This window comes from Weizmannia sp. FSL K6-0777 (assembly GCF_038593185.1).
GTDB classification, from domain to species: Bacteria; Bacillota; Bacilli; order Bacillales; family Bacillaceae_C; genus Weizmannia; species Weizmannia faecalis.
Genome location: NZ_CP151971.1, coordinates 807,402 through 1,038,087 on the forward strand (window position 1 = coordinate 807,402; position 230,686 = coordinate 1,038,087).

General features: G+C 47.1%; 209 protein-coding genes, 3 tRNA genes, 2 pseudogenes and 1 riboswitch (1 of these 215 running past the window's edge). Of the genes and pseudogenes, 158 read left to right on the forward strand and 56 right to left on the reverse strand.

What is annotated here, in order from left to right; all coding sequences use genetic code 11:
- The first annotated feature begins 541 nt into the window (after positions 1-541).
- The 3 genes from NST70_RS03625 to gabP all read left to right on the forward strand — a co-directional run bounded on the left by NST70_RS03625 (position 542) and on the right by gabP (position 5,341).
- Positions 542-1,006: a phage tail protein gene (locus NST70_RS03625; RefSeq protein ID WP_179234253.1), complete on the forward strand. Its 465-nt coding sequence runs from the start codon at positions 542-544 to the stop codon at positions 1,004-1,006.
- 1,561 nt (positions 1,007-2,567) lie between these two features.
- Positions 2,568-3,905 carry an aspartate aminotransferase family protein gene (locus NST70_RS03630; RefSeq protein ID WP_061577688.1) on the forward strand — a complete coding sequence of 446 codons (1,338 nt, stop codon included), beginning with the start codon at positions 2,568-2,570 and terminating at the stop codon, positions 3,903-3,905.
- Positions 3,906-3,949: 44 nt separating this feature from the next.
- Positions 3,950-5,341 carry a GABA permease gene (gene gabP, locus NST70_RS03635; RefSeq protein WP_026684375.1) on the forward strand — a complete coding sequence of 464 codons (1,392 nt, stop codon included), beginning with the start codon at positions 3,950-3,952 and terminating at the stop codon, positions 5,339-5,341.
- Positions 5,342-5,394: 53 nt separating this feature from the next.
- Here the strand turns inward: gabP and NST70_RS03640 are convergent, their stop codons facing one another.
- Complete coding sequence (locus tag NST70_RS03640) at positions 5,395-6,906, reverse strand: DHA2 family efflux MFS transporter permease subunit (protein WP_035190796.1); 1,512 nt, start codon at positions 6,904-6,906, stop codon at positions 5,395-5,397.
- A 31-nt stretch (positions 6,907-6,937) separates the two neighbouring features.
- Complete coding sequence (locus tag NST70_RS03645; protein ID WP_061577687.1) at positions 6,938-7,579, reverse strand: TetR family transcriptional regulator; 642 nt, start codon at positions 7,577-7,579, stop codon at positions 6,938-6,940.
- Positions 7,580-8,162: 583 nt separating this feature from the next.
- Between NST70_RS03645 and NST70_RS03650 the strand changes: the two genes are divergently transcribed.
- From NST70_RS03650 to NST70_RS03660, 3 genes are all read left to right on the forward strand, one after another.
- The gene (locus NST70_RS03650; RefSeq protein WP_061577686.1) at positions 8,163-8,693 is read left to right on the forward strand and encodes a helix-turn-helix domain-containing protein; all 531 of its coding nucleotides are present in this window, start codon (positions 8,163-8,165) and stop codon (positions 8,691-8,693) included.
- Complete coding sequence (locus tag NST70_RS03655) at positions 8,690-11,779, forward strand: MMPL family transporter (protein WP_342475772.1); 3,090 nt, start codon at positions 8,690-8,692, stop codon at positions 11,777-11,779. The genes NST70_RS03650 and NST70_RS03655 overlap by 4 nt, the downstream gene beginning before the upstream one ends.
- 752 nt (positions 11,780-12,531) lie before the next feature.
- Positions 12,532-13,317: a 5'-nucleotidase, lipoprotein e(P4) family gene (locus tag NST70_RS03660; protein ID WP_026684377.1), complete on the forward strand. Its 786-nt coding sequence runs from the start codon at positions 12,532-12,534 to the stop codon at positions 13,315-13,317.
- A 48-nt stretch (positions 13,318-13,365) separates the two neighbouring features.
- On the opposite strand, the gene NST70_RS03665 is transcribed toward NST70_RS03660, so the two are convergent.
- A tRNA-Ser gene (locus NST70_RS03665) sits at positions 13,366-13,456 on the reverse strand.
- Between the two features lie 18 nt (positions 13,457-13,474).
- Positions 13,475-13,547 (reverse strand) — tRNA-Thr (locus NST70_RS03670).
- Positions 13,548-13,687: 140 nt separating this feature from the next.
- Between NST70_RS03670 and NST70_RS03675 the strand changes: the two genes are divergently transcribed.
- The 9 genes and pseudogenes from NST70_RS03675 (at position 13,688) to NST70_RS03715 (ending at position 22,908) form a co-directional block, all read left to right on the forward strand.
- Complete coding sequence (locus NST70_RS03675; protein ID WP_014095921.1) at positions 13,688-14,824, forward strand: acyl-CoA dehydrogenase family protein; 1,137 nt, start codon at positions 13,688-13,690, stop codon at positions 14,822-14,824.
- A gap of 41 nt (positions 14,825-14,865) precedes the next feature.
- A pseudogene (locus NST70_RS03680) lies at positions 14,866-15,012 on the forward strand (acyl-CoA dehydrogenase); the annotation flags it as partial.
- Between the two features lie 379 nt (positions 15,013-15,391).
- The gene (locus NST70_RS03685) at positions 15,392-15,610 is read left to right on the forward strand and encodes a hypothetical protein (RefSeq protein WP_342475774.1); all 219 of its coding nucleotides are present in this window, start codon (positions 15,392-15,394) and stop codon (positions 15,608-15,610) included.
- A 424-nt stretch (positions 15,611-16,034) separates the two neighbouring features.
- On the forward strand, positions 16,035-17,216 hold the full coding sequence (locus NST70_RS03690) for a galactokinase (RefSeq protein WP_026684379.1): 1,182 nt from the start codon (positions 16,035-16,037) through the stop codon (positions 17,214-17,216).
- The gene (gene galE, locus NST70_RS03695) at positions 17,213-18,208 is read left to right on the forward strand and encodes a UDP-glucose 4-epimerase GalE (RefSeq protein WP_035182272.1); all 996 of its coding nucleotides are present in this window, start codon (positions 17,213-17,215) and stop codon (positions 18,206-18,208) included. Before NST70_RS03690 ends, galE begins: the two co-directional genes overlap by 4 nt.
- A 5-nt stretch (positions 18,209-18,213) precedes the next feature.
- Entirely contained in the window at positions 18,214-19,698 is a 1,485-nt protein-coding gene (gene galT / locus NST70_RS03700; protein WP_260832433.1) for a UDP-glucose--hexose-1-phosphate uridylyltransferase, read from the forward strand.
- 312 nt (positions 19,699-20,010) lie between these two features.
- Positions 20,011-21,051: an aldose epimerase family protein gene (locus tag NST70_RS03705; RefSeq protein WP_342475777.1), complete on the forward strand. Its 1,041-nt coding sequence runs from the start codon at positions 20,011-20,013 to the stop codon at positions 21,049-21,051.
- A 19-nt stretch (positions 21,052-21,070) separates the two neighbouring features.
- On the forward strand, positions 21,071-22,057 hold the full coding sequence (locus NST70_RS03710) for a LacI family DNA-binding transcriptional regulator (RefSeq protein ID WP_014095914.1): 987 nt from the start codon (positions 21,071-21,073) through the stop codon (positions 22,055-22,057).
- Between the two features lie 662 nt (positions 22,058-22,719).
- Entirely contained in the window at positions 22,720-22,908 is a 189-nt protein-coding gene (locus NST70_RS03715; protein WP_014095913.1) for a cold-shock protein, read from the forward strand.
- 161 nt (positions 22,909-23,069) lie between these two features.
- On the opposite strand, the gene NST70_RS03720 is transcribed toward NST70_RS03715, so the two are convergent.
- Complete coding sequence (locus tag NST70_RS03720; protein ID WP_014095912.1) at positions 23,070-23,201, reverse strand: DUF6254 family protein; 132 nt, start codon at positions 23,199-23,201, stop codon at positions 23,070-23,072.
- A 5-nt stretch (positions 23,202-23,206) separates the two neighbouring features.
- Positions 23,207-23,395, reverse strand: a complete 189-nt coding sequence (locus NST70_RS03725; protein WP_014095911.1) for a hypothetical protein — start codon at positions 23,393-23,395, stop codon at positions 23,207-23,209.
- A 103-nt stretch (positions 23,396-23,498) separates the two neighbouring features.
- Here NST70_RS03725 and NST70_RS03730 point away from each other — a divergent pair, with 103 nt between their 5' ends.
- From NST70_RS03730 to metA, 4 genes are all read left to right on the forward strand, one after another.
- A complete protein-coding gene (locus NST70_RS03730) occupies positions 23,499-24,359 on the forward strand; it encodes a S1-like domain-containing RNA-binding protein (protein ID WP_035189066.1) in 861 nt (286 codons plus the stop codon).
- A complete protein-coding gene (locus tag NST70_RS03735; RefSeq protein WP_017551616.1) occupies positions 24,359-24,754 on the forward strand; it encodes a VOC family protein in 396 nt (131 codons plus the stop codon). Before NST70_RS03730 ends, NST70_RS03735 begins: the two co-directional genes overlap by 1 nt.
- Before the next feature lie 551 nt (positions 24,755-25,305).
- Positions 25,306-26,253 carry a mannose-6-phosphate isomerase, class I gene (manA, locus tag NST70_RS03740; protein WP_017551620.1) on the forward strand — a complete coding sequence of 316 codons (948 nt, stop codon included), beginning with the start codon at positions 25,306-25,308 and terminating at the stop codon, positions 26,251-26,253.
- Positions 26,254-26,344: 91 nt separating this feature from the next.
- Positions 26,345-27,250, forward strand: a complete 906-nt coding sequence (gene metA / locus NST70_RS03745) for a homoserine O-succinyltransferase (RefSeq protein WP_035189069.1) — start codon at positions 26,345-26,347, stop codon at positions 27,248-27,250.
- Positions 27,251-27,430: 180 nt separating this feature from the next.
- On the opposite strand, the gene NST70_RS03750 is transcribed toward metA, so the two are convergent.
- Positions 27,431-28,909 (reverse strand): MDR family MFS transporter, encoded by a 1,479-nt coding sequence (locus tag NST70_RS03750; RefSeq protein ID WP_035189070.1) that lies wholly within the window; start codon positions 28,907-28,909, stop codon positions 27,431-27,433.
- A gap of 199 nt (positions 28,910-29,108) precedes the next feature.
- On the opposite strand from NST70_RS03750, the gene nagA reads away from it, so the two are divergent.
- The 3 genes from nagA to NST70_RS03765 all read left to right on the forward strand — a co-directional run bounded on the left by nagA (position 29,109) and on the right by NST70_RS03765 (position 32,011).
- Positions 29,109-30,242: an N-acetylglucosamine-6-phosphate deacetylase gene (gene nagA / locus NST70_RS03755; protein ID WP_035189073.1), complete on the forward strand. Its 1,134-nt coding sequence runs from the start codon at positions 29,109-29,111 to the stop codon at positions 30,240-30,242.
- Between the two features lie 343 nt (positions 30,243-30,585).
- The gene (gene nagB / locus NST70_RS03760) at positions 30,586-31,308 is read left to right on the forward strand and encodes a glucosamine-6-phosphate deaminase (RefSeq protein ID WP_272864727.1); all 723 of its coding nucleotides are present in this window, start codon (positions 30,586-30,588) and stop codon (positions 31,306-31,308) included.
- Positions 31,301-32,011 carry a GntR family transcriptional regulator gene (locus NST70_RS03765; RefSeq protein ID WP_014095903.1) on the forward strand — a complete coding sequence of 237 codons (711 nt, stop codon included), beginning with the start codon at positions 31,301-31,303 and terminating at the stop codon, positions 32,009-32,011. Before nagB ends, NST70_RS03765 begins: the two co-directional genes overlap by 8 nt.
- 83 nt (positions 32,012-32,094) lie before the next feature.
- Here NST70_RS03765 and NST70_RS03770 read toward each other — a convergent pair whose 3' ends face one another.
- Positions 32,095-33,345, reverse strand: a complete 1,251-nt coding sequence (locus NST70_RS03770) for a peptidoglycan endopeptidase (RefSeq protein ID WP_014095902.1) — start codon at positions 33,343-33,345, stop codon at positions 32,095-32,097.
- 677 nt (positions 33,346-34,022) lie between these two features.
- The gene (locus tag NST70_RS03775) at positions 34,023-35,525 is read right to left on the reverse strand and encodes a methyl-accepting chemotaxis protein (RefSeq protein WP_035182261.1); all 1,503 of its coding nucleotides are present in this window, start codon (positions 35,523-35,525) and stop codon (positions 34,023-34,025) included.
- A gap of 117 nt (positions 35,526-35,642) precedes the next feature.
- Here NST70_RS03775 and NST70_RS03780 point away from each other — a divergent pair, with 117 nt between their 5' ends.
- Positions 35,643-37,649, forward strand: coding sequence for a penicillin-binding transpeptidase domain-containing protein (locus NST70_RS03780; RefSeq protein WP_014095900.1), 2,007 nt, complete (start codon positions 35,643-35,645; stop codon positions 37,647-37,649).
- Between the two features lie 557 nt (positions 37,650-38,206).
- Positions 38,207-39,244: an MraY family glycosyltransferase gene (locus tag NST70_RS03785; protein WP_061577513.1), complete on the forward strand. Its 1,038-nt coding sequence runs from the start codon at positions 38,207-38,209 to the stop codon at positions 39,242-39,244.
- Between the two features lie 337 nt (positions 39,245-39,581).
- Here the strand turns inward: NST70_RS03785 and NST70_RS03790 are convergent, their stop codons facing one another.
- Positions 39,582-40,220, reverse strand: coding sequence for a YigZ family protein (locus NST70_RS03790; RefSeq protein WP_061577515.1), 639 nt, complete (start codon positions 40,218-40,220; stop codon positions 39,582-39,584).
- Between the two features lie 272 nt (positions 40,221-40,492).
- Between NST70_RS03790 and NST70_RS03795 the strand changes: the two genes are divergently transcribed.
- Entirely contained in the window at positions 40,493-41,656 is a 1,164-nt protein-coding gene (locus NST70_RS03795; protein ID WP_061577516.1) for a sensor histidine kinase, read from the forward strand.
- Between the two features lie 2 nt (positions 41,657-41,658).
- On the forward strand, positions 41,659-42,342 hold the full coding sequence (locus tag NST70_RS03800; protein ID WP_026684742.1) for a response regulator transcription factor: 684 nt from the start codon (positions 41,659-41,661) through the stop codon (positions 42,340-42,342).
- Between the two features lie 307 nt (positions 42,343-42,649).
- Here the strand turns inward: NST70_RS03800 and NST70_RS03805 are convergent, their stop codons facing one another.
- Positions 42,650-44,074, reverse strand: coding sequence for an amino acid permease (locus tag NST70_RS03805; protein WP_035182251.1), 1,425 nt, complete (start codon positions 44,072-44,074; stop codon positions 42,650-42,652).
- Positions 44,075-44,636: 562 nt separating this feature from the next.
- Here NST70_RS03805 and NST70_RS03810 point away from each other — a divergent pair.
- From NST70_RS03810 to NST70_RS03875, 14 genes are all read left to right on the forward strand, one after another.
- Entirely contained in the window at positions 44,637-45,479 is an 843-nt protein-coding gene (locus tag NST70_RS03810; protein ID WP_014095894.1) for a DegV family protein, read from the forward strand.
- A gap of 301 nt (positions 45,480-45,780) precedes the next feature.
- Positions 45,781-47,166, forward strand: coding sequence for a DEAD/DEAH box helicase (locus tag NST70_RS03815; RefSeq protein WP_014095892.1), 1,386 nt, complete (start codon positions 45,781-45,783; stop codon positions 47,164-47,166).
- A complete protein-coding gene (locus NST70_RS03820) occupies positions 47,159-47,866 on the forward strand; it encodes a ComF family protein (RefSeq protein ID WP_014095891.1) in 708 nt (235 codons plus the stop codon). The genes NST70_RS03815 and NST70_RS03820 overlap by 8 nt, the downstream gene beginning before the upstream one ends.
- A 66-nt stretch (positions 47,867-47,932) precedes the next feature.
- The gene (locus tag NST70_RS03825) at positions 47,933-48,328 is read left to right on the forward strand and encodes a TIGR03826 family flagellar region protein (RefSeq protein WP_013858610.1); all 396 of its coding nucleotides are present in this window, start codon (positions 47,933-47,935) and stop codon (positions 48,326-48,328) included.
- Positions 48,329-48,398: 70 nt separating this feature from the next.
- Positions 48,399-48,665: a flagellar biosynthesis anti-sigma factor FlgM gene (gene flgM / locus NST70_RS03830; RefSeq protein ID WP_014095890.1), complete on the forward strand. Its 267-nt coding sequence runs from the start codon at positions 48,399-48,401 to the stop codon at positions 48,663-48,665.
- Positions 48,666-48,677: 12 nt separating this feature from the next.
- Entirely contained in the window at positions 48,678-49,148 is a 471-nt protein-coding gene (locus NST70_RS03835) for a flagellar protein FlgN (protein ID WP_014095889.1), read from the forward strand.
- A 22-nt stretch (positions 49,149-49,170) separates the two neighbouring features.
- The gene (flgK, locus tag NST70_RS03840) at positions 49,171-50,787 is read left to right on the forward strand and encodes a flagellar hook-associated protein FlgK (protein ID WP_017551636.1); all 1,617 of its coding nucleotides are present in this window, start codon (positions 49,171-49,173) and stop codon (positions 50,785-50,787) included.
- A 14-nt stretch (positions 50,788-50,801) separates the two neighbouring features.
- The gene (flgL, locus tag NST70_RS03845) at positions 50,802-51,695 is read left to right on the forward strand and encodes a flagellar hook-associated protein FlgL (protein ID WP_013858614.1); all 894 of its coding nucleotides are present in this window, start codon (positions 50,802-50,804) and stop codon (positions 51,693-51,695) included.
- Between the two features lie 205 nt (positions 51,696-51,900).
- Entirely contained in the window at positions 51,901-52,350 is a 450-nt protein-coding gene (gene fliW, locus NST70_RS03850) for a flagellar assembly protein FliW (RefSeq protein ID WP_014095887.1), read from the forward strand.
- Between the two features lie 4 nt (positions 52,351-52,354).
- Entirely contained in the window at positions 52,355-52,609 is a 255-nt protein-coding gene (gene csrA, locus NST70_RS03855) for a carbon storage regulator CsrA (RefSeq protein WP_017551637.1), read from the forward strand.
- Positions 52,599-52,940: a nucleotidyltransferase domain-containing protein gene (locus NST70_RS03860; RefSeq protein ID WP_017551638.1), complete on the forward strand. Its 342-nt coding sequence runs from the start codon at positions 52,599-52,601 to the stop codon at positions 52,938-52,940. Before csrA ends, NST70_RS03860 begins: the two co-directional genes overlap by 11 nt.
- A 146-nt stretch (positions 52,941-53,086) precedes the next feature.
- Complete coding sequence (locus NST70_RS03865; RefSeq protein WP_017551639.1) at positions 53,087-54,292, forward strand: SEC-C metal-binding domain-containing protein; 1,206 nt, start codon at positions 53,087-53,089, stop codon at positions 54,290-54,292.
- A gap of 282 nt (positions 54,293-54,574) precedes the next feature.
- Positions 54,575-55,819 (forward strand): flagellin, encoded by a 1,245-nt coding sequence (locus tag NST70_RS03870; protein ID WP_017551640.1) that lies wholly within the window; start codon positions 54,575-54,577, stop codon positions 55,817-55,819.
- Positions 55,820-56,261: 442 nt separating this feature from the next.
- Positions 56,262-56,825 (forward strand): glycerol-3-phosphate responsive antiterminator, encoded by a 564-nt coding sequence (locus NST70_RS03875; RefSeq protein ID WP_017551641.1) that lies wholly within the window; start codon positions 56,262-56,264, stop codon positions 56,823-56,825.
- A gap of 40 nt (positions 56,826-56,865) precedes the next feature.
- Here the strand turns inward: NST70_RS03875 and NST70_RS03880 are convergent, their stop codons facing one another.
- From NST70_RS03880 to NST70_RS03895, 4 genes are all read right to left on the reverse strand, one after another.
- Positions 56,866-57,564 (reverse strand): MgtC/SapB family protein, encoded by a 699-nt coding sequence (locus tag NST70_RS03880; protein WP_017551642.1) that lies wholly within the window; start codon positions 57,562-57,564, stop codon positions 56,866-56,868.
- A complete protein-coding gene (locus tag NST70_RS03885) occupies positions 57,557-58,384 on the reverse strand; it encodes an HAD-IIA family hydrolase (RefSeq protein WP_017551643.1) in 828 nt (275 codons plus the stop codon). Before NST70_RS03885 ends, NST70_RS03880 begins: the two co-directional genes overlap by 8 nt.
- A 95-nt stretch (positions 58,385-58,479) precedes the next feature.
- Complete coding sequence (locus NST70_RS03890; RefSeq protein WP_017551644.1) at positions 58,480-59,256, reverse strand: sugar phosphate isomerase/epimerase family protein; 777 nt, start codon at positions 59,254-59,256, stop codon at positions 58,480-58,482.
- A complete protein-coding gene (locus NST70_RS03895) occupies positions 59,240-60,598 on the reverse strand; it encodes an MFS transporter (RefSeq protein ID WP_110134285.1) in 1,359 nt (452 codons plus the stop codon). Before NST70_RS03895 ends, NST70_RS03890 begins: the two co-directional genes overlap by 17 nt.
- Positions 60,599-61,033: 435 nt before the next feature.
- Here NST70_RS03895 and NST70_RS03900 point away from each other — a divergent pair, with 435 nt between their 5' ends.
- The 6 genes from NST70_RS03900 to NST70_RS03925 all read left to right on the forward strand — a co-directional run bounded on the left by NST70_RS03900 (position 61,034) and on the right by NST70_RS03925 (position 68,794).
- Positions 61,034-61,477 carry an amino acid permease gene (locus NST70_RS03900; protein ID WP_342475789.1) on the forward strand — a complete coding sequence of 148 codons (444 nt, stop codon included), beginning with the start codon at positions 61,034-61,036 and terminating at the stop codon, positions 61,475-61,477.
- Between the two features lie 106 nt (positions 61,478-61,583).
- Positions 61,584-63,104 (forward strand): IS5-like element ISBco3 family transposase, encoded by a 1,521-nt coding sequence (locus tag NST70_RS03905; protein ID WP_342475790.1) that lies wholly within the window; start codon positions 61,584-61,586, stop codon positions 63,102-63,104.
- 33 nt (positions 63,105-63,137) lie between these two features.
- Positions 63,138-64,121: an amino acid permease gene (locus tag NST70_RS03910; protein ID WP_342476186.1), complete on the forward strand. Its 984-nt coding sequence runs from the start codon at positions 63,138-63,140 to the stop codon at positions 64,119-64,121.
- Between the two features lie 377 nt (positions 64,122-64,498).
- Positions 64,499-66,919, forward strand: coding sequence for an ATP-binding protein (locus NST70_RS03915; protein WP_035182240.1), 2,421 nt, complete (start codon positions 64,499-64,501; stop codon positions 66,917-66,919).
- A gap of 284 nt (positions 66,920-67,203) precedes the next feature.
- The gene (locus NST70_RS03920; RefSeq protein WP_225620970.1) at positions 67,204-67,527 is read left to right on the forward strand and encodes a hypothetical protein; all 324 of its coding nucleotides are present in this window, start codon (positions 67,204-67,206) and stop codon (positions 67,525-67,527) included.
- Between the two features lie 685 nt (positions 67,528-68,212).
- Positions 68,213-68,794: a DNA-3-methyladenine glycosylase gene (locus tag NST70_RS03925; protein ID WP_035182234.1), complete on the forward strand. Its 582-nt coding sequence runs from the start codon at positions 68,213-68,215 to the stop codon at positions 68,792-68,794.
- A 199-nt stretch (positions 68,795-68,993) separates the two neighbouring features.
- On the opposite strand, the gene NST70_RS03930 is transcribed toward NST70_RS03925, so the two are convergent.
- Complete coding sequence (locus NST70_RS03930) at positions 68,994-69,230, reverse strand: hypothetical protein (RefSeq protein ID WP_026684154.1); 237 nt, start codon at positions 69,228-69,230, stop codon at positions 68,994-68,996.
- A gap of 268 nt (positions 69,231-69,498) precedes the next feature.
- On the opposite strand from NST70_RS03930, the gene flaG reads away from it, so the two are divergent.
- From flaG to NST70_RS04045, 23 genes are all read left to right on the forward strand, one after another.
- Positions 69,499-69,867, forward strand: a complete 369-nt coding sequence (gene flaG / locus NST70_RS03935) for a flagellar protein FlaG (protein ID WP_017551657.1) — start codon at positions 69,499-69,501, stop codon at positions 69,865-69,867.
- 12 nt (positions 69,868-69,879) lie between these two features.
- Complete coding sequence (fliD, locus tag NST70_RS03940; protein WP_061577062.1) at positions 69,880-71,988, forward strand: flagellar filament capping protein FliD; 2,109 nt, start codon at positions 69,880-69,882, stop codon at positions 71,986-71,988.
- A 21-nt stretch (positions 71,989-72,009) separates the two neighbouring features.
- A complete protein-coding gene (gene fliS, locus NST70_RS03945) occupies positions 72,010-72,414 on the forward strand; it encodes a flagellar export chaperone FliS (RefSeq protein WP_014095877.1) in 405 nt (134 codons plus the stop codon).
- Positions 72,411-72,758, forward strand: coding sequence for a flagellar protein FliT (locus NST70_RS03950; protein ID WP_026104639.1), 348 nt, complete (start codon positions 72,411-72,413; stop codon positions 72,756-72,758). The genes fliS and NST70_RS03950 overlap by 4 nt, the downstream gene beginning before the upstream one ends.
- Positions 72,759-73,007: 249 nt before the next feature.
- Positions 73,008-73,571, forward strand: a complete 564-nt coding sequence (gene raiA / locus NST70_RS03955; RefSeq protein WP_017551661.1) for a ribosome-associated translation inhibitor RaiA — start codon at positions 73,008-73,010, stop codon at positions 73,569-73,571.
- 311 nt (positions 73,572-73,882) lie between these two features.
- Complete coding sequence (locus NST70_RS03960; RefSeq protein ID WP_185740927.1) at positions 73,883-75,493, forward strand: gamma-glutamyltransferase family protein; 1,611 nt, start codon at positions 73,883-73,885, stop codon at positions 75,491-75,493.
- Positions 75,494-76,025: 532 nt separating this feature from the next.
- On the forward strand, positions 76,026-78,542 hold the full coding sequence (gene secA / locus NST70_RS03965; protein WP_110133861.1) for a preprotein translocase subunit SecA: 2,517 nt from the start codon (positions 76,026-76,028) through the stop codon (positions 78,540-78,542).
- Positions 78,543-78,632: 90 nt separating this feature from the next.
- A protein-coding gene (gene prfB, locus NST70_RS03970; protein ID WP_110134287.1) for a peptide chain release factor 2 occupies positions 78,633-79,734 on the forward strand; the annotation gives its coding sequence in 2 pieces (ribosomal slippage) (positions 78,633-78,704 and positions 78,706-79,734; 1,101 coding nt in all).
- Between the two features lie 137 nt (positions 79,735-79,871).
- On the forward strand, positions 79,872-80,735 hold the full coding sequence (locus NST70_RS03975) for a YitT family protein (protein ID WP_071451767.1): 864 nt from the start codon (positions 79,872-79,874) through the stop codon (positions 80,733-80,735).
- Between the two features lie 93 nt (positions 80,736-80,828).
- A complete protein-coding gene (cccB, locus tag NST70_RS03980) occupies positions 80,829-81,149 on the forward strand; it encodes a cytochrome c551 (RefSeq protein WP_017551668.1) in 321 nt (106 codons plus the stop codon).
- A 1,171-nt stretch (positions 81,150-82,320) separates the two neighbouring features.
- On the forward strand, positions 82,321-83,007 hold the full coding sequence (ftsE, locus tag NST70_RS03985; RefSeq protein ID WP_026684159.1) for a cell division ATP-binding protein FtsE: 687 nt from the start codon (positions 82,321-82,323) through the stop codon (positions 83,005-83,007).
- Positions 82,997-83,881, forward strand: a complete 885-nt coding sequence (ftsX, locus tag NST70_RS03990) for a permease-like cell division protein FtsX (protein WP_014095867.1) — start codon at positions 82,997-82,999, stop codon at positions 83,879-83,881. Before ftsE ends, ftsX begins: the two co-directional genes overlap by 11 nt.
- Positions 83,882-84,025: 144 nt before the next feature.
- A complete protein-coding gene (locus NST70_RS03995) occupies positions 84,026-85,369 on the forward strand; it encodes a peptidoglycan DD-metalloendopeptidase family protein (RefSeq protein WP_017551671.1) in 1,344 nt (447 codons plus the stop codon).
- A gap of 228 nt (positions 85,370-85,597) precedes the next feature.
- The gene (gene cls / locus NST70_RS04000) at positions 85,598-87,043 is read left to right on the forward strand and encodes a cardiolipin synthase (RefSeq protein WP_046721401.1); all 1,446 of its coding nucleotides are present in this window, start codon (positions 85,598-85,600) and stop codon (positions 87,041-87,043) included.
- 99 nt (positions 87,044-87,142) lie between these two features.
- Positions 87,143-87,250: riboswitch (SAM riboswitch) on the forward strand.
- Positions 87,251-87,353: 103 nt separating this feature from the next.
- Positions 87,354-88,652 (forward strand): O-acetylhomoserine aminocarboxypropyltransferase/cysteine synthase family protein, encoded by a 1,299-nt coding sequence (locus NST70_RS04005; protein ID WP_071451768.1) that lies wholly within the window; start codon positions 87,354-87,356, stop codon positions 88,650-88,652.
- 258 nt (positions 88,653-88,910) lie between these two features.
- Positions 88,911-89,894 carry a homoserine dehydrogenase gene (locus tag NST70_RS04010; RefSeq protein WP_265115570.1) on the forward strand — a complete coding sequence of 328 codons (984 nt, stop codon included), beginning with the start codon at positions 88,911-88,913 and terminating at the stop codon, positions 89,892-89,894.
- A gap of 401 nt (positions 89,895-90,295) precedes the next feature.
- Positions 90,296-91,732, forward strand: a complete 1,437-nt coding sequence (locus NST70_RS04015) for a S41 family peptidase (RefSeq protein WP_017551675.1) — start codon at positions 90,296-90,298, stop codon at positions 91,730-91,732.
- Between the two features lie 249 nt (positions 91,733-91,981).
- Positions 91,982-92,191, forward strand: coding sequence for a hypothetical protein (locus tag NST70_RS04020; RefSeq protein ID WP_046721397.1), 210 nt, complete (start codon positions 91,982-91,984; stop codon positions 92,189-92,191).
- A gap of 738 nt (positions 92,192-92,929) precedes the next feature.
- The gene (locus NST70_RS04025) at positions 92,930-94,126 is read left to right on the forward strand and encodes a PDZ domain-containing protein (RefSeq protein ID WP_225621021.1); all 1,197 of its coding nucleotides are present in this window, start codon (positions 92,930-92,932) and stop codon (positions 94,124-94,126) included.
- Positions 94,127-94,438: 312 nt separating this feature from the next.
- A complete protein-coding gene (locus NST70_RS04030; RefSeq protein WP_035182202.1) occupies positions 94,439-95,389 on the forward strand; it encodes an ABC transporter permease in 951 nt (316 codons plus the stop codon).
- Positions 95,382-96,332, forward strand: a complete 951-nt coding sequence (locus tag NST70_RS04035) for an iron chelate uptake ABC transporter family permease subunit (RefSeq protein WP_277613376.1) — start codon at positions 95,382-95,384, stop codon at positions 96,330-96,332. Before NST70_RS04030 ends, NST70_RS04035 begins: the two co-directional genes overlap by 8 nt.
- Positions 96,326-97,084: an ATP-binding cassette domain-containing protein gene (locus tag NST70_RS04040; RefSeq protein ID WP_342475795.1), complete on the forward strand. Its 759-nt coding sequence runs from the start codon at positions 96,326-96,328 to the stop codon at positions 97,082-97,084. The genes NST70_RS04035 and NST70_RS04040 overlap by 7 nt, the downstream gene beginning before the upstream one ends.
- A 14-nt stretch (positions 97,085-97,098) precedes the next feature.
- Entirely contained in the window at positions 97,099-98,037 is a 939-nt protein-coding gene (locus NST70_RS04045) for a siderophore ABC transporter substrate-binding protein (protein WP_342475797.1), read from the forward strand.
- Between the two features lie 108 nt (positions 98,038-98,145).
- Here NST70_RS04045 and NST70_RS04050 read toward each other — a convergent pair whose 3' ends face one another.
- A complete protein-coding gene (locus tag NST70_RS04050; RefSeq protein ID WP_342475799.1) occupies positions 98,146-98,382 on the reverse strand; it encodes a 4Fe-4S binding protein in 237 nt (78 codons plus the stop codon).
- A gap of 259 nt (positions 98,383-98,641) precedes the next feature.
- Between NST70_RS04050 and NST70_RS04055 the strand changes: the two genes are divergently transcribed.
- Genes NST70_RS04055 through NST70_RS04065 form a run of 3 tightly spaced genes read left to right on the forward strand, consistent with a single transcriptional unit; the run spans position 98,642 to position 101,574 of the window.
- A complete protein-coding gene (locus NST70_RS04055) occupies positions 98,642-99,043 on the forward strand; it encodes a DUF5316 family protein (RefSeq protein WP_342475801.1) in 402 nt (133 codons plus the stop codon).
- A gap of 33 nt (positions 99,044-99,076) precedes the next feature.
- Positions 99,077-99,769 (forward strand): response regulator transcription factor, encoded by a 693-nt coding sequence (locus tag NST70_RS04060; RefSeq protein WP_013858648.1) that lies wholly within the window; start codon positions 99,077-99,079, stop codon positions 99,767-99,769.
- A gap of 17 nt (positions 99,770-99,786) precedes the next feature.
- Positions 99,787-101,574 (forward strand): ATP-binding protein, encoded by a 1,788-nt coding sequence (locus NST70_RS04065; RefSeq protein ID WP_342475803.1) that lies wholly within the window; start codon positions 99,787-99,789, stop codon positions 101,572-101,574.
- 262 nt (positions 101,575-101,836) lie between these two features.
- Here the strand turns inward: NST70_RS04065 and hemG are convergent, their stop codons facing one another.
- A complete protein-coding gene (gene hemG / locus NST70_RS04070) occupies positions 101,837-103,249 on the reverse strand; it encodes a protoporphyrinogen oxidase (protein WP_104851281.1) in 1,413 nt (470 codons plus the stop codon).
- A gap of 220 nt (positions 103,250-103,469) precedes the next feature.
- Here hemG and NST70_RS04075 point away from each other — a divergent pair, with 220 nt between their 5' ends.
- From NST70_RS04075 to NST70_RS04165, 19 genes and pseudogenes are all read left to right on the forward strand, one after another.
- Positions 103,470-104,357: a phosphate ABC transporter substrate-binding protein PstS family protein gene (locus NST70_RS04075; RefSeq protein WP_035189109.1), complete on the forward strand. Its 888-nt coding sequence runs from the start codon at positions 103,470-103,472 to the stop codon at positions 104,355-104,357.
- Positions 104,358-105,077: 720 nt separating this feature from the next.
- Positions 105,078-105,932: a phosphate ABC transporter permease subunit PstC gene (pstC, locus tag NST70_RS04080; RefSeq protein WP_225621023.1), complete on the forward strand. Its 855-nt coding sequence runs from the start codon at positions 105,078-105,080 to the stop codon at positions 105,930-105,932.
- A complete protein-coding gene (pstA, locus tag NST70_RS04085) occupies positions 105,929-106,813 on the forward strand; it encodes a phosphate ABC transporter permease PstA (protein WP_035189110.1) in 885 nt (294 codons plus the stop codon). The genes pstC and pstA overlap by 4 nt, the downstream gene beginning before the upstream one ends.
- Positions 106,810-107,175, forward strand: coding sequence for a hypothetical protein (locus NST70_RS04090; protein ID WP_017551686.1), 366 nt, complete (start codon positions 106,810-106,812; stop codon positions 107,173-107,175). Before pstA ends, NST70_RS04090 begins: the two co-directional genes overlap by 4 nt.
- Positions 107,159-107,980: a phosphate ABC transporter ATP-binding protein PstB gene (gene pstB / locus NST70_RS04095; RefSeq protein WP_235430828.1), complete on the forward strand. Its 822-nt coding sequence runs from the start codon at positions 107,159-107,161 to the stop codon at positions 107,978-107,980. The genes NST70_RS04090 and pstB (NST70_RS04095) overlap by 17 nt, the downstream gene beginning before the upstream one ends.
- A gap of 27 nt (positions 107,981-108,007) precedes the next feature.
- The gene (gene pstB, locus NST70_RS04100; protein ID WP_342475806.1) at positions 108,008-108,793 is read left to right on the forward strand and encodes a phosphate ABC transporter ATP-binding protein PstB; all 786 of its coding nucleotides are present in this window, start codon (positions 108,008-108,010) and stop codon (positions 108,791-108,793) included.
- A 302-nt stretch (positions 108,794-109,095) separates the two neighbouring features.
- A complete protein-coding gene (locus NST70_RS04105; protein WP_026684180.1) occupies positions 109,096-110,043 on the forward strand; it encodes a glycosyltransferase family 2 protein in 948 nt (315 codons plus the stop codon).
- Positions 110,031-111,845 (forward strand): DUF6020 family protein, encoded by a 1,815-nt coding sequence (locus tag NST70_RS04110; RefSeq protein WP_035189111.1) that lies wholly within the window; start codon positions 110,031-110,033, stop codon positions 111,843-111,845. The genes NST70_RS04105 and NST70_RS04110 overlap by 13 nt, the downstream gene beginning before the upstream one ends.
- Positions 111,838-112,191: a DMT family transporter gene (locus NST70_RS04115; RefSeq protein ID WP_014095843.1), complete on the forward strand. Its 354-nt coding sequence runs from the start codon at positions 111,838-111,840 to the stop codon at positions 112,189-112,191. Before NST70_RS04110 ends, NST70_RS04115 begins: the two co-directional genes overlap by 8 nt.
- The gene (locus NST70_RS04120; RefSeq protein ID WP_014095842.1) at positions 112,181-112,510 is read left to right on the forward strand and encodes an EamA family transporter; all 330 of its coding nucleotides are present in this window, start codon (positions 112,181-112,183) and stop codon (positions 112,508-112,510) included. The genes NST70_RS04115 and NST70_RS04120 overlap by 11 nt, the downstream gene beginning before the upstream one ends.
- A gap of 117 nt (positions 112,511-112,627) precedes the next feature.
- Complete coding sequence (locus tag NST70_RS04125; RefSeq protein ID WP_014095841.1) at positions 112,628-113,272, forward strand: HD domain-containing protein; 645 nt, start codon at positions 112,628-112,630, stop codon at positions 113,270-113,272.
- 86 nt (positions 113,273-113,358) lie between these two features.
- On the forward strand, positions 113,359-113,604 hold the full coding sequence (locus tag NST70_RS04130) for a CsbA family protein (protein ID WP_104851286.1): 246 nt from the start codon (positions 113,359-113,361) through the stop codon (positions 113,602-113,604).
- Between the two features lie 14 nt (positions 113,605-113,618).
- Positions 113,619-113,864 carry a DUF2164 domain-containing protein gene (locus tag NST70_RS04135; RefSeq protein ID WP_104851287.1) on the forward strand — a complete coding sequence of 82 codons (246 nt, stop codon included), beginning with the start codon at positions 113,619-113,621 and terminating at the stop codon, positions 113,862-113,864.
- 182 nt (positions 113,865-114,046) lie between these two features.
- On the forward strand, positions 114,047-116,047 hold the full coding sequence (uvrB, locus tag NST70_RS04140; RefSeq protein WP_014095838.1) for an excinuclease ABC subunit UvrB: 2,001 nt from the start codon (positions 114,047-114,049) through the stop codon (positions 116,045-116,047).
- Positions 116,034-118,898, forward strand: a complete 2,865-nt coding sequence (uvrA, locus tag NST70_RS04145) for an excinuclease ABC subunit UvrA (RefSeq protein WP_342475813.1) — start codon at positions 116,034-116,036, stop codon at positions 118,896-118,898. Before uvrB ends, uvrA begins: the two co-directional genes overlap by 14 nt.
- Before the next feature lie 357 nt (positions 118,899-119,255).
- Positions 119,256-119,654, forward strand: coding sequence for a glycerol-3-phosphate cytidylyltransferase (tagD, locus tag NST70_RS04150; protein WP_013858674.1), 399 nt, complete (start codon positions 119,256-119,258; stop codon positions 119,652-119,654).
- Positions 119,647-120,837: a CDP-glycerol--glycerophosphate glycerophosphotransferase gene (locus tag NST70_RS04155; RefSeq protein ID WP_017551694.1), complete on the forward strand. Its 1,191-nt coding sequence runs from the start codon at positions 119,647-119,649 to the stop codon at positions 120,835-120,837. Before tagD ends, NST70_RS04155 begins: the two co-directional genes overlap by 8 nt.
- A 192-nt stretch (positions 120,838-121,029) precedes the next feature.
- Positions 121,030-122,163 (forward strand): annotated as a pseudogene (locus NST70_RS04160) (CDP-glycerol glycerophosphotransferase family protein); the annotation flags it as partial.
- On the forward strand, positions 122,160-122,966 hold the full coding sequence (locus tag NST70_RS04165) for an ABC transporter permease (protein ID WP_342475817.1): 807 nt from the start codon (positions 122,160-122,162) through the stop codon (positions 122,964-122,966). The pseudogene NST70_RS04160 and the gene NST70_RS04165, both read left to right, overlap by 4 nt.
- Before the next feature lie 129 nt (positions 122,967-123,095).
- Here NST70_RS04165 and NST70_RS04170 read toward each other — a convergent pair whose 3' ends face one another.
- Positions 123,096-126,692 carry a CDP-glycerol glycerophosphotransferase family protein gene (locus NST70_RS04170; protein ID WP_342475818.1) on the reverse strand — a complete coding sequence of 1,199 codons (3,597 nt, stop codon included), beginning with the start codon at positions 126,690-126,692 and terminating at the stop codon, positions 123,096-123,098.
- Between the two features lie 299 nt (positions 126,693-126,991).
- On the opposite strand from NST70_RS04170, the gene NST70_RS04175 reads away from it, so the two are divergent.
- From NST70_RS04175 to NST70_RS04240, 14 genes are all read left to right on the forward strand, one after another.
- On the forward strand, positions 126,992-128,137 hold the full coding sequence (locus NST70_RS04175) for a DUF4097 domain-containing protein (RefSeq protein ID WP_035182145.1): 1,146 nt from the start codon (positions 126,992-126,994) through the stop codon (positions 128,135-128,137).
- A 124-nt stretch (positions 128,138-128,261) separates the two neighbouring features.
- A complete protein-coding gene (locus tag NST70_RS04180; RefSeq protein ID WP_035182163.1) occupies positions 128,262-128,606 on the forward strand; it encodes a phage holin family protein in 345 nt (114 codons plus the stop codon).
- Positions 128,607-129,132: 526 nt separating this feature from the next.
- A complete protein-coding gene (locus tag NST70_RS04185) occupies positions 129,133-130,428 on the forward strand; it encodes a transposase (protein WP_014097075.1) in 1,296 nt (431 codons plus the stop codon).
- Between the two features lie 352 nt (positions 130,429-130,780).
- Positions 130,781-131,734, forward strand: a complete 954-nt coding sequence (hprK, locus tag NST70_RS04190; protein ID WP_014095830.1) for an HPr(Ser) kinase/phosphatase — start codon at positions 130,781-130,783, stop codon at positions 131,732-131,734.
- 63 nt (positions 131,735-131,797) lie between these two features.
- Positions 131,798-132,613 carry a prolipoprotein diacylglyceryl transferase gene (lgt, locus tag NST70_RS04195; protein WP_035182142.1) on the forward strand — a complete coding sequence of 272 codons (816 nt, stop codon included), beginning with the start codon at positions 131,798-131,800 and terminating at the stop codon, positions 132,611-132,613.
- Between the two features lie 95 nt (positions 132,614-132,708).
- On the forward strand, positions 132,709-133,362 hold the full coding sequence (gene ppaX, locus NST70_RS04200; RefSeq protein ID WP_328228553.1) for a pyrophosphatase PpaX: 654 nt from the start codon (positions 132,709-132,711) through the stop codon (positions 133,360-133,362).
- On the forward strand, positions 133,359-133,874 hold the full coding sequence (locus NST70_RS04205) for an acyltransferase (protein ID WP_017551706.1): 516 nt from the start codon (positions 133,359-133,361) through the stop codon (positions 133,872-133,874). The genes ppaX and NST70_RS04205 overlap by 4 nt, the downstream gene beginning before the upstream one ends.
- 99 nt (positions 133,875-133,973) lie before the next feature.
- Positions 133,974-135,485 (forward strand): tetratricopeptide repeat protein, encoded by a 1,512-nt coding sequence (locus tag NST70_RS04210; RefSeq protein ID WP_328228548.1) that lies wholly within the window; start codon positions 133,974-133,976, stop codon positions 135,483-135,485.
- A gap of 182 nt (positions 135,486-135,667) precedes the next feature.
- Positions 135,668-136,615 (forward strand): thioredoxin-disulfide reductase, encoded by a 948-nt coding sequence (gene trxB, locus NST70_RS04215; protein ID WP_061564966.1) that lies wholly within the window; start codon positions 135,668-135,670, stop codon positions 136,613-136,615.
- A gap of 786 nt (positions 136,616-137,401) precedes the next feature.
- A complete protein-coding gene (locus NST70_RS04220) occupies positions 137,402-137,860 on the forward strand; it encodes an 8-oxo-dGTP diphosphatase (protein ID WP_014095823.1) in 459 nt (152 codons plus the stop codon).
- A 36-nt stretch (positions 137,861-137,896) separates the two neighbouring features.
- Positions 137,897-138,787, forward strand: coding sequence for an RNase adapter RapZ (rapZ, locus tag NST70_RS04225; protein ID WP_179234300.1), 891 nt, complete (start codon positions 137,897-137,899; stop codon positions 138,785-138,787).
- A complete protein-coding gene (locus tag NST70_RS04230; RefSeq protein ID WP_168985932.1) occupies positions 138,784-139,764 on the forward strand; it encodes a YvcK family protein in 981 nt (326 codons plus the stop codon). Before rapZ ends, NST70_RS04230 begins: the two co-directional genes overlap by 4 nt.
- Before the next feature lie 79 nt (positions 139,765-139,843).
- Positions 139,844-140,797 carry a DNA-binding protein WhiA gene (whiA, locus tag NST70_RS04235; protein ID WP_014095820.1) on the forward strand — a complete coding sequence of 318 codons (954 nt, stop codon included), beginning with the start codon at positions 139,844-139,846 and terminating at the stop codon, positions 140,795-140,797.
- A gap of 110 nt (positions 140,798-140,907) precedes the next feature.
- On the forward strand, positions 140,908-141,177 hold the full coding sequence (locus tag NST70_RS04240; RefSeq protein ID WP_014095819.1) for an HPr family phosphocarrier protein: 270 nt from the start codon (positions 140,908-140,910) through the stop codon (positions 141,175-141,177).
- An 86-nt stretch (positions 141,178-141,263) separates the two neighbouring features.
- Here the strand turns inward: NST70_RS04240 and clpP are convergent, their stop codons facing one another.
- Positions 141,264-141,848, reverse strand: a complete 585-nt coding sequence (gene clpP, locus NST70_RS04245; RefSeq protein ID WP_035182139.1) for an ATP-dependent Clp endopeptidase proteolytic subunit ClpP — start codon at positions 141,846-141,848, stop codon at positions 141,264-141,266.
- Positions 141,849-142,089: 241 nt separating this feature from the next.
- On the opposite strand from clpP, the gene NST70_RS04250 reads away from it, so the two are divergent.
- The 4 genes from NST70_RS04250 to fumC all read left to right on the forward strand — a co-directional run bounded on the left by NST70_RS04250 (position 142,090) and on the right by fumC (position 145,562).
- Positions 142,090-142,161 (forward strand) — tRNA-Arg (locus NST70_RS04250).
- A 343-nt stretch (positions 142,162-142,504) separates the two neighbouring features.
- Positions 142,505-143,431, forward strand: coding sequence for an Rpn family recombination-promoting nuclease/putative transposase (locus NST70_RS04255; protein WP_168985933.1), 927 nt, complete (start codon positions 142,505-142,507; stop codon positions 143,429-143,431).
- Positions 143,428-143,703 carry a hypothetical protein gene (locus NST70_RS04260; RefSeq protein WP_014095817.1) on the forward strand — a complete coding sequence of 92 codons (276 nt, stop codon included), beginning with the start codon at positions 143,428-143,430 and terminating at the stop codon, positions 143,701-143,703. The genes NST70_RS04255 and NST70_RS04260 overlap by 4 nt, the downstream gene beginning before the upstream one ends.
- A 470-nt stretch (positions 143,704-144,173) precedes the next feature.
- Positions 144,174-145,562: a class II fumarate hydratase gene (gene fumC / locus NST70_RS04265; RefSeq protein WP_026684722.1), complete on the forward strand. Its 1,389-nt coding sequence runs from the start codon at positions 144,174-144,176 to the stop codon at positions 145,560-145,562.
- 56 nt (positions 145,563-145,618) lie between these two features.
- On the opposite strand, the gene NST70_RS04270 is transcribed toward fumC, so the two are convergent.
- The 7 genes from NST70_RS04270 to NST70_RS04300 form a co-directional block, all read right to left on the reverse strand.
- Positions 145,619-145,825 carry an alpha/beta-type small acid-soluble spore protein gene (locus NST70_RS04270; protein WP_014095815.1) on the reverse strand — a complete coding sequence of 69 codons (207 nt, stop codon included), beginning with the start codon at positions 145,823-145,825 and terminating at the stop codon, positions 145,619-145,621.
- Positions 145,826-146,047: 222 nt separating this feature from the next.
- Positions 146,048-147,142: a sn-glycerol-3-phosphate ABC transporter ATP-binding protein UgpC gene (gene ugpC / locus NST70_RS04275; protein ID WP_014095814.1), complete on the reverse strand. Its 1,095-nt coding sequence runs from the start codon at positions 147,140-147,142 to the stop codon at positions 146,048-146,050.
- Positions 147,143-147,451: 309 nt separating this feature from the next.
- Positions 147,452-148,339, reverse strand: coding sequence for a helix-turn-helix domain-containing protein (locus NST70_RS04280; RefSeq protein ID WP_104851294.1), 888 nt, complete (start codon positions 148,337-148,339; stop codon positions 147,452-147,454).
- A gap of 65 nt (positions 148,340-148,404) precedes the next feature.
- A complete protein-coding gene (locus NST70_RS04285; RefSeq protein ID WP_104851295.1) occupies positions 148,405-149,586 on the reverse strand; it encodes a YheC/YheD family protein in 1,182 nt (393 codons plus the stop codon).
- The gene (locus tag NST70_RS04290) at positions 149,583-150,944 is read right to left on the reverse strand and encodes a YheC/YheD family protein (protein WP_061086841.1); all 1,362 of its coding nucleotides are present in this window, start codon (positions 150,942-150,944) and stop codon (positions 149,583-149,585) included. The genes NST70_RS04285 and NST70_RS04290 overlap by 4 nt, the downstream gene beginning before the upstream one ends.
- Before the next feature lie 34 nt (positions 150,945-150,978).
- Positions 150,979-152,076 carry a YheC/YheD family protein gene (locus NST70_RS04295; protein WP_046720968.1) on the reverse strand — a complete coding sequence of 366 codons (1,098 nt, stop codon included), beginning with the start codon at positions 152,074-152,076 and terminating at the stop codon, positions 150,979-150,981.
- Positions 152,066-153,406, reverse strand: a complete 1,341-nt coding sequence (locus tag NST70_RS04300; RefSeq protein ID WP_061086840.1) for a YheC/YheD family protein — start codon at positions 153,404-153,406, stop codon at positions 152,066-152,068. Before NST70_RS04300 ends, NST70_RS04295 begins: the two co-directional genes overlap by 11 nt.
- 280 nt (positions 153,407-153,686) lie before the next feature.
- Here NST70_RS04300 and NST70_RS04305 point away from each other — a divergent pair, with 280 nt between their 5' ends.
- The 5 genes from NST70_RS04305 to NST70_RS04325 all read left to right on the forward strand — a co-directional run bounded on the left by NST70_RS04305 (position 153,687) and on the right by NST70_RS04325 (position 157,460).
- Positions 153,687-154,820, forward strand: a complete 1,134-nt coding sequence (locus tag NST70_RS04305; RefSeq protein ID WP_017550233.1) for a DUF445 family protein — start codon at positions 153,687-153,689, stop codon at positions 154,818-154,820.
- 193 nt (positions 154,821-155,013) lie between these two features.
- The gene (locus NST70_RS04310) at positions 155,014-155,361 is read left to right on the forward strand and encodes a YlbF family regulator (RefSeq protein ID WP_026684714.1); all 348 of its coding nucleotides are present in this window, start codon (positions 155,014-155,016) and stop codon (positions 155,359-155,361) included.
- A 117-nt stretch (positions 155,362-155,478) separates the two neighbouring features.
- On the forward strand, positions 155,479-156,345 hold the full coding sequence (locus NST70_RS04315) for a Cof-type HAD-IIB family hydrolase (RefSeq protein WP_035189402.1): 867 nt from the start codon (positions 155,479-155,481) through the stop codon (positions 156,343-156,345).
- Between the two features lie 142 nt (positions 156,346-156,487).
- Positions 156,488-157,270 (forward strand): enoyl-CoA hydratase, encoded by a 783-nt coding sequence (locus tag NST70_RS04320; RefSeq protein WP_328230007.1) that lies wholly within the window; start codon positions 156,488-156,490, stop codon positions 157,268-157,270.
- Between the two features lie 4 nt (positions 157,271-157,274).
- Positions 157,275-157,460, forward strand: coding sequence for a YhzD family protein (locus NST70_RS04325; protein ID WP_014095804.1), 186 nt, complete (start codon positions 157,275-157,277; stop codon positions 157,458-157,460).
- A gap of 60 nt (positions 157,461-157,520) precedes the next feature.
- On the opposite strand, the gene NST70_RS04330 is transcribed toward NST70_RS04325, so the two are convergent.
- On the reverse strand, positions 157,521-158,300 hold the full coding sequence (locus NST70_RS04330; protein ID WP_035189400.1) for a TerC family protein: 780 nt from the start codon (positions 158,298-158,300) through the stop codon (positions 157,521-157,523).
- Positions 158,301-158,494: 194 nt separating this feature from the next.
- Here NST70_RS04330 and NST70_RS04335 point away from each other — a divergent pair, with 194 nt between their 5' ends.
- From NST70_RS04335 to NST70_RS04360, 6 genes are all read left to right on the forward strand, one after another.
- A complete protein-coding gene (locus tag NST70_RS04335) occupies positions 158,495-159,424 on the forward strand; it encodes a permease (protein ID WP_035189398.1) in 930 nt (309 codons plus the stop codon).
- Positions 159,425-159,436: 12 nt separating this feature from the next.
- Positions 159,437-160,291 carry a TIGR03943 family protein gene (locus NST70_RS04340; RefSeq protein ID WP_328230008.1) on the forward strand — a complete coding sequence of 285 codons (855 nt, stop codon included), beginning with the start codon at positions 159,437-159,439 and terminating at the stop codon, positions 160,289-160,291.
- Positions 160,292-160,412: 121 nt separating this feature from the next.
- Entirely contained in the window at positions 160,413-161,684 is a 1,272-nt protein-coding gene (locus NST70_RS04345) for a DNA repair exonuclease (RefSeq protein WP_342475831.1), read from the forward strand.
- Positions 161,681-164,668, forward strand: coding sequence for an AAA family ATPase (locus tag NST70_RS04350; protein WP_328230009.1), 2,988 nt, complete (start codon positions 161,681-161,683; stop codon positions 164,666-164,668). Before NST70_RS04345 ends, NST70_RS04350 begins: the two co-directional genes overlap by 4 nt.
- 211 nt (positions 164,669-164,879) lie before the next feature.
- A complete protein-coding gene (gene yhaM, locus NST70_RS04355) occupies positions 164,880-165,824 on the forward strand; it encodes a 3'-5' exoribonuclease YhaM (RefSeq protein WP_014095797.1) in 945 nt (314 codons plus the stop codon).
- A gap of 136 nt (positions 165,825-165,960) precedes the next feature.
- On the forward strand, positions 165,961-166,155 hold the full coding sequence (locus NST70_RS04360) for a sporulation YhaL family protein (protein ID WP_013858718.1): 195 nt from the start codon (positions 165,961-165,963) through the stop codon (positions 166,153-166,155).
- A gap of 47 nt (positions 166,156-166,202) precedes the next feature.
- On the opposite strand, the gene NST70_RS04365 is transcribed toward NST70_RS04360, so the two are convergent.
- Positions 166,203-167,075, reverse strand: a complete 873-nt coding sequence (locus NST70_RS04365; protein WP_014095796.1) for a peptidylprolyl isomerase — start codon at positions 167,073-167,075, stop codon at positions 166,203-166,205.
- Positions 167,076-167,374: 299 nt separating this feature from the next.
- Here NST70_RS04365 and NST70_RS04370 point away from each other — a divergent pair, with 299 nt between their 5' ends.
- Together NST70_RS04370 and NST70_RS04375 are read left to right on the forward strand one after the other, a co-directional pair.
- A complete protein-coding gene (locus NST70_RS04370; protein WP_017550228.1) occupies positions 167,375-167,467 on the forward strand; it encodes a YjcZ family sporulation protein in 93 nt (30 codons plus the stop codon).
- Between the two features lie 549 nt (positions 167,468-168,016).
- Positions 168,017-168,346 (forward strand): YhaI family protein, encoded by a 330-nt coding sequence (locus NST70_RS04375; RefSeq protein WP_014095795.1) that lies wholly within the window; start codon positions 168,017-168,019, stop codon positions 168,344-168,346.
- 14 nt (positions 168,347-168,360) lie between these two features.
- On the opposite strand, the gene NST70_RS04380 is transcribed toward NST70_RS04375, so the two are convergent.
- On the reverse strand, positions 168,361-168,927 hold the full coding sequence (locus tag NST70_RS04380) for an HTH-type transcriptional regulator Hpr (protein ID WP_035182105.1): 567 nt from the start codon (positions 168,925-168,927) through the stop codon (positions 168,361-168,363).
- A 144-nt stretch (positions 168,928-169,071) separates the two neighbouring features.
- Entirely contained in the window at positions 169,072-169,434 is a 363-nt protein-coding gene (locus tag NST70_RS04385) for a YtxH domain-containing protein (protein WP_035182125.1), read from the reverse strand.
- Between the two features lie 468 nt (positions 169,435-169,902).
- On the opposite strand from NST70_RS04385, the gene NST70_RS04390 reads away from it, so the two are divergent.
- Positions 169,903-170,091: a hypothetical protein gene (locus NST70_RS04390; protein ID WP_026683724.1), complete on the forward strand. Its 189-nt coding sequence runs from the start codon at positions 169,903-169,905 to the stop codon at positions 170,089-170,091.
- A gap of 43 nt (positions 170,092-170,134) precedes the next feature.
- On the opposite strand, the gene NST70_RS04395 is transcribed toward NST70_RS04390, so the two are convergent.
- Together NST70_RS04395 and NST70_RS04400 are read right to left on the reverse strand one after the other, a co-directional pair.
- The gene (locus NST70_RS04395) at positions 170,135-170,659 is read right to left on the reverse strand and encodes a tryptophan transporter (protein ID WP_035182103.1); all 525 of its coding nucleotides are present in this window, start codon (positions 170,657-170,659) and stop codon (positions 170,135-170,137) included.
- A gap of 232 nt (positions 170,660-170,891) precedes the next feature.
- A complete protein-coding gene (locus NST70_RS04400) occupies positions 170,892-171,305 on the reverse strand; it encodes an HIT family protein (protein WP_168985944.1) in 414 nt (137 codons plus the stop codon).
- A 492-nt stretch (positions 171,306-171,797) separates the two neighbouring features.
- On the opposite strand from NST70_RS04400, the gene NST70_RS04405 reads away from it, so the two are divergent.
- Together NST70_RS04405 and NST70_RS04410 are read left to right on the forward strand one after the other, a co-directional pair.
- Complete coding sequence (locus tag NST70_RS04405; protein WP_026683727.1) at positions 171,798-172,544, forward strand: ABC transporter ATP-binding protein; 747 nt, start codon at positions 171,798-171,800, stop codon at positions 172,542-172,544.
- On the forward strand, positions 172,531-173,745 hold the full coding sequence (locus NST70_RS04410; RefSeq protein ID WP_168985937.1) for an ABC transporter permease: 1,215 nt from the start codon (positions 172,531-172,533) through the stop codon (positions 173,743-173,745). Before NST70_RS04405 ends, NST70_RS04410 begins: the two co-directional genes overlap by 14 nt.
- A gap of 314 nt (positions 173,746-174,059) precedes the next feature.
- Here NST70_RS04410 and NST70_RS04415 read toward each other — a convergent pair whose 3' ends face one another.
- The 3 genes from NST70_RS04415 to NST70_RS04425 form a co-directional block, all read right to left on the reverse strand.
- Positions 174,060-175,241, reverse strand: a complete 1,182-nt coding sequence (locus tag NST70_RS04415) for a M20 family metallopeptidase (protein WP_061565395.1) — start codon at positions 175,239-175,241, stop codon at positions 174,060-174,062.
- Between the two features lie 245 nt (positions 175,242-175,486).
- Positions 175,487-176,881 carry a hypothetical protein gene (locus tag NST70_RS04420; protein ID WP_342475841.1) on the reverse strand — a complete coding sequence of 465 codons (1,395 nt, stop codon included), beginning with the start codon at positions 176,879-176,881 and terminating at the stop codon, positions 175,487-175,489.
- A gap of 149 nt (positions 176,882-177,030) precedes the next feature.
- On the reverse strand, positions 177,031-177,543 hold the full coding sequence (locus NST70_RS04425) for an antibiotic biosynthesis monooxygenase (RefSeq protein WP_035182096.1): 513 nt from the start codon (positions 177,541-177,543) through the stop codon (positions 177,031-177,033).
- Between the two features lie 408 nt (positions 177,544-177,951).
- On the opposite strand from NST70_RS04425, the gene hemE reads away from it, so the two are divergent.
- From hemE to NST70_RS04455, 6 genes are all read left to right on the forward strand, one after another.
- A complete protein-coding gene (gene hemE / locus NST70_RS04430) occupies positions 177,952-179,007 on the forward strand; it encodes a uroporphyrinogen decarboxylase (protein ID WP_017550222.1) in 1,056 nt (351 codons plus the stop codon).
- Entirely contained in the window at positions 179,007-179,957 is a 951-nt protein-coding gene (hemH, locus tag NST70_RS04435; protein ID WP_014095784.1) for a ferrochelatase, read from the forward strand. The genes hemE and hemH overlap by 1 nt, the downstream gene beginning before the upstream one ends.
- Before the next feature lie 67 nt (positions 179,958-180,024).
- On the forward strand, positions 180,025-181,455 hold the full coding sequence (gene hemY, locus NST70_RS04440; RefSeq protein ID WP_014095783.1) for a protoporphyrinogen oxidase: 1,431 nt from the start codon (positions 180,025-180,027) through the stop codon (positions 181,453-181,455).
- A 324-nt stretch (positions 181,456-181,779) separates the two neighbouring features.
- Complete coding sequence (locus NST70_RS04445; protein WP_014095782.1) at positions 181,780-182,352, forward strand: TetR/AcrR family transcriptional regulator; 573 nt, start codon at positions 181,780-181,782, stop codon at positions 182,350-182,352.
- 29 nt (positions 182,353-182,381) lie between these two features.
- Positions 182,382-185,054: a YhgE/Pip domain-containing protein gene (locus tag NST70_RS04450; protein ID WP_326242460.1), complete on the forward strand. Its 2,673-nt coding sequence runs from the start codon at positions 182,382-182,384 to the stop codon at positions 185,052-185,054.
- A gap of 377 nt (positions 185,055-185,431) precedes the next feature.
- Positions 185,432-186,391 (forward strand): glucose PTS transporter subunit IIA, encoded by a 960-nt coding sequence (locus NST70_RS04455; protein WP_100183719.1) that lies wholly within the window; start codon positions 185,432-185,434, stop codon positions 186,389-186,391.
- A gap of 36 nt (positions 186,392-186,427) precedes the next feature.
- Here NST70_RS04455 and NST70_RS04460 read toward each other — a convergent pair whose 3' ends face one another.
- Entirely contained in the window at positions 186,428-187,186 is a 759-nt protein-coding gene (locus NST70_RS04460; protein WP_026683736.1) for a DeoR/GlpR family DNA-binding transcription regulator, read from the reverse strand.
- A gap of 398 nt (positions 187,187-187,584) precedes the next feature.
- On the opposite strand from NST70_RS04460, the gene rhaM reads away from it, so the two are divergent.
- A complete protein-coding gene (rhaM, locus tag NST70_RS04465; protein WP_014095778.1) occupies positions 187,585-187,899 on the forward strand; it encodes an L-rhamnose mutarotase in 315 nt (104 codons plus the stop codon).
- An 87-nt stretch (positions 187,900-187,986) separates the two neighbouring features.
- The gene (locus NST70_RS04470; protein ID WP_026683737.1) at positions 187,987-189,327 is read left to right on the forward strand and encodes an MFS transporter; all 1,341 of its coding nucleotides are present in this window, start codon (positions 187,987-187,989) and stop codon (positions 189,325-189,327) included.
- A gap of 41 nt (positions 189,328-189,368) precedes the next feature.
- Here NST70_RS04470 and NST70_RS04475 read toward each other — a convergent pair whose 3' ends face one another.
- A complete protein-coding gene (locus tag NST70_RS04475) occupies positions 189,369-190,337 on the reverse strand; it encodes a DMT family transporter (protein ID WP_179234311.1) in 969 nt (322 codons plus the stop codon).
- Between the two features lie 486 nt (positions 190,338-190,823).
- Between NST70_RS04475 and aldA the strand changes: the two genes are divergently transcribed.
- On the forward strand, positions 190,824-192,272 hold the full coding sequence (gene aldA / locus NST70_RS04480) for an aldehyde dehydrogenase (protein ID WP_342475845.1): 1,449 nt from the start codon (positions 190,824-190,826) through the stop codon (positions 192,270-192,272).
- Between the two features lie 33 nt (positions 192,273-192,305).
- Here aldA and NST70_RS04485 read toward each other — a convergent pair whose 3' ends face one another.
- Complete coding sequence (locus NST70_RS04485; protein WP_013858742.1) at positions 192,306-192,869, reverse strand: SCO family protein; 564 nt, start codon at positions 192,867-192,869, stop codon at positions 192,306-192,308.
- Between the two features lie 99 nt (positions 192,870-192,968).
- Here NST70_RS04485 and NST70_RS04490 point away from each other — a divergent pair, with 99 nt between their 5' ends.
- Positions 192,969-193,358, forward strand: a complete 390-nt coding sequence (locus NST70_RS04490; protein ID WP_061565400.1) for a FixH family protein — start codon at positions 192,969-192,971, stop codon at positions 193,356-193,358.
- A gap of 52 nt (positions 193,359-193,410) precedes the next feature.
- Here the strand turns inward: NST70_RS04490 and yhfH are convergent, their stop codons facing one another.
- On the reverse strand, positions 193,411-193,548 hold the full coding sequence (gene yhfH, locus NST70_RS04495) for a protein YhfH (protein WP_014095772.1): 138 nt from the start codon (positions 193,546-193,548) through the stop codon (positions 193,411-193,413).
- A gap of 192 nt (positions 193,549-193,740) precedes the next feature.
- On the opposite strand from yhfH, the gene NST70_RS04500 reads away from it, so the two are divergent.
- The 5 genes from NST70_RS04500 to NST70_RS04520 all read left to right on the forward strand — a co-directional run bounded on the left by NST70_RS04500 (position 193,741) and on the right by NST70_RS04520 (position 199,119).
- Entirely contained in the window at positions 193,741-194,727 is a 987-nt protein-coding gene (locus NST70_RS04500) for a lipoate--protein ligase (RefSeq protein WP_017550211.1), read from the forward strand.
- A gap of 121 nt (positions 194,728-194,848) precedes the next feature.
- Entirely contained in the window at positions 194,849-196,396 is a 1,548-nt protein-coding gene (locus tag NST70_RS04505) for a fatty acid--CoA ligase family protein (protein ID WP_014095770.1), read from the forward strand.
- A gap of 381 nt (positions 196,397-196,777) precedes the next feature.
- Complete coding sequence (locus NST70_RS04510; protein ID WP_061565409.1) at positions 196,778-197,491, forward strand: AzlC family ABC transporter permease; 714 nt, start codon at positions 196,778-196,780, stop codon at positions 197,489-197,491.
- Complete coding sequence (locus NST70_RS04515; RefSeq protein ID WP_061565404.1) at positions 197,488-197,790, forward strand: AzlD domain-containing protein; 303 nt, start codon at positions 197,488-197,490, stop codon at positions 197,788-197,790. Before NST70_RS04510 ends, NST70_RS04515 begins: the two co-directional genes overlap by 4 nt.
- Positions 197,791-197,871: 81 nt before the next feature.
- Entirely contained in the window at positions 197,872-199,119 is a 1,248-nt protein-coding gene (locus NST70_RS04520; protein WP_017550207.1) for a M48 family metallopeptidase, read from the forward strand.
- Positions 199,120-199,247: 128 nt separating this feature from the next.
- On the opposite strand, the gene NST70_RS04525 is transcribed toward NST70_RS04520, so the two are convergent.
- Positions 199,248-199,481, reverse strand: coding sequence for an IDEAL domain-containing protein (locus tag NST70_RS04525; RefSeq protein ID WP_014095766.1), 234 nt, complete (start codon positions 199,479-199,481; stop codon positions 199,248-199,250).
- 191 nt (positions 199,482-199,672) lie between these two features.
- On the opposite strand from NST70_RS04525, the gene NST70_RS04530 reads away from it, so the two are divergent.
- The 4 genes from NST70_RS04530 to addA all read left to right on the forward strand — a co-directional run bounded on the left by NST70_RS04530 (position 199,673) and on the right by addA (position 208,732).
- Positions 199,673-200,200 (forward strand): competence protein ComK, encoded by a 528-nt coding sequence (locus tag NST70_RS04530; protein WP_046720962.1) that lies wholly within the window; start codon positions 199,673-199,675, stop codon positions 200,198-200,200.
- Between the two features lie 127 nt (positions 200,201-200,327).
- A complete protein-coding gene (locus NST70_RS04535) occupies positions 200,328-201,116 on the forward strand; it encodes a TIGR00266 family protein (RefSeq protein ID WP_014095764.1) in 789 nt (262 codons plus the stop codon).
- Positions 201,117-201,519: 403 nt separating this feature from the next.
- Complete coding sequence (gene addB / locus NST70_RS04540) at positions 201,520-205,023, forward strand: helicase-exonuclease AddAB subunit AddB (RefSeq protein WP_061565405.1); 3,504 nt, start codon at positions 201,520-201,522, stop codon at positions 205,021-205,023.
- Positions 205,001-208,732, forward strand: a complete 3,732-nt coding sequence (gene addA / locus NST70_RS04545; RefSeq protein ID WP_061086514.1) for a helicase-exonuclease AddAB subunit AddA — start codon at positions 205,001-205,003, stop codon at positions 208,730-208,732. Before addB ends, addA begins: the two co-directional genes overlap by 23 nt.
- A 117-nt stretch (positions 208,733-208,849) precedes the next feature.
- On the opposite strand, the gene NST70_RS04550 is transcribed toward addA, so the two are convergent.
- From NST70_RS04550 to NST70_RS04575, 6 genes are all read right to left on the reverse strand, one after another.
- Positions 208,850-209,068 carry a spore germination protein gene (locus NST70_RS04550; protein ID WP_013858756.1) on the reverse strand — a complete coding sequence of 73 codons (219 nt, stop codon included), beginning with the start codon at positions 209,066-209,068 and terminating at the stop codon, positions 208,850-208,852.
- A 21-nt stretch (positions 209,069-209,089) separates the two neighbouring features.
- Entirely contained in the window at positions 209,090-209,527 is a 438-nt protein-coding gene (locus NST70_RS04555; RefSeq protein ID WP_035189370.1) for a spore germination protein GerPE, read from the reverse strand.
- Between the two features lie 4 nt (positions 209,528-209,531).
- Positions 209,532-209,711, reverse strand: coding sequence for a hypothetical protein (locus NST70_RS04560; RefSeq protein ID WP_014095760.1), 180 nt, complete (start codon positions 209,709-209,711; stop codon positions 209,532-209,534).
- Positions 209,686-210,312 (reverse strand): spore germination protein GerPC, encoded by a 627-nt coding sequence (locus tag NST70_RS04565; protein ID WP_017550200.1) that lies wholly within the window; start codon positions 210,310-210,312, stop codon positions 209,686-209,688. The genes NST70_RS04560 and NST70_RS04565 overlap by 26 nt, the downstream gene beginning before the upstream one ends.
- Before the next feature lie 437 nt (positions 210,313-210,749).
- A complete protein-coding gene (locus NST70_RS04570) occupies positions 210,750-210,980 on the reverse strand; it encodes a spore germination protein GerPB (protein ID WP_061086515.1) in 231 nt (76 codons plus the stop codon).
- A gap of 13 nt (positions 210,981-210,993) precedes the next feature.
- Positions 210,994-211,215: a spore germination protein gene (locus tag NST70_RS04575; RefSeq protein WP_013858760.1), complete on the reverse strand. Its 222-nt coding sequence runs from the start codon at positions 211,213-211,215 to the stop codon at positions 210,994-210,996.
- Positions 211,216-211,334: 119 nt separating this feature from the next.
- Here NST70_RS04575 and NST70_RS04580 point away from each other — a divergent pair, with 119 nt between their 5' ends.
- From NST70_RS04580 to NST70_RS04590, 3 genes are read left to right on the forward strand one after another with little or no spacing between them, the layout of a single operon-like run.
- Positions 211,335-212,501 carry a DUF418 domain-containing protein gene (locus NST70_RS04580; protein ID WP_342475850.1) on the forward strand — a complete coding sequence of 389 codons (1,167 nt, stop codon included), beginning with the start codon at positions 211,335-211,337 and terminating at the stop codon, positions 212,499-212,501.
- 10 nt (positions 212,502-212,511) lie between these two features.
- Positions 212,512-213,390, forward strand: coding sequence for a fumarylacetoacetate hydrolase family protein (locus NST70_RS04585; protein ID WP_061565406.1), 879 nt, complete (start codon positions 212,512-212,514; stop codon positions 213,388-213,390).
- A gap of 49 nt (positions 213,391-213,439) precedes the next feature.
- Complete coding sequence (locus NST70_RS04590; protein ID WP_014095756.1) at positions 213,440-213,811, forward strand: YisL family protein; 372 nt, start codon at positions 213,440-213,442, stop codon at positions 213,809-213,811.
- Between the two features lie 74 nt (positions 213,812-213,885).
- Here the strand turns inward: NST70_RS04590 and NST70_RS04595 are convergent, their stop codons facing one another.
- The 3 genes from NST70_RS04595 to NST70_RS04605 form a co-directional block, all read right to left on the reverse strand.
- Positions 213,886-214,443 (reverse strand): DUF2777 domain-containing protein, encoded by a 558-nt coding sequence (locus tag NST70_RS04595; protein ID WP_061565407.1) that lies wholly within the window; start codon positions 214,441-214,443, stop codon positions 213,886-213,888.
- Positions 214,444-214,676: 233 nt separating this feature from the next.
- On the reverse strand, positions 214,677-215,549 hold the full coding sequence (locus tag NST70_RS04600; protein WP_035189366.1) for an SDR family oxidoreductase: 873 nt from the start codon (positions 215,547-215,549) through the stop codon (positions 214,677-214,679).
- Positions 215,550-215,675: 126 nt separating this feature from the next.
- Complete coding sequence (locus NST70_RS04605) at positions 215,676-215,816, reverse strand: ribbon-helix-helix protein, CopG family (RefSeq protein ID WP_003352379.1); 141 nt, start codon at positions 215,814-215,816, stop codon at positions 215,676-215,678.
- A gap of 87 nt (positions 215,817-215,903) precedes the next feature.
- Here NST70_RS04605 and NST70_RS04610 point away from each other — a divergent pair, with 87 nt between their 5' ends.
- Positions 215,904-217,022 (forward strand): RNA-guided endonuclease TnpB family protein, encoded by a 1,119-nt coding sequence (locus NST70_RS04610; protein ID WP_014095882.1) that lies wholly within the window; start codon positions 215,904-215,906, stop codon positions 217,020-217,022.
- Positions 217,023-217,250: 228 nt separating this feature from the next.
- On the opposite strand, the gene NST70_RS04615 is transcribed toward NST70_RS04610, so the two are convergent.
- From NST70_RS04615 to NST70_RS04630, 4 genes are all read right to left on the reverse strand, one after another.
- The gene (locus NST70_RS04615; protein ID WP_035189801.1) at positions 217,251-218,108 is read right to left on the reverse strand and encodes a DegV family protein; all 858 of its coding nucleotides are present in this window, start codon (positions 218,106-218,108) and stop codon (positions 217,251-217,253) included.
- Positions 218,109-218,202: 94 nt separating this feature from the next.
- Entirely contained in the window at positions 218,203-218,400 is a 198-nt protein-coding gene (locus NST70_RS04620; RefSeq protein ID WP_013858766.1) for a DUF3813 domain-containing protein, read from the reverse strand.
- On the reverse strand, positions 218,400-218,546 hold the full coding sequence (locus NST70_RS04625) for a hypothetical protein (protein WP_019721806.1): 147 nt from the start codon (positions 218,544-218,546) through the stop codon (positions 218,400-218,402). The genes NST70_RS04620 and NST70_RS04625 overlap by 1 nt, the downstream gene beginning before the upstream one ends.
- 86 nt (positions 218,547-218,632) lie before the next feature.
- Complete coding sequence (locus NST70_RS04630) at positions 218,633-219,454, reverse strand: Cof-type HAD-IIB family hydrolase (RefSeq protein ID WP_035189799.1); 822 nt, start codon at positions 219,452-219,454, stop codon at positions 218,633-218,635.
- A gap of 164 nt (positions 219,455-219,618) precedes the next feature.
- Here NST70_RS04630 and NST70_RS04635 point away from each other — a divergent pair, with 164 nt between their 5' ends.
- The 3 genes from NST70_RS04635 to clpB all read left to right on the forward strand — a co-directional run bounded on the left by NST70_RS04635 (position 219,619) and on the right by clpB (position 222,918).
- The gene (locus tag NST70_RS04635) at positions 219,619-219,927 is read left to right on the forward strand and encodes a metal-sulfur cluster assembly factor (protein WP_014095750.1); all 309 of its coding nucleotides are present in this window, start codon (positions 219,619-219,621) and stop codon (positions 219,925-219,927) included.
- 111 nt (positions 219,928-220,038) lie between these two features.
- Positions 220,039-220,218 (forward strand): YjzC family protein, encoded by a 180-nt coding sequence (locus NST70_RS04640; RefSeq protein WP_017550192.1) that lies wholly within the window; start codon positions 220,039-220,041, stop codon positions 220,216-220,218.
- Positions 220,219-220,332: 114 nt separating this feature from the next.
- On the forward strand, positions 220,333-222,918 hold the full coding sequence (gene clpB, locus NST70_RS04645; RefSeq protein WP_035182059.1) for an ATP-dependent chaperone ClpB: 2,586 nt from the start codon (positions 220,333-220,335) through the stop codon (positions 222,916-222,918).
- A gap of 62 nt (positions 222,919-222,980) precedes the next feature.
- Here the strand turns inward: clpB and NST70_RS04650 are convergent, their stop codons facing one another.
- Positions 222,981-223,163: a YjzD family protein gene (locus NST70_RS04650; RefSeq protein WP_017550190.1), complete on the reverse strand. Its 183-nt coding sequence runs from the start codon at positions 223,161-223,163 to the stop codon at positions 222,981-222,983.
- Positions 223,164-223,381: 218 nt separating this feature from the next.
- On the opposite strand from NST70_RS04650, the gene NST70_RS04655 reads away from it, so the two are divergent.
- Complete coding sequence (locus tag NST70_RS04655; RefSeq protein WP_035189798.1) at positions 223,382-224,140, forward strand: NADP-binding protein; 759 nt, start codon at positions 223,382-223,384, stop codon at positions 224,138-224,140.
- A gap of 6 nt (positions 224,141-224,146) precedes the next feature.
- On the opposite strand, the gene NST70_RS04660 is transcribed toward NST70_RS04655, so the two are convergent.
- Positions 224,147-224,413, reverse strand: coding sequence for a hypothetical protein (locus NST70_RS04660; RefSeq protein ID WP_014095745.1), 267 nt, complete (start codon positions 224,411-224,413; stop codon positions 224,147-224,149).
- Between the two features lie 313 nt (positions 224,414-224,726).
- Here NST70_RS04660 and NST70_RS04665 point away from each other — a divergent pair, with 313 nt between their 5' ends.
- From NST70_RS04665 to opp4B, 6 genes are all read left to right on the forward strand, one after another.
- Positions 224,727-225,665 carry a beta-ketoacyl-ACP synthase III gene (locus NST70_RS04665; protein WP_026683757.1) on the forward strand — a complete coding sequence of 313 codons (939 nt, stop codon included), beginning with the start codon at positions 224,727-224,729 and terminating at the stop codon, positions 225,663-225,665.
- Between the two features lie 69 nt (positions 225,666-225,734).
- A complete protein-coding gene (gene fabF, locus NST70_RS04670) occupies positions 225,735-226,976 on the forward strand; it encodes a beta-ketoacyl-ACP synthase II (protein ID WP_026683758.1) in 1,242 nt (413 codons plus the stop codon).
- Between the two features lie 348 nt (positions 226,977-227,324).
- On the forward strand, positions 227,325-228,116 hold the full coding sequence (locus NST70_RS04675) for a DUF2268 domain-containing putative Zn-dependent protease (protein WP_035189794.1): 792 nt from the start codon (positions 227,325-227,327) through the stop codon (positions 228,114-228,116).
- A 151-nt stretch (positions 228,117-228,267) separates the two neighbouring features.
- Positions 228,268-229,299, forward strand: coding sequence for an ABC transporter ATP-binding protein (locus NST70_RS04680; protein ID WP_035189791.1), 1,032 nt, complete (start codon positions 228,268-228,270; stop codon positions 229,297-229,299).
- Entirely contained in the window at positions 229,286-230,212 is a 927-nt protein-coding gene (locus NST70_RS04685; RefSeq protein WP_013858777.1) for an ATP-binding cassette domain-containing protein, read from the forward strand. Before NST70_RS04680 ends, NST70_RS04685 begins: the two co-directional genes overlap by 14 nt.
- Positions 230,213-230,227: 15 nt before the next feature.
- Positions 230,228-230,686, forward strand: partial view of an oligopeptide ABC transporter permease gene (opp4B, locus tag NST70_RS04690; protein WP_035189790.1) — the 5' end (the start) only. The gene runs 510 nt beyond the window's last position; only the first 459 of its 969 coding nucleotides appear in the window; its start codon is at positions 230,228-230,230; its stop codon lies off the right edge, out of view.

Genomic DNA, 230,686 nt, shown 5'->3' on the forward strand with positions numbered 1-230,686 from the left:
CATTTAATGTTACATCTAATGTTATCTATATTCTTAATATAGCAAAGGATAAACGGTTTTCATTAGCAACTTTGCACAATTCTTGATCTATTTATTATTCAAAATAGATAAAGTAGAACCAGCGTTGGTGTTTTCCTTGTTTTTTATGTAAGGTAACTTAACATGAATAGGAGGGAGACCTGAAAGATTTTTTCTTGGGGAAAACAAAAGCCTTGGGTTTGAGGAGACATCCTTTATCCAAATAATCGCTGCTGTAGGAAATGTAAAAACAGCAGATTCTGCACATGATTCAACCAGGATTTTTTAGTAAAAATGGTCACGGCCGGATTTGTATGGATGTTTTGCATCGAAAACTCGCCTCAGCAATTTCCCCATTCAGTGCTACCAATTTTGCTATAATAGAAATGCTAGGTGAGAGCACAAAAATATTAGTGATCATTTCTGATGAGCGAGGACAAATATTGTAAGCGGTTAAGTATAGAATGGGTTTTATATATTGTTGTGTTTACATCAAATTCATTTAGGAAAAGGAGCGTTGCGCATGTCCTATATCGTTGATTTCAAAAATGTGTCTGATGTTGGTCTAGAGTCTTCACCTGTTGCGAAGGCGCTAGCCGGTTTGCGTGCGAATGAGGCGCGCTATTTTATGAATAAATACAAACACGTATTTACTGTTTTGCCAGCTGCAGAAAGCGGAGAGACCCTAGAATATGTGAATAGGATTTTGAAAGAAGAACGCGGCATTGAATTTGCAGCCAAGCCATTGGAAACTTCGCGTTTTCAAGTGGAAAATATCCAATTTGCTTACGTCTTTTACGAGGACGGCCTCGTTGTCAATGTAATGTATTCCGTAGATGATCCGAAGAAGCGGGCAGTTGGTTTTAAACTTTCTGAGGGGATGGAAATACCAAAGGAATTAGAAGGGAAGTTTAAATTTGCCAGACAAAAGTCAAAACTGGCCGGCACCATACGGGGGTCATTTTTTGTCATAAAAGGCGAGTATTAAAAGCAATAATCTGGACGAGCTTGCTGGACGAGTCAGAACAGGCCAAAAGCTGATTCGTCCGGCAAACTCTAGTTACTTTTCGTTACGAATAAGTAATCAAAATTGAACAATTAATAGCAGCGCAGTCCCTTTCTAGATCTTTGATTTAGTGGGGGATAGCCGCTATAATTGTTCAAAAAGAAAAATGCAAATCCTGCTGGAAATAAATAACCAATTGGTTTGGGGAATTTTAGAGATGAGATAAGTGTAAATGGTCCGGACCTCCATGGCTGCCATTTTAAAAGACTAAAGCGGATGAATGGATCCGTATGAACGCATGTACTGCTAAAATGCTGTGGACTCTTCAAATCACTTAAAAAGAAAAAGCAATTGGCTTAAAAATGAAAGAAAGCTCTTCTTGTAGCCGCGAAAAGAGCTTTCTTTTAATGTAGAAAGCCGAGTTGCTGATGGTGCCTACTCATGCGAATGTTTAAAATGAAAACAACGGTGTTAAGAAAAAGCCCCTATTATATAAAATAAACTTAAGTTTTTCATCAAGCATGAGCAGCAATTTGCATGAGGCCTACTTTATTCAGCAGGCAACGGAGCTGCGATATTTTGTTCATTTATATAGGAGCTTTTTTAAGATGTTTTTTTCGTGATTACATCTATTAATTTGATGAATGCTTTTATTATAAATGTGATTACTGCAGCGATCACAAAAGATCCAAAGATCAAGGCAATATAATTAACATTTATAGCTGGAGACATTATTTGTGATGCAAATGCAACTAAGACAATCAAATAAGTAATAATAAACGTTTTAGATAAAAAGAAGCTTTTCAAGCCGTACACCTCCATTCATCATTCATGCTATGCCCAGATCAAGCTTTGAGCAATTTTATTATAGCATCCTTTCGAAATCGCCTCCATAAAATCCAAGGAAAATTAATTTTTTTCCGAACTGTTAACTGTTTTCTCTTTTCTATGTGGTTATCTTCCCGATCATAGGTTACAATCTTGATCAGACACGGCTGCAATAAAACCTTTTCTGCCTGTGGTCAGAAAAAAGGTATTGAAAAGAGAAAAAATTCATTCTATAATATGCGCATAGTGTTGTTTAGCCAACCGTTGTGATTTTCCGGGCATGGGGACCCCTTTTATATCCAAAATTCTGGCTACTGGTTTCTTCAGTTTTATGGTTGGAGGATGGTTCTCTGTCGGAATGTAATGTGAATAGGTGAATCATTTGTCAAACCCTTCACTGAATCCGCTTACAAAAATGACTTCGAACAGGGGTATGGCATGGCAGATGGCGAAAAATCGATATGGGTGGCAGTGGGGAGGCGCCCGTTTCGCAGAGAAGAATGAAAGTCATCCAGTACATTTTTCAGGATGAATGCCATGCCAGGGCGAACATGGCACCGTCAAAAGAACGGAAGCCCATACCCGCCAGCAGCAAGGCAGTCGGAATATTGCCATTGAGCTGCTTTTGGCCGGGAAATGGGGGGAAGGATGCACACTGTTTTTACGCGCAAAAAAGACGACAGCGTGTAACTTAATCAAGGGGATGGGAGGATGAATGCATTTGCAAACAAAAACGTTACAGGAAACAGATGAAAAATATTTATGGCATGCCATGAGGGGAGCCGCAAGTCCCGGGCAGCCCAATTTGATTATCACAAAAGCGGAAGGTGCTTGGGTAACGGACATTGAGGGTAACCGCTATTTGGACGGGATGGCCGGGTTATGGTGTGTGAATACCGGTTACGGCCGGAAAGAATTGGCGGAAGCGGCATACAAGCAGCTTCTTGAGATGCCGTACTATCCGTTATCCCAAAGCCACGTGCCTGCCATTCAGCTGGCCGAAAAATTAAACGAATGGCTTGGCGGGGATTACGTCATTTTCTTCTCTAACAGCGGTTCGGAAGCCAATGAGACGGCTTTTAAAATTGCCCGCCAATACCACCGGCAAAGAGGGGACCTGGACCGGTACAAGTTTATTTCCCGTTATCGCGCGTATCACGGCAATACGATGGGGGCGCTTGCGGCAACAGGCCAGGCACAAAGAAAGTATAAGTATGAACCGCTTGGACAGGGATTTCTTCATGTTGCACCTCCTGACACGTACCGGCATCCGGAAGACGTGGAAACGCTTGAAAGTGCCAAGGAAATCGACCGTGTAATGACGTGGGAGCTAAGTGAAACGATTGCCGGCGTCATTATGGAACCGATCATTACTGGCGGAGGGATCTTACTGCCGCCCGATGGTTATATGGCGAAAGTGAAAGAGATTTGCGAAAAGCACGGTGCCCTTCTGATTTGTGATGAAGTCATCTGCGGATTCGGACGGACCGGAAAGGCGTTTGGTTTTATGCATTACGGTGTGAAGCCGGATATCATTACAATGGCAAAAGGGATTACGAGCGGTTATCTCCCGCTATCAGCGACTGCTGTCAAAAGGGAAATTTACGAGGCGTATGCGGGCAGTGAAGATTATGACCGTTTCCGCCACGTCAACACATTCGGAGGAAATCCTGCAGCCTGTGCACTGGCTTTAAAGAATTTGGAATTAATGGAAAATGAAGCGTTGTTTGAACGTTCCCGCATACTGGGTGAACGGCTGCTAGAAGCGCTAATAAGCCTGAAGGATCATCCAAATGTAGGGGATGTCCGCGGAAAAGGATTGCTGATTGGCATTGAGCTGGTGGAAAATAAACAAACAAAGGAACCGGCTGCAGTCGAAAAACTGAATAAAGTGATAAGCACCTGCAAAGAAAAAGGCCTGTTAATTGGCAAGAACGGTGATACTGTTGCTGGATTTAACAATGTATTGCAGCTTTCCCCGCCGTTAAGCATAACCGATGATGACTTTCGCACGATCGTGCAAGTTTTAAAAGAAAGCATCTCCCAATTGTAAAAACGTTTCTTGTTAGAAAATGCGCTTCAAAGGAGAGAGAGGGTTTGGAGAATCAGCAACTGAAGAAGGACTTGAAAATTCGCCATATTACGATGATTTCGATCGGAGGAGTCATTGGCGCCGGCTTGTTCATGGGAAGCGGCGCCGTCATCCATTCGGCCGGCCCGGGTGCAGTCATTTCGTATGCTTTGGCAGGTTTACTTGTCATTTTTGTTATGAGAATGCTGGGGGAAATGGCATCGGTGAACCCGACAAGCGGTTCGTTTTCCACCTATGCGCGTGAAGCCATTGGCCCTTGGGCAGGATACACGATTGGCTGGCTGTACTGGTTCTTTTGGGTCATTGTCATTGCGATTGAAGCAACTGCGGGGGCAGCGAATATTCAATACTGGTTCCCGGAAATGCCATCGTGGCTTTTAAGTTTAATATTAACCGTTTTATTAACGCTCACAAATGTATATTCCGTTAAATCGTACGGTGAATTCGAATATTGGTTTTCAATCATTAAAGTGGCCACCATTGTTTTATTCCTGCTGCTCGGCCTCTCCGTTATTTTCGGCATCGTTCCGGGCGTCCAATCCCCAGGACTTTCCAACTTAACAGGGAATGGCGGTTTTATGCCGAATGGCTTTGGTAGCGTCTTATTGGGCATTACGGTTGTCATCTTTTCTTTTATGGGGACCGAAATTGTGGCAGTGGCGGCGGGGGAATCCTCCGAACCGGAAAGGGCAGTCAGAACAGCTACTAACAGTGTCATTTGGCGAATTCTGATCTTTTATGTCGGTTCGATTGCGATTGTAGCCACCTTGCTTCCGTGGAACTCGGCGAATATTTTAAAGAGCCCGTTCGTCGCCGTTCTTGAACATGTTGGCATTCCGGCAGCGGCTCAGATTATGAATTTCATTGTGCTGACCGCCGTACTTTCCTGTTTGAATTCTGGTTTATATACAAATTCACGGATGCTGTACGGGATGGCAAAAGCCGGCGATGCCCCGAAAATTTTTCTGAAGTTAAATAAAAACGGGGTACCGGTTTATGCCGTTTTGTGCGGCACGGTTTTCGCTTATGTCGGGGTTATTTTTAATTATATTTCCCCAGATAAAGTATTCTTGTTTTTAGTAAACAGTTCAGGCGGGATCGCTTTATTGGTTTACCTTGTCATTGCCTTTTCCCATTTGCGCATGCGTCGGACGGTGGAAAAAACGAACCCGGATGCCTTGAAGGTGAAAATGTGGCTGTATCCGTATTTAACTTATGTCACCATTTTGGGCATTGTTGCGGTTTTAGTCGCGATGATCTTTATCGACTCATTGCGTCCGCAAGTACTGCTGACTTTGCTTATTGCCGTTCTCGTGGTCGGCTCGTATTTCCTTTTGCATCCTAAAAAAACAAATGTGCTGCCACTGGATAGTGAAGATTCAAGTATAAAATCTTAAGCACAGCAAAAAGCACCGCCTCTTTTAAAAAGGCGGTGCCCATTTTCCAGCTGTTAATCTGCAGCCGGTTTTGTTTGCATGGTTTTCTTTCTGTTTTCCTTTTTGGCGCCTGGTTTAAATGTATCTGCCCGTTTCACAAAAAGGGACATGATCAATACGACAATATTAATCGCGAGCGCGACGTAGAAGGAATATTGGATGCCGGCCAGCAACGCTTTTTGTCCTAAAGCGGCTTTATCAGCTGCTGTAAAATGAAGCGGATTGATCCCGGACATCAGGTCTTCCGCTTTCGATTTTGTGACAGCATTCATGATCGTGACAAAAACGGCTGTTCCGATTGACCCGGAAACTTGCTGTGCTGTATTATTAACCGCCGTTCCGTGCGGGTTCAGCCGGGAAGGCAATTGATTCAAGCCGTTCGTCATAATCGGCATCATCACCATCGACATCCCGAACATCCGGAGCGTGTAAACAAGAATAATATACGTGTAGCTCGAGTCAATTTGTAAATTCGCCAGCATATAGGTGGAAACAGCTGTGATGGAAAGCCCCGTGACAGCCAGCACGCGGGGACCGAACTGATCAAACAGCTTTCCGGTGATCGGCGACATAATCCCCATGACAATTGCGCCCGGCAGCATCATTAAGCCGGAGTCAAGCGGAGAGATGCCCCGTACGTTTTGCACATAGGCAGGTGTTAAAATCATGCCGGAAAACATGGCTGCCGCATTTACAATGGCAATGACAGAGGCAAGGGCAAACATCGGATATTTATACACGCGCAAATCCAATAAAGGTTCATCCATCATAAACTGCCGAATAACGAAGGCGATTAAAGCCACACTGCCGGCAATCAGTGCCGTTAAAACCACCGGATCTGTCCAGCCGTCCGAACTTGCAGAACTGAATCCGTAAAGCAAACCACCAAACCCGATGGAAGATAAGACGACCGAGAGATAATCAAGCGTTGCTTTTTTATTTTGCTCCATGACGTTTTCCGCTTTCCAGATCCCCAAAACGAGACTGATAACGGCTAATGGCAAAATCATTTCAAACAGAAAGCGCCAGTCAAAGTATTCGACAATGTAGCCGGATAACGTCGGGCCGATTGCCGGGGCTGTAATCATGACAAGGCCAAAGACCCCCATGGCTGTTCCGCGTTTTTCAATCGGAAAACTAACCAGCATAATATTCATGAGCAATGGCCCCATGACAGAAGATCCTGCAGCCTGGATCATCCTTCCTGTCAGCAACAGCCCGAAGTTCGGGGCAAATGCTGCCAGCGCAGTCCCTAACGTGAAGATCAACATGGCCGTAATAAACAACTGCCGGTTTGTAAAGCGGGTCAGCAGAAAAGCAGATGCAGGAACCAGCACGCCGCTGACTAGCATATAACCTGTTGCGAGCCACTGAATGGTGGAATAATCTTTGATGTGTAAATCTGCCATGATGGAAGGCAGTGCTACATTGAGCAGCGAGTTATTGAGAAATGAAACGAAAGCGCCGATAAAAAGAACCCCGATCATGAGATAGGGCGGCTTTTTATGTTGTATTGCTGGATTCATATTATCTTTTTCCCCTTTTTGTAAGTTGTTTTTATTTCCCGCTTGAAAATGCCGGAGAAGGTTCCCTGTACAATCCTTTTTTAAGCAGTTCCATTTGGGCAAGATAATGATCGAGTGCTTCTTCGGCCGTTAATTCCCCGGCAAATGCTTGCACAAGATTATGAAAGGTGACGGCTTCCAAAATCGTGATCATATCCTGCAGTTCCCGTTCGTCATTGATGTTCAGTTTTTTTGTGTTGACGGACCGGAGCAAAGCCAAATCCTGCTTTTTCAGATCCTCTTCAAAAAAATTTTCTGCCAAAGTATTTTCGGTTTTATAATTCATATTGGAAAAAGCATTTTTGAAAAAATTGGCATTTTCCTGGTTTCGGATGTCTTGAATGGCAAATTGAAAGACCTCGGTAAAAGCCGCAAATAAATCCCCGCCCTTTTTTTGGAGAGTGGAAATAAACTGTTCTTTGCTTTTTCGTGAGAGCAAACGCAGCAAATAATAAAACAAATCCTCCTTATCTTCAAAGTATTGGTAAAAGCTGCCTCTTGGAATGCAAGCCTCCTTTACAATATTTGCGATAGAGGATTCGTGCAGCGGTGCTCTTGAAAATTCTTTTTTTGCAGCTTGAATCAAAGTGTCCTGTTTTTCTTTCGGCAACCGGAAAAAAGTTGGCTTCGGCATGGCAGCATATTCTCCTATCTTGAAAAATTGCGGCACGGGCATCTGTCCTGAAAATGACACCGTGTCATAAAAGAAACAATATGAAGATTATATATGACACCGTGTTAGGATGTCAATGAAAAGATGACACCGTGTCACTGGAAACATTTCTTAATAAAGTGCACCGGTCTCTTCGCCGCAGCTTGCCGGGAAAAATAAGGACAAACGTACCTAAAAACATAAAACAGGCTGGGGAAGTTTTAAATCCGGTCTTACCGGTCGCGAATCTGCGGGGAAATCGTCGCAGGTCCAATTATGGAAACACAGGCTGGTGCTCGTCCCGGTTTTTACTATATAAAGTGAACGGAAACAGGCTATTCTGTTGCCTGCAAAAATAATCGTCCTGAAGTATAACGAAATATTGCCTGCTGTAAGCTATCATACAATGAATGGTTTGGCGCTCATCGGAATTTTTCCTTCATTTTATATAGCAGATATTTTATTGACAAGGATCCTGTTTTCGCCTAATATACATCGTGTACGATATATCGGATACGATGTATATTAGGCGATTCAATGATAAATATGCAGGGGAGGGGAGTATATGAGTGAAAGAGCCGAATTTATTCGGGATTCAATTGATTTTTTGCAGCGTTATATCATCAAAAGTTTGCAAAGAGAAGCGGAGGAGTTTGGTTTAACTGTTCCCCAGGTCAGGGTGCTGGCGGAGGTGTTAACGGGCAAAAGGGTTAGTATCAAATTGCTGTCCCGGAACTTGAAAATGACGCAGAGCACCGTTTCGGATATCGTGGAGCGGCTGACGTTAAAAGGGTTGCTTGTGAAAACCCCGAGCGCATCGGATAAACGGTCGGTGGAGATTTCTCCGTCATCGGAGCTGGAAGGCGAACTGAGCGAAAGCATATCAAAAATCATCAACCAGTCATTTGTAGATGCATTGAACCTGTTGCAGCCGGATGAACAGGACATCGTGGAACAAGGCATCAAACTGCTCGTAAATGCTGTGAAGAAAAAAATCGAGCGGGATGGCCTTCATAAATATGAATCTTTTGATGTGTTCTTTTTTCGTGACGAAAATGAAAGCTTCAAATCTAGGAAAAAGGAGAACGACAAGTGAGAAAAATTCTGAAAGGCCGTTGGATCATTTTTTCCGTATGGCTCATTGCCACGATTGTGCTGACAGCGATCCAGCCGGATGTTAATGCCATCCTGCGGGAACGGGGGCAGCAGGGAACCTCGAGCAAAAGCCCTTCCGTTGTAGCAGACAAAATGTTAAAAAAGATCGATGCCGGCAAAGGCACGAACAATTTGATTGTTTTTTACGATAAAAATAAAATTTCAAAGGCCGAAATGGAAAAAATCGGTGATTGTTTAGACAAAATTAGAGAAAGCAAATCCGAACTCGGCATTTCCAATGTGATTGACCCGATCCATACGCCGGAAGCCAAAAGTTCCCTTTTATCAAAAGACGGCACCACGCTTATGGTCAGCTTCAAGCTGGATAAAAAAGGGAAAGAAATCGATGACATCCAAAAACAGTTTGATGCCAGGCTGAAACATTCGCCTGTCGATTATTATTTGAGCGGGGAAGATTTTATTAACAATGACTATTTGAAGGCCTCCCAAGCCGGTGTGGAGCGGAGCGCAGCATTAACGGTCATTTTTATTCTCGTTGTGCTGGTGATTGTGTTCCGCTCCGTTGTGACCCCGCTCGTCTCGTTGGCGGCTGTCGCTTTTTCCTATTTGTGTTCAATGGGGATTGCCGCCCAGCTTATCGACAAAGCCGGATTTCCGGTGACAAGCTTGACGCAGATGCTGCTTGTGCTGATTTTATTTGGAATTGGAACCGATTATAATATCCTGCTTTTTAACCGGTTCAGGGAAGAGTTGTCCCACGGGAACCCGATTGATGAAGCGATTGTCCGCACATACCGGACGGCGGGAAAAACGATCGCCTATAGTATTGTGACCGTTTTTATCGCATTTCTGGCGCTTATATTTTCCGAATCGCCGATATATCGGTCAGGTGTCGTTGTGGTGATCGGGGTAACGATCCTTTTGCTTGAAATTTTAACCCTAACTCCTTTCATCATGAAAGTCCTTGGTACAAAGCTGTTCTGGCCGTCGAAAAATGCAAGCGGGCATAAGCCGAACCGGTACTGGGGAAAAGCTTCTTTCATCGCCGTAAAACATCCGATTATTACAGTCACACTCATTCTTTTGATCATTGCCCCAGCATTGATCTTTCACCAGGAGAAGCTGAATTTTGATACGGTTGGAGAACTTGGCAATAAATATCCTTCTTCCAAAGCGATCAACCTTGTTGCTGAACATTTCGGGAAAGGGCAGTCCATGCCTGCGGAGGTTGTGATTGAGAACGGAAAAGCAATGGATAACAACGCATCCATGGCTGTCATTGACAATATTACACAAAGGCTGAAAAAAATAGACGGTGTCGGGAAAGTTTCTTCGGTTACGCGGCCTGAAGGAAAGAAAATGGAGGACTTTTACATCGACAAGCAGATGATTACGGTAACGGACGGCTTGTCGCAAACGCAGGACGGGGTTGACCAAATCAATGCTGGATTAAAGACAGCCCAGGAGAAACTCGGATCCGCCGATTTTTCGAAAGTGAACGACATGGTAGATGGAACCGCCAAACTTGAAAATGGAATGGCCGCTCTCACCACCGGGCTCGAAAAAATTCAAAACGGCATTGGCAATGGGTCCGGCCAGCCGGAAACACTGGCAAACGGCATCGCTACCATTGAAAAAAATCTTTCCCAAATGAGCAGCGGGGTCAGCACATTGTCAGCAAATTACGGGAAAATGCAGGCCGGCTATGCTGAAATGGGCAAAAATTATCAGCAGGCTGCACAAGCACTGCTCGGTGTAAAAAGTGCGATTGCGCAAATGCAGACGCTCGTGACGGCGCTCGGGCAAAGTACGCCAAGTGTGCAGAGCGACCGGAACTATTTGGCGCTGAAGCAAATGACAAACCAGCTCTCATCATCCCTCAAGCAAATCACGCCGGAAGGGATCAACACGCTGAACAGCAATTACGACAAGACGACAGCCGGGTTCAAGACAGCGAACGACAATCTATCCAAGATGGCTGGCGGGCTTTCGCAAATGGCAGACGGGCTCAAGAAAACCGAAAGCGGGATTGGCCAGGCGTCTGATGGCATCGGCAAAATAGTAACCAATATGAACGATGTGACAAAGGGGCTGGGCCAGATGAAATCGGGCCAGCAGCAACTCGCTTCCGGCCTTAGCGGTTTTAAACAGTTCGGCGATAAGTTGTCGGATGTTAACCGCGGATTAAAGCAAATTTCAGACGGCCTTGGCAAAACAAATGACTATCTGGCACAGCTGAAAACGGAAAAAACATTCCATATTCCGAAAGAAGCGCTCGCCGACAAAGATTTTAAAAAAGCAATGGACACGTATATGTCGGATGACAGAAAAGTGACGAAACTGACTGTCGTGTTGAGCAACGATCCTTATTCAAATCAATCATTGGATACCATTGATAAGATCAATAAAACGGTTGTCACCGGGCTGAAAGGAACTGTGCTTTCAAAAGCCGACAGCGGGACAGCCGGAACGAGTGCAACGACCAACGACATGAACCATATTCTGTCAAGGGACCTTGCCAAATCAACCGTGATCGTGACCATCAGCGTGCTGCTTGTGCTTCTGTTGGTTATACGGTCTTTCTGGCCGCCGGTTTTCATTACGGCATCCCTTGTCGGTGCCTATTATACAGCCATGTTTGTCATCAACTCTATTTTTCTTGGCATGCTGGGCTATGAAGGCATTTCTTCGTTTGTGCCGTTCTTTTCCTTTATCATCATCGTCTCGCTTGGTGTAGATTACAGCATTTTCCTGATGATGCGCTATAAGGAATACCCGCAGCTTGACCCGAGGGAAGCGATTATACTCGCTTCGAGACATACAGGCGGTGTCATTATTTCCGCGGTCGTTATTTTAGGCGGCACATTTGCCACGCTGATGCCTTCAGGAATGCTGCTGCTGGCTGAATTGGCGATCGCCGTCATTACCGGCCTTGTCGTGCTTTGCTTCATCCTATTGCCATTCTTTCTGCCAGGCATGATCGCCTTGCCGGAAGCCTTGGAAAAAATATTTTCGGACAAAAAGAAAGAAAACTTGGAGCTGGAGAAAGAATCATCCAAGCGATAATGAAAAAAGCAGCCGCTTATCCAAATTGGGAAAGGGCTGCTTTTTTTGCTGGCACGGTTTTAGATCGAGGCGGAGGAAGCAGGTAACCTTTTAGCTAAAGTACGGTAAAGAGATGGTAAGTGAGCAAACAGGCCAACTATTTTTTTGAAAAGTGAGCATAAAACGAGTATAGGTGAAGGAAGCTGGTGCAAAACGCGGTGCTCCTTAACATAGAGCGTGCCTAAGTGAAGGAAGCGGGCGCAAAAGACGTTGTTCCTTAACGTAGAACGGGTCTAAGTGAAGGAAGCGCGGAAAAAACGCCGTGTTTCTTAACGTAGAACGGGTCTACGTTAAGGAAGCGGGCGAAAATTCCGTTGTTCCTTAACATAGAGTGCGCCTACGTTAAGAAAGCGCGGAAAAAAAGCGTTGTTCCTTAACGTAGAACGGGTCTGAGTGAAGGAAGCGCGGAAAAAACGCGTTGTTTCTTAACGTAGGATGCGTCTAAGTGAAGGAAGCGAGCGAAAAATCTGGTGTACCTTAACGTAGAAGGGGTCTACGTTAAGGAAGCGGGCGAAATTCCGACAAACAATGTACGTAAACGCCCATATCACAAAAAATACATGCCAGCGGAAGAATGAAAATCCCGTCGTAAATCAGAATAGACCGCTTCGAAGTGCCTAACAACCCCCGTGAAAGATGCCATTTTAGCATGTATCAATTTCCGGGGTTCCCTTATACTAATCGTAAAAGCATTTTAGAAAGAAGGGGCAAGCATGAACTATTTTGCAGGGTTGCTAATTGTCTTTGCGCTGGTGCTTGGAAATGCGGGGTGCTCTGCTGAAGGCGGCAAACAAAACCGGGAAGCTGCCGTCATGAAGACGGTTCCGGTTACGGGCTGCACGGCAAAGCAAAAAGCGGAACAGACCAAAATGGGGGTTGCCTGGTACCGGACATCCGGAGAAGCAAGAGCGCTCTATTATCAAGGATACAATATCGGAAAACAGCGTATTGAGGAGAGCCTGAAAACCAAAGTAAAAAAGAAGCGCGCCATTGTCCTGGATCTGGATGAGACAGTGCTGGATAACGGGCCGTACTTATCTTATATGGCAGAAAAAGGCATTTCGTTTGGCAGCGGCTGGGGAGCATGGGTGAAAAAAGCAAAAGCAAAACCGCTTCCGGGGGCACTTTCCTTTTTAAAATATGCCGATAAAAAAGGAATCGATATTTATTACATTTCAAACCGGGACGAAAAATATATGGATGCCACCCTTCGCAACTTGAAAAAAGAAGGGATCCCGCAGGCCGTCCGTTCCCATGTGCTGTTGCAAACAGGAACAAGCAGCAAAGAAGCACGCCGACAAACCGTTGAAAAGAATTATGAAATCATTGCCTTGTTCGGTGATAATCTGGGTGACTTTTTTAAGACATTTGACGGAAAAGGAAACAAGGCGCGCAGCCTGGAAGCAGACCGTTTCCGCCATGCATTTGGCCGCAAATTTATCGTATTCCCGAATCCGGTTTACGGGGATTGGGAGCATGAATTGCCATGTGGTTCATAAACGCAAAAAAATTCCGGAGTTCTCCGGAATTTTTATATGCACTATGTATGGCGGAGAAGGTGGGATTTGAACCCACGCGACGGTCACCCGCCCTAACGCATTTCGAGTGCGTCCCCTTCAGCCGCTTGGGTACTTCTCCATATGAAAAAAAGAAAGATGCTGGTGAGAGGACTCGAACCTCCGACCCCTTCATTACGAGTGAAGTGCACTACCAACTGTGCTACACCAGCATGGAATCAATCAGGACAATGTAAATTATATTATAATAAAATCCGGATTGCAAGAGGAAATTTAAAAAAAGTGTTGTAATGTTTTTCCGGCATGTTTCCGGTAAAATAAGAGAAAAGATGTTTCCGGGGGAGGAAAGGATATGGATTTTTTAAAAGCCTCAACGTTGGAGGAAAAACTGGACCTAATTCAAACGCTTGCCGGCCCGTTTTCCGAAAGGGCGGCTGCCAATGACTTGGAAGGACGGTTTGCTTTTGAAAATATTCAAGATTTAAAAGAAACAGGCTATACAAAGCTGACTGTGCCACAAAACTACGGTGGGGGCGGCATTTCGCTGTATGAGCTTGTCCGCCTGCAAGAGGCCATCGCGGTTGCGGACGGGTCGACTGCCCTTTCCATTGGATGGCATATGGGGATTTTAATGCATTTGTCCGAAACAAGAACATGGAACGGGCAATTGTTTGAACGCATTTGCCGTGCGGCAGCAGGGGAGGCCGCCCTCATCAACACTTGCGCAACAGAAGCGCAAACGGGCAGCCCGACGCGCGGTGGCATGCCGGAAACAACGGCAACGGAAAAGAACGGCGAATGGGTGTTAAACGGGAGAAAAACTTTTGCCACCATGTCTCCGGTGCTCGACTTTTTTATCATTACCGCAACGATTCCGGAAAAAGAAGCGGTTGGCAGTTTTGTCGTTCCGCGGGATACGGCTGGCCTCTCCATCGTCGAAACATGGGACAGCATTGCTTTAAGGGCAACCGGCAGCCATGATGTTGTGCTGGAAAACGTCAAAGTCCCGCTTGCGAACCTGGCGGAGATCCAGACGAAAAAGAAGGAGCCGGCCGGTTATCTGCTCCATATCCCTGCCTGTTATTTAGGCATTGCCGAGGCAGCAAAACGGGAAGCGGCTCGCTTTGCTAAATCGTATACGCCGAACAGCCTGAACCATCCGATTGCGGAACTGCCGGCTATCCGCCAGAAATTCGGTGAAATCGAGCTGAAATTGATGCAGGCGCGGCATTTTCTGTATTCGGTTGCGAAAATGTGGGATGAAGCCGGAGCAGAACAAAGAAAAGAGATGGGCCCGGAACTTGGGGCAGCGAAAATGGCGGTTACGAATCATGCGATAGAAGCAGTTGATTTAGCGATGCGAATCGTAGGTGCCAGAAGCCTGTCCGAAAAAAGTCCGCTGCAGCGCTATTACCGCGATGTCCGCGCCGGGCTCCACAACCCGCCGATGGATGATGCCGTCCTTATGCAGCTCGGCGCGCGTGTGTAAAATCAAAAAGCATCCGATGGTCTAAACAGCGGGAAAACAGAATTGTGGATCTGGCCATGAGGATAGTCGGCGCCCGCAGCCTTTTTCAAAAAAGCCCGCTGCAGCGCTATTACCGCGATGTCCGCGCCGGGCTCCACAACCCGCCGATGGATGATGCCGTCCTTATGCAGCTCGGCGCGCGTGTGTAAAATCAAAAAGCATCCGATGGTCTAAGCAGCCGGGAAAAAGGGGGGGCGCAAAGCAGCAAAGCGCCGCCGCTTTTTTCGGTCCACTTTGTCGCTACTGCTAAAAAAGCGGCAACTGCTGATAAATGCACTGTTGCCGCTCCATGGTTTGCTTACGTTCGATGATGTGCCGGATAAGCCCGTACAATTTCATCCTGCCATTTTTCAAGGATTTTCCTGATATTTTCCGGGGCGGTTTTCGGCTTGCGGGTGTAAGACAGCAGGCCGTTTGTTTCCTGCTCGACATCTGAAAGCTGCGTATAACAAAAGCCTCCTCCTTATCAAAACGTATTATAATAAAAAAATAAAAATTTAGAAATAATTTATTGCCGAGGTATTTTTTATGAGAAAAATCTATGAATTCATGAGTAAAGATGAGAAGAAGAAGGCTATATCTTTGCTTACTAAAGATATAGATGAGCTAAAGAAGGAACAAAAACGAGAAGATGAAAAGGGATATCCCCGAGTAGTAAAAGACGCAATAGAAGAAACAATCCAAAGGTACATAAAAGATATGGAGTATTTAAAAGATGATTTAAAAAAAGAAGAGAAAAAATCTTAAATCAGTTATTACAGCAGTGGATCGCATTGGAATGGTAAATGATTGTACTGAGGCTGTATTATTTAAGGCTTGCTGAATAAGCAAAATTCCTAGATTTGGCAAGAGTGCTGACAGCTTTGGCAACAATTTAAATGCAAGGATTTTACAACAAATCCAGGGAAAAGCTTGCACTCGAAAGCCGATTCAACGTATTTAGAAGACAAAATCACGCATTCTCACATATATTTTGCGACAGAGCTTGCAGACAAATTTGGTACAAACTCAGAATCGGATTCGTTCAGCAAGCCCTATTTAGAAATGGAATATTACCAGTAAAAATTTTAGTAAAAATGTTGCCTTTTTTTACTTCTGCGTGTAAGATGGAATTGAAGAAAACGTTTGCAATCTTTTTATTCTATTCTATTACACTTAGGGGGGAACGACCATGAGCAACCCAAATTTGTCTCAGGCTTTTAAGGAGTATTTCGGGACGGCGGCGGAGCGCGCGTTTTTTGCGCCGGGCCGGATTAATCTGATCGGGGAGCATACCGACTATAACGGCGGCCATGTGTTTCCGTGCGCGATTACCATGGGGACGTATGCTTTGGCCAAAAAACGCGATGACCGCAACATTCGCTTTGTATCTTTGAATTTTAAAGAAAAAGGCGTCATCGAATTTACGCTTGACGATCTGGCATACAACAAAGCACATGACTGGGCCAATTACCCGAAAGGCATGCTGAAATATTTGAAGGAAGCGGGGCATGAAATAGAACAGGGTTTTGACTGCCTCGTGTACGGCAATATTCCGAATGGGGCCGGCCTGTCTTCTTCCGCCTCCATTGAACTATTAACCGGCGTGATGCTTGAAAAATTGTTCAACCTGAAAGTGGAACGGCTCGATCTTGTCAAGCTCGGGCAAAAAACGGAAAACCAATTTATCGGCGTAAACAGCGGGATCATGGATCAGTTCGCGGTCGGGATGGGCAAAAAAGACGCGGGCATTTTGCTCGACTGTGCCACGCTTGCGTACGAATATGCCCCGATCAAGCTGGATCACCATAAAATTTTGATTATGAACACGAATAAACGCCGTGAACTTGCGGACTCTAAATATAATGAACGACGTGCGGAATGTGAATCGGCACTGAAACAGCTGCAAAAGAAACTCGATATCGAAACGCTCGGCGATTTGACAGAAGAAGCATTTGAAAAAAACAAGGAAATCATAGACAATGAGATTGTGAGGAAACGGGCAAAACATGCGGTTTACGAAAATGTGCGCACGCTAAAAGCACTTGACGCATTAAAACGTGGCGACCTGCCCGCTTTCGGAGAACTGATCAATGCCTCCCACCGTTCGCTGCGGGATGATTATGAAGTGACCGGCAAAGAACTCGATACGCTGGCCGAAACCGCCTGGAAGCAGGAGGGCGTGCTCGGGGCGAGAATGACGGGCGCGGGATTCGGCGGGTGCGCAATCGCAATTGTTGAAAATGACAAAGTCGATGCGTTCATCAAAAATGTCGGGGACGTCTATGAAAAAGAAATCGGCTACCGGGCGGACTTCTACACCGCAAGCATCGGTGATGGAGCAAAAGAAATGACAATGGAGGAACTTGTATGAGCATTTTAGTTTTAGGTGGAGCCGGTTATATCGGCTCGCATGCCGTATATCAACTGATCGACCAAAAATATGACGTGGTGGTGATTGACAATCTGCAAACCGGCCACCGCGCCGCAATCCATCCAAAGGCAAAATTTTACGAAGGTGATATTCGCGACCGTGCCTTTATGCAGGAAGTTTTCGGGAAAGAAAAAATTGACGCGATCATTCATTTTGCAGCCAACTCGCTTGTCGGCGAATCGATGGAACAGCCGCTGAAATATTTCGACAACAACGTATATGGCACGCAAATTGTGCTTGAAATGATGAAAGAATTCCATGTGCCGCATATTGTGTTTTCTTCGACCGCTGCAACATACGGGGAACCTGAACGCGTGCCGATTACAGAGACAATGCCGACCGTTCCGACCAACACTTACGGCGAGACAAAACTGACGATGGAAAAAATGATGAAATGGTGTGAAAAAGCGTACGGCATCAAATACGTTGCACTTCGCTATTTTAACGTAGCCGGCGCAAGATCAACCGGCGAAATCGGCGAAGACCACCATCCGGAAACGCATCTCATCCCGGTTGTATTGGAAACGGTGCTTGGAAAACGTGAGGCGATCACCATTTTCGGCGAAGACTATGATACAAAAGATGGGACATGCGTCCGCGATTACATCCATGTGGAAGATTTGATTGATGCCCATATTCTTGCGCTTCAATATTTACAGAACGGCGGCGCAAGCGATGTGTTCAACCTCGGATCAAGCAACGGATTTTCTGTCAAAGAAATTGTGGATACCGTCCGGGAAGTGACCGGCAAAGGCTTTAACGTCAAAATCGGCGACCGCCGCGCCGGGGATCCGAGCACGCTCATCGCTTCATCCGAAAAGGCTAAACGTGTGCTCGGCTGGAATCCGCAAAAAACGGATATCCGCCAGATTATCAAAGATGCATGGAACTGGCATGAAAGCCATCCAAACGGTTACGACGACAGAAGGTGAAACCAGTGGCAATTTTTGAAACGGTCGAGCAGCTTGTAAACAAGGCTGTCCGCACCCGGTTAATCGGGGAAGAAGATCGGGTGTATGCGAGAAACCAGGTGCTGTCGCTTTTGCATCTGGATGAATTCCGTGAACCGGAAGCAGGCGGGGCAGATCAGGATATTCCTGATCTCCTCGGCATGCTTGTCCGTTACGCGTGCGAAAAAGGCATCATTCAGGATGTACTGGATGAGAAAGACATTTTTGCAAGCCACGTCATGAATGTGTTTACACCGCGCCCATCAACGGTAAACCGTATTTTCCGGGAAAAATATGCGGAAAGCCCGGCTGAAGCGACCGATTATTTTTACGCGTTAAGCAAACACAGCAATTATATCCAAACGAAGCAGATTGCGAAAAACATTGTATACAAGACATCAACGGAATACGGCGATCTTGACATTACCATCAATCTTTCAAAACCGGAAAAAGACCCAAAGTCCATTGCCAGGGAAAAAAACGCCAAAAAAGGCCATTACCCGAAATGCCTTCTTTGCATGGAAAATGAAGGATATGCCGGCAGAACGGGGCACCCGGCACGGTCGAACCACCGGCTTATCCGCCTTACCCTCGGCGGCGAGCCGTGGTATTTGCAATATTCACCATATATGTATTACAACGAACATTGCATTGTGCTGTCAGAAACACACCGCGATATGAAAATCGACAAAGCGGCTTTTCAAAGATTGCTTGAATTTGTCGGGCGGTTCCCGCATTATTTCCTGGGCTCAAATGCCGATCTGCCGATTGTCGGCGGTTCGATTTTGTCGCACGACCATTATCAGGGCGGGCGTTATGAATTTGCGATGGCAAAAGCGGCTGACGACTGGCGTTTTGAAATGAAGGCATTTCCGGATGTGAAAGCCGCCGTTATCAAATGGCCGATGTCGGTCATCCGGCTGCGGAGTGCAGAGGCGGCACGTCTTACCGAGGCTGCGGATCATATTTTGCAAATCTGGAAACAGTACAGCGACCCTTCCGCCGATATCCTCGCGGAAACAAACGGGACGCCGCATAACACGATTACGCCGATCGCAAGAAAACGCGGGGACAGGTTTGAACTTGATCTTGTACTCCGCAACAACCGGACAAGCGAAACCCATCCGCTTGGCATTTTCCACCCGCACGCCGAGGTCCATCATATTAAAAAAGAAAATATCGGGCTGATTGAAGTGATGGGGCTTGCGGTTCTGCCGGCGCGGCTGAAAAATGAGCTGGCCGAAGTGGAGAAATATTTGCTCGGGCAGCCGAACGCCATTGCCGCCTACCATCTTGACTGGGCAAACGGTTTAAAGAAAAAATACGAAGGCACGGTGGCAGCGGAAAACGTGGAAGGCATCGTCCGCAACGAAGTGGGCAAAGTCTTCTTGCAAGTTTTGCAGCACGCCGGCGTCTTTAAACGGGACGAAAGAGGAAAACAGGCATTCCGGAATTTTTTGCGTAAGTTGTAGGCGGTCCGTTCCAACCTTTTTTTGCGCATGTTCACGGTGAAAGGGTGCGGGCTGCTAAACGCCTTCCGGAATGTACCGCGCACACCAAACAGCAGGCCGGTTTTTTACGTGGCTTTCAGGCCGGCTGCGGATTCCGGAAGCGATTGGCGCGGCCGCGGGGAACAGGAGCCGGCAACGCGTTCCAACATTTTTAGCATACGCTTTTGACGCATATAGGGGGCCGCAGATCACATTCCGTAACTTTTAGCTCAGACGGGTACACCGGGCCGTTTTATATGGCCCGCAATCTTTAACGGAAAAGGGCTGATCAAAATGGAAATAAAAAAGGCATTGTTTGGGGAATTGGAAGGGCGTCCGGTCCATGCTTATGAATTGAAAAATGACCGCGGCATATCTGTAACGGTGCTTGAATACGGTTGCATCATCAATAAGATCATCGTGCCGGACAAAAACGGCAAAGCGGAAAATATCGTGCTCGGGTATGACAACCTTGACGGCTACCTCCATGGTGTTCCGTATTTCGGCGCTATCATCGGCCGTATTGCCGGCAGGATCGCCGGAGCTTCTTTTGAACTGGACGGCAAAACATACAAGCTTTCTGCCAATGAAAACCGCAACCATCTCCATGGCGGCTTCAAAGGGTTTAACGCCGTCATCTGGGACAGCACGCCCATTGAACAAGACGGCGCAGTTGGTGTGAAATTTACGTATACAAGCCCGGACGGCGAAGAAGGCTATCCCGGAAATCTCGATGCCACCGTGACCTATCTTTTAACAAATGAACAAGAACTGAAGCTGTCTTATCAGGCACATACGGATAAAAAAACGATCGTCAACATGACCAATCATGCATACTTCAATTTAAGCGGCGATATAAAACGCGATGTACGCGGGCACAAATTGCAAATCCCGAGTAACCGTGTGCTTGAACTTGGCCAGGAAACGCTGCCGACAGGGAAAACTTTCGATGTCACCGGCACCGCGTTCGATTTTCGGAACGGGCGAAAAATCGAAGACGGCACGGTATCAGATCATCCGCAAAACGTCCTTGTCGGAAACGGCTATGACCACGCGTTTTTATTGCCGGAAACGGAAAAAACGATCCGCTTAAAAGACGAAGAGAGCGGGCGCGTGCTGACGGTGGAAACCGACCAGCCTTGCGTCGTCGTTTATACTTGCAATACAATGGGCAATGACGAATATGAAATCCGCGGCCGCAAGCCTTCAGATTATTTGGCGGTCTGCCTTGAGACGCAGGGTGTGCCGGATGCGATCCATCACCCTGAATACCCGTCTGTGATTCTAGAGCCGGGTGAAACATACCGTGCCCATACAAAATGGATTTTTGGTTGAAAAAGATTGAGGTGTAAGCATGGCAACGATTAAAGATATTGCAGAGAAGGCGGGTGTTTCCATTTCAACGGTTTCACGCGTGCTGAATAACGACCCGTCACTTTCCGTTAGTGACGATACGAAAAAAAGAATCTTTGAAGCGGCTGAAGCGCTTTCCTACAAGAAAAAAACAGCCCGGAAACCGGAAAAAATCAAAATTGCGCTAGTGTACTGGTATACGGAACAAGAAGAGCTGAATGATTTGTATTATTTATCGATCAGAATGGGCATTGAAGCACGCTGCAGCATGAAAAATATCCGGCTGACGAAATACGATTTGACGCATTTGGAAGAGATGGGGAAAGAGCAAATCCAGGGCATTATTGCTGTCGGGAAATTCAGCCTGGCGCAAGTGGAGAAGCTTCTCTCTGTTACCCCGAATATCGTATTTGTCGACTGCTCGCCTGACGACAACCGCTTTGATGCTGTTGTGGCCGATTTTGAAAAAGCGACAGAAAAAGTGCTCGCCTATTTTACGGAAAAAGGCCATACACAAATCGGCTTTATCGGCGGCAGGGAAAATTATAAAGATGCGTCCGCCACGATTGAGGATCCGCGCGAAACGGCGTTCAGGCGCTGGATGCAGACAGCAGGCCGCTGGAATGAAAAATGGGTATATATCGGTGCGTTTTCGACTGAAGACGGATACCAGTTGATGAACGAGGCGATCCACGAACACGGGGACGCGCTTCCGACCGCTTTTTTTGCCGCCAATGATGCGATTGCGATCGGGTGCCTTAAGGCGCTTGCGGAAAACAACATCCCGGTGCCCGGCCGCGTGAGCCTTATCGGCGTCAATGACATCTCGCTGTCCAAATATGTTTTCCCGCCGCTTTCTACTGTGAAAGTGTATACGGAATTGATGGGCGAGACAGCAGTCGATACGCTGCTGGAACGTTTGGAAGGCAGAACCGTTGCAAAGAAAATTTTTATTGCCACAAAACTTGTTTGCCGCAAAAGCGGATGAGTGAGTGGGAAAGCGGGTAAAAATGATTTTGAGGCTGTCTGTTGCGATCTTGGTTTTGGAATGGTATGGCCGCGAACTTTACGGAAAGCGGAGTAAATTTTAGGGCAGATGATGCAAAGGTGCCGAAGCAGTGCAGGTCCCGGTTTCAATAATAGCGGGGGCACGAAAGAAAATGGGCGGGCTTTGCGAAAAGTAGAGTAGCGATTAAGGCAGGCTTTGCAAATGCATCGGGGCAGTGCGAGTATAGGTTGCTGTTTCGAAATGGCATATATTGCAAACAAAACCGCCGCAAACCTGTCGTAAGTGGGCAGGATTTTGGGGCAGATGATGCAATGCCTTGAAGCATTGCAAGTACCTGCTTCAAAAATAGCAGTGGCGCGAAAGAATGGCCGCGGCTTTGCGAAAAGTAGAGTAGCGATTAAGGCAGGTTTTGCAAATGTATCGAGCAGTGTGGATCCCGGCTCCAGCCCGGTTCCAGGCTGCAGCACTTGCCTCGTGCAAAGCGGAGGCCCGCATAAAGCCGGGGCCGCATGCATATAATAGAAGCATGCACGAATGCGCCGGGACGGTTTGCACACTTGCCTGCATACGTTAACGCAGCAGGGCCGGTCCCCTTTTTTGTGTTAAAGTGTGTTATACTAAACATAAGAAGGGAGTCTTTTATGATGGCATATTTTAATAACCAGAAGGAGCCGGTGCCTGAGGTGGAAACGACCGTATGGGCCTGCACAAACGATGATTGCAACGGTTTTATGCGTGAAAACTTTACTTTTGAAGAAAAGCCGCACTGCCCGCTCTGCCACTCCGATATGAAAAAAGAAGTACGCGTGCTGCCAGTTATCGGAAGTTAAAAAAACAGTTATTTTTTGTTGCCATTTTTCGGGCCTGTTGAAACCCCTGTTTTCAACGGGTTTTTTACTATCTGCGGGAATCGTTAAGCCATTTTTTGTAAAACCCGATTGCGCGCGGTCTCCAGCATACAAAAGGGGTGCCATGAAAGCACCCCTTTATCTCACTTTTTTTCTTTCCATTCGGCGAATATCTCATCCGCGATTTCTTCCAGAGATTTCACTTTGCCGTGCGGGTTTTGCGATTCTTTCCGGACTTTCCACTGTCGTTCTTCTTCGCGCTTTGATTTACTCACTTGGATCACTCCTGTTTGCCATCTGTAAATTTCGCGAATCTTTTCATATCCTTATCCGTTTCAAGCGCTGTCACAGCAAACGGTTTATAAGGCTTATGTTCACTGAACAAGCCAACCTGGTTGCTCCCATGCGCATCATTGACAACCGTTTCCGCCTCATTGTCCCGATGCGTCACCTCACGTTTGTCAGGCATAGTATTTCCACTCCTTGTTCAAAATAAAATCATGTTTTACGCCGATCAATGTTATAATTACCTATTATGAAGCAAACGATTTACGGAGGAGGAAACTGCTGCAATGGATTTAACACCAGGAACCGTTGCCGAACTTACGGTGGTGCGGGAAGCGCCGTTCGGTTATTTTTTATCTAACGGGACAGAAGACGTGCTCCTGCATCACCGGGATATTGTGGAACCCTTTGATCCGGAAGCGGTGCAAACGGTCTTTCTATATCAGGACCATCAGGGGAGGCTGGCCGCGACAAATGTGATTCCGGACATCCGATTGGGGACATACGGCTGGGCGGAAGTTGCCGGCACCAAAGAAAAACTTGGCGTTTTCGTTTCGATCGGAATTCACAAAGACATGCTTCTTTCTGTTGATGACTTGCCCCCGATCCGCTCGCTCTGGCCGGAAAAAGGCGATCGTTTATACATTACCCTTGATCTTGACAAACATGGGCGCTTATTCGCAAAATTAGCCGAAGAAAACATGGTCAGGGATTTAGCGAAACAAGCCGGTCGGGAAATGTGGAACAAAGATGTCACCGGGCATGTGTTCCGACTGACAAAAGCGGGTTCTTCAATCATAACCGATGAGGGCTTTATTGGCTTCATCCATGAATCACAGCGCAAAAACGAACCGCGCCTCGGGCAGAAAGTGGAAGGCCGCGTCATTGATGTAAAAGAAGACGGGACACTGAATATCTCGCTTTTGGGGCGCGCTTATGAAGCATTGGATAAAGATGCGGAAAATATCCTTGCCTATATGGATTCCCGCGGCGGAAAAATGCCGTATTGGGATAAAAGCATGCCGGAAGAGATTCAGGAGCGGTTTGGCATCAGCAAAGCGGCGTTTAAACGTGCGCTCGGCCGTCTGATGAAAAACGGCACCGTCTATCAAGAAGAAGGCTGGACTTATCGGAAGGAGGGAAAGTAATGGCAGCTCCAAGGTTGAAACGCATTCACCATATTGCCATCATTTGTTCCGATTATGCAAAATCAAAGCATTTTTATGTCGATTGCCTCGGATTGGAGCCGGTGCGGGAAGTATATCGGAAAGAGCGGGATTCCTACAAACTGGATCTTTCGGTCGGCGGCGTATATCAGATCGAGCTGTTTTCCTTTCCGAATCCGCCCGCGCGTCCGTCATTTCCGGAAGCTGCGGGCTTGCGGCATCTTGCATTTGAAACGGACGATGTAGAAGCGGATAAAAAGCGGCTTGAAGAAATGGGCATTCAAGTAGAAGAGATCCGCATTGACCCGCTTACAGATAAAAAATTCACCTTTTTCCAGGATCCCGACGGTCTTCCGATCGAATTGTATGAAAGCTGACCTGTTACTGCGGATGAAAAAATTTGCAGACAAACGGCCGGTGCAAAAAAACAGATTGGCAGATAAAGAAATAGAAAACGCCCCCGTATAAACACTAAAATTTGGCAAACAAAAAAGCGGCATCCGGACAGCAAAAAAATGGCAGGCAAGAAACGAAAAATGGTTCCAAATGGGCAAAAAATTTTTCGCTCAGAAGATAGCTGAAGACAAACGGCCGATTGAAAAACACGGGGATACCGGGACAGCAAAAAATGGCAGGCAAGAAACGAAAAATGGTTCCAAATGGGCAAAAAATTTTGCATGCAGAAGATAGCTGAAGACAAACGGCCGATTGAAAAACACGGGGATACCGGGACAGCAAAAAATGGCAGGCAAGAAATGAAAAACGTCCCCAAACGGGCAAAAAAATTTTGCGTGCGGAAAGCAAATGGCCGGTGCAAAAACACGGGATAACCGGCGCGGGTGCAGGAGCGGTGTGCTATAATGAAAAGGACTGAAAATGCTTTGTTCATATTTGAGCAAAGGATTGCCTTTCAAGGAGGAAGATTTGAATGAGCGAGCCTTTATTTCTTGAACCGGTTTTTAAAGAAAGAATTTGGGGAGGAACCGCGCTGAGGGACCGGTTTGGTTACCGCATCCCGTCTGACCATACAGGGGAGTGCTGGGCTATTTCCGGCCATCCGAACGGCCCGTCGACTGTAAAAAACGGTGAATTTGCCGGCAAAACCTTGATGGAACTGTGGGAAGAAAGACGTGACTTGTTCGGCGGAATGTCTGGAAAAGGATTCCCGCTCCTGACGAAAATTCTCGATGCAAATGCAGATTTATCGGTTCAGGTTCACCCGGATGATGCATACGCCAATGAACACGAAAACGGAGAACTTGGCAAAACGGAATGCTGGTACATCATTGATTGCAAGGAAGACGCACAGCTCGTTTACGGGCATCATGCCAAAACGAAAGAAGAATTCGTCCGCCTGGTTGAAGAAGGAAAATGGGACAGCCTGCTGCGCAAAGTGCCGATTCACCCGGGGGACTTTTTCTATGTGCCGAGCGGGACGATTCATGCTCTTTGTGAAGGGACGCTTGTGCTCGAAACGCAGCAAAGCAGTGATACAACGTACCGCGTTTATGACTACGACCGGACGGATGCTGCCGGCAACAAACGTGAACTGCATTTGCAAAAAGCCATTGATGTTACAACGATACCGCACCGGGATGCCGCAGTCCTCCCCCGTACGGAAGAAAAACCGGGTGTTACCATCACAACGTTTGCAAAGGAAGCCTTTTTCTCTGTATATAAATGGGATGTAAAAGGAACCGCATCGTTTACCCAAAACAAACCGTTCGAACTGGCCAGCGTGCTTGACGGGGAAGGGGCCATGAAAGCCGACGGAAAAACTTATCCGCTTGAAAAAGGGATGCATTTTCTGCTGCCGTCCGGATTTGGCCATTTTGAACTGGAAGGTCATCTGACGCTGATCATATCCCATCCGTAAACTGTCTGTCTATCAAGAATATTGCAGCAAACGGCAGAAAACCGATATAATGAAAAATACATGACAACTGAGTATGGGGGAGACGTTGAAAATGCCAATCAATATACCGAAAGATTTACCTGCCGGAGAGCTGCTGAGACAAGAGAAAATTTTTGTGATGGATGAGGACAGGGCGAGAACGCAGGATATCCGTCCGCTGAATATATTAATCTTAAATTTAATGCCGGAAAAAGAAAAGACGGAGTTGCAGCTGCTGCGCCTTCTTGGCAATACGCCGTTGCAGGTCAACATCACTTTTCTCCGGACGTCGACTTACCAATCCAAAAACGTCAGCAGCTACCATTTAGAACATTTTTACACGGTTTTTGACGAGGTGAAAAGCCGCCGTTTTGACGGGATGATTATTACCGGTGCCCCGGTTGAAAAAATGGATTTCGAAGCGGTGGATTATTGGGACGAGCTGAAGCAAATCATGGATTGGACCAAAACCAATGTCACGTCGACACTACATATTTGCTGGGGCGCGCAGGCTGCCTTGTACTACCATTACGGCATTGAGAAGTACGAACTGCCGGAAAAGTGTTTCGGCATTTTCAAACACCGCTTGTTTTTGCCGATGGTCAAGCTGGTCCGCGGATTTGATGAGGTTTTTAACGCGCCCCATTCCCGCTATACGGATGTTGCACGCGGAGCCATTGAAAACCATCCGGAACTGCAGCTCGTTTCCATATCGGAAGAGGGTTCGCCGTTCATTGTGATGGACGAAAACGGGAAAAATATTATGATCACCGGCCATTTGGAATATGATGCCACAACCCTTGCTGATGAATATGTGCGCGATCAGCAAAGAGGACTTGGCACCGCCCTCCCGAAAAATTATTTTCCCAATAACGATGCCAATGAGAGGCCGCTCCATACATGGCGCTCGCACAGCTACTTACTTTTTTCCAATTGGCTGAACTATTATGTATACCAGGAAACACCGTACCAATGGTAAACAAAGGGCTGTCCCGCAAACAGGGGCGGCTTTTTTGGTGCTTGGGGATTTCAAAAGAAAGTTACCGTTCGATTCGGCTGGCTTTTGTTCCTTTGAAGCTCGCTAAGGGACAATGCGTAAACGGCAAAAAGCCCCCAATTGCTATCAGAAGCATCCCAAAAAAAGAGGCAGCCCCGCGTATCAGGACAGCCCCTTTTCGCCTTCCGCTTTCGGAACCGCGAAAGAGAGAAGAAAACAAACAAGTGAAATTATAGCAAGCAGGATGAAGATCGAATGAATGCCTGAAAAAAGCACATGCCGCAGCCATTCGCGCGCCGCTTCCGAAAACCGGCCTGCACTTTCGGGATTGATCAGCCTGTTCAGCGAATTCGTCGTAAACCCGCCCGGATTGCCCTTCGCAAGTTCCTCGGCAACTTTTGCATTGAAATACGTACCGAATACAGCGGAACCGGCCGACTGCCCGAGATTCCGGAAAAATGTATTTGATGCTGTCGCCGCCCCGCGCAAAGACCAGTCCACCGCCGACTGCACCGAAACGAGCGAGATCGTCATCACAATCCCGAACCCGAACCCGGAAATGGCGGAGAAAACGTAAAAACTCCATTCCTGCGTTCCCAATGAAAACAGGCTGAGCCAGGCAGTGCTTCCCAAGATGAAGGCCATTCCCGTTAAAAACGCCAAACGGTCCCCGTATTTCAACTGAAGTCTTCCGCCGGCAAAAGAGCCGAGCATCCACAGGACAGGGCTCGGTGCGAGCATAAGCCCGGAAAGCGTTGCGCCATGCCCTTCAAGCCCTTGAATCCACATTGGAATATAAACGTTAATCCCCATCAGAACGGCACTGCCCAAAAAACAAACCAGATTTGAAACCGAAATGGCCCGGATGTGGAACAACGAAAGCGGCATTAATGGATCCGGATGCCGGTACTCAATCAAAATGAATAAACCAAGGAGAATGACACTGCCTGCTAACAATCCCAAGATCACCGGGTTTCCCCAGTCGTTTGTATCCCCGCCTTTTTGCAGGGCGTAAAGCAATGCGAGCATCCCGGCGGAAAAGGTGGCAGCCCCCCATACATCAATCGCATTTTCCGTTTTTTCCACCTGCTCATGTAAAAACAGGATGACCATCAAAACGGAAATCGAGCCAAACGGGAGATTGATGAAAAAGATCCAGTGCCAGGTGAGCTGGTCGACAAAGAAACCGCCGAAAAGAGGCCCGATGACACCGGCAATGCCCCATGCCGCTCCCATAAACCCGAGCATTTTCGCCCGTTTTTCATGCGGATAAATATCGGCAACGATGGTATTCGTAACCGGCATGATCGCCCCGGCCCCGATTCCCTGAATGGCACGGAACACAATCAGTTGCCCCATCGAACCGGCGAGACCGCACAATGTCGAACCGGCAAGGAAAACAACGGTGCCGGCCGTGAAAATTTTTTTGCGACCGTACAAATCCGCAAGCTTCCCGAAAATTGGAACCGTTACTGCTGAAGTGAGCAAATAAATGGCAAATACCCAGTTCATCACGCCGATCCCTTTCAGGTCGCTCACAATCCGCGGCATCGCGGTGCTGACAATCGTCCCCTCAATGGCTGTTAAAAAGGTGGCCACAAACAGGGCGATTGTGACCGCCTTGACATTGGTTTGTTTCATAAAAAGTCCTCCATGATTTGTTCGTTCTGCACTTTTTCTAGTATATATCAACTTGCCGCGGAAAAATAGATTTCTAGACTCAGGAAAGAATCTGCATAAAAAGAAATCATTTCCCCATAATAAAGATTGACATCTGACACATCATGAATGATAATTGGTATAGACAACTATATAAATTTTAAAAAAGAGGTGTTTTCCGTTGACGGAAAAAGTGCTGATCCACAGCAATCTTTATACAGGGAATGAACATATTGCAGACGGATTTATCCGGTTTACAGATAAAATCATTGAAACCGGCAAAATGGCAGATTACCGGCCGGAAGCAGGGGAAGAAGTGATCGACGGGAAAGGGATGACAACTATCCCGGGCATGATTGATGTCCATATCCATGGCGGCTATGGCATTGATGCGATGGATGCCGATCCGGAGGCGCTCGTTACATTAAGCCAAAAATTGCGGCAGGAAGGGGTGACTTCCTTTTTCGCGACAACGATGACCCAGGATTACGGAAAAATCGAAGCTGCCTTGCGCGCCGTTAAAGCGGCAAAAGAAAAAGGAGGCACAACGATCGAAGGCATCCATCTCGAAGGGCCGTTTGTTTCAAAAAAGCGAGCGGGGGCCCAGCCGCTTGAATATATCAAGGCGCCGGACACGGAACTGTTTTTAAAATGGTTTGAAGCTTCCGGGAATCTCATTAAACTTGTCACCTACGCCCCTGAAAATGAAGGCGCACGCGAATTTGAAAATGTGATGATCGAACGCGGCATCGTGCCGTCCATAGGCCATTCAGATGCCGTCCGCGCTAAACTTTTACAAAGCAAAGCAACACACGCGACCCATCTTTATAATGGCATGCGCGGCCTGCATCACCGCGAGCCTGGCGTTGCGGGGCATGCGTTGCTGTCGCCTTATGTACAGGTTGAACTGATTGTTGACGGTATCCATGTACATCCGGATATGGTGAAGTTCACGTATGAAATAAAAGGGCCGGAAAAAATCTCCGTCATCACCGATGCGATGCGGGCGAAAGGGCTGCCGGACGGGGAGTCGGAGCTCGGCGGTCAGAAAGTGCTGGTGAAAAATGGAGAAGCCCGGCTTGAAAATGGTGCGCTTGCCGGCAGCATCTTAAAGATGGACGATGCATTCCGCAACATTATGAAATTTACCGGCTGTTCGATTGCAGAAGCGGTACAGATGACTTCCGTGAACCAGGCGCGCGAGTTTGGCCTCGAACAAAAAGGAAGTCTCACGGCCGGGAAAGATGCCGATTTTGTACTGCTGGATGAACAATTGCAAGTGAAAACAACGTATCACCTTGGAGAGCGGGAATAACGCGCACAGACTGGTGTGAACCAGTCGCGCGATAAAAAAAGTCTTACGGCCAGGAAAGATGCCGATTTTGTACTGCTGGATGAACAATTGCAAGTGAAAGCAACGTATCATCTTGGAGAGCGGGAATAACACACACAGACTGGTGTGAACCAGTCGCGCGATAAAAAAAGTCTTACGGTCGGGAAAGATGCCGATTTCGTACTGCTGGATGAACAATTACGAGCGAAAGCAACGTATCACCTTGGAGAGCGGAAATAACCAGTCGCGCAGTAAAAGAGTCTTACAACCAGTAAAGATCTGGTAAAAAAACATATCATCTTTGAAAGCGGGGATAAAAATGGATGTGCATATTTTTAAAACAAGCGATGAAGCAGCAAAATACGCCTATGAACTGATCGAAAAAGGGATTCGGGAAGGGCAAATCCGCACGCTCGGGCTTGCAACGGGCGGCACGCCGCTGAAGCTGTATGCTTACATGCGGCATGCCGGACTGGACGTTTCAAACGTTACCACTGTGAATCTTGACGAATATGTGGGCCTCAAAGATACCGATGAACACAGCTACCGTTATTACATGGAAAAAGAACTGTTTTCGCATATGAATTTTAAACAATCGTATCTTCCTGATGGAACGGCGGAAGACCTCGAAGAAGAATGTGCAAGGTATGAAAGAATTTTAAAAACGCATCCGGTCGACCTACAAGTGCTCGGCATCGGTAAAAACGGGCACATCGGCTTTAATGAACCGGGCACTTCCTTCGATTCCAGAACCCATATTGTCGAACTGACCGAATCGACGCGGGAAGCAAACCGGCGCTTTTTCGAAAGAGAAGAAGATGTGCCGGATCGCGCCCTTTCGATGGGGATTGCTTCGATTATGGACGCGAAAAAAATCGTACTGCTGGCATTCGGCAAAAGTAAGGCTGAAGCGGTCCGCAGCATGATCAAAGGGCCGGTGGACGAAGCCTGCCCGGCATCCGTTCTGCAAATGCATCCGAATGTCGTTGTCGTTGCCGATGAAGATGCCGCTTCTTTGCTGGAGGATGCCGGGAAGCGCCATGATTGACAAAACCTCCCCGATCCCGATTTACTTTCAAATTCAGGAAGAAATCCGGAAGAAAATCAGGGAGGGGGAATGGAAAACAGGCGAAGCCATTCCGTCTGAACGGGTGTTAAGCGATCTTTTTGAAGTGAGCAGAATGACAGTCCGCCAGGCGGTACAAGGTTTGGTGGATGAAGGCATTTTAATGAGAAAACGGGGAAGCGGCACGTTTATCAGCGAACATAAGGTGGAGCAGCCTTTGGAAGGGCGGATGAGTTTTACGCGGCTGATGGAAGAGCGCGGGATGAAAGCTTCGAATAAAATCGTGGCGTTTTTTGAAAGGGAAGCCTCCGTGCAGGAAATGGAGGCACTCACGCTGAAAGAGCCGGAAAACGTTCTTCATATCGAGCGGCTCCGCTACGGGGATGAGATCCCGATTGTATTCGAATCGATCATCACCCCGGCAAGGATTGCGGCAGGGCTTACTGAAGAAAAATTAAACCGTTCTTTCTACCAGTTTCTTGAACGGGAAAAGGGATTGCGGCTCGGAAAAGGGTACCAGACAATCGAAGCCGTTGCGGCGAGCGCACGGCTGGCAAAACTGTTAAAAGTGGCCCCGGGTTCACCGGTGCTGTCCATTGAACGCGTGACTTCGCTTTCAGACGGTACACCGTTTGAATATGTCAAAGCGCAATACGCCGGCAGCCGCTTTAAATTTTATATGTAAGAAGAATCAAATCGGGGCAAGCCGGTTCAGATGCAAAAAAACCGCGGAAGATCCGCGGTTTTTTTGGTTCAATTTATAGAACATTAATAGAAACGTTTATAGCTGTCAAAATGGGATTTCCAGTACGTGTAGCCGACAGAAGAAACAGATACGCCATCGGAATTCGCGGCGATAAACCGGCCGCCGCCGAGATAGATACCAACATGCGTGATCGCGCTCGGATTGGTTCCATACGTGCCTTCAAAGAAGACGAGATCTCCTGCCTTTGGGCTGTTCACATAGTAAGAACGGTTATAAAGGCCTGCTGCGGACATGCGGGAAATGCTGTACCCGGCTTTTTTGTATACATAATAGATAAAACCGCTGCAGTCAAATCCGGACGGGCTCGTACCACCCCAAACATACGGCGTGCCGATTAAGCTGTTCGCAATGCTGATTAAAGAAGATACAGAATGGGTACTGCCTGAAGTTGTATCGACTGTTGTGACCGATTTGGAAGAATCGGACGGACTGCCGGTTACTTTCAGCTTCTGGCCGGCATAAATCAAGTCGGAACTCAGATTGTTCAAAGATTTAAGCTTACTGACGGTGATTCCGTACTGTTTGCTAATGCCGGACAATGTGTCTCCGCTTTTTACCGTGTATGTAGCCGTAGCCGTGGAACCGGAACTGTTTGAACTTGCAGCGCCTGCCGTTCCCGATGTGGAGGAACCGGATGAGCTGCTACCGGTTACTTTTAGCTTCTGACCGGAAAAAATCAAATCGGAACTTAAATTGTTCAAAGATTTTAGCTTGCTGACAGTTGTCCCAAACTGTTTGCTAATGCCGGATAATGTGTCTCCGCTTTTTACTGTGTATGTAGTCGTGGAACTGGAACTGCCGGTTGAACGCGAACTGCTGCTTGAACTGGACGAGGAAGCGGAATCTGCCCCTTTGGAAACAGCCAATACGTCACCGGGATGGATCAGCGATGAAGAGAGCTTGTTCCAGCTCATTAAGTTTGAAACCGATATGCCGTGGTTTAAGGCAATCGTGCTCAATGTATCCCCCGGCTTGACCGTGTACGTTTTGGCAGAAGAGGATGGGGCCGAAACAGAACGGGCCGAAGCTTTTGCCTTGGACGCTGAAACGTTCAGTACCTGGTTCGGGTAAATCGTGTCAGATGCCAAATGGTTGGTTGATTTCAATGCATCAACGGACGTATTATACTTCTTTGCAATTTTCCAGAGGGAATCCCCTTTTTGGACTTTATATGTCTGGGCAAATGCCTGCGATGTAAACGAAGTGGCCAGAATGGTTGTAGCGGCAACAGAAAAGACAGTTTTCTTTCTCACACTCGTGTAACCTCCATTTATATTTTTATCTCTCTATTTAACATTCTATCAAAATTTTTTCACAATGGTACCCCATTTCGGCATTTTATAGGAAAAGATTGCACTTTTTTCCAATGAAAGCGGCAGAAATAGCGAAATTTGTTAAGATATCCGGCAAAATCGAAGGTCTTTCTTAACATAGAGTTCGTCTACGTTAAGATACCCGGGAAAACTGAGGGTCTTCCTTAACATAGAGCGGTTCTACGTTAAGATATCCATAAAAATTCCGCGTCTTCCTTAACGTAGAAGCGTTCTATGTTAAGATACCCGGCAAAACCGAGGGTCTCCCTTAACCTAGAGCGCGACTACGTTAAGATATCCGCAAAAATTTTCTCGCTTCCTTAACATAGAGTGCGTCTACGTTAAGATACCCGGCAAAATTGAGAGTCTTTCTTAACATAGAGCACGTCTACGTTAAGATATCCATAAAAATTCCGCGTCTTCCTTAACGTAGAGTGCTTCTATGTTAAGATATCCGGCAAAATCGAAGGTCTTTCTTAACCTAGAGCGCGACTACGTTCAGATACCCGTAAAAATTCCGCGTCTTCCTTAACATAGAAGCGTTCTATGTTAAGATACCCGGCAAAATCGAGGGTCTTCCTTAACCTAGAGTGCGTCTATGTTAAGATATCCGTCTGCTAAATCATTTGATCGGCAAATTTTTCCTGCATTTGTTCGGTTTTTGCCCGGAACTGCTCCGCCTGGGCAGCCGCTTCATTGAGCGTTTCTGCAATTGTATGATGGTCATTCGTTAAGCTTTCGATCGTCGCCGACATTTCTTCTAGGCTGGCGGAAGTTTCTTGAATGATGGCCGCGAGTTCGCTTGATGCGCCTTCCACGCCATGCGCCTTTTCGGTCACTTTTTTGGACAACGTATCGAATTCTTTAAACTTCTCAACCTGTCCGTTTAACGTTTTTAATAGTTTACGGAAATAGGTGGTTACATTTTGGCTTGATTCCGCTGTCGTCAAAATTTGTGTGCTGCTTAATTCCAGCTTATCCCGTGCCGCCGCGTTGCTCTGGTTCAAATCAGCCAAATTATGGTTAATTTTTTCGGTGGTTTCGTGTGTCGTTTCCGCAAGGCGCCGGATTTCATCGGCAACAATCGAAAACCCGCGGCCTGCTTCCCCAGCGCGGGCCGCTTCAATCGAAGCATTCAGCGCAAGCAGGTTCGTCTGTTCTGTAATTTGTTTGATGCTGTCGGTGAACGTATTCGTTTCTTCCACTTTTTGCGTTAACACTGTAAATGTGTTGTTCAGCTCCATAATCGTATCTACCACATCACTGATTTCAAGCGTTAAATTTTCTACCGCCTTTTCACCGGCTTTTGCCGTTTCCTGTGCTTCAAGCGATTCGTTTGTCAGTTCACCGGACATTTGTGTTAAAAATTCCATCGATTGCACCGTATCTCCGGCGTGTCCGGCAATTTGCGTAATCTGCTCACTTTGGGTTACACTGCCTTTAGAGATTTCATGAACGGCGGACTTCATTTCGTTTTGGGCATGTAAATTGGTCTGAATATTGTCGTTCACATTGGAAACGCGGTCAAGAATCTCCGCCATTTCCTGCCGGTAAGCCGAACCTTGATCTTCCATGGTTTGAAGGGTTTTCTTTATGGATAAAAGAAAAGAATCCATCAAATTTTGATGCAGGTAGATCATGGCGTATAATAAAATTGCGGTTAAAACATAGCAGAGCAAAGCGGTCGGGACCAGGTTATGAATGAGGCCCGAATCGGCGGCCGGCACCAAGTAGCTGGCAAGAAATCCGGCAATGCCAAGACCGGCTCCGATAAAGAAAAGGACATTTTCAAACTGCAATGCCGCATAAGCAAGCAGAAAGAAAAACAAAATGTCTACGGAAAAGCTGTTTTGAACAAAAAGGGTGGCATATATTCTGAACAAATAAGAAATGATGACGCTCGCATAAGAAAACAAGCGGAATTTTTTCATGGCGCGCCCGAGTGTAAAATACAGTGCCAGAAGAACAACGATTTCCACGCCGTACAGGACAGCCATTCCGGCCTCTTGTTTGTAAAGATATGTTACAAAAACGACCAGCAGGGCAACAAGCAGGGTAATAAACATGAGAAGACTTTTTTTGCGCATGTTGTCTGCTTTTAACTGTGTAATGATGTCCACGTTCTTACCTCCAAATCTAGTTCTTCTTATCTAACACAAATGTAACACAAAAACCGGCAAACTTCTCCATTTTTTTCTCAAAAGGTGGAAACTTGTCGTTGTCAGGGAGGAGATTTTTTGAGGAAATATGTATTTATCATCGGTTTGCTGCTCGGGGTTTTGGCGGCCCTTGCCGGTTGCGAAAAAACGCCGACACCGAATGAACGCCTTGCAGATTATGTAAAAGCATGGAAGCAGGAAAAATTTGCGGAAATGTACCATAGTTATTTATCGGCTTCCGCAAAAAATACGTATGCGAAAAAAGATATGGCGGACCGGTACAAAAAAGTGTACGGGGACTTGAATGTTTCAGATTTAAATGTTTCATACCAATCGTTGGATAAAGATGCCTATAAAAACAAAGAGAAAGTTACCGTGCCGGTCAAAATTTCGTTCCAAACCTCAGCCGGCAAAGTCGTCTACAAGGATAAAGTGGCGCTTGTAAAGGAAAAACGGGACAAAAAAGAAAACTGGTATGTCAATTGGAAGCCGGATCTTATTCTCCCGCATTTGGCCAAAGGGGATACGATTAAAGTGTCCGACCAAAACGCTGTCCGCGGGGAAATTTTGGACCGAAACGGAAAAGCGTTGGCCAAAAACGGCAGCGTGTACCAAATCGGCGTCATTCCGGAACAATTGAAAGGGGATAAACAAGCGGATATGCAAAAAGCTGCCGGCTTACTTGGCATGTCAGCGGACGAAATCAAACAAAAACTGGACGAGGACTGGGTGCAGCCTCATTTGTTTGTCCCGTTAAAAAAAGTCCCGATGGAGAAGAAGGATCTCGTGAAAAAAGTCACCTCCATCCCGGGCTTTTCTTCGCAAACGGTTGGTGCCCGCGTTTATCCTTATGGGAAAGCCGCTGCGCATTTAACCGGTTATATCGGTGCGATCACTGGCGAAGAACTGAAAAAACTGCAAAAGAAAGGCTATACTGCGGAGAGTGTAGTCGGCAAGCGCGGGCTCGAACAGTTGTATGACCAAAAGCTCCGCGGCCGGGCAGGAGAAAAAATTTACATCGAGAAGCAGGACGGCAGCACCTATACCGTTGCTGAGCAAAAAGTGAAAAACGGCGAGAATATCAAAGTCACCATCGATGCCGAATTGCAACAGAAAATTTACAATCAAATGAAGGGGGATGCCGGCACGGCCGCGGCCATCCATCCCAAAACGGGTGACGTGCTTGCCCTTGTAAGCACGCCTGCTTTCGACCCAAATGATTTTATTTCAGGCATGTCTTCTTCCGCTTACACGAAACTTGAAAAAGATCCGGATAAGCCGCTCATTAACCGGTTTGCCCTAACGTATGCGCCGGGTTCAACAATCAAGCCGGTCACTGCGGCTATCGCGCTTGATACCGGGACGACAACAACCGCGGCAACGAAAACCATTACAGGGACTTCGTGGCAAAAGAACGCCGACTGGGGCAGCTATAAAGTGACCCGCGTCCACGCCAATAACAGCCCGGAAAACATGGAAAAAGCGCTCGTGTTATCCGATAATATCTTTTTTGCCCAAACCGCGCTTGATATCGGGGCGGACAAATTTGCAAAGGGCCTGAAGGGTTTCGGATTCGGGGAAGACATTCCGTTTGCGTATCCGTTAAAGGCATCGCAAATTTCGTCTACCGGCAAGTTCAGCAGTGACATCCAGCTTGCAGACACGGGTTATGGCCAGGGGCAGATGCAAATGAATATTCTCCATCTTGCCATCAGCTACACGCCGTTTTTAAACAGCGGCGATGAACTGAAGCCAAATTTGCTTGCAGGTGAAAAAACAAAAGTGTGGAAACATGCCGCAAGCAGTAAAACCACCGGGGAGATTTCCGGTATGCTCCGCCAGGTCGTTGCGGATCCGTCCGGCACGGCGCACGCTGCTAATATCTCCGGAGCGCAGCTTGCGGGAAAAACGGGCACCGCTGAACTGAAAAAGAGCCAAAAAGATCAAAACGGCAAAGAAAACGGCTTTTTCGTCGTATATGACGAAAAGAACCCGAATATGCTTGTTGCGATGCTGATTGAAAATGTTAAACATCGCGGCGGCAGCGGGCTTGTCGTGAACAAAGCCGTAAATCTGTTTCAATAGTTAACTTTGCAAGGGCCATCCCCGCTGCAAAAAAGGTTAAAGCTTCATGCTATATAAATTGAAATAAAATTTGTGACGCGGGATGAGATAAGAAGACTGCGTTCTTTATAACGATCCATTCGGATGGGAAAACCAAAGCTCATTTTATATAGCGTGAAAAGGCGGCATCCCGGGGAGCGGCATGGATGCCGGTTGTCCAGCCGCCAAAAAGATTTGTTTGCAGATGCCGGCCACTTAAACAATGCGATTTTTGTATCTTAAAGGTATCCCTGATGTCAAAGTGACCGGGGATGCCTTTTTCATGTTTTTTGGCGGTTGCTGCGAGAAAAAGCATGAAAAATAGTAGAATCGCTCAAATGTTAGTGGATAAATTGTCGGAGAACAATTATAATGGTTACAGTGAATTTCGGGTAAATATTTTTTTAAGATTGCTTTAAGAAAGTTAAGGTATAATGTTTTTAAGAAGAAGTGAAACGGTTATCATGCTTCGGCATCGATGGCGGGTTCACGAACACTTCAATCCTTATTGGTTATGATCAACCAAAGGAGGCAGCACATTGATATTCCTGACCTTGTTTATATGCTTTATGCTCACAATACTCCTGACGCCGCTGATTAAAAAACTGGCGATCCGGATCGGGGCAGTTGACAAGCCGAATCAGCGAAAAGTTCATATGAAAGTCATGCCCCGTTTAGGCGGTCTTGCTATTTATATCAGTTTTATCGCCGGCGTGCTGCTGTTTCAACCGGACAGTTCGCATTCGCTGCCTATTTTGCTCGGCAGCTTGATTATTGTCATTACGGGCATGGTTGATGATGTAAGAGAGCTGTCACCGCGCGTCAAACTCATCGGCCAACTGGCAGCCGCACTGGTTGTTGTTTTAAGCGGTATTCATGTCGAATTTATCAATCTTCCTTTCGGCGGACAGCTGGAATTTGGGATTTTCAGTATTCCGCTGACGATTTTGTGGATTGTCGGCGTCACGAATGCCATCAACTTAATTGACGGATTGGATGGGCTCGCTGCGGGGGTTTCCTCGATTGCACTGTTAACCATTTCCGGCATGGCGATCATTATGGGGGACGCCTATGTGACGGTGCTCGGCCTGATTTTAATGGCCAGTACGATTGCGTTCTTATTTTATAATTTTTATCCGGCAAAGATTTTTATGGGCGATACCGGTGCCCTTTTTCTCGGCTACATGATTTCCGTGCTGTCATTGCTCGGTTTTAAAAATGTAACCTTTATTTCCTTGATTATTCCGGCGCTTATTCTCGGTGTGCCGATTTCGGATACTTTCTTTGCAATTATCCGCCGGCTTGTCCATAAGCAGCCTTTATCGGCTCCAGATAAGTCGCATTTGCACCATTGCCTCTTGCGCCTTGGCTTTTCACACCGCCAAGTCGTGCTGATTATTTATGCGATCGCTGCCATGTTCAGCCTCGCCGCCTTTATCTTCTCAATGGCGACGCTCTGGGGTTCGCTAATCTTTATCGGTGTGATCCTGATTACAATTGAGATTTTCGTTGAAAGCATTGGCCTGATCGGAAAAGATTACAAGCCGCTGTTGAATTTTATAAAAAACCGGTCATAGCCGTCCGGATCCATCGGGGTCGTTCCCGAAATAAATAATTCGGAGCAGTACCTGTCAAAACCGCAACGGGGAGTTACGGGTTTATGACTTTGACAGCTCCGTTCCCTGCAACAATCAATGTTCCGGCCGGCTGTAAACCTGTTTTGCAAGTCGTTGTTTTCACATCAATCTGGCTGAGATTTCAGCATCTCCCGTCTCCGGTCGGTTGTATCCGGCTCAGCACCTGTTTTTGCGTGCCGGGATGGATTGACACCTGTTCGTCCGCTTCCGGTTTAAAAAAGCAGAAAGCCGGGTGATGGGCTTTCCGCTTCTGCTTTTCCGATTTTTATGCTTCTCTTTACCGGGCAACATCCGTTTCCAAATATAGTTTTTCCCCCTCGGCCACATCCGCCTGCCCGTTTGTTAAATCAGAGATCCACGTTTCAAAAGCATGCTGTTCTCCTTCTTCTACATAAATATCCAATTCCACCTGCGCGAGATACCGGATTTCTTTTATTTCATACGGGGAATGGTGTAGCGCATTCTCGACTTTCCCGAGCCACGTATAATCCAGTTTGACATGGAAAGTGGCGGTAAGCGTCCTTTTGACGATGCCGCATGCGTTGATGCCTTCTGAAGCTGCTTTGCTGTACGCACGGATCAACCCGCCGGCTCCGAGTTTAATCCCGCCGAAATAGCGCGTCACCACGACTGCCGTATCCTTCAAATCCTTCTTTTTCAGCACTTCCAGCATCGGAACGCCCGCTGTGCCGGCCGGTTCGCCGTCATCCGATGCTTTCTGAATGAGATTCTGCTCACCGATCATATAAGCGGAACAGTTGTGATTAGCGTCCCGGTGCTTCTTTTTCACAGAAGCGATAAAACTGAGCGCCTCCTCTTCCGATTCCGCTCGCTTCACATGGGCGATAAACCGTGATTTCTGGATATCTATTTCATGCACAGCCTCGCCTTTGACTGTATAATATTCTTTTAACATTGCAACCTTCCTTTAGCAAAACCTGTTTTTCCCTCATTATAACATGCTTTTGTATGATATAATTTCAGTATATAAGAATATGTTGAAACTGCCGTATATCGGTTCGTGTTTTCCTACGAAAGTACCTGGGAAAATAGTCCTGATATACGGTTATACTTTATTTTCTGATCGTTTACCGGCGGTTTTCGCGTTAAAATAACATTAGCCGCGTGTGTGCTGTGGCTTGCCCTGCTTTCGGATAAGCCTTTATTATTACTTTTGGGGGAAGTAAGATGACTTTTAAAACATTCGACTCCAAAGCATTGGATGCGATCCTGGAGAAAATGGTTGCAACAGTTGAAGAAAGCAAACACGAAATTTTTGAAATCGGTGAAAGATGCCGCCAGGATTACGATGCGCTCATCAATGAGCTTGAGGAAGTCAAAGCAACAGTGGCTAAAGTTATTGAGCAGACAGATGAGCTGGAAACGAAGTCCAAATTTGCAAGGCGACGCCTGGCGGAAGTAAGCCAGCATTTCCGTGACTTTTCCGAACAGCAAGTGCGCGAAGCATATGAAAAGGCACATACGATCCAAATCCAGCTGTCCATGAACCGGCAGCGCGAACTTCAGCTGCGCGAAAGAAGAAATGAACTGGAACGCAGGCTGCATTCACTAAAGGATACGATTGACCGGGCCAATCATCTCGTCTCGCAAACAACGGTCGTATTAAATTATTTAACAAGCGACTTGCAAAGCATTAGCGAGGCGATTGAAGATGCAAAGCATAAACAGGAATTCGGTTTGCGTGTCATTGAAGCGCAGGAGGAAGAACGGAAGCGTATTTCCCGGGAGATACATGACGGGCCCGCACAAATGCTGGCCAATATGCTGCTCCGTTCCGACCTAGTGGAAAAAGTTTATCATGAAAATGGAATGGAAGAAGCCATTGCTGAAATGCGCACGTTAAAAGAACTGGTGCGCGATTCATTGAAAGAAGTGCGGCGCATTATTTACGATTTGCGGCCGATGGCATTAGACGATCTCGGGCTAATTCCGACGCTCAAAAAATATTTGTCTACGATTGAAAGCTATAAAGGAAGTCCGGTCATTACATACAGGCATCTCGGGGAAGAACGAAGGCTTCCAACCAATTATGAAATCGCGCTTTTCCGCCTCATCCAGGAATCCGTCCAAAATGCGTTAAAGCATGCGAAGGCGACGGAAATCCAGGTGAAATCGGAGTTGAGGAAAAACAGTTTTATCGCGACAGTCAAAGACAATGGCGTCGGTTTTGATATCCGCAGAATCCGCGAAGGGGCTTTCGGGATTGTCGGCATGAGAGAACGCGTCAGCCTTTTAAATGGTGAAATTTCCATTCATTCAAAAATAGGAGCGGGAACATTGGTGATTATCCAAATCCCGATGCAATTAGACTTGGAAAAGGAGAAAAGGTGACCATGACGGTAAAAATTGCGATTATTGACGACCACCAGTTGTTCCGAGAGGGCGTCAAGCGGATTTTGGAATTTGAAAAAACATTTGAAGTGGTAGCCGAGGGTGAAGACGGCGAAGAGGCGCTGGACATTATTGAAAAATACCATCCGGATGTTGTTCTGATGGATATCAATATGCCACACCAAAACGGGGTAGAGGCAACAAGAAAGCTGATCGAGGCATATCCGGAAACAAAAATTATTATTCTTTCCATTCACGATGATGAATCGTATGTCACACATGCATTAAAATCAGGCGCAACCGGTTATTTGCTGAAAGAAATGGATTCCGATGCGCTGATTGAAGCCGTAAAGGTAGTTGCTGAAGGCGGCAGTTACCTGCACCCGAAAATCACCCACAATCTCGTGGAGGAGTTCCGCAAATTGTCGAACCGCTATACACCGGGGGGCGCCTACCAGCAGCCACCGGCAGTTGTCCCGCCGCTACATTTGCTCACGCCGCGCGAATGCGAGGTTCTGCAGCTGCTCGCGGACGGAAAAAGCAACCGGGCGATCGGAGATGCTTTATACATAAGTGAAAAAACAGTGAAAAACCATGTAAGCAATATTTTGCAAAAATTAAAAGTGAAAGACCGTACCCAGGCGGTTGTGACCGCCATTAAAAACGGGTGGGTTGAAGTCCGCTAAAACAAGGCCTTGGCCGTACACTTGTGTATGCCAAGGCTTTCAACACCGGCGCAGAAATGAAAATCATCAAGTGCAATTTTCAGGATAGAAAAAGATTCCCGGGCGTACGCGTGCACCCGGGAATCTTTTTTTTGGCTTTATGTCTGCTTCAATTTTCCATTATGCGGCCAAGCCGGGGCAGCAATGCTTTTTGAGGCGCCCATAAGCCGCTGTTCTTCTATTTGTAAGCCTGTCCGGATACCTGCCCGGCATTGCCATGCAGGCGTTCTTTTGTCCGCTGGGCAGGTGTTCCTGTTGTCTCCCTATTTCAATTTTTAACCGGATCAGCCGGTGTTCTGTCATCTTTCCAATGCCCGAGTTCACTGTGCCGGTACCCGTATCCGAAATAAATGGCAAGCCCGATGATGAACCATATGAGAAAGCCAATCCAGGTCACTTTCGAAAGGTGGACCATTAAATAACCACACGCGATTACTGCCAGCACCGGAATAACCGGGACGAACGGCGTTTTAAAACTGCGCGGGATGTCCGGCCGTGTTTTTCTGAGCACAATGACACTGATCGAGACAACAATAAAAGCAAACAAAGTGCCGATATTGGTCAATTCTGCAAGCTGGTTCAGCGGGACAACGGCTGAGAAAACCGTTGCCATCAGCCATGTCAAGATGATGCTTCTTGTCGGCGTTTTTGTCTTTTCCGTCAGTTTTGAGATCGATTTTGGAAGCAGACCGTCGCGGCTGATCGCAAAGAAAAGGCGCGTCTGCCCGTACATCATGACAAAGAGAACGGTTGTAATGCCAAGAATTGCACCGAGTGAAACAAAGCCTGCCACCCAATTCTGATGGACAACCCGGAGCGCAAACGCAACCGGATCGCCGACATTCAGCTTGGCATACGGAATCATCCCGGTCAGCACTGCAGATACAGCGACATAAAGGACAATGCAAATCGCAAGAGAAGAAATAATTCCGATCGGCATATCCCGCTGTGGGTTGCGGACCTCTTCAGCCGCAGACGAAACGGCATCAAATCCGATATAAGCGAGGAATGCGGTTGCCGCCCCTTTAATGATGCCGCTAAAGCCATAAGGCATAAATGGCGTCCAGTTCGCTGGTTTGACATAAAAAATGCCGACAGCGAGGAATAAAAGAATGACGCCGATTTTAATACAGACCATGACATTATTGATTTTGCTCGATTCCTTCACGCCGGTCAGCAATACAGCAGACAGGAAGAACACGATCACTACAGCCATCAGGTCAATATACGAACCTTTGGCCGGATTATAAGCGCCGCTTAAAGCCTGCGGCAAATGGATGCCAAATCCGCGTACCAGATCCTGGAAATAGGCGGACCAGCCGCTCGCTACAACTGAACAGGCCAGGCCGTATTCGAGAATTAAGTCCCATCCGAGCACCCAGGCAAACAACTCGCCAAACGTTGCATAACTATAAGTGTACGCACTTCCTGAAGCAGGGATCATAGAAGCGAATTCAGCATAGCATAAAGCTGTTAACGCACAGGCAATCCCTGAAAAAATAAAGGACAGAATGATTGCCGGGCCTGCCGCCTGCGCAGCAACAATACCGGTCAAAACAAAAATGCCTGTTCCGATGACCGCCCCCACGCCAAGCATGGTCAAATCAAAGGGGCCAAGGGCTTTTTGCAGGCTCTTTTTTCCGCGGGCCTGCTTAAGCATGTAATCCATTGATTTTTTCCTGAATAATTCCATGTCGAAAATCTCCTTCTATTTGCAGCCAACCCAGTGATGAAGATGTGATCCAATAATTTTGCCAACGGAGAATTTTCAAATATTTTAAATCTGAACGATACACCTTTTGTCTCTGAGTTGCATGCACCATTTGAGTTACCTTAGACATTCTACAAAATATGACATGATTTGTAAAGGACAGATAAAACAGAAAATTAAGTTTTGAAAAAGGCGAAAACACGAACGTTTTCTGGAAAAGATTTATTTTTCCGTTAAAGAAAGCGCCATCAAGTGAATGATTGTATGCTGAACCATACGGATTCTTCCTTTTTTGGCTTCCGGACCTGGTATTATTTACAATTTTGTATCATTTGCGAAATCTTGAAGTGAAAAGGAAATTTTTGCAGTGAAGGGAATCTACGGCAGGATTGAAATAGCATTTTACACACTTGCAGGAGAATTGGGGGATTTGGCAAAAAACACCAGCCACAAAACAGATTTCCATATTGCAAAAAGAAGACGGCTGACAAATGGTTCCTGATTCTATAAAATAAAAATAGGAAAGCGGAAGGGAGATGGAAAAATGAGGACGGCCATTGTGACCGACAGTACCGCTTATATTCCAAAAGAAGTACGCGAAAAATATTCGATTTACATGATTCCATTGAATGTGATTTTCGGGCAGGAAGAATACCGCGAAGAAGTTGACATTACAGCAGATGTGTTTTTTGAAAAAATGCGCATGGCGGACGAGCTTCCAACATCCTCGCAGCCGTCAATCGGCCAGTTTGTCGAACTGTTTGAACAGCTTGCCAAAGACTACGATGCCGTCATCAGCATCCACTTGTCCAAAAAAATCAGCGGGACATACCAGGGTGCCGTAACCGCATCCGGGATGGTGGAAGGGATAAAAGTGTACCCTTACAATTCCGGCTGGAGCTGCATGGCACAGGGATTTTACGCGATTGATGCGGCGAAAATGGCGCTTGCCGGAAAAGAACCGGAAGACATCCTCGCCCGCCTCGATGAATTAAAAGCATCCACGAAAGCCTACTTCATGGTCGATGATCTCACCCACCTTCAGCGCGGCGGAAGGCTGTCCGGATCGCAGGCCGTTATCGGCAGCCTGTTAAAAATCAAGCCGCTATTAACTTTTGTTGATGATGAAATTGTCCCGTTTGAAAAAATCCGCACCCAGAAAAAAGCGCTCAACCGGATTTTTGACCTGCTCGGCGAGGATGCCGCCAAAGGCTTGCCACTAAAAAGCTCCATCATTCATGCCAATCGGGAAGAACAGGCGCTTGAGATCAAAGATGAATTGGAAAAACGCTTTCCAACCGTCGACTTTTCGATCAGCTACTTCGGCCCGGTCATCGCGACCCACCTTGGTGAAGGCGCGATCGGCATCGCCTGGATGCTGAAATAAGAGCCAGGCTGTTCCAAATCGCTGGAACAGCCCGGCATGATGGGATCATCCGGGACAAACTTGGCATAACACGCCCGAGGACAAGTCTTGAAACCCGCCGGACAGTCAATCACTTTGGAGGATTTTACCTCTTGGGACAAGTCCAAAAACCCGCCGGACAGCCAATCCGCGATTGAATAAGCGAAAAGGCGGTTGCACTCCATTATCCATACGGTCCTTTGCCTGCCATTTTCCCAAATCCGTTAGAACCGGGCTGCCCCCATTTTCCCACCCCCGCGATTAAAACAAAGGAGTGATCAGTTTGCCTTCTGTTTTCTCCGAACAGCTTCAACGCCACCTCGCCGGACGGATCCTGTTCGAACCGGAAATCCCTTTTTCACCGGAACTGCTTGATCAGCACTTTAAACAAGGCTGGATCCGCGCTGAGCCGGCGATACAGGGCGAATTCCCGCACTGTGTCTGCTTGCGCTGCGGCAACCGCGCGCCGCATCTTTTTGCCGAATTCCCTTGCGCCCACTGCGGGAAAACGAGCATTTATTGCCGGAACTGCCTGATGATGGGGCGGGTCACCGCATGCAAGCCGCTTATCACATGGGCAGGCCCTGCGCCCGCATTCCACTCGCCCAGGCACCCGCTCCATTGGGATGGCACCCTTTCTGAAGGGCAGCAGGCTGCATCCGAAGCGGTTAAAGCAGCCATTCTTCAAAAAAACGAGCTCTTGATTTGGGCTGTTTGCGGATCAGGGAAGACAGAGATCGTTTTCAAAGGGATTGAAGCGGCGCTTGCAAACGGCGAACGCGTCTGCATCGCAACCCCCAGAACAGATGTCGTCCTTGAACTTGCCCCCCGCTTCCGCCGCGTTTTCCCGGATATTCCGATTGCCGCGCTCTACGGCGGCAGCCCTGACCGCCATAAATGGGCGCAGCTCGTCATCTCCACTACCCACCAGCTGTACCGCTTTGCATCCGCCTTTGATGTCGTGATTGTAGATGAAGTGGACGCTTTTCCGTATACTTTCGATGAAACGCTGCAGTGCGCCGTTCAAAAAGCGGCAAAAGACCGCTGCGCCCGCATTTATCTTACCGCAACACCAAGTGAAACATGGCAGCTTGAATGCAAGACAGGTAAGCGCCCGTTTGTCACGATCCCGGCCCGCTATCACCGCAAGCCCCTCCCTGTTCCTGTATTCAAATGGGCAGGCAACTGGCGAAAAAAGTTTGAGAAAGGCAAGCTCCCGGTTCCGGTTGAAGCATGGGTAAAAAAGAGGCTTGAATCCGGAAAACAGGCGCTTCTTTTTCTCCCGAACATCCGCCTCATGAAAAAAGCAGAGCCGGTTTTTAAACAGCTGCATCCAGCGATTGAATCGGTGCACGCAGAAGACCCGGATCGGAAAGAAAAAGTGGAAAGGATGCGCGCCGGCAAAACGCCGCTTTTGCTAACAACGACCATTCTTGAACGCGGCGTCACGTTTCCGAATATTGATGTCTGTGTCGTCGGGGCGGAAGATGCTATCTTTACGGAAGCTGCCCTCGTCCAGATCGCGGGCCGAGCCGGAAGAAGCGCCGATTTCCCAAGTGGGGACGTGACGTTTTTCCATTACGGAAAATCAAATGCGATGGTGAAAGCACAGCGCCATATTCTCTCCATGAATGAAGAAGCGGGAAAGCGGGGGTTGCTCGATGCATGAATATTGCCTGTTCTGCCATCAGCCGCTTACCCATAAACTGTCCTGGCGCACGCTGATTTTTCCGCAGCCCGGACCACTTCTTTGCGAAGATTGCCGCGCGCAGCTTGAAAAAATTACACCGCCTGTCTGCCCGAAATGTTCCCGACCCCTGGCCAAGTTGGATGCTTCTTATGTGGAGGGAGCTCTGTGTCTTGACTGTGCCAGATGGGAACAAGACCCGGAATGGGCGGGCGTGCTGGATGAAAACATTTCGCTTTATACGTACAACGATTTTTGTAAAGAAATTTTTACCCGTTTCAAATTTCGCGGGGATTATGCGCTTGCCGCCATTTTTGCGGATGGCATCAAAGAGGTGCTTAAGTCCCGCACATTTGACTGCATCGTGCCGGTCCCACTCAGCCCGGAGCGCCTTTCCGAACGGCTTTTTAACCAGGCGGAGGCGCTCGCCCGTGCTGCCGGGCTCGAAACGGCAAACATTCTTCACCGCGTCCACGCTGAAAAGCAATCGAAAAAAACACGGGCTGACCGCATTCATCAAGCCCAAACTTTTTATATGGAAAAAGAAGTTTCAATCGAAGGCCGTTCCGTTTTACTGGTGGATGATATCTACACGACGGGTTCAACCGTCCGCCATGCAGCAAAAGTGTTGCGTGAAGCGGGCGCCCGAAAAATTGTATCGTTAACTGTGGCGAGAAGTTAAACACAACGAAATTTCTGCCGATATAGAAGATAGAAGACAAATGTGCCGGAAAAGGAGGCGGGCCGAATGGCGGAGTTGGCAAACTGCCCGAATTGCGGTAAATTATATGTCAAAAATTCCGTCCGCGATGTGTGTGAAGACTGTTATCGCGAGGAAGAAGCTGCATTTGAACGGGTTTTTCAATTCTTGCGGAAACGCGAAAACCGTGCGGCAACAATCGAGACAATTGTTGAAAAAAACAATGTCCCGGAAAAACTGGTTTTCAAATGGGTGCGGAGCGGCCGGCTTTTGATTGCGCATTTTCCGAATCTGGCATATCCTTGCGACCGTTGCGGAAAATTAATCCAGTCCGGAAAGTTATGCGAAGAATGTGCAAAAACGATTGCAAAAGATCTTGAACGTTTTGAAAAAGAAAAGAAACGGCAGGAAGAAATAAGGAAAAAGACTTATCACATCAAGTAAACATTGCGCAGCTTTATCCGATATAATAAACATAATGGAACGGATACTGTTTGAAAAAGGGGTGAGCCGAATGAAAATCAATCCGGTCAATACTTCAGGGATCAATCCGTATCAGCAGCAAGCCAGGCGGGATGTGCAGCAAACCGCCTCCAGCACCCGGAAAACGGATAAAGTGGAAATTTCTTCAGAAGCGAAACAGTTGCAAAAAACGTCCCAGTTTGAGCAGGAACGGAGCCGGAAAATTGAGGCTTTAAAACAACAGGTACAGCACGGAACCTATCAGCCGGATGCGGAAAAAACCGCTGAAGGCATTTTGAAATATTTTACAGGCAAGTAAGGAGGGGCGTAAATGGCTGCGGAAAAATTGATCCGATGTCTTGAAAAATTGCAGAAGCTCCATGAAAGCCTGTTTATCCTTGCCACCGAAAAAACCGAAGCGGTGAAAAAGCAGGAGATAGAACGGCTGCAAAAAATTACGCAGGAAGAACAGGCCCATATCCGTGCAATCGGCGCACTTGAACAGGAACGGGAAACGCTGGCAAAGACGCTTACCGGCGGCAATGGGACGCTGTCGGACTGCATCGCGGCCGTATCGGGGGAAGCACGGTCCCAGCTCGAAACATTGAGGGACAGCCTGATTGGCATCACAAAGAAGCTGAAACAGCAAAATGAGCTGAACCAGATGCTCCTTTATCATTCCCTTCAATTTACCCAATTCATGCTGGATCTGATTTATCCGAAAAATGAACCCACCACATACGGGCCGCCGTCCGGGCAAAAAGCGGCGGCCGCCATGCCGCGGTTCGACTCAAAAGCCTGAAAGAATACGGAGGAGAAGCAAGGTGTCCACTTTCTTTGGATTAGAAACAGCAAAACGGGCTTTGACGGCCCAACAGAATGCCCTGTACACCGTCGGGCAGAACGTGGCCAATGCCAATACCGATGGCTACACAAGGCAGCGGGTAAACTTGCAGGCGTCAGATCCGTACCCCGCTGCTTCGATGAACCGCCCGGCCATCGCCGGACAGCTCGGGACAGGGGTGGAAGCGGGCGAAGTGCAGCGGATCCGCGACAAGTATCTCGATGTCCAATACCGGGAAAACAACAGTGCAGCGGGTTACTGGTCAGCCAAATCTGGTGCATTAAGCAAAATGGAAGCCGTCATGGATGAAACGGGAACGAAAAGCAGTTTGTCCAACACAATGGAAGCGTTCTGGGAATCCCTTCAGGACTTAAGCACGAATCCAGAAGACGTATCTGCTCGCTCGGTTGTTTTGGAACGCGGGCAGACGCTGACGGATACATTCCACTATTTAAACAGCACGCTTTCCCAGTACAAAACGGATGTCGGCAGCGAAATCAGCGTATCGGTCAACGATATCAATTCCACTTTAAAGCAAATCAGTGACTTAAATAAACAGATCGCTGAACTTGAGCCGAACGGTTATTTGCCAAACGACTTGTATGACAAAAGGGACAGCCTTGTCGATAAGTTGTCCAGTTATTTGAACGTCACCGTCGAAGTACAAAAAAGCGGGGGAAATCCAAAAGCAAACGCGGACGGCATTTACAACATTAAAATGACCGCTGCGGATGGCACAAGCGTATACCTTGTCCAAGGTTCAAATTACAATGCAGTTGAAGTACAAGGGGGAACCGACAGCAACGGCGACGGTATCCTCGACGGCCCACCGGCAAACGGGGAAATGACCGGCATCACAATCGGCGGGAAAAATTTTGCTGTCGCGGATACAACCGGCAAGGTCACGTTCCCGCAAGGCAAACTGTTGGGACTGATTGACAGCTACGGTTATCAGTATGCCGGCGCAAACGGCACAGTGGAAGCAGGGGCTTATCCGAGTTTGCTCGACAGCCTGGACAAACTCGCCTACACATTCGGAAACGTATTAAATGCTGTCCACGAAAAAGGGACAGACCTTAAAGGGAATGCCGGGACTGCCTTTTTTACGTTCGGTACCTTAACGGACTACAAAGGGGCCGCGGGTCAAATTGCCGTCAACAGCAGCCTTACATACGACAAAATCGCCGCCTCTTCAAATGGCGATTCCGGCGACGGGCTGAATGCCATTAATCTTGCAAATGTGGTTACCTTTGATTTAAGCAGCCAATCCGTGCAGCTTGAAGGGATCAGTGGCAGGCTTAACATTGCGGCACTCGGTCTGCCGCTTGCATCCGGCACCATCACCAGCAATTACGAAGGCCTCATTGGAAAGCTCGGGGTTGATGCCGAACAGGCAGGCAATATGCAGACAAATACCGCTTCCCTTTTGGATTCGGTGGATATGAACCGGAAGTCCGTCAGCTCGGTATCGGTTGATGAGGAATTAACCAATATGATCAAATACCAACAAGCCTATAATGCTGCAGCAAGGATGATTACTATGACAGACGAAATGCTCGATAAAATCATCAACGGCATGGGTGTTGTAGGCAGATAGGCAGGTGAAAAACGATGCGTGTAACCCAATCGATGCTCGCCAATAATTTCTTAAACAATTTAAACACAAGCTATAGTAAACTCGCGAAATACCAGGAACAGCTGTCTTCCGGCAAAAAGATCAACAAACTTTCGGATGACCCGCTGTCCGCGATGAAAGGCATTTCCTACCGGAGAACCGTCGCCCAGGTGAAGCAATACGAAGACAACTTCGCGGAAGCCAGCACTTGGATTGAATCGACAAATGACGCTCTTGATGAAGCCAATCAGGTGTTGCAGCGGATCCGGGAACTGACAGTGGAAGGGGCAACGGACACGAAGACTCCGACTGACAGGCAGTCGATCGCCGATGAAGTGGAACAACTTCGCGATCAGCTTGTCAATATTGCCAATACGAAAGTCAATGACAAATATATTTTTAACGGCACCCGGACGACGGAGAAGCCGATCAGTGGCGATATCAGCACGTTTGACGGCTCAACCAGCCTCGGCATGAACACCAATCCGGTAAAAATCGAACTGTCAAATGGCATTTATCTGCAAGTCAATGCGAACGGAGCAAATGCTTTTTCTGATGATCTGTTTAAAGACCTGAACCATTTAATCAGCGATTTAAAATCCGGCACATCGGCAAGCGGCTTTGACAGCTATTTGGGCAAAATTGACGGCCATATTGACAATGTGCTGAGCGAACTGTCGCAGGCCGGGGCGCGGAGCAACCGCCTTGATTTGATGAAAGACCGCGTCACCCAGCAGGAAACAACGGCAACGAAGATCATGGCCGGAAACGAAGATGTGGATATCGATAAGGCGTACACGGACTTTTCCGTTGCATCCGGCGCCTATATTGCTGCGTTAAAAGTCGGCGCACAAGTGATCCAGCCGACATTGCTCGACTTTTTGAAATAATACGGGGACACCACCCTGCTTTGCCAGGTGGTGCCGTTTTTTTATCTGAATGTTTTTGAACCGGGCGGGGCAGGAGCGGAACGCCGGTTAGCAGCAGAAACATGCATGCCCCCCCAAAGGTTTAGAAAACGCAAAAGAATATGCCCATCGAAAGGAGAGAAGGCGGTTTTCCCCGGCAGCAAAAGTCGGGGACCCCTCACTAAACATGATGAAGCTTCAAACAAAATACCACGGTGAAGTGGAAATAGAGGATGCAGCTATATGGCATTTTGAAGGCGGGATTCCGGGATTTCCGGATGAGAAATCCTTTGTTTTGCTGCCGCTTTTGGACGACGGCATTTACATGGTCCTCCAGTCAACGGCGTCACCCTATGTCGCTTTTGTCGTCACAAGCCCGTTTTTGTTTTTCCGAGATTATGAATTTAACATTGATGATGCCACGCTTGAACAGCTGTCGATTGAAAAAGAGGAAGATGTGCGGGTTTATGCCATTTTGACGGTCCGTGATCCGTTTTCGGAAACAACAGCCAATTTGCAGGCCCCGCTCATTATGAACGAAAAGAATCATAAGGCGAAACAACTGATTTTAAACGACCGGCATTACCACACAAGGCACCCGCTCTTTGCGGACGGGCCGGACAAGGAAAAGGGGTGAGAAGATGCTGATTTTATCGCGGAAAAAAGGCGAGTCGATCCAAATCGGCGATGACATTGAAATCACTATCGCCGCGATCCATGGCGACCAGGTCAAAATCGGCATCAACGCCCCAAAACATGTTGAAATTCACCGGAAAGAAGTGTACTTGGACATACAGGAAGAAAACGCGAACGCCGCAAAAAATATCGAAGGCCTGCTCCACCTGCTTGCCCAATCCAAGAAAGACAGTGGGAGCGAGAAGAAGAATGATGGATAAAAAAATTCAAAACCAGCTCGTTCAAATCGGCCTTTCAACAGAAAAGGTAAAGAAAATTATCCTTTTCGGCTCGAGAGCGGTCGGAGATAACACAGACCGGTCTGATATTGATTTAGCCATTGTGGCGCCGGAAATGTCAAAAGAAGAATGGGTATTGTTTGCTTTGGACTTGGAAGACGAGCTGGATACTTTACTTTCCTTAGACATCATTAAGTTTGAAGATGCCTCTCAACAATTGAAAAGTGAAATCTTAAAAAATGGCAAGCTTTTGTATCAGGATGACGATATCCCGAATGAGATGGAAAAAGACAATTTTATAGAAAGTCCATAAACTTCATCACATCATTCCATTTTTTACAGACATCTCAAAAAAGGACTGACACCACTTTTAAATTCTTAACGCGGTGCCAGTCCTTTTTCACTTGGTGTTTGATCCCGGGATCGATTTATAATACAGTTATGATAGAGGTGACGACTTTGAAACATAATCGTACGGATGAACAAATATTATTGCAAGCATTAGAAACCATTCATGATGAGACGGAAAAAATGAGGGAGAAGGAAGCAAAAAAAATTTGGTCTGAGATTTCCCTTCCTTTCTCATTGCATGCCGGGCTTTTGCGATATACAAAAGATGAGTTACACGAAATCAGAAAACGGTTGAACATCCGCAATGCAAGCAGCTTAAAAAAAGCGGATTTAACGGCTGTACTAGAAGAACATATTCCGATACTCATGAAAATCATTCTCTGCCAATTAGATGAGCATTTATTTCGCTTGATTCAAAACATGATCCACAATGGGGGCTTTATATTTGCTCCTGCCATGGAAACCTATCAAATCAAGTTTTTACAATCACTTGGGTTTATCTTCACGGGGACGTACAAGGGAGAAAAAGTACTCGCTCTGCCGGCAGATTTAATCGAGCCGCTGTCTTCACTAGAAGGTGACATGAAAGTGAGATCCATTCTAAAAAGGAACACCGAATGGATTCGCCTCACACAAGGCATGCTGTATTATTATGGTGTGTTGAATTCCCAAACCATGCTGGAAAAAATCGAACAATATACAAAAAAGCCGGTTCGTCCAATCGAGTTTTTCAACGTGATGAGGCAGGCTGACGATTTTTATAAAGTGGTTTGCTTGGAATATCAGGGCCTGATACATCAACGTGTATTTGATCCTTTTAAAATTAAAGAAGAGCAGGACAGCAGAAAAGACCTGGATTACTATCCTTTTACGAAAGCACAGTTACTCCAAGCAGGCGCACCTGACTATGTTCCGGAAAATAAAATCACCAAATCATTCAGGCGCTTCCTTCTTGACAATTATCGGATTACCCGTAAAGAAACCGACCAAATCATCATGGAATGTATCTTTGCCATCAAAGTGGGCGAATCAACAAACAATCTTCTTGAATTCATGCAAACCCAGGTTGAAATCGCCGACTTCAAAACTGCAGAAGCGATGATGAACATTTTAATTCAATTAAATAATCATACAAGACAATGGATTTTAAAGGGCTATATGCCAAGCGAAATATTTAAGGAGGAAAAAGAGGCGCTGCATCCCCTCCCGTTGAAAAAAGAAAACAACAAACCTGTAACAACCAGAAAAATCGGCCGAAACGATCCATGTCCCTGTGGCAGTGGGAAGAAATATAAGAAGTGCTGTGGGAGGTAGGGTATAACCAGTAACAGGCACCAAAACAGTAAAAGAAATTTTGCTGTTTTGGTGCCTGTTACTGCAAACACCGGATAACCACAATACATCAGCTCTCCCCCCAGTCCCCCCACACCACCTCCACAGGAAAGAAAAGAAAAAAATTCAGCAAAACTATTAAATCAAAAGTCCTGCTATCCGATATATAAAGTGAGCGGGGGAACAGGGCGGCCGACCTCGAACCCCGTTGATAAATTTCGCCCACAAGGATGTGGGTGCACAACATTCAAGGAGGAAAAACAGATGATTATCAATCACAACATTGCAGCGTTAAACACGTTGAACCACTTAAATGCTGCGACAAACGCACAATCGAAAGCAATGCAAAAACTGTCTTCGGGGCTTCGTATCAACGGTGCTGCTGATGATGCAGCAGGCCTTGCCATTTCCGAAAAAATGCGTTCGCAAATTCGTGGCCTCGACCAGGCAACAAAAAATTCGCAGGATGCCACTTCCTTGCTCCAAACGGCTGAAGGCGCACTGAATGAAACGCATGATATTTTACAACGTATGCGGGAATTAGCGGTACAATCATCTAACGATACAAATACGGATGATGACCGGCAAAACATTCAAAGTGAAATGTCACAGTTGGAAAGCGAAATTGACCGGATTGGCAATACAACCCAGTTTAACACAAAAAATCTGTTAGACGGTTCAATGGGTAAAGCTGTTACGACTGCTGTGGCAAATGAAAATACAAGCGGCATTTTTAAGGATAAAGGAAATGGGAATGCGGCTGCAACAACAGATACTTTGCTTACCGATCTTACAGATAAGGACGGCAATTCACTAGGCATTACGGCTGGGGACAAAGTCACTGTCACTTATGTCAAAAATGGAACGACAACAACAAATAGTGTAACTGTGGCAGCTGATACTAAATTATCGGATATTGGAACGAATTTAGGGGGAACACTTACTGCTAACACAGACGGCTCTCTGAAATTAGCAGCTGCTGCAGCAGGAACGGCTGATGCGATTGAAGGCATCACGATTACCGTCCAAGACCAAAATGGGAATGTCAGAACAGCTGCAACCAACGCCCTTTCTTCTTTTAAAGAAACGCAAGCAGCAGCAGATGTCCGTTCCGACGGTTCTGCAACTTTCTTAATTGGGGCAAACGGAGGACAAAATTTACAAGTAGACATCAATGATATGCGTGCCCAAGCCTTAGGTGTCAGCGGATTGCAAGTGTCGACGCAGACACAGGCAAATGCAGCGATTAAAGTCATTGACAATGCTATTCAAAAAGTATCGGCTGAAAGAGGCAAACTTGGTGCTTTTGAAAACCGTTTAGACCATACAGTTAACAACCTGACAACTTCGTCAGAAAACCTGACTTCTGCTGAATCGCGTATTCGTGACGTTGACATGGCGAAAGAAATGTCTGAACAAACAAAGCAATCGATCCTTGCCCAGGCTGCTCAAGCTATGCTGGCTCAAGCCAATCAACAACCACAGCAAGTATTGCAATTGTTGCGTTAATTTTATATTTCACAAAGGAGGCCTTTTCCGGGGTCTCCTTTATATTTTTGTGTATATTTGATTCCCTTCATGATACTTCTTGATAAGCGTATGGCGTTTTTCCGGCATCTGCTGGATTGAAGTGAAAAAACCTGTTTACACCGGTAAAGATCTCACGTATAAAAGATAAGTACAGTCCAGAAGAAAAAATAGAAATAAGAGGAAAGCATTGGGGCAAATATGCTTTCCTTTTTTTAATGGCTACGGGAAAAAGACACTTTGCCATTTGCTAAAATAACGAATGGAAATCACCCCAAATCGTTAAACCATGAACACAATCGGGGTAAGAAGTATTTGCCAATTCTTTCTATTGACGGCTGAAGGAGAGTTTTTTATGAAGGAATTCCAGCAAGGTTAAAGGAATAAGTACATATAGCATGGTTATAAAAAGGGGGTAATTATTTTGAATATTGTTGATCTTGTTCAATCGCAGGTCATTGCTTCAGTGAAGAAAGAAGAAGATATTGAAAAAGCAGCTTTGAGCCGTGCTAATATTGTATTTCTCTTAACAGGGGATTTGCTGAATACGTCAGATTATCTCGAACAGTTAAGAAAGGCCGGAAAGCATATTTTTATACATATGGACTTTATTGAAGGGTTATCCAATGCAAGGAGTGCTGTCAAATTTGTCGCTCAAAAATGGAAGCCAACCGGAATTATCACCACCAAACATTCTTTAATTAAATATGCAAAAGATGAAAAACTAATGACCATTCAGCGCATCTTTCTCATTGATAAATCCGCTGTCCAGAAGGGAATTGACACGAGTAAAACCTGTAGTCCTGATGCCATTGAAGTACTTCCCGGTCTGATGCCAAACATTATCGACCAGCTGACAAGAAAGGTAAAATTTCCAATTATTGCCGGTGGTTTAATTGAATCAAAAGAGGATATTTTGCAAGGATTAGAGGCAGGTGCACTGGCGATTTCAACAGGGGATCCTTCACTTTGGAATTTTGATATTTAATTTGATAAAAAAGAAACGGCCTTTTGTGCCGTTTCTTTTTTTATCCGCTGATTTCCGACCGCTTGATTTCATTCATTTGAATGATTTCACTATAAATATAAGCAATGCTCGTTTTTTCTCTGACTTTTATTTTTAACTCAAGCTGGTATGCTGCATGTTCCAGATCTTTAATATGGGTTTGGATGATTTTCATATCTTGTTTTTCTAAGGAGCGAATGACTTTTTGGATATCACGGCTGTCCTGTAAGATAAGATTGAGAGAAATCTCTTTTGCGTACAGCTTTTCAAAACCAATTTTTTTCATCAATCCCGGAATGATCTCCACGCTAATGATGAGCAGTACGCCCCCTGCAATTGCTTCCATATAAAAGCCTGAACCGGTGGCAATTCCAATACCGGCTGCCCCCCAAACCATGGCAGCCGTTGTTAAACCGGAAATGGTATCATCTTCTTTCCGTAATATTACGCCCGCCCCAAGAAATCCGATTCCGGAAACAATCTGGGCAGCGAGCCTTAAAGGATCCATTTGAATACGGACAAAATCGGATTGCGGAAACGAATAAGCAGACTGGATGGAAACAATTGTCAATAAACAGCTGACAATTGAAATCACAAGACTTGTTTTTAATCCGAGTGGTTTTCTTTTTATTTCCCGTTCAAGCCCGATTGCCAATCCAAGTATGGAAGACATGACGAGTTTTAGGAGCATTTCGCTGTCAAACTGAAAAAATTCAATCATGCAAAGCACCTCGTCTTTCTGCTTTACAGTCCGTAATCTCGGACATTTGCATAATTTCTTTTACACTTTCAAGAATGTACTCCGGTTGTATCCCTGTTGTTTTGATCGTTTGTTGCGTGCTGATCCCTGTTAAAACCAAAATGGTATGTAAGCCATACACATTTCCCATATGAATGTCAGTTTCGAGGCGGTCACCGACAATATAGCATTGTTCCGGCTTCAGCTTTAATATATGGTTGACAATAAGATCTGTAGCAAACCTCGAGGGCTTTCCCATAATATGGTCAATCTTGATGCCGCTCACGCCTTCAAATGCTCCAATTAATGCACCACAATCCGGAACCGGTCCTTCTGCAGTAGGGCATGTACGGTCAGGATTGGTGGCAATGATCAAAGCATGATTGTTTCGCCATGCCATATATGCCTGCTTCAGTTTTTCATAAGTAAACTGGCGATCCCACCCCAGCACAATATAGTTTGCGAGATTAGCATCTTCTGTAATTAAAATTCCTTCTTTTTCTAATTCATCATACAAAGCTTTTTCTCCGATCACATAGGCAAGCTCTGATGGATTCATTTTTTGCTTTAAAAATCTTGCAGTCACATAGTTTGAATTGATAATGTCTTCAAGTGAGGTACGGATCCCCAAATGGTTCAATTTTTTTACGTAATCAGTTCTGGTGGCAATAGATTTATTGGTAAAAAAAACAACATGGTGTCCCCGATTCTGCAAGAAGTCAATCGTTTCCGCACTCCCTTTTATTAATTGATTGTCGAGATAAATGGTTCCGTCCAAATCAAAAATAAATCCCTTTTTCAATTGCTTTCCCTCCCAGTAAAAGAAAAATCCCCCAGTTTAATAAACCTTGAAAAAGGTTTACTACCAGCTGGGGGTTTCTAAAGTCTCTGCCCGTGTTATTTTTGCTTTTCTCTAAACTTTGCCATATTATCTGCTATATTTTTTAGAGTATATTGATAAGGATTAATTTCGAATACAACCGGCCCTGTAAACTGATACTTTGTCAAAATATCAATCAGTTTTTCTGTATAATGGTTCCCTTCCCCCGGCAGCAAATGCAAATCCGCTTTTCCGTCATTTTCTGATACATGTATCTCTCCCAACAATTCACCAAGCTGTTTTACAGTCTCTTCCAGTTCATTTCCCATGATCGCCAGGTGTCCCGTGTCCAGGCATGCCTTCAAATTACAGGCTTGAAGCAGGCCGGTCCATTCTTCTAAGCTAGAAGCAACATGGTGGCAGTAATTTAACCGGTCAGGGATTAGATTTTCAAGCAACAACACGATCCCCCGCTTTTGTGCCGCTTCATTTAATTTCATGAGCCGGCTTTGAACACGACACAGCGTTTCATCACGTTCTTCAGAGGACCAGGCATAGCCACCGTGCAAAACGGCATGGCTGCCTCCGTATCCCGCTAAAATATCCATCCATTCATTTAATACATGAAACGCCCTTTCATAGATAATCGTGTCCGGCGTGGCAATGTTCAAATCATGGAATGGAAGATGAATGCTCGTTCTTAAGCCAGTTTGCCGGGCATATTCAAAGGTTTCTTTTGCCCGTAAATGCTCTGCCCAAATTTCAACGCCGTCAAAGCCGGCCTTTTGAAGTATTTTAAAATCATCCAGCGTGCTCTCCTGCCCGATTGACCATATACTAAGCCAAGTTTCCATTTTTACCTCCTGCTTCAGCATTTTTTTCATCAAATTCCTGATTAATAAGTTCGAGGTTTTTCCCTTTTGTTTCCGGTGCTAAAATAGCCGAGATAAGAAGTCCCAGCAATCCGGCGGCGGCAAAAAACCAGAGGGCTTTGCTGTTACCCCATGCCACAACAAGGTTTGGGAATACCAAAATGCCCATGATTGAACCAATCCGGCTGACGGCAGTTGCCAATCCGGAAGCGCTTGCACGAATGCCGGTTGGAAATAACTCAGTTGGATATACAAAATTAAGAATGCCGCCACCCATGTTGGCAAATAGTACGGCAAAACTGAATAAGATGACAAGAAAAGCCATTGTCGGAGAAGGGTTCAGTGCTAAAATGATTAATGCAATGGATAAGCCGGTAAAAGAAGTAATGATCAACGGCCTTCTGCCAATTCTTTCAACCAAATTCATCCCGATAATTGCTCCGATTAAGCCCAACAAACTAACCGTTCCGGAACCAATATATACCATCATTTGCGATCCGTGAGTAAATGGTTTTAGAATGGTCGGTGTATACATGGAAATTCCGTAATAGGCAACGGCATAGCAAAACCAGAATCCGCAAACAAAGAAAGTGCGACGGAAAAGTCCTTTCGTGAAAAGGCTGCTAATCTTTTGTTTTGGCTTCATATTTGGCTGAATTTTGACTTTCTGTCCGGTAATTTTCAGCATAATTTCTTCTGCTTCTTTTTCACGCCCCCTTGCAGTAAGCCATCGTGGTGATTCCGGAAGCGTTACACGGAAAAAGAAGACAATGAGAGCAAAAATGGCGCCAGTAAGTAACATGTAACGCCACGCATTTTCGCCGAGCGGGACAAGCAGTATGCCAACCAGATAGGCAACAACCGCTCCGACAAACCACATGGCGCCGAGTGATGTACTGTGCCTTCCCCGGCTTTGCGTCGCACTGAATTCGGATACAAGCGTAGCGGAAATCGGATAGTCTGCCCCGATCCCTATGCCAAGTAAAAATCTGAAGAGGGCCAGTTGCCAAGGTGCCAGGGCAAACGCCGTAAGTGTCGCAAAAACGACAAATGCCAACAAATCAACCACGTACATGGCTTTCCGTCCATACTTATCTGTTAAATTCCCCAGCCAGATTGCTCCGATAAAAGAGCCAATGACAGCTGAGGAAGTAATCAGTCCCTGCATGCCCGGCCCGAATTCCCAGTGATCAAGGATCAGCGGCATGGCAACAGCAATTACCGTTAAATCAAAGCCATCCAAAAAAGTACCGCCGGCAGACAAAAGTGTGACTTTCCTTTGGAAGCGCTTTAACTGTGGCGAGTCTAAATGCTCAAAACTCATTTTTCTCTCCCTTTCTTTTCCGTATAATCCTGCCGAAAAATAAAAGCCATAGCCAAAAAAACATTTGTCATGTTTTTGGCTATGGCTTCTCATCGTCTCCAGCCATAGAGATTATACGTTTTTTGTTGTTAAATTATTTATACAAGATTTAGGCTAGGCTGTCAATACAAAAAACAAAATTTTTTATCAGTTCAGATTTTACTCCTCCTTCTTTTCCTTCCTGTCCATTGTCCCGTCCGTCAGTGTTTTGTCAGCCAGCTTCTTCGTTTTCTTCTTTTCATTTTCTTCTTCGTTCTTCAACTGTTTATCGGACATGGTTTCACTTCCTTTTTGTCGTTAGTATACCCCGAGGATCGGAAGCTGAAACATCCGCCGGTTTTGTTTAAACGGTTGGGCAAAGGGTATGCAGACAAAAAAGCGAATGGAGTTGGAAGGATGGAGAATGACAGAAAACAGGGCAATCATTTAAGCCGGTCGCTGAAAAACCGGCATATTCAGTTTTTGGCATTAGGGGGCGTCATCGGCGTCGGTCTGTTTTACGGCGCTTCGCAGGCAGTGAAAATGGCGGGACCGGGCGTTTTGGCGGCGTATATTGCGGCCGGCCTGGTTGTCGCCATTGTCATGCGGGCGCTCGGGGAAATGACGGTTGAAAAACCGGTGGCCGGATCATTCAGCAAGTATGCGCATGATTTGTTCGGCGAGCGGATGGGCTTTGTTTCAGGCGGCATGTGGTGGTTTTTATGGGTGGCGACTGTGATGTCGGAGCTTGCCGCGATCGGAAAGCTGGTCCAGTTCTGGTTTCCGCATTTTCCGGCCTGGATTCCAGGATTTTTGGCACTCATTTTATTCACAGTTTCTAATTTAGGGCTTGCTGAATAAACAAAAATTCCAGATTTGACAAGGATTTTGGCCACTTTTGTCGAATATAAAGTGTAAGGATTTTATAGGAAACGTGTAAAAAACCTTGCACTTGGAGGCCGTTACGATGTACAAAAAGACTGAACATCAATTAACTTTTGTAGAAGATTTTTTTCTACCATTCGGTGGAAAATTAAATAAAGAAAATCGCTGGGTCCGTCTTGCTGAATTAATCCCTTGGTGGAAGGCTGAAGAAAAGTATGCCAAGTCCTTCAAGAAAAAGTTCAAAGGTGAAAAGGCTTATTCTGTCAGAGTTGCTCTTGGGGCTCTCTATATCAAAGAACGGCTTGGGCTATCTGACCGGGAAACAGTCGAACAGATCACGGAAAACCCGTATCTTCAGTATTTTATCGGGTTGCCTGAATTCCAGGAAAAAGCCCCATTCGATCATTCTCTGATGACTCGTTTTAGAAAACGTTTGGGTGCAAACATCATCAATGAACTGAATGAATGGATTGTTCTGGAAGAACAAGAACGCCAATCGGAAGAAGCATCTAAGGAAAATGACAACGATGATGATCACCATGATGATGACGATCATAGTAGTGGTGATCATCAACCTTCCGGTCCTGCTTCGGAAGAGAATTCAACTGGATCGGCTTCTCCTAAAACGAAGAACAAAGGAAAGCTCATTCTGGACGCAACCTGTGCACCGGCTGATATTGCTTACCCTACTGATCTGGGGCTTTTGAACGAAGCCCGTGAGAAACTGGAACATATCATTGATGTACTGCATGAACCGCACAAAGGAAAATTACCAAAGCCACGGACCTACAGAAAAAGAGCCCGCAGGGACTATCTTTCTGTCGCTAAGCAACGCAAAGCTGGAGCCCGGAAAATCCGGAAAGCTGTCGGCAAACAACTTGGATATGTGAAACGGAATCTGGAGATCATTGGAAATCTCATTTCCCAAAGCTCCCTGTCTCTTTTGAGCAAAGATGAATACCGACAACTCCTCGTGATTCATGAACTTTACCGCCAACAGGCAGAAATGTACAAAAAGAAAACACATCGGATTGACCACCGGATTGTGAGCATTTCCCAGCCGCATGTCCGTCCAATTGTGCGTGGCAAGGCAAAAGCGAACGTGGAATTCGGCTCAAAAGTCGCCCTTAGCGTTGTAGATGGCTATGCCTTGATTGAGCAACTCGACTGGGAAAATTACAATGAAGGGATCACCCTTAGAGAATCTATTGAGAACTACTACAACCGGTTCGGATTTTATCCAGAAGCGATTTTAGCAGATAAAATCTACCGAAACCGTGACAACCTAGCATACTGTAAATCTCTTGGCATTCGTCTGAGTGGGCCAAGGTTGGGACGCCCATCCAAAACGGAAGACAAAACCTTAGAACGCGTGGCAAGGCAGGATGCCTCCGAACGTAATGCCGTTGAAAGCAAATTTGGCGAAGGCAAGCGCAAGTATGGGCTAGGCCTTATTCGAGCACGCCTTCAGGAGACCAGTGAAACAGTAGTAGCCCTTCAATTCCTTATAATGAATCTGGAGCGGAAGCTCAGGGTTCTTTTTTTGAAATTTTTGTACAACACTATTTTATATTTTAATAACCGTAATTTGGCTTGTATCTGACAGAATCTGATTCGTTCAGCAAGCCCTAATTTACTGGCTGTAAAAATTTTTGGCGAGATTGAGTTTGTGTTTGCGATTTTAAAAGTCTTTGCGATTCTCGCCTTTATGGTTTTCGGCGCGCTGATGATTTTTACCGGTTTATTTAATGGTGGAAAAATCGTTGGCTTTTCGAATCTTTGGGCGCACGGCGGGTTTTTCCCGGCCGGGTGGTTCGGCGTTTTCCAGGCGGTTGCGATTGTGATTCAGGGATACGCCGGCATTGAAACGCTCGCCGTGGAAGCTGGAGAATCGGACAACCCGCGCCAGTCGATGCCGAAAGCATTCAGAAGTGTTACATACCGGATTTCCTTTTTCTATATCGGATCCATTTTGATCATGCTGTGCGCGTATCCGTGGACGCAACTGGCCGGGCATGACGGCAGCCCGTATGTTCTTCTTTTCTCGCAAGTTGGCATTCCGGTTGCGGCAACGCTGATGAACCTGATCATTATTTTCTCCGGGCTCTCATCATGCAATACCGGCGTTTACGGTGGCAGCCGGCAGCTTTACAGTATGGCGAATGAAGGATTGCTCCCGCGTTCCCTCAATAAACTCAACAAACAGCGAATTCCGTACGCCGGCGTGTTTGCAACTGCTGTGGCCATGTCGGTTGGAACCGTCATCACGTATCTTGCGCCGGATACTGTCTATGTTTGGATCACGAGTGCTTCCGCCTTTTCGGCTATTTTTATTTGGGCGCTGATCCTCGTGCTGGAGCTTGTGAACCGGGCCGCATCCAAAGACAAAGGCGCAAGTTTTCATTACAAAATGCCGTTCTGGCCGGTTTTGCCGATTGCCGGGCTGGTCATGCTTCTTTTAGCTTTTATTGCGATTGCCATTTCACCGTTAACCCGCATCTCCGTTTTCGCCGGTGTTCTCTGGCTCGTCTTTCTGCTTGTATACTACCAAATCGCAGTCGCCCCGAAAGTGCGCGCGAAGAACACGCCGCTCAGGGAAACGCCTGTAAAAGATTACTAAGCTCTGAAGTGAACTGCTCCGGATCGAACCGGAGCAGTTTTTCGTGTTTCGATATTTGGTCCTGGAAGATTGCGGCTGCTCTGCGTTTTTCCTGCCGCGAAATGCCCGGGTTCTTCGCAATGTTTGCGCGTTTTCCCTCTGCAAATTTTCGCTCTGGATGTGCTGCCATAGAATGCCAAAAAATCTTTTTCAGGATGTTCCTGCTTTGGGAAAAAACAGATTTTTCCTGTCACCTGGTGAAATGCCGGAGAAAAATGAACACAACAGATTCCGTTTTAAAAATGTTCACTTTTTGACATGCCGCCATTTTGCAGGAATTCCGAAAAAAATGTCGAAATGCTACAGGAAGAGCATTGCCTATATTGGGAGGGATTGCAATGAATCAGGAAGAATATGAAACAGTTTTATCCGTACACCGTGTGCCTGTCTCATCCTTACGTTCGGAATGCAACCCGGACGAGTTTCCGTTTGAAACGACAGATGAGTTGGAAACGCTGCCGAATGAAATGATCGGGCAACAGCGGGCGGAACAGGCGATGGATTTCGGTTTGTCTGTCGAGCAGTCCGGTTACAATTTATTCGTCGTCGGGCCGTCCGGGACGGGGAGAATGACGTATACGCAACACAGTGTCGAAAAGCTCGCATCCGAACAGCCTGTGCCGGATGACTGGTGTTATGTCAACAATTTTGAAAATCCGGACCGGCCGCTTGTCATCAATTTGCCGGCTGGAAGCGGTCTCCGTTTTCAACGCAAGATGGAAACCCTTTTGATTGATATTGAACGGGAACTCCGCGCCACTTTTTCAAATGAAGAAACGGAAAAGAAGAAGCGGAATATCATTGACGCGTCGCAAAGCCAGGTTGAGGCACTTTGGAAAGAAACGGAAACGTTCGCGTCCGGGCTGAATTTTAAATTGGAACGGACCCCGGCCGGCATTCAAACCCTTCCGCTTTTTTTCGGCCGGCCGATGGAAAAAGAAGAATACGAACGGCTTTCCGATGCTAACAAAGAAAAATTGAAAGAACGGGAAAAACAGCTTGAGGAAAAAATCAATGAAACGGTGTACCAGATCCGGAAAATTGAAGAACAGCTCCGGAAAAATCTCGATCGTTTTCATAAAGAGACGGCTGCTTTTACAATTGAAGGCCTGTTCCAGCCGCTAAAAGAAGCTTACCGTGATTTTCCAAAAGTTCTCCGCTATCTTGAAGAATACAACCATGATGTTGTCGAGCATTTTTCGCTGTTTTTAACCGACCAGGAAGAAGGAAATGCCGTCGTTCAGGCGTTAACCGGCAGCAAAGAACAGCAGCTCCAACGCTATGCCGTCAATCTCCTTGTCAGCCATAAAAACGGACAGGGTGCGCCTGTCATCTATGAAACGAACCCGACGTACCAAAACTTATTCGGAAAAATCGAGTACCGCGGCGCGTTCGGCAGCTGGACAACCAATTTTACGCTCGTCAAACCGGGCGCAATCCATCTGGCAAACGGGGGCTATTTGATTTTGCAGGCTGCTGAACTGCTTTCACAGCCGTATGCATGGACCCTTTTAAAACGCGCGCTACAAACGGGGAAAATCCAGATTGAAGACCCGTTTGCCGAAAGGGGCGCTTTCCCGACGAGCGGCCTTAAGCCTGAGCCCGTCCCGCTCAATATCAAAGTGATCATCATCGGGTCTTACTATTTATACGATTTGTTATCAAGGGTGGATGAAGATTTCCATAAGCTGTTTAAAGTGAAAGTCGAGTTTGACACGGTGATGAAGCGGGATGCGGAAAACCGCAGGAAAATGGCTTATTTTATCAAAAGCTATGCGGATCGGAAAAATCTTCTCCCGTTCCACCGGCGTGCTGTTGCGAAAATCATTGACCACAGTGCGCGCCTTGCCGAGGAACAGGAAAAGCTGACAGCGCGTTTCCAGGACCTGACAAAAATCCTCGTCGAATCGGGTTACTGGGCGAAAAAAGAAGGGAGCCCCTTTGTAGACAGCCATCATATCCGCAAAGCGTTGGAAGAGCAGGCAAACCGGACGAACCATATTTCCGAGCAATACCGTGAAATGATCCATAACGGGACGATTATGGTGGATACGGACGGTGAACGGGTGGGCCAAATTAACGGCCTGGCTGTGATGGGGACAAGGGATGCAACATTCGGCATTCCGACAAAAATTACGGCGCAAACGTTTGTCGGGAAAAGCGGCATTATGAACATTGAACGGGAAACCTCTTTAAGCGGACAGATTCATAACAAAGGGCTGCTCATTTTAACCGGATTTTTATCCGGCATGTTTGCAAAAAACAAGCCGATCCCGCTTTCGGCAAGCATCACATTTGAACAGACGTATTCGCTTATTGATGGGGACAGCGCTTCCAGTACCGAATTGTATGTGCTTCTTTCATCGCTTGCCGGAGTACCGATCAAACAGGGCATTGCCGTTACCGGTTCAGTGAACCAGTGGGGCGAGATTCAACCGATCGGCGGTGTAAATGAAAAAATAGAAGGCTTTTTCGCCATTTGCAAAGATCGCGGGCTGACAGGGCGCCAGGGCGTCATTATTCCGCAGCAAAATATTTGCAATTTGATGCTGCATGATGAAGTCGTGGATGCCGTAAAAACCGGCCAATTCCACATATGGGCTGTTCGCCATATTTCGGAAGGGATTGAAATTTTAACCGGCGAAAGCGCGGGAGCAGAACGCACTTCAGGAGACCGCTTCCCGGACGGCACCATTTTTGCAAAAGTGGAAGCCCGTTTTCAAAAAATGTATGAATCTGTAAAAGAAACGAAACAATAATGTAATCTGGCGGGCAAAGAGAGCCCGCCTTTATTATAATTTTTCGGCAAGAACTAGTCTGAAAGTATCATTTCCGTTTTACGCTCTATAATGCTTCCTTCCTTTGCGGTTATAATAATAAAACAGGCAAATGTGAAAAATTTTCATCATCCCGTTTTTAATCGTTTCAAATCCGTATTGCATAAAGGGGGAAGGGGGGGGCGCTGCTGTGGCAATGCAAAAAAAGATACAGAGCGTGCAGCCCGGCATCTGCATAGTCGTGTAGAAAGGATTTGAGTTTGAAATTGAGCAAAACATCAAGTGAAGATTTAAAAAAAATTCCGTTGAGTGAGAATCAAATCAGAGGAATTCTCCACTCTTTCATGCATTCGTTTGAATCGATTGAAGTGCAGACAAGCAAAGACAGGCACCGGGAATTGACAATCGAGCAAGCAATCGATTTGCTTGTCCGCAATATGAGCAGGGAAAGTATACTCGATTTTATCCAACAGCTTAACATCATCCGCGAGCGCCGTTCGAGCGTGCTGGCTTATGTGAAATACATTTTAACCGCATTAGTCGCACGCCTCGAACAAAGCGGAAAAAGGGATATCAATCGTTATCATTGAATTGAGATGGATGCCTTTTCCCCGTCTCTGGTAACTGCTGTAACGTAACCGTTATCGTGGCAGGGAAGATCCATTTTTTGAATGTGCAAAGGAAGCTTTGAATGGAAAACATTTTTCCATTTCGGTTTATAATAAGGGAACGGTGTATAGGTTTTAAAACGAAGGAACCATTGCTGGATGGAAAGATGCGTTTGGTTCCGGATTCCGCAATCGCAGCAGCGTAGCCGTTATCGGTGGTGGGGGTTTTTTTAAAAGCGTGCGGGATATCCATTGTTGCCATTTCATGGGAAAGATTTTCATTCCGGTTTCCGTTCGTATTGCACGTAACCGTTATCGTGGCAAGGTATGTTTAAAAATACGAAGGAACCATTGCTGAATGGAAAGATGTTTTTGTCTCCGGCTTCAGAATGGGTGGGAAGAAAGGGGCCTTCGAAGCGTTCGGGATGTCAAACGTTCATTGCATAGAAAGAGTGTTCATTCCGGTTTTCGCTTATGCTCGGCGAAACCGCTGTCGAAAAATGCATGTTTAAGCGCATGAAAGATCCTTTACTGCACGGAAAGATGCTTTTTGGCTGGATACTATAGGATATGGAGTTAAAGTGCCCTTTGCCGGGTATCATGACTGTACGGAAAGTAGCGCCCCAGATAGAAAGGAGGCATTCAGGTGAGAAAAACCCCGTTGCTTATGCCTTTACCGGCGGATTTTTTTAAAAAAGATACGTTGGAGCTGGCACGTGCCCTTCTCGGTTGCCTGCTCGTCAAAGAGACGGAAGAAGGAACGGCGGCCGGTTTTATTGTCGAAACGGAAGCATACATGGGTGCATCGGACAGGGCCGCGCACAGTTATGGAAACCGGCGGACGAAAAGAACGGAAATCATGTACCATGGCCCGGGCCACGTGTATACATACCAAATGCATACCCATTGCCTCGTGAATGTCGTCAGCGGCCGGGAAGGTACTCCGGAAGCCATCCTGATCCGCGCCTTGGAACCTTTTATGGGAACGGAGCTGATGTTTGCCCGTCGGAAAGTCAAGGAAGCAAAGCAGCTTACAAACGGTCCGGGGAAATTGGCGAAAGCGCTCGGCATTACAATGGAAGACTACGGGCGCGTATTTTACGAACGCCCGCTCTTTATTGCGGAAGGATACGAACCGGAACAAATCGAAACCGGCCCGCGCATCGGGATCGACAACACCGATGAAGCCAAACATTACCCGTACCGGTTCTGGATAAAAGAAAACCGTTATGTATCGAGGAGGGCGTAAACGGTAGGGTGGTGCGTGAAGAAAGTGCCGAAGAGAAAAAACACCGGCATGTAGCCGGTGCCGAACGATTTTATGAAAGCGGATTTTTCTCATCCCCTGGGTCCTACGATCATCGCTTATTCAAACGAGCAAATGATCCGTTTTTCTATTTTTTAATGGAGGCCGGCAAAATTGGGATAAGCCGGCCTCTTTCGCCAGTCTACCAGAAAAACCCGTAGCCGTACGGGAAGCCGTATCCGCCGTAAAAAGCCGGTCCGAGCAATGCCGATGTTGCTAGGCCGCCTGCAAACCCTCCAAGGAACGGGCCGAAACCGAATCCCCACGGTCTGAATCCCCATGGCCGGAATCCCCATGGCCGGAAACCCCACGGCCGCAATCTTACATCTTCCTGGTGAAATGTTTCATAATAAGGAACTCCCTGATAATCTGTATTCAAAGTTTTTTCCTCCTCAACCCCATTATTTTTTGTACGATAAAGCATATGTGAAAAAACCGGTGTCTGTATGGGTATCTGCCTTTTATCCCAAAAATTTGCGCTGCATCCCCCGTGCGGCTCAAGTAAGGCATTCGCCAACGTGAAATTTTAAAGCGGCGGATGTTAAAAACGGCTGGAAATATCCGATACAAATAGTAGACAAAAAAGCGGTTTTGTTCCGCCATGAAACAAGGGGCGGGACACGCCGGAAAATAAGGAGATACTTGCTATGATTGGAGCGACGCAGTGGCAGGCTGCGCATCCGCCTCTTGCAAACAGCACACCGCAGGCACAAAAGGCAACCGAGGCGGATCAGGCCAGGCCAATTGTGACAAAAGAAAACAGGGAACAAAGCCTTCCCGCCAATGAAGAAACGAAAGAAAAAGTGAAAAAAGCGGTGGACCAGCTGAACCATTTCTTGTCCGGATCATCCACCCATTTAAAATTTCAATTTCATGACCAGCTGAAAGAATATTATGTTACGATTGTCGACGACAAGACGGACCAGGTGATTAAAGAAATTCCGCCGAAAAGGATTTTGGATACGTATGCCGATATGCTGCACCATGTCGGGATTCTGGCCGATGAAAAGGTATAAGGAGGGAATTGAATGACATCCATACAAAGAATCACAGGGCTTGCGAGCGGCATGGACATCGATTCCATTGTCGAAAAAATGATGACCGCGGCAAAACAGCCTTTGGTCAAACTGCAGCAGCAAAAGCAAATTTTGGAGTGGCAGGAAGAAGACTACCGGACGCTGAACCAAAAATATTTTGACTTCCGCTCCACGCTGTCCAACATGAAATTGACAACCAAGTACAGGGTGCGTACGACAACCTCGTCAAACGAAAATAATGTGACGGCCACTGCGGCAAATAATGCTGCACTCGGATCTGCAACCATCCAAAGCGTTACGCAACTGGCAACGGCTGCGACAAAAATCAGCGGATCAGGATCTGAAACGGCAACAACGATTTCCAAATCCGGTGCCAAAATCAAAGCGGACGCAAGCCTTTACAGCCAGACCGGGAACTTTTTAAACGGCATTACTTGGAACAACGGGGTCGTGGTCTCCCAGTCTTTTTCAGGAGACGGGGATGCGACGGCATCGGTCAAACTGTCCAATCCGCCTGTTTCAACCACGACGGACGGTATTACCTATTATGCTATGAATGTGAAGGTCAATGGCAAAACCTATCAGGTTGTAAATGATAAAAGCAATATTCCTGACAATGAAAAAGGCAATTATGCCGTTTATAACGCGGAAAGCGGCGTGTTGACATTTGACAGCGCGGTATCTTCGGGATCCAGCATCAATGTGGAGTATGTAGCGGGGGCGGTGACAGAAACAAAAACATTGGCCCAGGGTACGGCAACGATGCAGCTGGGGCATGGCTTGATCGCAACGGATGCGGGCGGAGATCAGGCGTTCAGCTTAAAAATCAACAATACAAACTATGTGCTCGAAAACGACAAACTGTACGCAGAATCCGATACAGGAAAAAGCAGTCCGATCGGTACGCTGGATGCTTCAACCGGTCTGATTACGTTTACGGATTCAGCTGTATTAAGCGGAGAAAGCAACACAATTTCCGTCACTTATTCATCAAAATATGCCACCATGTCGCTCGGAAGTTATAATGAAGACGGAAGTATAAATAAAGCGACTTTTTATATTGATGGCACGGATTCTTTAAATACTGTCATGGCAGATGTAAACAACCATTCGACACTTGGGATCGGCATGTACTATGACGCAAATGCGGACAGGGTTTCGCTCACGAGAAAATCGACTGGAGACCTTAACAAAGACGGTGATGAAATCATCATTGGCGGGTCTGGCAATGATTTCTTAAATCAAACATTGCAGTTTAATGGCAGCAAAGAATCCGGCGGTGAGAATGCAAAATTTACGATGAACGGCCTGGAAACAGAACGTACGTCCAACACGTTCGCCATCAACGGCGTAACGTACACCCTTAAAAGCAAATTTGATACACCCGTCACGGTTACGGTCTCTAACGATACGGACACCATTTTCAAAAACATTAAAGATTTTGTGGACCAGTATAACAGCCTGATTGATGCCGTGCAGTCGAAGCTGAATGAAGACCGCTACCCGGATTATGCGCCGCTTACGGACGACCAACGCAAGGAATTGACGGACACGCAGCAGGACCAATGGGATAAAAAAGCGAGAAGCGGCCTTTTAAGGAATGATATGACGCTGAAAAGTTCCCTGTCGAACATGCGGTCATTGATTTATTCAAAAGTAAATAACGCCAATATTTCATCCGAATACAGCCAATTATCAAGCATCGGCATCACGACAACTTCCGACTGGCTGGAAGGCGGCAAGCTGGAAATTGATGAAGACAAGCTGAAGGCTGCGATCCAAAACGATCCGGATTCGGTTGAACTCCTGTTTCGCGCGTCCGGTAGCACAACATCGGAAAAAGGCATTGTCCAAAGGCTGTACGACAGCGTCAATCAAACGTATAACACGATCGTTGACAAAGCCGGAAAGTCCACTTATGTGAACACCCAGTTCACGATTGGGAAAAACATCAACGATTTGACGGATAAAATTAGTGACATGAATGACAAACTGGACAAGCTTGAAGACCGTTATTATGCGCAGTTTACAGCGATGGAGCAAGCGATCCAAAAATATAACAGCCAATATACTTATTTATCCAGCTTTTTCAGTCAGTAATAGTTAAAGGAGGGGCCGCAAATGGCAACACGTAATCCATACCAGGCGTATCAGAACAACTCGATTGCAACCGCATCGCCGGGCGAGCTGACATTGATGCTGTACAATGGCTGCCTGAAGTTTATCCATTTGGCGAAAAAAGCCATTGAAAACAAAAATTTTGAAGAAAAAAATAAAAACATCCAAAAAGCGCAAAACATCATCCGTGAATTGATGATGACGCTCGATACGGGCAAATTTGAAGATGCAGAAAAGATGCTTTCCCTTTACGATTTTATCCTGCGCGAACTGATCCAGGCCAATGTGAAAAATGATATGTCAAAACTCGATACAGCGGAAGAGTTGGTAACGGGTTTCCGCGACACCTGGAAGCAGGTCATCCAGGCGAACCGCCGGCAAACATACGGGCAAGGCGGCAAAGTATGATGGGCGATCTAGCCGCCTGCCTGGAGCTAACGGAAGCGCTGCTTTCGGAATTTCATAAAGAGCAGCCGAGGGATACCTTGATCCAAAACGTCCACCGGCTCCTTGACCGACGCGGCGCGCTGCTTGCTGCCATGAAACCGCCTTTTTCCGCTGAAGCGCAATTGCTTGGAAGAAAAATCATGGATCTTGACAAACAATTGAAGCCCCTGATGCAGGAAACGCTGTCCGGCATCCGGAGCGACATCCAACAAGCTGCGAAAAAGAAAACGTCCATGAAGCAGTATATTAATCCGTACCAGTCCCTGCAGTTAAATGATGGAAGGTTTTATGACCGGAAAAGATAGGAGTTCTGATCAATGCAGAACTTCTTTTTTTTTCAGGGAAAGCCGTGTAAACTGCTTTTTACAGCACCATCGGAGGGGGATGACAAATATTTCTAAGAAAAATTCGCCAAAAAAGAAGGAATTTAGACAGGCAATGTGTAAATATATAAGTGTAAGATTATTAGAGAAGGCAGCGCTTTCACTGTTCAAAGTGAAAGTACGAGCATACCGCGGTATGCAAGGGGCTGCCAGTTATGAGGAGGGGTCCACATGATGAACTACAACATTCGTGGCGAAAACATTGAGGTAACTCCGGCGATTCGGGATTATATTGAGAAAAAAGTGAACAAGTTGGATCGGTATTTCGTAGAAACGCCAGACACTTCCGTCAATGTAAAACTTAAAGTCAATCCGGATAAAACTTCCAAAGTGGAAATTACGATTCCGATGCCGCAGGTTGTATTGCGTGCGGAAGAAACCAATGAGGATATGTATGCGGCAATTGACCTGATTGCTGACAAATTGGAGCGGCAAATCCGCAAACATAAAACAAAAGTAAACCGGAAACTGCGCGAAAAAGGAAGCACGAGGGAACTGTTCACTACTCAGGACACCGGACTTAAAGAAAAACAAGCCAGGAAAGAAGAAGACTCAGAACTGCAAATTGTGCGGACCAAACATTTTAACTTAAAACCGATGGACAGTGAAGAAGCAGTGCTGCAAATGAACCTTCTGGGCCATAACTTCTTCATTTACACCGATGCGGAAACAAATCATACGAACATCGTATATCGCCGCAAAGACGGCAAATACGGGCTGATTGAAACAAAATAAGGAACGGACGAAACAAGCACCCGCGGTGAATCCGCGGGTGCTTTTGCAGCGTGGGCCCATCCGGTGAATGCAAAACGGGCCCGGTAAAGCCGGGGGCGGTTTTTAAGCAAACAACGCAAGCCGAAAAGGAACGCGGCGTCGGCAGAAGGATGAAAATCAGCCGGCGCATAGGTTTAGGGATAAAGAAAATGGCAAGGTAGGCAGGAGAAAAGCCCGGATGACAGACTGAAAACCGGAGCGGACGAGCAGCCGGCAAGGCCTACACTTGCGAACAGGAAAAAAGAGTGCATTTTATACGAGGGGGGAAAATGATGAACCTGGATTACTTGTATCATCCTTATGTATCCACCAGAAATACCATTTTTGCCAAAAAAGGAATGGTTGCCACTTCACAGCCGTTAGCTGCCCAGGCCGGCCTTGAAGCTTTACAAAAAGGCGGCAATGCGATTGATGCCGCTATTGCCGCAGCCGCCGCCTTAACGGTCGTGGAACCGGCTTCGAACGGCATCGGTTCAGATGCATTCGCCATGGTTTGGACGGGCGGGAAGCTGCATGGTTTAAATGCAAGCGGACCTGCCCCGCAGTCGATTTCCATTGAGGCTGTGAAAAAACAGGGGTATGAAAAAATGCCGGCTTATGGTGTGGTCCCGATTACGGTGCCGGGCGCGCCGGCAGCATGGGCGGCTCTATCGGAAAAATTCGGTCGGCTCCCTCTGACAGACGTTCTGCAACCGGCAATCCGGTATGCGGAAGAAGGGTACCCGCTGTCTCCGGTTTTGGGAAAATACTGGGAAAGGGCATTCCGCCGTTTTCAAACGATTTTTAAAGAAGAAATGTTCCGGCCATGGTTTGACACGTTTGCGCCGGACGGCACGGTGCCTGCAATAGGAGAAGTGTGGAAATCGCCCGGGCATGCCGCGGCATTGAAGGAAATTGCGGAAACGAAAGCAGAAAGTTTTTACAGGGGGCCGCTTGCAGAAAAAATCAGTGCCTTCATCCGGAAATGGGGCGGTTTTTTAAGCAGGGAAGATTTGGAAGCCTATCATCCCGAATGGGTGGAGCCGATTTCCACCAGCTACCGCGGCTATGAGGTGTGGGAAATGCCGCCGAACGGCCAGGGGCTTGTTGCGTTGATGGCGCTCAATATTGCGCGCGGATTTGAATTCCGTGAAAAAGACTGCGTGGATACCTATCATAAACAAATTGAGGCAATGAAACTCGCTTTTACGGACGGTAAAGCGTTCATTACAGATGCCGGGGAAATGCAGGCGGACATTGCACATTTGCTTTCGGAAGGCTATGCTGCAAACCGGCGCAGGTTGATCGGGGATCTGGCGCTGGATCCGGAACCGTATGAACTGCCAAAGAGCGGCACTGTCTATTTGGCGGCGGCGGACGGGGAAGGAAATATGGTTTCTTATATCCAAAGCAATTATATGGGATTCGGCTCCGGTATTGTCGTTCCGGGCACAGGCATTGCCTTGCAAAATCGGGGGCATGATTTTTCTTTGGATGAAACGCATGTGAATGCATTGAAAGCCGGGAAAAAGACGTATCATACGATTATTCCCGGCTTTTTAACAAAAGACGGGGAAGCTGTCGGGCCGTTTGGCGTAATGGGTGGCTATATGCAGCCACAGGGCCACTTCCAAGTGATCATGAACACGATTGATTTTCATCTTCATCCGCAGCAGGCGCTGGATGCCCCGAGATGGCAATGGACGGAAGGGAAAAAAGTGCTGGTGGAACCCCATTTTCCGAATCACCTTGTGCAAGGGCTGATTCGAAAAGGGCATGATGTTCAAGTGGCTGCGGATACGGGAGGTTTCGGCCGCGGTCAGATCATCTGGCGGAATCCGGACACGGGCGTACTGATGGGCGGCACGGAATCGCGTGCGGACGGCATGGTTGCGGCCTGGTAAAACGCTTTTCTAATTTTAAATGAGTGCGCGCGCCGCTTCAATTTTATTCAGCACAGTGGCCTGAACATTCCAAACCGGAAAAGCCGGAATCGGTTGTCCGACCATGTAAAAGGAATCTAACCATTTGCATCAAGTCCGGGCACGATGTCTTTTTACAGCAGGCAACAGCGCAGCAATATTTTGTTCATTTTATATAGCCTTAAGCACCGGCAGCACCCTCAATCCGGTCTCTTCCGCCCGGGCCTGCTGCCCACCCCGGGTTCTTTTGTTGTATGCGCTCTGTTTCAGTGTTAAAATACAATAAGGTATATTTCAGGAAACAAAATACACGCACCCGGCCGCATCCGGGGCTGTATCATCGGAATTTTCCTCAAAAAGCATGGAAACTCTGGTTTGACACGGCCGGGAAAACCCCGCGAAAAAAGAGACGCAGAAAAGAAACTGTGCTATAATTAAAATTTAAAAATCATGGCAATTACAACGATAGGGCCGAAAAGTCCTGTTTTGATACTGAAATAAAGGAGCGTTTTGAATGGTGGCTTTTTTGGACAAAGTTTTTGATGCCAACAAACGTGAACTGAAACATCTTGAGAAGATCGCAAACCAGATTGAGGAATTGGCGTCGGATATGGAAAAGCTGTCGGATGAGCAGCTGCGCGACAAGACGGAAGAGTTTAAGCAGCGTTACCAAAACGGCGAGAGCCTTGATGACCTGCTTGTGGAAGCTTTTGCGGTTGTCCGGGAAGGCGCCAGACGTGTGCTCGGGCTTTATCCTTATCATGTCCAGCTGATGGGCGGTATTACGCTCCATGAAGGAAATATTGCCGAAATGAAAACCGGTGAAGGAAAAACGCTGACCGCGACGATGCCGGTTTATTTGAACGCCCTGTCCGGAAAAGGCGTCCATGTCGTCACAGTGAACGAATACTTGGCGAAGCGGGATGCCGAGGAAATGGGCAAGCTGTACCAATTTCTTGGGCTTACTGTCGGCCTGAATTTAACCAATATGTCGAACGAAGAAAAACAGGCCGCATATGCAGCAGATATCACATACGGGACGAACAATGAATTCGGCTTCGATTATTTGCGCGACAATATGGTGCTCTACCAAGAACAAAAAGTGCAGCGGCCGCTTTATTTTGCGGTCATCGATGAAGTCGACTCGATTTTAATCGATGAAGCGCGGACGCCGCTTATTATTTCCGGACAAGCCGAAAAATCGACGGCACTGTATACACAAGCGAACGCATTTGTGCGTACATTGGAAAAAGAAAAAGATTACACTTATGACGTGAAAACGAAGAGCGTACTGCTGACGGAAGATGGCATCACGAAAGCCGAAAAATATTTTCATATCGACAACCTGTACGATATCCGCAATGTGACAATCAACCACCATATTAACCAGGCGCTGAAAGCCAATGTTGCGATGCACCGGGATGTCGACTATGTTGTGCAGGACGGGGAAATCATCATCGTCGACCAGTTCACCGGCCGCCTGATGAAAGGCCGCCGTTTCAGTGAAGGGCTCCATCAGGCGATTGAAGCAAAAGAGGGCGTGGAGATCCAGAACGAAAGCATGACGATGGCCACGATCACATTCCAGAACTATTTCCGGATGTATGCGAAGCTGGCCGGGATGACCGGTACGGCGAAAACGGAAGAAGAAGAGTTTCGCAACATTTATAACATGCGTGTTGTCGTGATCCCGACAAACCGACCGATCATCCGCGACGACCGGCCGGATTTGATTTACAAAACGATGGAAGGCAAGTTCAGAGCCGTTGTTGAGGATATTAAGCAACGCCACGACCTCGGCCAGCCGATACTTGTCGGGACGGTTGCGATCGAAACGTCTGAATTGATTTCCCAAATGCTGAAAAAGAAAGGCGTCCCGCATAACGTGTTGAACGCGAAAAACCATGCGCGTGAAGCGGAGATCATCAAACAGGCCGGGCAAAAAGGCGCGGTCACGATCGCGACCAACATGGCCGGGCGCGGTACCGATATCAAGCTTGGCGACGGTGTCGTGGAACTGGGCGGCCTTGCCGTTATCGGAACTGAACGCCATGAATCAAGGCGGATCGACAACCAGTTGCGCGGGCGTTCCGGACGCCAGGGAGATCCCGGGATCACACAGTTTTATCTGTCAATGGAAGATGAACTGATGCGTCGTTTCGGATCGGATAATATGAAGAGCATGATGGAACGGCTCGGCATGGATGATACGCAGCCGATCCAGAGCAAAATGGTGTCGCGCGCCGTTGAATCTGCACAAAAACGGGTGGAAGGCAATAACTTTGACGCCCGGAAACAACTGCTCCAATATGATGATGTCCTCCGGCAACAGCGTGAGATCATCTATAAGCAGCGCGATGAAGTACTGACGGCGGATAATTTGCGTGAAATCGTTGAAAAAATGATCCGCTCGGTCGTAGAACGCGTTGTCAACGCTAATGCACCGCTTCATGAAGATGAGGAAGAATGGAACTTGCAGGGCATTGTTGATTATGTCTTGACCAATCTGCTTCGTGAAGGCGACATCTCGCGGGAAGACTTGCTCGGAAAAGAACCGGACGAAATGGTTGACTTGATCATGGCAAAAGTGAAGATGCGCTATGATGAAAAAGAAGAAGCATTCGGGCCGGAACAGATGCGCGAATTTGAAAAAGTCATTTTGCTGCGCTCTGTTGACTCAAAATGGATCGACCATATTGATGCGATGGACCATCTCCGCGAAGGGATCCACTTGCGCGCGTACGGCCAGATCGACCCGCTACGCGAATACCAGTCAGAAGGCTTTGCCATGTTTGAAAATATGGTTGCATCCATCGAGGAAGATACGGCAAAATATATTATGAAAGCAGAAATCCAAACCAATCTGGAGCGGCAGGAAGTGGCAAAAGGCCAGGCTGTCGTGCCGGGCGGGGAAGAAACAACTGTGAAGAAAAAACCGGTCCGCAAAAAAGTGCGCATCGGCCGGAATGACCCTTGCCCGTGCGGTAGCGGCAAAAAGTATAAAAACTGCCACGGCCGGCTTGAGGCTTAAAATCAGGCAGGCATACGCAAAAAAGGAGGGGCAAAACGCCGCCCTTCTTTTTTGCGGAAAACAGCAGAAAAATTTAATGAGGTGAATGGAATGGAGTTATCAGAAATTAGAGCGGAATTGGAAAATACAGCTAAGAAATTAGCGGGTTTCAGGGGGTCTCTTTGAATTAGAAGAAAAAGAGACTCGCATTGCTGAACTGGAAGAAAGAATGCTGGAACCGAACTTTTGGGACGACCAGCAGGAAGCACAAAAAATTATTAATGAATCCAATGCTTTAAAAGAAATGGTAAACGGCTACCGTGAACTCGAGTCGCAACAGGAGGATCTCGAAGTCACGCACGAACTGGCCAAAGAAGAAAATGACTCGGAACTGAAAGAAGAGCTCGAGGCTGAGCTTGAAGCGTTCACGAAAAAATTAAATGAATACGAGCTGCAGCTGCTTTTAAACGGACCGTATGATGCGAACAATGCGATTTTGGAACTGCACCCTGGCGCGGGCGGTACAGAATCCCAGGACTGGTGTTCCATGCTGCTCAGAATGTATACACGCTGGGGCGAGAAAAAAGGCTTTAAAGTCGAAACCCTTGATTACCTCCCGGGCGACGAAGCCGGTGTGAAAAGTGTCACCCTTCTTTTCAAAGGGCATAATGCGTATGGTTATCTTAAAGCGGAAAAAGGCATTCACCGTCTTGTCCGGATCTCGCCGTTTGATGCAGCCGGCCGGCGCCACACATCGTTCGTCTCGTGCGAAGTGATGCCGGAAATAGACGACAATATTGAAGTGGAAATCCGGCCGGAAGATTTGCGTGTCGACACATACCGGGCAAGTGGTGCAGGCGGCCAGCACATTAACAAAACATCTTCAGCTGTCCGGATGACCCATATTCCGACCGGGATTGTCGTCTCCTGCCAATCGGAACGTTCGCAAATTCAGAACCGCGAACAAGCCATGAAAATGCTGAAAGCGAAATTGTACCAAAAAGAAGTAGAAGAAAAAGAAAAACAATTGGCAGAAATCCGCGGTGAACAGAAAGAGATCGGATGGGGCAGCCAAATTCGTTCTTATGTGTTCCATCCCTATTCGATGGTAAAAGATCACCGCACAAATGTTGAAACAGGGAATGTCCAGGCGGTGATGGATGGCGAAATTGATCCGTTCATTGACGCTTACCTGCGTGCGCATATTTCGTAATGAGAAAAAGTTTTTCTGAAAAATTGAACGCATGACAGGCCGGATGCCACAATGCCAGAAAATATAGAGGGGTGCGAAACAAGCGGTCCTGTATATTGGTGTGTGGCATCCGTTTTTTTATGAAAAGGGGGAGGGAAATGGCAAAGAAAAGGAGAAAGCCGGAGAACAAATACTGGACGATGCTGAAAGAATACATTTATATCCTTGCTGGATCAGCGATCGTTGCCATTACATTTAATGTTTTCCTGCTTCCAAATAATATTGCGTCCGGCGGCGTCAGCGGGATCAGCACGATTTTGCACGGATTGTTCGGATGGAAGCCGGCTTACGTGCAATGGGGGCTCAACATTCCGCTATTTATTGCCGGCCTCATTTTTTTAGGTTACCAATTTGGCATTAAAACACTTGTTGGCACCGTGTTTTTGCCGTTTGTTGTTTTTTTAACGGAAGATTGGCAGCCGTGGACGCATGACGCATTGCTGGCCGCACTTTTTGGCGGAATCGGCGTCGGGGCTGGGCTCGGGATTGTGTTTCTTGGCAGGGCTTCAACCGGCGGAACCGATCTGGCCGCGCAAATTATCCATAAATTTACCGGCATCTCACTCGGGAAATGTGTACTTGGCATTGACGGGCTTGTTGTCCTGTCAGCAGCTGCCGTTTTTGATATTGAAAAGGGTTTGTATGCAATCATCGGGCTGTTTGTCACAAGCAAGACCATTGACCTCGTCCAGGTCGGCCTGAACCGTTCGAAAAATGTACTGATCATTTCTGACAAACACGAGGATATCCGGAAAGAGATTTTGTTCCAGATCGACCGGGGGGTTACAAGGCTCCATGCATATGGCGGATTTACCGACCATGAAAAACCGATTCTCATGTGTGTCGTCGATCAGTCTGAATTTATTAAGTTAAGAAACCTTGTTAAAACCATTGACGGGAAGGCATTTGTTGTTGTGATGGATGCCGCCGAAGTGCTGGGCGAAGGTTTTAACATGCCGTAGCCGCCGGTTTACGCGTTTTTCGTATTTCTTTCCCTACCTAGGCGGACATTCGGTATAATGGAAGAAGAATGTGCACAGGAGGGAGGGCTTCGTATGAAATGGCGCGCAGCTTTGGCGGCGGTTCTGCTTGCAGCTGGACTTTCCGCCTGCGGGAACGGATCTCCATCGTCAGACGGCGGGAAAAACACGGCAAGTGGCGGCGATGCCGAAAAACTGGTAGACCAAAAATGTTCTGCCTGCCATGGCGATCAATTGCAAGGAAATGTCGGGCCGAATTTGCAGCATATCGGTTCTAAGCTCAGCGAAAAACAGATTTTAAATGTCATTGAAAACGGAAAAGGAGACATGCCAAAAGGGCTTTTAAAGGGAGACGATGCCCAAAAAGTCGCGAAATGGCTTTCCAAGAAAAAATGACAAAAACGGACCGGAAAACCGGCCCGTTTTTTGGTAAAGGTGGAAAGTTTTTTCTACAGCAACTGCAAAAATACCGGCTCAGTAAGGGATAAAAAGGCGAGCGTTACGCGACCTTTTTGAAAAAAACGAAAAAAATAAAATTAAACGTTTACAAATATAAAAGTCATGTGTTATAATGTAAAAAAATTTCCAATAGGTTGTAATACAGGAAATAAATTCACATCATGTTTCTGTTATTCGTTTGTACCTTTGTACTACTTCTAACCATACGGAGATGGGTTTACAAAAACGGGAAGCCAAAGAGATAATGGATCTTTATGGAAGAATGGGGGAGAAAAATCATGGGGTTTTGGGTCATGCTTTTTTGCTTTGTTGTCGGAATTGTTCTTCTTGTGAACAGCTTTAAGTACAGGAAAAACAAGACAGCCAGATTTGGGATTGAACTTGTAGTCGGGTTCATTTTTTTGGCAATATCAGTATATATGGCACTGCCAAAATGAGAATGCTTATGATATAAAGGAATCATTTGTAACCATGCTATCTATATTACAATTGATTAGTAGTGGTTAGGTTCAGGCATTATTATGATCTTCGTACCAACTAACATTACAGGTCAAGGATATAATGGAAATAGATGAATAGGGACATTTTTAGTGGCGGACTGTGTTGTAAGCGTAATTTCTTTTATTACCGGGTTTTTTTCGAAAAAGTGAATGCGAGGACACAGTGAATGAAAATAGGGATTCCCATACGACGGGAATCCCTATTTTTTGTCGAGGGAGGGAGAATGATGGGGAAGTGTCAACGGTATTCATTTATAGTTTCAGACAAGGCTTAAAAAGTTCCAAAATGCGAAGCGATCCTCAAAAAAATGTTCACCCCCATTAGAAAATTTGAAACAAAACTGTAATGTCGCTCAAGGGTAGGGATGCTATAATAATAAATGTGCGAATTTCGAGCAATTATGCGAATTCTCGCGCGTTGAAAAGAGAAAAAAGTCAAATTTTATGCGGAAAGGTTTTCACACAGCCTTTTCTTACAGCAAATCATCCTGTACGGCTCTTTTACAGGGACGGGTGTGCAGGGAATGCAAAAATTGGCGTTTTTTGCCGGTGCCGTTGACACATTTTTCATTCCGGCACGTTACATTGAAAAAAAGCTAGGTGAGGAAATGATAGAATTAAAGGACGTCTATAAAAAGTACCCGAACGGCGTCATGGCTGTGAGCGGGTTAAATATAAAAATCAACCAGGGCGAATTTGTTTATATCGTTGGCCCGAGCGGCGCGGGTAAGTCCACGCTCGTCAAACTGATTTACCGCGAAGAAAAGCCGACAGCAGGGACCGTCACTGTAAACGGCATCAATCTTTCAAAACTCCGGGACAAACGAATCCCTTATTTCCGACGGCAGATCGGTGTCGTATTCCAGGATTTTAAGCTGCTACCGACATTGACTGTATATGAAAATATCGCGTTTGCTCTCGAAGTGATCGAGCAGGAACCTTCTTATATCCGGAGCCGCGTCATGGAAGTACTCGACCAGGTCGGGTTGAAAAATAAAGCAAGAATGCTGCCTTCTGAGTTGTCCGGCGGTGAACAGCAGCGGGTTTCCATCGCGCGTTCCATCGTCAACATGCCGAAAGTGGTCATTGCCGACGAGCCGACAGGAAACCTCGACCCGGAAACTTCATGGGACATTATGAAAATCCTCGAAGACATCAACGTAACCGGGACAACGGTTGTCATGGCTACCCATAACCGTGATATTGTAAACACAAACAAGCACCGCGTCATTGCCATTGAAGGCGGGAAAGTGGTGCGCGATGAGCAGCTGGGAGGTTACGGTTATGAAGATTAATACGCTTAAACGCCACTTCCGGGAAAGTTTTAAAAGCCTTGGCCGGAATGGCTGGATGATGTTTGCATCGGCAAGTGCCGTAACGATTACCCTGCTTCTTGTCGGCGTATTTTTCGTGATCATCCTGAACATGAATAAATTTGCTTCCGATATTGAAAACGACGTGGAAATTCGCGTCCATATCGACTTAGCGGCGAAGGCTGCCGACAGGGAAAAACTGGAAAGCGAGATTGAGAGTCTGAATGCCGTCAATTCCGTCAAGTTTTCTTCTAAACAACAGGAACTAAAAGAATTGATTAAAAGAATGGGTGATGACTTTAAACTGTTCCAGCAGGACAACCCATTGTATGACGTATTTATTGTCAAAACAAAGCAGCCGACGGACACGCCAAAAGTTGCGGCGCAAATTCAAAAAATGGACCATGTCGAATCCGTCATTTATGGTAAAGGAAAAGTGGAAAAGCTGTTCCATGTTTTAAGTATCTGCCGCAATGTCGGGCTTGTGTTAATCATTGCCCTGCTGCTTACGGCGATGTTCCTTATCTCAAATACGATTAAAATTACGATTTTTGCCAGAAGAAAAGAAATCGAGATTATGAAACTGGTAGGGGCGACAAACTGGTTTATCCGCTGGCCGTTTCTTCTCGAAGGGCTCTGGCTCGGAATCCTGGGGTCCATTCTGCCGATTGTGCTGATTTCCTTCGGCTATTACTCTGTTTATAAAATCGTAGAGCCGAAGCTGCAAAACAATATTATCCATATGCTTGATATCAGCCCGTTCATTTACGGCGTAGACGGCCTGCTGCTTGTACTTGGCGTCTGCATTGGAATCTGGGGCAGTTCGATGTCGATCCGCCGTTATTTGAAAGTGTAACGGGAACGGCCGGGATGCATTCCACTCCCGTCCGCCTGATTTTTTATTCTATACCCTTTCTGTTCATTTTAAAACACAGGAAAAACGGGGCGTTGCGTCCCCGGATACATAAAACAAAAACATTTTGCTTTGAGGGGGAAAAAGATGAAGAAGCGTTCCATTCTGCCTGCTGCCGTTGTGTTCACGCTCAGCTTGGGCGGCATGCTTGGCTACCAGTCCAATGCTGCTGCGGCCGGCGATTTGCAGCAGAAAAAAAGCGAGATTGAGAGTAAACTTTCCAATGTCGAATCAGAGATGAACAAAAAAGAAAACCAGATTTCCGACATTCAAGACAAGCAGGCTTCTCTCGGCGGCCAGCTTGAGGCCATTGAATCGAAAATTCAATCGGCGAACAAAAAAATCAGCGAGCAGGAACAGAATATCAGCACAACGAAAGACCAGATTGCTGATTTGAAGAAAAATATCGCTGAAATCAAAAAGCGGATTGAAGACCGGAACGCTATTTTAAAAGACCGCGCCCGTGCCATGCAGAAAAACGGCGGCGGTTCGGTCAATTATTTGGATGTTTTTCTTGAAGCGAAAAGCGTTGGTGATTTTATTGACCGCTTTTCAGCAGTGAAGACATTGGTTGAAGCAGACCGGCAAATTTTGGAAGAACAGAAAAAAGATGAACAGGATTTAAAGGACAAACAGGCTTCAGTGGAAAAGAAACTGTCCGATTTGGAATCGATGCTGTCTGATTTACAATCATTAAAAGACAGTCTGAAACAGGATGAGAGCGAGAAATCGGCATTAATCAAAAAGCTGGAAAAACAAAAAGACAGCCTTAAAGAAGAGAAAATGTCGCTGAGTGAACAAAAGAGCATCCTGGCTGACCAAAAAGCTTCCATTGAAAAAGCCATTGCGTTTGCGAAAAAGCAAGCGGAGGAAGAAAGAAAGGCTGCAGCAAAAGCAGATGCAGCAGCAAAGGCACAAACGAATGCAGGATCAACAGGATCAGCAGGATCAAACGCAGGGACAACCCGCTCTGCATCGGTCAAGTCAAGTTCCGGGAGCCATTCCGGCGGATCCCTTCCGCAAGTATCTTCCGGGTCCTTTACGCGACCGGCATCCGGATATATTTCATCTGAATTCGGCGGGCGTTCCGGCGGGTTCCATCCGGGCATTGACATTGCCAACAGCATCGGGACACCGGTTGTCGCTGCAGCCGACGGTGTCGTGTTCAGGGCGTACCACTCTTCTTCATACGGGAATTGCGTCATGATCACCCACTATATTAACGGGAAGTTGTACACAACCGTTTATGCCCATTTGAGCTCGTACAGCGTCAGCACCGGGCAGCACGTCAGCAAAGGGCAGCAGATCGGAGCAATGGGAAATACCGGGGAATCAACAGGACCGCATCTTCACTTTGAAATTTATAACGGCCGCTGGACACCACCGCCACATACCGGTGCCCAAAACCCGAGAAACTATGTTAACTTTTAATAAGGACGAAAAAAAGAACCGTATCCATTGGTGCGGTTCTTTTTGCATGCAATGGCAGGGAAAGTGCTGTACGATAGGTAAGGCGCAAATATTATGGTATGATACAATTGTTATTTTTGCTGCGCAAACATATCCTATATCAATTCCAAAACACTTCACCGTGTTCCCGGATACCGGCCGGGAACAAACCTCAAGCAGGAACAAAGGGTGTACGAAAAGGAGAACGCAATGATTATAACGGTACTACTGGTTATCTTGTTTCTTTTGAATTTTATTCTGGCGGGAACCGTTATTTTCCTGGAACGGCGAGATGTCGGCGCAACTTGGGCATGGCTTTTGGTGCTATTATTCCTGCCGATTGCCGGCTTTATCCTGTATTTGGTATTCGGGCAAAATTTAAGCCGCCGGAAAATTTTTGACTGGAAGGTACAGGAGAAGATCGGCATTAAGGAAATTTCCCAGCAGCAAATTGAACTGCTGCGCGAAAACCGGTTCCCGTTTCATGATGAGCGGACAATCCAGTACAAGGATCTCGTTTATATGCTGCTGATGAATGACGGGGCGATTCTTTCCCAGGACAATCACGTCGATATCTTTACAGATGGCAGGAAAAAATTCGAGGCTTTATTTGAAGACATCCGGAATGCAAAAGACAGTATTCATCTTGTATATTATATTTTCCGGAATGACCGCCTCGGCCAGGAATTGATTGAACTGCTGTCGCAAAAAGCAAAAGAAGGTGTAAAGGTGCGGCTGCTTTATGATGATATGGGGTCGCGAATGCTGTTCCGCCGCAAATTTTTCCGGCCGCTTGTTGTTGCTGGTGGGGAAGTGGCGTCCTTTTTTCCTGCCCGGATCCCGCTCGTCAATTTGCGCGTCAATTTCAGGAATCACCGGAAATTGGCGATTATTGATGGGCAGATCGGATATATCGGCGGTTTTAACGTTGGGGATGAGTATCTTGGTCTGAATAAGAAATTCGGTTACTGGCGGGATACGCATCTACGGATTGTAGGGAGTGCTGTTTATGCCATGCAGACTCGCTTTATTTTGGACTGGAATCAGGCGTCACCGCACGATGTAAGAGATGAAGAACGTTATTTCCCGGTCATCCCATCGCAGGGTGAAACCGATATCCAAATCGTCTCAAGCGGCCCCGATTCTGAATGGGAGCAGATTAAAAACAGCTATATTAAAATGATCAATTCCGCCAAAAAATATATTTATTTACAAACACCATATTTTATTCCGGATGACAGCCTCCTGAATGCGCTGACGCTTGCCGCCTTATCCGGAGTGGATGTTCGGATTATGATTCCAAATAAACCGGATCATATGTTTGTCTACTGGGCGACGCTTTCCAACATCGGCCAGCTGTTAAAAACGGGCGTCAAAGTGTACATTTATCAAAAAGGGTTCATCCATGCGAAAATGATTGTCGTAGACGGGAAAATTGCTTCCGTTGGGACGGCCAATATCGATGTGCGCAGTTTCCGTCTCAATTTTGAAGTGAACGCCTTGCTGTACGACCGTGAGCTTTCCGGCACACTTGCCGGCGTTTTCCGGGACGATATGGCCGAATCAACCGAATTAACGCTCCATGATTACCAGAACCGGCCGCTTTATGTGCGGTTTAAAGAGTCCATTTCCCGGCTATTGTCGCCAATATTGTAGAAGAAAAAGAAAATTTTTTCAAAAAAAGGTTGACGGTTTGCCATTGGTCTTCTATAATCTTAAACAATAAGTCATTCAAAATTGAATTATGAAAAGAAACTCTTATCGAGAGCGGCGGAGGGACTAGGCCCTGCGAAGCCCGGCAACCTTCAGGCATTTGCCTGAAAAGGTGCTAATTCCTACAGACATGCGTCTGAAAGATAAGGGAGGAACTTACATACATTGTAACCCTCTTCCCTTACGAAGAGGGTTTTTTCACTTCCTCTTCCATCTTTCACGGAAAAATTTTAAAAAATCAGGAGGCTTTAAAATGACACAACCATCATTACAACCGGAAACTTTATTGCTGCACGGCGGCCAGGAACCGGACCCGGCGACAGGATCGCGCGCCGTACCGGTATACCGGACGACTTCTTACGTTTTTCCGGATACAGAACATGCAGAGGGCGTCTTCAATTTATCAAAAGAAGGTTTCATTTATTCCCGTCTCGGCAATCCGACTGTGGATGTTTTTGAAAAACGTGTTGCTGCACTGGAAGGCGGAACAGCGGCTGTCGGTTTATCATCCGGCGCATCGGCCATTGCCTTTTCCATTTTGAACATCGTGCGTGCGGGTGATGACATCGTATCTGCCAGCAATCTTTACGGCGGCACCTATAATTTGTTTGCTGTGACATTGCCGAAATATGGCATTAACGTCAAGTTTGTGGATGGGTCCGACCCTGAAGCGTTCCGCCAGGCGATCACCCCGAAAACAAAAGCATTGTACGCGGAAATTATCGGCAACCCAAGCCTGCAGGTGCTCGACGTGGAAAAAGTGGCGGAAGTGGCCCATGAAAACGGTATTCCTTTGATTGTCGACAACACGTTTGCTTCTCCGTATGGCGCGAATCCGATCAAATGGGGCGCGGACGTGGTTGTCCATTCGGCGACAAAATGGATCGGCGGGCACGGAACGGCGATCGGCGGTGTTGCCGTTGACGGCGGGCGTTTTGACTGGAACACAGACAAATTTCCGGACTTTAGTGAACCGGATCCGAGCTACCACGGCTTGCGCTACGGCGTCGACACGGCACAGGCTGCGTTCGCCACAAAACTTCGTGTTCAGCTTTTGCGCGACTTCGGGCCGACTTTAAGTCCGGACAACGCCTTTTTATTCCTGCAAGGGCTTGAAACGCTGCATCTGCGTGTGGAAAGGCATAACGAAAATGCATTGAAAGTCGCGGAATTTCTGAAAAACCATCCAGATGTTGCATGGGTCAATTATCCGGGACTTGAAGACCATCCGTCCCATGAGCTGGCGCAAAAATATTTGAACGGCGGCTACGGCTCCATTGTCAACTTTGGTGTCAAAGGCGGCCGGGAAACAGGAAGGCGCGTGATCGACAATATTAAGCTGTGGTCGCATGTAGCGAATGTCGGCGACGCGAAATCGCTGATCATCCACCCAGCAACGACTACGCATTCGCAGCTGAGCGATGAAGAACTGGAAAAATCAGGGGTTACAGGCGATTTAATCCGCCTGTCTGTCGGGCTCGAAGCCGTTGAAGATTTGACAGCTGACCTGGATCAGGCCATTACAAAAGCAACAGCCGTTACAGCCCGGTAAAAGCGGGGAGCAGGCCCGGCAGATTCGTGCGAAGGTCGCCATGGCGAATGCCAACAGGCGATCCGGAAAACTTATACGAAACCGTTCTGGGCTGATCCCATTGAACAATGTTGCGGCCCGGACGGTCTGCATACCTGATCCAGATCGGGAGCTTATGGATACCGGCTGCACCGAATACTGTCGGACCGCTTGACCGTTTTAAATGAACAAAACGCTTCAGAGGCGAAAGACGCTATATATAGGGAGGTTTTTGGATAAATGAGGGTGATTAAAGCAGCGCTGCTCGGCTTTGGAACGGTCGGCCAGGGCGTGTACGAAGCGGTCCGGACCCACCGCGAGCAGCTGAAAGAAAAGCTGCATGCCGAGGTAGAGATTGCAGCGGTTCTGATCAAAAACCCCCGAAAAAAGCGGAACATTGACAGTTCTGTGCTCGTCACGACGGACTTCCGGGAAATTCTCGCTATTCCCGATCTTGAAGTCGTGTTTGAAGCGATTGTCGGGGAAGAACCAGGCTTTTCCTACTGTTTACAAGCGATTGAAAAAGGCTGCCACGTCATTACTGCCAATAAAGTCATGTTTGCACGATATGGGAATGTGCTGCTTGAAAAAGCGAAAGAAAAAGGCGTGTTTGTCGGTTACGAAGCGACAACCGCAGGCGGCATCCCTGTGATTCGGACGATTTCCCAGCAGCTTCAGGTCAATGACATCCAGCGTGTACAGGCGATTTTAAACGGCACATCCAATTTTGTTTTATCGGAAATGCGTGAAAAACATCTTCCATTTGAAGAAGCGTTGGAAATCGCCAGGCAGCACGGCTATGCAGAAGCTGACCCGGGCAATGATGTAAAAGGGCAGGACGCCTTTTGTAAGTTGATGATCCTGAGCCGGCTCGTATTCGGAACCCAGCCGAACTGGGAGAAAGTAGAAGTTGAAGGGATAGGCGGCCTCTCGCTTGCGGATATTGAAAGAGCGGATCGGAAGGGACTCCGTTATAAGCATATTGCGGACATATACCGTGATGGCAGGACGCTGAAAGCATCCGTTAAGCCTGTCCTCGTCCCTCCCGAACACGCCCTTTATGCGGTGGAAGGCGTCAACAATGCCGTCACGATTTACGGCAGCCTGATCGGAAAAATTACCCTTACAGGTCCGGGTGCCGGGAAATTTCCGACGGCAAGCGCCATGATTGAAGACTTTGCGGCGGGTTACCGGCCCGTTTTGCAATTGGACGCCGTTTCGTGATCCGGTTTTTCCGGATAAGGAAACGTATATTTTTTGCGATGCTAAGATACCATTTTAGCGAGGGGGGAGAACCCCTCAACCTCTTTACGGCTTCTTCCGTTTTCGCTTTCCCGGCTTAGCGGAAGAGGCTTCTTTTTTTACCTGTTGTGAATCCAGTGGTTGGTGGCTCCATCCGCAGTTCATGCCGTTTCGTGAACCGCATGAACATGGCGGGATCGCGTATCCCCTAAAGAAACCGGAGCCCTTTTTAGCTTCACGGTAGCCCGTATTGCACCTTGTGCGGGACTTTCGCCGTCTTTTTCCGCTTCCCGGCATATGCCCCCCGGCTTGTACATATATTGAATTATCGAGATGAAGAACCCCGCTTTTGGCGGCGCTTCTTGTACAAGGAGGGCATCACCATGAAACGAAAATGGCTGGCGCTTGCGATTTCGGGATCGCTGCTTGCCGGTGCAGGCGGCGGCTATACGGCAGGCCAATGGTTTTCACAAAAGGACAAGGCAGCCCCCACCCGCCAGGAAACAACCGGTGGGACAAGCAATATGCCGGATCTCACAAAAATTGCCCAGGCATACCAATTAATTAAAAGTTCCTATGTCCGGAAAGTTGACGAAAAAACACTCGTGGAAGGCGCAATCAAAGGCATGGTCAGTACATTGGACGATCCGTATTCCGTCTACATGGACAAAGAGACAGCCGCGCAATTCAATGACACGCTGGATTCCTCTTTTCAAGGCATCGGCGCCGAAATTACCAAAAAAAACGGAAAAATACTGATTGTTTCTCCTTATAGAAACTCCCCGGCGGAAAAAGCGGGACTGCGCCCGGAAGACGTGATTACAACAATTAACGGAAAAAGTACGGCAGGCATGGACTTATACGAAGTGACAACACGAATCAGAGGAAAAAAAGGCTCCAATGTGAAGCTGGGTATTTCAAGGGCCGGATCCGGCAAACAGATGACAGTGACGGTCAAACGTGATGAAATCCCGCTTGACACGGTCTACTCGAAAATGAAAAAGGCAAACGGGAAAAAAATCGGTTATATCGGCATTACCCAGTTTTCAAAAGATACGGCAACAGATTTTGCACAGCAGCTCGAAAAACTTGAAAACCGCGGCATGGAAGGGCTTGTTATTGATGTACGGGGAAATCCGGGCGGCCTTCTTTCCAGTGTTGAAGCGATTCTCAAGCAGTTTGTTACAAGAAACAAGCCGTATTTGCAAATTGAGGAACGGAGCGGGCACCGTGTCCAGTATGTGTCCAAACTGAAGAAAAAGAAGGCTTACCCGGTTGCGGTTCTCGTCGATAAAGGCAGCGCGAGCGCTTCTGAAATAATGGCGGCAGCACTTCATGAAACGGAAAATTATCCGTTAATTGGCGTCCGGACATTCGGCAAAGGGACGGTGCAGGAAGCGGTGCCGATGGAAGATGAGAGCATCATCAAACTCACCATGTTTAAATGGCTTACGCCCGATGGCCATTGGATCCATCATAAAGGCATTGCCCCGACGATTGAAGTGAAACAGCCGGACTATTTTGATGCCCAGGCTTTGCAAATTGCACACATTTTGAAAAAGGATATGAACAACACCCAAATCAAAACCGCCCAGCAAATGCTAAAGAGTCTTGGTTTTTCACCGGGAAGGGAAGACGGTTATTTCGATATCCAGACGGAAAATGCCGTCAAGGCGTTCCAGTTTGACAAAGGCCTTCCGGTAACCGGCAGCATCAATCAAAAAACGGCCGATGAAATGGAAAAATCGCTGTACAAAATGGCGCACGCGGAAAAAAACGATTTGCAGCTGCAAGTCGCATTAAAGGTTGTCAGCAAGTAACACCGTTTTAGCGGACCGGGTTGCAAGCCAACGTGCAGCAACTTGCTTTTTTTGCCCTTAACTCTCATGTCTCTGTCTTACTGCCACTTTTTGCGACTCCCAGCGCAATTGTAAAAAAACGGAAAAATAAACGTGGATGCCGGTTTGGACAGAAAATCTATGAGTCTGGAAAAAATCCTTATGGTCATTGTCTTATGACGGTAATATAATAAAGAAAAGATAACTATGCCTTTGAAAAAGGGGTTAATGATGTATTGGAAATTAAGAATTCCTTTATTGTTACTTGTTTTTGGTGTTACAGCTGGTTTTTGTCAAAAGTATCCCACGCTCTTTTTGGCGAATGTAAGTAACTTTGTAGCAAGTGCAGTATATATTGGATTGGTAGCAGTCATAATTCTTATTTTAGAAAGAACAGGAATAAACGAAAAAAGGTCCACTTCCTTTTTGCAATTCTCTTAATTTGTGTAGGATACTTATTTGACAGTTGGATGGCATAAGGGCTTGCTGAACGAATCCGCTTCTGCGTTTGTCCCCACTTTGTCAGTAAGCTCTAGAAGAACTTCGAAAATGCGATTCTGTCTTTTCTATACATTGAATCAGTTTTCAAGTGCAAGCTTTTCTTTGGATTTTTATAATCCCCTTGTATTTAAATTTTTGCCAAAGCTGTCAGCATCCTTGCCAAATCTAGGAATTTTACTTATTTAGCAAGCCCTATGTTAAGGAAGCGCGGGAAAAAGAAGGCCTTTCTTCACATAGAGTCCGTCTACGTTAAGAAAGCAAGCAAAAACGAGACTCTTCCTTCACATAGGGCGCGTCTAGTTATGCCCCTTTGAACTGTCCTCCGGAACTCTTTGAAGTCCATCCCCGCAGCGAGGCACGAGCGAGGAGGCTCGCCGGCCGCCCACGAAAAGCGAGTGGATTTCGCGCGCATTAACACCCCTGTTATCCATCTTTATACAGAAATATTACGTCACTTCGGGGCAGCTTCCTCCTGAGCCAGGAAAGCAAGCATAGCGCGGTAGCCAAAAGTGTACAAAAAGAGCGTCTTAGAATACCCGATTTTAAACCCCTGTCGCGAAAAACTTGGTACATATCCCTATCGCTGAAAAACTTGACACATACAAAATCCGGAATTTCGAAGCGCTTTTCGCCAAAATCTGCTAAAATAATACTACAAATAGGTACGTGCGGGGGATGGTGTTTCGGTTGGAACAGATTTGGCTCATTGAAGTGTTAAAAGGCATCGGAAGATTTTTTCTCCATCCGATATTCTATTATGCGCTGTTGCTCGCGCTCGTTTCTGGTGCGGCAAGAGTGAAGCGGGAAAGAAACGATTTTCATATCAGGATTTATAAAGGATCGCTTGAACTGCGGTCTTTATTTCCTGCCGGGCTCATATGCGGGTTGATCCTTTCCGCTCTCTCAGTGGCGGCGGGGGTTGAAGTGTCATGGCCTGTTCTTGCTGCGGTGGCGGCTGCGACGATTTTATTTTCGCTCGTAGGCCAATTCCGGTTTCTCTCACCGGCATTTACCTTGGGCATACCGGTACTCCTGTTTTTTGTTTTCACATGGCTGCCGGTTCAACTGCCGGATTGGATGAGCGGCACAACCGATGCGATGGTTGCCGGGCTCTCCATTTTAGCAGGTCTTCTTTTGTTAGCGGAAGGCGTGCTGCTGAGGACAAGCGGCACGAAGCATGTTTCCCCGAAACTGCGGAAAAGCCGGCGCGGTTTGAATGTCGGTGCATTTGTGGCCAAAAAACTCTGGCTTGTGCCGGTCGTTTGTTTTCTGCCCGCAGGCCCGCTTTCGGTCACCGCTTCATGGTGGCCTGTTGTGAACTGGGGTGGACATACGTTTTCACTGGTGCTTGTCCCGTTTTTAATCGGTTTCCAGCACCAAATCCAGAGCACTTTACCGCAATCTGCATTGAAGCGGATCGGGACCTGGGTTATTTGGGCGGGCATCATGACGACCGCAATCGGAGCAGCAGGGCTCTATTTTCCTTATTTTCCTGCAGTAGCAGCCGTTTTTGCCATTGTCGCGAGAGCATGGATCTCCATTCGCCACCGGATGCGTGAAAACAACGCACCGTATTATTTTACACAGCAGAACAACGGCATGATCGTTTTAGGGATCATACCGGGTTCAAAAGCGGAGAAAATGGGGCTTTCCATCGGTGAAGTGATTTCCAAATGCAACGGCGAGCCCGTTCGCAATACGGATGAATTTTACCGTGCCCTACAGAAAAGCCCGGCTTATTGCAAACTTGAAGTCATCGATACGAACGGGGAAATGCGCTTTGCCCAGGGCGCGCTTTATGAAGGCGAGCATCATGAACTTGGCATATTGACCGTAGAAAATAACATCAACTGGGATCCGGACCAGGCGGGATGACCGGAAAATAGAAAGCGGCGGAAACTTCCAAAAGGAGGTCCCGCCGCTTTTTTCATCGACACATCGTAACCACAATTGCGTTTGTCACTGACCATCTCGTACGGAGGCGATTTCAAAAGGCCGGTTGCGTTTTTCGTTGACTATGATCCTTGCAATTCTATCTGTCAAAATTCAAAACCTGTTTTCTATGGAAAACACGTTAAAAATATTGAAAACTTAATTGACAATGATTCTCACTATCAATATAATTATAATTGATAATGAAAATCAATTACAACGAGCTGACAAAAGAAACGGGGGAGTACGAATGGAATGAAAAAAAGATATTTAGTGCCCCTGCTTGCCGTCCTGTCCATCATTTCAATTTTCATCGGCGCAGAAAATATCAGACCGGCGGATATGCTCCATTTAAGCAGGGAGCAGACGGAAATTTTGCTGGCAAGCCGCCTGCCGCGTCTGATCAGCATCATCATTGCAGGCATGGGCATGAGCATCTGCGGCCTTGTGATGCAGCAGTTGACGAGAAATAAATTTGTCTCCCCGACGACAGCCGGCACGATGGACTGTGCCCGGCTCGGCATTTTAGTTGCGATCATCCTGTTTTCGGCGGCAAGCCCGCTGATCAAAATTGCGGTTGCTTTTTGCTTTGCTCTGGCTGGCACCTTGCTGTTCATGAAAATACTGGGCCGGATTAAATGGAACGATACGATTTTCATCCCGCTTGTCGGGCTGATGTTTGGCAATATCGTAAGCTCTGTATCGACTTTCTTTGCGTATAAATTCGATTTAATCCAGAGCCTGTCCTCATGGCTGCAAGGCGATTTTTCAGGCGTGCTGAAAGGAAAGTACGAGATGCTTTATTTAGCAGTTCCCGCCGTTTTGGTCGCGTATGTGTTCGCAAACCGGTTTACGGTCGCCGGCATGGGGGAAGATTTTGCCAAAAACCTTGGCCTGAATTACAAGCAGGTGGTCAATATCGGCCTTGCCCTTGTCGCGCTGATTACTTCGGCAACTGTACTGACAGTCGGCACCATCCCGTTTCTGGGCTTAATTATTCCAAATATTGTGTCCATTTACCGTGGCGACCATATGAAAAAAAGCATTACGGTGACGGCGCTGCTTGGGGCAGTGTTCCTGCTATTTTGCGATATTTTGGGGCGCCTTGTCATTTATCCATATGAAGTGCCGATCAGTTTAACAGCCGGCATCATCGGGAGTGGCATTTTTGTATATTTGCTGCTGAGGAGACACGCTTATGCATAGTCGTTCAAAACTGCTTATGCTTGCCGCAATCGCAGCGGGCCTCATTGCAGCGTATATTTGCATCGGATCTTACTGGGATTTCAACTATATTATCCCTTCAAGAATCCGGAAAATTTTCGCCATCATCCTGACCGGCTGTGCGATTGCCTTTTCAAGCCTTATTTTTCAGACGATTACAAACAACCGCATTTTAACGCCGAACGTACTCGGGCTGGATTCCCTTTATCTCATGATCCAGACGGCGGTCGTTTTCGCAATGGGAGCCAAAACGCTAACGATGATGCAGAGCCATGTCAATTTTGTGGTTTCACTCGTGGCGATGGTGCTGTTTTCTGCCGTTTTGTTCCACTTAATTCTTCGCCGGGGCAGGCAAAATATGTATTTTCTGCTTTTGATCGGGATGATTTTTGGCACTTTATTCGGCAGTTTCACTTCTTTTATGCAAATGCTGATCGATCCGAATGAGTTTCAGGTGCTGCAGGATAAAATGTTTGCCAGCTTCAACAATGTGAATGTCCATTTGCTGTGGGTTTCTTTTGTGCTTGTTGTATTGTGCGGGTTGTATTATCTGCGTTTTGCCAAGTTTATGGATGTGATGCTGCTCGGGCGGGATCAGGCGGTCAACCTTGGTGTCGATTATAACCGGGTAGTGCGGCATCTGCTTTTGATTGTCGTCATCCTTGTCTCCGTCTCGACGGCGTTGGTCGGGCCGATCACATTCCTTGGCCTGCTCGTTGTCAACGTCGCTTATCAATTTTTTGATACATACCGGCATACAATCCTTATACCGGGTGCGATGCTGATCAGCGTCGTCTTCCTGACAGGAGGGCAGCTGCTTGTGGAAAGAGTCTTCCAGTTCTCTGTTCCGCTCAGCGTCATCATCAATTTTGCCGGGGGCATCTATTTTATTTACTTACTTTTAAAGGAGAGTCGCGCATGGTAAATGTGATGAATGTCTTAAAAAGCTACGGGAGCAAGAAGGTCATTGATCATGTGTCTGTTAAAATTCCAAAGGGAAAAATCACTTCTTTTATCGGGCCAAATGGTGCCGGAAAAAGCACCTTGCTTTCGATCATCAGCCGGCTTGAATTTTCGGATGAAGGGGATGTATACATAGACGGGGAGGCCGTCAGCCGTACAAACAGTAAAAAGCTGGCGAAAAAAATATCCATCCTGAAGCAGTCCAATCATATGAACATCCGGCTGACAGTAAGGGAACTTGTCGCATTCGGGCGCTTTCCGCATTCAGAAGGACGGCTCACGGATTCGGATCAAAAAATGATTGATAAAGCGATTGCCTATATGGAACTGGAAGAATATGAGAACCAGTACCTGGATGAACTGAGCGGCGGGCAGCGGCAGCGCGCATACATCGCAATGGTGCTGGCCCAGAACACGGAGTATATTTTGCTTGATGAACCGTTAAATAATCTTGACATGAAACATTCGGTCCAGATTATGAAAGTGTTGCGCAAGCTTGCCGATGAGCTGGGCAAAACCGTTTTAATTGTCATTCACGACATTAATTTCGCCTCGTTTTATTCCGATTACATTGTGGCGATGAAAGGCGGGAAAATCGTAAAACAGGGGAAAACGGATGACATCATTCGCCCTTCTGTTTTAAAGGAAATTTACGATATGGATATTCAAATTCAGGATTACTGTCAAAATAAGTTTTGCTTATATTATGGATGAAAAGGGGATTTGAGATGAGAAAGCGCTATTTGGCCGGAGTCATGATTTTGTTGTTAGCAGTATTTGCTGCCGGGTGCGGAACGAAAGAAAGCGCCGGGGGTAGCAGTGCCTCATCAAAGAAAATAACTGTAAAGCATGAACTTGGAACCACGAAAGTCACGGAAAACCCAAAGAAAGTCGTCGTGTTTGACTTTGGTGTGCTGGATTCGATGGATAAGTTGGGCATTAAAGTGACAGGTGTGCCGCAGGACAATCTTCCGTCATATTTGAAAAAATACAAAAGCAGCAAGTATGAAAATGTCGGCGGCGTCATGGAACCGGATTTTGACAAGATCAGTGAAATCCATCCGGACCTGATCATCATTTCCGGCAGGCAGCGGGACAACTACAAGGAATTTAAGAAAATTGCCCCGACGGTTTATATGGGGCTGGATCCAACGAAGTATATGGATTCCTTTAAACAGAATATGGAAACGCTCGGCAAAATTTTCAATAAAGAAAATGCCGTGAAAAAGCAATTGGCCGATATTGATGATTCAATCAACAGCCTGCATGCAAAAGCGGAAAAAGTGAACGGCAAAGCGTTGATTGTCCTGACGACCGGCGGAAAAGTGAGCGCGTTCGGACCGGGTTCACGGTTTGGCCTCATACACGACGTATTTGGTGTACCGGCTGCGGACAAAAACATTAAAGCATCCATTCACGGGCAGAATGTGTCATTTGAATATATCGTGAAAACCAATCCCGACTATTTGTTTGTCATTGATCGCGATGCAGCCATTGGGCAGGGCGGAAACGCAAAGAGCGTCATCGAAAACGACCTTGTCAAGAAAACGAATGCTTACAAGAACAAACATATCGTTTATCTTGACCCGGGTTACTGGTACCTTTCCGGTGGCGGGCTCGTCTCCGTATCCGAAATGGTGAAGGAAGTTCAGAACGCGATCGATTAAGTCATTCAAAAGCCAATTTCAAAAAAACGGACGAATCGGAGGGCTACCGACTCGAATATGTCAAAGCCCAATTTCAAAAAAACCCCCGCATGATGCGGGGGTTTTTTTTCACTCTGCATAAAATTTGCGCGCTTTTTCCAAAAAGGCCATATCCGCTTCTTCCAGTTCTTCTTCATGATATATGGCTTCTACCGGACAAACTGCCTGACAAGCGCCGCAATCGATGCAAATATCCGGGTCGATAAAATACTGGTCTTCCCCCTCGGTAATACAATCCACGGGGCATACATCCACGCATTCGGCCGCTTTTTCACCGATGCACGGTTGGGTAATTACAAATGCCATTTTCCAGATCACCTTTTTCCTATATGTAATAATATCCGTCTAGCGTTGCGCTTATATACATCCATTTTGCCAGCTGGGCATCCCGGGCTGGCGGGGTGACAATACGCAATATTCGAAGCCGGGCGTCCATGCTTTATCTTTTAACGATCATTTTTAATATAACAAAATGGTACGAATCTTTCAATCAAAACTCTCTGCATATCGGCATATTGCGGAAAAAAACGAAACAACAAGCTTCTTAAAAGCAGGACATTTTACGATGAAGGCTGAATATAACAATAAAGAAACGGAGGGGGCAAAATTGAAGGCATATGCTTTTATAATCGGAATAATCATTGCTGCGATTGGCATCATTGCGGGGCTTTTTACCGGGGATTTTTCAAAAACCTATTGGCTCTACGGGATAGCGGCAGCAATTGGAATTGTATTCTCCGGCATCACGATGGGGGCGTTTGTGGGCGGCATGGAGACGCGGGCAAACTATTTTTCTGAAACAAATCAGCCTGACGATGCTATTTTTCCTGTTCGGATTGCCGAATCTGATTACCGTACTGGTGGGATTTCTCATCCAAATGTACGCTTAACATTTACATATTTCCCGGCCGCGCGTGGAATGCTTGAGATCCAGCTTTACAATGGAAAAGCAGGCACGATACAATGAAGAAAAACAAGTCGGGGAGCGGGGCTATAACAGATGGCTAAAAAAGTTTTGGTTGTGGATGATGAACCATCCATTGTGACCCTTTTAAAATTTAATCTTGAGCAGGCCGGTTTTGAAGTGCTGACTGCCAGTGACGGAAACGAGGGATATGATACAGCAAGGAAAGAAAAACTTGATGTCATTATTCTCGATCTGATGCTTCCGGGCATGGACGGCATGGACGTTTGCAAGCAGTTGCGGCTTGGGAAAATCAATACGCCCATTTTAATGCTGACAGCTAAAAGTGATGAACTGGATAAAATTCTCGGCCTTGAACTCGGGGCAGATGATTATATTACAAAACCGTTCAGCCCGCGGGAAGTGGTGGCACGTGTGAAAGCGATCCTGCGGCGGGCAGAAACAAAAACAGAAGAAGAAACCGCTGAGGCGATAAAAGTGGGCGACCTGCGCATTTTACCGGAACAATTCGAAGCCTATTTTAAAGAGAAAAAACTGGAGCTGACCCCGAAAGAATTCGAATTGCTTTTGTATTTGGCAAACCATGCAGGAAAAGTGTTAAGTCGCGACCAGCTGCTTAATGCTGTTTGGAATTTCGATTTTGCGGGTGATACAAGAATCGTCGACGTACACATCAGCCACCTTCGCGAAAAAATGGAAGAAGATACGAAACAGCCGCAATATATTAAAACAGTCAGGGGTTTTGGCTATAAAATGGAAGTGATGTAGCAGGAAAGGGCTATGCAATGAATAAATTATGGATCCGCATTTTTATTGCATTTTTATCGATTTTGGCCGCCGTATTGCTGGCTATCGGTTTTTTCGTTGCTGATATGATTCAACATACATATATGGACATGGCGCGCACGCAGCTTTCCCAGGATGCAGATCTACTGATGAAAACGATCCGTCCGCAAACATTCAAAGACAAGCCGGATGTACTGCAAGGAAAAGTCCGGCATTATTATTCCAACCACGAACCGCGTATTACCATCATTGATACAAACGGGAAAGTGCTCGCAGATTCGGACGATGATCCGGCAAAGATGGAAAATCACGCAAACCGACCGGAATTCAGGCAGGTTATAAGGCAGCATAAAGCAAGCGGTGAGTCCATCCGCTCAAGCCATACGCTCGGGTACAATATGATGTATGTCGCAAATCCGGTAAAAGAAAATGGGAAAGTTATCGCAGTCATCCGGACCTCCATTGCGCTTAACCGGATTGATGCTGTGCTAAAAGGATTGTGGTTCAGCCTCGGGCTTGCAATGGCGGTGGCCTTCCTCATTTCCGGCTGGATCAGCTATGTGCTGGCACGGAAATTTACGCGCCCGATTGAAGCGAGCATTGAGGTTAGCAACCGCCTGATTGAAAAAGATTATGACAGCCGTGTCCGTGTCAATGCAAGCGGGGAATTGCGGCAGCTGACAAAAGCCATTAATAATCTTGCCCATAACTTAAAGCAGCAAATGAACGAGATTGATGAAAACGAGCAGCAGCTGACCGCCGTATTGGAAAATATGGACAGCGGGGTCATGCTTATTCAGACATCGGGGCGGATCATGCTTGTGAACCGGGCAATGGAAGAAATGACGGGTTTGTCGTCCGGCGAATTGATTGGAAAGCGCCATATCGAAGCGGGAAAAAGTTTCGGGCTCAGCCAGCTGATCGATCGTTCATTAAAAACGGGTGAACGGTTTCGGGACGAGGTCCATCTTTATTACCCGAAAGAGCGCATTCTCGATGCCCATATTGCGCCATATGTCGGGGAGAGCGGAGAGCTGCGCGGCGTTGTGGCGGTCCTGCACGACGTAACAGAAACGAGACGACTTGAGCAGATCCGCAGCGAGTTTGTTGCAAATGTCTCCCACGAATTGAAAACGCCTGTCACCTCTGTCAAAGGATTTGCGGAAACGTTATTAGACGGTGCCATGTATGATGAAGCGACACTCAGGGAATTTTTAAAGATCATCTATGACGAGTCTGACCGGCTGCACCGGCTCATTTCCGACATTCTCGATTTGTCCAGGATTGAGCAGCACCGCATTCCGTTGAAAATGGAACAGCTCAATGTGGTGGATGTTGTCGCAGAGACCGTCCAAACGATGCGGAAAAGAATAGAAAAGAAACAGCTGGAACTTGTGCTGCCACAAAAGCGGCACGTCATGATGGAAGCAGACAAAGACCGGCTCCGCCAAATCCTGTTGAATTTGGTTACGAACGCGATTGCTTATACGCCGGATAAAGGCAGGATTGAAATCAGCCTGATCGAAAGGGAAAATGAGCTGGACTTGATTGTAAGCGATACAGGCATTGGCATTTCTGAAAGGGATTTGCCGCGCATCTTTGAACGGTTTTACCGGGTCGATAAAGCCCGGTCAAGGCAGTCCGGCGGCACCGGGCTCGGTCTTGCAATCGTTAAGCATCTTGTTGAATCGTACCATGGCAAGATCCGAGTGGAAAGCGAGGAAGGAAAAGGCAGCACCTTTATAGTCACCCTGCCACGGACGCAAACCAGGCCGGACGCTGTTTAAAAGTGCCCGGCCTGTTGCTTTTTGCGGATATGGGAGGTGTTCATAAGCGGGATGAAAGACAAAAAAGCAAGAGCTGCGGACCGAAATGTCCTTCATAAGCGGGATGAAGGACAAAAGGAGGCGAACCGCAGGCTGAAATGTCCTTCATAAGCGGGATGAAAGGACAATAGGGGGCGAACTGCAGTCAGAAATGTCCTTCATAAGCGGGATGAAGGACAAAAGGGGGCGAACTGCAAATTTTGTCCATTCGGCAATACATGATTTACACATTTAAACTGCCCTGCTCCCTTAGTTTTTCCATTACCTTTCCCGCCGTTTCTTTTCCATTCATGATGCAATCGGCGATGCCTACGCCGTAGTAAGAGCAACCGGCGAGCACCACGTTCGGGTCGCTTGCTGACAGCTTTTTGGTTAGCGCCTCTACCCTCTGCCGGTGGTGCAAATCGTACTTCGGCATCTTGCCCAGCCATTTTGTCACTTCCGCTGCCACTGGCTGTGCACTTATCCCGAGCGCCTGCCGCACATCTTTCAGTGCCGTTTCAATCAGCCCCTCCTGATCCATCGCATTCAGCCGGTTAAACAGTGCGGTATCCGCGTCTTTATAAAACAAGCGCAACAGCAGGCGTCCATTTTTCGACGTGTGTGGCCATTTCCGGCTTGTCCATGTGCAGGCATTGCAAACGAGCCCGCTTCCGCCGGAAACAATAAAACCTGTCCCGTCTTTCGGCAAGACTGCATCCGGCACGTCAAAACCAAGATAAACGGTGATCACCGAAGCGGCCTTAAACTGATCCCATTCCTCATCCAAAGCAGGGTTCGCAAGCAGTTTCTTCGCTGCAGCATGCGGTACGGCAAGCACCACCACATCTGCTTTAAGCCTGCGCTCGTCCGACAATACAACAGTATAGCCTTTTTCGTGCCGTTCAAGCGCAACTGCTTTTACCCCTTTTATAATGTCAGCACCCGCTGCCTTTTCCTCGAGGCGGCTAGCCAGTTCGGACAAACCGTTTTTAAACGATACAAATTTTTTCTTCTCAGGAGACAAGAAAGTTTGCTTATGTTCGGACAAACCCTTCATAATGCTGCCATACCGATTTTTATAATCGACAAGAAACGGCATTGTTGTCGCCAATGTCAGTTCATACAAATTGCCGGAGTAAACGCCGGACAGCACCGGCGCAATTTGTTTCTCCACCAGTTCTTTGCCGAAAAAAGCCTCCAAAAATTCTCCGGCTGAACTGTCTTTTGTAAAAGAATGGTTTTTCGTAAACAAATCTTTCAGCGCTGCCAGTTTCCCTTTCGTTGAAACAAGTTCGCTGCCAAAAAGGGCATCCAAACTTGCCGGAATGCCAAACACTGCCTCTCGCGGAATCGGTTTTAACCCATCTTCCCGGTAAAGATACGAGATGCCGGTAGCATTGTGGCGAATCCGATTTTCAAGTCCAAGTTCTTTCAAAAACCCGGCTACCCCTTTTTTGCGGGCAACGATTGAATCCGCGCCCGTTTCCATAATAAAACCCTCTTTCCGGACGGTACGGAGCTTTCCGCCAGCTTCCGGATTTTCTTCCACAAGGGCCAAGGATACCTGTGCCCCTGTTTTTTCGATCTGTTTATGAAGCTCGTACAATGCGGTAAGGCCCGTAATGCCCCCGCCAATGATCACGACCGATTTCAATTTTATACCTCCGTTCAGCCTCTGTTACTTCTATTATAAACAAACCGGTTTCTTCTATTTTTTATGTTTTTGCCTAAAATGTGACAATCACCCTTTAAAATCTTACACCTGGTTCTATCATCTTTACAAACTCTTAACATTCCATTCATATCTGCTTAATACCGCACGATTATCTTTAAAAGTGCAAGGAGCAAGCCAATAAAAAACAGGGGGCAAAAAAATGAAGAAAAAGTTTGCAGCGGTATTTGGCTTATTCACGATTTTCGCAGTGATTGCAGCTGGGTGCGGGAACGCAAAAGAGACGACAGTATCCGGCAAGGGCGCAAAACAGGAAAGCATCACGGCCGTCGGTTCAACCGCACTCCAGCCGCTCGTGCAGGAAGCCGCGACACAATATATGAATGATCATCCTGAAGCAACCATTAACGTACAGGGCGGCGGCAGCGGAACCGGCCTGAGCAAAGTTGCGGAAGGCGCTGTCCAAATAGGGAATTCTGACGTTTTTGCCGAGGAAAAAGACGGCATTGACGCAAGCAAAATTACGGACCATAAAGTTGCGGTTGTCGGATTTGCGCCGGTTGCAAATCAGGATATCGGCGTCGATAACCTGACAAAACAGCAGCTGATCGGCATCTTCACTGGAAAAATTAAAAACTGGAAAGAAGTCGGCGGAAAAGACCTAAAAATCGTTGTGATCAATCGTGCGGAAGGATCTGGCACACGGGCCGTCTTTGAAAAACAGGCTTTAGATGGCGCTACTGCAGTGAAAGCGCAGGAACAGGACTCTTCGGGCACTGTGCAAAAAATTGTCAACGAAACACCGGGGGCTATCAGCTATCTCGCATTCTCTTATATGAACAATAAAGTCAAAGCTTTAAAAGTGGACGGCGTTGAACCGACAGAAGAGAACGTCAAAACAAACAAATGGAAAATTTGGGCTTATGAACATATGTACACAAAAGGAAAGGCAAAAGGCTTAACGAAAAAGTTTATTGATTACATGCTTTCGGATGAAGTGCAAAAAAACCTCGTTCCGAAACTCGGGTACATGCCTATTTCTAAAATGCAAGTTGAACGGGATGCAAGCGGAAACGTTACAACAAAATAAAGTGGATTTAAAACTTTGCGGAGCTCTAAACTGATGCAAGCAGCAGAATGATCGCCAGAACGATACGGTTTCCGGTTATCCGGGGCACGTCCGGCGGCACATTTCTGCTTGTCTTGTCCTTTTTTGAAAACCGCAACTGAAAAGGATAGACCATGTAAAAGCACAAGCAGCCAAGCGGGCAGAGCGGGTTGCTCGCAAAGCAGAAATGAGTTCGGCAATCAAAGCGGCAACCATGCCCGTTTTTCAAAACCGCAACTGAAAAGGATAGACCATGTAAAAGCACAAGCAGCCGAGCGGGTAAAATAGGTTGCTCGCAAGGCAGAAATGAGTTCGGCAATCAAAGTGGCAACCATGCCCGTTTTTCAAAACCGCAACTGAAAGGGATAGACCAAGTAAAAGCACAAGCAGCCGAGCGGGTAAAATAGGTTGTTCGAAAACAAAATGAGTTCGACAAACAAGCGGCAACCATGCTCTTTTTTCAAAACCGCAACTGAAAAGGATAGACCGTGTAAAAGCACAAACAGCCGAGCGGGCAAAGCAGGTTGCTCGCAAAGTAGAAATTCATCCGGAAATCAAAGCGGCAACCATGCCCGTTTTTAGAAACCGTAACCGGAAGGGGATTTGAACAACGTGAGTGAAAATGCACTCAAATGGACAGAACAGGTTGTCAAAAATAAAGCTAAGCCGCGTTCGAAAATCAAAATAGAACGGCGCGGGAAAATGATGACACTGATTTGCATTGCTTTGATGGCGGTTGTTGCCACATCAATTTTTATTTTTGTCGCAACAAAAGGGCTTGCCCTTTTCTTTGAACATCACGCCAGTGTCCTAGAATTTTTCACCGGAAAAGACTGGAATCCGGGCAAAAAGGATGCTGCTGGAAACCCGGTTGCGGGCGCTTTGCCGATGATAACCGGTTCCTTTGCTGTAACATTTCTTGCCGCTATCGCCTGTGCGCCGCTTGCAATCGGCGGGGCTGTATTTATGACGGAAATTTCCGCTAAACGGGGGCAAAAAATGTTGCAGCCGGTCATCGAATTGCTTGTCGGCATTCCGTCGGTTGTTTACGGATTTATTGGATTAAGCGTCGTCGTTCCTTTTCTTCGTGAACATATATCAGGAAGCGGCTTTGGCATTGCGGCAGGAACCATTGTGCTTGCAGTCATGATTTTGCCGACTGTGATGAGTTTGTCGGTGGATGCAATCCGGGCTGTGCCCGATTCGCTCCGGGAAGCCTCGCTTGCGCTTGGGGCGACGCGCTGGCAAACGACTTACAAAGTAGTGCTGCGGACGGCGCGGCCGGGCCTGTTAACAGCTGTTATTTTCGGGATGGCCCGGGCATTCGGCGAAGCGCTCGCGGTGCAGATGGTGATTGGCAACGCAACGGTGATGCCCCGTTCATTGTTCGAACCGGCATCCACTTTAACAAGCATTTTAACGATGGGCATGGGCAATACCGTGATGGGAAGCGTGGAAAATAACGCGCTTTGGACGTTGGCGCTCGTGCTGCTGCTCATGTCGCTCGTCTTTATCATCATCGTCCGTTTTATCGGCCGCAGGAGGGATGCATCATGAAAGCAAAAATGGCGGACCGTATCGCAACATCCGTTCTTTACTTCATTGCCATGTTTATCGTCGCCATTCTTGCGGGGCTCGTCGGATACATTCTTGTAAAAGGGCTGCCGCACGTTAGCTGGTCATTCATTTCGTCCCCTCCCCAAACCTTTAAAGAAGGCGGGGGAATCGGGCCACAGTTGTTCAATTCCTTTTATTTACTCGTGTTGACAATGGCGATCAGCATGCCAATCGCACTTGGCGCAGGTATTTATATGGCAGAGTATGCACGGAAAAACCGGCTGACGGATTTGCTCAGGACGGCGATTGAAGTGTTGTCTTCGCTTCCGTCTATTGTGGTCGGGCTGTTTGGTTTTCTGTTCTTTGTCCTGTCGATGGGCTGGGGATTTTCGATTTTGTCCGGCGCGTTTGCATTGGCGCTTTTCAATTTGCCGCTGCTGGTCCGGGTCGTGGAAGATTCGCTCCGTGCCATTTCGCCAGCGCAGCGGGAAGCAGGCCTTGCACTTGGGGTGTCAAGATGGGAAACGATTCAATCGGTGCTGCTTCCGGCTGCGTTGCCGGGGATCATCACCGGGATTATTTTGGCCTCCGGGCGCGTTTTCGGCGAAGCGGCAGCCCTAATTTATACAGCAGGCATGAGCTCGCCGAATCTTGATTTTTCAAACTGGAACCCGTTCAGCATGAACTCTCCGCTGAACCCGCTCCGCCCGGCTGAAACATTGGCTGTGCACATTTGGAAAATCAACGGGGAAGGCCTCATGCCGGATGCCGCGTCCGTATCAAGCGGCGCGTCCGCAGTGCTGATCCTGTTTGTGCTTATCTTTAATTTTTCAGCAAGGTTTATCGGCAAATGGCTCCACAACCGGATGACTTCGCAATGAAGGCACCGTATCCATTTGGAAACGTGCCGTGCCTGCTTTCAAATCGGTGCATGGCAGGATTAAAAGCAACAGCTTCGCAACCGGATAAGTGGGGATGTTCAAAAACTAACAACGCTACGTCTGTTTGGCATCATAGCTCGTTTTTACTTAGCGAGAATGAGAAGCAAACAGCTCGACAATCGGTTGAGTTCGCCATAAGAGGTTGGGCATGTACCGGTCCAAAAACTGGTAACGGCCATCCGTATCAAACGCTAGGCTTGCACACGTTTCCTTTTAGCCAAGACAAAAAACAGATCCACCTGAATCATTTCACAATAAAAGGAGGAATGACCCATGGCAGTATCGATGCTGGCACGGAATGAAAAAATAGTGCTACCCGCGGTTGAAATCCCTGGGCAGATGCCGGAAGCACAGAACATTATCATCGAAACCAAAAATTTAAGTGTTTTTTACGGGGAAAAAGCAGCGATCCAAAATGTTAGCCTCGCGTTTCCCGAACATCAGGTGACGGCATTAATCGGCCCGTCCGGATGCGGAAAATCCACCTTTTTGCGGAGCCTGAACCGCATGAATGATGAAATTGCAGGCTGCAGGATGTCCGGCGGGATTTTTTATAAAGGAGCCGACATCACCCTTTCGTGCGCGGACGTTTTTGAAATCCGAAAGCATATCGGCATGGTGTTCCAGCGCCCGAATCCGTTCGCAAAATCGGTTTTTGAAAATGTCGCGTTCGGCCCAAAGCACCATGGCGTGAAGAAAAAAGCATGGCTGGAAGAAATTGTCGAAGAAAGCTTAAAAAAAGCTGCATTATGGGATGAAGTGAAGGACCGCCTGCATACGTCCGCGCTTGCCCTATCAGGCGGCCAACAGCAGCGGCTCTGTATCGCAAGGGCGCTCGCCATGAACCCAGATGTCCTGCTTCTTGATGAACCGGCATCGGCGCTCGATCCGGTCTCAACCGGTAAAATTGAGGAACTGATGCTCGAACTGAAAAAAGATTATACCGTTGCCATTGTCACGCACAATTTGCAGCAGGCCGCCCGCATTTCCGACAAAACCGCCTTCTTTTACATGGGTGCACTGATCGAAGCGGGGGACACGACGAAAATGTTTACGAAACCGGAAAACCAACAAACAAGGGACTACTTATCCGGCTTTTTCGGTTAAATCCCGGTGGAAAAGGAGAAATGCAAAATGGCAGCAGTATTGGAAAAACGGGCAGATAACCAAACGGCTATCCGGGCTGAGCGTGTGAATGTGTTTTATAAAAACTTTCAAGCCCTTTACGATATCAATCTGGCATTTCCAAAAAAGCATGTGACAGCACTGATCGGCCCGTCCGGATGCGGAAAATCCACGTTTTTGCGGACGTTGAACCGAATGAATGACAACATCCCCGGTTCCCGAATGGAAGGCCATATTACGATTGGAGACGAACATATTTATGCGCCAAAAACGGATGTTGTCCAATTAAGAAAAAATGTCGGCATGGTCTTCCAGCGCCCGAATCCGTTTCCGATGTCCATTTACGATAATGTCGCGTACGGTCCGCGCATCCACGGTGTTAAAAACCGGCATGTGCTGGATGAAATCGTAGAAAAATGTTTGATGCAGGCTGCGCTGTGGGATGAAGTGAAAGACCGCCTTCACACCTCTGCCACGGGGCTTTCCGGCGGGCAGCAGCAAAGGCTTGTGCTTGCAAGGGTGCTCGCAGTGGAACCGGGCATTATTTTAATGGACGAACCGGCATCGGCACTTGATCCGGTATCGGCCGCAAAAATTGAGGAGTTGATCCTCGAATTGAAAGCACAATACACGATCATTATCGTCACCCATAATATGCAGCAGGCGATGCGCGTGTCCGGACATACCGCTTTCTTTTTGAATGGCAGGGTGGTGGAATTCGCTGAAACAACCAAAATGTTTACAAATCCTGCATCGAAGCAGACAGAAGACTATATTTCAGGACGGTTCGGCTAATCCTTTCCATCGCTTGACAGGTGAAGGAAAGCACATTTTCCATTCAAGTTCAGCTGAGAGGGCAACCGTGCAGCTGACATTTCTGTTTTCTTGAGCCTGAAATGCACAAAAAAAAGCACGTTCACGAAGCGTGTTCTTTTCGTGTACCCGGTGAGCGGAACCATGGCAACAAAACGGAAAAAAGGTCCCGGCAAATCCGGAAAAATCCTGAAACACTCTTTCACTAAAATTTCTCCTCGTGCTATAATAGTTCAGTACTGTATGGCGAATGATAAAATCAGTAATGATTTGGAGGAGCAACAATGAAAACAGCCGTCTTGGTTCCTTGTTATAACGAAGAACTGACGATTGCAAAGGTGATCCGGGACTTTAAGAGAGAGTTGCCTGACGCGGACATATATGTTTATGATAATAATTCAACGGATCGTACATATGAAATTGCCCGGGAAAACGGGGCCATTGTAAAAAAAGAACCGCGCCAGGGAAAAGGCAATGTCGTAAGAGCCATGTTCTTTGAAATTGATGCAGATTACTATGTAATGGTAGACGGGGATGATACGTATCCTGCTGAATTTGTACATCAATTGTTAGAGCCTTTAAAAACAGGCGAAGCCGATATGACCATTGGGGACAGGCTGTCAAACGGCACTTACGAAAAAGAAAATAAACGGGCTTTTCATAACCTGGGAAACAATTTGGTAAGAAGTTTAATCAACAAGCTTTACAAAAGCAATATCCAGGATATTATGACGGGATACCGTGCATTTAACCGCTTGTTTGTACGTTCTTTTCCTGTGGTAAGCAAAGGTTTTGAAATTGAAACGGAGATGAGCATCCATTCGCTCGATAAAGGATTTAAAATCAAAGAAATTCCCATTGACTACCGCGATCGTCCGGAAGGGAGCGAGTCAAAACTCAACACTTTTTCTGACGGCCTGAAGGTAATCAAAACGATTTTTACCCTTTTTAAAGATTACAAACCGATGCTATTTTTCACATTTTGGGCAGTCATTTTGCTTATTCTCGGGCTCGTAGCGGGCGTGCCGGTTATTGTGGAATTTTTCCACACCCATTACATTACAAAAGTACCGTCAGCGATCCTGGCAGTCGGTCTTGTCCTGATGGCCATGCTTTCTTTTGCCAGTGCGCTCATTCTGGATACGGTTGTCAGCCACTCCCGTAAGCAATATGAAATGGAGCTTCACACCGTCTACGAAGAATTAAAAAGAGAAAAGGAATGGAGCAGGTAATGTTTGCGCATCAAAAGACCATGCAGGCGGTACTTAGTTTAGTGATCGGCATCTTGGTAGGGCCCGGTTTTCTGCTTTTTTCTTATTCTTTTAAAAGCGTGCCCGGCTGGTATCCGGTTTTTTTCGCGCTGGCCGGTAGCTTTCTGGCATACGGTGCCATTTTTTGGAATATTGGCCGGATGAAGCGCCCTTTAAAATGGGGTTCTTTTCTTTTTTTCCTTGTGCTCTCGGTCATTGTCACATTTGCCTTAAAAGGGCCGCAGCAGCATCTGGCGCACCAGCCCTTTTTGATAAACTGCCTTATTTATCTTGCAACGATTGTGTTTTTGCTATTTGCCATGCTGCTGGCGGTCAAAATACTGTATTCTTTAACAGAGAGCCGGGCAGAAGGGGATGTTCCCAGGAGGCATATTCTTTATTTTTCAATCCTGCCTTTATTGATCTCCCTTCTGTACTTCTGGGCTTTTTATCCGGGCATTTTAATGGCTGATTCTGTCAATCAGTGGCAGCAGGCGCACTCCACTTTTTACAATGACTGGCATCCTGCTGTGATGACATGGCTCATTAAGTTTACGGCCCACATATGGGATACGCCGGCATCATATGTGATTTTCCAGTTCATCTTGACAGCGCTGATTACCGGATACGTCTTTTATGTATTTGAAAAATTAAGGATCAAAAAGCCGGTTTTATGGCTGGGGTATGCGTTTTTCTGCTTTTTGCCGCTTATCCCGCTTTATTCTGTCGTGATTTGGAAAGATACGTTGTTCAGTTATTTTCTGCTGGCGTTTACGGTTATGCTGATCCAGATCATTGATTCGAACGGCAAATGGCTGCGGTCGTTCTCCCATTTGTTGTTTTTGTACTTATCCGTTTGCGGTGTCATTTTTTACCGGCATAACGGCTGGCCGGTGCTGCTTGCAACGATTGTTATTTTTCTTTTTTTCCTGCGAAAACGGTATTTGTATATGTATGGCGTTTTCGCGCTTGCGGTCATTACGTTCCTAATTGTGACAGGCCCGGTTTACAAGCATTACAAAGTGCTTCCGGCTGATGAAACGGAATCGTATTCCATTCTTTACCAGCAGATTGGAAGAATTGTGAAGGAAAACGGGCATATAACGCCTGCCCAAAGAGCCGTGATCAATCAGGTGATGCCGATTCCGGATTGGAGAAAATATTATCAGCCGACAGACGTTGATCGGATAAAGTTTACGCCGCACTTTGACCGTGCGTATATTAAATCCCATAAAAAAGCCTTTTTCAGTACGTGGTTCGCGCTATGCCGGCAAAATCCAAAACTTGCTTTGGAAGCTTTTTACGATCAGGAAAAGCTTTCGTGGAAACTGTATATTTCCGGCGAAGAGTTGCGCCGCCCGATTTTCCGGAACAAGGATTTTGAGAAGTACCGTCCCGTTTATTTTATGACCCAAAAGAATGTGCAAAAATATCATGTTCATTATAAATGGTTCTATTATAAAGATTATGGATCAGATCTGGCGAATACAAAACTTTCGTCGCGCATTACGCAAATCAATCAGACATTTTCACAAGGGATGCTCCGTGTGCTTATGATGCCGGCGTTCTATTTGTATCTCATCCTTTTGTTTTTGTTTACTGCCATTTTAAAAGGAAACTGGCGGTTTGTGCTCGCGGCTGTTCCGATGTTTTTAAATCTCGGTTCCATGTTCGCGGCGATTCCGGCCCAGGACATCCGCTACTTTTTTCCAAACTTTTTACTGGCGGTGCCGTTTTTCTTCCTTGCAACATTAACAAGCAGAAAGCGTGATAGCCATGGGTAATTCTATTTTTCAATCGATCCGTAAAAATAAAACGGGCATTTTGCTGATTATGCTTGCGGCATTTTCCACCTCTGTCGGACAGATGCTGTGGAAAATGTCCGGGCATTTTTTGGATGCATACTTTGTGACCGGCTTCTTTCTCTATTTTTGCGGCGCATTGCTGATGATAGTTGCGTTTCGTTTCGGGGATCTTTCTGTCCTTCACCCGCTTTTAAGTATGGGGTATATTTTTTCCCTTTTCCTGGGGAGCATTTTTTTGGGAGAACATATGACGCCTTTAAAAATCATCGGCACTTGCATCATTTTTGCAGGGGCAGCGCTGATAGGGGGCGGGGATGCTGATTAAACTTGTACTTCTTCTATGCATGACGCTGTTAGGGTCATTGGGGGGCTTCTTTTTCAAAAAATGCACTTCCAGAGGATTGAAGCTGAGCGGATTTTTCATTTTGAATCTTGGCATTGGCGGTGTTTTCTATGTATTAGGGGCATTGCTGAATATTCAGTTGCTGAAAATGATGCCGTATACGATTGTATATCCATTAACCTCCATTACATATATTTGGACCTTGATCCTCTCTTCCTTTTTTTTGTCGGAAAAAATGAACAAGAGAAAATGGTTCGGGATTCTGCTCGTCATTACAGGGGCATTTTTCCTTACCATGTAGATTTTAAATCCAGTTGCTTGACGCTGGGTTTATTTTTTTCTAGAATAGTGGAAATATCAAAGAACCAGTCCCGATCCTATAGAGAAAAGAAAATCGGACAGCAAGGAGGGAAGCAGGATGGGGGTTCACCAATATTTTAAAAGTTTGTCTGACCTGGAAAAAATTTACCGCTGCCCGGGCAAGTTTAAATTCCAAGAACACTCGGTGGCAGCCCATTCTTTTAAAGTGGCAAAAATCGCCCAGTTTTTCGGCCATGTGGAAGAGAAAGCCGGCAATAAAGTGGACTGGCGCGCGCTCTACCAAAAGGCGCTGAATCATGATTATCCGGAACTGTTTACAGGCGACATCAAAACGCCGGTCAAATATTCTTCAAAAGAGCTGCATGAGTTGTTCAAACAGGTCGAGGAAGAAATGACGAAAAACTTTATCAACGGCGTATTTCCGGAAGAATACCGGGAAATTTATTTTGATTTGTTCAAAGAAGGCAAGGACGATACGCTGGAAGGAAAAATATTATCCGTTTCCGACAAAGTCGATCTTTTGTATGAATCTTTTGGGGAAATTCAAAAAGGCAATCCGGAGCCGCTGTTTCTGGAAATTTACGAGGAATCGCTGCGGACCATTTTGCGGTTTTCGGGGCTTGCATCTGTCCAATACTTTTTAACGTCCATTTTGCCTGATCTGCTCGCAGAACGATTTATCGAACGGAGCCAGTTGCGCGGCATTACAGATGAAATCATTGAAAATGAATTCAAAAGATAATTCATTTTCAATGATTTTTCTTGTATTTTCAGGCGGAATGTTAAAAAATAGGGATAGCAGAAGAAAGGGCTTGGAGTGGGGTGAGGATGATCGTTCAATTGGTGGTAGCCGCTGTTTTTCCATGCTTTCTTGTCATCTTTTTTTCGCGGGTGACGTTTAACCAGGTGATTGGGCTGATCCTTACGGTTGCGCTCATTGTCGCTTCCGTTTATAAAGGCTATACGCGCACGTGGCCGGTATATATCGTGGATGCAGCTTCATTGACAATCGGGTTTTATTTTGCTAATACAATGATACGGAAGGCAAAGATGAAAAAAGAAATGAAAAAATGAAGGCGGAGGCGCCCATGACCGGATTCAAAATGGACCCTGCGGAAAAGCAGCGGATTCTACGGGAAATACAGCAATTTGTCTGGGAACAGACAGGTGAAGAAATCGGTGTGATTGCCACACAGGTTTATTTTGACTTTTTTCAGGAAAAGCTTGCGGCACACTACTATAATAAGGGAATTGAGGATGCGAAGAAAATATGGGAAGGGCAAAATGCACGCCTTGAAGAAGAATGGTACGCCCTGGAAATCCCGGTGAAATAACGTCCATCCGTTCCTGAAAGCGGTAGGGAAAATCCTTACCGTTCTTTCTTATGGAAAGATAGAAAACTTGTTCGCTTTTTGTTGGAGACGGGGCAGGATTTATGTTAAAATAAAAAGACTGAAAGACGAAGAACGGCCTTTTAAGGTTGAAATAGATGATGCCGGTTTAAGGAGGCTCATGGATGGAACAGCATGCTTTTGAACTTGTTTCGAAATACAAGCCGGAGGGGGACCAGCCGGAAGCGATCCGCCAGCTTGTGGACGGCATCCGTGCAGGCAAAAAGATTCAGACACTGCTCGGGGCGACCGGAACGGGAAAAACGTTTACGGTTTCGAATGTGATTAAAGAAGTGAATAAGCCGACGCTTGTCATTGCCCACAACAAAACGCTGGCCGGGCAATTGTACAGCGAGTTTAAGGAGTTTTTCCCGAACAATGCAGTAGAGTATTTCGTCAGTTATTACGATTATTACCAGCCTGAAGCGTACGTGCCGCAAACCGATACGTATATTGAAAAAGATGCAAGCATTAATGATGAAATTGACAAACTGCGGCACTCGGCAACGTCTGCCCTGTTTGAGCGCAATGATGTCATTATTATTGCGAGCGTCTCCTGTATTTACGGCTTAGGTTCGCCGGAAGAATACCGCGAGCTTGTCGTCTCGCTCCGGACCGGGATGGAAATTGAGCGGAACCAGCTGCTGCGGCGGCTTGTTGATATTCAGTATGCCCGCAATGATATTGACTTCCAGCGCGGGACGTTCCGTGTGCGCGGCGATGTCGTCGAAATTTTCCCGGCTTCGCGCGATGAACACTGCATTCGTGTCGAGTTTTTCGGTGACGAAATTGACCGGATCCGCGAAGTCGACGCGCTGACCGGCGAGATTATCGGTGACCGCGACCATGTGGCGATTTTCCCGGCTTCCCACTTCGTTACGCGCAATGAGAAACTGCAGATTGCGATCCGGAATATTGAAGCGGAACTTGAAGAACGGCTGAAAGAGCTCCGCGATAACGGTAAACTGCTCGAAGCGCAACGGCTCGAACAGCGAACGCGCTATGATCTGGAAATGATGCGGGAAATGGGCTTTTGTTCCGGGATTGAAAACTATTCCCGCCATTTGGCGCTGCGCCCGCCCGGTTCGACGCCGTATACGCTTCTGGACTATTTCCCGAAAGATTTTCTGCTCGTCATTGACGAATCCCATGTTACGCTCCCGCAAATCAGGGGAATGTTTAATGGGGACCAGGCGCGCAAGCAGGTGCTCGTCGACCACGGGTTCCGGCTGCCGTCTGCGCTTGACAACCGGCCGCTCCGGTTTGAGGAATTTGAAAAACATATTTCGCAAATGATTTGCGTATCCGCTACACCGGGGCCGTATGAACTTGAGCATACGCCGAAAATGGTGGAACAAATTATCCGCCCGACAGGCCTTTTGGATCCGGAAATTGAGGTGCGGCCGATCGAAGGGCAAATCGACGACCTACTCGGGGAAATTCAGGACAGGATTGAAAAAAATGAGCGCGTGCTTGTCACGACACTGACGAAAAAAATGGCGGAAGATTTAACGGACTACTTGAAAGAAGTGGGCATTAAAGTCCAGTATCTCCACTCCGAAGTAAAAACGCTCGAACGGATTGAAATTATCCGCGACCTCCGTCTTGGCAAATATGATTGTATTGTCGGCATCAACCTGCTCCGGGAAGGGCTGGACATCCCGGAAGTGTCGCTTGTTGCCATTCTCGATGCCGATAAGGAAGGCTTCCTGCGTTCCGAACGGTCACTGATTCAGACGATCGGCCGCGCCGCCCGGAATGCAAACGGCAAAGTGATCATGTACGCCGACAGAATCACGGATTCGATGGAAAAAGCGATCAGCGAAACGAAACGGCGCCGTACCGTCCAGGAAGCCTATAACAAAAAACATGGCATCACGCCGAAAACGATCCAAAAAGATATCCGCGATACGATCCACGCGACCTATGCGGCGGAAGATGCAACGCCGTATGAAGCGGAAGAAACGAAAAAGCCGCTGACGAAAGAAGAACGCATACGGATGATTGCAGAACTGGAAGAAAAGATGAAAGAAGCGGCAAAAGCGCTTGACTTCGAGCAGGCCGCCCGGTACCGTGATGCCCTTTTAGAACTGAAAGCAGGTGACGACCACAATGGTATTAGATAAAATTGAAGTAAAAGGGGCCCGCGTCCATAATTTAAAAAATATTGATGTAACCTTGCCGCGGGACCAGCTTGTTGTGCTGACGGGATTGTCCGGGTCCGGAAAATCTTCGCTCGCATTTGATACGATTTATGCGGAAGGGCAGCGGCGCTATGTTGAATCGCTGTCCGCCTATGCCCGGCAATTTTTAGGGCAGATGGACAAGCCGGATGTGGATGCGATTGAAGGCCTTTCCCCGGCAATCTCCATCGACCAGAAGACAACGAGCCGCAATCCGCGTTCCACCGTCGGGACGGTAACAGAAATTTATGATTATTTGCGGCTTCTGTATGCCCGCGTCGGCCACCCGATCTGCCCGAACCATGGCATTGAAATTGCTTCGCAGACGGTCGAACAAATGGTGGACCGGATCATGGCATACCCGGAACGGACACGGCTCCAGGTGCTTGCCCCGGTGGTATCGGGGAAAAAAGGCCGGCATGTGAAACTGCTGGATGATATTAAGAAACAGGGTTTCGTCCGTGTCCGCATTGACGGGGAAATGCTTGACCTCGGCGAAGAAATTGAGCTGGACAAAAACAAAAAACATTCCATTGATATCGTTGTTGACCGTATTGTCGTAAAAGACGGAATTGAGCCCCGCCTGGCCGATTCGCTTGAAACAGCGCTGAAATTGGCGGACGGGCGCGTGGTAATTGATGTGATCGGGGAAGAGGAACTGCTGTTTAGCGAGCACCTTGCCTGCCCGATTTGCGGCTTTTCGATCGACAAACTGGAACCGCGCATGTTTTCGTTCAACAGCCCGTTCGGCGCCTGCCCGGAATGTGACGGGCTCGGGGCAAAGCTTGAAGTGGATCCAAGCCTTGTCATTCCGGACGCCTCACTTACGCTCAATGAAGGCGCGATCGCCCCGTGGGAACCGATCAGCTCACAATATTATCCGCAGCTCTTAAAAGCGGTGTGCGAGCATTTTGGCATTGATATGGACACGCCTGTAAAAGATTTGCCAAAGCATCAGATGGAGATCATTTTATACGGATCTGGCAACGAACGGATTTATTTCCATTATGAAAATGATTTCGGCCAGGTGCGCGACAATATGATTCAATTTGAAGGCGTACTGAACAATATCGAACGCCGTTACCGCGAAACCAGTTCCGACTTCACGCGCGAGCAGATGGAAAAATATATGGCCGAGCAGCCATGCCCGAAATGCAAAGGCTACCGCCTGAAACCGGAAAGCCTTGCTGTGAAAGTGGGCGGGAAACATATCAGTGAAGTGACGGATTACTCGATTGCAGATGCCCGCTCCTTTTTTGCCCATCTTGAATTGACGGAAAAAGAGCAGGCGATCGCCCGGCTGATCCTGCGCGAAATCGAATCCCGGCTCGGTTTTCTCGTCAATGTCGGCCTCGATTATTTGACGCTGAGCCGTTCTGCCGGCACGCTTTCCGGCGGCGAAGCCCAGCGCATCCGGCTTGCGACGCAGATCGGATCGAGGCTTACAGGCGTTTTATACATTCTTGATGAACCGTCGATCGGCCTCCATCAGCGCGACAATGACCGTCTGATTGCAACGCTCAGGCAAATGGCCGATATCGGCAACACGCTTATTGTTGTCGAACACGACGAAGATACCATGCTTGCCGCAGACTACTTGATTGACATCGGCCCGGGAGCAGGCGTCCATGGCGGAAAGGTTGTTGCTGCCGGCACGCCGCGCGAGGTGATGAAAAATCCGGATTCACTCACCGGCCAGTATTTATCCGGAAAGAAATTTATCCCGCTCCCGCCTGAACGGCGGAAAGGGGACGGCCGTTTTGTTGAAATCAGGGGCGCGAAAGAAAATAATTTAAAAAACATCAATGTAAAATTCCCGCTCGGCCTGTTTATTGCTGTAACCGGCGTCTCCGGCTCCGGAAAGAGCACGCTTGTCAATGAAATTTTGCATAAGGCGCTTGCCCAAAAATTGCAGCGTGCAAAAGCAAAACCGGGCGCTTACAAAGAAATCAAGGGTATTGAACATCTCGACAAAGTCATTGACATCGACCAGTCCCCGATCGGCAGGACGCCGCGGTCCAACCCGGCGACCTATACCGGCGTGTTCGATGATATCCGCGACGTGTTTGCTTCCACGAACGAAGCAAAAATCCGCGGCTATAAAAAAGGGCGGTTCAGCTTTAACGTCAAGGGCGGCCGGTGTGAAGCCTGCCACGGCGACGGGATTATCAAAATTGAAATGCACTTTTTGCCGGATGTGTACGTACCGTGTGAAGTATGCCACGGCAAACGGTACAACCGCGAAACGCTCGAAGTTCAATACAAAGGCAAAAATATTGCTGATGTACTCGATATGACGGTGGAAGATGCGATTTCCTTTTTCGAAAACATTCCGAAAATCAGGCGGAAACTGCAGACCATTGCGGATGTCGGCCTTGGTTACGTCAAGCTCGGTCAGCCGGCAACAACTCTGTCCGGCGGCGAAGCGCAGCGCGTGAAACTCGCATCTGAACTGCATCGGCGTTCGACCGGGCGTTCTTTCTATATTTTGGATGAACCGACAACCGGCCTTCACGTCCATGATATTGCCAAACTGCTTGATGTGCTGCAGCGGCTGGTGGAAAACGGCGATACGGTGCTTGTGATCGAGCATAACCTCGATGTCATCAAAACCGCCGACTATATCATTGACCTCGGACCGGAAGGCGGAGATGGCGGCGGAACCGTTGTTGCTACCGGTACGCCGGAAAAAGTTGCGGAACACCCAACCTCCTACACCGGAAAATATTTGAAACCGGTGTTGGAACGCGACCGGGAAAGAATGGAAAAAGAAATAGAAAACCTGGCGCGCTGAGGCATGCTTTTTGTTTTTTCATAAGTGCGACTCTGGCTGTGTTCGCGCCTAAAGTCCCGGACGCCCGCGTTTCTCTACCTCCTGCCCTGCCGGATGAATAACTGAATGCGGGATGTACGGTGTCTTTTGGCCATTTTTTCTATTACGTGGAAAACCGGCGTGCTCACTGTATGGCGTTCCTCCCCGCTTGTGGGAGGGACCCTCGTACATAGGGGAAAACCCGGCGCCCGCTTCTTGAAGAAGTATTTGAATTCTGCTTGAAATAGACATATAATGAGTAAAGATTAGGGAAAAATAATGAAAAGTGTCGCATTGTGCAGGAATGTTGCCTATTACATTTAGCAGGGAGAGAACTGTATGAAAAAAGTAATCACATACGGAACATTTGACCTTCTCCATTGGGGGCATATCAATTTACTGAAACGCGCAAGAGCATTAGGCGACTATTTAATCGTCGGCCTTTCATCGGATGAATTTAACGAAATCAAAAATAAAAAATCGTACCATAGCTATGAAAACCGGAAATTAATTTTGGAAGCGATCCGTTACGTTGACCAGGTCATACCGGAACATTCGTGGGAACAAAAAATAGACGATATTAAAAAATACAATGTCGATGTTTTCGTGATGGGCGATGACTGGAAAGGCAAATTTGATTTTCTGAAGGATTATTGTGAAGTGGTTTACCTGCCACGGACGGTTGGCATCTCTACGTCAAAAATTAAGAAGGACCTCTTCTCTGTGAAAAATGGTTAGGGAACTGTTCATTTCCTTATACTTACTGCTTTTTCGCGTGCTTTTTACATTGTGTAAAATTTTTCCTTTGAAAAGGAAAATCACTTTTGTCGTTTCATTTGAGCAGAACAGTTTATACGTGTATGAGGAATTGAAAAAGCTTTCCGATCCTTTTCAGGTAGCGTTCGTTTGTACTTCTTCCTGCTATCGCCGTGTTGCGGAAACCGTCCGGCAAGAGAAGGTATTTCTGTTTGAACTGAAAAATTTGCAGCATTTTATCCGTAGCATATACAACATTGCGACATCGAAATTTGTGATTGTTGATAATTATTACGGTTTCCTGGCTGCCGCCCCGTTTAAAAAAGAGGTGGAGTGCATCCAGCTCTGGCATGCAGCAGGGGCTGTTAAAACGTTTGGCCTTGAAGACAAAACGATCCGCACGAGGGGCAAGCGTGCATTGAAGCGGTTTAAAAAAGTGTATGCCCATTTTGACCGGGTAGTGGTGGGGTCTGAAAAAATGAAGCATATTTTTATGAGGGCTTTCGGGCTTCCTCCTGAAAATTTTCTTTGCACAGGCATACCACGGACCGATCTTTTTTTTGACCAAAACAGGATTCGGGACATAAAGAGGGAGCTGTACAAACGGTATCCTGCCTTTCAAAAGAAAAAAGTGATCTTGTATGCTCCGACTTTCAGGGACCAGCATCCGGATCATTTTGAAGCGCCGCTTGATTGGGGCCGGCTTTATGATGCATTGAAGGATGAGTATATTTTCGCTGTGAAATTTCATCCGGCTGTAAACAAAGGGGCAGGGCTGCTGCAGTATCCTGATTTTGTAGTGGACTGCCCGCATGATATGAATATCAACGAATTATTGGTGGTAACGGATTACTTGATCACGGATTATTCTTCTGTTCCTTTTGAGTTTTCCCTATTAGGCCGCCCGATGATCTTTTATCCGTATGATCTGGAAAGCTATCAGGCCACACGGGGGTTGTGGGAACCGTATGACCGGCTTGTCCCCGGGCCGATTGCGTGTACGACGGCAGAAATTATTGGTTTGATTAAAAATGGTTCTTTTGATGCGGGAAGTATTGAAGCATTTTCAAGAACCTGGAATACATACTCTGCCGGCCACTCCAGCCGCGATCTGGTACAGTATTTGCGTGAACAGGACGAAAAAAAGGGAAGAATGTATGGGTGAGTTTGCAGGAAAATGGAATTCCGGGACAGATTCCGGTATTGCAAGAAAAAACCGCATCAATGGGAAATCTGTTTAATTTTACTGTGTTTTAGCCGTTTAAGTGCTTTCAATCGTGTCTTGATGTGAGGATGCATTTGTATGAAAAAAATCTTGAAAAGCATAGCACAGCAAATTTATTTTTTGGCTATGCTTTTGATCGGGAAATTGCCCGCCAAAAAGAACGTGATTATGTTTGAGAGCTTTCAGGGCAAGCAGTACAGCGATAATCCGCGGGCGATATATGAATATATCAAAGCGCATTACCCGGGCTATACTTGTTACTGGAGCGCGCACAAAAACTTCTTACATAACTTTCAAAATAAAGACGTCCGCTATATTAAAAGGCTGTCTCCTTACTGGGTATATATGATGGCCAGGGCTCGTTACTGGGTGACCAACAGCCGGATGCCTTTATGGATTCCGAAGCCGAAACATACCGTGTATCTTCAAACATGGCACGGGACGCCTTTGAAAAAACTTGCAAATGATATGGAAGAAGTGCATATTCCGGGAACTACGGCTGAACAGTATAAAAAAGATTTTTTGAAAGAGGCGGGGAAGTGGGATTTCTTAATTTCGCCCAATGCCTATTCAACAGCCATTTTCCGGAGCGCTTTTCAATTCCGCCAGGCGATACTTGAAACCGGGTATCCGCGTAATGATATTTTAGCCGCCCAAAACAACCGTGCATCTATTAAGTCATTAAAAAGCAAACTGGGGCTTCCGGCTGATAAGAAAGTGATTCTTTATGCCCCTACCTGGCGGGATAACCAAATTCATGAAACCGGGAAGTACCGGTTTGAATTAAAACTTGATTTAGATCAGTTGCAGCATCATCTGAGCCATGATTATATCTTAATTTTACGGATGCATTATTTGGTTGCGGAACAATTGGATTTAGCACCTTATCAAGGTTTTGCCTATGATTTTTCCAATTATGAAGATATCGCGCAGCTTTATTTAATTTCTGATTTGCTGATCACGGATTATTCATCCGTATTTTTTGATTATGCCATTTTAAAACGGCCGATGCTTTTCTTCGTATACGATATTGAAGAATACCGAGACCATTTGCGCGGTTTTTATTTTGATTTTGAAAAAGAGGCACCGGGCCCGCTTGTTACAACGACCGCACAGGTGATTGATGAAGTGAAGAAGATGGATGCCGCGGGATATAAACTGCCGGATTCATTTGATGCTTTTTATCAGAAATTCTGTTATTTAGAATGTGGAGAATCAGCACGGCGCGTTGTTGAAAGGGTATTTGCAGAAAGGAAAGAGTTATGAAATCTGCCATTACTGTCTTAAAAGAGCAATTCAACAGTTTTTATTTAATTATCCGCCTTTCCTTATATGGGGTAAGGAGTGAAAACAGGAATAATTATTTGGGCATCCTTTGGGAAGTCATAAATCCGATGATCCAGCTTGCGATTTACTGGTTTGTTTTCGGTTTTGGTTTAAGAGGCGGGCATCCGCGGCCGGGTTATATTCCATGGCTGTTTGCAGGGTCGTCTATTTGGTTTTTTATCAGCCCGGCTGTTTTGCAAGGATCCCGTTCCATTTATTCCCGGATCCGAATGGTTGCAAAAATGAATTTTCCATTAAGCGCCATTCCGAGTTATGTCATTATGTCAAAATTTTATCAGCACTTGCTGCTGCTTGCGATTGTGATCATTATCCTTCAATTTCAAGGTTATCCGGTTTCCGTCTATTACCTTGAGCTGCCATATTATTTGGTTTGCACGTTTGTATTTACATTTTCTTTATCTTTGATTACATCTACGCTGGCAACGATTGTACGGGACGTGCAAAACATTGTGCAGGCGATTATGCGGATGATGATTTATATTTTGCCTGTTCTTTGGGATCCATCTGCAAGATTGCATGGCCCGATTGAATTGATTTTAAAGTTAAATCCGTACTACTACATTGTTGAAGGGTACCGCTCTGCATTGCTTGGAAATATGGGATGGTATCTTGTTGAACATTTACATTACACGATTTATTTCTGGGCTGTAACCCTCATCGTCTTTATGATTGGTTCGGCGCTGCATATCAAATTTAGAAATAGTTTTGTCGATTTCTTATAAGGGTTTTCCCGAAAGATGGCCATTTCCGGCCGTGATCAGATTTTTAGAGCTGACTCGAAATGGCCCGGATGACGAAAAACAGGTATGAAAAAAAGCACTTCCTATTAATAGGGAGTGCTTTTTTTCATCTTATTCATGCAAGCATCTGTAGAATGTTTCCATGGCGGCTTTGTTATACGCCTGATAATGAAACTTTTCAAATTCCGGATGCTGGTGGGTGATCATGGCTTCCAATCCTGATTTTAACCCGTTAATGCTGTCTTCCACAAGCAGCCCGTATTTGCCGTCTTCGAGGACGGTACGATTTGCGACAATATCTGTTGCCACGATTTTCATGCCGAGCGTTAACGCCTCGAGCAGTACCATCGGCTGGCCCTCATAATGCGATGACAGGACAAAACAATCGCATTTTTTCATAAAAGGAAAAGGATTATCAAGCTGGCCCATTAGGAAAACAGAATCGCTTACGCCAAGCTCCAGAATCAGCGCCTGCAACTCGGCTTTTAAAGGGCCCTGCCCGAGAATATAGAGTTTACTTTTCGGATGGTTTTTATGAAAATCGGCAAACGCCGAAATTAAATTGGCCTGCGCTTTTTCCGGAGAAAGCCTGCCCATGTTGACAAAATTGTAATGGCTGCTGTCCGGTTCCGGGACATACTGGCCATTTACTTCGTATCCGTAAGCACGCTCTACAAAGACGTTCCGCATGTTGATCCAGCCAATTTCAGGCCCGTCCGCCTGCAGGATACGGCCATAAGTCCCGGATGGGGTGGTAACTTCCCTGTCTATTGTAAAGGTTGCATCACCTTTCAGCATATCGGGAAGCCCTGCCTTTTCCGCGCCTTCCATTCCATATGGCTTGGACCAGATTACCGCATTTTTCTCATCCGGCAATATCCTCGCGATTTTTAAAACTTCAATGTCAGAGACGACAGTTGAGCGTTTCAATGGGCTTAATGCGCTTGTATGAATCCAGCCGATTTTATTGTTTTTTAAATAAATGAGAGCGTAAACGCCCTGTTTTGTTTTTGCTAATTTCTTTACAGTGACAATGGCATCTTTATAGTTCAAAGCTTCTTCTACCATCTTGGCCTTATGATTTGGATACGGCTTGTTCCATATTGGTTCATTTACTGAACCTGCCACTTTATAATATTTAGGCTTGCGGAGGTCAACAAGCCTGCGTGTTCGGCCGTCAAGATGGTTTAAAAATTCTCTTTTACTGTAATTTAACGTTTGAATCAGCTTTCGTAAAACAAATATCTTGAGCTTGCTGAAAATTCCCGTATTGGGTTCAATCGTACAGCTGCTGTAAAATCCAAGCGCTCTTTTGTCAATCCAGCCAATGGCTTCTTTCTTTACAGAGAACCGGTAATAAGTTGAATGCTGTGTTTGTACTGCCTGATCAACAGCTACAATACAGTTTTTAAAGTCGGAACTCAAAGAGATCTTTCTTGTTCCAGGCAGTTTAAAAGGTTTGCTCCATATAGCATTTCCTCTTGTTTTAACAATCTTTGCCAGCTTATCTACCTTTTCCGATGTGACAACACTATCCGGAAGAAGGGCAACTGCTTTTTCATGAATCCAGCCGATTTCTTTGCCTTCGTAATGGAAACGGTAATATAATGCGTGTTTTACTGTTGATTTGGCTGTAATCAAAACCTCGGCATTCGCCATCTCATTGGACAAAGATACTTGTGTTGCGCCTTCAATGGAAGGGAGCACCCGCCAAACCGGATAATCATTTACATTACTGAGGAGCGCCCGTGCCTTAAACTTGGTAATTTTAGGCTCATCCGATTTTTCTTCTTCTGCATAAAGAATTCTGTCCGGATTAATGGAATTCAGGACGTAATCAAATTGATCATCATTTGCATACCGGCTTAAATTTTTCCGGTTGACTTCCATTGTTCCTTTGGAGACGCTGACCAGCTTATCAAATCTGTAGTACAGCGTGAACAAGCCTCTCAGGTTGATTCTGTGCGGGTGTTTCCCGTTGATTTCACGTTCACTGTCTGAAAGCAGGTCGTTATGCATAAAGCAAATTTTTCTTTTCGCATCTGCAACGACCAGATACTTTGCCCAATAGTAACTGTATCCACTGAAATCGATAATATAATCAAAATGGCTGTTGCCAAACAATCTCGTATGTTCCCTGACATAAGCACGCTCTGGAAAAATCTTTTTCCCAAGATTCCCTTGTATGCCCCGGTTATGCGTAAATTTATCCCGGTATACTTCAAACACGCGGTAAAGCGGTACGCCAGGTTTAAAGATCATGCGCACATTTTTATTGATTTTGTAAATATTATTCAGGACTTCTTTCGATCTTGGTGCGCCGGTAAAACAGCTGACATCGTATTTTTCAAAATCAATGTTGTTCATTAAATTCAGGAAAGAGGAGGTAATCCCGTTATTTCGCATCCCCCCCGGATAAATCAGTATCCGTTCCTTTTTAACCGGCACTGCATTGACAATATGAAGGGGCAAAGAAGCTTGGTCGAAAATATACTGTACAATTCTTTCCGTCACTTTTCCGTCTTCATGGTTGGTAAAACGGCTGCGGAGGTTTTGGTAATTTGAAGCATATTTTTGCGATACCGTTTCAATGTTGTGAATGGCTTCAATCAATTGCTCTACGCTAAACAAGAGCGGGCCGGGCAAATCTTCACTTTTGAGATATTGTCCTCTTTCCTCGCTGTATACATCATAATCCCATGTATAAAATAATATTGGTTTTCCTGTGACCAGGTAATCGAAAAAGATGCTGGAGTAATCCGTAATTAAAAGATCCGTTGCAGCAAGCAGTTCATTCGTGTCCATATAGTCAGGAACAAGCCGGCTTTGCAATTCAGGATATTTGGCTGCCTGCGGGTATAAAAACGGATGGACTTTTACGAAAACGTTGTATTCATTTCCGGCCTCTTTTTCGACTCTGTCCATGTCAGAGATGATTTGCATTACATCATTATTGGCCTTTGAAACACTTTTTCCTTTCCAAGTCGGCGCGTAAAGGAGGTTCTTTTTATTGAAATCAACGGTTAATCCGGCGTCTTTTAACGCTTTTTTTACGGTATTCGGATTTGTATGGAAGGTTAAATCAATCCTCGGATACCCTTCTTCGATAATTTTTCCGTCATACAGCCCTTCAAGCTTATAACTGTCCAGATACATTTTGGTCGTATGTTCATTCGGGCTCAGCAAATAGTCGGCACTCAGGAAATTTCTTAACACGTTTTGCGACTGGGCCGGATTGCCCGGAATGTCAAAGCCCATGCTTTTCAATGGCGTGCCGTGCCACGTATTGATATAAACCTGGCCTTTTTTCGGAGCGTAAAAAGATTGGAATGTGGAATTATTAATTAAATACGCACATGAGGCCAATTCCTTTAAATATTCCCTGGAATTACGCTGTACAAATTTAACGTTTGGATATTTTTTGTATTTGTCTATAACCGGCTGGAGCGATTGAAAATCCTGGATTGACCAAATATGGTTGTAATGTTGATAAGCGGGATTGTCAACCATATATTTAAAAATCGCATAAGGGCTGTCTGTCATACTTTTTCCGTCGCGGCTTTCGTAAAGAATGGTGTTTGGTTTTATCCGCAACTGGTCATAAAATTTTGCATATTGATTGGCACGCTGATGGTTATCTTTAATGAGATACTGTATAATCGGCGCACCGATAAATTTCAATCTTCTTTTTAATACCTTTTTATTCAACTGACGGTGTCTCCTTTCAAAAGAGATCTCTATATTGGTAATGATTTACAAGTTTTTTCTGTCATGATCCATCATATTATTTCCTTATCGATAAAAATTGATATGAATTTTGTCAAAAAAGGAATCATATTGTAGGGAGGTTTCCCTAACAAATCTTATCGAAAAAAAGTATATTTGTCTATATGATGGCAGCAAAGGAATCCGGTTTCAGGTTTTTAAAATGAATGATGGAATAATTGAAACTTAATATGCTGTTAAACGTAAGAGAAGTAACGAGCAGAAAAAGGAGGCCATCCCCCATGGAAAACAAACGAAAACGGATTTTGGATATGGTGAAGGACGGGAAATTGTCGACGGATGAGGCACTGACGCTGTTGGAGGCGTTGGACAGGGAAGAGGCGGGACAAATTGCTGCGAAAGAGGATCCGGCAGAAAACGGGGAACAGGCTACAAACGGCGGCAGCGGCGAGGCTGGTAGTACCACCGGACAGAAAAAGTTCCGCGACGCAGACCGGAATTTTAATGAAACGAAAGAAAAGTTGTTTGATCTTGTCGGCGGCGCGCTGAAAAAAATAAAGGACTTTGATCTCCAGCTGGGCCAGTCTGCCGAAGTTTCCCATGTTTTCCAGCAAAGCCTGCCGGAAACCGATACGATTGAATTGGACATCGCAAACGGGCATTTAACGTTTAAACAATGGGATCAGGAAGATGTGCGGATAGAATGCCAAGCAAAAGTGTACCGCACCAATGACAGGGAAGATGCCCGCAGTTTTCTGCTGAACAATAGCACGTTTTCGGTGGAGGGCGGCAGGCTTGTGTTTTCTACGCAATCCAAATGGATGAAAGTGGATACAGCCGTTTATGTTCCGGCGTCCCGCTACCGGAAAATCACGTTGAGCACTTTCAATGGAAACGTCCAGGTGAAAGACATTCAGGCAGACCAGTTAAAAGTGAAAACACTCCACGGAAAAGTACTTGTGGAACATGCCGATTTGGAAACGGCGGAAGTCGAAACGGGAAACGGCACCGTTGATTTTGACGGAAATACAATCGGGCAGGTTGAAGTACAGACGATGAACGGGGACATCCGGTGGAACGGAGCGTGCAGGCGGTCAGACTTTGAAGCATTTAACGGCAATATTACGGTAAAAATGGCTCCGGGCGCCGATTCATTGCACAGCAAGACCGTCTCCGGAAACATTGAAATGACCATCCCGGAAAACATCTCCGTACACGGGGAAGGAAAAAGCAACTTCGGCAACTTTGCGATTGACCTTCAAGGCATGGAAAAATATGAAGAACGAAAAGAAATGATTCAGAAAGTGGCGCGGTTCAGCAGAAAAGGCACCACCGAGCCCGCATTATATATTTTTGCCGACGCGAAAACGGGGTCCATCACGATCAACGAACAAACGCCGGATGAAGAAGAAAGCCCGGAAGCATAATCGTATTTTTGCCGGGGGAGCAGAAATTTCGCGAAAAAAAGATGCGTACCTGCTCTGCTGCTGGAATCAACTGCTATGCCGTTATATACTGTAAAAAGAACCACACAGAAAAGGTTTGATGATCATGCGCTGGTTACTTGGAATTTTGATCAATGCGGCGTTGTTTATTGCACTTTCCGGCTATTTTCATGGCTTTTATGTCGAAAATATTGGGGCTGCCGTTATGTCAAGTCTCGTCTTGTCCATTTTAAATATTCTGGTACGGCCGATCCTGATTTTGCTTACGTTGCCGATCACGATTCTCACCTTGGGCATTTTTTTGCTCGTCATTAACGCCATTACGCTTGTGCTGACGGATGAACTGATGGGCGCAAGTTTTGAAATTGACAGCTTCGGCATGGCTTTTTTCGTTGCGATCATCATGGCGGTCGTAAACTTAATTTTACAGGAAACCGTATTCCGAAAATAAGATACGCGGCGGCCTGAAACCGGAGCTTTGAAAAAACGGCGGCGAAAACCCGCCGTTTTTTCATGCCATGGCCCGATGGATATAGGGTAAATCATTTTCAGGCAGCCAAGCTATTTTTAAAATGAAAAATGCACCACCCGGCATTTATCTCAAAAGAAGTAACAGGGTGGCGACTTTTCGTTCATTTATAGCGTCGCCCTTTTGGAAAAGGAGGAAAGCAGCGTCCGCTCTGATTTGCCATTAGGCCCTGAACCGCTCTAACGCAGTTTTACACGGCACAGGATGATTTTTGGTGAGGTAATTGCGATGTTACAGACTCCTTGTAGCCCAAGGGTTTGAAAAAAGGATAAAAAAATTTTCCCCCTAAAAAGAGGGGGAAACAAGCAAAAATGATAAAAAAATAAGGAGTGGACAAAAATTCCACCCCACTGAAACAAAAACAGGTGAACCCGTTTCCCCAGTAGGTTAAAATAGTTTTAGGACTAACATCTTAACACTGGGAGTTAACACTGGGAGGTTCACCTGTATGGCTATTATACCACAAATGAGTCTGTTTACATGGAAAGAAATTGAGATTCTTGGAGATTTAGACCGTCTTCGCCTTGTACTGGACTACATGCCTGATGAAGCGTTCATGCAAAGCCTTGAAAAGAAAAGGGGGAAGGGCCGTAATGACTACCCCGTTCGTGCCATGTGGAATTCTATCTTGGCAGGCATTGTATTTCAACATGAAAGCATTGAGAAATTACGCCGTGAACTCTCCCGTAATGGCCAATTAAGGGAGATGTGTGGCTTTGAAGGGCAGGTTCCAACTTCATATGCCTATACGCGCTTTCTAAAATCCCTAATCCGTGACGAAGAAATGATGGATAAAATGTTTGAGACTTTGGTAGAACAGCTCCTGGAACGGTTGCCGGATTTTGGTAAACGCTTGGCAATCGACAGCAAGGCGATCTCATCGTTTTCTAAACATCCGAACAAGCATGAAACCGAGGATGGCCGCCGGGATCTGGATGCAAATCATAGCCAGAAGGTTTACAGTGGTGTGACAAAAGAAGGCAACCCATGGCAAAAAGTTGTGAAATGGTTTGGCTACAAACTGCATCTGGTGGTGGATGCAACCTACGAGTTACCGGTAACATTCAAGGTTACAAAAGCGTCTGAGTCAGACATTACGGAAGGGCATAAACTCTTAGAGCAAATGGAAGAAAAGCAGCCAAAGCTTCTGAAAACAGCGGAAACGATGGCGGGAGACCGGGGTTATGATGACACGAAGCTGATTACGAAACTCTGGGATACGTATAAGATTAAGCCCATCATTGATATTCGCAATATGTGGAAAGACCCCGACAAAACACGATTACTCCCGGGAAAGGAAAACGTCGTTTATAACTACAAAGGAACCGTATCCTGCGTATGCCCTGAAACAGGTAAACAACGGGAAATGTGCAACGGGGGATTTGAGAAAGACCGCCAGAAACTAAAAAAACTTTGCCCGGCGAAACAAATGGGAGTGACATGTGAAGGCAAGGCTCAATGCCCCGTGGCACAAGGGCTCCGTATCTCATTATCTGAAGACAGGCGTATTTTTACACCCATTGATCGATCGAGCTATAAGTGGAAAAAAGAATACAACAGACGTACAGCTGTAGAGCGCGTGAACAGCCGGCTTGATACTTCTTTCGGCTTTGAACTTCATACAATTCGGGGAATGGCTAAAATGAAGCTGCGTTGTGGACTGGCACTCTGTGTCATGTTAGCCATGGCCTTAGGCCGGATCAAAGAGAACCAGGCTGAAAAAATGAGAAGCCTCGTTTCTTAACTTATCCACATAAAGGAAATCAATTTCAAAAAAAGCGCTTGTGGATCATTGGATTCGTGCGCCTTTTTTTAGATACATTTCTATATTTTTTCAACAATTATCTGATAACAGTACATTTTTTAAGCGTGCAAAATTGACTTTATAGTGAAAATGGGCATATATTTATCTGACAATATTATATTTCTGGTGGTGTTCTATTTGCATTGAAAGAAAAATTGTTAACATCGCAAAAAGCTCTTGGTTGAAAAGGGTGGAACGGGCCCTTTGGGAAATGATAAAATAATAAGAAGCCTTTGAATCATCAACAAGCCGTTCCGGTGGTTTTCATCCGGACTTAACAGGAGGAATTACAGTGGCAAAGGTGCGCGTAGCAGATATGATTAAACATTTTAATCTGGAATTGATCAGTGGGGAAGAGGGCATCCATCGCCCGATTACCACAAGCGATATTTCAAGACCGGGGCTCGAGATGACGGGATTTTTCGATTATTATCCAGCCGACCGGATCCAGCTGCTCGGGATGACGGAAATCACATTCAGCAAGAGGCTCTCGCCGGAGGAACGGAAAAGCAGGATGGACAACTTATGCAGCGATATTACACCGGGCATCGTGATATCACGAAATTTGGAAGTACCGGATGAGTTAATAGAAGCTTCCGAAGAAAAATCGATCCCTGTGATGCGGACCCCGATGAAAACAACCCGGTTTTCAAGCCGCTTAACCAATTATTTGGAATATAAGCTCGCCCCGGCAACAGCCATCCATGGTGTGCTTGTAGATGTGTACGGGGTCGGCGTTCTGATCACCGGCAAGAGCGGGGTCGGAAAAAGCGAAACAGCGCTTGAACTTGTCAAAAGGGGGCACCGCCTTGTCGCGGATGACTGCGTGGAGATTGTCCAGGAAGAAGAAGGATCTCTGATCGGGCATGCGCCGGAATTGATCGAGCATTTGCTTGAAATCCGCGGCCTTGGCATTATAAATGTTATGACGCTGTTTGGCGCTGGTGCGGTCCGAAGCCATAAAAAAATTACTATGATTGCCAATCTCGAGTTATGGGACGAGCATAAGCAATATGACCGGCTCGGGCTGGATGAGGAAAAAGTCAAAATCCTTGATACCGAAATTACAAAGATGACGGTACCGGTGCGGCCGGGGCGGAACCTCGCCATTATCATCGAAGTGGCGGCGATGAATTACCGTCTGAAAAATATGGGCGTCAATGCGGCGCGGCAATTTACGGCCAAGCTCGCAAACGTCATCGAAGAACACGAGCAGGGAACGGAAGAAGAAAAGAACGAACCGTAAAAATGGCCGGCTGTATTTTAGGCTGGCCTTTACGGCGCGGAAAAGAAGGAGTGGTTGTGAAAAATGGATTCGAATATTACCCCGCTGGATCCGATTGCGTTTCATTTAGGCGGGTTTAGTGTGCACTGGTACGGAATCATTATCGGCTGCGGCATTCTTTTGGGTCTTGCCCTTGCGATGCGGGAAGCTGACCGGCTTTCGGTTGACCAAAATATCATTGCCGATTTATGCATTTGGGCGATTCCGGTTTCCATTATTTGCGCCCGGATTTACTATGTCCTGTTTGAATGGAAGTATTATGCCCAACATACAAGTGAAATCATTAAAATTTGGAATGGCGGCATTGCCATTCACGGCGCGCTGATTGGGGCGGTGGTCACCGCCATTCTTTTTACACGTGCAAAGGGCGTTTCTTTCTGGAAAATTGCGGATATCGTTGCCCCAAGCCTGATTTTAGGGCAGGCGATCGGGCGCTGGGGCAATTTTATGAATCAGGAGGCGCATGGCCGGGCTGTGTCCAGGGCTTTTCTCGAGAACTTGCATCTCCCGGACTGGATCATTAATCAAATGTACATAAACGGCACTTATTACCAGCCAACATTTTTATACGAATCACTTTGGGATCTTGCAGGTTTCATCTTTTTGCTTTTGTTGAGAAGGCGGGCGGCGATGCACAGGGGCGAAATTTTTCTAACCTATCTTATCTGGTACTCGATCGGCCGGTTTTTTATCGAAGGTTTGCGGACGGACAGCCTGATGTTGACTGCGCATATCCGCATGGCGCAAGTTGTATCCTTCATCCTGATTGTTTGCGCGCTTCTTCTCTGGTTTTACCGCAGAAAAACAGGCTTATCGGCCAAACGATACGATGAAGAGTGAAAAAGGCTTAATTTTTCCGGATGGTTCAGCCCGTTTCAGAGAGGCAAACAGGCTTTCCGGCCAAACGGAGCCACGAAAAGAAAGAGGGAAGCAGATTGAAAGACCGGATTACGACATTGCTGTTTGACTTTGACGGCACTTTAATTGACACAAACGAATTGATTATCCAATCCTTTTTATATACGCTCAATGCGTACTATCCGGGCCGTTACAGCCGCGGGGACGTGCTCATTTTTAACGGCCCGCCTTTAATCGACACGTTTGCGTCGATCGATCCGGAACGGGCGGAGGAAATGACTGCCAAATACCGGGCGTATAATATTCAGCAGCATGATGCGCTTGTCAAGGAATTTCCGGGCGTATATGACACGATTAAAATGCTTAAGGAACACCGCTTTAAACTCGGGATTGTTTCAACAAAAATGAAGGGCACCATCATGAAAGGGCTGAAACTTGCAAAATTGGAACCGTTTTTTGACGTGGTGGTGGCGCTTGATGATGTCAAAAAGGCCAAACCGGATCCGGAGCCTGTCCAAAAAGCGCTCCGCCTTCTCGGTTCGAAGCCGGAAGAAGCGATCATGATCGGAGATAATTACCATGATATCGAAGCGGGGAAAAATGCCGGCACCTTGTCGGCCGGTGTCGCATGGTCGGCAAAAGGGCGCGCTTTTCTTGAGCAATACAACCCGGATTTTATGCTCGAAACGATGCCGGATCTTGCTGAAATTGTCGGGGTCCATGTAAAATGAGAAATACAAAGCGGTATCCGGTTAAAGGATCGAATGCCCTTTGGCAAATTTATAAAACCGTTTCATTCTGGAAAGTTTTTAAAAACGTGCTTGTCATTGAAATTGCGCGCTTTCTTCCGTTTTTGCGCTTCAAAAACCAAATGTACCGCACCTTTTTGCACATGCAAGTCGGGGACAGGACGGCTTTTGCCTACAAAGCGCTTGTCGATATTCTGTTCCCGGAGATGATCACAGTCGGCAAAAATTGCGTGATCGGCTATCATACGACCATTCTCGCGCATGAATATTTGATTGATGAATACCGAATCGGTGAAGTTGTGATTGGGGATGACGTGATGATTGGGGCGAACACGACGATCCTTCCAGGTGTAACGATCGGAGACAGGGCGGTGGTGGCCGCCGGTTCTGTCGTCCATAAAGATGTGCCGGCTGGTGCCTTTGCTTGCGGGAATCCGCTTCAAATCAGGCAGAAAAGTAGCGAAAAGAAAGACCCGGAACAAACAAAACGATAAAAAAGGGAAGAATTACTTTATCCCAAAAGGTTAAAGGCTTTCCAATTGTATGTTATACTACAAGAAACGATGAATGTTACTTGTTTGTGAGGGAACAACATGAGCAAAGATTCCAAATTAAGGCAGGAACATGACAATGTGCTGTCTTTTGTACCAACGGGAGAATACTATTTTAATAAAGGTGTCCAGGCTTATGACCGCCATGACATCAAAAAGGCATTGAAATATATGCAGCGCGCTGCCCAGCTTGACCCGTATGATCCGGTCATCGCCTGCCAGCTTGCGATCATTTATACCCATTGTGAAGCGTTTCGGAAGGCGATTGACATTTTTCGCCATATTTTAGCAAAACTCGATCCCGGCATGGTCGAATGCCATTATTTTATTGCCAATAATTATGCGGATCTCGGATTTTTTAACGAAGCTTTATACCATGCGCGAAAATATCTTGAACTGGACCCGTTTGGCGAGTACAGGGAAGAAGCAGAAGAACTCATTTATGTGCTTGATTTGGAAGAAGAGGACGAAACGGGCGCTATTTCGTATGAACAGGACGAACTCATGGCCAGACAAGAGGAAGCAAGGCGGTATCTCGAAGCGGGACATTTCGATACGGCGCTTTCGGAGTTGCATAAACTGATCAAGAAATACCCCGATTTCTGGTCTGCCTACAACAACATGGCGCTTGCGTGTTTTTACCTTGGCCAGACGGAAAAAGCGGTCGAGGTACTGATGGATTTGCTCGAAAAGAACCCTGGCAACCTTCATGCACTTTGCAATTTAGCGGTTTTTTACTACCATAAACGCGATGACGAAAAGCTGGAACAGATTTTACGCGGCCTTGAAAAAGTTCGGCCGGTGTTACTGGACCATCAATATAAACTCGGTGCAACATTTGCAATTGTCGGGTGCTATGAAGAGGCGTACCTTTGGCTGAACCGGTTGAAAAAAGTTGGGTTTGACGGTGATGCTTCGTTTTACTACTGGCTTTCGCGGGCGGCTTACCATACGAACCGGCAACAGGCAGCAGAAGCCGCCTGGGAGCAGCTTGTGGAACTGAATCCGGAGAAAAAAGGCTGCGAACCATGGAACCGGGAAATGAAAAAGAAAATGAACGAGAAAAATGTCCAATTTATTTTGGACAGGTTGAACAGCACGGAGTTGTCCGAGCGGTTCTTCGGAATTTTCATGATCGGATTGTCTTCCAATCGTTCGGATATCGTATCGCATCCGGATTTTAAACCGCTTGACGATTTTACGCTGACCGAAAAAATTTATCTCGCCCATGTGCTGGAGTCGGATATTCGCGAATCGTTTGACCCGGATGAGGTGTTTGTGCGCGGCCACAATATTGCATGTATCCTCCACAGCCATTACGGTCCGATGTTTCCGGGCTATACGAACTTAATGCTCGCCTGGTTTTCGATTTTTTTAACCGGTCTGAAACGCGGGGAACGGTTTCAAAATGAGTCCGGTTTTGCCGCCGCTATCGATTACTTGTGGCACCGCCAAAAAGGCGACAAAGTGTCCCAGCAGGCGATTGCAAAGGAGTACCGGATTTCCGTCTCCACGTTAAGGAAATACGCAAACCGGATCAAATCGCTCCTTTAAGCACAAGAATGGACGATAAACCAATATTCCTTTACTATAGAGAATGAAAGAAAACCCCACTGCATAAAAGAAAGTGGGGTTTTTTCGAAAAAATCGTATGGAATTGCATCTTTGTGGAACGATGAAAACAGGCGGCCTGCGGTTTCCCGGCCGCGGCCCTTCAATAAGGAGTGGTACAAACGATGAGTGAAGAACAAATTTATGATGTGATCATTATCGGGGCGGGGCCTGCCGGGATGACAGCTGCCGTTTACGCATCGCGGTCAGACTTGAAAACCTTGATGATCGAGCGCGGCGTTCCGGGCGGCCAGATGGTCAACACGGAAGAAGTGGAAAACTATCCGGGTTATGAATCGATTCTCGGCCCGGAGCTGTCAAATAAAATGTTTGAACATGCCAAAAAGTTTGGTGCCGAATATGCATACGGCGATATTAAAGGCATTGACACAGACGGGGATTATAAAATTGTCAAAGCGGGCACAAAAGCATACAAAGCGCTTGCTGTGATTATCGCAACGGGCGCCCAATATAAGAAACTCGGTGTCAAAGGCGAAAACGAACTGGGCGGCCGCGGCGTTTCTTATTGTGCAGTGTGCGACGGCGCTTTCTTCAAAGGAAAAGACCTCGTTGTCGTTGGCGGCGGTGACTCGGCTGTTGAAGAGGGAAATTACCTGACGCGCTTTGCCAATAAAGTGACGATTGTGCACCGGCGTGATCAGCTGCGGGCGCAAAAAATCCTGCAGGACCGGGCTTTTAAAAATGAAAAAATTGACTTTATCTGGAATCATACGGTGAAAGAAATCCATGAAGAAAACGGAAAAGTCGGCTCTGTGACGCTCGTTTCGACTGTGGACGGATCAGAAAAACCATTTAAAACGGACGGCGTTTTCATTTATATTGGCATGGTGCCTTTGACCAAGCCTTTTGAAAACCTGGGCATTACGAATGAAGCCGGTTATATTTTGACGAATGAGGAAATGGAAACGAAAATTCCGGGCATTTTTGCAGCCGGCGATGTCCGCGAAAAAACGCTCCGCCAAATCGTCACGGCAACAGGCGACGGCAGCATTGCCGCACAAAACGCCCAGCATTATGTAGAAGAAGTGAAAGAAGCCATGAAAGCCGGTTGATTACTGGATAAAAAGGCGTGTATCCCCGGCATTTTGCTAAAAACAGGGAAAACGTCAAGTGGTTTTAACGTGTTTGTAACCCGCATGAAATAAACTTGCGGTATGATGTAAATATAAATTGACCCCCTTTTTTATATGTTTGAACCAAGAACACTTATGGCTCCGGCTATAAGCGGTTCAAGGAACCTATCTCCCAGGCACAGGAAAATCCTGTGCTCTTTTTTTGCGCAAAAATTGCGGTGCGGGATATTGCGCTGCTTTTTCCGGCTGATAAATGCGCTGGCTCGTTTATACGGGAGATGAAAGACATTTTAAAGGGTGGCGGGCGCCTATTTGTCCTTCACCGGTTTGATGAAAGACAAAACAAAGCGCGACTGCTTGCCATTTGTCCCTCATCGATGCGATGAAAGACAAAACAAGGTATGACGGGTATCGATTTGTCCTTCATCACCCCGATGAAAGACATTTTATAAGATGGCTGCCAGTATTCTGTCCTTCACCGGCATAATGAAAGACAAAACAAAGCGCAGCTGCCAGCCATTTGTCCTTCATCTGCCCGGTGAAAGACAAATCAAAGTTCAGGAGCCACGGACTTGTCCTCACCCATGCGATTTTCACGATTGGGGAAAACTTGACACAAACGGGGCAGGTGCATTCATTGTTCAACCATTTCATTAATAGTATAATAAAAAGGTACATGGTTTTACGCACGGGAAAGGTTTATCCATCGGTTGAATAGATGCGGATTTGTCCGCATCATTCCGGTTCAGATATGAGGTGACTTCTTTGCAAAGAATAACAAATTGTGTATTCATCAAAGACGGACAGGTTTTATTGCTGCAAAAGCCGCGGCGCAACTGGTGGGTTGCACCCGGTGGGAAAATGGAGCAAGGAGAAACGGTCCGTGAAGCTGTCATTCGCGAATACCGTGAAGAAACGGGCATCTATTTAAAACATCCTGATTTAAAAGGCGTTTTCACCATTGTCATCAAAGACGGGGATAAACCCGTGTCTGAATGGATGATGTTTACGTTTGTTGCCACAGACGGCGACGGCAAAAACTTCGAGCAATCTGCTGAAGGAATTTTGCAGTGGCATGCCATTGATGAAATGAAGAACTTGCCGATGGCGGCGGGGGATACCCATATCTTGGAATATATGGTTCACGGAAGCGGCATCATCTACGGCCAGTTTACGTACACGCCCGACTTTGAATTGCTTTCATACAGGCTCGATCCAAGCTGAAACGCCATGCTAAATTTTCCGTCAGGGGGAAAAAGAATGGGTTTAGAAGGAAATCAAATGCAGTTTGTCATCATTACCGGCATGAGTGGGGCCGGAAAAACAGTTGCGATCCAAAGCCTGGAGGATCTCGGGTTTTTCTGTGTCGATAATTTGCCGCCGACGCTTTTGCCAAAATTTCTGGAACTGATGAAAGATGCCAGTAATAAAATGAATAAAGTCGCGCTTGTAATGGATTTGCGCGGCCGTGAATTCTTTGATGACTTGTTCCGGGCACTGGATGAACTTGACAAGTCTTCGTGGGTTACGCCCACCATTTTATTTTTGGATGCGGATGATTCTGTGCTCGTGCGCAGGTATAAAGAAACGCGCCGGTCCCATCCGCTTTCGCCGGATGGGACGCCGCTCGAAGGAATACAGCAGGAAAGAAAAATCCTCGAGGAGCTGAAAGGGCGTGCGCAGCTTATTCTCAACACATCCAATTTAAAACCGCGCGAACTCCGCGAAAAAATCGTGTTGGAGTTTTCGGCGAATAAGCAGTCGGTTTTCACGGTCAATGTCCTGTCGTTCGGCTTCAAAAACGGCATTCCGATTGACTGCGACCTTGTTTTTGATGTCCGGTTTTTGCCGAATCCGTTCTACATTGAGCATATGCGCCCGAAAACCGGACTGGACGAAGAGGTATACACTTACGTTTTAAAATGGAATGAAACGCAAAAATTTCTTGAAAAGCTGACCGATTTGCTTGCTTTTATGCTCCCGCATTACAAACGGGAAGGAAAAAGCCAGCTGGTGATCGGCATCGGGTGCACGGGCGGCCAGCACCGTTCCGTAGCGCTTGCCGAGTATATCGGCCATTTTTTTGAAAAAGACTATCATACAACGATTTCTCACCGTGATATTAAAAGAAAAGAGGAGCATAAGCCATGAGGCATCCGAAAATTGTGCTGATCGGAGGCGGGACGGGGCTTCCCGTGCTTTTGCGGGGGTTGAAAAAATACCCGGTTGAGATCAGTGCCATTGTAACCGTTGCAGATGACGGCGGGAGTTCCGGAAGAATCCGCAATGAAATGGATATGCCTTCCCCGGGGGACATCCGCAATGTGCTCGCGGCTCTATCCGATGTGGAGCCGCTGCTTGAAAAAATGTTCCAGCACCGCTTTGAAACCGGCGATGAACTTTCCGGGCATTCGCTTGGCAATCTAATTATTGCGGCGCTCACTTCGATAACTGGAGATTTTGTGCACGCCGTAAAGGAACTGAGCAAAGTCCTGAATGTCCGGGGGCAGGTCTTACCATCCGCCAACCAAAGTGTCGTGTTGCACGCCGAAATGGAAGACGGATCGATCGTTTCCGGAGAATCCAAAATTCCGTGTTCCGGCAAAAAAATCAAAAGGGTGTTTTTGACGCCTGAAGTCATTCAGCCGCTTCCGGAAACATTAACGGCCATTCAGGAAGCTGACTTGATCGTGATCGGCCCGGGCAGCCTTTATACAAGTATTTTGCCGAATTTAATGGTGCCGGGTCTTGGAGAAGCAGTATGCCATGCACACGCGAAAAAAGTGTATGTATGCAATTTGATGACGCAGGCGGGCGAGACGAATCATTATACTGCCGCGGATCATGTGCAGGCGATTTTCAACCATATGGGTAGTGCCTGTATTGATACGATCCTCGTTAATGATGAAGATGTGCCGGAACCGGTTATGCACCGGTATCGCAAGGAGCTGGCACAGCCTGTTGTATACGACGTGAAGCGTTTAATGGGGCTCGGCCTGGAGGTGGTTTCGGGAAATATTTTAACGTATAAAGGCGGGGTTATCCGTCACGATACGGAAAAAGTTGCCGAAATCCTTTATGATATTTTGAAAAAGCAACAATGGTTTTCACGCTCCAGTGCCCGGTAAAGGATAAAGGTGGAACATCCCCTTTTCGTGTGCATTTTTTTGCACAGATTTACATTTTGCCAAGGGAGGGGCCTGGAGGATGTCATTTGCATCAGAGATCAAAAAAGAGCTGACCAATTTAGCAGTAAAAGATTGCTGCGTGAGATCCGAATTATCGGCACTGATCCGGATGAACGGATCTTTATCTTTTTCCAACAAGGTGCTGGTTGTCAATGTGCAGACGGAAAATGCCGCCATTGCCCGGCGGATTTACGTCCTTGTAAAAAGATTATATGATGTCCCGGTGGAATTATTAGTCAGGAAAAAAATGCGCCTGAAAAAAAACAACGTCTACATTGTCAGGCTGAAGGCCCGGGCAAAAGAAATATTGGAAGATTTGCATATTCTCGGCGAACATTTTACCTTTACCCGGAACATTTCCCCGGAACTGCTGAAGAAGAAGTGCTGCAAACGCTCCTATTTGCGCGGGGCTTTTCTGGCGGGCGGATCCGTTAACAATCCGGAAACTTCCTCTTATCATTTGGAAATTTCCTCCCAATATAAAGAACACAACGATGCACTATGCCGCCTGATGAACGGGTTTCATTTAAACAGCAAAACGCTTGAAAGAAAAAAAGGATATATTACGTATTTAAAAGAAGCGGAAAAGATTACGGAGTTTCTCAATATTATCGGTGCCCATCATGCCCTGCTCCGGTTTGAAGATGTCCGGATTGTTCGGGATATGCGCAATTCCGTCAACCGGCTCGTCAATTGCGAAACGGCCAATTTGAATAAAACGATCGGAGCCGCCCTCCGTCAAGTGGAAAACATTCGCTATATTGAAGAAACGGTCGGCCTTGATGCACTGCCGGAGAAACTGCGCGAGATTGCAGTATTGCGCGTGAACCACCAGGATGTGACTTTGAAGGAACTCGGCGAAATGGTGTCCGGCGGACATATTAGCAAATCCGGCATCAATCACCGGCTCCGCAAAATCGATGAAATTGCCGAGAAACTGCGGGCAAACGGGCCTGTCAATAAAAATTCATAATGGGTGCCAAAAATTAATCATGTAAGATGGATAGGTTTAAAAAGTATAAAGACGGGGGGCGTATTGGCAGAAGGCGCCCCTGTCCTGCTACTTGAAAGGAGAGGGTTATCGTGATCGAAAAACAATTGGAAGTGAAATTAAAATCCGGTTTGCAGGCGCGCCCTGCAGCCCAATTTGTCCAGGAAGCCACCCGCTTTTCATCGGAAATTTTTCTTGAAAAAGAAGGAAGAAAGGTAAATGCAAAAAGCATTATGGGGCTGATGACCCTTGCTGCGGGCCACGGGGAAACTGTTACGCTGAGCGTGGACGGGAGCGATGAAGAAGAAGCTTTTGAACACTTGGCGAACTATATTGAAGGGAAAGAAAAACTTCCGTCCTGATGTAAGCGCATGCGGCCGTCAGCCTGCGGGTTTTTCAAACACAGCACAAGGCCGCCCGCTTGCGGACGGCCTTGTTCAATCTTATTTCAATTCTTTTTTGTCATAATATGGTCAATCAAACCATATTCTTTTGCTTTTTCCGCGCTCATGAAGTTATCGCGGTCTGTATCCCTTTCGATCACTTCAATCGGCTGGCCGGTATGGTCGGACAAAATTTTGTTTAATTTCGCGCGCGTATACAAAATATGTTTTGCCGCGATTTCAATTTCTGTTGCCTGGCCTTGGGCGCCGCCTAATGGTTGGTGAATCATCACTTCGCTGTTCGGCAGGGCATAACGTTTCCCTTTCGTGCCGGCGGTCAACAGCACGGAGCCCATTGATGCAGCCATCCCGACGCAAATCGTTTGCACGTCCGGTTTGATGATCTGCATGGTGTCATAAATGGCAAGGCCCGCAGTGACACTCCCGCCAGGACTGTTAATATAAAGATAAATATCTTTTTCAGGGTTTTCCGCTTCCAGGAACAAAAGCTGGGAAACAATCGAGTTGGAAACATTGTCGTCAATCGCGCTGCCAAGCATAATAATCCGGTCTTTTAACAGGCGGGAATAAATGTCGTATGCGCGTTCCCCGCGGTTTGTTTGTTCAATTACTGTGGGAATTAAATTCATATTGAGTATCCTCCTTCTTCTCTTCGGAATGGTCCATCATATGCTATATCATGGATGTTAAAGGAATTATTCTCCATCCTTATGTACTGATCATACAATATTGGTCAATGAAGGTCAAAAGAATTGCCTTCACCTGAACTACAATACCCATCATAACCAAATTCCGATAAAATAAAACCAAAAAGGGGCTTGCTTTTTTGTTCATTGTCCTTTATAATCTATTATTGTTGAATCACTTATTGCCCTCGTGGTGCAAAGGATAGCACGTGAGATTCCGGTTCTCAAAATGTGGGTTCGATTCCTGCCGAGGGCGTTTTCTAAAAACTGAACAATTAGCTTAAAATTTTTTAAACCCTTGATACGACTGCATTTGCAGTCGTTTTTCTTTTCTCTGATACGGAAAAATAAGGCGAAAATTGAATGAATTTTGCACCACAAATCTCATTCATTGCGCCACCTGCGACATTTCCTTCATAGTGCCATATATTCAGGTTTTGAACAGTTTTTGTATAAATCATGGAGGGCTTTATTGGTTACGATAAATTGATAAGAAATATGCAAAAGGAGAATGCCGGACCAAATTTGCAAAATCCACTTGAAAAACGAACGTTTGTCCTTTATAATAAAACTGAAAAATGAGAAAAGGGGTGTTGCCATTGGAACTTGTAATGGAAAAACATGCCGGTTATCACGTGCATGATCGTTTTTTTAAGGAGCTGATCCAAAACTTTTTTCAGGAGTTTATGGAGGCGTTTTTCCCGGATGTGGCAGCGGATCTCGACTACCGCCGGGTGCGGTTTTTGTCGCAGGAACAGTTTACGGACTTTCCAGGCGGTGAGCAAAAACGGGTTGACATCCTTGCCGAAACGAAGGTAAAAGGCAAAGATACCGTGATTCTCATCCATGTAGAGCCGCAGTCGTATTACGAGAAGCCTTTTCCTGAACGCATGTTTCGTTATTACATGATGATCAGTCTCCGGCACCGGAAACCGGTATTGCCGATTGCCGTTTTTAGTTACGAGGAGAAAACAGAAACCCCTGATACATACACCTTTGCGTTCCACAACATTGAAATTCTTCGTTTTCACTATTTATCCATTCATCTGATGAAGCAAAATTGGAGAAATTATATCCGGAGCGACAACCCTGTTGCTGCGGCATTATTAAGCAAAATGGGGTATACAGAAAAAGAACGGGTGCAGGTCAAACTGGAGTTTCTGCGGATGCTGGCCCGGATGGAACTCGACCCTGCAAAAATGAGGCTGTTACACGGTTTCTTTGATTATTATTTAAAATTGAACGAAAAAGAGGAGGCGGAAGTAATGGAAAACATTAAAATGCTGGATCCGGACGAAGCGGAGCAAGTATTGAAGCTGCCGAATTCCTATTTTGACCGCGGGTATAAGAAGGGGAAAGAGGAAGGCAGAGAAGAAGGAAGGGAAGAAGGGGAAGAAAGGTTAAGAAGATTTATTGTTAACTTGTTGAAAAATCAAGTGGATGTGAAGGTCATTGCCCAAGCATCCGGCTTGAGTGAAGATGAGATCATGAAAATCAAAAGGCAGATAGAAGGGGAAAAGCCTTGAACCCGAGTTATGACGAAGCAGAGCAAGTATTAAAGCTGCCGAATTCTTACTTTGATCGCGGGTATAAGAAAGGAATTGAAATAGGAGTAGAGAAGGGAAGAGAAGAAGGAAGGGAAGAAGAAAGAAAAGAATTGTTACAAACGATTCCAATTGCCATCAAAATGTTGCTGGCAGGTACGGAGCTTCAATTAATTGTAGAAAAAACCGGCCTGAGCCAGACAGAAGTGGAAAAAATAAAACAGCAACTGGAGACAAAGCAGGACAAGTATTGAAGCTGCCGAATTTTTATTTTGATTTCGCGAATATATGAAATAAAATAAATGCACACCATTGCGAACAGGCTGCTCAGGGCGGTAGCGACCCGCAATGCATTGAAAAAACGGCCGGCCTGAGTCAGCAGGGGTGCCGTTCAAGCGGTCGTTAGCGGGGAATGATGTCTGTTACAATCCGGCAAATCCGGAGAGTGGCAGGCATTTTTTCAGGACTGTGATACCGGCAAACGGTAAATGTACGGCATTGGCCGGCTCGTGAACGGATATGCCGCTTTTTTGGTGCAAGTTTCATTCCTGAAAATTGTTTTCAAAAAGGAATTGATCAGCGACTCGCGAGCGTTGAGGTGTTGCTTTGCGGGAATTTATAGTAAAATAAACTTGCAGCTACATACCGGCAAGTTTTTTAGGCTTGCCACCGTTTCCACCGTTTTGCAAAACTCAAATGTAAGCACATACAGGAGGGGAAGAAAGTGGAGTACCGAATTGAAAAAGACACACTCGGAGAAATGAAAGTGCCGCGGGACAAATATTGGGGGGCACAAACGCAGCGCAGCAAGGAAAACTTCCCGATCGGCGGGGAAAAAATGCCGATGGAAGTGATCCGCGCTTTTGCCCATTTGAAAAAAGCGGCTGCCGTCAGCAACAATCGCCTCGGCAAATTATCGGATGCCAAAATGAAGGCGATTGTCCAAGCTTGTGAAGAAGTGCTGGACGGGAAATTTGATGAACATTTTCCGCTTGTTGTCTGGCAAACAGGCAGCGGCACCCAGTCAAACATGAATGTGAATGAAGTGGTGGCAAGAAGGGCAAACGAAATTCTTTCCGGAGAAAATAGTACTGAACACGTCCATCCGAACGATGATGTGAATATGTCGCAAAGCTCGAACGATACGTTCCCGACTGCAATGCATATTGCTGCCTACCATGAACTACAGACAAGGCTGTTGCCGCCGCTGGAACAGCTGAAAGAAACGCTGCTTGAAAAAGAAAAAGCGTACATGAAAATTATTAAAATCGGGCGCACGCATTTGCAGGATGCAACCCCGCTTACTCTCGGCCAGGAAATCAGCGGCTGGCGTGCCATGCTGGAAAAAAGCGAACGCATGATCAAAGAAAGTGCAAAACATATTTTGAACCTGGCGATCGGCGGCACGGCTGTCGGCACCGGCATTAATGCGGACCCGACTTTCGGTGATAAAGTTGCGGAAGAACTAGAAAGACAGACCGGCTACCCGTTTGTTTCTTCTGATAACAAATTCCATGCACTCACAAGCCATGACGAAATCGTTCATGTCCACGGGGCATTAAAAGGGCTTGCTGCAGATTTAATGAAAATGGCCAATGATGTCAGATGGCTTGCAAGCGGGCCGAGAAGCGGAATCGGTGAGATTACGATCCCGGCCAATGAACCGGGCAGCTCGATTATGCCTGGCAAAGTCAACCCGACCCAGTGCGAAGCGTTGACGATGGTAGCGGTCCAGGTATTCGGGAATGACGCCGCAATCGGGTTTGCCGCGAGCCAGGGCAACTTTGAATTAAATGTATTTAAACCGGTAATTATATACAATTTCCTACAGTCCGTCCATCTGCTCGGCGATGCGATGAAGTCATTTGATGAAAGATGCGTGCGCGGCATCGAACCGAATGTAGAAACGATCCAGGAAAATGTTAATCGTTCCCTCATGCTGGTGACGGCCTTAAATCCGCATATCGGTTATGAAAAAGCGGCCCAAATCGCGAAACTTGCTTTCAAGGAAGGTACGACGCTGAAAGAAGCCGCCATTAAAACAGGTTATGTAACCGAAGAACAATATGAGGAGTGGATTGTGCCGGAAAAAATGGTCAATTTAAATCACTGATAAAAAGGGAGGCGATTGCCCCCCTTTTTTTTCAGCCATTTTATTGGTTTGTTTTATTACGAATGGAAAGTACCACCAAGTTGTTGTTCAGCCATTTGCACAAGGCGTTTTGTAATTTCTCCCCCGACAGATCCGTTCGCGCGGGATGTCGTATCTGCGCCGAGGTTTACGCCGAATTCTTGTGCAATTTCGTATTTCATTTGGTCGAGAGCCTGCTCAGCACCGGAAACTAACAATTGGTTTGAATTGCTGTTGTTTGCCATCTGTGTCATCTCCTCGTTGTGAGTTTTTGGTTGGGTCGGCTGGAATTGCACCAGCAAGCGGGGAATTCCCCGCCACCTTCTTGGTTGAACCCAGCGGAATTTGATCGATGTACTACGTATTATGGAGGAAAAAATTTTAATTATACTGGTTCCTGGATGGTAATCGCTGGTGATTTTTGCAGTGAAAAAATGCCGGCTGCAACCAGCAGCCGGCATTTCTATTCACCCAATCCTTAATTCTGTTTCAGCATCAAAGAAATGGGCTTTGTTCATATCAAGCCCGAGCGTAATTTCGTCACCCGGTTTGACAACCGTCCTGGAATCGATGCGGGAGATAAACTCTTGCCCGTTGATTCTGGAATAAAGCATTGTTTCAGCGCCATGAAGTTCGGAAACATCAATCGTGGCTTTGATGGTAGCGCCCGGCATTGTCTCAATGAAAACAGGTTCATCGTGGATGTCTTCGGGGCGGACGCCGAGGATGACATCTTTCCCGATATGGCTTTTCAAGTGTTTCATTTTTCCTTCCGGCACATCAATCTGAACCGATTCGTTTAAGTGGAATTTGCCGTTATCCAGTTTACCGCGGAAGAAGTTCATCGCTGGTGAGCCGATAAAACCGGCGACGAACAGGTTAGCAGGTGAGTCGTATACTTCACGCGGCGTTCCGACTTGCTGGATGACACCATCTTTCATGACGACAATCCTCGAAGCCATCGTCATTGCTTCCGTCTGGTCATGCGTCACATAAATGGTCGTCGTTTGCAAACGCTGGTGAAGCCGGGCAATTTCGGCCCGCATTTGCACCCGCAATTTTGCGTCCAGATTTGATAAAGGTTCGTCCATGAGGAAGACTTTTGCATCCCGTACAATCGCGCGGCCGAGGGCAACCCGTTGCCTTTGTCCGCCTGATAAAGCTTTTGGTTTCCGTTTTAAATATTCTTCAAGGCCAAGAATTTTTGCGGCTTCCTGTACCCGCTTGTCAATTTCCGCTTTCGGCACTTTGCGGAGTTTCAGCCCGAATGCCATATTGTCGTATACCGTCATATGCGGATAAAGCGCGTAGTTCTGGAATACCATCGCGATATCACGATCTTTCGGCGCGACATCGTTCACCCGTTTGCCATCCATGTATAAATCGCCTTTTGAAATTTCTTCAAGCCCGGCAATCATCCTGAGCGTCGTCGATTTCCCGCAGCCGGAAGGACCGACAAATACAATGAATTCCTTGTCATTAATATGTAGATTAAAATCGGATACAGCGGTTACATTATTGTCGTAAATCTTATAAATATGCTCAAGCGCAAGTTCTGTCATCGTAAAATCCTCCCCCGTTATAAGTTGTCTTTATTATAAAGAAAACCCTTTCATAATGGGAACGTCAGGATGCACAAAAAATGCAGGGCGATTTTCGGCACCCTGCCCACACGATTTTCCCGGTTGACGCAGTGAAATGAGAGAGCCGGGATCCTGGCAATGTAAAAGCAGCTCGTTTTCCATTCTTCTGGTTGCCGCATTCATTACAACATGGGAGCTGATGCCGGCATGCCACTCTTGATACAACCATTTTTTGTAAAATAGGCCTATTCCATCTCAAGGCAGATCACGTAAGACTTATCGGAAGGGTTAGCCGCCAAAGGTTTCGAGACAGGCGAAATACGCAAAGATCGCATCTGTAAAATGTTTTAAATTCAAACCCGTTTTTTCTTCGAATTTTTCAATCCGGTACTGCAAGGAATTGCGGTGGATGAATAATTGTTTTGCCGTCAGGCTGGCATTCGCAAAATTTTCAAGATACCGTTTGATCGTTTGCCCCATTTCCCGGTCTTCTTCAAACAGCCCGTGCAGGGATTGAAAGAGCAGGCCCTTTTCACTTTCAGGCAAATTAGACAGCAAATAAAGGGGAAGCAGGGAATGAACCGTGAACAAAGCGGACGTTTTCCGGCGGCTTTTGGCAAATTCGAAAAGCCGGCGTTCGAATGAGAAGTGGTGCTTTAATGCTGCCATTTCCTGAAATTCGCCTAAATACAGCAAAACAGGGGTGTAGAAATCCCCTTCAAACGCACGGATGGATGCCGTCAGATCGTCTTCGGTTGCAATTGTTTCACTTTTTTCTTCAATCACAATGCCTTCCAGCTGATTGGTCACAATCACCAAGACATCAGGCACAAACATGTTTTTGATAGCTTCCTGAACGCCGGATACATCCGACCCTGCTTTTGCCAGCGCAAATTGTGTAACGCGATATACGCCGTCATGGACAGGGGCATCGGCATCCGGCAAAAACAGGTAGTCATACCATTTGGATGCTTCGCTCGTCGTGCCGGCAGTATTTTCTTGAAATTTTGGGAATAATGTCTTTAACAGCAGCGTTTCTTCCGGTGTCAATTCGACCGGATCAATCCCGAAATACCGTTTTTCTTCTTCCATCCAAAACCACAACAAAGGTTTCGCCGCAATCGGTTCATTTGCAATGCAAGCATTTGGATACCTCGTTTTTAATCTTTCCAGCATGTTTGGACCCCTCAGTTTTTCATTGGATATAGTCTATTTTACTCAATTTTTTTAAAGGGAGGGAATCATTTTGCCAAAAATCCGGTAACGGCATAAAACAAATCGGCAAGTTTCTGGGTTTTTGCTGTTTCAATTTCAGGTTCATCAAAGGACATTGGTTTCGCATTCAGTTCAAACAAATAAAAGCTGTCTTCATTGCCGGGTGCGATGTCAGCGGTAAATTCCCCGAAAAAGCCGTATGATTCCGCTAAAGCATTGCCGCATGCTGAAATGAGCGGCGCAAGCTTTTTTTCAATCTCCGTTTTTTCCCGGGAAGATAGCACCAGCGTTTCCCCGCCCTTTGCCGTATGGGTTGTCATGCCGCCGGGGCGGGCAACCCGCACGCCGATGCCGGTAACCCGGTAACCTGTTCCGTCGTAATGGACGTGGACACGGTAGTCATATTTCCGACCATCAAGCAATAATGTTGGCACGGTTTCTTGGACAATGTACGTTTCTTTTTCCGCAAGCAGGCCAATCTCCTGCCACACATCCGAAAAGCTGGCGGGCAAGCGGGCGGATTGGGGCGTGTAAAATGTCCATGTCTCACAGGGTCCCTCTACAATGCGGCGGATGCCGTATCCTTGCGAACGGGCGGCGGGCTTGATATAGACATCCTTGTGCGTCAATAAAAAAGCGTGCAAGCTGTCTTCATCAGAAATAAGCGCCGTTTCCGGAAGAAAACCAGCAATCGCCGGGTCCTGCTTCAATTTTTCGTACACATCATATTTATTTAAAAAATGCGGGTTGAAAAAAGGAATCCTTTTTTGCCGGAGAAGCGTGGTGAAGCGGTGGAAATCTTCGCCCGATTCTTCCTCCCGCTTCCGGATCCGGTTATAAACCACGTCCGGAAGTGGGAACATTGCCCTGTGCCATTTTTCTTGTTTTACATCCCAAAACACACCGGTAATATGTGCTGAAATATCGGCAAGGCTGAATAAAAAAGACAGACCGCCCTGTTTTTCCTGCAATGCTTGTTGAATGGCGATAAAAAAATCACGATCTCCGCTGATGGCTTTCTTTGATTTACTGATAAGTATCCCGATAAGGGGGCCGGCCGATGCTCCTTTTAACATCAGGCGGTGAGGCGTTTCCTCACCGGGTTTCGCGGAGAAAGGAATCAGTTCCGCTTCTTTTCCCCAAAAAAGCGGGGACGGGGTAGTGCGCTTAAACATTTTTTCCTTGCGGTCAAACCAGATGACGGTCATGGGAACATTTCCCCTGGTGACTGCACCTGCCGTTCCGTCAAATAAACGGCAAATGATAAGCTCATTTTGCGCGTCAATAAATCGCACGCCTTCATGAACGGATGGTTGAAAATGGAGCGCCCGGGCTTTGAATTGGCTTCAAACAGCCATACTTTTCCGTCCGTACTGATGCCGAGGTCAAACCCGATTTCTCCAATGATTCCTTCGACATGTTCATCGATGGCACGGGAAAGTTTGAGGGCGGCTGTTTCCAGTGCATGCCGGTACATCTCCTGTTGTTCCGGGTTTTCCGTAAGCTCGGGAAGTGTTTTAATTAATCCGCCGCTTCTCACATGCGTTGTCGGGCTTCCCGGGCCGGCCACTTTTGCCGCGATTGCTGTAACGACCCAGTTTCCATCCCCGTCTTTATTGGTATGGACCCGGAAATCAACCGGCCGCCCTCCGTCTGTTACGAGAAAAATGCCCTGCTGGACAAGCAGCCGGTTCCATTGCTTTTTGGAAAAAACACGGTTCATTAAGTTTTCAAGGCTGCTGAATTTTAACAATCGGTTGCCAGTGTCCCGGTACCGGCAATAATACGCACCGGAAGCATGGTGGTAAAGGATTTGATGGACGCCGAGGCCAAGGCTGCCATTCACCGGTTTGATATAGACCATCCCGTAGTCAGACAGCATCCGTTCAATTTGATGAAAAGAGGTGAGCGGGTTTGTTTCCGGCAAATATGGGCGCACATCCGGATCTTGAAACAGCCGCTCGTGAATTTCTAGTTTGTTGAAAAAACCGGGATTGTACCATGGAATGAAATATTCATTTTCCAATTTTTCTTTAATTTTCTGCGCATTTACAAGTTTTTCACTCTTCCGGTTCGGGAGCCGGTCGTAAATGGCATTGGGAAATGGAACTTCCTGTTTTTCCCAGCCCGCTCTCCCGTAAAAGTAGCCGGTGATCACACCCTGTTCCCAATCTATATGCTGTTCGCCGAATAAAAACGGCACAACACCGGCGTCCGGCTGGGCGGAAAGAAGTTTTGCAAACCACGCTGACCTTGCGCCGGCCGGCCGGTTTTCAAAAGGGGTGAAGCCGGCCGTAAAAATGCCGACAAGCGGGCCGAGCATTAGGATATCGCTGTTTTGGAAACAGTGAAGAACCGTTAAAAAGGCGGGCATTCTCAGTTCACCGGCAAGTGCGCTTGAGACGGAAAAAACATTGCGGCCATTTGGATGCGGTTCGATTTTTGCGGCAGCGATCTTAGAGCCGAAAGCCACTTTGTCGGTGTGTTCAAGTATCGGAAGGCTTTGCGGCGTGTACAGGATCGGGTCGGATGCCTCAAAAAACTCGATTTTATATTTTCTAGCCATTTGCAAAACACCTCGTTTCATTTTCAGCTTCGTGCTATACAGTTTCGATATTTGCCCGCGCGCGGCTTCCGGTTTCCTGTAAATGCCGGCAGTAGGCAAGCGGGGCTTCAGCCATTTGCCCGGTTTTTTCCGGATGGAGAAGGCTGACCATTTTCCTGCCCGGTTTCGAATTGATGTCGAGTATCCAGATCGATTGGTCTCCCGCAATGAGCAGATCGATCCCCAGCTCAAACAGCGGTTGAAAAGTTTCTTCCAAAACAGCCGGCAAGGTGCTGATGATGTCAGAGATTTCCTGGCTGATATAGACGTGATTAAAATGCGGCGTTTCGCGTTGCCAGTTCTCGTATGTTGAGAGGCTTGCCCCTGCGCTCAAATTGGTTAGAATGCCGTTTTCCATGCCGGTACGGATGCCCCGCGCCACTTCCTGCCACTCGCCGCGGCTGTCTTTTTGCAAAAAGATGCGGAGATCAAAAGGCCGGTTTTTCCGGTCCATATTGTCAATCCTTGCCTGAATGAGAAAATCATGCTTTCCAAGCAGCTGATTGAGCCAAGCTTGAAATTGATCCAAACGGTCGAAGTTCCGCGATATAAGACTGCCGTTTTTCGTCGTACTCACAAGCAGTCCGCCCGTTCTCTTTTCGAGGGAATATACCGCATAACCATGCGCACCGTTTGCCGGTTTTAAAATAATGGAAAGGTATTTGTTCAGCTCCCGCAAAACCGTTCCCGTGCTGTCCGCCTTTACTGTCTCCGGCAAATACGGAGAGATCTCCGGAATTTCCTTTAGGCGGTCATAAAGCATGGCTTTATTCGGCAGCCCGTATCCGAGAAAGGTAAGGTCTTTCCGTTCTTTCAGCCATGCGACAATTTTTTTGGCATCTTTTGATGGCTGGTCTTCACCGTAAAAGCAGCGGTCATAAAGGAATTCCGGAATTTGGAAAACTTCTTCTTTCCATATGCCGCTTGCAGTGTCAAAATGGAGTCCTTTTGCTTTCTGCGTGCCGGGCAGTAAATCAAGGGGGGAGAATGAATAAAGATCGGTCCCGTATTTTTTTGATTCATGTGCCATTTGGTCAAAATATTCCTGCCGGGAAGCAGGATCCAGCGTTAGAATGCCTAATTTATCCGGCATGTTCCATTCCCCTTTCAGTCCATAGAAATAAACCGTAACGGTAAAGTGCTTTTACGGATGGGCGGATGCCGCCGCGGGATACGCCAAACGCGGCCTTAGACGGCTTAACGTTTGCTTCAATTACCCACGGTTTTCCTTCCCGGTCCACGCCTATATCGATCCCGAATTCCGCAAAATGCCCGTTTCCGGCAGAACAGAGCGTGATGGCGGCGGCTTCCGCCAGCTCGTGCATGAGTTCCAGCGCAAGCCGGCCTTTTTCCTTTCCGAAATGATGGAAGATCAGCGGCGCCGGTTTTGCCGGAAGCCCTCCTTGTGAGAGGTTTGATACAATCGCATCATCTGCCGCTGTTCTTGCGAGGGATGACGCGATCTGCCAATCGTTTTTTGCGCCGGTTCTCCAGACAAGAAACCGGAAATCGGTTTGCCTTCCATCTGCCGAAAGCAATGGAATGCCTTGTTGAAGAATATACGGAAGGGTTCCGGTGAGTTGGTCCATTTTTTTAACGATGTCTTCCACATTTTCTGCAACTTCCGGCAAACTGTTTTCCTTGTGCGTATGGCCAAGGAGGAAACGGCCTTCCATTTTTTCAATCCGGATGATGCCGCGCCCCTGGCTTCCGTTTTCGGGCTTGACATACAGGACGCTTGATGCCTCAAGTTTTTCCGCAAGGCACGCTGGCCCGTACCGGCAAGTTTCCGGTAAATACGGCCGCAAAAATCGGTTTGCATAAAGGCATTCGTAAACTTCCATTTTTGTTAAATACTTGGCATTAAAAAAATCGATTCTCTTTTCTTTGTACGCCGCTGTTTTTTTCTCAAACTGACGGCTTTTTTCAGCCAGCCTGGAGTGAATGCGGTTATAGACGATGTCCGGTTCCGGCACTTCCCTTGTTTTCCAACAGTCGTCGGAAAACGTGCAGCCGGTACCGGCACGGGAATCCAAGCCTTCTACAAAAAGGTAGCCGCCTTCTTTTTCGAGCAGGTGATGCAGTTCTTCGCAAAATGGCCGAATGTTTTCGGAAGGGGCACTGCCAGTGAGTTCTGTCAAGACGGCAATTACCGGGCCAAGTTCAAGCACTCCCTGCTGGCAGAAGGCTCTCATCCGTGCGGGCGGAACAGGGAGCTTCAGATGTTTGTAACCATCCGCAGAGAGCATCATCACCGTTTTGCCGGATGCATCGGTTTCTACTTTTGCCGTGGCTGTTTTTCCGCCGAACCGGATGGTGAGCCCGCCATTTAAAATGTGCAAAAAGGAAAGGAGCGCCCGTGGAATTTCCGCCGCCGCGCCTTTCATTTCATCGTCATGCCGGAATGCAATGGTTGATGCCAATCCGTTCCCTCCCTTCCTCCTGAAAACACGGGCACGAACACGGTCCATTTTTGACTTTATTGGGCTTTTGCTGATATCTTATGATTAGCACAGAAAATCGGTTCAAAAAATAGCTGATTTTAGAAATACCCGGCCGCAAAAAAGGGTATTTTTTCATTAAGTTTGCGGTTTTCCGCAGCATAGAACCAAAATCAACGGTTGTGTCCGCATAGCGGGCTGGAAACTTCCCGTGCTTCTTTGGAAAAAATTTTACAACGAAAAAAATGAGGGATGATTGTGTATGCATGCATTTTTGGAAATTTTGTTTATGACTGTCGTGGGGGCAGTGATCGGCGGATTCACAAATTATCTGGCCATTAAAATGCTGTTTCGGCCGTATGAGGCGATTTATATTAAAAATTGGCGGCTTCCGTTCACGCCCGGGTTGATTCCGAAAAGGCGCGAAGAAATTGCGAAACAGCTCGGCGAAATGGTGGTGCGTCATCTGGTCACCCCGGAAAGCATCGAAAAAAAGCTGTTGTCGCCCGGGTTTCGGAAAGAGACGGCCCGATGGATGACGGATACTTTTTTGAAATGGCTGGAGATGAGTTGGACAGCCCCGCAAATGGCTCGTTTTTTTAAAGTGGATTTGTCGGCGGAGCGTGTGCAAACCGGGATCAAAGCATTCATCCGCACCCGTTACGGGCAGGCAAAACAACATATCGCACCTCAAACGCTTGAAGCACTGCTGCCCGAAGCCGTGATCAAAAAAGCCGAAGAAAAAATCCCTGTTTTGGCGGATTTGATCATTGCAAGGATTAGTGAATACATTTCGAGCCCTGCAGGCCGCACGAAAATTGAAGGGATGATTAGCCATTTTCTCGATGACCGCGGCATGATCGGCGCGATGGTGAAACGTTTTATCGGAAATACTTCGATTGCCGATAAAATTCAGCCTGAGATCATCCGGGCGCTCCAGGAACCTGGAATGAAAGCAACCATGGCGGAAATGCTGGAAAGGGAATGGAACGGCCTGAAAGCAAAACAGGCCGGGGAACTTTTGCCGGATTTGCCGGATGAAGAAATAAGCGGATGGCTGGAGAAAAATGTATTGTCTCTCCTCCCTGTCGAACGTTTTTTGGACACACCCGTCCAGGCATTTGTTGCCCGGTACCGGAATAAAATTGAAGAAGAATGGATCCCTGTATTGGCGGAAAAAGCGCTGCACCTTATTAGCGAAAACGTGCATTTGATCATCCGGAAGCTGCAGGTAGCGGATCTTGTGCGCCAGGAAGTGGAATCTTTTCCGATTGAGCGCCTGGAAAGTCTGATTCTTGGCATTACCGCCCGCGAATTTTCAATGATTACGTATCTTGGCGCGTTACTGGGCGGCCTGATTGGGATCGTTCAGGGGGTGATCGTGCTGCTTGTATAAAGGAAGCAAGCTCCGGCGCATTGTTGGCATAAGGCCGGCCTGATCCTGCTTTTCGTGCAGGAAAGAGAAAACAGGAAACCTATGTATTCCGGCATTTCTGTGACAGGTTTCAGGCGGCCCGGCCGCTGCTTGTGTAACGCGTCAAAACCGTGAAACCATCCGTGACGAATAAAATTTGATAAGGAGGAGTTATATGCCATCCCATTTAAATGAGTACGCGCGTATGCTTGAAAAAGGAATTCGGGAAAGCCATGAATTTGCTGCATTGAAGCAGGCGTACGAAAATGTTCGGTCAAACGGCCAGGCGAGAGCATTGTTTGACCGTTTCAGGCAGCTTCAACTCAATTTGCAAGATAAACAAATGCAGGGGCTTCCGGTTACAGAAGAAGATGAAAAACAGGCGCAGGCTGCCATGCAAGCGGTCCAGTCAAATCCCGCCATTATGCAGTTGATCGGCGCTGAACAGCGGCTAAGCGATCTGCTCAGCGAAATCAACCAGGTGCTGATGAGGCCTGTCGAAGATTTGTACGCCGGAAAATAGAAGAATGGAGCCGGAAAGTTCTATTTCCCCCTTTTTTCTCATACATCTGTAAAAGAAAGCAGGCTGTGTGAGAAATCAGCCCGGCAGCCGGGAGCATCATGAAGAGGGGGAGCATCCATGATCTATAAAATGCTGGCGTTAAATATTGAGGGAACATTGCTGCAGGATAACGGCCGGCTCGGCAAAACAACGAAAGAAGCAATCGAATATGCAGGTGCAAAAGGCATTGCGGTGACGCTCATTACGTCAAAAAATTTCGCTTCGGCCCACCGGATTGCCAAATGGCTGAAGCTGCATTCTTCCTTAATCACGCACCAGGGCGCTTATATTGCCAGTGAACTGGATAAACCGATTTTTGTCAGAAGGATCAGCGAAGAGGCCACCCGTGACCTTGTGCGCCTTTTGGAAGGGTTTCACGCCCAAATCCGCCTTGTTTCCGAGCGGTTTACATTGTCTAACAGAGTGAAGCATCCGAATAAGTTGATGGGAAAAGTCATTTATCAAACGTCCAATCCGTTTTCTTATGCAGAACAATATGTGGACGATTTATCGGCAAAACTGGAACAAACGCCGCTTTCCCCGCCCAAAATCGAAGTGATTTTTTCTGACGGAGAGGACATTCAGGCAGCTAAAAAAGCGATTACCAATATGTTCCATGAAGTGGATTGTATTTTTTGCGGAAACGGGAAGCTGGATATTGTGCCGGCTGGTATTTCCAAGCTTCGCGGGCTTTTATATGTATGCGACCGGATGAACATCCGTCGTGAGGAAGTGGTTGTAATCGGTTCGGGCCTTGATGATCTCCCGCTTGTCGAGTGGGCTGGGCTCGGCGTTGCGATGGGAAATGCGCATCCCGCTGTCAAAAACGCGTCAGACTGGGTGACCCGTTCTAACAATGAAAACGGGGTGTCTTATATGGTAAAAGAGCATTTCCGGAAACAGCAGCCAATCGACTTTTTGAAAAAAATGAAACTGCTGAAATAAGGATGGAAGGGGCTGTTTGCTTTAGGCGGCAGCCTCTTTTTTTTGATGAATTTTTTAAAAAGCTGTCATTTTGTATTGGAAATTGCCGAATATTTCGCTATCCTAGTAATAGGAAGAATAAAACAAAGGGAGAGGGATCTCGGTGATTTCAACGTATGAGACGATCAAAGTGGAGGAAAAAGACGGGGCAGCCTATTTGTATTTCAACCGCCCGGACGCAATGAATGCGCTGAACTTGGAGATGATTAAGGAACTGGCGGACACGTTGAAAGCGATTGCGATGAAGGATGACATTCACATTCTCGTCTTGTCCGGAAACGGCAAAGCATTCTCCGCAGGCGGGGACATTAAAGCCATGCTGGCGATGGAAGAAGAGAAAGGGTTCACCTCTTTTATGAACCAAATAAATGAAGCCGTTTCCATTCTTGTGGGCATGCCGAAACTCACCATTGCGGCGATTAATGGAGCTGCTGCAGGATTGGGCTTAAGCCTTGCCCTAGCCTGTGATACCATTATCAGTGATTTGGACAGTAAAATCGCGATGAACTTCATCGGGATCGGCCTTGTGCCGGACGGTGGCGGCCACTATTTGCTGCAGCGCCGGATCGGCCAGGAAAAGGCGAAAAAAGTGATTTGGGAAGGAAAAGTCATGTCCGCTGAAGAGGCAGCCGAAATGGGCATTATCGATGAAGCCGTGCTCGATCTTGCGCTTGCCGTTGACCAAAAAATTACAGAATGGCAGAAAAAACCGGTCCTCGCGATGATCAAAACGAAAAAAATCTATACGGAACTGAACCGCCCTGATTTCAATAAATCATTGGAACTGGAAAAACATGCACAGTGGAAAATGCGCCAGACGAAAGACCACAAGGAAGGCATCCGCGCTTTTGTAGAGAAGCGGGCGCCGCAATTCAAAGGGGAGTGAAAACATGCGCGACTATAAACTGACTGCCTTTGAACCGACAGGAGAAAAGATTCTCGATGAAGGTTTTGAAGCACAGGATGATACGGAAGCGAAGAAAAAAGGGGAGGCGCTTTTAAAAGAAAAAGGCGTCGATGAGAAAACGCACCGTTGCGTATCCCCTGAAGGAAAACTGATTTTGTTCCACCGCTAAAAAGAACCCGGGCCAACCTAGCCCGGGTTCATTTAATGGGAACGGCGCATGCGCTTGCCATTAATGGATATGGACACGCTGCTGCACATCCTGCTTTACGTCCTTTTTTATATCCCGTTTTACTTGCTTAACCTGCTTTACCGCCGCCCTACGGTTCGAAAGCCAGCCAAGGAACAACACCAAAACCGTAAGAATGCCGCCGATCGTATATGTTACCGGCCCGTGTGAGATATTCAACCATTTCAGGATTTGTTCATCTTTAAAGAGCATTTCTGCTGCCGTCCAGGCGAGGATGGCGGACCCGACATAGGCAATCCAGCTGTAACGGTTCATCGCTTTTACAATCATCTTTGAACCGAAGATCATGACCGGAATACTGATGGCAACGCCGAGCGCAATCATGCCGATATGTCCGTTTGAAGCACCGGCCAGCGCCACTACATTGTCAAGGCTCATAATCGCATCAGCCATAATAATCGTACCAATCGAAACCAGCAGCCCATTTTTTGCTCTGACGTGGACATTTTCATCTCCGCCGCCGAGCACTTTATATGCGATCCATAGAAGCAAAAGCCCGCCAATGACATTTACATAAGGAATTTTCAGCAAAGCAACGATTGCCATTGCCAGCAGAATTCTTAAAATCACCGCACCGGCTGTCCCCCAGAAAATCGCTTTGTTTTGTTGTTCGCGCTGCAGTTTCCGGGTTGCCATGGCGATCACAACCGCATTGTCGCCCGATAAAATGATATCGATCATAATGATCTTAAGCAGCGCAACAAAAGCTCCGGCAGAAACAACCAACCCAAAGTCAAATATAGATACCGGCAATTGCTTCATTCCCTTCACGTTCTCAATACTAGTTCATTTGACACTATCATAACACAGTCCGATCCGAAAAGTAATAGAATCGCATCGATTTCATCAAATTGGAAATCATTTTTTTCCATCGTTTCCCTGCTTACCCGCCATTTCCTGGTTTTCTTCATTTACGCCAATGAAGACTTATAGTATCCTTATTGGGAGAGTTTTTTGTGAGTGTGATAGAAAAAGGAGTGCGATATGCCGTTATGGTCCAGTCCTTATTGCAAATGAATACCATTTTTATCAGCATTATCATCGAGGCGTTGCCTTTTATTGTGCTGGGTGTGTTCATTTCAGCGGTGATCCAGATGTTTGTCACTGAGGAAATGATTGCAAAAGTTATGCCGAAAAACCGCTTTTTATCCATTGCGTTCGGCACCGGGATGGGCGCGCTTTTTCCAGCCTGTGAATGCGGCATTGTCCCGATTACGGAAAGGCTTGTCCGGAAAAATGTCCCGCTTTCTGCCGCCATCGCTTTTATGCTGACGGGGCCGATTATCAACCCGGTTGTCATTTTTTCTACGTTTGTCGCGTTTGGCGATTCCTGGAAAATGGCACTGCTTCGCTGCGGACTGGCGATTTTTACTGCTGTTTTAACCGCGATTGCGATTTCATATTTTTTTTCCGAAAACCAGCTTCGCGAATTTGTGGAGGCCAAATTGCACCACCACGGGCATGACCACGAAGCACATGATAAACCGAATTTTCTGCAAAAAATCACCGGTACGATCGACCATGCGATTGATGAGTTTTTTTCCGTCGGGAAGTTTCTCGTGTTTGGCGGCCTGATTTCTGCCGCAATGCAGACCTTCTTCCGGACGAGCACGCTGCTGTCGCTCGGGCAGACAAAAATGGCGGCGATTCTAATTATGATGCTGCTTGCTTTTATTATGTCGATCTGTTCCGAGGCGGATGCCTTCATTGCTTCGTCTTTCAACGGGATGTTCGGGACGTCGGCCATCCTTGCGTTTTTAGTATTTGGCGCGATGGTGGATATAAAAAATCTGCTCATGATGATGCATTCCTTTAAAAGAAAATTTGTCTTTTCGATGATCGGGCTGATTATCGTTTTTGTGTTTACGGGTGCATTCTTGATATAGAAGGTGTTTAAAATGTTGCGATTTATAGTTTTGTTCGGCTTCGCGTATTTTTTTATGAAGCTGCACGCGACAGGAGATATTAGCAAATATATTAATATGAAGTATGCGTATTTGTCGTTTTCCATGATTTTTGCGATGGGTTTTTTATGTTTGTACCAGCTCGTGAAATGGGTCAGGGCGGGAAACGAGGTGCATGACCATCATCACGCCGCCCACCACGGCCATTCGCATGAAACGGATGAAAATACATGGTACAAAAAAATGTTTACGTACGGCATGATTTTAATCCCGGTTGTAACGGGCATTTTTCTTCCGGTGGCCACCTTGAATTCCACCGTTGTCAAAGCAAAGGGCTTCCACTTTTCTATGATTGACAATGACAAGGACCAATATGCCAATCACCAGATTTTACGGCCGAATTCCAGCCTTTACTATGATAAGGACCAGTATACAGAAATGGAAAGTTCGGATTTGAAAAAGTACAGTAAATTGCAAAGCATCGTCCTCGATGATGACCATTATTTCCACGGGCTTGAAACGATTTATAATTATCCGGGGAATTTTATCGGCAAAAAAGTGGCAATTAAAGGGTTTGTCTACCGGACGGATGATATTAAAGCGAATCAGCTGTTTGTGCTCCGGTTCGGCATTATCCACTGCATTGCCGATGCCGGCGTATACGGGATGCTCGTTGATTTTCCGGACAATATGGCAAACGTGAAAGAAAATACATGGATTGAGGTTGAAGGGAAACTGGATACGACGTACTATACGCCGTTTAAAGAGAATATCCCGTATTTAAAAGTAACAAGTTACCATAAAAGCAGCGAGCCGAAAGATCCATACGTATACCGGCAATACAATTAAAAAGGTTTGGCATGTTCAGCCATTTTTTTGTTGCCTGAACGTGCCAAACCTTTTATAATGAAGATAGAACATATATTCTATGAAATGCGTTTGATTACGAACAGGTTGGATTTCACAAAAAATGGAAAAATGCCGGTTATTTTTTTACGAAAGAGGGATGTCGTTGAAAAGGATTCGCTTTGTCCATGCGGCCGACCTGCACCTTGACAGTCCGTTTGCGGGGCTCCGCAAGCTTCCGCCGGCGCTGTTTGAACGGGTAAAGGAGAGCACTTTCCGGGCATTTAAAAATCTATGTGACCTTACAATTGAAAAAGAAGCGGATTTCCTGCTGATATGCGGGGATTTATACGACGGGGAAGACCGCAGCCTGAAAGCCCAGGTGAGGCTGAAGAAGCAGTTTGAGCGGCTCCAAGAGGCTGGCATTTCCGTATTTGTGCTGCATGGCAATCACGACCATCTAAGCGGGTCATGGACAAAATTGGACATGCCCGCAAATGTCCGGATATTTTCCGAGCGTGTTGAAGCCAAATCTTTTACAGCTAAAAACGGGTCGAAAGTCCATGTGTACGGGTTCAGTTACCCGAAGCGGCACGTGCTGGAGAACAAAACGGATGAATACAGGAAAACAGGAGATGCTGATTTTCACATCGGCATGTTGCACGGTTACCTTGAAGGCGGGACGAAAATGCACCAGCCTTATGCGCCTTTTGCCTTGCAGGATTTGCTGGAAAAAGGGATGGATTACTGGGCGCTTGGCCATATCCACAAGCAGCAGATTTTACATACGCATCCCTATATCATTTATCCCGGGAATATTCAGGGGAGAAACCGGAAAGAAACGGGTCCGAAAGGCTGTATGGTTACCGAAATGGATCCGCTTGGTACGCATACCGCATTCTATGAGACGGCGGACATTTTATGGGAAAAACGTACCGTTTCCGTAAAAGGCGCAAATGATTTTAATCGTCTGTACACAGTTTGCCGCAATGCCCTTGAAGAAGAAAGGAAAGAGGCACAGGGCGTATTTTTGCAATTGGATATAAAAGATCCGGATCTGCTCGATGATGAAGCGCTTGGAAAAGTGAAAAACGGCGAACTGATGGAAGTGCTACAGGAAGGCGAAGAAGCAGACCGCAATTTTGTCTGGGTACACCGCATCACACTGCCTGAAGATGCCTTTATCTCCGCACGGGATGACGGCTTTATTTTGCAGGAAATGAAGAAAACGCTGGCACAATTGGGAGAAACCACAGTAGATGAAGCGGTCTCCCCGTTGTACAGCCATATGGTTGCGGGCCGCTACCTGGACTTGGGCGGAGATGAAAAGCAGCGGCTTCTGTTGGAAGCGGAAGCGGCTGTTTTTGAGAAGTTGAAAGGCAGGGGGAAACGATGAAAATACGGGAGGTCCATATTTACGGTTTTGGCCGGCTTGTTGATTTTCATATGGAAAATCTTTCGGATCTGCAGGTCATTTACGGGGAAAACGAAGCCGGCAAATCAACCTTCATGGCTTTTATCGAAGCCGTTTTATTCGGGTTTCCTTCAAGACAGCAAAACGGGCAGCACTATGAGCCAAAATTTTCACCGGTGTACGGCGGGAGGCTTGTCCTCGAAACAGAAAAAGACGGAAAAATAACGGTGGAACGGATAAAAGGAAGAGCAGCCGGAGAAGTGTCCGTCACTTTTGCAGATGGCAGAACAGGCGGCGAAGAGGTACTTGCACAAGTTTTAAACGGGCTGAACCGGCAAATGTTCCAGTCCATTTATTCTTTTAATCTGCAAAGCCTCCAGGAAATCCGCAAATTAACAGGCGATGATTTTAGCCGCTTTTTATTTGCTGCAGGGACAATCGGGACGGATGCGCTGCTTTCGGCGGAACGGGAACTCGAAAAGGAAATGGAGGCGCGTTTTAAACCGAACGGGCGGAAACCGGTCTTGAACGTGCAACTCAGGAAACTTCAGGCCATGGAAAAAGAACTGAATCACCTGAAAGCGGAAAACGGCCGTTATGGCGAATGGAAAGCCCGGCTGGCAACGATTGAAGCAGCACAGGAAGAAGCGGAGGCGGAGCTGGAAGCCTTAAGGGGAACGGTTCAGCAGTATGAACATCTCACAAGCCTTTGGCCGCTTTATGCAGAAAGAAAGCATATCAAACTGCAGCTGGCGGAAATCGGTCCCGTCCGCTTTCCCGCTGACGGAATCCGGCGCCTTGACGCGCTGATGTCGGAATGGCGCGCTTCTACCGGGCGCCTGTCAGCTGTTAAAAAACAAAAACAGGTACTGGTAGAAAAAATGGAAGGAGAGCAGCCGGATCCGCTTTTCGTCCGGCATGAAGGGGAGATTAAAAAGCTGCTCGATGACTGGCCGCAATACCGCGGGTGGCAGGCGGAAGCAGAGCGCCTCCAGTCTGAACGCGAAATCCTGAACAGCCAAATCGCCGAATTATCGGGAATGCTGCATCTTACGACATCGCAAGTTGAAAAAGTACCGCAGCTTGACTTAAGCATTGCGGCAAAAGAAAGGCTCAGCACCCTCATCAAGGCGTATGACCATCACCGTTCCCGTAACGATGCTTTACAGGCACAGCTTGAGGACTTGCGGGCTCGGATGAATGCTGTTGAGCAGCAATGCGCACTTTTGGAAAAAGAGCTCGTATCCGAAGAGGCTTTTCGCGATTTATCGGCAAAGCGGCAGGAAAAGGAAAAAAAATCATTGCTTGAAGCCGATATCAGGCGCGGGAAACAGCAGCTTTCCCGCATGAAAAAAATGGCAAATGAAGCCCGGAAGCCCCCCGTCCTGTTTTTCGGCCTTGCATTATTGTTTCTGATGGCCGGCGTGTGGAGTTTGCTCACAGGGCAATACCTGTTTCTGGGCGTTTTTGTGCTTGGTGCAACCGTGTCAGGCTACCATGCTTTGAAGGGAAAGCGGAACCCGTTTGAAGAAGAAATCCGAGCGCTCGAACAGGAACTGGAGGAAGAGGAAAAAGAGCTGCGGAATTGGAAAGACGGGGACACGGATTGGCATGAATATGAACGGCAGAAACAGCTGCGCGAAAACTGGAAACAGCTCATTCTGAAGCTTGAGGAAGGCGAACAGAACGGCCGGCAAATGCAAAACCGGAAGCAGCGTCTGGAAGCGGAAGAAAGACAGCTGCTGGCAGAAATCAGCCATTTCAGGCAAACTTTGCAATTGGGTGATGGCTTCCGGCCCGGACAGCTGCCCGATGCGTTCCAACTTTTGACGGACTTAAGCGGGAAATTGCGCGAGCGGTCGCGTATCGAAAAGAAACTGGCGCAGCTTTCCGCCTCTCAGTCGGCATTTGCAGAAAGGATGGAAAACCTGTGGTCCCGGCTCCACGTCAACTGGCCATTACGCCAGGAGGGTATCTTGCTGTTGCAGCAGGCGTGTGCGGAACAACAGGAAAGAAAAATCCGCCTGCAGGAATGGGAAAAGAAATGTGCCGAGCTGGAAGAACAATTGCAGCTGCTTGAATCGGAAGCGGAAGCAACAGATAAGGAGATTAAAAAACTTTTTGCCCTTGCCGGTGCCGCGAATGAGGAAGATTTCCGGAAAGCCGGTAGCCTTTTTCAGCAATACGAAAAGTTGACCGGTCAGCTCGAAATCATAGATTTACGGATCAGCCGGGAAGACCTAGAACGGCTCGAAAGGATAGAAGATGTATCCATATTTGAGCAGGAAAAGCAAAAGCTGGAAGAGAAAATTGCGGAAAAGGCGAACGCGCTTCGCAGTATGAGAAAAGAAGCGGCGGAAATCCGGTTTGAACTGGACAGGCTGGAAAAAGGCGGGACGTTTACCGAAAAACTGCATGAATATTACAGCGCGCTTTCAGATTTCCGGGAAGAAGCTTTCGAATGGGCACGGTTTGCCACGGCGAAACGTTTGCTTTCCGGCATGATGAAGCGGCTCCGGGAAACCCGCTTTCCGCAAGTCCTGAATAAAGCCGAAGCGTATTTGCAATCTTTAACAAACGGATCGTATGTCTCCCTCCATATGGGCGGGGAGGATGGCCGTTTTTACGTTAAACGGCGTGATGATGTGCTGTTTGCTGCAAATGAGCTGAGCCAGGCAACGGCGGAACAGCTGTATATTGCTTTGCGTTTTTCCCTTGCGGAGGCGCTCGGCGGAGAATTCCCGTCCCCGGTTGTCATTGATGACGGTTTTGTTAATTTTGATATTTACCGGACAGAGAAAATGGCCCGCTTGCTCGACCAGGTGAGCGAATCGAGGCAGGTGCTGCTTTTTACATGCCAGCAGCCGATGCTCCGGTTTTTTAAAGGCCATGAGGTGAAAACCTTGGGGGCTATACACGGTCAAGAGCTGACAGGTTCTGGAAACATCAGCCGTATTCAGCCGTAAATAAGAGGGGCGGGCCGAATGTCTGTATTTCGACACGGTGGTGAAATGCACAAGCAGTAAACCAGTTTGTCCTGGCCGTAGTCGTCTTTTTCCTAATTTCAACACGGCGGTGAAACGCACAAGCAAAGCCGGTTTAGATCAAAAGCGGATTCCGGCCGGATTATGGTATACTTTAAGACAAATCAATCAGGGGTTAGATCGGAGGATTATTATGGCAAAAGGGCTACTCTACTATGAGGTGGGCGAACAGTTTGACGCGTTTTTGCTCATCAAACACGCAACAAAAGGAATTGCGAGCAACGGCAAACCGTTTTTAACATTGATTTTGCAGGACCGGACCGGGGATATCGAAGCAAAACTCTGGGATGCGACCGAACAGGACGAACAAACATATAAACCGGAGACGATTGTAAAAGTAACTGGGGACATTTTAAATTACCGCGGGCGGCTGCAGCTGAAAATCCGCCAGATCCATCCGGCACAACCGGGGGACGGTGTCCGGATTTCCGATTTTATCGAAACGGCCCCGTTATCGCAGGAAGAAATGATGGGGAAAATCACCCAGTACATTTTTGATATGAAAAATCCAAATATCCAGAGGCTGACCCGGCATCTGCTGAAAAAATACCAGAAGCGGTTCCTTGTCTATCCAGCTGCAACGAAAAACCATCACGAATTCGTATCGGGGCTGGCGTACCATGTTGTCTCCATGCTCGACCTTGCCAAGGCAATCGCGGGCCTTTATCCTTCACTCGACCGGGATTTGTTGTATGCCGGTGTCATTTTGCATGATTTGGGAAAGGTGCAAGAACTGTCCGGCCCGATCTCAACAACTTATACGGCTGAAGGGAATTTGCTCGGCCATATCTCGATTATGGTCACAGAAATTGCAAAAGCAGCGGAGGAACTCGGAATCCACGGGGAAGAAGTCATGGTGCTGGAACATATGGTGATCTCCCACCACGGAAAAGCGGAATGGGGAAGTGCCAAGCCCCCGATGATTAAAGAGGCGGAAATTCTCCACTATATTGATAATATTGATGCGAAAATGAATATGCTTGACCGTGCGCTCCGCAATGTCAAACCGGGCGAGTTCTCGGACCGGATTTATGCACTTGATAACCGTTCTTTTTACAAACCAACGTTTCATCAGTGAGATTCATAGAAACGCAAACGTTTGGAAAGCGCCCGTCTGGTGAAAAACTTTTAAAATGCCTTTCAAAATGAAAGGCATTTTTTAATGGATTCTGCCATACATTATAGCAGGGACAAACCGAAAAGGAGGGGAAAACATGGATTTCCCAATCTGGATTTATTTTGTTGTGGCAGGCATTGTCATATGTGCGTTTATGGCGGTGAAAACAGCCCGGGAAGAACACGAACAGGAACAGGAATGGATTGAAAAAGAAGGGGAAGTTTTTATTGAAAGGATGCATAAAGAAAAAGAATTGCGCAGCGGTGAAGCTGAAAAAGCCCATGAAGCATAACGGCCGTAAAAAACCGCCCCTAACCGGAAGGGCGGTTTTTTGCGGCATTATTTGCTTGATGAAGTCCCAAGCAGGGTGTCAAAAGTTGTTTTCAAATCTTCATCTTTTACTTTTATGTCAGCCGCTTTTAATTCTTTCTTCAAAACGGACTGGATTTTTTCTGTTGTCACTTTTGATTCTTTATATTGTTTGACGACGTCTTTTTTCATTTCGCTGTACGGTTTTTTCTGTTTTTCACCGGTCAGCTGAATAATATGGTAGCCGTAAGAAGTCTTAACAGGGCCGCTGATTTCATTGACTTTCAGTTTATAAGCAGCATTTTCAAAATCGCTGTCCATTTCGCCTGCACCGAACCAGCCGAGGTCTCCGCCTTTAGAAGCAGTTGCGGTATCGGTTGAATACTTTTTGGCCAGCGTTGCAAAGTCGGCGCCTTTATCCAGTTGTTTCTTGATATCTTCCGCTTTCGACTTGCTGGAAACAAGAATGTGGCGCGCTTTGATTTTCGGTTTTATGTCATTGTTATAATAATTTTTTAACTGCTTTTCCGTTGGATGTATGGTTGCCTCTGCCGCTTTTTGTTCAAGCAGTCCGACTTTCACACTGTTGCGGAAATCTTTTTCATTTGCATAACCGTATTGCTGCAGCGCTGTATTAAATGAGCTGCCCAATTGTTTTTTTGTATCGTTTACTTGTTTGTCAATTTCGCTCTTTTTGACAGTGTATTTTTTGGAAAGGACTTTTTCAATGGTAAGCTGCTGGAGCACAGTTGAACCATATTTATCCTTCATTGCATTATATAACTCGTCTTTGGTAACATTTCCGGCGTTCGTCTTCACGACGGCGCTATTGCCGCTGTTGCCGCATGCTGCAAGTCCGAACATGCTGCCTGCCAAAACAAGGGATAGTACCCATTTCTTCATTCAAGAACAACTCCTATTCATTTTGTCTTGCAAGAGAGATTTACAACCACTACTATAACATAAATTGAAAGAGAAAAGAAAGGGATTGCCGGGTTTCTTATGGAATTTTCACACCATGCCAATCTTCTTTTCATATGGGGCAGGCGTTTGTAGAAGGCAGGATGGATGTTTGCTGCATATGATATTGCATGGGGTTCCATTGTGAATTTGTGAAATTTAGGCCGGCAAATAGACGGGTGCCTTAACCAATACAGGGGTGGATGAATAATATACTGATGAAACAAGAGGAGGTGGATGGAATGAGCGGAGGAGCAGCTTACGGAGGCGGCTTTGCCTTGCTGGTTGTGTTGTTCATTTTATTGATCATTATTGGTGCATCCTGGGCTTGGTAAAATTTGGGGTCGGCAGCTGCCGGCCTTTCTTGTTGTGTTGTTATTGAGTGCCAAGGTAGGAGGAAAACAGTAAAATGGTCATGAGGATGTTGATCGTCCGAAAAACTCCCGGCCGGTGTTCTTCCGGTATTTCTTTTTTTGTACATAGATGGCTTGTCAATACGTTGATAAAGTATAATATAAAGAAAGCGTAACTGTAAAAAAAACAAGCACATACATGCCGGCCGGCCCCCCTCCCGAAAATTTGCAGTAAAATAAAGGCGGAGCGCGCCGGTTTAGAATCTGGGTTCGTAACGTTCCGCCTGTCTTTCGGATGGCAAATGTGTAATGCACGCTGGTCTTTTCCATGCAAGGTGGATGAACGATTATTCATTTTTAACAGGCACTGCCTTGAACCGCTCGTGGCGAATGCCGCGGGGAAGTTTTTAAAGGCCGGCCGGACAATGGGCCTTGCCGGAAAACACGCCCCTGTCTAAAACTGAAGCATCCCATGACCGGGGTCGCGCTGTTCTCAGCAGAATCATAAAAACATATAAACGAGGGAACTGAATGGAATCGATTGAACAAAAGCTGGAAAGACTGGAATTTTATCAAACATTGCTTTTAAAAATGATCGGGACCAGCCAATATCCGTTTTTCAGGCTGATTATGGAAAAACAGCTTTCAAAACAGGATATTGAACAATTTTATGCGCTGTGCGATCGTTTGAGCGATGAGCTGAAAGAACAGAAGGCGGACAAATTTGTATATTTTTATCCGCTTTTTCAAAAGTTTAAGGAATCCCTGCATGAAAAACTGCAGCCGGCGGAAGTGATTGCCGCCTGTTTGCAACAAGGGCTGTATCCTGACTTAATGAAGGCATTGAAACGGAATTTGTAGCTGCCCGAAACGGGTCAGAAGCGGTTCAGCGAAGGTTTTCCCAACAGTTCCGTTTCAATGACATCATCCAGCTCCCCATTGAAAATGGAATTTTCTACAATGTCCATAAAATCCTGACCATAAATCTGGCGTACGATCGCAGCCAGTTCCATCATATCCGGAAATTTGCCGTAAAGATCGTAAAGCGGCATCGTGCCTTGTACGACGGTGCTTTTTTTCGGGTTAAACGCTTCCAATGACTTTAAAAAAATCTCTCTTCCTTTATTAGTTAATTGAATATACGTGTTCCGCTTGTCGTTTTCCTTTTTCGAGAATTCGAGCAAGCCGCGCTCCTCAAGCTTTTTCGAAAAATTAAAAGCTGTTGATACGTGCATCACCCCGAATTTTGCCACGTCCGAAATCGATGCGCCCTTTAAATGATAGGCAATCCATAAAATATGATGTTCATTGATGTTCAGATCGAAAGGCCTAATCCATTGCTGCCAGTCTTTTTCAATCGTTTTCCAGAGCGCTTTCGACAATTGCGTGACCCTTTTGCAAAATAGAAGATACTCATTGGTCGTCAACATTTGTTCCGTCATATTTTTCCCATCACCCCTTACCCTATATATTATCATTATGCCAGTAAAATAAAAAGTAATAAAAAACAATTTACTAAATTTTTTTGAAAAGAATAGCAAAGAAAAAGCCCGGAAAGCGGTTGTTGCTTTCCGGACAGCGAAAAGTCAGGAAGATTTTTTCTCCATTTGTTGTTCCATGTTTTCAATCGTTTTCCGGATTTCTTTGATTTCATTTTGCAGGGCGTCTTTGTTTGGCTCAATGCTTTTTTGCCATTCTTCGATACAGTGTTGGATTTCTTCCATTACGTTCGTGGCGACTTTTTTGCCTTCTATTGAAAAATCTTCGACGGATGCTTTTAAGTCTTTTACATTTTCGGCGATCCTTTTGGCCGATTCAATGAAATCACCGGAATTATTTTTGATGGCTTCCCGTATTCTTTTTCCGGAAGCGGGTGTGGTGAAAAGGACGGAAACAGCGCCTGCTGTTGCTCCAACCAGTAATCCGTAAAATAAACTGGATTTGTTCATGGAATGCACCTCCTGGAATGGTCTTTTATCCTCATGATATAGAATTTGCCAGTCTTTTGCAAAGTTCTCTTTCTTTTTTGCCGGGCTCGTCCAAAGCGATATTCCAAGCTTGACCGCGGATTGTCCTTCACGGGCGGTATGAAGGACAAAAGAGCGGACGCCACGCATCCAACTGTCTTTCATCAGCCCGATGAAAGACAAAACCTGGCCCCCGTGCCGTGGAATTGTCCTTCACAGGCGGTATGAAGGACAAAAGAGCGGGCGGCATGCATCCAACTGTCTTTCATCAGCCCGATGAAAGACAAAACCCGGCCCCCGCACCGCAGAATTGTCCTTCATAAGCGGTATGAAGGACAAAAGAGCGGGTTCGGCGCGTGCCTCTGTTTGTTCTTTACCCGCGTCTGGTACATGTTAATCCGCATCAGGGCATATGATGTAATAGTCCAGGCAGAAAAGAGGGGGAGTTCGTTGGGGCGTGTTGCTTTCTGCTTTTTAATGGCCGGCGTTGTCCTGTTTGCCGCGATGGTCCGGCACATGCTGCTGTACCAGAAAAGAAGAATTTATCCGCCGCGGAAAGTCATAAGAAAAAGGATTGCATTTTTCGGAACGGCCGGAATGGTTTTCCTGCTTCTCGCCGCTCTGTTTCATTTATTTTAAGCTGTGCAAGCGAAAAAAACCGCCGGAAACCCGGCGGCCATTTTCACGCTTGCATGCTGTGGGCGGCATTTGTGCGCTTTGCAACGTTTGAGATGATCGGAAAAAGAATAAACATCGCAACTGCATTGAGCACGGTTGCCGGCAAAACGACGGTGCCAAACAAAATGGCAAAAGGCCCTGGCAACCCGGCAATAAAGAACGCGGATCCTAAGAAAATGATGCCTGAAATCAGTGTGCCAATGGCCGTGAATACAATCAGTGCCGGCAGCTTTTTTGCCAGTTTTCCGGAAGCGAGAAGCAAACCGTAAAAAGCAAAAGAAGTGATACATTTATCGATGATGTTCGGGAAAAAACCGCCCGGGAAGCTGGTGGTCAGGCCGGAAATGATGCCGGTCAGTACACCAAGCAACAGTACGTATTTTTTCTCCTTGAACAAAATAATGCCGATAAACATCATAGTAAGCATCATATCCGGTTTCATCCCGAACACGAAGCCCGGAATCACCGTGTGTAATACCGTGCCGATCCCAACAAGCAACGCCAAGCTGACAAGTGATTTTGTCTTCATCTGTCTCCACTCTCCTATTCTCATCTCATCTGGTGCTTTCCCGACGTACCCTCATGGCCGGCGGCGAAAGATTAACCTTATTATAGCATGCAGCCGGAAAAAGTGACGCATGTTTTGATCAAATTGGGCGCAACAAAAAATGGCAGCCCAAATGGCCGCTGAAAAAAATAAGCGCGAACCCGGCTGCAAAAACGCAAAAGTGGGCTTATTCAGTGGCACTACCCGGTGCAACTTATATTTTTTTGGAAATCTCCGTGGCGATTTGCTGGAGGTCCTCCTGGCTGTAATCTTTTTCATGTGTTTTCCAGACTGCCCCGAAGCCGTCTCCTTTTCCATATCGCGGGATCAGGTGCATATGATAATGGAATACAGACTGGCCGGCAATCTCGCCATTATTGTTCAACACATTGAGCCCCACAGGCTGGAATGCCGCTTTCAATGCATTGGCTACGACAGGGACGGATTCAAAGAAATTGCGGGCAATCTCCGGCGTCAGTTCGTAGACATTCTCTTTATGTATTTTCGGGACAATCAGGGTATGGCCCTTTGTCACCTGGCTGATGTCAAGAAAAGCGTATACATGCTCATTTTCGTACACTTTTGCACTCGGGATTTCACCGTTTATAATCTTGCAAAAAATACACATTTTGATCAACCTTTCCATTTTTTTGATTTCATTATAACGGATGAAAAGGCGAAAGAAAAGGAAACGGGGCGGAAATCTGCGTTTCCGCCCCGCTCTGCAGGGTTTTTCAACTAGCCGAAAAGCACCTTTGATCAACACTTCATTTACGAATGATATGGTTGATAATGGGCTTCCTCAACTTTTTCCAACGCGATCATCCCCTTATTGGGTAACGTTTAAAGTGCATCACCTTTAAACAGATTCACCGCCAGCACCTCATGAAAAGGGTGCCTGGAAGTCGGTTATGGCTAATGTAAAGCATCGTTACTGGTCTTTGACAACCACCCCGATTGCTTGTTTTTCCCCTGCAAGTATAGGATGGGCAAATGGTTGGAATCTATACATGCGCATTGCAAAAATTTTTCAGGCGCGCAGTTGGCATTCAGTCACGAACGCTTTCATGGTACAATAAAGGGTACAGATCAGAACTTTTGACATAAAGGGGTTCTTTAGATGACATTATTGGAAGTGGCGTCCTTAACAGGTGGATATACGAAAAAACCTGTGATTCAAGATGTTTCATTTACAGTAGAAGCGGGGCAGCTGATCGGGCTGATCGGCTTAAACGGCGCCGGAAAAAGTACGACCATCCGGCATATTATCGGGTTAATGGAACCGAAAAAAGGGCGGATCACGATCAACGGCAAAAACTTAAACGCGGATCCGGACGCTTATCGGAAGCAGTTTTCGTACATACCGGAAACCCCGATTTTATATGAGGAACTGACGCTGGAAGAACATTTAAAACTGGCGGCAATGGCATATGGCATCGATGAAAAAACCTATGCGGACAGAACCGCGCCTTTATTAAAGGAATTCCGCCTGCATAAAAAGCTCGGCTGGTTTCCGGCCAATTTTTCAAAAGGCATGAAGCAAAAGGTGATGATTATGTGCGCCTTTTTAGTCCAGCCGAGCCTGTACATTATTGACGAGCCTTTTCTCGGCCTCGACCCGCTCGGCATCCAGTCACTGCTGGATTTGATGGGCACGATGAAGAAAAAGGGGGCGGGCATCCTGATGTCCACCCACATTCTTGCAACGGCAGAACGGTATTGCGACGGATTCATCATTTTGCATAACGGGCGGATCCGTGCGAAAGGAACATTAGAAGAGCTGCAGCAGCAATTTTCGATGCCCGGCGCAACATTGGATGATTTGTATATCCAATTGACAAAGGAAGATGACGATGAACGAAATTGACCGCCTTTGGAAAGAAAGATTTGCTTCCTACTTACAAAACCTAAGGCGCTATACACGGTATATTTTTAATGACCATTTGCTGTTTGTGCTGATTTTCGGGCTCGGTGCCGCCGCTTTTTATTACAGCCGCTGGGTGAAGCATCTCAGTCCAGATTTTCCCGTTGCCCTTGTAATGGGCCTTTTGCTCGGGTTGTTTCTGGCGGCGAGCCCGGTGTACACGCTGTTAAAAGAAGCGGACCGGGTGTTTCTTATCCCGATGGAAATGCGGATGCGCCCGTTTTTTAAAAAAGCGATCCTGTTTTCCTTCAGCATTCAGGCTTATCTGCTTCTGTTTGTGCTTGCCGCTTTGATGCCGATGTATGCGGCTGTTACGGGGCACGGATTCGGCCGTTTTTTTGGTCTGCTGATCCTGCTGCTCGTGTTAAAAATGTGGAACCTGCTTTTGAGCTGGAACGTGTATAAACTGCCGGAGCCGTATGCCCCTGTTTTCGACTGGATCATCCGGTTTGCATTAAGCGCCGCGTTTGTGTTTCTCGTTGTCAATGAGGCAAACCTCTTTCTTGTGGTCATTCTGGCTGTCGTTATGCTCGGCTTGTTTCTGTATTTTTACCGGCTCGCCCAAAAACGGACACTCAGATGGGATGCGCTCATTGAACGCGAAGAAAGGCGGCTAATGGGTTTTTACCGGTTTGCAAATCTGTTTGCTGATGTGCCGGAACTAAAAAGGCAGGTCAAACGGCGCAAATGGCTCGATCCGCTCCTCGCTGGCATCCGATATGGCCAGGAACATACGTATCAATACTTGTTTGCCCGCACGTTCCTCAGGACAAGCCAGTATTTCGGGCTTTTTGTCCGGCTGACCGCAATCGGGGCCGTGCTGCTGTTTTTCAGCCATGAACGGGTGCTCGCGCTCGTTCTTGCCGTCGTGTTTATTTATTTGACAGCTTTCCAAATGATTCCGATGATCGGCTCCCACGATTTAAAAATCTGGCTACGCCTCTATCCGGTGCCCCGCAAGTTGAAAGAAACGTCTTTTATCCGGCTGCTTGCAGTCTGCCTGTATGTGCAGACGGTCATTTTTGCAGCGGCGGCCGCATTGAACGGCTTGTGGATGAACGGTCTTCTCGTCCTTGTAGCAGGCGCTGTATTTTCCTGGCTGCTTGTCGCCTGGTATGTCCCCGGAAAAATTCGGCGCCAGTAACGCCGGCGTAAACTTAAAAAATGGCACAGGCTCTCCTTGTAAGCGGCGGTTCAGTTGCGCAGGTGGCAGCCTGCCCGTAAACATGAAAAACGGCACAAGCTGGAGAGCCTGTGCCGTTTTTCATGTCCAACCGTCCCATTTGAATGCGTCCGTCTATGGCGTTTTCAGCCACTGGCCAAAAAGCCACCCCTTGTCTTTAGAGATTGCAGGCTTTTGCTGAAAAAACGGAACCCCACGCCTGCAGCGGTTTTTCAAAACGCCCGGATTGCCGGGGAAAATAAAACCAGGCCGGCAACGTTGATGCTTGAGCATTTTCAGACGTTCTGGTACCGGATGGCTGCTGCACCCAAAGTTTTGGCGGCAATAAGCATCGCTTTTTCATGGATGTCAAAGCGCGGATGGTGATGCGGATAGGCCGGGTCGGCTTTTTCCGGGTCCGCCCCTGTAAAGAAAAAGGCGCCTTTTACATGCTGTAAGTAATAGGCAAAATCTTCCCCGATCATCGACGGGTCGACTTCTTCCACTTGGGTGACGCCTTCGATTTCTTTTGCGCAGTCCGCCAAAAATGCTGTTTCAGCCTCATGGTTCACAACCGGCGGATATCCGCGGAAATAGTCATAATCATATGTGCAGTCCGCGGCCAGGCATGTGCCTTGGATGATCCTTTCGATTTCTTTTTCCACCCTGTCCCGCACATCTTCGTCAAATGTCCGGACCGTGCCCGTGATTTTCGCCGTATCGGCAATGATATTGAAAGCATCGCCGGAAGAAAAGGACCCGACCGTTAAAACCGCGGACCGGATCGGGTTAATCCGGCGGCTGATGACTTGCTGGAGATTCGTGACAAGTTGCGCCCCGGCCACGACTGCATCTTTCGAAAGATGGGGCTGGGCGCCATGCCCGCCATGGCCCTGGATCGTCACTTCAAACCGATCGGCAGCCGCCATGAACGGCCCTTTCCGGTACTGGATGTGGCCAACCGGGACCGTTGCCCATAAATGCGTGCCGAAAATGGCGTCCACGCCTTCGAGACAGCCGTCTTCGATCATGGCTTTTGCCCCGCCCGGCGCGTATTCTTCGGCATGTTGATGGATGAAAACATACTCGCCTTCCAATTCGCTTTTCACTTCATGTATGGCTTTGGCGAGCATCAGCAGTGCCGCCGTATGCCCGTCGTGTCCGCATGCGTGCATCACACCCGGCACCTGTGATTGATAGGGCACATCATTTTCTTCCTGAATCGGCAGCGCGTCAAAATCGGCCCGGAGCGCGATTGTTTTTCCCGGCTTTGCGCCTTTTATACGGGCGACGACACCGTTTCCGCCGACATGTTCGCGCGGCCGGATGCCGAGGCTTTTGTAAAAATCAGAAATATAGCGGGCTGTTTCCACTTCTTTAAAGGACAGTTCCGGGTGCATATGGAGATATCTTCTTGTCTCCACCATTTCCGGGTAAAAACCGTCCAGTTTTTTATGTAATTTTTCCAACACTGTCATCTGCGATTCCCCCAACCTGTTATTTTTACTATTATACCATAATTGTGAAAAAGTCTGCTGCTTTATCGCGGTAACAGCTAAAAGGAAGCGGCACCTGCGGATGCAGGCTGCCGCTGTTGGCATATGTGAATGGGCGGGCGCCTTACTCCATCCATTTACAGCACCGTGTCTAAACGGGCCGCTGTTGGCCTGCGCGAATGGAGAGACCATAGCTTCAGCCGCCCCGTTTCCAGCCTGCTCTGCGGTCAGATTAGAAACATCGCGACAATTGTTGTCACAATGAGGCCGGTGATGACAGGGATTAAATTGCGCCTTGCCAGTTCAAACGGGTCGACATTGCAAATGGCAGCAGCCGGAATTAATGCCCACGGAATGATCGTTCCCCCGCCGACAAAAATTGCGGCAATTTGCCCAAGCGCGGTCAGGGTGGCGGCTCCCGAACCGATTGCATGGGCAAACAGCGCTGCAATTGAGCCGGCGAGCGAAATGCCGGAAAATCCCGAACCGTCAAGGCCGGTAATGACGCCGACTCCGGCTGTTGTCAGTGCGCCGATTTCTTTTGAGACCGGCATAACCGATGCCAGGGCGCTGCCGAGATCATTTACAATCCCCTGTGAAGCGCCCGGCAGATCGGCGCCGATCATCGTATGGAAACCATCGCCGCCAAGATAGAAAAATGCGGCAATCGGAATGACGGGGCCGAACACCTGGAAACCGAACTGCAGGCCGTCTATCAAATATTTTGTCACTTTTTCAAAGCCGCTTTTACGGGAACCGGCCATTGTAATGAGAAGCAAGATCATGATCGAGGTGCCGCCAACGAGTGCGGTTGCCGCATCCCCCTGCAAATGAAAAAGAACCATGGCAACGATGTCAAGGATGAAAAACACAGGAATAAAAAAAGCAAAAAGTTTTTTGTATACCGGCTTGAGCCCGGGGACTTTTGCATCAGGCGGTGCAGTGCTCCCGGCCGTTTTCTCTCCGGCAGCAAGCAAGCCTTTTTTCATATCGCGTTTAAGCAGCAAAAAAGCGGTAACGGTCGTCACCACGCCCATCACAATGACGAGTGGGACGCTTGCTTCTATGACGGACGATACAGGAATGCCGGCGCCGTCAGCCGTCAGTTTCGGCGCCCCTTGGATGACATAGTCGCCGGAGAGGGCGATCCCGTGCCCGAACAAGTTCATGGCAACAGCCACGCCGATCGCCGGCAGCCCGACCCGGATCGCAACCGGCAAAAGCACAGCCCCCATCAGCGCGACAGCAGGGGATGGCCAAAAGAAAGTCGAGATAAACAGCATTAAAAAGCCGATGATCCAAAAAGCGAGATTCGGCCCTTTTATCAGTTTTGCGAACGGGGCCACCATCACATCATTGATTCCGGTATCAAGCATGCTCCTGCTCATTGAGACGATAATGGAAATGACAAGAATGATGGGCAGCAATTCTTTGATCGCAAATACAAAGCTTGTAAAAATACCGCTGACAGACGCAGTGAACGATCCCGTTGCAATCCATGCAATGATGAAAATGCCGGCAATACATACAAGGGACGTATCCTTTTTCAGTACCATCATCAGGATAATGAAAAAAATAAACATCAAATATACAAAGTGAATGGCAGTCAGATCAATGCCCATTTCCATTGCCCCCTTCTTGATGCAGCATATGGCGGGGGCAATAAATGGGTGACTGTCACGATCAGAGTGCTTATGGCAATATTATCTGCGTAAATCCGAATGGTAACAATAACAGATCCCGGCTGCCTAAGCAGGCGGCCGGGATCTGTTTATCCTTCCTCTTCATCTTGCGGGATGACATATTCTTTTGTAAAAGCAGGGGCATCGTATGTGCTTTTGTTTGTGCCGATTTCATCCAGATCCAGGCTATGGATAAGCAAATAGTCAATGGAACGCTTCCATCTTTCGAAACTTTCTTTGTCTTTCCAGCCGGTAATGGCGATATACGTATCCCCTTTTACCGGGCGGAGGAGCCGGTATGCTGCAAAACCGGGCTTATTCTCTATGGCCGGGGTGTTTTTTTTGAAGTGGAATTCGTAAACCGGTTTTCCTTCATCCGGAATCGGAAGATGGGTAAAAATGAAGAATATGCCGTCTTCCAAATTCCCGTTGGAGGCAGCTAGCTGATAACGGCGTGGCGAGGCAAAAACGGTTTTCCCCTCCGTTTCGTGCAGCAACAGGGCATGTTCCGGGTTTTGCAACAGCACCATCTTTTCATCGGGATATTTTTCCTTTATTTTTAAGAGAAAATCATAAGTACCCGTTGTGACGTAGACATTCATTTCTATCACCCCTCTCTACTTCCAGTTTAACCTATATCTTTCCGCTGTTCAATTTGTAAAGTTTTGCAAAATAAAGACGGCGGCCGAAAGCGAATAGAAATAGGAAGCGGCTCACGCCTTTTCATCTTTTCTGTCTGTGCCGGAGAGGCGATGGGGGAAGGAAGCGGCACAAAATGGAATAATAATGAAAAAACCGGGTAAAAATCGGACATAGCCTGTATTTCGCGTACAACCCTAAGGAAAAGCAAAATACGGCAAATTTGTGACAGTTGAAAGAGCTGGCTGCACAATGCTTTTTAAAACGATTATAGTAAAAAAAGATATTACCCTTTCAGGATAAAATAGTTTTTATTTGAAAAGAATTATTATAAAATAAATGGTGACTGTGTGGCGTGAGGAGGATAACATTTGAAGAAAAAAATCCTAAACGATTCCCTTTTAAAAGCGGCCAGGGGAGAACAGACAGGCCGCGTCCCCGTCTGGTATATGCGGCAGGCCGGCAGATCCCAGCCTGAATACCGGAAACTGAAAGAAAAATATTCTCTGTTCGACATCACGCATCAGCCGGAACTGTGCGCATATGTGACAAGGCTGCCGGTAGAGCATTACGATGTGGATGCCGCCATTCTTTATAAAGATATCATGACGCCGCTCCCCGCCCTCGGTGTGGAAGTTGAAATCCTCAAAGGAGCAGGCCCTGTCATACATAACTCGATTTCTTCGTTAAAAGATGTGGAAAAATTGGGGGAGTTGCATCCGGAAGAAGATGTTCCCTATGTGCTGGAGACGATCCGGCTGTTAACGGAGGAACAATTGGCGGTTCCGTTGATCGGATTTTCCGGCGCGCCTTTTACTCTGGCCAGTTATATGATTGAAGGCGGGCCTTCAAAAGATTATAGAAAAACAAAAGCGTTTATGTATACAGAACCAAAAGCGTGGTTTGCGCTGATGGAAAAACTGGCGGACATGATCATCGTGTATGTAAAAGCACAAATCAAAGCCGGTGCCAGCGCCATTCAAATATTCGATTCATGGGTGGGCGCTTTAAATGCAGCGGATTACCGCAATTATATAAAACCTGTAATGGAACGGATATTTACCGCATTGCGAACAGAAAATGCCCCGTTCATCCTGTTCGGTGTCGGGGCCGGGCATCTGGCGCTAGAATGGAACAGCCTGCCAATTGATGTGGTTGGCCTCGACTGGCGGCTGCCAATCCAAAAAGCGCGCGCGCTCGGCGTGACAAAAGCAATCCAGGGGAATCTTGACCCCGCCGTGCTCTTGTCCCCGTGGGAAGTTATTCAAGAAAAGGCGGCCGCCATACTGGACGAAGGCATGGCGCAGCCGGGTTACATCTTTAACCTCGGGCACGGCGTCACCCCTGATGTCCGTCCGGAAACATTAAAAAGGCTGACAACGTTTATTCATGAATACAGCGAAAGAAAACAACAGGAGGAAGCATAATGGAAAAGAAAAAAATCGGACTGCTTGTCATGGCGTACGGCACGCCGTATAAAGAAGAAGATATTGAGCGTTACTATACCCATATCCGGCACGGGAGAAGGCCCCAGGATGAGATGCTGGAAGATTTGAAACGCCGGTATAAAGCAATCGGAGGTCTGTCCCCGCTTGCCAAAATAACAGAAAACCAGACATATGCGCTTGAAGCGAGGCTGAATGAACGGACGGACGGAGCGGAATTTAAAGCTTATATCGGCTTAAAACATATTGAACCTTTTATTGAAGATGCCGTCAAACAAATGCATGATGACGGTATTGAAGAAGCGGTATCGATCGTGCTTGCGCCACATTACTCGGCTTTTAGCGTGAAATCGTACAACGAAAGGGCGAAAGAAGCAGCGGCAAAACTGGGTGGGCCCGCCATCCAATCGGTCGAAAGCTGGTATGATGAACCGAAATTTGTCGATTTTTGGGCACAGCAACTTCAGAAAACGTATGCTACAATGAGTGAAGAAGAACGTGCGTCTTCCTGCCTGATTGTATCGGCCCACAGCCTCCCGGAAAAAATTTTGCAGTACGGCGACCCGTATCCGGAACAAATCCGGGAAACAGCTGATCTGATTGCGGAGGCAGCGGGCGTCCAGGCGTATGCAGTCGGCTGGCAAAGTGCAGGCAATACGCCGGATCCGTGGCTCGGCCCCGATGTGCAGGACCTTACAAGAACGCTGTATGAAAAACATCATTATAAGGCTTTCATTTATGCTCCGGTCGGGTTCGTTGCGGAACATCTGGAAGTTTTATATGATAATGATTATGAGTGCAAGGCAGTTTGCGATGCAGTCGGCGCATCGTATTATCGCCCGGAAATGCCGAATGACAACCCGGCTTTTATTGATGCGCTGGCTGAGGCCGTTTTGAAAAAAACAAAATTCGGTTTACTGCCGCAAGAATAGGCAGCCGCCGGAGATTTTTAACGTATTTCCATAAAACATGACATTATTGCCAAAGAAGGTGCTGACCATGGCCGGAAACAGAAAAAAAGTAGCTGTACTTGGCGGCGGAATCACCGGCTTGACAGCTGCTTATTATTTGCGGCGCCTTGTTGAGGACCAACAGCTGCCGCTTGATGTGATATTGTTGGAAAAAGGGCGCCGGCTTGGCGGCAAAATCCAGACGGTCAGGCGTGCCGGATTTGTCATTGAACGCGGGCCGGATTCTTTTCTGGCAAGAAAGCAAAGCGCTTTGCATCTGGCAGAAGATCTCGGGCTTTCGCCTTCCCTCGTATCCAATGCGACAGGCAAATCTTATATTTTATTAAACCAACAGCTCTATCCGGTGCCAAGAGGGTCTGTGATGGGCATTCCGACAAGATTAGCGCCTTTTTTTGCTTCTCCTTTGTTTTCCGTTACCGGCAAAATCCGGGCGCTCTGCGATTTGATCCTGCCCCGGAAAAATACCGGTGAAGACCAGTCAGTCGGGGATTTTGTCCGCTACCGGCTCGGTGAAGAAGTGCTGGAAAACCTTGTTGAACCATTATTGTTCGGGGTATATGCCGGGGATGTCGACGAGCTGAGCGTGCTGGCAACGCAGCCTCAATTTTTCGAGGCTGTCCAAAAGCACCGCAGCCTGATCCTCGGCATGAAAAAAGTAGCAGCGGAATTTGCGCAAGACTCCAGGCCTACCCGGAAAAAGGGGGCTTTTTTAACCTTTCAAAACGGCCTTGAAACGCTCGTTGAAGCACTTGAGGAAAAAATCGGCGCTGAGGCAGTCATGAAGGGTGTGACGGTGGACGCGATTGAAAAAAGCGCGGGCGGCGGGGATTACAGGATCACATTGACAAATGGAACCCACATGAAAGCGGATTATATTATTTCAGCCCTCCCCCATTTTTCGCTCCCCCATATTTTTTCAAAGTATGCTTTTTTTGCGCCGCTCGAAAAGGTGCCATCCACGTCCGTCGCAACCGTATCGATGGCGTTTCCGGAGAGCGCGGTAAAAAAAGACATTGACGGGACAGGCTTTGTGGTGACGAGAAACAGTGATTATACAATTACAGCCTGCACGTGGACGCATAAAAAATGGCCGCACACCGCACCGGAAGGAAAAGCGTTGCTGCGTTGTTATATCGGCCGGTCGGCGGAAGCCGCGGTCGTCGATCTCGCAGATGACAGGATCCAGAAAATCGTGCTGGAAGATTTGAATAAAATCATGGAAATTACAGCAGAACCGGAGTTTACGGTTGTTTCCCGCTGGAAATATGCAATGCCGCAATATACGGTAGGCCATAAAGAAAGAATGGATAAGATTTTAGCGGCAGCCAAACATGAATTGCCGGGCATTTCTTTTGCCGGCAGCTCGTTTAACGGGGTCGGCGTGCCGGACTGCATCTCCCAGGGAAGGGCGGCGGTTGGCGAGATGCTCCGGTACTTCCAACTCAAGGCTGAATTTTAATAGACAGTGAAGAAGCGGTAGGGTGCATTCGACTGGCACCTGCCGTTTTTATTGTCCCGAAACGGGAGTCAGGCATGTATAAATTTTTCCGGCGCGTTGCCAGGTAAGTATGCCGCATCAGCGCGCACTCCCCAATGGAGAAATGCTTTATTTGAAGAAGCGGGCAAGCTGAAAAATGAAAAGCTTGAATGATTCGTTTTGGCAAGAAGCAGATTCACTGAATGCAATTACTTGATGTTCAAGGGGAAACGTGGTATATTACTTTTTGTGCAAAAATGACCAAAAAACCAAAATAGTCAATTGTTCTCGAGGGAGGTGGAAAGCTTGGAAACGGACCGCAGGCTGCAAATATTAAACGCTGCTACAAAATCTTTTGCCCAGTATGGTTATAAAGCGACAACAATGGATCTGATCGCGAAAATGGCCAATGTTGGAAAAGGGACCATTTATAACTTTTTCCGCAATAAAGAAGAATTATTCCATGAAATCATTGCCCGCCTGATTGATGAAATGGAGCAGGTGGCAGAAGCGTCAATGGATCCAGATGCTTCCTTTTATGCCAATCTGCATTCCGCTCTGTTCAGCATCCTTGAATTCCGCAAAACCCATCAGCTGACGCTTAAATTATTTGAAGAGCAGAAAGAAATGGGAACGCCGGCCGTCAATGACATGGTCGAGAAAATTGAAGAGCGGATCATTGACTATTTGAAGGGGATGCTCGAACGGGCGATACAGGCGGGGAAAATCAAACCGTGCAATCCGGAACTGACCGCTTTTATCATGTTTAAACTGTACGTCGCCATTATTTTTGACTGGGAAAAGCACCATGATTCCCTGTCGAAAGAGGAAATCGCGGAGGCGTTTGAACTGTATTTGTTAAAAGGGCTGCAGAACTGATTTTTCGGCTGGAAAAGGAGGTATTTTAGATGGACAATTTATGGTTCGCGGAAATACGGAATATTTTACGTTCGCCGAAAAAGCTGATTGAAACGGCAGCCATTATTCTTGTGCCAATTTTATATGCCGGCATGTTTATCTGGTCTTTTTGGGATCCGTACGGGCATCTTGAAAAATTGCCGGTTGCCGTTGTAAATGAAGACAAAGGAGCACAAATGGAGGGGGAACATCTCGCCCTCGGGGATAAGCTCATCAAAAATTTAAAGGAAAAGGACAGTTTTGATTTTCACTTTGTCGATAAGCAAACAGCGGAGAAAAAACTGAACGATAACCAATATTATATGATTATAGAGATCCCTGAAGATTTCTCTAAAAACGCAACCACATTACTGGATAAAAACCCAAAAAAATTGCAGTTGAACTATATTCAAAACCAAGCAATGAACTACACTTCTTCCAAAATTGAAGAATCTGCAATGACAAAAATAAAATCGAGCGTTGCAGAACAGGTGACAAAAACGTATGCGGAAGAAGTATTCGGCAAAGTGAAAGAGATGGCAAACGGCTACCGGTCTGCCGGAAACGGGGCAAGTAGCCTTGCCAAAGGGAGCGGAAAACTAAACGACGGCGCAGTTGTCTTAAGAAAAGGAACGGAAAATTTATTGACCGGCGCTACAGCCTTGAACGACGGCATCGGCCGGGTTCATAACGGCGCGGCTGATTTAAACAAGGGCGCTTTGAAACTGTATAACGGTTCACGCACGCTCGGCGAAGGAATTGCCCAGGCGAACAGCGGCGCCGTTTCCTTGAAAAACCATTTAGCCCAATTGGCGGCAAGCTCGGTTACTTTTTCAAACGGGCTGTCGGAGGCAAAATCGGGTGCTGACAAGGTCGCAAATGGTTCAAAATCGTTGGCCTCAGGCATGAACCAGCTGCAGACGGCAAGTGGCCAGTTGCTTGATGCGTCGAAACAGCTTCAATCTGGTGCCGACAAGGTGGCAAACGGGAGCGCCACATTAAGTAATGGCTTAAATGATGCAAACAAAAAGCTTCCGGCGTTAACGAGCGGCACCGCCAAAGTGCAAAGCGGCGTAAAAGAGCTGCAACAAAAGTTGCCTGAAAATCTTGCAGCGGGCATTACAAGCCAGATGGAGAAAACGATGATGTCCCCTCGTGTTCAGTCACAAATCGATGCGATGAGCGGTAGCATGTTTGACCAGCAAAAGGCACAGGCAGAAAACTTGCTCAGCCAGTTAAAACAAGTGCTGCCACCCGAAACGTATCAGACGGTTTCCAACCAAATCTTAAGTAATTATACAGATAAAAAGAAACAGGAATTCCAACAAGCATTCCAAGACGAGGTCAAAAATAAGCTTTTGGCATCGTTAACCAGCGGGTCTGCCTCTACGCAAGCCGCTTTGCAAAGCCAAATTCAACAGGCGATTGCTCCGTACTTTTCCGACCTGAACGAAGGGCTTACAAAGGTAAGCAGCGGGCAGCAAAAATTGCAAACTGGTATTGACCAACTTACCAAAGGTGCCAATACTTTGAATGCTGGCGCACAGCAACTTGCAAGCGGCCAAAATGCATTCGTCAAAAACGCAACCATTTTTAACGGGAAACTGCAACAAGCTGCATCCGGCGCAAACAGCCTTGAATCCGGGGCGACGGCGGTTGCATCCGGACTTGGCCAGCTTTCTAGCGGATCAGGTCAGCTCGTAACCGGAACGAAACAACTGGCAGACGGGTCAAGCACGCTTGCAGAAGGGACCGGAAAACTGGCTGACGGTTCAAACGAATTGACGAACGGTACACAATCGCTTGCAAACGGCTCAAGCGTGCTCGTAAAAGGCACATCCCAATTGTTAAACGGCGCAGGCCAGTTGCAAAGCGGCAGCAAGCAGTTGAACAACGGTGCGGGCAACCTTGTTTCCGGCACAGGCCAATTAAATGACGGCGCAGACAAACTGAGCAATAAACTTGGCAAAGCGGCTGACCAGGCTGGGGCTATCAACCCGACCGGCGCCACTTATAACATGATGAGCAGCCCGGTCCGGCTGAACCATGATGCTGTGACAAAAGTGCCGAACTATGGTACCGGCCTTGCTCCGTATTTCTTATCGCTCGGGCTTTTTGTCGGCGGATTATTGCTGACGATTATCTACAATGTAAAAGCACCGGCAATCATGCCGAAAAACGGGGTAACCTGGTTTCTTGGAAAATTCGGCGTCATGGCACTGATTGGCGTCTTACAATCGCTTTTGGCAGATTTCATTCTGCTTGATCTGCTGAAATTGCATGTGCAAAGTGTGCCGCTGTTTATGATCGCAACCATTGTGACGAGCCTGACCTATATGGCGATCATTCACTTTTTGGTTGCGGCATTCGCCAACCCAGGCAGATACATTGCCGTCATCATTTTGATTTTGCAACTGACGACAAGCGCAGGCACATTCCCGCTTGAATTGATTCCAAAGCCGCTTCAGGCTGTTCATGATCTGATGCCGATGACCTATTCGCTGCAAATGTTCAAAGCGGTGATTTCAAGCGGCGATTTCAGCTACATGTGGCAAAATGTTGATAAGCTTTCGGTCTTTTTTGCAGCGTTTATCTTTCTTTCCCTTCTGTACTTTGTTGTGAAATTTAGACATCTTCACAGGATGGCAGAAAAGGAAGGAGCAGCCTCTCCGGTAGAAGCATAAGAGATTTGCTGTAAAAGCAGCAGGACGAAGCCATTTTGGCCGATCCTGCTGCTTTTTTATTGCAAAATATGACGAACAGGATAAATTGCTTCAGGCAACACGTAAAGGAGGAATGGTTAGTCCGACTATAGTTGTATTTGTAAATGGAGCTGCATGCCGGTATTTTATATTTCAAGGGCTTGCCGGACATTGCTGTAAAAGACAGGTTTCCGCCATTTTCCATGTGAAGCGATCACAAAAGCAGCCCCTTTTTCGGAAACAATGATAAAACTTTCACAAACTTGTCATGAACGGGTATAAAAGCGCTTTCTGCAGGGGCTTATAATAAGATTAGAGATGGTGTAAAGGAAAGGGTGAGAGAGGTGGGCTACGAACGATTGGCCAGTAAACTGGTGCAGCTTTCGGGAGGCGGGGAAAATATTCAAGCGGTTTTCCACTGTTCAACAAGGCTCCGCTTTAAATTAAAAGACCCGGGGCGGGCAAAAAAAGCGGCGGTAGAGGAGCTTGACGGGGTGATTTCGGCCGCTGTTTCCGGCGGGTATTTTCATATTGTGACAGGGATAAATGCCGGGGAAGTGCACAATGACATGTTAAAATATCTGCATCTAGTCCGGATGGAAAGCGGGCAACGGGAAGAAACTTCTGGCTTTGAAAACCCGGTCATGCAGCCGGGCAGATTAACCGGACGCCCGGATGCGGCAGAAATATCCGGCCTTGAGGATCAATTGTTTCATCAGATGATGGACACGGCGACATCCATTTTGAATGCCCGGGGCGGAGGCGAGCCGGTTATGGTCGTTTTATTCGGGTGCAAAAACAAAGAACCGGCCGTTGCCGGAGGTATCCCGCATAAGAAAACGGAAGAACCGGTGCGATATCAGAAAAAGGAAATGATCGCCAGCCCGTTTACAGGGGAAACGATCCCGCTTGAGCAAGTCAATGATCCTGCATTTTCTTCCGGCATACTCGGCAAAGGGGTCGGCATTAAGCCTTCTGTTGGCAAGCTTTTTGCGCCGATCAGCGGGACGGTAACGGCGGTGTTTCCGAGCGGGCACGCGATCGGCATCACGTCCAAAACCGGCATTCAAATTTTGATTCATATCGGTATTGATACGGTCCGGCTCGAAGGAAAATATTATCATGTCCATGTGAAAAAAGGCCAGCCGGTTGAAAAAGGTGAAATGTTAATCGAATTTGATATTCCTGAAATCGAAGCAGCCGGGTACGATTTAACTTCCCCGGTTGTGATCACGAACGCGGACAATTATGTTGAGGTGCTGGAAACGGACCGGAAAAAAGTTGTTGCCAGTGACCAGCTGATGACGATAGTCAGTTAAAAAACAAACAGGGTGCCACATACGGCGCCCTGTTTGTCAGTAAACAATATCCACCTGATGATCTTTGAAAAAACGGAGCCATTCATCACTCGGTTTTTCATCTGTGACCACAAAGTCAACAGCCGAAAAATCCGCAAAATGGACAAAGGCAATTTTGTCGAATTTGCTTTTGTCCGCGAGCAGAATGACTTTATTTGCCTGTTTGAGCATTTCCTTTTTAATATGGCTTTCCGCTTCATTCGAGTCGGTGATCCCCCGCACCATGGAAATGCCTTTACAACTGAACAGCGCCACATCGACATTGTATTGGCGCACAGCATGTTCAGCAACAGAACCGACCAGCGAATTGGAACGTTTCCGCAGCGCTCCGCCTGTTGACAGAAGCTGAATGTTTGACTGGGCCAGTTCGCTTAATGCGATGGCAGAATTGGTTAAGACGACAAGTCCCTCTTTCGTTCTGTTCAACTCTTTTAACGCTTCCAACACGGTCGAGCTCGCATCCGCCACAATCGTATTTCCGTCTGAAATGAGCGGCTGCAGCTTGCCGGCAATGTTTTGCTTTGCTTCCATATTGACGGTGAATCTTGTCTGGTAGGGGAGATCTTCATTTGTATGGAGATTGAGCACAGCACCCCCGTATGTCCGCGTCACAATTCCTTCTTTTTCAAGCTTCTCCAGATCTCGCCTGATCGTCTCTTCCGTTACTTGAAACTCCTTTGCCAAATTGGCAACATACACTTTTTTCTCCCGGTACAGCGTATTTAAAATTTTATCTCTCCGTTCAAAAGCCAGCATGTCCCCAACCCCGTTCCTGTCCTGTATCCTTTTCTCTGATAAGCCCATTTTAGCAAAAATCGTCCGTTTAAAAAAGAAAACAACAAAAGTACAATAAAATAAATAAAAAAATCTTTTTTTATATTGATTTATGTTTGTTCTTTCGCTAGTATAGGAAATGTGAAGAAGGGTTTTCACAAACCAGTTAAAGAAAGCGGTTTCTGAACCAAATTTTGAAGTGCACGCATGGCGGCTTGTTTGTCCCGCTGCCCAACAATCAATATAACATGGAAGGAATAAGGGCGGCGGAAAAAGCCATACAGATTGCTTTTGATGGTTTGTATATCGGACTGCTGGCGGATTTTTCATCTGGTAATAAGATAGAAGATTTTAAAATAAAGGAAATCGAGGGGTAAAATGTGATCAGAAAAGCGAGTGTAATGTTTGTGCATAAGGATCAATATGAGGAATACAAGCGCCGGCATGACCATATCTGGCCGGAAATGTCAAAAGAATTAAAGGCGCACGGGGCCCGTAATTATTCGATTTTTTTGGATGAAGAAACGGGTCGGTTATTTGCTTATTTGGAAGTGGAAGATGAAGCGCTCTATGAAAAAATGGCAGATACAGAGATTTGCAGAAAATGGTGGGACTATATGGAACCGCTAATGGAAACCAATCCCGATAACAGCCCTGTGTCTGTTGCATTAAAGGAAGTTTTTCACCTGACCTAACAGCCATCCCATTCAGAACTCCAGCAGTTCACATTGTAAGCGATATCAAACCCTTCATAAAAATGATAACAGAAAGGCGGAGAAGAAATGGCGAGAATAGGAAGCAAAAGCACGACCGGCTGGAAAGCGACAATTTCGGTTGCCATGGCCAATTACATTGAAGCCGGTTCCATTATCGCAGCAGCCAGCAGTTTGACGCTCTGGCAGGCTTACCTGCACTTAAACAGCATTTCCGTGGGTTTGTTAAGCGCCCTCAGTGCCAACGCATTTGGCGCGGCAATCGGAGCACTGTTCGGCGGGTATTTAACCGATAAATACGGCAGAAAATTTATCTACACGTATGATTTGCTTGTATATATGCTTGGTGTGTTTTTGATTGCGGTTTCCGTCAACTTTCCGATGCTGTTAATCGGCACCATTATTACCGGGGTAGCCGTAGGAACAGGGGTGCCTGCTTCGTGGACATATATTGCGGAAGAAGCCCCGCATTCAAAGCGTGCGGCCCATGTAGGTACGGCGCAATTGGCATGGTCAACGGGGCCAATGATCACGTTTCTGCTCGCCGTTTTGCTTGCGCCGCTTGGCCTGCTCGGCAGCCGGATTATTTTCCTCCATCTATTAGTCATCGCATTCATCACTTGGTATATCCGCCAGGGGCTTGAAGAATCAGCCATCTGGAAAGAAGATAAAGAAAAAGAAAAAACCGACGCCCAGCTGGGGAAAAAATCAAGAAGCTCCTTGAAAGAATTATTTCGTTTAAAAGTAAACCGCCAGGCCCTCTTTTTACTGATCGGCATTTATCTATTCTGGAACTTAACGGCAGGGGCAATGGGGTACTTTATGCCCTATATTTACCAAAATGTTGGCGGCCTGACGAACGAACAGGCGAACTTGCTGCAAGCTTTCCTCTGGGCGTTAACGGTGCTGACAACCTATGTTGTCTTTATGAGGCTGGGTGACCGTTACAGCCGGCGTTTCCTCTTTGGTTTAGGGGCGGTGATGGGCATTGCCGCATGGCTTATTTTGACTTTTACAGGGATGAATTGGTTCTCCCTTTTTGCCTTTGTTATTCTCTGGGGAAGCGCTGCCGGATTCGGCGCCCAGGCGTTTTACGGCTTGTGGGCGAGCGAACTGTTTCCGACCCGGTACCGCGCGGGCGCACAAGGGTTCATTTATTTCCTCGTCCGGTTCGGAATTGCCATCTGGTCTTTTCTGCTTCCGACCATTATGGACACGCTCAGTTTTAAAGTAGCGGGAATTGTAATGATCGTATTCCTTGTCATCCATTGTATCATCGGAATCGCGCTCGCACCGTCTACACAAGGAAAAACGCTGGAAGAAATTGAAAAAGAACGGTTCGGGACCGTTCGGGACGGGGAAAAACGAGCCGTTACACCAACAACTGCAGCGGAACATTTGAATCAGTAAACCAAAAGGCACAAGTGCGGATCACACTTGTGCCTAAAAGATTATCTGTTTTTTGCCCGGCTGACCCTGAGTTCGGGCTGTTTGCTTCCGGCCGGCAACAACGTCATCAGCGAACCTGCGACGATCAGGATAATCCCGACCGTAACAGCCGGCGTAATCGCTTCTCTGAGAAAAATGAGGGCCAAAATCGGCGCCAGTGCAGGCTTAATAAAGAAAACCATCGAAGCCATTGATGCACTCGTTACATCCATCGCAAGGAAGTAAAACGCAAACCCGAGCCCAGTGACAAAAATGCCGATATAAATCAGGCTTGGCAGCGTATGCCATGCAATTCCGCGGAACACGGGCACATTTGCAAATACGCTGAGGCCAATGGAACGCAGCCAGCCCGCAACAAATCCGATTTTCGAAAGCAATACAAGCGCAAGGATTTCCATACTGCCGGTAAAAAAGCTCAGGCAGGTTAAAATGACGCCGTCGCATTTAAATTGCTGGCTGCCCTTTCTGCCGACAACACTGTAAAGCGCAAACGTAACCGCCGAAAGAAGCGCAACAATGATGCCAAATGGACTTTGGATTTCAAACGGGTTGACGATAAACAAAATGCCGACCAAGCTGATGCCCAATGCAACCAGCGTCCGCTTCGAAAGACGCTCTTTTAAAAGAAAATGGGCGAGCGGAATAACAAACAGCGGGTTGCAACTGAACAAAATCGCAACGGTGGAAGCTTTTGTATAAACAATGGCCAATTGGTAAAATGTCATGCTGATCACAACACATAAAAAGCCGGTTACAACAAAAAATAAAAAACTGTCCTTTGTCATGTGAAAATGATATTTTTTCATATGCTGAAACGCCAATGGCGACAATATAACCGCGCCAATAAAAAAGCGAAGCAGGTTCAATTGGATCGGATGAAACGTACCGGCAACCATTTTTATGGCAATTTCCATCGTGCTGAAAAATACAGCAGACAAAACAATGTACAAAATTCCTTTTTTCATGCTCATTACCTCGATCTCATTAAAATGTTTAAATGGTTATCCGGTCATCTGATGATCAACAAAAAACGGCAGCGCAAATTTCACCTATTCCAGTTTTATTCCATCTCCTATTATAATGCTCTTCCGTTCATAAGGAAAAGGACAACTATGTGAACAATAGAACAAATTGGTGGCTGCCGCTTAAAGAATTCGTTTCCTTCCCCTCTCTTCTTATTTTTCCTTTGATTTTCGCTGTTTTCCTTATGGATTTGTTTGCGGAGAAACGGGAAAGCCCATTAAGGCTTGAGCCTTCAAAACCAGGGCGAAAGGCTGGCGGCCCTTTAAAAAGCCTGAAAATGTCCTCCTTTTGCAGTGCTGTTGGGGGATGAATGAAAACAACAAAAATCAACATAAAACCTATATCGGTAATGTTTGTTTCATTTGATAACCCAACCCAATCCATTTAAAATAAAAGAAGAAACAAAAAATTTTAGATTGAAAGGCTGGGAGAAGATGAAAACGGCTACAAAAACATACCAAATGTATATTGACGGGGAATTTACTGATGCTGCTTTAAAAGAAACTTCCCAAGTCATTAACCCGGCAACAGAAGAAGCCATTTCCGAAGTCCCGAAAGCAACAATAGAAGATGTCAGAAGGGCAATCGATGCGGCAGAACGTGCCCAGAAGTCATGGGAAAAACGCCCTTCTTCTGAACGGGGCAAATACTTAACTGCGATTGCACAGGAAATCCGCCGCAACGCCGATGCTTTGGCGCGCGTGATTTCGGAAGAAGTCGGAAAAACGCTGGAACTTTCCACAACCGAAGTCCATTTTACAGCCGATTATATCGACTACATGGCCGGCTGGGCGCGGCGGTACGAAGGGGAAATCGTGCCAAGCGACCGCCCGAAAGAAAACATTTTCGTCTACAAAGCCCCCATTGGCGTCATTGCCGGCATTTTGCCATGGAACTTCCCGTTTTTCCTCATCGCCCGTAAAGCAGCGCCGGCGCTGATTACCGGGAATACGATTGTAATCAAACCGAGCGGGGAATCGCCGAACAATGCGTTGGAATTTGCAAAAATCATTGACAAAATCGGTCTGCCGAAAGGGGTCATCAATATTGTCACAGGCAGCGGAAGCACGCTCGGGGATGAACTGTCCCGCAACCCGAAAGTCAGCATGGTCAGCCTTACCGGCAGTTACAGTGCAGGAGCGGCCGTGATGCGGGCAGCCGCGGACAATATTACAAAAGTTTCGCTTGAATTAGGCGGGAAAGCCCCAACGATTGTGATGGACGATGCCGATATCGATCTCGCCGTCAAATCGGTTGTTGAATCGCGTGTGATCAATACCGGGCAGGTTTGCAACTGCACAGAACGCGTATATGTGCATGAACGCGTGGCGGACGAGTTCATCGGGAAAATCGTAAAAGCAATGCAGGCCGTCAAATACGGTGACCCGCTTGCCGAAGAAGGGCTGGATATGGGTCCGCTTGTCAGCAAAAGCGCACTGGAAAGCGTTGATCAGATGGTGAAAAGGGCGGTTGAAGGCGGCGCCAAAATATTAACCGGCGGCAAACCGGCCGAAAGGGACAAAGGCTACTATTATGAGCCGACCGTGCTTGTCAATGTCGATAACACAATGGAAATCATGCGCGAGGAAATTTTCGGGCCGGTTCTCCCGATTGCGACGTTTAAAACACTTGATGAGGCGATTGAACTGGCAAATGACTGCCAATACGGCCTGACTTCCGCCATTTTCACTTCCAATGTGGATACGATGATGCGCGCCAGCAATGAATTGAAATTTGGCGAAACGTATGTAAACCGCGAAAGCTTTGAAGCAATCCAGGGATTCCACGCCGGGTGGAGAAAATCGGGCGTCGGCGGCGCAGACGGCAAACACGGGCTTGAGGAATACTTGCAAACGCATGTTGTATATGTACAGTATAAATAATCAAAAGCGCCGGCCACCAGCCGGCGTTTTTGATTATCGCAGTCTTTCGATTTCTTTCATGATTTTGTCAGCATCAAAGTCCGCGCTCCCGTCAAAGTCTTTTATAAGCTCGCCGTTTTTATTGACGACATAAAAACTGGTGCCGTGCACAACCTGGTCATTTCCGTCCGATTTAGCGACCGGGTTTTTAAAATTTTTCATCGCAAACTTTTCGATTTTTTTCTGCGAATAGCCGGTAAGGAAATGCCACATGGAAAAATCGCTGTTAAATTGGTTGGCAAATTGTTTCAGCTTTTGTGGCGTATCCACTTCGGGGTCGATGCTGAAAGATACAAGCTCCACATCTTTGTAACCTGCTTTTTTGATTTTCTCCTGCAATTCGCTCATATGCATCGTCATCGGGGGGCACACCGTTTTACAGCTCGTAAAAATAAAGTCGGCCACCCACACTTTCCCCTTTAAATCGCTCAGGCTAAAAAATTTCCCGTTCTGATCCGTAAATTGAAAGTGTTCAACCGGATCCCCCTTTGGCGCACAGGAGGAAAGCGCCGGAAGCAAAAATACGAACAACACGAGAAGTGCAATCTTTCTCTTCAAATCAGCCCCCCCTTTACGGATGTAAGCGTTATTTTGTATGATCATTATAACATGTATTTTCAGTATAAACGGTAAAAACAGAAAAAAGAGGGTGAAGTGGTGAAAAAGTGGATTCTGGCGGGCTTGTTCCTGATGGCCGCCTCGCTCTTTGCCGGATGCGGAAAACAAGAGACGGCGGCTGTAAAACCGGCGAAAATGGTAAAAGTGCAGCTCATCGTTCCCAAAACGGCTGACGCCGGCACAAACATCCCGTTAAAGGCGGTGGTCACACAGGGGAAAGAAAAAGTAGACGATGCAGACGAAGTGAAGTTTGAAATCTGGAAGGAAAATTCGGATAAAAACAGCTCGATGCTGGAAGCGAAGCATGACCAGCACGGCATTTATACCGCAAAAACGGTCATTAAAGAACCCGGCACATATACGGTCCAGGTGCATGTGACAGCGCGGAAAATGCATGTCATGCCTAAAACCGATTTATCCGTAAATTAAAAAAACCGGGCAGCGTGAAGGCGTTTTTTCATGCCTTGCGCTGCCCTTTTTGCTATTCATGGCTTTTCACGTGCAGGCAGTTCGGGCATGTATTGCCGTAGCATTCCGACTGCTCATCGATTTTTTCGCCACATTCTGTGCAATATTTGTCAGGCAGATTTTTGAAAAAATCCAAGATATTTTGTACCATCATCACCACTCCTTGTTATATAACTGTTTAATGTATTTTTAATTGTATTATAACAGTTTTCGAATGTCAATGGCAGAATGGTGAATTTTTGAGGAAAATAGAGAAAAGATCAAAGATTGCCCACGGGCATCCCTTGTTCTATAATGAAAATGAAAGGGATTGCTTTACATTTTGCATAAAGGAGGCGGCATTATGCTGTTTATTGATAATCAGGGCATTACCGACCCGCGCATCAACCTTGCCATCGAAGAGTATGCCCTGAAAAATCTCGATATCAATGAAACTTATTTACTTTTTTACATAAACCAGCCGTCGATTATTATCGGCCGCAACCAAAACACAATCGAAGAAATCAATACGGATTACGTGGATAAAAACGGCGTGATCGTCGTCCGCAGGCTCTCCGGCGGCGGCGCGGTGTACCATGATCTCGGCAACATCAATTTCAGTTTCATCACAAAAGATGACGGCGAGTCCTTCAGCAATTTCCGCAAATTTACCGATCCGGTTGTGCAGGCATTGCGCAAACTCGGTGTAAACGCAGAATTGAGCGGGCGCAATGACATTCAGGTTGGCGACCGGAAAATTTCGGGGAACGCGCAGTTTTCCACAAACGGGCGCATGTTCAGCCACGGCACGTTGATGCTCAATTCAGAACTTGATAAAGTTGCACAGGCTTTAAAGGTCAGAAAAGAAAAGATCGAATCAAAAGGGATCAAGTCAGTGAGGAGCCGCGTCGCCAACATCTCCGAATTTCTCGACCATCCAATCTCCATGTCGGCATTCAGGCAATTGCTTTTGGAAAGCATTTTCGGTGGCAAGGAAATACCGGAGTATAAGCTGACCGAAAAGGATTGGGAAAAAATCCGCCAAATTTCGAAAGAGCGGTACCAGACATGGGAATGGAACTATGGCAAATCGCCGAAATTCAATCTCCGGCATTCCCGGCGTTTTCCGGTGGGAACGGTCGATGTACGGCTTGAAGTGAACAAAGGGATCATCGAAAACTGCAAAATTTACGGCGATTTCTTCGGCATCGGGGAAGTAAAGGATATAGAAGAAAAGCTGGCCGGCTGCCGTTATGAGCGCGCCGGTATTGAAAAAGCGTTGGAAGGCATAGATATCCGGCATTATTTTGGCAACATAACGAAAGAAGATTTTATCAGCCTCATCTATTAAGAACGCGCAAATTCCCGGGTTCCAATGGCAATCCGGGAATTTGTATTGAAATATTTTAATTGTTTTTATATAATAAATGGGTAGAATGAATGATTGTTCACTCAGAAAGGGGAGGGAGAAATTGAATTTACCGTCCAGTTTAAAAAAGACGGCGGAAATGAACGCGGACAAAACAGCTTATATTTTTATGGATCAGCCTGTTACGTACAAGGAACTTGACACGGCCGTTTCAAAGTTTGCGGACGGGCTGAAAAAACTCGGGCTCAAAAAAGGGGATCATATGGCCCTTCTGCTTGGCAATTCACCGCAATTCATAATTGCCTTGTACGGGGCGATGCGGGCCGGCGTGACCACGATACCGGTCAACCCGATTTACACGCCGGAGGAAATTCGCTACATATTGGATAACGGCGATGTGAAAGCAGTCGTGGCGCTTGATTTATTTGTACCATATGTGGATAAGATCGATGCCCTGCTGCCGAAAGTGGAGCATTACATCATTTGTGAAACCGATCCGGCAAAAGCGGGAAAATATACGCACCCAAAATTGAAATCGTTTTCACAAATACTGGCGGAAAGTTCGCCGTCCGTCGAAGAAGTGCCGCTTTCTGAAGGGGATACGGCGGTTATTTTGTATACGTCCGGAACGACCGGAAAGCCAAAGGGGGCGATGCTTACGCATAAAAATTTATATTCAAATGCGAGCGATATCGGCTCCTATTTGAAAATGAGCGCGGATGACCGGGTCATTACGGCTTTGCCGATGTTTCACGTTTTCTGCCTGTCGGTTGCTGTGAATGCGCCGCTCATCAGCGGGGCAACGCTGCTCATATTGCCGAAGTTCAGCCCGAAAGAAGTGTTCCGGGTGGCAAGCCGCTACAAAGCAACGATATTTGCCGGCGTGCCGACGATGTACAATTATTTGTTCCAATATGAAGGCGGGGATCCGAAAGACTTCGCCACGCTCAGGCTGTGCATATCCGGCGGCGCTTCGATGCCGGTTGCGCTTCTGAAAAACTTTGAAAAAAAATTCAATGTGCTCATTTCGGAAGGATACGGATTGTCAGAAGCCTCCCCGGTTACCTGCTTCAATCCGCTTGACCGCCCGCGCAAACCGGGATCGATCGGCACCAATATTGTCCATGTTGAAAATAAAGTCGTGGATGAGCTAGGAAATGAGGTGCCTGTCGGCGAAGTGGGCGAACTCGTTGTACGTGGTCCGAACGTGATGAAAGGGTACTATAAAATGCCGGAAGAAACGGCGGCTGCGATCCGGAACGGCTGGCTGCATACCGGGGACATGGCGAGAATGGATGAAGACGGTTACTTTTATATTGTAGACCGCAAGAAAGATATGGTCATTGTCGGTGGTTTTAATGTGTATCCGCGCGAAGTAGAAGAAGTGCTTTACGACCATCCGGATGTCGTGGAGGCAGCTGCAGTGGGCATCCCTGACCCCAATCAAGGGGAAGTCGTGAAAGTATATGTCGTATCGAAAAACAAAAATCTGACGGAACAGGCATTGCTCGATTATTGCAAAGAACGGCTTGCCAAATACAAAGTCCCGAAAGAAATTGAATTTCTGGATGAGCTTCCGAAAAACACAACCGGAAAAATTTTGCGCAGGTCTTTAAAAGAACAATTGCAAAAACAATCGGCCCGGCCATAAAAAATTGGGCTACGGAAAAGCCAAAGGCGCACGGTTTTCTGGAAAAATTGCAATATGGAAGTAGGGACTGCTGAAAACGATTAAAAAATCGGCGGTAAATGGCAAAAAACGCATGCAAAGCCAATCAGAATAAATCCGCCGCGGAACGGAAAACCGCTCGAAAAAGCCCGAAAGAAACGGCGGGACACCACCATTCATCGTGTCCCGCCGTTTTTTTATTGCATCTTTCTTGATAAACAACACTTTTTCAGTGCCCTTCTGAACGAAAAGCCAGATTTTTGGCATCTTGTTAGAAAAACAGACAAGGCGTATAATAGGAAAATATAAGAATATTGGATCATCATTTCAAAGCTGGGGGGATAAAAGTTGGAAGCAGCATCCATGGCGGAGGAAAAAACAGGCAGTTTCAAACCCGGGCTGCAGGCAGGCGCAAGCATTGCGATCGGATACTTTCCCATTGCGCTCACATTCGGCCTGTTGTCTAAAACAACCGGCCTGACATTGATAGAGACTGTGCTGATGAGCCTGATTGTATACGCCGGCGCCAGCCAGTATATGGGTTTAAGTTTGATCGCTGCCGGCACAAGCCCGTTTGTCATTATCCTGACCACCTTTGTCGTCAACATCCGCCATTTTCTTATGACTGCCGCCTTGAACCAAAAAGTGGAAGAACCAAGCAAATGGAAACGCGGATTGTTTGCGTTCGGCATTACGGATGAAACTTTCTCGGTGCTCGCCATGCGGAACGGAAAAATACCGCTCGGCTACGGATTTGGCGTCACTTTTATCGCTTACGCCAGCTGGGTCGTGAGCTCCGGGATCGGGTATGTGATCGGAGCCAACCTGCCGCAATTTTTGCAGGCAAGCATGACGGTTGCCTTATATGCGATGTTTATTGGCCTCCTTGTCCCGTCTTTGAAAAAAAGTGTGAAAGTCCTTTTCCTTGCCGCCCTTTCAGCAGCGTTCAACAGCATTTTTATCGGGTACGGCGTCATGGAGGAAGGCTGGTCCATCATCGTCTCCACTTTGTTGTCGGCTGTTTTGGTTGAAATAGCAGAAACATACAAACGGAAAAAGCGGGTGGAAGAAAAATGAGCACCATTATCCTCGTCATTATCGGCATGGGCATCGTGACGTTTTTGCCGCGGATGCTGCCGCTCGTCCTTTTGCAAAACAAAACGCTGCCGCCATTTTTGGAAGGCATTTTAAAAAATGTTCCGTACGCCATTTTAGGCGCCTTGATTTTTCCAAAAGTGTTTTTGATCCAAAAAGATCCGCTGTTCGGGGTAATCGGCGCGGGAACGGCCATCCTCCTCGCGTTCATCGGCGCGAATGTCATCATTGTCGTGCTCGGGGCGATTGCGGTGTTGAGCTTTTATTCTTTTCTGTTTTAAGGCAAAGCCGTATTGGCTGTTCTAAATGCCTTTTTCCTTGGCTACATATATAGAAGAGGACAAGGAAGGAGTGCATGTGGAGTGAAGATGAAGTGGGCGCTGCGGGCGATTGCGGCATACATCCTGTTCGGCCTTTTGATGTACTGGTATTTGTTTTATTACGCCGATGCTGCTCTTCCCGCCCAATATAAAGGGACAGCCGCAGATCCCGCTACTTTTATGAGCGGCCGCCAATTGTTTTTAAGCGAAGCATACGCAAAAATCAGGAATCTGCTTTTTTTCCTATCCGTGCCGTATGAATGGCTGTTTTATTTTTTGGTACTTGTGCTTGGCATTTCCAAAATGTTTGAACAATGGGCAGCGGCAGTTTCACGCATCCGCCTCATTCAAACCGCGGTTTATTTCTTTTGGTTTTCGCTTGCATCCTTTTTGTTTACCTTTCCGTTCGGTTATTTGTCCCATCGTTTTTCAAAAGCGTACGGCATTTCCACCCAAGATTTTGCAGGATGGATGAAAGATGAACTGACCGATTTCTGGGTAAACTTTGCCATCATGTTTGCTGTCGTCGCAGTGTTGTACGCCCTAATGAAAAAATTCGGGCGGAAATGGTGGCTCCCGGCCTGGCTGCTTTCCATTCCTTTTACGGTATTCATGATGTTTATCCAGCCGGTCGTGATTGACCCGCTGTATAACGATTTTTATCCGTTAAAAGATAAGGCGCTGGAGGCGAAAATTCTGGCGCTTGCGGAAAAAGCACATATTCCCGCTGATCATGTGTACGAAGTGAATATGTCGGAAAAAACAAACGCCCTGAATGCTTATGTCACCGGCATCGGTTCCAACTCAAGAATCGTACTCTGGGACACGACCCTCAACCGTATGGATGATAAAGAAATTTTATTCGTGATGGCACACGAGATGGGGCATTATGTAGAAAAACATATCTACTTCGGCATCGCGGGCTATATTTTGATGATGCTCATCGGGCTGTGGCTGATTGCCAGGTGGATGAATGCGGTTGGGCGGTGGAAAAAAAGCGGGCGGTGGATGTCCGGGATTTCCAGCATCAGCTCGCTGCCTTTATTTTTGCTCATTTCCTCGGTTCTCCTCTTTGCGTCAAGCCCGCTTACCAACTGGGCATCGCGCTACCAGGAGATGCGGGCGGATCGTTATGCCATACAGATGACGCATGATAAAAAGTCCGGGGTTGAAACGTTCCAAATTTTAACAAAAGCGGGTCTAAGCGAAGTCAATCCGCCGCTTCTCGTCAAAATATTTCGCTATGACCATCCAACAATGCTGGAGCGGATCCGTATGCTGGAAGAATAAGGGATGCTGAAAGTGCAGCAGGCACGGCCTGTTCCGGGCAAAAATCTTTTGGGCGTGCCCTGCATTTGCCATTTTTATGCAAAAGAAAAGCCGTGCAAACGGGACGGGCCTGTTTGCACGGCCTGTATTTATCCAAATTGCAGGTTGATTTTTTTCAGTTCGTTCGTTAAATACATGAACTGCTCCTTATCGCGAAGATCAAGTACATGGTCAATTTTTCTTAACAACGCTTCTCTTTTTTTGTTCAGCAGGATCTCATTCAGCAACATGTCCGTGTAAATGTGTTCCACAAATTTCTCCATCTGAATCCGGGACTTCGGGCTTTCTTTCGGCACGTCAGAGAAAGATTTTTTGTTTTCCATGTATGATCACCTTTTTCCGCTTTTTTTTATTATACAGAGCATTTCAATAAAAAGCAATGTAAAAATTGAATTTTTCTGAAACGGTAAATAAGGAAAAAAATGCATATTTTTAGAAAAACGACTAGAAATGTAGGAAATTTGTACTATAATAGAAAGTGAATTATGAGAAAAATAGAATGGGGGAATACTTTATGCAACATGGAGAATTGGACATTCATCCAAATACGATTGCGCTGATTCCTTGCCAGGAGGGAGGAGAAAAAGGGACAAAAATACTGGAAGTGGATCGGGAACGATTTGTGCCGGAACTTCCCCTGAGTATCGTGAAAAAAAGCTGTCAATACTTTGGAAGCGATTACGAAGGAAGAAAAAATGCGACAAAAAGCTTGATTCATGTTCGGCACAAGCCGCCGATCCTCGTTGATCCTCATACAGCTACCATAATTTTTCCAACAAAATCGCCCAGCCAGCCGGACTGTATTTGGCTGATCTCCGGGCATATTAAAGACCACACCCCAGAAGGCAAAAAAACTGAAGTGATTTTTTCAAACAATCAATCACTCGTATTGCCAATCAGCTACGGTTCGTTTATTAACCAGTACCATAAAGCAGCTGCTTTGCAGGTTGCTTATGAACTCAATATCCGGCGCTCCCGCATGCAATTCATGAAACAGCAGGGGTACAGAGCGATGGAAGACAGCGGGCTGTATTGGATTTAAGCTTGGCAGGGAGGGGGCCCCTGCCTTTTCGTCCAATAAAACGAACGCCTGCCCGGGAAATAAAAATGAAACATTGCGAACTGCAAGTCCGTATACAGGGGGGAGTGCATTTTGAGGAGGTAGGGAAATGAACAACCACGATATTGATTTTAAACTGGTCGGGGACGACATGCAGTTTGTTGAAGTAGAACTCGACCCGCAGGAGACCGTCATCGCTGAGGCCGGCAGCTTGATGATGATGGAAGACGGCATCCGGATGGAAACGATTTTTGGCGACGGATCGGGCAGCCAAGGCGGCATTATGGGAAAACTGTTCTCCGCAGGAAAACGGCTGATCACCGGTGAAAGTCTTTTTATGACCGCCTTTACGAACGAAGGCCGTGATAAAAAGCACGTAGCGTTTGCAGCGCCTTATCCGGGCAAAATTGTACCGATGGATTTAAGTGAACAAGGGGGAAAAATCATTTGCCAGAAAGATGCATTTTTGGCAGCGGCAAAAGGGGTTTCAGTTGGTGTTGAATTTCAGCGGAAACTTGGAACAGGGTTTTTCGGCGGGGAAGGATTTATTATGCAGAAGCTTGAGGGAGACGGCCTTGCCTTTATTCATGCAGGCGGCACGATCCAGAAACGCGAGCTCGCACCCGGCGAAACATTAAAGGTGGATACAGGCTGCCTTGTCGCCATGTCACGGACGATCGATTATGACATTGAATTTGTCAAAGGGATCAAAACAGCCCTGTTTGGGGGAGAGGGCCTGTTCTTTGCCACTTTACGCGGGCCGGGATCGGTCTGGGTGCAGTCGCTGCCGTTCAGCCGCCTGGCCAGCCGCGTATTTGCTGCAATGCCGGCAGCCGGTGGTTCGAAGGATGAAGGCAGCATGGCAAAAGGCTTGTTTAATTTGTTTAACGGGGATTAAGAGGTGTAAAAGCACTGCATTTTGCGGGACGTTTCCCGGAACAGGCAGTGCTTTTTTTTGCATGTGAAAAAATGATACGACCGGCCGGAAGCAGGGAGAGCGCTCCAATGGCGGTTGCGTGGCCCGTCCGGATGGGGAGGGCATCCGGATTGGTGGGAAGGACTTTTCCGGGGGCGGGAAAAGGCAGCCTTCGGATCAAATGGGAAGGACTTTTCTGTGGGCAGGAAAAGGCAATCTTTGACTCTGAAGCGGGCATCCCCCGGCAGAAAAAACAGGAAGCATATTTTTTGGCAAAAAGCTTGATTCATAGAAAAATATCCGTTACAATAAAAGAACAAATGTTCCTTGTCCGGCATGTTTCCGGATATGGAGCCACTGAGCTCATCAAAAGGAAGTGAACCAATTGTCCCTTCGATTTATTACCGGGCGCCCCGGGACAGGAAAGACAGCTTTCATCCACCGTGAAATCAGGCAGAAACTGCTTGGCGATCCGGGCGGGGCACCGCTCATTTACCTTGTTCCGGAGCAAATGACTTTTTTATCGGAAACACGGCTTGCGCATGACCCTGAACTGGGCGGGATGATCCGCGCCCAGGTGTACAGTTTTACGCGCCTTGCCTGGAAAATATTGCAGGAAGTCGGCGGGATCAGCCGTACCCATGTATCGAGCAGCGGGTTAAATATGCTCATTCGGAAAATTTTGGAAGACCAAAAAGAAGAACTGTCGGTTTTCACGCGGGCGGCGGATAAGACCGGCTTTATTGACAATGTCGAACGCATTCTGACTGAATTCAAACGATTTTGCGTTTCACCTGCACAGCTTCAGGAAAAACGTGCGTCAATCGAGGAAGCGGACGGGGAAAGAGTGCTTTCCGACAAGCTGCACGATTTGGAATGCGTATATCAGGCATATGAACAAAAGCTGGAAGGCAAATACATTGATTCGGAAGATTACTTAAGGCTGCTTGCTTCTGCCATTGAAAAATCCCGCTATCTGGACGATGCGGAAATTTATATAGACGGCTTCCATACTTTTAACCCGCAGGAATACTTGGTGATCGGGGAACTCCTGAAAAAATGTCGCCGCGTGACGGTTGCGCTCACAACGGACCGGGCTTTCCGCGGGATGCAGCCGGATGATTTATACTTGTTCCGGATGCCGGGAGAAGCCTATGCCCATATTTATGAACTGGCGCGCGCCTTTCAAATTGAAACGGAAGAAGACGTGGCGCTGTATGAACCGGTCCGTTTCCGGCATGAAAGTTTGCGCTTTTTGCAGTCCCGGTTTGAAGAACTCCCGTTTCCTTCTTTTCCGGGGGAAAGCAGCATCGAAATCTGGCAGGCGAACAACCGGCGGGCAGAAATCGAAGGCGTTGCCCGTTCCATCCGTGAAGCGGTTATGGAAGGCAGCTGCCGCTATCGTGACATTGCTCTCCTTGTTCGCAACGGGGAGGCCTATCAGGATTTAATCGAAACGGTTTTTTACGATTATGATGTGCCGTATTTTATCGACAGAAAACGGCCGATGCTGAACCATCCGCTCATTGAACTGATCCGTTCGACTTTGGAAATCATCCGCGGCAACTGGCGTTATGAACCGGTTTTCCGTGCCATCAAAACAGAATTGCTGTTTCCGCCTGGAGATACCCGTATGCTGCGTGAAAAAATGGACCGGCTTGAAAACTATTGTCTGGCTTACGGCATCCAGGGGGAACGGTGGACGAGTAGAAAAAGATGGGAATACCGGCGGATCCGCGGCCTCGAACTAGAAAACCTGCCACAAACGGATGAGGAAAGAAAAATCGAACAGGAACTGAATGAACTCAGGCTTCTCGTCACGGCGCCGATTTTGCGCCTGTCGCGGCGTTTGAAGCGCGCCCGCACTGGAAAAGCGCTTTGTGAAGCGTTGTATCTTTATCTCGAAGAATTGGAGATTCCGGAAAAACTGGAAGCGCTCCGGCTTGAAAAGGAAGAAGCGGGGGATCTTGTCGCTGCCAGGGAACACGACCAGGCATGGGATGAAGTCATGGGCGTTTTGGATCAGTATGTTGAAATCCTTGGCGATGAACCTGCTGATGTTGGGAAATTCTCTGCCATTATGGAAACCGGGCTTGAGTCATTAAAATTTTCGATCGTTCCTCCGGCTTTGGACCAGGTGCTCGTGGCGAATCTGGAGCAGTCCCGGCTGTCTGATGTCAAACTGGCGTTTATCATTGGGGTCAATGACGGGGTCATGCCGGCGAAAATTTCCGAAGATGGCGTTTTAAATGATGAAGAGCGTGAATATTTAAGACTTACCGGGCTTGAAATTATGCCCGGCAGCAAAAGGCGCCTGCTCGACGAAGAATTTATCTTTTACCGGGCATTGACGACACCTTCTGAAAAACTGGTACTATCTTTTCCGCTTGCCGATGAAGAAGGGAAAGCATTGCTGCCGTCCCCGTTCATCAACCGGATAGAGGACATGTTCCCGGCACGCGGCGGCGGATTATGGGTGAATGACCCGGCGGAACTGGAAGAGAAGCAGCAAGCTGCATACATCTCCCATCCGGCGGCTGACATTGCTTTTGTCACTTCGCAGCTGCAGTTGAAAAAAAGAGGGTATCCGATGGCCGACTTCTGGTGGGATACGTATAACTTTTATATGGAGCACCCGGAATGGAAAAATCGGGCGGCCCATGCTTTTTCCAGTTTGTTTTACCAAAACAAAGCCCGGAAGCTCTCCGAAAAAACGAGCCGGGAACTGTACGGCGACCATATCCTTGCCAGCGTATCGAGAATGGAGCAGTTTTTCACCTGCCCGTTTTCCCATTTTTCGACATACGGGCTGAGGCTGCGGGAGCGGGATGTGTTCCGCCTTGATGCGCCGAATATCGGGGATCTTTTTCATGGTGCATTGAAATGGATTTCCGACACCCTGCAGCGCGAAGGCATTCCGTGGTCAGAGATCACAAAACAGCAAAGCATGGAGCTCGCAAAAGCGGCTGTGGACGATCTTGCCCCGAAATTGCAGCATCAAATCCTGCTCAGTTCAAAACGCTACCAATATATTAAAAGGAAACTGGAACAGGTTGTCGGAAGGGCTTCATATATTTTAAGCGTCCATGCGAAACGGAGCGGCTTTGAACCGGTCGCGATGGAACTCGCTTTCGGGCCGAAAAAAGAGCTCCCACCGCTTTCGTTTACATTGAAAAACGGGGCGAAAATGGAGCTGCAGGGCCGGATTGACCGCGTCGACAAGGCGGAAAGTGAAAACGGTGTGTACGTCAGGATCATCGATTACAAATCAAGTGCGCACAAGCTCGATTTGACAAATGTGTATTACGGCCTTGATTTGCAAATGCTCACCTATCTGGATCTCATTATGACGTATTCGAAACAGCTGACAGGGGAAGAAACGATTCCGGCAGGCGTTTTGTATTTCCATCTTCATGACCCGCTGATTTCGGCGGAAAAAATGTTGTCGGCTGAAGAAATTGAAGAAGAAATTTTAAAAGACTTCCGGATGCGAGGACTATTGCTGGACAGCCCGGAAGTGATCACATTGATGGACCGGTCGCTTGAATCCGGCAACAGTGCGATTGTGTCGGCAGGTTTGAAAAAGGACGGCCAATTAACGGCCCGGTCCGAAGTGGCAAGCAAAGAAGACTTTGAAGCGATCCGCAGCTATGTGCGCAATATTTACACAGAGGCTGGTAATGCGATCTTGTCCGGTACAACGGATATCGCGCCATATAAAATAAACAAACAGGCGGCGTGCACATTCTGTCCGTTCCGTTCGGTCTGTCAGTTTGACCAGTCAATGGAAGAAAACAATTACCGCCTTATTCACTCGGAAAAACCGGAAGAAATCCTCGCCAAAATGAGAAAGGAGCGCAGCACAGATGAAAACAGACATTCCGGATAAACCGACGAATGCCGTCTGGACGGATGACCAATGGAAAGCCGTCATGGCAAAAGGGCAGGACATTCTTGTCGCGGCGGCTGCCGGGTCAGGAAAAACAACCGTGCTCGTGGAAAGGATTATCCAAAAAATATTGGATGAACACGATCCGCTCGATATTGATGAGCTGCTTATTGTCACCTTTACCAATGCTGCGGCTGCGGAAATGCGCCACCGCATCGGTAAGGCGATCGAGGAGGCGATCAGCAGCCGCCCGGATTCGCATCATTTGCGGAAACAGCTGAGCCTGCTGAATAAAGCGCCGATTTCCACGCTGCACGCCTTCTGCCTTGAAGTGATCCGAAAATATTATTACTTGATTGACATCGACCCTGGATTCAGGATCGCCGATGATACAGAAGCCGAACTTCTGCGCGATGAAGTGCTGGATGACCTCTTTGAAACGGAGTATGCGAAAGCGGGAAATGACCTGTTTTACCGCACAGTCGATACATTCTCAAACGACCGCAGTGATGACGAGCTCCAGCATCTGATCCGGAAGCTTTACGATTTTTCCCGTTCCCACCCGGATCCGTCTGCATGGCTCGATAAAATGGTCGAGCTGTATGATGCCGGGGATGTGGAAGAGGTGGACAGCCTGCCGTTTATGGCAGCGGTGAAAGCTGATATTCACCTCCAGCTGCAGGCTGCAAAAGACATGCTGGAGGAAGCGTATGGACTCGCCTTAGAGCCGGGCGGGCCTGCGCCGAGGGCGGAAAATTATCTCAATGACATGAAGATTACAGACAGATTGCTTGCGGCAATTCACGGTCCATGGCAGGGGCTTTATGAAGAAATGAATGCATGGCAGTTTACACGCGCCAAAACGTGCAAAGGGGATGCATATGAAGCGGAACTCGTCAAAGCAGCCGATGATTTGCGGAAATCTGCAAAGAAAACACTTGAAGGTTTAAAAAAAGACTTTTTCTCAAGGAAGCCGGCATCGTTCCTGAAAGACATGCAGGAAATGCGGCCGGTGATTGCGGAACTTAGAACGCTCGTCAAAAAATTTGCAGAGGCTTATGGCGCGGTAAAAGCGGAAAAAGGGATCGTTGATTTTTCGGACTTGGAGCATTTTTGCCTGGACATTCTTGCTGAAAAAAATGAAGATGGCAGCCTCACCCCGTCAGAAGTGGCCAAAGCTTACCAGCAGCAATTTAAAGAAGTGCTGATTGATGAATTTCAGGATGTCAACATGGTACAGGAAACGATTATGAACCTTGTGGCAAAAGGGGCGGGATTTGACGGCAACCGGTTTATGGTTGGAGACGTGAAACAAAGCATCTACCGGTTCCGGCTTGCTGAACCGAACCTGTTTTTAAAAAAGTACCGGGATTTTGATCCGGAAGGCCGGGATACAGGTCTCAGAATCGACTTGTCGAAAAACTTCCGCAGCCGCAAAGAAATTCTCGACGGTACGAATTTTATTTTTAAACAAATCATGGGCCCAAAGGTGGGCGAGATGGCATATGACAGCCAGGCTGCACTTGTGGCAGGCGCCTCTTATCCGGAAAGGGATCATCCGGTCAAAGTGGCATTGATTGACCAGGCCGATGAAGCGATTGAAGAAGACATTTCGGATGAAGAAACGCTGAACCGGGCCGAACTGGAACAATCCCAGCTTGAAGCCCGTTACCTTGCCCGTGAAATAAAAAAACTGATCGACGAAGAACAGGTTTACAATCCGAAGACCGGCACATTCCGCCCGATCCGGTACAAAGATATCGTTATCCTGATGCGTTCCATGGCATGGGCGCCGACCATAATGGAAGAATTGAAACAGGCGGGCATCCCGTTGTACACCGAACTTTCAACTGGATATTTTGACGCGACGGAAGTATCCATCATGCTTTCTTTATTAAAGGTAATTGACAACCCGTATCAGGACATTCCGCTTGCAGTCGTGCTCCGTTCTCCGATTGTCGGGCTCGATGAAGAAGCGCTTGCCCTTATCCGCATCCATGAAAAGCGGGGTCCGTATTATGAAGCGGTGAAAAAATTTATAGCAGACCGGCCGGATCCTGAGGAAGAAGAAGCGCATGAGAAAGTGTCCAGATTCATGGAAAAATTGTCGGTGTGGCGGTCTGTTGCAAGGCAGGGGGATTTGTCCTCCCTCATTTGGCAGCTGTACCGGGACACGCAGTTTTATGACTTTGCCGGCGGACTGCCCGGAGGAAAGCAGCGGCAGGCCAATTTGCGGGCTTTGTATGACCGGGCGCGGCAATATGAAGAAACATCTTTCAGGGGGCTGTTCCGGTTTTTGCGCTTTATCGAACGCATGCAGGAGCGCGGGGATGACCTCGGAACAGCGAGAGCATTGAGCGAACAGGAAGATGTCGTCCGCCTGATGACCATCCATGCAAGCAAAGGGCTCGAGTTCCCGGTCGTGTTCGTGGCCGGTCTCAACAGGAAATTTAATATGCGCGATATCAACCAGGCGTTTCTTCTTGATAAAGATTTCGGGTTCGCCGCAAAGTATATTCATCCGGAAAAACGGATCACATACCCGTCTTTGCCGCAGCTTGCTTTTAAAAGAAAGAAAAAGCTGGAAATGCTGGCTGAAGAAATGCGCGTCTTGTATGTCGCGCTCACAAGGGCAAAAGAAAAACTATATTTGGTCGGAACGGTGAAAAATCTTGGCAAGCGCCTGGAAAAATGGGGGAAAACGAAGCGACAGGAAGGCTGGCTGTTGCCAGACCATGTGCGCGCAGCGGCCGGCACTTATTTGGACTGGATCATTCCTTCGCTCAGCAGGCATGCGGACGGAACCGTGCTTTTCGGGAGTGACGGCCGGGTGGTGCTGGATGACCCGTCCAAATGGCAGATCGCCGTTTTGCCGAAAGAACAGTTTGCCGATATCCAGGAACCGGAACAAGTTGGGGAAGCGGACTGGCAGCATCAAGTGAAAGCCGGCCTCCCGGTTGCGGCGGAATCCGCTTATAAAGCACAGGTTTTCGGGCGCTTAAGCTTCCGGTACAGCAATGAGCCGGCAACATTCCGGCGTGCCAAACAATCGGTATCTGAATTGAAACGGATGCATGAAGAGCATGACGAAACGAATGGCACCCGGTTTATTCCGAATGCGGAAAAACATATCTTTGACCGTCCCCGTTTTATGCAGGAAAAATCGATTACGCCGGCTGAACGCGGGACAGCGATGCATATGGTAATGCAGCATATTCCGTTTGATGCGCCGCCGACTTATGCTTCCGTTGAGGCGCTGGTTGAAGAGATGGTGAAACAGGAGCTGCTCACGGAAGAACAGGCGGATGCCATTGCGGCTGAACAGCTTGTCCGCTTTTTTGAAACGGATATCGGCCGCCGTATCCTGGCAGCAGGCCGAGTGATGAGGGAAATGCCGTTCAGTTTGTCCGTTCCCGCAGCAGAAATTTACCGGGATGCATCCCTTGCGGAAGAACGTGTTCTTATTCAGGGCATATTTGATTGCGTGGCAGAGGAAAAAGACGGCCTCGTATTGCTCGATTTTAAGACAGACAATATCCACGGCAGGTTTAAAGGCGGATTTGAAGAAGCAGAGCCTGTCCTACGCAAACGTTATGAAGTCCAGCTGGCCCTTTATTCAAGGGCGCTGGAAACCATTTTAAAGAAAAAGGTAAAAGCGCAATACTTGTATTTCTTTGATGGTGGGCATCTTCTCCAAATCCAATCATAAATGGGCCCCCTTTAAGGGAGCCCATTCTTGCCATAGCTATAGCAACACATAAAAAATTTATCTTTCCATTTTGAAGGCAGCGAGGTAGCGGAAAATTTGCCTGCCCTCTTTGCCTTTCTAATGGTTTCCTGCAGATGGCTGATCGACAACACTGCCGTTAGCCGTATTGTTTGCACTGAGCGCGTTGTTTGTAATGACAAATGCGGAAGTGGAAAGAGAACCGGAGCCGGTAGATGTTTTCGAACTTGTTTTCGGTGAGATGACAGCCGTGTCTCCAAAATGGACAATGCCGCTTCCAACATTATAGATTTGTAAGGGGCCTACAATGGCCGGCATTTTGATCACCTGCTTTCCGGATTAATCTGGCATAACATTGCTTTCCTGGCTGACGGCAACGGTGCGCGGGGGAACACGGCCGCCAAGCTTCAGAATATTCGGGTCTAGCTGACGGGTATGGTGGACCCTTGATTCAAGGGCGATTGATTTAGTGCTCCCGATTTGCATGACGGTTGAAGTCGACATCCCAATGATATCTACATTCGAAACTTTTATGACCGGATTTTCTTGGTAAACTTGAAACCGGATTTGTTCTGTTACTGGCGGAATCGGAACGGCCAGGCTGAAAATGGGAAAAGTTTGAAACGGCGCTTCAAATCCGTAGTACAATTCCTGCTGGCGCTGGATCGCAAGGACGGTGGCAGACATCTGGATCCGCTCGGAGTCTCCAACAATAACGTTCGAACCAAATATGACGGTTTTGACCCGGAGCGTATCCACAAAGGAGTTTCTTTGCATCCTGTTATCCCCTCGGTACAAACGGCACGTACGGGCTGATAATCAGGGATTCCGGCGGCGTATCAAAGGCCGCTCCCTGCTGAATCGTTTCCGTATCGCCAATGAGGAAAACCGAGGCACTCGAAATCCCGATAATTTGGACATAATCGACACAGATTTCACGGTTTGTGACGTTCAGTTCCATCGCTGGCACCTCCGTTCATTTGCGGCGGCAAATGGGAAATAAAAACTTGTACGGCATGCGCCATATCCGCCTTGATTTGCCCAAGCAATTTGTCAAACCATTCGCCTTCAACGGGCCCGGTTGGATTGAGCTGGTTGATATAATAATCAATGCGCTGCGGAAGTTGGTTTTTTAAGTCATTTTTTATAAAATTATGATATTCTTGATTTAGGCGGACTTTGAATTGCCGCTCATTGTCGGTGATCGTTGTTGGGAGTTCTTTTTCCAAATATTCCATCAGTTTTTCGGCAAGCGCCTGTTTTAAAGCAGCACGGTGTTCATTGTTGGCATGGGGGATGCCCTGCGTTTGGGGGATGGCTGCATCCTCTATACTGGACAGGTCAGACGGATTAATGCCGATATTCAAGGTGCCATCCAGTGTTTCGATTTTCAGCTGGTCAAATGCATATTCGATCCGGTCAACCCGGACAGGCGGCCTTGCTTTCAGCTGCTCAATCTCCTCCATGAGGGAGGCAAGCGTCTTTTCCATTTTCGCCAACTTCGCTTCATGGTGCTGAAAGTATTGGTAAAGCTGCCGGAATTCGGCAAAAAGGTCTGGCATTCAAAAACCCCCTTCTGGCTTAAAGCCCGGCAGTGACCGCCGGCTTGGATCGGAACGAAACAATCAGCCTTGAACTTAAAGCAAAAATCGGCGTGCAGTGTCAATGCTGAACCTGGCGCAGGCTCCGGAAAGACGTGCAGGTTCCGTACACGTGTACATACCAGAAGTCGCTGCCGTCTAAATGTGTCAAGAAAGAACATGCCGGTTTCAGCACACGCGATCTACCCTACATCTGTCCGGAAAGAACATGCCGGCTTCAAACACGACGCCGGGAAAACCGGGTCCGCGCATCCTGCAGCCAGGAATGTATCAAGGCCGCGGCTTTTAGAATGACGCCCGAAACAAAGTGGTGCTTCAAGCCCGAAATGGCGCATAAGCCGGAAAGAACATGCCGGTCATGTTCAGGCACAACGCCGGGAAAACCGGGCCAGTGCTTTCTATCTTGAACTTGAAGCGGCAGCGCCGGACTGCATGGGAACTGTAACATTCGGATTGTAAGGCTGGTCTGCAGCGGCAGTAGGAGCCGGTTCGGAAAAATTTCCGGTATTATACAAATAAGCTGCCGGCTTGATGATGCCGGACGTGCCAATTTGGAAGACGGAAGAATTGGTAATGCCGCCGATCTTGATCATGCGGATGTGGATGCTTTGTTGCACGTAAAAATTCATCTGTTTTCACCCGTTACAAATTAAAATAGTTTCCCTGGTCAATGGCATCAAAATCATACGTGTTGGTATTGGACTGGTAGTTTGTAATGGACAGGTTTTCACCGGTATTAAAAGATCCCGCCCCGGCAAACGTTTTGGAACTGGCAACCGGCTGAATTAGGAATACGTCACCGACATTAAAGACGCCGCTTGATCCGATGCTGATAATTTGGACGGCGCCGACAAAACCGGGCATGGCGCGCACATCCTTCCTTGGTCAGTGGCAATTGGCTTTTTCATATTTTATTGTATGAAGCAACCGAAAAAAGGGTGATTTATCCGCCTAACAGGCAAAAACAAAAAAGGAGCGTTGCAATGGCTGAATGGGCGCCAATCCGTGAAAAACGGCGGAATCCTGCAATTGACATACTGAGGGGATTTTCCCTTTTTGGCATTCTGATGGTCAATATGCTTTCTTTTCTGTCCCCTTATCTTTATATAAATCCGTATGACTGGTTCAAAGCGGAGGATTGGGCAATCGTGACATGGATTGAGGTATTTTTCCAGTCCAGTTTTTATCCCATTTTTGCGTTTCTTTTCGGATATGGGCTGATGGTGCAAAAACAGCGGGCGGAAAGGGCAGGGGTCGAGGTTTATCAGTTTCTTTTCCGGCGCCTTTCCGTTTTGCTCGTTCTCGGCCTTGCCCATGCATGGCTCATCTGGCCGGGGGACATTTTAGCGGCTTATGCAGTCTTTGGCATGATGCTTTTGCCTTTTCTGAAACTGGGAGGAAAAGTTTTGATGTTTGGCGGGGCTGCGCTCTTTTTTATCCCGCATTTACTCATAAGCTTTTACCTGATGGTGATGGCCATCCGGTCGCCGGACGCTTCACTTTTGTATACCGACTGGCGCAATGCCACCGCTTCATTGCAGGTGTATGCAAACGGGAGCTTTATCGACATTACGAAAAGAAGGTGGCTGGATTGGTATGCGGTATACGGCCCTTCCGGCACATGGCATGCTTTTCTGTCTGTTTTTCCGCTGATAATGGCGGGAGCGGGCGTTTGCAGGGAAGGCTGGCTTACAAAGAGGAGGATTCCGGCAAAAAAATGGCTGCTGTTTTTTTGTTGCTGCTTTGCTTTTGGCCTGTTTTGCAAACTGTTGCCGGTTATTGTCGCCCCCATCCTGCCTTTTCTGTACATCCGGGAGACGATCGGCGGCGTCATCTTAAGCGGTGCTTATGTTGCACTCATTGAGCTCTGTGTGAAGCACCGGCTGGCGGATTTTCTCAGGCCGGTTGCAATGGCCGGGAGGATGTCGCTTTCCAATTACATCAGCCAGTCTGGTTTAGCCTCTTTGATCTTTTACGCCTACGGTCTCGGGCTTTACGGAAAGCTGTCTGTCTCAAGCGGGGTATTGCTTGTTGTTTTGCTTTTTCTTATGCAAGTGCTGGTTTCCGACATTTGGCTGCACCGCTTCCGCTACGGGCCGCTTGAATGGGGCTGGCGGCGACTCAGTTATCGAAATGACAAAAAAGAATGAGGTGTATACGATGAAATTCATGAGCTTTGTTTGGCAAGACCAGGTCCAATACGGTGTGCTTTATAATGAAACAACGATTTTAAATTTACGGGCTTTGGATAATGGTTTTCCGCCATCTTTGCTTGAAGGCATCCGGGCGGGCGAGGTGTTTACCGGCCGTGTCCGGGAAGCATTGAAAAAACCGGAAGCAACCCTTGAAGGCGCGCTCGTTCCGCTTCACGAGGTTTCCTGCCTTCCCCCGATTCCGAATCCGGTGAGAAACATGCTGTGTGTCGGCAAAAATTACCGGGAACATGCGATTGAAATGGGGAGCGCGGAAGATATTCCTGAACATATTATCGTGTTTACAAAAGCGACAACAACTGTCAATGCACATGAAGCACCGGTTGATTCACACCGGACGGTTACCCGCGAGTTGGATTACGAAGGGGAGTTGGCCGTCGTGATCGGGAAGGAAGGGAAGCAGATTGCAAAAGAAAATGCCCTTTCCCATGTGTTCGGGTATACCATTTTAAACGATATCACAGCGAGGGATCTTCAACGGAAGCATAAGCAATATTTTATCGGGAAAAGTCTGGACGGATCCTGCCCGGTTGGTCCGTGGATTGTCGATCGTTCCGAAATCGAAAATCCGAATGCGCTTGATATCGTGACAAAAGTAAACGGGGAAGTCCGCCAACAGTCCAATACATCCCGCTTCATTTTCCCGGTTGAGGAGATTATATCCGAATTGTCGAAAGGGATGACGCTTTTACCCGGGGATATCATTGCAACGGGCACCCCAGCCGGCGTCGGCAACGGGTTTCATCCGCCGCGTTTCTTGAATCCGGGTGATGAGGTTGAAATTACGGTTGAAAAGGTGGGAACTTTGCGAAACACCATCAAATAAAGTAAGATGGGTATAAGACAGATAAAGAAGCAAAGGAGAAGATCGAACGATGTTAACCCGGACAGATGCGCATGTCACAACATGGGTCATTGCGATCCTTTTGTTTATTTTGGCCTTGTTCCTCCATCGCGCAGGAAAAGAAAAGGCATTTAAAACGGTCCAGATGGTTTTAAGGCTGTTTTACATACTCGTCATCGTCACAGGTGCGCTGCTCTTTTTCCATAACCAGCGCCTCGATCCTGCCCTGTACGGCCTTAAACTGCTTGGCGGGATTCTCGTGATCGGGATGATGGAAATGATTACGCTGCGGCTTTCTAAAAGAAAAAGTACCGGAATTCTCTGGGTTTTGCTGATCATCTTTTTCGCCGCCGTCCTGTATCTTGGGCTGCGCCTGCCGATGGGATGGCATCCTTTTTATTGATGCCTATGCGGTGCCGGTGTAGTTTTTCAGGATAGAAATGGAGAAGGGAGGCAAGGGCCGGCTTGCCTTCCTTTTTACATTTTTTTCAAAAGCATCCGCCTTCCGTCACTCCATGTGCACTCGAACCACTCGTCCGCTTGTTTGCCCAGCCGGAAATGGTGGTGGACGGATAAAATAGCCTCCCCGTTATCAAACAGCATGAAATTCACGCCTTCTTTTTTCTCCCGGTTGACGAGGAAGGACAATACGTTATGACAATAGATGCAATCATAAATAGAAAAGCCTGCCCCGTTTAAGAAAGAGACGAAGCGGTGAAACAGGCCGTCCTCCCACTCTCCGAAGAGCATCTCAAGCGAAAAATTGACCGGCTTCGGAATCCGCAAGCTTGCTTTTTCTTCAAGAAGAAGCATTTCTCCGTCCGATATGATGGTTTCATCTTCTGTTAATACGCCTTTTTTCCAACGCCCGGAATGGAAGATTTCGATTTTTTTGCCTACAAATTCCTCGAGCATCGATGCCTCATCAGATATATCATCAAAAAATACCCATTCTTCATTCAGCTTCTCGATTGAACCGGTTAAAAAAGCGCGGGACTGGCATTCCATGATTTTTAATCTGAACTGTCCGTCCATTTGCGGCCCTCCTTCCCGAGCATCATTTCCTTATTTGTTTTTGACAAGGGGAGGGGTTTTCATACCTTTATAAGCAGAAAGAAAAGGGTCCGGAGCTAGAGATTTTAGCCCGTAAAAATGTTCACTGTTTTGCATCAAGAAACTTTGGTCCGGGGAAATGTACGCCGGTATCGTGCGCGCCTTTTTTAAGCAAAAAGAAAACCGGAAAGGAATGTGCCTTTCCGGTGTGCGCGTCAGCCGTTGATCACGGTGCCGCCGTTTACGTGAATGACTTGCCCGGTCACATAGCTTGAGTCGTCGGACGCAAGATAGACATAGGCAGGTGCCAGTTCGGACGGTTGACCGGGGCGTTTCATCGGGACGTCGGAACCGAATTTTTCAACCTGGTCTGCCGTAAAGGTTGACGGGATTAGCGGCGTCCAGATCGGCCCCGGGGCCACGCCGTTCACGCGGATGCCTTTTGATACGAGCGCCTGTGACAAAGAGCGTATGAATGCTGCAATGGCGCCCTTTGTCGCAGAATAATCAAGCAGCTGCGGGCTGCCTTGATAGGCCGTAATCGAAGTCGTGTTAATAATGGAGCTGCCTTCCTTTAAATGCGGCAGTGCGGCTTTCACCATGAAAAATTGCGAAAAAATATTGGTCCGGAATGTTTTCACAAGCTGTTCTTCCGAAATATCCAGAATGCTTTTTTGCGGGTGCTGTTCGGCCGCATTGTTCACCAGGATATCAAGCCGGCCGAATGTGCCGGCCACTTTTTCCACTGCGTCCCGGCAATGCTGTTCCTCCCCGATATCGCCCGGGATGATCAGGCATTGGCGCCCCTCTTTTTCCACCAGTTCTTTTGTTTGCTTTGCATCCTCATTTTCATTCAGATAGCAAATGGCGACATGCGCGCCCTCTTTTGCAAAATAAATGGCGACAGATTTGCCGATGCCGGAATCCCCGCCGGTAATGAGCGCAACTTTTCCATCCAGTTTGCCGCTTCCTTTGTAGTTGTCTTTCACATTTTCCGGCTGCGGGTTCATTTCCGTTTCTGTGCCGGGCTGCCTGTTCTGGTGCTGGGCGGGCAAAGTTTTCTTGGAAGCATTTTGTTCGTTCGCCACTTTTACCACTCCTCGTTCAATTTTTAACGTTTTTCCGAAAGAAGTCTCCCATCCTCAAGGAATGTGAAGGTGCGAATCGCACCAATGAGTAGGTGGGAGATGAATTTCGGTTGGCTTTAGCCAAAGTTATTTTTCCAATCCTTTTCTCAACAATTCTAAGATTGCGGCTGTTCTAGTTGGAATCCCATTTTCTTTTTGATATTGCTCCAATTTTTCTAATATCGTCTTAGGCATACGAATTTCTACACGTTCTTTCTCTTCTCTCATGATTATCACCTCATATTGATTGTACGGATTTTTTACGATATAATCAATATATACGAAATTTTTCCGCACAAAGTGAGGTGAATTGATATGGCCAAGCAAAACAAAGCTTTCAAGTTTCGTTTGTTACCAAACAAAGAACAATCCGCATTATTAGCTAAGACATTTGGTTGTGTTCGCTTTGTCTACAATAAGATGTTAGCTGAACGCAAAGAAACGTATGAAAAGTTCAAGGATGATAAAGAATTGCTTAAAAAGCAAAAGTTTCCGACCCCTGCAAAATATAAAAGTGAATTTCCATTCCTAAAAGAAGTGGATTCTTTAGCTTTGGCAAATGCACAAATGAACTTACAGACTGCTTATAAGAATTTCTTTGAAGGAAATGCGGATTTTCCAAAGTTCAAAAATCGTAAAGCAAAACAATCCTATACAACTAATATGGTCAACGGAAATATTAAGCTAGAAAATGGTCATATCAAACTGCCAAAAATCAAAAAGCCAATAAAAATGAAACAGCATAGAGAGATACCTGCTGATTATAAAATCAAATCTTGCACTATTTCTAAAACAAAGACAGGCAAATACTACATTTCAATTTTGACAGAATATGAGAAAGATATTCGTCCAGTTAAAATACAGAAAGTTGTTGGTTTGGATTTTGCTATGGATGGTCTATATGTCGAGAGTGAACAGGGTAAGAAAGCCAATTACCCACGTTACTATCGGCAAGCCTTAGATAAATTAGCAAAAGCACAACGAATTCTTTCTCGAAGAAAGAAAGGTTCTGCACGTTGGAACAAGCAACGACTAGTAGTGGCTAAATTACATGAGAAAGTGGCGAACCAACGCATGAATTTTCTTCATCATAAGTCAAAAGAATTAGCTTCTAACTTTGATGCTGTCGTGATTGAGGACTTGAACATGAAAGGGATGTCTCAAGCCCTTCACTTTGGGAAAAGCGTTCATGATAACGGCTGGGGAATGTTCACTACTTTCTTAGCGTATAAGCTAAAAGAACAAGGGAAACAACTTGTGAAAATTGATAAGTGGTTTCCCTCCACTAAGAAGTGTTCATGTTGCGGCAAGGAAAAAGAAATGCCATTATCTGAACGTGTATATAAATGTTCTTGCGGCTTTGTATTAGATCGCGATCACAATTCAGCAATCAATATCAAAAATGAGGGATTACGCTTATTAGCGTTATCATAAGTAACAAAACTCTTGGAACAAGAGGGTTAGCTCGGTCAGTTTTCGTTGGCTAGTAAAAGCAACGATAAGTCGAGAAGCCCCCACTTCAATCAAACCGTAAGGTTGATAAGTGGAGGGTAGTTCACACGGAACGGCAATCCGGAATTTGGATTGGCTGGCCATCACCATTAGTCTATACCCGTCCAAAATTTCTATTAACCGGTATGCCCGGAAAAAAGTTGGAAGGCGTTACGGCAGCTCATTCAGGAAAAAGACGGATAATGTGCCCGGCCCGGCGTGCGACCCGATCACGGCGCCGATCGTGTTGATTAAAAATTGTTTTGTGCCGAAACGCGCTTCAATCAGCTGTTTCATTTCTTCCGCAGCCGCTTCATCATCGCCGTGGCAGATGCCGACCAGCTGGTGTTCAAGGTCCGTGCCGCGTTTTTCCATGATATCGAGCATACGGTGCAGCAGTTTTTTCCGCCCGCGGATTTTTTCAATCGGAATGAGCTTCCCGTCTTCTACATCGAGGATCGGTTTAATATTCAGCAGGCCGCCGAAAAATGCGCTTGTTTTCGATAGCCTGCCGCCTCTGGCAAGAAAATCAAGATCGGCGACTGTGAAAATATGCTCCATATGCTTGCTGCGGAATGCGGCATCACGGACGATTTCCTCTTTTCCTGCCCCGTTTTTTCGTAAATCGGCGGCTGCTTTTACAACGAGGCCGTAACCGATCGAAGCACATTTCGTATCGAGTACCGTTAAATCAAGATCGGGACAGGCTTCTTTCACTTGTTCGGCGATCATGGCCGCGGTTTGGTACGTTCCGGACAGCTCGGACGAAAAAGCCAGGTAAATGCCGGTGTCCCCCGATTTGGCAAGATCGGTAAAAAGTTTTTCAAAATATTGCGGTGACGGTTGCGAAGTTTTTGTACCCACCCCCGCACGGATCAAACGGAACACTTCTTTCGGGTCAATGCCGACTAGGTCGTCATAGGATTTGTCCTCTACATAAACGGTCAACGGAATCAAGTGTACATGGTTTTCTTTGAAAAAAGACAGCGGCAAGTCGCTGGCACTGTCAGCAAAAATTTGAATGCCCATCGTTTTCACCCTCACAATCAGTTCTGTCTTTAGTTTACCGATTTTCCTCGTTTTGCACAATTTCCAAAAGAAAATAGCTGCCGGGTTTCGGCAGCTATTCCAATTTTCCAAGTTCCTGTTGCATATCGCGCAGCTGTGCTTTTTCTGCAAGTGTCGTGTTGGCATATGCACTGGATAAAGCATTTTTCGCTTTTTGAACCATTTCATTCTTTTCTTGTTCCGTTCCGAAAGCAGCCGTCTCTTTCGCCAGTTCGACAAATTGCCTGGCCTCTTGAAACAGTCGGTTCGCCATTATAAAATGCCTCCCGGAATGCCTTCTTCGCTCCTGTTCGCTTCTGCTTCGGCCAATGTGGAGTGATACGGGAAACGCTCGCTATACTTCTTCACTGCATCTTTTCCCTGATGGACAAAACGTTTCGATTTGCTGCTTCTGCCCAAACGAAACACCGCCTTTACGGGAAGGGTGCACGGGGGTGCCGCGCCCGTTTATAGTGTTGGAATTCCCGGCGCTGATTATGCGTTTTTCATGAGATGGCTTTCAAATTCAGCGCTTCTTCAAGAAAAATGCCAATGCCGTCTTCCGTATTGGAAAGGGTGATTTCATTTGCGATTGTTTTTAAGGCCGGAATGGCATTTCCCATCGCAACCCCCGTCCCCGCGTATTCAATCATTTCCAGGTCGTTGTCTTCATCCCCGAAGGCAATGATCCTTTCTTTCGGAATCCCGTATGCGTCGGCGACTTTTTTCACGCCGGCCGCTTTATTCAGCCCGGCTTTAATGATCTCGATGATATGCCACGGAGCCCCCCAACGCCTGTGGTCGATCACTTCGGCATGGACGTCGCTTAAGTAGCTGCGGATCGACGGCACGTCTTCCTTTGCTGCATGGATCAGCATGGACGTTGGTTCATCTCTTAAAAAGCGCATTAAATTTCCGGTTGTGACATGCGGGTTTCCAATTTGAAAAATATTGAGCAGTTTTTCGTCGTGATAATGGAGGTACACCTCATCTTTCACTTCTGCTACAATATTATACAGCCGGAAATCGCCACATGTTTCAACGATCGATTTTGCTACTTGAAGCGGCATCGGTTCATGATAGATGCCAAAGCCCGTATTTTTCGGATGGTGGACAAAAGCGCCGTTAAAATTGACAATCGGCGTATCGAGTCCAAGTTCTTCATAATACGGCTGGCTGGAGCGGAAAGGGCGGCCGGTAGAGATGATGACCTTATGGCCGGCTTTGATTGTTTTTTGCAGAACGGATTTTGTTTTCGGGGAGATGGTCTTTTCATCATTTAACAATGTGCCGTCAAGATCCAATGCAATTAAATAAGGTTGAGGCATTTGAATTTCTCCTTTTTCTCGAAATGATTCAGTTTACATGCAATTTTCGTGATGATCCATTATACTAAATAATATAACATTTTCCCAGCTTAAAAACCTGCTGTAAAGCATTTTTATCTTGCATACCGTTTTGTTATGATAGTTACGGAGGAGGTTTGAAAACCATGGATGAAGCATTGAAAGAAAACATTATGGGCGCGCTTGAACAAGTGATTGACCCGGAAATTGGCATAGATATTGTAAACCTCGGGCTTGTGTATGATCTCGACCTAGATGAGGAAGGCTGCCTGACGGTGACCATGACCCTGACCGCAATGGGCTGCCCGCTCGCGGGAATTCTCGTTGACCAGGTGCAAATGGCGGTACAGGACATTCCTGAAGTGAAGGACACCCATGTCAATATCGTCTGGAACCCGCCGTGGACAAAAGACCGCATGTCGCGTTATGCCAAAATTGCGCTCGGAATTAACTGATTAAACAGCCCCCTCTTCGCCGTTGTATTTTTTGGCTGGAAAAAATAAGCGCTCATGCTTTAACAAGATCAGCCCAAACTAATGCTGACGATAAAAAAAGGGGGCGTTACTTTGGGGCAAAGCAACCTGTTTCACCCCGGAAGCAAAGCACCGAATAATGGGGTTTATGTAGAAGTTGGCGAAAATGGCGACCCGGTCGTAAACCCGAAAAGCGCCCATCTCCACAGAGGCGACCGCTTTCCGGAAACAACGAACGATGCCCGCCATTGGAGGCGCAAACGCAAACCTTAAAATCAAAACGGGGAGAAATCCCCGTTTTTTTGCTGCCGTCAAAGGAAAAACGGTAAAATAAGGACAGGTGCCCGCGCCGCGTTAAACGGTACGCGCCATTCGGAGGTGGAATGGATGGATATCAACCGCATGACTTTTACGGTACAGGAAGGGTTGGCGGAAGCCCAGCAGCTGGCCGCTCAAAAACATCACCCGGAACTCGATATTGCCCATTTATGGAAAACGTTAATGGAAAAGCCGGACAGCCTGCTTCCTGAGATATATAACGGCCTTGGCTTAAGCAAGGAAGAAATTGGAAAAATAGCAGATGGGATTCTCGCGAAAAAGCCGGAAGTGACCGGGCAAAGCGCGCCGTATTTGTCTGCGGCGCTGATCGAGCTGTTCAGACTCGCGGAAGAAGAAATGCGCGCGCTCCAGGACGAGTACATTTCGGTTGAACATCTGGCCCTTGCTGTCATGGATGTCGAACACGATGACCTGTCCCGGTATTTGAAAAGCAGGATCACGAAACAGCAACTGCTTCAGGTGATCAAAAACATAAGGGGGAATCAAAAAGTGGCCTCGCAAAACCCGGAAGCAACCTACAATGTTTTAAAAAAATACGGCACTGACCTTGTTGAAGCCGTTAAAGCCGGAAAAATCGACCCTGTTATCGGCCGGGATGCGGAAATCCGGAACGTCATCCGGATTTTATCACGGAAAACGAAAAACAACCCTGTTCTGATCGGCGAACCCGGCGTTGGGAAAACGGCCATTGTCGAGGGGCTTGCCCAGCGGATCGTCAGGAAAGATGTCCCGGAAGGCTTAAAAGACAAAACGATTTTTTCACTCGACCTCGGGGCGCTTGTTGCAGGCGCCAAGTTCAGGGGGGAATTTGAAGAACGGCTGAAGGCGGTATTGCAGGAAATTAAAAAAAGCAACGGGCAGATTTTGCTGTTTATCGATGAACTGCACACGATTGTCGGCGCCGGCAAAACAGAAGGGGCAATGGATGCCGGCAATATGCTGAAGCCAATGCTTGCCCGTGGTGAACTGCACTGCATCGGCGCGACGACCCTGAACGAATATCGGCAGTATATTGAAAAAGATGCGGCCCTCGAACGCCGTTTCCAGCAAGTGCTCGTCCAGGAGCCGGATGTGGAGGATACGATTTCGATTTTAAGAGGGTTAAGGGAACGTTTTGAAATCCACCACGGCGTCCGCATCCATGACAAAGCGCTTGTCGCTGCAGCAACATTATCAAACCGTTATATTACCGACCGTTTTTTGCCGGATAAGGCGATCGATCTTGTCGATGAAGCCTGCGCAAACATCCGTGTTGAAATGGATTCTATGCCGACGGAACTCGATGAAGTGACAAGGCGTGTCATGCAGCTGGAAATTGAAGAAGCCGCTTTGCAAAAAGAAACGGATGAAGCAAGCAAAGCCCGCCTTGGCATTTTGCAAAAAGAGCTTGCCAATTTGAAAGAAGAAGCGAACCGGATGCGCGCCAAATGGCAGGCTGAAAAAGCGGAATTGCAAAAAGTACAGGAAAAACGGGAATTGCTTGAAAAATACCGGCGCGATCTTGAAGAAGCGGAAAACCGGTATGATTTGAACAAAGCGGCTGAACTTCGGCATGGCAGGATTCCGGCCGTTGAAAAAGAATTAAAACAGCTCGAACAGCAAATGGCGGAAAAAGAAGGCAGCGGGCGGATTTTGCGCGAAGAAGTCACAGAAGAAGAAATTGCAGCGATTGTCGCGCGCTGGACAGGGATCCCTGTGGCAAAACTTGTGCAAAGCGAACGCGAAAAACTGCTAAAGCTGGAAAGCATTTTACATGAACGCGTCATCGGCCAGGATGAAGCTGTCCGCCTTGTCAGCGACGCGGTTCTAAGAGCCAGAGCCGGCATGAAAGACCCGAACCGCCCGATCGGATCCTTTATTTTTCTCGGCCCTACCGGCGTTGGGAAGACAGAACTTGCCAAAGCACTGGCACAGCATTTATTTGACGATGAAAATCATATGATCCGAATCGACATGAGTGAATATATGGAAAAATTTGCGGTCTCGCGGCTGATCGGGGCGCCACCGGGATATGTCGGCTATGAAGAAGGCGGCCAGCTCACTGAAGCGGTGCGGCGGAAACCGTATTCCGTCATTTTGCTGGATGAAATTGAAAAAGCCCACCCGGAAGTGTTCAATATCTTGCTCCAGGTGCTCGATGACGGCCGTATCACTGATTCACAGGGACGGACGGTTGATTTTAAAAATGCGATCGTGATCATGACGTCAAATATCGGGTCGTCCTATTTGCTCGATATCAAAGGCGATGACATCAGCGAAGAGACGAAAAATGCGGTGATGGCACAGTTGCACGCGTCGTTCCGGCCCGAATTTTTAAACCGGATTGACGATATCATCTTATTCAAGCCGCTCACGCTGGAAAATATGATGGGCATCGTGGATAAAATGATGCACGAATTGGCTGCACGCCTCGCTGAACAATCGGTCGGGCTTCAGCTGTCCGATGAGGCGAAAAAATGGATTGCGGAATCGGCCTATGATCCGGTGTACGGGGCACGGCCGTTGAAAAGGTTTATCCAGCATCAAATTGAAACGAGGCTTGCAAAAGAAATCATTGCGGGAAAGGTGAAGCCGCATCAAACCGTCACGCTTGATGTGAAAGACGGCGCGCTTCAAGTGACAACCGAATCATGATGAAAAAACCGGGAGGCACTTTGAATCAGCGCCTCCCGATTTCCGGTGAGGGGTGTTTTGATTTAATGTTCGGGACTTGTGTTTTTCGGCAATGCTGCATTGACAATAAATGCAGCAGCGGAAATGACAAGCGACATAATGGCCATCGTTTTCATGCTGTAATGCGAGTTTGACATGGCACTGCCAACGTAGCCGAGCATTTGGCTCAGTAAAAACACCCAAAAAATCGTTACGATGTATTTCATACTTTCACCCCGATTGAAAAACACTTTTTAAATCACCCTTTATCTTATCACAGCCGCAGCCATTGGAAAAGGGGAACCCGGTTGCCGCGGATGAAATTTTTCCCGAAGGCTGGAACGAAAAATGGGCACAGCGGCCTTTTGTCCGTTTTGGATCGTCCGGAAGTATCTTTACGGCGGGAAAAGCATATGCTTGAATAAAGATGAATGGAGGGCCGGCCATGAATCAAGCACTTGTCATTGGTGCCGGGGCGTTCTTCGGATTTGAGCTGTGCAAGGCACTGCTTGATGCGGGGTATCCGGTTATAGCGGCTGATCAAGAAACGGATCCCGGGTTTTTGTTGGAAGAAAGATGGATGGAAATCGGAAGAAATGCCAATTTGGATTACCAGCCTCTGAGCCGGTTGTCGCCGGAAAAATGCACATGCTGCATTCCGGTATACGATTATTATGTCCGGGATGCCCGTGAAGATTTACAAGATGCATGCCGCTTTTTAGAACCGTTTAAAGCGCAAATCGAACGTGTGGCACTCATTCTTCCAAACCATCTGGCGGTTGCGGAACAGGCAGAATGGGTTCCCGGCGTGCTTGGCGATTGCGCACGCATTACCTTTTTTGTTCCGGCACTGTTCGGCCCCGGTCAGCCCGGGAGCCTTGCTTTTTCCCAAATGATTAACGGGAATACGGAACCGGACTTGAAATATGACGACAGCGATGCCCTTTTTGCAGCAGATGCCGCAGTGGCCATTGTCTCCGAGCTTGAAAAAGGGGAAACGGGGAAAGCCTTTTATTTAAAAAGCCCTGACGGAAACGGATGGGAGCCTGTCGCCCGGTTTTTAACGCAGGATACAGGCAGCCCCACGCTTCCTTCGTGCAGGCTTGAGGCAAAAGGTGAACTGGAACCGATGATCGTCCGGCCGTCCGTTTCCTGGCAGGCCGCGATTCAACAGCAAATCGCCTGTCAACGGAAGAACAGCTAAAGAACGCTAATCTTCCTTTTCAAAATGGGAAAGCCACTTTTCAAAAACCGGCGTGATTTTCCGGAACAACGGCTTAAACTCCTCGAAAATGCCAACGACTTTGTCAGCTTGATCCAGCAACGCTTCCATATCCACATTCCGGAAAAAAGAAAGGTCAAACAAGCCGCCGTTTATTTCTTCATCTGCTTCTTCCTGTCCGGTCCCGGGCGGCTCTTGCCGCTTTTGCGGGAAAAACATCCGGTCGAAAGGGTGGATTTTTTCATGTTCTTCCATTTTTTCACTTCCTTTCCTTCTTTTTTGCCAGGATGAGGGCGGTCCGGATCTATGATCAGCATATGACAGAAAAACTGAATCGGCTTGCATCAATGGCCCGGATCTTATAGCGGAGGAAAACAAGCACCATGCGATCCGCGCGGCCCCGCCCTATTGGCAGCACGTTTTTTTATCCCGCCATTGTGGGATGGCCCGTATTTTCTTCTATTCGTGACAAGCAAACAGGGCTTTGTTATAATTAGGAGCAGGTCATAATATTGTGCGATAAGGAATTATGCCGCTTTGATTATTTTAGTGAAAGAAGGAATGCAAAATGAATGCTGGCATTATCGGTGTCGGAAAATATAATCCTGAAAAGGTTTTAACAAATGCAGACTTTGAAAAAATGATGGACACGTCGGATGAATGGATCCGGACGAGAACCGGGATTGAAGAACGGCGGATTGCAGCGGATGATATGGAGACTTCCGATATGGCATATGAAGCGGCTGTAAAAGCGGTGAAACATGCAGGCATTTCCGCGGAAGAGCTCGACTTAATCCTTGTTGCGACCGTGACGCCGGATCAGCCGTTTCCGACGGTCTCCAATATTTTGCAGGACCGCCTCGGCGCAAAAAAAGCTGCCGCGATGGATATCAGTGCGGCCTGTTCCGGTTTTATGTACGGGCTTGCGACGGCCAAGCAATTTATTGAGACGAAAACGTATAAATATGTTTTAATTGTAGGTGTTGAGAAATTATCCAAGATCACGAACTGGGAAGACCGCAGTACGGCGGTGCTGTTCGGCGACGGGGCGGGCGCAGCGGTTGTCGGCCCGGTATCGGAAGGCAGGGGCATCCTTGCTTTTGAACTCGGTTCGGACGGTTCAGGCGGAAAATATTTGTATGAAGATAAAAGTGGCCATCTTGTCATGAACGGTCGTGAAGTGTTTAAATTTGCCGTCCGCCAAATGGGCGAATCGAGCGTGCGCGTGATCGAAAAGGCCGGCGTCAGGAAGGAAGACATCGATTTCTTAATTCCGCACCAGGCCAATATCCGAATCATGGAATCTGCGCGGGAAAGGCTCGGCCTGCCGGTGGAAAAAATGTCGAAAACAATCCACAAATACGGGAATACTTCGGCGGCATCCATACCGATTTCATTGGTGGATGAACTGGAAGAAGGAAAGATCAAAGAGGATGACCTCATCCTGATGGTCGGCTTCGGCGGCGGACTGACCTGGGGAGCCGTACTGATCAGATGGGGAAGATAACACGCTTAAATGCAGCATACAGATTGTAAGAAACACGGTCTTCTTATACCAGGAAAAGGAGATGGCATAATGGAAAAAAGAAGAGTGGTTGTTACGGGAATCGGGGCTGTCACGCCGGTCGGAAATGACGCGCGGACAGCCTGGGAAACTGTGCTGGACGGGAAATCCGGCATCGGCCCGCTGACAAGGCTGGATGCGGATCAGTTTCCGGCAAAAGTGGCAGCTGAAGTGAGAGACTTTAACATCGAAGAATTTATTGAACGAAGAGAAGCCCGCAAAATGGACCGTTTTACCCATTATGCGGTTGCATCTGCACTGATGGCGGTAAAAGATGCCGGACTTACGATCAACGAACAAAACGCAACTCGTGTCGGCGTCTGGATCGGTTCCGGAATCGGCGGCATGGAAACATTCGAAAACCAGTTTGAAGTATTCCAAAAGCGCGGATACCGGCGTGTGAGCCCTTTCTTTGTACCGATGATGATTCCGGATATGGCAGCAGGCCAGGTTTCGATCATTCTTGGCGCAAAAGGGATTAACTCCTGCACCGTCACGGCGTGTGCAACGGGAACAAACTCAATCGGGGACGCCTTTAAAGCGATCCAGCGCGGCGATTGCGATGCTATGATTGCAGGCGGGACGGAAGCGCCGATTACAAGAATGTCGTTCGCGGGATTTTGTGCCAATACAGCGCTGTCCACCAATCCGGATCCGGAAACGGCAAGCCGCCCGTTTGATTTAAACCGGGACGGGTTTGTCATCGGCGAAGGCGCCGGCATTTTGGTGCTTGAAGACTTAGAACATGCTTTAAAACGCGGAGCCAAAATTTATGCGGAAGTGGTTGGCTACGGGTCAACCGGGGATGCCTACCATATTACTGCGCCTGCGCCTGGCGGGGAAGGCGGCGCGCGCTCGATGCAAATGGCGCTTGATGATGCTGGCCTTGCCCCGGATGAAATCGGCTATATTAATGCCCATGGGACAAGCACGCCGTATAATGATAAATACGAGACAATGGCGATTAAAGAGGTTTTCGGCGACCATGCTTACAAACTGGCCGTCAGCTCGACAAAATCGATGACAGGCCATCTGCTCGGGGCAGCAGGCAGCGTGGAAGCCATTTTTACTGTGCTTGCGATCAAAGAAGGCATTGTTCCGCCAACCATCAATATTCAAACGCCTGATCCGGAATGCGATTTGGACTATGTTCCGGATAAAGCGCGCAAACAGGAGCTGAACGCAGCGATCAGCAATTCGCTCGGTTTCGGCGGACACAACGCAACCCTTGCTTTTAAAAAATACGAAGCCTGATCCAAAAGGGGTATCCCGGTTAAAATGGGATACCCTTTTTGCATGGAAACGAAACCAAATATTGCGAAACGTTTTTCAAGGATCACGTGCTAGAAAAGCCGAGTCGCGAAAAGGGGATGGAACATCACATGCGGTTCCGATAACGTTTTGGCATGGGGATCAAAGGGTGCGGACAGACTCCCGTGCTGGCGGTTTCAAAAGTGTGATTTTTGCGGGCGGAAAGATGAATTTACAGGGGAAAAAACGCATTCCGGGATGTGCGGCAGTCTGCTCTGGCTTTTGAAAAATTTATTTTCTAAAATCCGGTCTTCCGCAATAAAATAAAGCAAACGGGAGGGGGAACCGGCGATGGGGATCATTCGGACGGATGTGTGGATGGAAGAAGCTTTCTCAAAACCGGAGCTGTTTTTAGAAACAATCAAACAGGGAAGGGAAGATCCGGAAGATTTTTATCGCTACTTGCAGCGTTTCGGCATGTACCGCCCTTCAAGGCAGGCAGAACAGATTTTTACTGCGTTGAAAAAAGCGGATGCCTGGGAGAAAATCGGGGAGTATCATGCAAAATACAAAAAGCTTTGGAACGGGCCAGATCCGGACATTTACATTTTTCCAGCCAGGAATGGAAACGGTTTCAACTTTGGCCGCAGCCGCGGAAAATCGGGCGTAACACTGCCGGGTGCCGTTTTTTTATTTCTTGCACCGGTTCGGGACCGGAAAGAATGGGAAGCGCTGTTTGTCCATGAATACCATCATGCGGCAAGAATGAGCAGGTTGAAAAAACCGCTGCGTGATTATACTTTGCTCGATTCCCTCGTGTTTGAAGGGCTTGCTGAACATGCCGTGCTCGAGTATGTCGGAGAAGAATATGTATCGGAAACATCAAAACGCTATTCCGAAAAACAGAAAAAACATGCGTGGCAACAGTTTTTCAAAAAAAATCTTGCAGCCGGAAAAGAAGAAAAAATTCATGATGACCTTCTTTTCGGCAGAAAATACGTCCCGCCGATGATGGGATATGCGCTCGGATACCATTTGATAGAGAAGTATAAAACGGCCCATTCTTTTTCTACAATAGCAAATCTCGGCCGCCGTTCCGAAATATTTGCAGAAGGAATGTTTACCAACCCGGCGGAATCCTGAATCCATAAAGTGCCAAAAAAAATACAAATATAATTTTAATTGAAAAAGCCATTGCGTTTCTTTTAGTTTTGTAATATTATCTAAACAATAGATTAATAAGATTTTAATCTATTTTCGATGTTTTCTACTTTTAAGAAGGGAGGTTTGCATATTGGAAAAACCGCTGCTTTTGCAAATTGAGGATTTGACTGTTTCTTTCCAAATCCAGGATACATACTATCCGGCAGTCGACCACGTCTCCTTAACCGTCAAAGAAAATGAAGTGGTGGCGATTGTCGGGGAATCCGGCTGCGGAAAAAGCGCCCTTGCCCTGGCCGTAATGGGGCTGCATCCGGAAGAAAAGACAAAAATTGAAGGACGCATTCTCTTTAACGGGCAGGATCTCGTGCCGCTCGGGGCAGGAAAACTGAATGAAATCCGCGGGGCGGAAATGGGCATTATTTTCCAGGATCCATTGACCGCGCTGAATCCGCTGATGACGGTCGGGCGGCAAATAGAGGAAAGCATGGATTACCATACCAGGCTATCCGGTTCCGAAAAGAAAAAGCGGACGCTTGAATTGTTAAACCGGGTCGGGATCCCTTATCCCGAAAGGACGTATAAGCAATACCCGCATGAGCTTTCCGGCGGTATGAGGCAGCGGGTGGTGATTGCCATTGCCATTGCCTGCCAGCCGTCGCTTGTTATTGCGGATGAACCGACAACAGCGCTCGATGTCACGATCCAGGCACAAATTATGGATTTGCTGAAAGATTTGCAGCGCCAGATGAAGACGGGCATTATTTTAATTACCCACGATCTTGGCGTCGTTGCTGAAATGGCCGACAGAGTGGCTGTCATGTATGCAGGCGAAATTGTCGAAATTGCGGATGTTACAACACTCTTCAAAAATCCGTTACATCCTTATACCCGTTCTTTGCTGAATTCAATCCCGTCCGCAACGGAATCGAAAGAAAGGCTGCATGTCATCCAGGGCATCGTTCCTTCACTGAAGAACCTGCCGCGCTCGGGATGCCGCTTTAAGTCAAGGATTGGCTGGATCAGCGACGCGGCGCATGAAGAAATTCCGGTTCTCCGCGAAGTGGAAAACGGCCACTGGGTGCGCTGTACCTGTTATAAACATTTTTATTTCCCGGACGAAAAGAACACGGAGACAGGGGATATGTATCATGCCACTTCTTAAGGTTGAAAATCTGAAAGTCTATTATCCGGTACGGGGCGGGTTTTTCCGCCGGGTGGTCGACCATGTAAAAGCGGTCCATGATATCAGTTTCGAACTGCAGCCTGGAGAAACGTACGGGCTTGTCGGGGAATCGGGCTGCGGCAAAACGACAACGGGCAGGACGATCGTCGGGCTTAACAGGGCAACTGAGGGCAAAATTGTGTTTGAAGGCACCGATTTGGCGCGGCTCAGCCGCAAGGAATTTCAACATTACCGGAAAGATATCCAAATGATCTTCCAGGATCCGTATTCTTCCCTGAATCCGAAAAAGCGCGTGGCGGATATTATTGCCGAACCGATTCGCAATTTTGAGAAACTGCCCCGCGAACAAGAGCGGGAAAAAGTCCGCGAAGTCATGGAAAAAGTCGGCCTGAGCCCGGACTCCATGTTTAAATACCCGCATGAATTTTCAGGCGGGCAGCGCCAGCGGATCGGAATTGCCCGGGCGCTGACATTGAACCCGAAACTGATTATTGCGGATGAGCCGGTCTCCGCCCTTGATGTTTCTGTCCAGGCCCAGGTGCTCAATTTTATGAAAGACATCCAAAAAGAATTCGGGCTCACCTACCTGTTTATCAGCCATGACCTTGGCATTATCCGTCATATGTGCGACCGGATCGGCATCATGTACCGGGGGCGTTTTGTGGAAGAAGGGACGAGCGATGAAATTTACGAGAATCCGCAACATATCTACACAAAACGGCTGCTGTCCGCGATTCCAAACGGAGATCCGGAAAAAAGAACAGCACAAAAACAGTATCGGGAAAAAATCAACAATGAATTCCGGCAGGCTTTCAGGGATTATTTTGACGAGGAAGGGAAGCCGTACCATCTCAAGCCGGTTTCGCCGACCCATTCCGTTGCACTGCCGTAAAGAGGGGGCACAGTTATGATTAAATTTATATTGCGCAGAATTCTCATCATGATCCCTCAATTAATTATTTTGAGTATTTTAATTTTCATGCTTGCAAAGGCCATGCCCGGCGATGCGCTGACCGGCCGGCTGGCGAGCAATCCGAAAATGGATGTCCAGACGCTCCATGAAATGAAAGACAAGTTGGGGCTGAATGATCCGGCTTATGTGCAGTACGCCCGCTGGGTGAAAAGTCTCTTCAAAGGCGATCTCGGCATCTCTTACATCCACCAGCAGCCTGTAACAGAACTGCTTGCCGGACGGTTATGGAACACGATTTTGCTGTCGGCGGTGATTCTGATCCTGACGTATTTGATCGCCATTCCGCTTGGGATCGTGGCCGGGAGATGGACGGATTCATGGGCGGATAAGCTGATAACCGGTTATAACTATCTCAGTTATGCAACCCCGTTGTTTATCTTTGCATTGATTATG

Coding starts and splice junctions, on each gene's coding strand:
- NST70_RS03625 (WP_179234253.1), top strand. CDS start 542: ATGTCCTATATCGTTGATTTCAAAAATGTGTCTGATGTTGGTCTAGAG.
- NST70_RS03630 (WP_061577688.1), top strand. CDS start 2,568: ATGCATTTGCAAACAAAAACGTTACAGGAAACAGATGAAAAATATTTA.
- NST70_RS03640 (WP_035190796.1), bottom strand. CDS start 6,906: ATGAATCCAGCAATACAACATAAAAAGCCGCCCTATCTCATGATCGGG.
- NST70_RS03645 (WP_061577687.1), bottom strand. CDS start 7,579: ATGCCGAAGCCAACTTTTTTCCGGTTGCCGAAAGAAAAACAGGACACT.
- NST70_RS03650 (WP_061577686.1), top strand. CDS start 8,163: ATGAGTGAAAGAGCCGAATTTATTCGGGATTCAATTGATTTTTTGCAG.
- NST70_RS03660 (WP_026684377.1), top strand. CDS start 12,532: ATGAACTATTTTGCAGGGTTGCTAATTGTCTTTGCGCTGGTGCTTGGA.
- NST70_RS03675 (WP_014095921.1), top strand. CDS start 13,688: ATGGATTTTTTAAAAGCCTCAACGTTGGAGGAAAAACTGGACCTAATT.
- NST70_RS03685 (WP_342475774.1), top strand. CDS start 15,392: ATGAGAAAAATCTATGAATTCATGAGTAAAGATGAGAAGAAGAAGGCT.
- NST70_RS03690 (WP_026684379.1), top strand. CDS start 16,035: ATGAGCAACCCAAATTTGTCTCAGGCTTTTAAGGAGTATTTCGGGACG.
- galE (WP_035182272.1), top strand. CDS start 17,213: ATGAGCATTTTAGTTTTAGGTGGAGCCGGTTATATCGGCTCGCATGCC.
- NST70_RS03705 (WP_342475777.1), top strand. CDS start 20,011: ATGGAAATAAAAAAGGCATTGTTTGGGGAATTGGAAGGGCGTCCGGTC.
- NST70_RS03710 (WP_014095914.1), top strand. CDS start 21,071: ATGGCAACGATTAAAGATATTGCAGAGAAGGCGGGTGTTTCCATTTCA.
- NST70_RS03715 (WP_014095913.1), top strand. CDS start 22,720: ATGATGGCATATTTTAATAACCAGAAGGAGCCGGTGCCTGAGGTGGAA.
- NST70_RS03725 (WP_014095911.1), bottom strand. CDS start 23,395: ATGCCTGACAAACGTGAGGTGACGCATCGGGACAATGAGGCGGAAACG.
- NST70_RS03730 (WP_035189066.1), top strand. CDS start 23,499: ATGGATTTAACACCAGGAACCGTTGCCGAACTTACGGTGGTGCGGGAA.
- NST70_RS03735 (WP_017551616.1), top strand. CDS start 24,359: ATGGCAGCTCCAAGGTTGAAACGCATTCACCATATTGCCATCATTTGT.
- manA (WP_017551620.1), top strand. CDS start 25,306: ATGAGCGAGCCTTTATTTCTTGAACCGGTTTTTAAAGAAAGAATTTGG.
- metA (WP_035189069.1), top strand. CDS start 26,345: ATGCCAATCAATATACCGAAAGATTTACCTGCCGGAGAGCTGCTGAGA.
- NST70_RS03750 (WP_035189070.1), bottom strand. CDS start 28,909: ATGAAACAAACCAATGTCAAGGCGGTCACAATCGCCCTGTTTGTGGCC.
- NST70_RS03765 (WP_014095903.1), top strand. CDS start 31,301: ATGATTGACAAAACCTCCCCGATCCCGATTTACTTTCAAATTCAGGAA.
- NST70_RS03790 (WP_061577515.1), bottom strand. CDS start 40,220: ATGTTAAAAGAATATTATACAGTCAAAGGCGAGGCTGTGCATGAAATA.
- NST70_RS03795 (WP_061577516.1), top strand. CDS start 40,493: ATGACTTTTAAAACATTCGACTCCAAAGCATTGGATGCGATCCTGGAG.
- NST70_RS03800 (WP_026684742.1), top strand. CDS start 41,659: ATGACGGTAAAAATTGCGATTATTGACGACCACCAGTTGTTCCGAGAG.
- NST70_RS03805 (WP_035182251.1), bottom strand. CDS start 44,074: ATGGAATTATTCAGGAAAAAATCAATGGATTACATGCTTAAGCAGGCC.
- NST70_RS03810 (WP_014095894.1), top strand. CDS start 44,637: ATGAGGACGGCCATTGTGACCGACAGTACCGCTTATATTCCAAAAGAA.
- NST70_RS03820 (WP_014095891.1), top strand. CDS start 47,159: ATGCATGAATATTGCCTGTTCTGCCATCAGCCGCTTACCCATAAACTG.
- NST70_RS03825 (WP_013858610.1), top strand. CDS start 47,933: ATGGCGGAGTTGGCAAACTGCCCGAATTGCGGTAAATTATATGTCAAA.
- flgM (WP_014095890.1), top strand. CDS start 48,399: ATGAAAATCAATCCGGTCAATACTTCAGGGATCAATCCGTATCAGCAG.
- NST70_RS03835 (WP_014095889.1), top strand. CDS start 48,678: ATGGCTGCGGAAAAATTGATCCGATGTCTTGAAAAATTGCAGAAGCTC.
- flgL (WP_013858614.1), top strand. CDS start 50,802: ATGCGTGTAACCCAATCGATGCTCGCCAATAATTTCTTAAACAATTTA.
- fliW (WP_014095887.1), top strand. CDS start 51,901: ATGATGAAGCTTCAAACAAAATACCACGGTGAAGTGGAAATAGAGGAT.
- csrA (WP_017551637.1), top strand. CDS start 52,355: ATGCTGATTTTATCGCGGAAAAAAGGCGAGTCGATCCAAATCGGCGAT.
- NST70_RS03860 (WP_017551638.1), top strand. CDS start 52,599: ATGATGGATAAAAAAATTCAAAACCAGCTCGTTCAAATCGGCCTTTCA.
- NST70_RS03870 (WP_017551640.1), top strand. CDS start 54,575: ATGATTATCAATCACAACATTGCAGCGTTAAACACGTTGAACCACTTA.
- NST70_RS03880 (WP_017551642.1), bottom strand. CDS start 57,564: ATGATTGAATTTTTTCAGTTTGACAGCGAAATGCTCCTAAAACTCGTC.
- NST70_RS03890 (WP_017551644.1), bottom strand. CDS start 59,256: ATGGAAACTTGGCTTAGTATATGGTCAATCGGGCAGGAGAGCACGCTG.
- NST70_RS03895 (WP_110134285.1), bottom strand. CDS start 60,598: ATGAGTTTTGAGCATTTAGACTCGCCACAGTTAAAGCGCTTCCAAAGG.
- NST70_RS03900 (WP_342475789.1), top strand. CDS start 61,034: ATGGAGAATGACAGAAAACAGGGCAATCATTTAAGCCGGTCGCTGAAA.
- NST70_RS03905 (WP_342475790.1), top strand. CDS start 61,584: ATGTACAAAAAGACTGAACATCAATTAACTTTTGTAGAAGATTTTTTT.
- NST70_RS03915 (WP_035182240.1), top strand. CDS start 64,499: ATGAATCAGGAAGAATATGAAACAGTTTTATCCGTACACCGTGTGCCT.
- NST70_RS03925 (WP_035182234.1), top strand. CDS start 68,213: ATGCCTTTACCGGCGGATTTTTTTAAAAAAGATACGTTGGAGCTGGCA.
- flaG (WP_017551657.1), top strand. CDS start 69,499: ATGATTGGAGCGACGCAGTGGCAGGCTGCGCATCCGCCTCTTGCAAAC.
- fliD (WP_061577062.1), top strand. CDS start 69,880: ATGACATCCATACAAAGAATCACAGGGCTTGCGAGCGGCATGGACATC.
- fliS (WP_014095877.1), top strand. CDS start 72,010: ATGGCAACACGTAATCCATACCAGGCGTATCAGAACAACTCGATTGCA.
- NST70_RS03950 (WP_026104639.1), top strand. CDS start 72,411: ATGATGGGCGATCTAGCCGCCTGCCTGGAGCTAACGGAAGCGCTGCTT.
- raiA (WP_017551661.1), top strand. CDS start 73,008: ATGATGAACTACAACATTCGTGGCGAAAACATTGAGGTAACTCCGGCG.
- NST70_RS03960 (WP_185740927.1), top strand. CDS start 73,883: ATGAACCTGGATTACTTGTATCATCCTTATGTATCCACCAGAAATACC.
- secA (WP_110133861.1), top strand. CDS start 76,026: ATGGTGGCTTTTTTGGACAAAGTTTTTGATGCCAACAAACGTGAACTG.
- NST70_RS03975 (WP_071451767.1), top strand. CDS start 79,872: ATGGCAAAGAAAAGGAGAAAGCCGGAGAACAAATACTGGACGATGCTG.
- cccB (WP_017551668.1), top strand. CDS start 80,829: ATGAAATGGCGCGCAGCTTTGGCGGCGGTTCTGCTTGCAGCTGGACTT.
- ftsE (WP_026684159.1), top strand. CDS start 82,321: ATGATAGAATTAAAGGACGTCTATAAAAAGTACCCGAACGGCGTCATG.
- ftsX (WP_014095867.1), top strand. CDS start 82,997: ATGAAGATTAATACGCTTAAACGCCACTTCCGGGAAAGTTTTAAAAGC.
- NST70_RS03995 (WP_017551671.1), top strand. CDS start 84,026: ATGAAGAAGCGTTCCATTCTGCCTGCTGCCGTTGTGTTCACGCTCAGC.
- cls (WP_046721401.1), top strand. CDS start 85,598: ATGATTATAACGGTACTACTGGTTATCTTGTTTCTTTTGAATTTTATT.
- NST70_RS04005 (WP_071451768.1), top strand. CDS start 87,354: ATGACACAACCATCATTACAACCGGAAACTTTATTGCTGCACGGCGGC.
- NST70_RS04010 (WP_265115570.1), top strand. CDS start 88,911: ATGAGGGTGATTAAAGCAGCGCTGCTCGGCTTTGGAACGGTCGGCCAG.
- NST70_RS04015 (WP_017551675.1), top strand. CDS start 90,296: ATGAAACGAAAATGGCTGGCGCTTGCGATTTCGGGATCGCTGCTTGCC.
- NST70_RS04020 (WP_046721397.1), top strand. CDS start 91,982: ATGTATTGGAAATTAAGAATTCCTTTATTGTTACTTGTTTTTGGTGTT.
- NST70_RS04030 (WP_035182202.1), top strand. CDS start 94,439: ATGAAAAAAAGATATTTAGTGCCCCTGCTTGCCGTCCTGTCCATCATT.
- NST70_RS04035 (WP_277613376.1), top strand. CDS start 95,382: ATGCATAGTCGTTCAAAACTGCTTATGCTTGCCGCAATCGCAGCGGGC.
- NST70_RS04040 (WP_342475795.1), top strand. CDS start 96,326: ATGGTAAATGTGATGAATGTCTTAAAAAGCTACGGGAGCAAGAAGGTC.
- NST70_RS04045 (WP_342475797.1), top strand. CDS start 97,099: ATGAGAAAGCGCTATTTGGCCGGAGTCATGATTTTGTTGTTAGCAGTA.
- NST70_RS04050 (WP_342475799.1), bottom strand. CDS start 98,382: ATGGCATTTGTAATTACCCAACCGTGCATCGGTGAAAAAGCGGCCGAA.
- NST70_RS04055 (WP_342475801.1), top strand. CDS start 98,642: ATGAAGGCTGAATATAACAATAAAGAAACGGAGGGGGCAAAATTGAAG.
- NST70_RS04060 (WP_013858648.1), top strand. CDS start 99,077: ATGGCTAAAAAAGTTTTGGTTGTGGATGATGAACCATCCATTGTGACC.
- NST70_RS04065 (WP_342475803.1), top strand. CDS start 99,787: ATGAATAAATTATGGATCCGCATTTTTATTGCATTTTTATCGATTTTG.
- NST70_RS04075 (WP_035189109.1), top strand. CDS start 103,470: ATGAAGAAAAAGTTTGCAGCGGTATTTGGCTTATTCACGATTTTCGCA.
- pstC (WP_225621023.1), top strand. CDS start 105,078: ATGATGACACTGATTTGCATTGCTTTGATGGCGGTTGTTGCCACATCA.
- pstA (WP_035189110.1), top strand. CDS start 105,929: ATGAAAGCAAAAATGGCGGACCGTATCGCAACATCCGTTCTTTACTTC.
- NST70_RS04090 (WP_017551686.1), top strand. CDS start 106,810: ATGAAGGCACCGTATCCATTTGGAAACGTGCCGTGCCTGCTTTCAAAT.
- pstB (WP_235430828.1), top strand. CDS start 107,159: ATGCTGGCACGGAATGAAAAAATAGTGCTACCCGCGGTTGAAATCCCT.
- pstB (WP_342475806.1), top strand. CDS start 108,008: ATGGCAGCAGTATTGGAAAAACGGGCAGATAACCAAACGGCTATCCGG.
- NST70_RS04105 (WP_026684180.1), top strand. CDS start 109,096: ATGAAAACAGCCGTCTTGGTTCCTTGTTATAACGAAGAACTGACGATT.
- NST70_RS04110 (WP_035189111.1), top strand. CDS start 110,031: ATGGAGCAGGTAATGTTTGCGCATCAAAAGACCATGCAGGCGGTACTT.
- NST70_RS04115 (WP_014095843.1), top strand. CDS start 111,838: ATGGGTAATTCTATTTTTCAATCGATCCGTAAAAATAAAACGGGCATT.
- NST70_RS04120 (WP_014095842.1), top strand. CDS start 112,181: ATGCTGATTAAACTTGTACTTCTTCTATGCATGACGCTGTTAGGGTCA.
- NST70_RS04125 (WP_014095841.1), top strand. CDS start 112,628: ATGGGGGTTCACCAATATTTTAAAAGTTTGTCTGACCTGGAAAAAATT.
- NST70_RS04130 (WP_104851286.1), top strand. CDS start 113,359: ATGATCGTTCAATTGGTGGTAGCCGCTGTTTTTCCATGCTTTCTTGTC.
- NST70_RS04135 (WP_104851287.1), top strand. CDS start 113,619: ATGACCGGATTCAAAATGGACCCTGCGGAAAAGCAGCGGATTCTACGG.
- uvrB (WP_014095838.1), top strand. CDS start 114,047: ATGGAACAGCATGCTTTTGAACTTGTTTCGAAATACAAGCCGGAGGGG.
- uvrA (WP_342475813.1), top strand. CDS start 116,034: ATGGTATTAGATAAAATTGAAGTAAAAGGGGCCCGCGTCCATAATTTA.
- tagD (WP_013858674.1), top strand. CDS start 119,256: ATGAAAAAAGTAATCACATACGGAACATTTGACCTTCTCCATTGGGGG.
- NST70_RS04155 (WP_017551694.1), top strand. CDS start 119,647: ATGGTTAGGGAACTGTTCATTTCCTTATACTTACTGCTTTTTCGCGTG.
- NST70_RS04165 (WP_342475817.1), top strand. CDS start 122,160: ATGAAATCTGCCATTACTGTCTTAAAAGAGCAATTCAACAGTTTTTAT.
- NST70_RS04175 (WP_035182145.1), top strand. CDS start 126,992: ATGGAAAACAAACGAAAACGGATTTTGGATATGGTGAAGGACGGGAAA.
- NST70_RS04180 (WP_035182163.1), top strand. CDS start 128,262: ATGCGCTGGTTACTTGGAATTTTGATCAATGCGGCGTTGTTTATTGCA.
- NST70_RS04185 (WP_014097075.1), top strand. CDS start 129,133: ATGGCTATTATACCACAAATGAGTCTGTTTACATGGAAAGAAATTGAG.
- lgt (WP_035182142.1), top strand. CDS start 131,798: ATGGATTCGAATATTACCCCGCTGGATCCGATTGCGTTTCATTTAGGC.
- NST70_RS04205 (WP_017551706.1), top strand. CDS start 133,359: ATGAGAAATACAAAGCGGTATCCGGTTAAAGGATCGAATGCCCTTTGG.
- NST70_RS04210 (WP_328228548.1), top strand. CDS start 133,974: ATGAGCAAAGATTCCAAATTAAGGCAGGAACATGACAATGTGCTGTCT.
- trxB (WP_061564966.1), top strand. CDS start 135,668: ATGAGTGAAGAACAAATTTATGATGTGATCATTATCGGGGCGGGGCCT.
- rapZ (WP_179234300.1), top strand. CDS start 137,897: ATGGGTTTAGAAGGAAATCAAATGCAGTTTGTCATCATTACCGGCATG.
- NST70_RS04230 (WP_168985932.1), top strand. CDS start 138,784: ATGAGGCATCCGAAAATTGTGCTGATCGGAGGCGGGACGGGGCTTCCC.
- whiA (WP_014095820.1), top strand. CDS start 139,844: ATGTCATTTGCATCAGAGATCAAAAAAGAGCTGACCAATTTAGCAGTA.
- clpP (WP_035182139.1), bottom strand. CDS start 141,848: ATGAATTTAATTCCCACAGTAATTGAACAAACAAACCGCGGGGAACGC.
- NST70_RS04270 (WP_014095815.1), bottom strand. CDS start 145,825: ATGGCAAACAACAGCAATTCAAACCAATTGTTAGTTTCCGGTGCTGAG.
- ugpC (WP_014095814.1), bottom strand. CDS start 147,142: ATGACAGAACTTGCGCTTGAGCATATTTATAAGATTTACGACAATAAT.
- NST70_RS04280 (WP_104851294.1), bottom strand. CDS start 148,339: ATGCTGGAAAGATTAAAAACGAGGTATCCAAATGCTTGCATTGCAAAT.
- NST70_RS04285 (WP_104851295.1), bottom strand. CDS start 149,586: ATGACCGTCATCTGGTTTGACCGCAAGGAAAAAATGTTTAAGCGCACT.
- NST70_RS04290 (WP_061086841.1), bottom strand. CDS start 150,944: ATGGCTAGAAAATATAAAATCGAGTTTTTTGAGGCATCCGACCCGATC.
- NST70_RS04295 (WP_046720968.1), bottom strand. CDS start 152,076: ATGCCGGATAAATTAGGCATTCTAACGCTGGATCCTGCTTCCCGGCAG.
- NST70_RS04305 (WP_017550233.1), top strand. CDS start 153,687: ATGCATGCATTTTTGGAAATTTTGTTTATGACTGTCGTGGGGGCAGTG.
- NST70_RS04310 (WP_026684714.1), top strand. CDS start 155,014: ATGCCATCCCATTTAAATGAGTACGCGCGTATGCTTGAAAAAGGAATT.
- NST70_RS04315 (WP_035189402.1), top strand. CDS start 155,479: ATGATCTATAAAATGCTGGCGTTAAATATTGAGGGAACATTGCTGCAG.
- NST70_RS04325 (WP_014095804.1), top strand. CDS start 157,275: ATGCGCGACTATAAACTGACTGCCTTTGAACCGACAGGAGAAAAGATT.
- NST70_RS04330 (WP_035189400.1), bottom strand. CDS start 158,300: ATGAAGCAATTGCCGGTATCTATATTTGACTTTGGGTTGGTTGTTTCT.
- NST70_RS04340 (WP_328230008.1), top strand. CDS start 159,437: ATGTTGCGATTTATAGTTTTGTTCGGCTTCGCGTATTTTTTTATGAAG.
- NST70_RS04345 (WP_342475831.1), top strand. CDS start 160,413: ATGGAAAAATGCCGGTTATTTTTTTACGAAAGAGGGATGTCGTTGAAA.
- NST70_RS04350 (WP_328230009.1), top strand. CDS start 161,681: ATGAAAATACGGGAGGTCCATATTTACGGTTTTGGCCGGCTTGTTGAT.
- yhaM (WP_014095797.1), top strand. CDS start 164,880: ATGGCAAAAGGGCTACTCTACTATGAGGTGGGCGAACAGTTTGACGCG.
- NST70_RS04360 (WP_013858718.1), top strand. CDS start 165,961: ATGGATTTCCCAATCTGGATTTATTTTGTTGTGGCAGGCATTGTCATA.
- NST70_RS04365 (WP_014095796.1), bottom strand. CDS start 167,075: ATGAAGAAATGGGTACTATCCCTTGTTTTGGCAGGCAGCATGTTCGGA.
- NST70_RS04370 (WP_017550228.1), top strand. CDS start 167,375: ATGAGCGGAGGAGCAGCTTACGGAGGCGGCTTTGCCTTGCTGGTTGTG.
- NST70_RS04375 (WP_014095795.1), top strand. CDS start 168,017: ATGGAATCGATTGAACAAAAGCTGGAAAGACTGGAATTTTATCAAACA.
- NST70_RS04380 (WP_035182105.1), bottom strand. CDS start 168,927: ATGACGGAACAAATGTTGACGACCAATGAGTATCTTCTATTTTGCAAA.
- NST70_RS04385 (WP_035182125.1), bottom strand. CDS start 169,434: ATGAACAAATCCAGTTTATTTTACGGATTACTGGTTGGAGCAACAGCA.
- NST70_RS04395 (WP_035182103.1), bottom strand. CDS start 170,659: ATGAAGACAAAATCACTTGTCAGCTTGGCGTTGCTTGTTGGGATCGGC.
- NST70_RS04400 (WP_168985944.1), bottom strand. CDS start 171,305: ATGTGTATTTTTTGCAAGATTATAAACGGTGAAATCCCGAGTGCAAAA.
- NST70_RS04405 (WP_026683727.1), top strand. CDS start 171,798: ATGACATTATTGGAAGTGGCGTCCTTAACAGGTGGATATACGAAAAAA.
- NST70_RS04410 (WP_168985937.1), top strand. CDS start 172,531: ATGAACGAAATTGACCGCCTTTGGAAAGAAAGATTTGCTTCCTACTTA.
- NST70_RS04415 (WP_061565395.1), bottom strand. CDS start 175,241: ATGACAGTGTTGGAAAAATTACATAAAAAACTGGACGGTTTTTACCCG.
- NST70_RS04420 (WP_342475841.1), bottom strand. CDS start 176,881: ATGGGCATTGATCTGACTGCCATTCACTTTGTATATTTGATGTTTATT.
- NST70_RS04425 (WP_035182096.1), bottom strand. CDS start 177,543: ATGAATGTCTACGTCACAACGGGTACTTATGATTTTCTCTTAAAAATA.
- hemH (WP_014095784.1), top strand. CDS start 179,007: ATGGAAAAGAAAAAAATCGGACTGCTTGTCATGGCGTACGGCACGCCG.
- hemY (WP_014095783.1), top strand. CDS start 180,025: ATGGCCGGAAACAGAAAAAAAGTAGCTGTACTTGGCGGCGGAATCACC.
- NST70_RS04450 (WP_326242460.1), top strand. CDS start 182,382: ATGGACAATTTATGGTTCGCGGAAATACGGAATATTTTACGTTCGCCG.
- NST70_RS04460 (WP_026683736.1), bottom strand. CDS start 187,186: ATGCTGGCTTTTGAACGGAGAGATAAAATTTTAAATACGCTGTACCGG.
- NST70_RS04470 (WP_026683737.1), top strand. CDS start 187,987: ATGGCGAGAATAGGAAGCAAAAGCACGACCGGCTGGAAAGCGACAATT.
- NST70_RS04475 (WP_179234311.1), bottom strand. CDS start 190,337: ATGAGCATGAAAAAAGGAATTTTGTACATTGTTTTGTCTGCTGTATTT.
- aldA (WP_342475845.1), top strand. CDS start 190,824: ATGAAAACGGCTACAAAAACATACCAAATGTATATTGACGGGGAATTT.
- yhfH (WP_014095772.1), bottom strand. CDS start 193,548: ATGGTACAAAATATCTTGGATTTTTTCAAAAATCTGCCTGACAAATAT.
- NST70_RS04500 (WP_017550211.1), top strand. CDS start 193,741: ATGCTGTTTATTGATAATCAGGGCATTACCGACCCGCGCATCAACCTT.
- NST70_RS04510 (WP_061565409.1), top strand. CDS start 196,778: ATGGCGGAGGAAAAAACAGGCAGTTTCAAACCCGGGCTGCAGGCAGGC.
- NST70_RS04515 (WP_061565404.1), top strand. CDS start 197,488: ATGAGCACCATTATCCTCGTCATTATCGGCATGGGCATCGTGACGTTT.
- NST70_RS04525 (WP_014095766.1), bottom strand. CDS start 199,481: ATGGAAAACAAAAAATCTTTCTCTGACGTGCCGAAAGAAAGCCCGAAG.
- NST70_RS04530 (WP_046720962.1), top strand. CDS start 199,673: ATGCAACATGGAGAATTGGACATTCATCCAAATACGATTGCGCTGATT.
- NST70_RS04535 (WP_014095764.1), top strand. CDS start 200,328: ATGAACAACCACGATATTGATTTTAAACTGGTCGGGGACGACATGCAG.
- addA (WP_061086514.1), top strand. CDS start 205,001: ATGAAAACAGACATTCCGGATAAACCGACGAATGCCGTCTGGACGGAT.
- NST70_RS04550 (WP_013858756.1), bottom strand. CDS start 209,068: ATGCCGGCCATTGTAGGCCCCTTACAAATCTATAATGTTGGAAGCGGC.
- NST70_RS04555 (WP_035189370.1), bottom strand. CDS start 209,527: ATGCAAAGAAACTCCTTTGTGGATACGCTCCGGGTCAAAACCGTCATA.
- NST70_RS04560 (WP_014095760.1), bottom strand. CDS start 209,711: ATGGAACTGAACGTCACAAACCGTGAAATCTGTGTCGATTATGTCCAA.
- NST70_RS04565 (WP_017550200.1), bottom strand. CDS start 210,312: ATGCCAGACCTTTTTGCCGAATTCCGGCAGCTTTACCAATACTTTCAG.
- NST70_RS04570 (WP_061086515.1), bottom strand. CDS start 210,980: ATGAATTTTTACGTGCAACAAAGCATCCACATCCGCATGATCAAGATC.
- NST70_RS04575 (WP_013858760.1), bottom strand. CDS start 211,215: ATGCCCGGTTTTGTCGGCGCCGTCCAAATTATCAGCATCGGATCAAGC.
- NST70_RS04580 (WP_342475850.1), top strand. CDS start 211,335: ATGGCTGAATGGGCGCCAATCCGTGAAAAACGGCGGAATCCTGCAATT.
- NST70_RS04585 (WP_061565406.1), top strand. CDS start 212,512: ATGAAATTCATGAGCTTTGTTTGGCAAGACCAGGTCCAATACGGTGTG.
- NST70_RS04590 (WP_014095756.1), top strand. CDS start 213,440: ATGTTAACCCGGACAGATGCGCATGTCACAACATGGGTCATTGCGATC.
- NST70_RS04595 (WP_061565407.1), bottom strand. CDS start 214,443: ATGGACGGACAGTTCAGATTAAAAATCATGGAATGCCAGTCCCGCGCT.
- NST70_RS04605 (WP_003352379.1), bottom strand. CDS start 215,816: ATGAGAGAAGAGAAAGAACGTGTAGAAATTCGTATGCCTAAGACGATA.
- NST70_RS04610 (WP_014095882.1), top strand. CDS start 215,904: ATGGCCAAGCAAAACAAAGCTTTCAAGTTTCGTTTGTTACCAAACAAA.
- NST70_RS04615 (WP_035189801.1), bottom strand. CDS start 218,108: ATGGGCATTCAAATTTTTGCTGACAGTGCCAGCGACTTGCCGCTGTCT.
- NST70_RS04620 (WP_013858766.1), bottom strand. CDS start 218,400: ATGGCGAACCGACTGTTTCAAGAGGCCAGGCAATTTGTCGAACTGGCG.
- NST70_RS04630 (WP_035189799.1), bottom strand. CDS start 219,454: ATGCCTCAACCTTATTTAATTGCATTGGATCTTGACGGCACATTGTTA.
- NST70_RS04635 (WP_014095750.1), top strand. CDS start 219,619: ATGGATGAAGCATTGAAAGAAAACATTATGGGCGCGCTTGAACAAGTG.
- clpB (WP_035182059.1), top strand. CDS start 220,333: ATGGATATCAACCGCATGACTTTTACGGTACAGGAAGGGTTGGCGGAA.
- NST70_RS04650 (WP_017550190.1), bottom strand. CDS start 223,163: ATGAAATACATCGTAACGATTTTTTGGGTGTTTTTACTGAGCCAAATG.
- NST70_RS04655 (WP_035189798.1), top strand. CDS start 223,382: ATGAATCAAGCACTTGTCATTGGTGCCGGGGCGTTCTTCGGATTTGAG.
- NST70_RS04660 (WP_014095745.1), bottom strand. CDS start 224,413: ATGGAAGAACATGAAAAAATCCACCCTTTCGACCGGATGTTTTTCCCG.
- NST70_RS04665 (WP_026683757.1), top strand. CDS start 224,727: ATGAATGCTGGCATTATCGGTGTCGGAAAATATAATCCTGAAAAGGTT.
- fabF (WP_026683758.1), top strand. CDS start 225,735: ATGGAAAAAAGAAGAGTGGTTGTTACGGGAATCGGGGCTGTCACGCCG.
- NST70_RS04675 (WP_035189794.1), top strand. CDS start 227,325: ATGGGGATCATTCGGACGGATGTGTGGATGGAAGAAGCTTTCTCAAAA.
- NST70_RS04685 (WP_013858777.1), top strand. CDS start 229,286: ATGCCACTTCTTAAGGTTGAAAATCTGAAAGTCTATTATCCGGTACGG.